Origin of the sequence: Pseudomonas syringae (assembly GCF_023278085.1) — a bacterium.
Classification (GTDB): domain Bacteria; phylum Pseudomonadota; class Gammaproteobacteria; order Pseudomonadales; family Pseudomonadaceae; genus Aquipseudomonas; species Aquipseudomonas syringae_Q.
The window spans coordinates 4,412,501-4,642,385 of record NZ_CP066265.1 but is presented as its reverse complement, the minus strand read 5'-3'; the positions used below and the strand labels follow the sequence as shown (position 1 = coordinate 4,642,385).

Annotated in this window: 203 protein-coding genes, 4 tRNA genes, 1 rRNA gene and 1 pseudogene (2 of these 209 cut by a window edge); 112 read left to right on the top strand and 97 right to left on the bottom strand. The window is 58.7% G+C overall.

The window, feature by feature from the left end; translation table 11 throughout:
- From I9H07_RS20715 to I9H07_RS20705, 3 genes are all read left to right on the top strand, one after another.
- Positions 1–220 carry the 3' portion of a sensor histidine kinase gene (locus I9H07_RS20715; protein ID WP_236423739.1) on the top strand. The gene continues 1,775 nt to the left of window position 1, outside the view, so the window shows 220 of its 1,995 coding nt (coding positions 1,776–1,995); its start codon lies beyond the left edge, outside the window; it ends in the stop codon at positions 218–220.
- Between the two features lie 228 nt (positions 221–448).
- Positions 449–1,912, top strand: coding sequence for an AMP nucleosidase (gene amn / locus I9H07_RS20710; protein WP_236423741.1), 1,464 nt, complete (start codon positions 449–451; stop codon positions 1,910–1,912).
- Positions 1,913–1,991: 79 nt separating this feature from the next.
- Positions 1,992–2,624, top strand: coding sequence for a pseudouridine synthase (locus I9H07_RS20705; RefSeq protein WP_236423743.1), 633 nt, complete (start codon positions 1,992–1,994; stop codon positions 2,622–2,624).
- 13 nt (positions 2,625–2,637) lie between these two features.
- Here the strand turns inward: I9H07_RS20705 and I9H07_RS20700 are convergent, their stop codons facing one another.
- A complete protein-coding gene (locus I9H07_RS20700) occupies positions 2,638–3,117 on the bottom strand; it encodes an Lrp/AsnC family transcriptional regulator (protein ID WP_024647196.1) in 480 nt (159 codons plus the stop codon).
- A gap of 359 nt (positions 3,118–3,476) precedes the next feature.
- Positions 3,477–4,034 (bottom strand): hypothetical protein, encoded by a 558-nt coding sequence (locus I9H07_RS24950; RefSeq protein ID WP_329606135.1) that lies wholly within the window; start codon positions 4,032–4,034, stop codon positions 3,477–3,479.
- Between the two features lie 168 nt (positions 4,035–4,202).
- Here I9H07_RS24950 and I9H07_RS24945 point away from each other — a divergent pair, with 168 nt between their 5' ends.
- Entirely contained in the window at positions 4,203–4,694 is a 492-nt protein-coding gene (locus I9H07_RS24945) for a DUF6515 family protein (RefSeq protein WP_327095352.1), read from the top strand.
- 6 nt (positions 4,695–4,700) lie between these two features.
- On the opposite strand, the gene I9H07_RS20690 is transcribed toward I9H07_RS24945, so the two are convergent.
- Entirely contained in the window at positions 4,701–5,594 is an 894-nt protein-coding gene (locus tag I9H07_RS20690) for a cation diffusion facilitator family transporter (protein ID WP_024672364.1), read from the bottom strand.
- A gap of 25 nt (positions 5,595–5,619) precedes the next feature.
- Entirely contained in the window at positions 5,620–6,039 is a 420-nt protein-coding gene (locus I9H07_RS20685; RefSeq protein ID WP_024647193.1) for a polyribonucleotide nucleotidyltransferase, read from the bottom strand.
- A gap of 827 nt (positions 6,040–6,866) precedes the next feature.
- Between I9H07_RS20685 and I9H07_RS20680 the strand changes: the two genes are divergently transcribed.
- On the top strand, positions 6,867–7,793 hold the full coding sequence (locus I9H07_RS20680; RefSeq protein ID WP_024673544.1) for a Gfo/Idh/MocA family protein: 927 nt from the start codon (positions 6,867–6,869) through the stop codon (positions 7,791–7,793).
- A gap of 74 nt (positions 7,794–7,867) precedes the next feature.
- Positions 7,868–8,836, top strand: a complete 969-nt coding sequence (locus I9H07_RS20675; protein ID WP_236423746.1) for an alpha/beta hydrolase — start codon at positions 7,868–7,870, stop codon at positions 8,834–8,836.
- Positions 8,837–8,845: 9 nt separating this feature from the next.
- Here I9H07_RS20675 and I9H07_RS20670 read toward each other — a convergent pair whose 3' ends face one another.
- Complete coding sequence (locus I9H07_RS20670; protein WP_329606136.1) at positions 8,846–9,385, bottom strand: DsbA family protein; 540 nt, start codon at positions 9,383–9,385, stop codon at positions 8,846–8,848.
- A gap of 71 nt (positions 9,386–9,456) precedes the next feature.
- On the bottom strand, positions 9,457–10,152 hold the full coding sequence (locus I9H07_RS20665; RefSeq protein ID WP_283107555.1) for a tRNA (adenine(22)-N(1))-methyltransferase: 696 nt from the start codon (positions 10,150–10,152) through the stop codon (positions 9,457–9,459).
- A 169-nt stretch (positions 10,153–10,321) separates the two neighbouring features.
- Between I9H07_RS20665 and I9H07_RS20660 the strand changes: the two genes are divergently transcribed.
- Positions 10,322–10,705 (top strand): RidA family protein, encoded by a 384-nt coding sequence (locus I9H07_RS20660; protein ID WP_024673548.1) that lies wholly within the window; start codon positions 10,322–10,324, stop codon positions 10,703–10,705.
- A gap of 513 nt (positions 10,706–11,218) precedes the next feature.
- Positions 11,219–13,753 carry an ATP-dependent helicase HrpB gene (gene hrpB / locus I9H07_RS20655; protein WP_236432172.1) on the top strand — a complete coding sequence of 845 codons (2,535 nt, stop codon included), beginning with the start codon at positions 11,219–11,221 and terminating at the stop codon, positions 13,751–13,753.
- 47 nt (positions 13,754–13,800) lie between these two features.
- On the opposite strand, the gene I9H07_RS20650 is transcribed toward hrpB, so the two are convergent.
- A complete protein-coding gene (locus I9H07_RS20650; RefSeq protein ID WP_024672072.1) occupies positions 13,801–14,049 on the bottom strand; it encodes a hypothetical protein in 249 nt (82 codons plus the stop codon).
- A 119-nt stretch (positions 14,050–14,168) separates the two neighbouring features.
- Complete coding sequence (locus I9H07_RS20645) at positions 14,169–14,726, bottom strand: helix-turn-helix domain-containing protein (protein ID WP_024672073.1); 558 nt, start codon at positions 14,724–14,726, stop codon at positions 14,169–14,171.
- Between the two features lie 297 nt (positions 14,727–15,023).
- On the opposite strand from I9H07_RS20645, the gene I9H07_RS20640 reads away from it, so the two are divergent.
- Genes I9H07_RS20640 through I9H07_RS20615 form a run of 6 tightly spaced genes read left to right on the top strand, consistent with a single transcriptional unit; the run spans position 15,024 to position 21,187 of the window.
- On the top strand, positions 15,024–15,734 hold the full coding sequence (locus I9H07_RS20640; protein ID WP_024672074.1) for an iron-containing redox enzyme family protein: 711 nt from the start codon (positions 15,024–15,026) through the stop codon (positions 15,732–15,734).
- A gap of 32 nt (positions 15,735–15,766) precedes the next feature.
- Complete coding sequence (locus I9H07_RS20635) at positions 15,767–16,894, top strand: pyridoxal phosphate-dependent aminotransferase (RefSeq protein ID WP_024672075.1); 1,128 nt, start codon at positions 15,767–15,769, stop codon at positions 16,892–16,894.
- 11 nt (positions 16,895–16,905) lie between these two features.
- Entirely contained in the window at positions 16,906–18,060 is a 1,155-nt protein-coding gene (locus tag I9H07_RS20630; protein WP_200866788.1) for an NAD(P)/FAD-dependent oxidoreductase, read from the top strand.
- A complete protein-coding gene (locus I9H07_RS20625) occupies positions 18,051–18,926 on the top strand; it encodes a TauD/TfdA dioxygenase family protein (protein WP_058825001.1) in 876 nt (291 codons plus the stop codon). The genes I9H07_RS20630 and I9H07_RS20625 overlap by 10 nt, the downstream gene beginning before the upstream one ends.
- A complete protein-coding gene (locus I9H07_RS20620) occupies positions 18,919–20,187 on the top strand; it encodes an ATP-grasp domain-containing protein (RefSeq protein ID WP_058825008.1) in 1,269 nt (422 codons plus the stop codon). Before I9H07_RS20625 ends, I9H07_RS20620 begins: the two co-directional genes overlap by 8 nt.
- Positions 20,188–20,239: 52 nt before the next feature.
- Complete coding sequence (locus I9H07_RS20615) at positions 20,240–21,187, top strand: DMT family transporter (protein ID WP_024672079.1); 948 nt, start codon at positions 20,240–20,242, stop codon at positions 21,185–21,187.
- Positions 21,188–21,206: 19 nt separating this feature from the next.
- Here the strand turns inward: I9H07_RS20615 and I9H07_RS20610 are convergent, their stop codons facing one another.
- Together I9H07_RS20610 and I9H07_RS20605 are read right to left on the bottom strand one after the other, a co-directional pair.
- The gene (locus I9H07_RS20610) at positions 21,207–22,346 is read right to left on the bottom strand and encodes an endonuclease/exonuclease/phosphatase family protein (protein WP_236424146.1); all 1,140 of its coding nucleotides are present in this window, start codon (positions 22,344–22,346) and stop codon (positions 21,207–21,209) included.
- A 21-nt stretch (positions 22,347–22,367) separates the two neighbouring features.
- Positions 22,368–23,030: a YciC family protein gene (locus I9H07_RS20605; RefSeq protein WP_024672081.1), complete on the bottom strand. Its 663-nt coding sequence runs from the start codon at positions 23,028–23,030 to the stop codon at positions 22,368–22,370.
- Positions 23,031–23,229: 199 nt separating this feature from the next.
- Between I9H07_RS20605 and I9H07_RS20600 the strand changes: the two genes are divergently transcribed.
- The 3 genes from I9H07_RS20600 (at position 23,230) to I9H07_RS20590 (ending at position 25,321) form a co-directional block, all read left to right on the top strand.
- Positions 23,230–23,928: a DUF2076 domain-containing protein gene (locus tag I9H07_RS20600; protein WP_024672082.1), complete on the top strand. Its 699-nt coding sequence runs from the start codon at positions 23,230–23,232 to the stop codon at positions 23,926–23,928.
- Positions 23,929–24,211: 283 nt separating this feature from the next.
- Entirely contained in the window at positions 24,212–24,688 is a 477-nt protein-coding gene (locus tag I9H07_RS20595) for an NYN domain-containing protein (RefSeq protein WP_024643827.1), read from the top strand.
- Positions 24,689–24,709: 21 nt separating this feature from the next.
- Positions 24,710–25,321: a 3'-5' exonuclease gene (locus I9H07_RS20590; RefSeq protein WP_024643826.1), complete on the top strand. Its 612-nt coding sequence runs from the start codon at positions 24,710–24,712 to the stop codon at positions 25,319–25,321.
- On the opposite strand, the gene I9H07_RS20585 is transcribed toward I9H07_RS20590, so the two are convergent.
- A complete protein-coding gene (locus I9H07_RS20585; protein ID WP_024673561.1) occupies positions 25,299–25,784 on the bottom strand; it encodes an Lrp/AsnC family transcriptional regulator in 486 nt (161 codons plus the stop codon). The genes I9H07_RS20590 and I9H07_RS20585 overlap by 23 nt on opposite strands.
- 167 nt (positions 25,785–25,951) lie before the next feature.
- On the opposite strand from I9H07_RS20585, the gene yedA reads away from it, so the two are divergent.
- Both yedA and I9H07_RS20575 read left to right on the top strand, forming a co-directional pair.
- Positions 25,952–26,866 carry a drug/metabolite exporter YedA gene (gene yedA, locus I9H07_RS20580; protein ID WP_024673560.1) on the top strand — a complete coding sequence of 305 codons (915 nt, stop codon included), beginning with the start codon at positions 25,952–25,954 and terminating at the stop codon, positions 26,864–26,866.
- A 61-nt stretch (positions 26,867–26,927) separates the two neighbouring features.
- On the top strand, positions 26,928–28,256 hold the full coding sequence (locus I9H07_RS20575; protein WP_236424144.1) for a DEAD/DEAH box helicase: 1,329 nt from the start codon (positions 26,928–26,930) through the stop codon (positions 28,254–28,256).
- Between the two features lie 331 nt (positions 28,257–28,587).
- On the opposite strand, the gene I9H07_RS20570 is transcribed toward I9H07_RS20575, so the two are convergent.
- Positions 28,588–29,826 carry a TIGR03862 family flavoprotein gene (locus I9H07_RS20570; protein ID WP_236424142.1) on the bottom strand — a complete coding sequence of 413 codons (1,239 nt, stop codon included), beginning with the start codon at positions 29,824–29,826 and terminating at the stop codon, positions 28,588–28,590.
- A gap of 102 nt (positions 29,827–29,928) precedes the next feature.
- A complete protein-coding gene (locus I9H07_RS20565) occupies positions 29,929–30,846 on the bottom strand; it encodes a histone deacetylase family protein (protein WP_058391269.1) in 918 nt (305 codons plus the stop codon).
- 175 nt (positions 30,847–31,021) lie between these two features.
- Here I9H07_RS20565 and I9H07_RS20560 point away from each other — a divergent pair, with 175 nt between their 5' ends.
- From I9H07_RS20560 to I9H07_RS20550, 3 genes are all read left to right on the top strand, one after another.
- Positions 31,022–31,591, top strand: coding sequence for a GNAT family N-acetyltransferase (locus I9H07_RS20560; RefSeq protein ID WP_024673469.1), 570 nt, complete (start codon positions 31,022–31,024; stop codon positions 31,589–31,591).
- Positions 31,592–31,730: 139 nt separating this feature from the next.
- Entirely contained in the window at positions 31,731–32,600 is an 870-nt protein-coding gene (tesB, locus tag I9H07_RS20555) for an acyl-CoA thioesterase II (RefSeq protein ID WP_024646835.1), read from the top strand.
- Positions 32,597–33,187 (top strand): HAD family hydrolase, encoded by a 591-nt coding sequence (locus I9H07_RS20550; RefSeq protein ID WP_024673468.1) that lies wholly within the window; start codon positions 32,597–32,599, stop codon positions 33,185–33,187. The genes tesB and I9H07_RS20550 overlap by 4 nt, the downstream gene beginning before the upstream one ends.
- Positions 33,188–33,634: 447 nt before the next feature.
- On the opposite strand, the gene I9H07_RS20545 is transcribed toward I9H07_RS20550, so the two are convergent.
- The 5 genes from I9H07_RS20545 to I9H07_RS20525 all read right to left on the bottom strand — a co-directional run bounded on the left by I9H07_RS20545 (position 33,635) and on the right by I9H07_RS20525 (position 39,639).
- The gene (locus tag I9H07_RS20545) at positions 33,635–34,624 is read right to left on the bottom strand and encodes a hypothetical protein (RefSeq protein ID WP_058392847.1); all 990 of its coding nucleotides are present in this window, start codon (positions 34,622–34,624) and stop codon (positions 33,635–33,637) included.
- Between the two features lie 4 nt (positions 34,625–34,628).
- Positions 34,629–35,519 (bottom strand): KPN_02809 family neutral zinc metallopeptidase, encoded by an 891-nt coding sequence (gene ypfJ, locus I9H07_RS20540; RefSeq protein ID WP_058824408.1) that lies wholly within the window; start codon positions 35,517–35,519, stop codon positions 34,629–34,631.
- A 165-nt stretch (positions 35,520–35,684) separates the two neighbouring features.
- Entirely contained in the window at positions 35,685–36,971 is a 1,287-nt protein-coding gene (locus I9H07_RS20535) for an MFS transporter (RefSeq protein ID WP_058392849.1), read from the bottom strand.
- A gap of 290 nt (positions 36,972–37,261) precedes the next feature.
- Entirely contained in the window at positions 37,262–38,347 is a 1,086-nt protein-coding gene (gene trmA / locus I9H07_RS20530; protein ID WP_024673036.1) for a tRNA (uridine(54)-C5)-methyltransferase TrmA, read from the bottom strand.
- On the bottom strand, positions 38,344–39,639 hold the full coding sequence (locus I9H07_RS20525) for an NCS2 family permease (RefSeq protein WP_024673037.1): 1,296 nt from the start codon (positions 39,637–39,639) through the stop codon (positions 38,344–38,346). Before I9H07_RS20525 ends, trmA begins: the two co-directional genes overlap by 4 nt.
- A gap of 264 nt (positions 39,640–39,903) precedes the next feature.
- Between I9H07_RS20525 and I9H07_RS20520 the strand changes: the two genes are divergently transcribed.
- From I9H07_RS20520 to I9H07_RS20495, 6 genes are all read left to right on the top strand, one after another.
- Positions 39,904–40,434 carry a (2Fe-2S)-binding protein gene (locus I9H07_RS20520; RefSeq protein WP_024673038.1) on the top strand — a complete coding sequence of 177 codons (531 nt, stop codon included), beginning with the start codon at positions 39,904–39,906 and terminating at the stop codon, positions 40,432–40,434.
- A complete protein-coding gene (locus I9H07_RS20515) occupies positions 40,431–41,420 on the top strand; it encodes an FAD binding domain-containing protein (protein WP_236424141.1) in 990 nt (329 codons plus the stop codon). The genes I9H07_RS20520 and I9H07_RS20515 overlap by 4 nt, the downstream gene beginning before the upstream one ends.
- Positions 41,417–43,618, top strand: a complete 2,202-nt coding sequence (locus I9H07_RS20510) for a xanthine dehydrogenase family protein molybdopterin-binding subunit (RefSeq protein WP_236424139.1) — start codon at positions 41,417–41,419, stop codon at positions 43,616–43,618. The genes I9H07_RS20515 and I9H07_RS20510 overlap by 4 nt, the downstream gene beginning before the upstream one ends.
- A 556-nt stretch (positions 43,619–44,174) precedes the next feature.
- Positions 44,175–45,614 carry a cytochrome ubiquinol oxidase subunit I gene (locus I9H07_RS20505; RefSeq protein ID WP_024674883.1) on the top strand — a complete coding sequence of 480 codons (1,440 nt, stop codon included), beginning with the start codon at positions 44,175–44,177 and terminating at the stop codon, positions 45,612–45,614.
- 3 nt (positions 45,615–45,617) lie between these two features.
- Entirely contained in the window at positions 45,618–46,625 is a 1,008-nt protein-coding gene (cydB, locus tag I9H07_RS20500) for a cytochrome d ubiquinol oxidase subunit II (protein WP_003419100.1), read from the top strand.
- A 21-nt stretch (positions 46,626–46,646) separates the two neighbouring features.
- The gene (locus I9H07_RS20495; protein ID WP_002555239.1) at positions 46,647–46,814 is read left to right on the top strand and encodes a DUF2474 domain-containing protein; all 168 of its coding nucleotides are present in this window, start codon (positions 46,647–46,649) and stop codon (positions 46,812–46,814) included.
- Positions 46,815–46,901: 87 nt separating this feature from the next.
- Here I9H07_RS20495 and I9H07_RS20490 read toward each other — a convergent pair whose 3' ends face one another.
- Positions 46,902–48,026 carry a methyltransferase gene (locus tag I9H07_RS20490; RefSeq protein ID WP_236424138.1) on the bottom strand — a complete coding sequence of 375 codons (1,125 nt, stop codon included), beginning with the start codon at positions 48,024–48,026 and terminating at the stop codon, positions 46,902–46,904.
- Positions 48,027–48,154: 128 nt separating this feature from the next.
- On the bottom strand, positions 48,155–48,388 hold the full coding sequence (locus I9H07_RS20485) for a helix-turn-helix domain-containing protein (RefSeq protein WP_024674881.1): 234 nt from the start codon (positions 48,386–48,388) through the stop codon (positions 48,155–48,157).
- Between the two features lie 352 nt (positions 48,389–48,740).
- Here I9H07_RS20485 and I9H07_RS20480 point away from each other — a divergent pair, with 352 nt between their 5' ends.
- Entirely contained in the window at positions 48,741–49,517 is a 777-nt protein-coding gene (locus tag I9H07_RS20480; protein WP_236424136.1) for a ferredoxin--NADP reductase, read from the top strand.
- A gap of 120 nt (positions 49,518–49,637) precedes the next feature.
- On the opposite strand, the gene mscL is transcribed toward I9H07_RS20480, so the two are convergent.
- A complete protein-coding gene (mscL, locus tag I9H07_RS20475) occupies positions 49,638–50,084 on the bottom strand; it encodes a large-conductance mechanosensitive channel protein MscL (protein WP_024674879.1) in 447 nt (148 codons plus the stop codon).
- A 194-nt stretch (positions 50,085–50,278) separates the two neighbouring features.
- Between mscL and radA the strand changes: the two genes are divergently transcribed.
- Positions 50,279–51,646, top strand: a complete 1,368-nt coding sequence (gene radA, locus I9H07_RS20470; protein WP_003381736.1) for a DNA repair protein RadA — start codon at positions 50,279–50,281, stop codon at positions 51,644–51,646.
- Positions 51,647–51,652: 6 nt separating this feature from the next.
- On the opposite strand, the gene I9H07_RS20465 is transcribed toward radA, so the two are convergent.
- Complete coding sequence (locus I9H07_RS20465) at positions 51,653–52,021, bottom strand: PilZ domain-containing protein (protein ID WP_024674878.1); 369 nt, start codon at positions 52,019–52,021, stop codon at positions 51,653–51,655.
- Between the two features lie 283 nt (positions 52,022–52,304).
- Here I9H07_RS20465 and I9H07_RS20460 point away from each other — a divergent pair, with 283 nt between their 5' ends.
- From I9H07_RS20460 to yjiA, 3 genes are all read left to right on the top strand, one after another.
- Positions 52,305–54,380 (top strand): carbon starvation CstA family protein, encoded by a 2,076-nt coding sequence (locus tag I9H07_RS20460; protein ID WP_024674877.1) that lies wholly within the window; start codon positions 52,305–52,307, stop codon positions 54,378–54,380.
- A gap of 27 nt (positions 54,381–54,407) precedes the next feature.
- Complete coding sequence (locus I9H07_RS20455; RefSeq protein ID WP_024674876.1) at positions 54,408–54,605, top strand: YbdD/YjiX family protein; 198 nt, start codon at positions 54,408–54,410, stop codon at positions 54,603–54,605.
- A gap of 95 nt (positions 54,606–54,700) precedes the next feature.
- A complete protein-coding gene (gene yjiA / locus I9H07_RS20450; RefSeq protein WP_236424134.1) occupies positions 54,701–55,678 on the top strand; it encodes a GTPase in 978 nt (325 codons plus the stop codon).
- A 94-nt stretch (positions 55,679–55,772) separates the two neighbouring features.
- On the opposite strand, the gene glyA is transcribed toward yjiA, so the two are convergent.
- On the bottom strand, positions 55,773–57,026 hold the full coding sequence (gene glyA / locus I9H07_RS20445) for a serine hydroxymethyltransferase (protein ID WP_024646815.1): 1,254 nt from the start codon (positions 57,024–57,026) through the stop codon (positions 55,773–55,775).
- Positions 57,027–57,202: 176 nt separating this feature from the next.
- Positions 57,203–61,039: a bifunctional diguanylate cyclase/phosphodiesterase gene (locus tag I9H07_RS20440; RefSeq protein ID WP_236424132.1), complete on the bottom strand. Its 3,837-nt coding sequence runs from the start codon at positions 61,037–61,039 to the stop codon at positions 57,203–57,205.
- 380 nt (positions 61,040–61,419) lie between these two features.
- Here I9H07_RS20440 and ettA point away from each other — a divergent pair, with 380 nt between their 5' ends.
- On the top strand, positions 61,420–63,084 hold the full coding sequence (gene ettA, locus I9H07_RS20435; RefSeq protein WP_003399986.1) for an energy-dependent translational throttle protein EttA: 1,665 nt from the start codon (positions 61,420–61,422) through the stop codon (positions 63,082–63,084).
- Positions 63,085–63,138: 54 nt separating this feature from the next.
- Here ettA and I9H07_RS20430 read toward each other — a convergent pair whose 3' ends face one another.
- From I9H07_RS20430 to I9H07_RS20415, 4 genes are all read right to left on the bottom strand, one after another.
- Positions 63,139–63,636, bottom strand: coding sequence for a GreA/GreB family elongation factor (locus I9H07_RS20430; protein ID WP_024674873.1), 498 nt, complete (start codon positions 63,634–63,636; stop codon positions 63,139–63,141).
- Between the two features lie 86 nt (positions 63,637–63,722).
- A complete protein-coding gene (locus I9H07_RS20425) occupies positions 63,723–64,076 on the bottom strand; it encodes a lipoprotein (RefSeq protein ID WP_024647408.1) in 354 nt (117 codons plus the stop codon).
- 132 nt (positions 64,077–64,208) lie between these two features.
- On the bottom strand, positions 64,209–66,062 hold the full coding sequence (locus I9H07_RS20420; RefSeq protein ID WP_058392858.1) for an Lnb N-terminal periplasmic domain-containing protein: 1,854 nt from the start codon (positions 66,060–66,062) through the stop codon (positions 64,209–64,211).
- Positions 66,063–66,133: 71 nt separating this feature from the next.
- Positions 66,134–66,622 carry a DUF3015 domain-containing protein gene (locus I9H07_RS20415; RefSeq protein ID WP_002555221.1) on the bottom strand — a complete coding sequence of 163 codons (489 nt, stop codon included), beginning with the start codon at positions 66,620–66,622 and terminating at the stop codon, positions 66,134–66,136.
- A gap of 276 nt (positions 66,623–66,898) precedes the next feature.
- Between I9H07_RS20415 and I9H07_RS20410 the strand changes: the two genes are divergently transcribed.
- The 5 genes from I9H07_RS20410 to I9H07_RS20390 all read left to right on the top strand — a co-directional run bounded on the left by I9H07_RS20410 (position 66,899) and on the right by I9H07_RS20390 (position 71,671).
- Entirely contained in the window at positions 66,899–69,334 is a 2,436-nt protein-coding gene (locus tag I9H07_RS20410) for a Lon protease family protein (protein ID WP_024674871.1), read from the top strand.
- Positions 69,335–69,506: 172 nt separating this feature from the next.
- A complete protein-coding gene (locus tag I9H07_RS20405; protein ID WP_236424131.1) occupies positions 69,507–69,836 on the top strand; it encodes a hypothetical protein in 330 nt (109 codons plus the stop codon).
- Positions 69,837–69,961: 125 nt separating this feature from the next.
- Positions 69,962–70,456: a TIGR00645 family protein gene (locus I9H07_RS20400; protein ID WP_024647412.1), complete on the top strand. Its 495-nt coding sequence runs from the start codon at positions 69,962–69,964 to the stop codon at positions 70,454–70,456.
- A gap of 135 nt (positions 70,457–70,591) precedes the next feature.
- On the top strand, positions 70,592–70,900 hold the full coding sequence (locus tag I9H07_RS20395) for a DUF6482 family protein (RefSeq protein WP_024674869.1): 309 nt from the start codon (positions 70,592–70,594) through the stop codon (positions 70,898–70,900).
- 153 nt (positions 70,901–71,053) lie between these two features.
- Positions 71,054–71,671 carry an FKBP-type peptidyl-prolyl cis-trans isomerase gene (locus tag I9H07_RS20390; RefSeq protein ID WP_024674868.1) on the top strand — a complete coding sequence of 206 codons (618 nt, stop codon included), beginning with the start codon at positions 71,054–71,056 and terminating at the stop codon, positions 71,669–71,671.
- A gap of 79 nt (positions 71,672–71,750) precedes the next feature.
- On the opposite strand, the gene I9H07_RS20385 is transcribed toward I9H07_RS20390, so the two are convergent.
- Together I9H07_RS20385 and I9H07_RS20380 are read right to left on the bottom strand one after the other, a co-directional pair.
- On the bottom strand, positions 71,751–71,993 hold the full coding sequence (locus I9H07_RS20385; protein WP_024674867.1) for a PA4570 family protein: 243 nt from the start codon (positions 71,991–71,993) through the stop codon (positions 71,751–71,753).
- A gap of 167 nt (positions 71,994–72,160) precedes the next feature.
- On the bottom strand, positions 72,161–73,129 hold the full coding sequence (locus I9H07_RS20380) for a polyprenyl synthetase family protein (protein ID WP_024674866.1): 969 nt from the start codon (positions 73,127–73,129) through the stop codon (positions 72,161–72,163).
- A 239-nt stretch (positions 73,130–73,368) separates the two neighbouring features.
- On the opposite strand from I9H07_RS20380, the gene rplU reads away from it, so the two are divergent.
- The 5 genes from rplU (at position 73,369) to I9H07_RS20355 (ending at position 77,146) form a co-directional block, all read left to right on the top strand.
- The gene (rplU, locus tag I9H07_RS20375) at positions 73,369–73,680 is read left to right on the top strand and encodes a 50S ribosomal protein L21 (RefSeq protein WP_003381306.1); all 312 of its coding nucleotides are present in this window, start codon (positions 73,369–73,371) and stop codon (positions 73,678–73,680) included.
- A gap of 32 nt (positions 73,681–73,712) precedes the next feature.
- Positions 73,713–73,988: a 50S ribosomal protein L27 gene (gene rpmA, locus I9H07_RS20370; RefSeq protein ID WP_002551972.1), complete on the top strand. Its 276-nt coding sequence runs from the start codon at positions 73,713–73,715 to the stop codon at positions 73,986–73,988.
- Between the two features lie 216 nt (positions 73,989–74,204).
- Positions 74,205–75,428 carry an Obg family GTPase CgtA gene (gene cgtA, locus I9H07_RS20365; RefSeq protein ID WP_024674865.1) on the top strand — a complete coding sequence of 408 codons (1,224 nt, stop codon included), beginning with the start codon at positions 74,205–74,207 and terminating at the stop codon, positions 75,426–75,428.
- Between the two features lie 90 nt (positions 75,429–75,518).
- Positions 75,519–76,637 (top strand): glutamate 5-kinase, encoded by a 1,119-nt coding sequence (proB, locus tag I9H07_RS20360; RefSeq protein WP_024674864.1) that lies wholly within the window; start codon positions 75,519–75,521, stop codon positions 76,635–76,637.
- 38 nt (positions 76,638–76,675) lie between these two features.
- On the top strand, positions 76,676–77,146 hold the full coding sequence (locus I9H07_RS20355; RefSeq protein WP_024674863.1) for a CreA family protein: 471 nt from the start codon (positions 76,676–76,678) through the stop codon (positions 77,144–77,146).
- 639 nt (positions 77,147–77,785) lie between these two features.
- On the opposite strand, the gene rpsT is transcribed toward I9H07_RS20355, so the two are convergent.
- Positions 77,786–78,064, bottom strand: a complete 279-nt coding sequence (rpsT, locus tag I9H07_RS20350) for a 30S ribosomal protein S20 (protein WP_003344603.1) — start codon at positions 78,062–78,064, stop codon at positions 77,786–77,788.
- A gap of 250 nt (positions 78,065–78,314) precedes the next feature.
- On the opposite strand from rpsT, the gene murJ reads away from it, so the two are divergent.
- The 6 genes from murJ (at position 78,315) to ispH (ending at position 85,820) form a co-directional block, all read left to right on the top strand.
- Positions 78,315–79,853, top strand: coding sequence for a murein biosynthesis integral membrane protein MurJ (murJ, locus tag I9H07_RS20345; protein ID WP_058392860.1), 1,539 nt, complete (start codon positions 78,315–78,317; stop codon positions 79,851–79,853).
- A 132-nt stretch (positions 79,854–79,985) separates the two neighbouring features.
- Positions 79,986–80,912, top strand: coding sequence for a bifunctional riboflavin kinase/FAD synthetase (ribF, locus tag I9H07_RS20340; protein WP_024675591.1), 927 nt, complete (start codon positions 79,986–79,988; stop codon positions 80,910–80,912).
- Between the two features lie 74 nt (positions 80,913–80,986).
- Entirely contained in the window at positions 80,987–83,818 is a 2,832-nt protein-coding gene (ileS, locus tag I9H07_RS20335; protein ID WP_058392862.1) for an isoleucine--tRNA ligase, read from the top strand.
- Complete coding sequence (gene lspA, locus I9H07_RS20330) at positions 83,811–84,332, top strand: signal peptidase II (protein ID WP_419204261.1); 522 nt, start codon at positions 83,811–83,813, stop codon at positions 84,330–84,332. Before ileS ends, lspA begins: the two co-directional genes overlap by 8 nt.
- Entirely contained in the window at positions 84,325–84,801 is a 477-nt protein-coding gene (locus tag I9H07_RS20325) for an FKBP-type peptidyl-prolyl cis-trans isomerase (RefSeq protein WP_024675588.1), read from the top strand. Before lspA ends, I9H07_RS20325 begins: the two co-directional genes overlap by 8 nt.
- Before the next feature lie 71 nt (positions 84,802–84,872).
- Positions 84,873–85,820 (top strand): 4-hydroxy-3-methylbut-2-enyl diphosphate reductase, encoded by a 948-nt coding sequence (gene ispH, locus I9H07_RS20320; protein ID WP_236424939.1) that lies wholly within the window; start codon positions 84,873–84,875, stop codon positions 85,818–85,820.
- 6 nt (positions 85,821–85,826) lie between these two features.
- Here ispH and I9H07_RS20315 read toward each other — a convergent pair whose 3' ends face one another.
- The gene (locus tag I9H07_RS20315) at positions 85,827–86,327 is read right to left on the bottom strand and encodes a GspH/FimT family pseudopilin (protein ID WP_058392864.1); all 501 of its coding nucleotides are present in this window, start codon (positions 86,325–86,327) and stop codon (positions 85,827–85,829) included.
- A 131-nt stretch (positions 86,328–86,458) separates the two neighbouring features.
- Here I9H07_RS20315 and I9H07_RS20310 point away from each other — a divergent pair, with 131 nt between their 5' ends.
- Genes I9H07_RS20310 through thiO form a run of 7 tightly spaced genes read left to right on the top strand, consistent with a single transcriptional unit; the run spans position 86,459 to position 93,448 of the window.
- The gene (locus I9H07_RS20310; RefSeq protein WP_024675585.1) at positions 86,459–86,932 is read left to right on the top strand and encodes a GspH/FimT family pseudopilin; all 474 of its coding nucleotides are present in this window, start codon (positions 86,459–86,461) and stop codon (positions 86,930–86,932) included.
- Positions 86,932–87,447 (top strand): type IV pilus modification protein PilV, encoded by a 516-nt coding sequence (gene pilV / locus I9H07_RS20305; RefSeq protein WP_024675584.1) that lies wholly within the window; start codon positions 86,932–86,934, stop codon positions 87,445–87,447. The genes I9H07_RS20310 and pilV overlap by 1 nt, the downstream gene beginning before the upstream one ends.
- Positions 87,444–88,148: a PilW family protein gene (locus tag I9H07_RS20300; protein ID WP_024675583.1), complete on the top strand. Its 705-nt coding sequence runs from the start codon at positions 87,444–87,446 to the stop codon at positions 88,146–88,148. The genes pilV and I9H07_RS20300 overlap by 4 nt, the downstream gene beginning before the upstream one ends.
- Positions 88,149–88,159: 11 nt before the next feature.
- Positions 88,160–88,687, top strand: a complete 528-nt coding sequence (locus I9H07_RS20295) for a pilus assembly PilX family protein (protein WP_024675582.1) — start codon at positions 88,160–88,162, stop codon at positions 88,685–88,687.
- On the top strand, positions 88,674–91,904 hold the full coding sequence (locus tag I9H07_RS20290) for a pilus assembly protein (protein WP_024675581.1): 3,231 nt from the start codon (positions 88,674–88,676) through the stop codon (positions 91,902–91,904). Before I9H07_RS20295 ends, I9H07_RS20290 begins: the two co-directional genes overlap by 14 nt.
- 11 nt (positions 91,905–91,915) lie before the next feature.
- Positions 91,916–92,317: a type IV pilin protein gene (locus tag I9H07_RS20285; protein WP_024675580.1), complete on the top strand. Its 402-nt coding sequence runs from the start codon at positions 91,916–91,918 to the stop codon at positions 92,315–92,317.
- 27 nt (positions 92,318–92,344) lie between these two features.
- Positions 92,345–93,448, top strand: a complete 1,104-nt coding sequence (gene thiO / locus I9H07_RS20280; protein ID WP_236424937.1) for a glycine oxidase ThiO — start codon at positions 92,345–92,347, stop codon at positions 93,446–93,448.
- A gap of 10 nt (positions 93,449–93,458) precedes the next feature.
- Here the strand turns inward: thiO and I9H07_RS20275 are convergent, their stop codons facing one another.
- From I9H07_RS20275 to I9H07_RS20245, 7 genes are all read right to left on the bottom strand, one after another.
- The gene (locus I9H07_RS20275) at positions 93,459–96,548 is read right to left on the bottom strand and encodes an efflux RND transporter permease subunit (RefSeq protein WP_058824394.1); all 3,090 of its coding nucleotides are present in this window, start codon (positions 96,546–96,548) and stop codon (positions 93,459–93,461) included.
- Positions 96,545–97,660 (bottom strand): efflux RND transporter periplasmic adaptor subunit, encoded by a 1,116-nt coding sequence (locus I9H07_RS20270; protein WP_058824393.1) that lies wholly within the window; start codon positions 97,658–97,660, stop codon positions 96,545–96,547. Before I9H07_RS20270 ends, I9H07_RS20275 begins: the two co-directional genes overlap by 4 nt.
- Before the next feature lie 81 nt (positions 97,661–97,741).
- Positions 97,742–98,359, bottom strand: coding sequence for a TetR/AcrR family transcriptional regulator (locus I9H07_RS20265; RefSeq protein WP_058824392.1), 618 nt, complete (start codon positions 98,357–98,359; stop codon positions 97,742–97,744).
- Between the two features lie 559 nt (positions 98,360–98,918).
- Complete coding sequence (locus I9H07_RS20260; protein ID WP_024672957.1) at positions 98,919–100,259, bottom strand: sigma-54-dependent transcriptional regulator; 1,341 nt, start codon at positions 100,257–100,259, stop codon at positions 98,919–98,921.
- Positions 100,260–100,261: 2 nt separating this feature from the next.
- On the bottom strand, positions 100,262–101,854 hold the full coding sequence (locus tag I9H07_RS20255) for a sensor histidine kinase (protein WP_236424935.1): 1,593 nt from the start codon (positions 101,852–101,854) through the stop codon (positions 100,262–100,264).
- Positions 101,844–102,083, bottom strand: a complete 240-nt coding sequence (locus I9H07_RS20250; RefSeq protein WP_032606207.1) for a PP0621 family protein — start codon at positions 102,081–102,083, stop codon at positions 101,844–101,846. The genes I9H07_RS20255 and I9H07_RS20250 overlap by 11 nt, the downstream gene beginning before the upstream one ends.
- A gap of 119 nt (positions 102,084–102,202) precedes the next feature.
- Positions 102,203–103,225 carry an outer membrane protein assembly factor BamD gene (locus I9H07_RS20245; RefSeq protein WP_024672959.1) on the bottom strand — a complete coding sequence of 341 codons (1,023 nt, stop codon included), beginning with the start codon at positions 103,223–103,225 and terminating at the stop codon, positions 102,203–102,205.
- A gap of 149 nt (positions 103,226–103,374) precedes the next feature.
- Here I9H07_RS20245 and rluD point away from each other — a divergent pair, with 149 nt between their 5' ends.
- From rluD to I9H07_RS20210, 7 genes are all read left to right on the top strand, one after another.
- The gene (gene rluD, locus I9H07_RS20240) at positions 103,375–104,337 is read left to right on the top strand and encodes a 23S rRNA pseudouridine(1911/1915/1917) synthase RluD (RefSeq protein WP_005895286.1); all 963 of its coding nucleotides are present in this window, start codon (positions 103,375–103,377) and stop codon (positions 104,335–104,337) included.
- Positions 104,334–105,062 (top strand): peptidoglycan editing factor PgeF, encoded by a 729-nt coding sequence (gene pgeF, locus I9H07_RS20235; RefSeq protein WP_236424933.1) that lies wholly within the window; start codon positions 104,334–104,336, stop codon positions 105,060–105,062. The genes rluD and pgeF overlap by 4 nt, the downstream gene beginning before the upstream one ends.
- A 170-nt stretch (positions 105,063–105,232) precedes the next feature.
- Positions 105,233–107,797, top strand: coding sequence for an ATP-dependent chaperone ClpB (clpB, locus tag I9H07_RS20230; RefSeq protein ID WP_236424932.1), 2,565 nt, complete (start codon positions 105,233–105,235; stop codon positions 107,795–107,797).
- A gap of 296 nt (positions 107,798–108,093) precedes the next feature.
- Positions 108,094–108,169: transfer RNA gene (locus I9H07_RS20225), tRNA-Asn, on the top strand.
- A gap of 29 nt (positions 108,170–108,198) precedes the next feature.
- Positions 108,199–108,275: transfer RNA gene (locus tag I9H07_RS20220), tRNA-Pro, on the top strand.
- 5 nt (positions 108,276–108,280) lie between these two features.
- Positions 108,281–108,356, top strand: a tRNA-Lys gene (locus I9H07_RS20215).
- Between the two features lie 97 nt (positions 108,357–108,453).
- Positions 108,454–108,530, top strand: a tRNA-Pro gene (locus I9H07_RS20210).
- 355 nt (positions 108,531–108,885) lie between these two features.
- On the opposite strand, the gene I9H07_RS20205 is transcribed toward I9H07_RS20210, so the two are convergent.
- Positions 108,886–109,326 carry an MEKHLA domain-containing protein gene (locus I9H07_RS20205; protein WP_024672963.1) on the bottom strand — a complete coding sequence of 147 codons (441 nt, stop codon included), beginning with the start codon at positions 109,324–109,326 and terminating at the stop codon, positions 108,886–108,888.
- Positions 109,327–109,796: 470 nt separating this feature from the next.
- Between I9H07_RS20205 and trpC the strand changes: the two genes are divergently transcribed.
- A complete protein-coding gene (trpC, locus tag I9H07_RS20200) occupies positions 109,797–110,597 on the top strand; it encodes an indole-3-glycerol phosphate synthase TrpC (protein ID WP_024672964.1) in 801 nt (266 codons plus the stop codon).
- Positions 110,598–110,714: 117 nt separating this feature from the next.
- Here trpC and I9H07_RS20195 read toward each other — a convergent pair whose 3' ends face one another.
- The 7 genes from I9H07_RS20195 to I9H07_RS20165 all read right to left on the bottom strand — a co-directional run bounded on the left by I9H07_RS20195 (position 110,715) and on the right by I9H07_RS20165 (position 119,569).
- Complete coding sequence (locus I9H07_RS20195) at positions 110,715–112,346, bottom strand: methyl-accepting chemotaxis protein (protein WP_024672965.1); 1,632 nt, start codon at positions 112,344–112,346, stop codon at positions 110,715–110,717.
- A gap of 381 nt (positions 112,347–112,727) precedes the next feature.
- The gene (locus I9H07_RS20190) at positions 112,728–113,720 is read right to left on the bottom strand and encodes a LacI family DNA-binding transcriptional regulator (protein ID WP_236424930.1); all 993 of its coding nucleotides are present in this window, start codon (positions 113,718–113,720) and stop codon (positions 112,728–112,730) included.
- A gap of 79 nt (positions 113,721–113,799) precedes the next feature.
- Positions 113,800–115,302, bottom strand: coding sequence for a glycoside hydrolase family 32 protein (locus I9H07_RS20185; protein ID WP_236424929.1), 1,503 nt, complete (start codon positions 115,300–115,302; stop codon positions 113,800–113,802).
- Positions 115,299–116,444 carry an ABC transporter ATP-binding protein gene (locus I9H07_RS20180; protein ID WP_283107539.1) on the bottom strand — a complete coding sequence of 382 codons (1,146 nt, stop codon included), beginning with the start codon at positions 116,442–116,444 and terminating at the stop codon, positions 115,299–115,301. Before I9H07_RS20180 ends, I9H07_RS20185 begins: the two co-directional genes overlap by 4 nt.
- Positions 116,445–116,471: 27 nt before the next feature.
- Positions 116,472–117,314: a carbohydrate ABC transporter permease gene (locus I9H07_RS20175; RefSeq protein ID WP_236424927.1), complete on the bottom strand. Its 843-nt coding sequence runs from the start codon at positions 117,312–117,314 to the stop codon at positions 116,472–116,474.
- Positions 117,311–118,273, bottom strand: coding sequence for a carbohydrate ABC transporter permease (locus tag I9H07_RS20170; protein ID WP_236425919.1), 963 nt, complete (start codon positions 118,271–118,273; stop codon positions 117,311–117,313). Before I9H07_RS20170 ends, I9H07_RS20175 begins: the two co-directional genes overlap by 4 nt.
- Positions 118,274–118,294: 21 nt before the next feature.
- Complete coding sequence (locus I9H07_RS20165) at positions 118,295–119,569, bottom strand: ABC transporter substrate-binding protein (protein ID WP_236425588.1); 1,275 nt, start codon at positions 119,567–119,569, stop codon at positions 118,295–118,297.
- Between the two features lie 167 nt (positions 119,570–119,736).
- Between I9H07_RS20165 and I9H07_RS20160 the strand changes: the two genes are divergently transcribed.
- Together I9H07_RS20160 and I9H07_RS20155 are read left to right on the top strand one after the other, a co-directional pair.
- Positions 119,737–121,314: a carbohydrate porin gene (locus tag I9H07_RS20160; protein ID WP_236425589.1), complete on the top strand. Its 1,578-nt coding sequence runs from the start codon at positions 119,737–119,739 to the stop codon at positions 121,312–121,314.
- Positions 121,315–121,495: 181 nt separating this feature from the next.
- The gene (locus I9H07_RS20155) at positions 121,496–121,654 is read left to right on the top strand and encodes a hypothetical protein (RefSeq protein WP_080266543.1); all 159 of its coding nucleotides are present in this window, start codon (positions 121,496–121,498) and stop codon (positions 121,652–121,654) included.
- A gap of 181 nt (positions 121,655–121,835) precedes the next feature.
- Here the strand turns inward: I9H07_RS20155 and I9H07_RS20150 are convergent, their stop codons facing one another.
- Positions 121,836–123,818 (bottom strand): 3'-5' exonuclease, encoded by a 1,983-nt coding sequence (locus tag I9H07_RS20150; protein WP_236425590.1) that lies wholly within the window; start codon positions 123,816–123,818, stop codon positions 121,836–121,838.
- On the bottom strand, positions 123,815–125,548 hold the full coding sequence (locus I9H07_RS20145; protein ID WP_058392884.1) for a DEAD/DEAH box helicase: 1,734 nt from the start codon (positions 125,546–125,548) through the stop codon (positions 123,815–123,817). Before I9H07_RS20145 ends, I9H07_RS20150 begins: the two co-directional genes overlap by 4 nt.
- Before the next feature lie 1,049 nt (positions 125,549–126,597).
- Between I9H07_RS20145 and I9H07_RS20140 the strand changes: the two genes are divergently transcribed.
- The 4 genes and pseudogenes from I9H07_RS20140 to I9H07_RS20125 all read left to right on the top strand — a co-directional run bounded on the left by I9H07_RS20140 (position 126,598) and on the right by I9H07_RS20125 (position 132,342).
- A complete protein-coding gene (locus tag I9H07_RS20140; RefSeq protein WP_236425592.1) occupies positions 126,598–128,523 on the top strand; it encodes an NUDIX domain-containing protein in 1,926 nt (641 codons plus the stop codon).
- A gap of 102 nt (positions 128,524–128,625) precedes the next feature.
- Complete coding sequence (locus tag I9H07_RS20135; protein WP_236425917.1) at positions 128,626–129,924, top strand: cellulase family glycosylhydrolase; 1,299 nt, start codon at positions 128,626–128,628, stop codon at positions 129,922–129,924.
- A 163-nt stretch (positions 129,925–130,087) separates the two neighbouring features.
- On the top strand, positions 130,088–131,290 hold the full coding sequence (locus I9H07_RS20130) for a hypothetical protein (protein ID WP_235591748.1): 1,203 nt from the start codon (positions 130,088–130,090) through the stop codon (positions 131,288–131,290).
- 240 nt (positions 131,291–131,530) lie between these two features.
- Positions 131,531–132,342, top strand: a pseudogene (locus I9H07_RS20125) (type III effector).
- Between the two features lie 160 nt (positions 132,343–132,502).
- Here the strand turns inward: I9H07_RS20125 and I9H07_RS20120 are convergent.
- Positions 132,503–135,448 carry an autotransporter domain-containing protein gene (locus I9H07_RS20120; protein WP_236427109.1) on the bottom strand — a complete coding sequence of 982 codons (2,946 nt, stop codon included), beginning with the start codon at positions 135,446–135,448 and terminating at the stop codon, positions 132,503–132,505.
- A 605-nt stretch (positions 135,449–136,053) separates the two neighbouring features.
- Here I9H07_RS20120 and I9H07_RS20115 point away from each other — a divergent pair.
- Both I9H07_RS20115 and I9H07_RS20110 read left to right on the top strand, forming a co-directional pair.
- A complete protein-coding gene (locus I9H07_RS20115; RefSeq protein ID WP_058824472.1) occupies positions 136,054–137,322 on the top strand; it encodes an OmpP1/FadL family transporter in 1,269 nt (422 codons plus the stop codon).
- A gap of 279 nt (positions 137,323–137,601) precedes the next feature.
- Positions 137,602–138,102, top strand: coding sequence for a hypothetical protein (locus tag I9H07_RS20110; protein ID WP_236425547.1), 501 nt, complete (start codon positions 137,602–137,604; stop codon positions 138,100–138,102).
- Between the two features lie 54 nt (positions 138,103–138,156).
- On the opposite strand, the gene I9H07_RS20105 is transcribed toward I9H07_RS20110, so the two are convergent.
- The 3 genes from I9H07_RS20105 to I9H07_RS20095 all read right to left on the bottom strand — a co-directional run bounded on the left by I9H07_RS20105 (position 138,157) and on the right by I9H07_RS20095 (position 140,961).
- Positions 138,157–138,663, bottom strand: coding sequence for a hypothetical protein (locus I9H07_RS20105; protein WP_024672981.1), 507 nt, complete (start codon positions 138,661–138,663; stop codon positions 138,157–138,159).
- 228 nt (positions 138,664–138,891) lie between these two features.
- Positions 138,892–140,514 carry an ATP-binding response regulator gene (locus tag I9H07_RS20100; RefSeq protein ID WP_236425549.1) on the bottom strand — a complete coding sequence of 541 codons (1,623 nt, stop codon included), beginning with the start codon at positions 140,512–140,514 and terminating at the stop codon, positions 138,892–138,894.
- A 222-nt stretch (positions 140,515–140,736) separates the two neighbouring features.
- Positions 140,737–140,961, bottom strand: coding sequence for a hypothetical protein (locus tag I9H07_RS20095; RefSeq protein WP_024672983.1), 225 nt, complete (start codon positions 140,959–140,961; stop codon positions 140,737–140,739).
- Between the two features lie 356 nt (positions 140,962–141,317).
- Here I9H07_RS20095 and I9H07_RS20090 point away from each other — a divergent pair, with 356 nt between their 5' ends.
- From I9H07_RS20090 to I9H07_RS20080, 3 genes are read left to right on the top strand one after another with little or no spacing between them, the layout of a single operon-like run.
- Positions 141,318–142,574, top strand: coding sequence for an HlyD family secretion protein (locus I9H07_RS20090; RefSeq protein ID WP_024672984.1), 1,257 nt, complete (start codon positions 141,318–141,320; stop codon positions 142,572–142,574).
- Positions 142,571–144,721 carry a peptidase domain-containing ABC transporter gene (locus I9H07_RS20085; RefSeq protein WP_058393080.1) on the top strand — a complete coding sequence of 717 codons (2,151 nt, stop codon included), beginning with the start codon at positions 142,571–142,573 and terminating at the stop codon, positions 144,719–144,721. The genes I9H07_RS20090 and I9H07_RS20085 overlap by 4 nt, the downstream gene beginning before the upstream one ends.
- Positions 144,721–146,082: a TolC family protein gene (locus I9H07_RS20080; RefSeq protein WP_032606213.1), complete on the top strand. Its 1,362-nt coding sequence runs from the start codon at positions 144,721–144,723 to the stop codon at positions 146,080–146,082. The genes I9H07_RS20085 and I9H07_RS20080 overlap by 1 nt, the downstream gene beginning before the upstream one ends.
- 15 nt (positions 146,083–146,097) lie before the next feature.
- Here I9H07_RS20080 and I9H07_RS20075 read toward each other — a convergent pair whose 3' ends face one another.
- Positions 146,098–146,721, bottom strand: a complete 624-nt coding sequence (locus tag I9H07_RS20075) for a response regulator (RefSeq protein WP_024672987.1) — start codon at positions 146,719–146,721, stop codon at positions 146,098–146,100.
- Between the two features lie 288 nt (positions 146,722–147,009).
- Between I9H07_RS20075 and I9H07_RS20070 the strand changes: the two genes are divergently transcribed.
- Positions 147,010–148,623: an ATP-binding response regulator gene (locus I9H07_RS20070; RefSeq protein ID WP_236425694.1), complete on the top strand. Its 1,614-nt coding sequence runs from the start codon at positions 147,010–147,012 to the stop codon at positions 148,621–148,623.
- 29 nt (positions 148,624–148,652) lie between these two features.
- Here the strand turns inward: I9H07_RS20070 and I9H07_RS20065 are convergent, their stop codons facing one another.
- The 15 genes from I9H07_RS20065 to I9H07_RS19995 form a co-directional block, all read right to left on the bottom strand.
- Positions 148,653–148,868, bottom strand: a complete 216-nt coding sequence (locus tag I9H07_RS20065) for a hypothetical protein (RefSeq protein ID WP_236425693.1) — start codon at positions 148,866–148,868, stop codon at positions 148,653–148,655.
- Between the two features lie 194 nt (positions 148,869–149,062).
- Positions 149,063–149,263 carry a hypothetical protein gene (locus tag I9H07_RS20060; protein WP_236425692.1) on the bottom strand — a complete coding sequence of 67 codons (201 nt, stop codon included), beginning with the start codon at positions 149,261–149,263 and terminating at the stop codon, positions 149,063–149,065.
- A 59-nt stretch (positions 149,264–149,322) separates the two neighbouring features.
- Entirely contained in the window at positions 149,323–149,532 is a 210-nt protein-coding gene (locus I9H07_RS20055; protein ID WP_024672991.1) for a hypothetical protein, read from the bottom strand.
- A gap of 203 nt (positions 149,533–149,735) precedes the next feature.
- Positions 149,736–150,812: a protein-glutamate methylesterase/protein-glutamine glutaminase gene (locus I9H07_RS20050; protein ID WP_024672992.1), complete on the bottom strand. Its 1,077-nt coding sequence runs from the start codon at positions 150,810–150,812 to the stop codon at positions 149,736–149,738.
- On the bottom strand, positions 150,775–151,308 hold the full coding sequence (gene cheD / locus I9H07_RS20045; protein ID WP_058393083.1) for a chemoreceptor glutamine deamidase CheD: 534 nt from the start codon (positions 151,306–151,308) through the stop codon (positions 150,775–150,777). Before cheD ends, I9H07_RS20050 begins: the two co-directional genes overlap by 38 nt.
- Positions 151,305–152,114, bottom strand: coding sequence for a CheR family methyltransferase (locus I9H07_RS20040; RefSeq protein ID WP_058393084.1), 810 nt, complete (start codon positions 152,112–152,114; stop codon positions 151,305–151,307). The genes cheD and I9H07_RS20040 overlap by 4 nt, the downstream gene beginning before the upstream one ends.
- Positions 152,115–152,123: 9 nt before the next feature.
- Positions 152,124–152,663 carry a chemotaxis protein CheW gene (locus tag I9H07_RS20035; RefSeq protein ID WP_024672995.1) on the bottom strand — a complete coding sequence of 180 codons (540 nt, stop codon included), beginning with the start codon at positions 152,661–152,663 and terminating at the stop codon, positions 152,124–152,126.
- 36 nt (positions 152,664–152,699) lie between these two features.
- Positions 152,700–154,355, bottom strand: coding sequence for a methyl-accepting chemotaxis protein (locus I9H07_RS20030; RefSeq protein ID WP_024672996.1), 1,656 nt, complete (start codon positions 154,353–154,355; stop codon positions 152,700–152,702).
- A 28-nt stretch (positions 154,356–154,383) separates the two neighbouring features.
- A complete protein-coding gene (locus I9H07_RS20025; protein WP_236423961.1) occupies positions 154,384–156,486 on the bottom strand; it encodes a chemotaxis protein CheA in 2,103 nt (700 codons plus the stop codon).
- Positions 156,487–156,533: 47 nt separating this feature from the next.
- Positions 156,534–156,824, bottom strand: coding sequence for an STAS domain-containing protein (locus tag I9H07_RS20020; protein WP_024672998.1), 291 nt, complete (start codon positions 156,822–156,824; stop codon positions 156,534–156,536).
- Between the two features lie 63 nt (positions 156,825–156,887).
- Positions 156,888–157,256 (bottom strand): response regulator, encoded by a 369-nt coding sequence (locus I9H07_RS20015; RefSeq protein ID WP_024672999.1) that lies wholly within the window; start codon positions 157,254–157,256, stop codon positions 156,888–156,890.
- Between the two features lie 9 nt (positions 157,257–157,265).
- A complete protein-coding gene (locus I9H07_RS20010; RefSeq protein ID WP_419205025.1) occupies positions 157,266–158,177 on the bottom strand; it encodes a methyl-accepting chemotaxis protein in 912 nt (303 codons plus the stop codon).
- Between the two features lie 1,039 nt (positions 158,178–159,216).
- Complete coding sequence (locus I9H07_RS20005) at positions 159,217–160,515, bottom strand: NAD(P)/FAD-dependent oxidoreductase (protein WP_024645223.1); 1,299 nt, start codon at positions 160,513–160,515, stop codon at positions 159,217–159,219.
- A gap of 214 nt (positions 160,516–160,729) precedes the next feature.
- On the bottom strand, positions 160,730–161,263 hold the full coding sequence (locus I9H07_RS20000; RefSeq protein WP_024673693.1) for an MOSC domain-containing protein: 534 nt from the start codon (positions 161,261–161,263) through the stop codon (positions 160,730–160,732).
- Positions 161,260–161,889, bottom strand: coding sequence for a DUF1780 domain-containing protein (locus I9H07_RS19995; RefSeq protein WP_024645221.1), 630 nt, complete (start codon positions 161,887–161,889; stop codon positions 161,260–161,262). The genes I9H07_RS20000 and I9H07_RS19995 overlap by 4 nt, the downstream gene beginning before the upstream one ends.
- 197 nt (positions 161,890–162,086) lie before the next feature.
- On the opposite strand from I9H07_RS19995, the gene I9H07_RS19990 reads away from it, so the two are divergent.
- Positions 162,087–162,413, top strand: coding sequence for a hypothetical protein (locus tag I9H07_RS19990; protein ID WP_236423964.1), 327 nt, complete (start codon positions 162,087–162,089; stop codon positions 162,411–162,413).
- 297 nt (positions 162,414–162,710) lie between these two features.
- Here I9H07_RS19990 and yacG read toward each other — a convergent pair whose 3' ends face one another.
- The 5 genes from yacG to pilB are packed head-to-tail and all read right to left on the bottom strand — an operon-like array spanning position 162,711 to position 167,325.
- Complete coding sequence (gene yacG / locus I9H07_RS19985) at positions 162,711–162,920, bottom strand: DNA gyrase inhibitor YacG (protein ID WP_007251656.1); 210 nt, start codon at positions 162,918–162,920, stop codon at positions 162,711–162,713.
- Complete coding sequence (coaE, locus tag I9H07_RS19980; RefSeq protein WP_236423966.1) at positions 162,917–163,540, bottom strand: dephospho-CoA kinase; 624 nt, start codon at positions 163,538–163,540, stop codon at positions 162,917–162,919. The genes yacG and coaE overlap by 4 nt, the downstream gene beginning before the upstream one ends.
- Positions 163,537–164,409, bottom strand: a complete 873-nt coding sequence (locus I9H07_RS19975) for a prepilin peptidase (RefSeq protein ID WP_236423968.1) — start codon at positions 164,407–164,409, stop codon at positions 163,537–163,539. The genes coaE and I9H07_RS19975 overlap by 4 nt, the downstream gene beginning before the upstream one ends.
- Position 164,410: 1 nt before the next feature.
- Entirely contained in the window at positions 164,411–165,628 is a 1,218-nt protein-coding gene (locus I9H07_RS19970; protein WP_024674281.1) for a type II secretion system F family protein, read from the bottom strand.
- Positions 165,629–165,630: 2 nt separating this feature from the next.
- A complete protein-coding gene (pilB, locus tag I9H07_RS19965) occupies positions 165,631–167,325 on the bottom strand; it encodes a type IV-A pilus assembly ATPase PilB (protein ID WP_024674282.1) in 1,695 nt (564 codons plus the stop codon).
- Positions 167,326–167,552: 227 nt separating this feature from the next.
- Between pilB and I9H07_RS19960 the strand changes: the two genes are divergently transcribed.
- Complete coding sequence (locus tag I9H07_RS19960; protein ID WP_236423970.1) at positions 167,553–167,987, top strand: pilin; 435 nt, start codon at positions 167,553–167,555, stop codon at positions 167,985–167,987.
- Between the two features lie 300 nt (positions 167,988–168,287).
- On the opposite strand, the gene I9H07_RS19955 is transcribed toward I9H07_RS19960, so the two are convergent.
- Positions 168,288–168,641 carry a winged helix-turn-helix transcriptional regulator gene (locus I9H07_RS19955; RefSeq protein ID WP_236423972.1) on the bottom strand — a complete coding sequence of 118 codons (354 nt, stop codon included), beginning with the start codon at positions 168,639–168,641 and terminating at the stop codon, positions 168,288–168,290.
- Between the two features lie 155 nt (positions 168,642–168,796).
- Here I9H07_RS19955 and gstA point away from each other — a divergent pair, with 155 nt between their 5' ends.
- Complete coding sequence (gstA, locus tag I9H07_RS19950) at positions 168,797–169,417, top strand: glutathione transferase GstA (RefSeq protein ID WP_236423973.1); 621 nt, start codon at positions 168,797–168,799, stop codon at positions 169,415–169,417.
- A 96-nt stretch (positions 169,418–169,513) separates the two neighbouring features.
- Here the strand turns inward: gstA and I9H07_RS19945 are convergent, their stop codons facing one another.
- Entirely contained in the window at positions 169,514–170,059 is a 546-nt protein-coding gene (locus I9H07_RS19945; protein WP_058391476.1) for a DUF1523 family protein, read from the bottom strand.
- A gap of 120 nt (positions 170,060–170,179) precedes the next feature.
- Here I9H07_RS19945 and I9H07_RS19940 point away from each other — a divergent pair, with 120 nt between their 5' ends.
- Genes I9H07_RS19940 through I9H07_RS19880 form a run of 13 tightly spaced genes read left to right on the top strand, consistent with a single transcriptional unit; the run spans position 170,180 to position 181,702 of the window.
- Positions 170,180–171,178 carry an ATP-grasp domain-containing protein gene (locus tag I9H07_RS19940; protein WP_236423975.1) on the top strand — a complete coding sequence of 333 codons (999 nt, stop codon included), beginning with the start codon at positions 170,180–170,182 and terminating at the stop codon, positions 171,176–171,178.
- Positions 171,179–171,232: 54 nt separating this feature from the next.
- Positions 171,233–172,372, top strand: a complete 1,140-nt coding sequence (locus tag I9H07_RS19935) for a trypsin-like peptidase domain-containing protein (RefSeq protein WP_058391478.1) — start codon at positions 171,233–171,235, stop codon at positions 172,370–172,372.
- A gap of 51 nt (positions 172,373–172,423) precedes the next feature.
- Positions 172,424–173,557: a phosphoribosyltransferase domain-containing protein gene (locus I9H07_RS19930; protein WP_024674289.1), complete on the top strand. Its 1,134-nt coding sequence runs from the start codon at positions 172,424–172,426 to the stop codon at positions 173,555–173,557.
- Positions 173,550–174,308, top strand: a complete 759-nt coding sequence (locus I9H07_RS19925; RefSeq protein WP_024674290.1) for a trehalose-phosphatase — start codon at positions 173,550–173,552, stop codon at positions 174,306–174,308. The genes I9H07_RS19930 and I9H07_RS19925 overlap by 8 nt, the downstream gene beginning before the upstream one ends.
- Positions 174,301–175,395 (top strand): cysteine protease StiP family protein, encoded by a 1,095-nt coding sequence (locus tag I9H07_RS19920; RefSeq protein WP_236423977.1) that lies wholly within the window; start codon positions 174,301–174,303, stop codon positions 175,393–175,395. The genes I9H07_RS19925 and I9H07_RS19920 overlap by 8 nt, the downstream gene beginning before the upstream one ends.
- Complete coding sequence (locus I9H07_RS19915) at positions 175,395–176,345, top strand: HpcH/HpaI aldolase/citrate lyase family protein (protein WP_024674292.1); 951 nt, start codon at positions 175,395–175,397, stop codon at positions 176,343–176,345. The genes I9H07_RS19920 and I9H07_RS19915 overlap by 1 nt, the downstream gene beginning before the upstream one ends.
- The gene (locus I9H07_RS19910; RefSeq protein ID WP_024674293.1) at positions 176,346–177,092 is read left to right on the top strand and encodes an HAD family hydrolase; all 747 of its coding nucleotides are present in this window, start codon (positions 176,346–176,348) and stop codon (positions 177,090–177,092) included. It begins immediately after the preceding gene.
- A gap of 47 nt (positions 177,093–177,139) precedes the next feature.
- The gene (locus tag I9H07_RS19905; RefSeq protein ID WP_024674294.1) at positions 177,140–177,733 is read left to right on the top strand and encodes a TerD family protein; all 594 of its coding nucleotides are present in this window, start codon (positions 177,140–177,142) and stop codon (positions 177,731–177,733) included.
- On the top strand, positions 177,730–178,923 hold the full coding sequence (locus I9H07_RS19900; RefSeq protein WP_236426276.1) for a TerD family protein: 1,194 nt from the start codon (positions 177,730–177,732) through the stop codon (positions 178,921–178,923). Before I9H07_RS19905 ends, I9H07_RS19900 begins: the two co-directional genes overlap by 4 nt.
- Positions 178,924–178,973: 50 nt before the next feature.
- Positions 178,974–179,423 (top strand): tellurite resistance TerB family protein, encoded by a 450-nt coding sequence (locus tag I9H07_RS19895; protein WP_007251676.1) that lies wholly within the window; start codon positions 178,974–178,976, stop codon positions 179,421–179,423.
- A gap of 25 nt (positions 179,424–179,448) precedes the next feature.
- Positions 179,449–180,483 carry a TerC/Alx family metal homeostasis membrane protein gene (locus I9H07_RS19890; RefSeq protein ID WP_024674296.1) on the top strand — a complete coding sequence of 345 codons (1,035 nt, stop codon included), beginning with the start codon at positions 179,449–179,451 and terminating at the stop codon, positions 180,481–180,483.
- 27 nt (positions 180,484–180,510) lie between these two features.
- Entirely contained in the window at positions 180,511–181,086 is a 576-nt protein-coding gene (locus tag I9H07_RS19885; RefSeq protein ID WP_024674297.1) for a TerD family protein, read from the top strand.
- A gap of 37 nt (positions 181,087–181,123) precedes the next feature.
- Positions 181,124–181,702, top strand: a complete 579-nt coding sequence (locus tag I9H07_RS19880) for a TerD family protein (protein WP_024674298.1) — start codon at positions 181,124–181,126, stop codon at positions 181,700–181,702.
- Positions 181,703–181,873: 171 nt separating this feature from the next.
- Here the strand turns inward: I9H07_RS19880 and I9H07_RS19875 are convergent, their stop codons facing one another.
- From I9H07_RS19875 to nadC, 3 genes are read right to left on the bottom strand one after another with little or no spacing between them, the layout of a single operon-like run.
- Positions 181,874–183,106: a VWA domain-containing protein gene (locus I9H07_RS19875; RefSeq protein WP_236423980.1), complete on the bottom strand. Its 1,233-nt coding sequence runs from the start codon at positions 183,104–183,106 to the stop codon at positions 181,874–181,876.
- 52 nt (positions 183,107–183,158) lie between these two features.
- Positions 183,159–184,241: a TIGR00266 family protein gene (locus I9H07_RS19870; RefSeq protein WP_058824648.1), complete on the bottom strand. Its 1,083-nt coding sequence runs from the start codon at positions 184,239–184,241 to the stop codon at positions 183,159–183,161.
- A gap of 45 nt (positions 184,242–184,286) precedes the next feature.
- Positions 184,287–185,135, bottom strand: coding sequence for a carboxylating nicotinate-nucleotide diphosphorylase (nadC, locus tag I9H07_RS19865; protein WP_236423984.1), 849 nt, complete (start codon positions 185,133–185,135; stop codon positions 184,287–184,289).
- Positions 185,136–185,502: 367 nt separating this feature from the next.
- Between nadC and I9H07_RS19860 the strand changes: the two genes are divergently transcribed.
- From I9H07_RS19860 to ampE, 3 genes are all read left to right on the top strand, one after another.
- Positions 185,503–187,758: a DUF1631 domain-containing protein gene (locus I9H07_RS19860; protein ID WP_236423986.1), complete on the top strand. Its 2,256-nt coding sequence runs from the start codon at positions 185,503–185,505 to the stop codon at positions 187,756–187,758.
- A gap of 150 nt (positions 187,759–187,908) precedes the next feature.
- Positions 187,909–188,457: a 1,6-anhydro-N-acetylmuramyl-L-alanine amidase AmpD gene (gene ampD / locus I9H07_RS19855; RefSeq protein WP_236423988.1), complete on the top strand. Its 549-nt coding sequence runs from the start codon at positions 187,909–187,911 to the stop codon at positions 188,455–188,457.
- Between the two features lie 15 nt (positions 188,458–188,472).
- On the top strand, positions 188,473–189,309 hold the full coding sequence (ampE, locus tag I9H07_RS19850; protein ID WP_058824645.1) for a regulatory signaling modulator protein AmpE: 837 nt from the start codon (positions 188,473–188,475) through the stop codon (positions 189,307–189,309).
- 4 nt (positions 189,310–189,313) lie between these two features.
- On the opposite strand, the gene I9H07_RS19845 is transcribed toward ampE, so the two are convergent.
- A complete protein-coding gene (locus I9H07_RS19845; protein WP_236424008.1) occupies positions 189,314–190,153 on the bottom strand; it encodes a TatD family hydrolase in 840 nt (279 codons plus the stop codon).
- Positions 190,110–191,105 carry a catabolite repressor/activator gene (gene cra / locus I9H07_RS19840; protein WP_024674306.1) on the bottom strand — a complete coding sequence of 332 codons (996 nt, stop codon included), beginning with the start codon at positions 191,103–191,105 and terminating at the stop codon, positions 190,110–190,112. Before cra ends, I9H07_RS19845 begins: the two co-directional genes overlap by 44 nt.
- A gap of 341 nt (positions 191,106–191,446) precedes the next feature.
- Here cra and ptsP point away from each other — a divergent pair, with 341 nt between their 5' ends.
- The 3 genes from ptsP to I9H07_RS19825 are packed head-to-tail and all read left to right on the top strand — an operon-like array spanning position 191,447 to position 197,010.
- Positions 191,447–194,314 (top strand): phosphoenolpyruvate--protein phosphotransferase, encoded by a 2,868-nt coding sequence (gene ptsP, locus I9H07_RS19835; protein WP_236423990.1) that lies wholly within the window; start codon positions 191,447–191,449, stop codon positions 194,312–194,314.
- On the top strand, positions 194,314–195,255 hold the full coding sequence (gene pfkB, locus I9H07_RS19830; protein ID WP_024674308.1) for a 1-phosphofructokinase: 942 nt from the start codon (positions 194,314–194,316) through the stop codon (positions 195,253–195,255). The genes ptsP and pfkB overlap by 1 nt, the downstream gene beginning before the upstream one ends.
- Before the next feature lie 12 nt (positions 195,256–195,267).
- Positions 195,268–197,010 carry a PTS fructose-like transporter subunit IIB gene (locus I9H07_RS19825; protein ID WP_024674309.1) on the top strand — a complete coding sequence of 581 codons (1,743 nt, stop codon included), beginning with the start codon at positions 195,268–195,270 and terminating at the stop codon, positions 197,008–197,010.
- A gap of 11 nt (positions 197,011–197,021) precedes the next feature.
- Here the strand turns inward: I9H07_RS19825 and I9H07_RS19820 are convergent, their stop codons facing one another.
- The 12 genes from I9H07_RS19820 to dksA all read right to left on the bottom strand — a co-directional run bounded on the left by I9H07_RS19820 (position 197,022) and on the right by dksA (position 212,377).
- Positions 197,022–198,200, bottom strand: coding sequence for an acetyl-CoA C-acetyltransferase (locus I9H07_RS19820; RefSeq protein ID WP_058391501.1), 1,179 nt, complete (start codon positions 198,198–198,200; stop codon positions 197,022–197,024).
- A 107-nt stretch (positions 198,201–198,307) separates the two neighbouring features.
- Positions 198,308–199,174, bottom strand: coding sequence for an oxygenase MpaB family protein (locus I9H07_RS19815; protein ID WP_236423992.1), 867 nt, complete (start codon positions 199,172–199,174; stop codon positions 198,308–198,310).
- Positions 199,175–199,436: 262 nt separating this feature from the next.
- Positions 199,437–201,101, bottom strand: coding sequence for a glucose-6-phosphate isomerase (gene pgi, locus I9H07_RS19810; RefSeq protein WP_058824641.1), 1,665 nt, complete (start codon positions 201,099–201,101; stop codon positions 199,437–199,439).
- Between the two features lie 250 nt (positions 201,102–201,351).
- On the bottom strand, positions 201,352–202,203 hold the full coding sequence (gene panC / locus I9H07_RS19805; protein WP_058824640.1) for a pantoate--beta-alanine ligase: 852 nt from the start codon (positions 202,201–202,203) through the stop codon (positions 201,352–201,354).
- A complete protein-coding gene (gene panB, locus I9H07_RS19800) occupies positions 202,200–203,000 on the bottom strand; it encodes a 3-methyl-2-oxobutanoate hydroxymethyltransferase (protein ID WP_058824639.1) in 801 nt (266 codons plus the stop codon). The genes panC and panB overlap by 4 nt, the downstream gene beginning before the upstream one ends.
- A 228-nt stretch (positions 203,001–203,228) precedes the next feature.
- Complete coding sequence (gene folK, locus I9H07_RS19795) at positions 203,229–203,735, bottom strand: 2-amino-4-hydroxy-6-hydroxymethyldihydropteridine diphosphokinase (RefSeq protein WP_236423994.1); 507 nt, start codon at positions 203,733–203,735, stop codon at positions 203,229–203,231.
- Complete coding sequence (locus I9H07_RS19790) at positions 203,728–205,131, bottom strand: polynucleotide adenylyltransferase PcnB (RefSeq protein ID WP_058391495.1); 1,404 nt, start codon at positions 205,129–205,131, stop codon at positions 203,728–203,730. Before I9H07_RS19790 ends, folK begins: the two co-directional genes overlap by 8 nt.
- 736 nt (positions 205,132–205,867) lie before the next feature.
- Complete coding sequence (locus tag I9H07_RS19785; RefSeq protein ID WP_236423995.1) at positions 205,868–207,301, bottom strand: sigma-54-dependent transcriptional regulator; 1,434 nt, start codon at positions 207,299–207,301, stop codon at positions 205,868–205,870.
- A gap of 22 nt (positions 207,302–207,323) precedes the next feature.
- Positions 207,324–210,278, bottom strand: coding sequence for a sensor histidine kinase (locus tag I9H07_RS19780; RefSeq protein WP_024646910.1), 2,955 nt, complete (start codon positions 210,276–210,278; stop codon positions 207,324–207,326).
- Positions 210,262–210,438 (bottom strand): hypothetical protein, encoded by a 177-nt coding sequence (locus tag I9H07_RS19775; RefSeq protein ID WP_002552060.1) that lies wholly within the window; start codon positions 210,436–210,438, stop codon positions 210,262–210,264. Before I9H07_RS19775 ends, I9H07_RS19780 begins: the two co-directional genes overlap by 17 nt.
- Positions 210,439–210,536: 98 nt before the next feature.
- Positions 210,537–211,424, bottom strand: a complete 888-nt coding sequence (gene gluQRS / locus I9H07_RS19770; protein WP_058824637.1) for a tRNA glutamyl-Q(34) synthetase GluQRS — start codon at positions 211,422–211,424, stop codon at positions 210,537–210,539.
- Between the two features lie 512 nt (positions 211,425–211,936).
- Positions 211,937–212,377, bottom strand: coding sequence for an RNA polymerase-binding protein DksA (dksA, locus tag I9H07_RS19765; protein WP_024646908.1), 441 nt, complete (start codon positions 212,375–212,377; stop codon positions 211,937–211,939).
- A 349-nt stretch (positions 212,378–212,726) separates the two neighbouring features.
- On the opposite strand from dksA, the gene I9H07_RS19760 reads away from it, so the two are divergent.
- Together I9H07_RS19760 and sfsA are read left to right on the top strand one after the other, a co-directional pair.
- The gene (locus I9H07_RS19760; RefSeq protein WP_236423997.1) at positions 212,727–213,899 is read left to right on the top strand and encodes a pyridoxal phosphate-dependent aminotransferase; all 1,173 of its coding nucleotides are present in this window, start codon (positions 212,727–212,729) and stop codon (positions 213,897–213,899) included.
- Positions 213,899–214,612: a DNA/RNA nuclease SfsA gene (gene sfsA / locus I9H07_RS19755; protein WP_058825116.1), complete on the top strand. Its 714-nt coding sequence runs from the start codon at positions 213,899–213,901 to the stop codon at positions 214,610–214,612. Before I9H07_RS19760 ends, sfsA begins: the two co-directional genes overlap by 1 nt.
- 281 nt (positions 214,613–214,893) lie before the next feature.
- Here sfsA and I9H07_RS19750 read toward each other — a convergent pair whose 3' ends face one another.
- Positions 214,894–215,232, bottom strand: a complete 339-nt coding sequence (locus I9H07_RS19750; protein ID WP_236423998.1) for a Rieske (2Fe-2S) protein — start codon at positions 215,230–215,232, stop codon at positions 214,894–214,896.
- 224 nt (positions 215,233–215,456) lie between these two features.
- Between I9H07_RS19750 and deoC the strand changes: the two genes are divergently transcribed.
- Positions 215,457–216,242: a deoxyribose-phosphate aldolase gene (gene deoC, locus I9H07_RS19745; protein ID WP_236424000.1), complete on the top strand. Its 786-nt coding sequence runs from the start codon at positions 215,457–215,459 to the stop codon at positions 216,240–216,242.
- A 333-nt stretch (positions 216,243–216,575) separates the two neighbouring features.
- On the opposite strand, the gene I9H07_RS19740 is transcribed toward deoC, so the two are convergent.
- Both I9H07_RS19740 and I9H07_RS19735 read right to left on the bottom strand, forming a co-directional pair.
- Positions 216,576–216,920 carry a pentapeptide repeat-containing protein gene (locus tag I9H07_RS19740; protein ID WP_024675766.1) on the bottom strand — a complete coding sequence of 115 codons (345 nt, stop codon included), beginning with the start codon at positions 216,918–216,920 and terminating at the stop codon, positions 216,576–216,578.
- Between the two features lie 105 nt (positions 216,921–217,025).
- Entirely contained in the window at positions 217,026–218,564 is a 1,539-nt protein-coding gene (locus tag I9H07_RS19735) for a bifunctional aminoglycoside phosphotransferase/ATP-binding protein (protein ID WP_236424001.1), read from the bottom strand.
- 130 nt (positions 218,565–218,694) lie between these two features.
- On the opposite strand from I9H07_RS19735, the gene mrcB reads away from it, so the two are divergent.
- From mrcB to I9H07_RS19720, 3 genes are read left to right on the top strand one after another with little or no spacing between them, the layout of a single operon-like run.
- Positions 218,695–221,016: a penicillin-binding protein 1B gene (mrcB, locus tag I9H07_RS19730; RefSeq protein WP_024675768.1), complete on the top strand. Its 2,322-nt coding sequence runs from the start codon at positions 218,695–218,697 to the stop codon at positions 221,014–221,016.
- A gap of 17 nt (positions 221,017–221,033) precedes the next feature.
- Positions 221,034–221,780 carry a tetratricopeptide repeat protein gene (locus tag I9H07_RS19725; RefSeq protein ID WP_080266720.1) on the top strand — a complete coding sequence of 249 codons (747 nt, stop codon included), beginning with the start codon at positions 221,034–221,036 and terminating at the stop codon, positions 221,778–221,780.
- A complete protein-coding gene (locus tag I9H07_RS19720; RefSeq protein WP_024675770.1) occupies positions 221,780–222,109 on the top strand; it encodes a YqcC family protein in 330 nt (109 codons plus the stop codon). Before I9H07_RS19725 ends, I9H07_RS19720 begins: the two co-directional genes overlap by 1 nt.
- Positions 222,110–222,112: 3 nt before the next feature.
- Here the strand turns inward: I9H07_RS19720 and I9H07_RS19715 are convergent, their stop codons facing one another.
- Positions 222,113–222,529: a DUF4124 domain-containing protein gene (locus I9H07_RS19715; RefSeq protein ID WP_024675771.1), complete on the bottom strand. Its 417-nt coding sequence runs from the start codon at positions 222,527–222,529 to the stop codon at positions 222,113–222,115.
- A 398-nt stretch (positions 222,530–222,927) separates the two neighbouring features.
- Here I9H07_RS19715 and I9H07_RS19710 point away from each other — a divergent pair, with 398 nt between their 5' ends.
- The 7 genes from I9H07_RS19710 to I9H07_RS19680 all read left to right on the top strand — a co-directional run.
- Positions 222,928–224,652, top strand: a complete 1,725-nt coding sequence (locus tag I9H07_RS19710; protein ID WP_024675772.1) for an acetolactate synthase 3 large subunit — start codon at positions 222,928–222,930, stop codon at positions 224,650–224,652.
- Between the two features lie 2 nt (positions 224,653–224,654).
- Positions 224,655–225,146 (top strand): acetolactate synthase small subunit, encoded by a 492-nt coding sequence (gene ilvN, locus I9H07_RS19705; RefSeq protein WP_236424003.1) that lies wholly within the window; start codon positions 224,655–224,657, stop codon positions 225,144–225,146.
- A gap of 47 nt (positions 225,147–225,193) precedes the next feature.
- The gene (gene ilvC / locus I9H07_RS19700) at positions 225,194–226,210 is read left to right on the top strand and encodes a ketol-acid reductoisomerase (protein WP_024675773.1); all 1,017 of its coding nucleotides are present in this window, start codon (positions 225,194–225,196) and stop codon (positions 226,208–226,210) included.
- 167 nt (positions 226,211–226,377) lie between these two features.
- Positions 226,378–227,223, top strand: a complete 846-nt coding sequence (gene pssA / locus I9H07_RS19695; RefSeq protein ID WP_024673714.1) for a CDP-diacylglycerol--serine O-phosphatidyltransferase — start codon at positions 226,378–226,380, stop codon at positions 227,221–227,223.
- Between the two features lie 71 nt (positions 227,224–227,294).
- Positions 227,295–228,308 (top strand): protein-methionine-sulfoxide reductase catalytic subunit MsrP, encoded by a 1,014-nt coding sequence (gene msrP, locus I9H07_RS19690; RefSeq protein WP_236424005.1) that lies wholly within the window; start codon positions 227,295–227,297, stop codon positions 228,306–228,308.
- A complete protein-coding gene (gene msrQ, locus I9H07_RS19685) occupies positions 228,308–228,940 on the top strand; it encodes a protein-methionine-sulfoxide reductase heme-binding subunit MsrQ (protein WP_058391500.1) in 633 nt (210 codons plus the stop codon). The genes msrP and msrQ overlap by 1 nt, the downstream gene beginning before the upstream one ends.
- Positions 228,941–229,439: 499 nt before the next feature.
- Positions 229,440–229,885: ribosomal RNA gene (locus I9H07_RS19680) — 16S ribosomal RNA — on the top strand; it runs 1,093 nt beyond the window's last position.

Genomic DNA, 229,885 nt, shown 5'->3' with positions numbered 1-229,885 from the left:
GCACTTCTTTCAGGTCGACGGCTCCATGACCCGCGAATATGGCGGGCTGGGCATTGGTCTGGCGATCTGCCGCAAACTGGTCGAGTTGCAGGGTGGCGAACTGAGCCATCGCTCGGAACCCGGTAAAGGCAGCTGCTTTACCCTCAGTCTTCCGGTCATGATGGCAATACCGGGTGCCGTGCGCAGAACCCCGGAACTGAAAGCCCAGTGGGGACACTGAGCGGGCGCTGAACTCGATCCGGGAAGGCTTCGGCAACATGCAGTGCCCCGCGTGCTGCGCTCGGTGACGGCTTCATTGCCGGTCGGAAAGCGTCCGGCGGGCGTGTGTATGGCGCATTGCCCAGAGGCGTCGATGTAGAAACATTGCTGCGCAGGTCTTCGCCGCAGGTGGCATGAGCACGCGAACCCGTTACGATGCACGTCTGCCAGATCAGACAGGACATGAATCGTGACCCAAGCCTTTGTTGTCGTAGACACCGCCGAGCAAGCCGTAGAGCGGCTTGCCGAGCTGCATGAGCGCGCCACCAGCGCGCTGAGTCAGGCGCTCAAGCGCTACCTGAAAGACCGCGTCGAGCCTACCGCCGAAGAGCGAGCGCAGTTCAACTACCCGGAACTGCGCCTGGTCTACAAATGCCACGGTGAAGTGCCGCTGACCACTCGCGCCTACGCCAAGGTGCAGTTGCCCGGTACCTACAGCGTTACCGTCACGCAACCGAAAGCGTTCAAGAAGTACCTGCTCGAACAACTTGTCCCGCTGATGAGCGATTTCACCGTGACGGTCGAAGTCGGCATGAGCGCGCAGAGCATTCCTTATCCCTACGTGGTCGAGCAGGGCGATGAGCTGGCGGGCACCGGCGTGACGGCTGCGGCGCTGGCGCGCGTGTTTCCGAGCACCGACCTGTCGGCCGCGACCGACGGTATTGCCGATGGCCTGTATGACTGGGCCAACGTCGACCCGCTGCCACTGGCGTTGTTCGACGCCGCACGGGTGGATTTCTCGCTGCGCCGTCTGGTGCATTACACCGGCAGTGACTGGCGCCACGTACAGCCGTGGATCCTGCTGACCAACTATCATCGTTATGTTGACCAGTTCATTCTGCACGGCCTGGAAAAACTTCGCGAAGATCCGCGTTTCGTGCGCATGGTCCTGCCGGGCAACGTTGTCGTCGACAAGGGCATGGGCGTCGACGAGGCCCAGGCGATTGTTGCCAGCGTGGTCTGGCACCGCTACCAGATGCCGGCCTATCACCTGATCGCCGAAGACGGTCATGGCGTGACCCTGGTCAACATCGGGGTCGGCCCGTCCAACGCCAAGAACATCACTGACCACCTGGCGGTGCTGCGTCCGCATTGCTGGCTGATGATCGGTCACTGCGGCGGCCTGCGTCAGTCGCAGACCATTGGCGACTACGTGCTGGCCCACGCCTACATGCGTCGCGACGGGATTCTCGACCGCGTGCTACCGCCGCACATCCCGATTCCGGCCCTGGCCGAGGTGCAACTGGCCTTGCAGGAATCCGCAGCGCAGATCACCGGCGAACGTGGCGAAGAGCTCAAGAAACGCCTGCGCACCGGCACCGTGTTGACTTACGACGACCGCAACTGGGAGCTGCGCTGGGCCCAGGAACGACCGCTGATCAACCTGTCGCGCGCTGTTGCGGTGGATATGGAAAGCGGCACTATCGCCGCTCAGGGTTATCGCTTGCGGGTGCCTTACGGCACGCTGCTCTGCGTTTCCGACAAGCCGTTGCACAGTGAAATCAAGCTGCCGGGTTCGGCCAACGCGTTCTATGAGCGTGCGGTCAGCCAGCACTTGAAAATCGGCATCGCCGCGCTGGACCTGATGCGTACCCAACTGAACTCGTTGCACTCGCGCAAACTGCGCAGCTTCGACGAGCCGCCATTCCGTTAACAGCCGCTCGTTAATAGATTGGTATTTGCCGAAAGGGCCACTAAAGTGGCCCTTTCTGTTTTCCGATTACCGAATTCTCATGCCCCGCATTCAACGCCCCACTTCCCGCCGTCCAGCCCCCGGCCCTGCCAGTGCTGCGCGCCGCGTCGCCAAAGAGCCCCCGGCCGAGCCCAGACTGATCCTGTTCAACAAGCCCTTTGACGTGCTGACGCAGTTCAGTGACGAGGGCGGTCGGGCCACGCTCAAGGACTTCATCGACATTCCCGGCATCTATCCGGCCGGGCGGCTGGACCGCGACAGCGAAGGCCTGCTGTTGCTGACCAATGATGGTCAGTTGCAGGCGCGGATTGCCGATCCGAAGCACAAGCTGGCCAAGACCTACTGGGTGCAGGTCGAGGGCGAACCGACTGAAGAGCAGTTGCAGCAATTGCGCGACGGCGTGCTGCTCAACGATGGCCCGACCTTGCCCGCCGAAGCACGACAACTGGAAGAACCACAGCTCTGGCCGCGCAATCCGCCGGTGCGCTTTCGCAAAAGCGTGCCGACCAGCTGGCTCGAGCTGGTCATCAAGGAAGGTCGCAACCGTCAGGTACGGCGCATGACCGCCGCCGTCGGGCTACCGACCTTGCGCCTGGTGCGGGTCAGGATTGGCGACTGGACGCTCGACGGACTGGATCAAGGCCAATGCCGGGAAGTCGCCGCAAAACTGTGACGTCGTGGATCAGTCAGCTGCGCAAGTGAGTCAGCGGCATTTCGGTGCTGGCCAGCACCTGGTTGAGCACAAAACTCGATTTGACGCTGGTCACGCCTTCGATGCGGGTCAGGTGTCCGAGCAGCAGTTTCTGATAGTGATCCATGTCGGGCACCACTACTTTCAGCTGATAGTCCGCGTCCATGCCGGTTACCAGGCTGCATTCCAGCACCTGCGGCAGGTTGCGGATCTGCTGCTCGAAATTCTCGAAGCGCTCTGGCGTGTGCCGGTCCATGCCGATCAATACGTAGGCGGTCAGGTTCAGACCGAGTTTCTTGCGATCCAGTAGCGCGACCTGACGCACGATGTAACCGTCGTCTTCCAGTTGCTTGACCCGACGCGAGCAGGGCGAAGGTGACAGACCAATGCGTTCGGCCAGTTCCTGGTTGGAAATCCGGGCGTCGCGTTGCAGTTCCGCCAAAATGCTCAGGTCATATCTGTCGAGCTTGCTCACGATGCATCCCTTAATGAGTTCAATTGCGCTGGATTATTCATCTGAAGTCAAAAATTGCGCAAGTGATGTTTTAATCGGCAATATTAGCAATCTTCCGCTAGCGCCTCAGGCCTATTCTTTTAAACAGAATCACTGCCCGGACACAGCGTCCAGCGCGACCGCCCCAATCAGGCCAGTCGCGGCCCCCCACCCAACCGGGTGTGCCAGGCCCCCGGGCTACATACTGTCCAGAAGACGGCATGAGGTGAGCCAACGTCAAAAGCGTTGCGCAGGACGACGAAATATCTCAAGGGGGCCTTATGGTCCCCTTTTCTTTGTCTGCTGAATAAGTAGTCTGCTGATAAAGTGCAAGAACGGCGCTACGCTTTTGCAGTCTTAATGACATCAACCCGCATTCGAGTGAGGAAAGCATGAAATCTGGCATCTGGCAGTTTGCGGGTGTAAGTCTGCTGTGTTTGAGCATCAGTGCTCAGGCATTGGCCGACGAGCGTGATGATTCCCGGCAGAACCAGCCCAATGGCGGCCCCGCTGAAAACGGGCAGCAGCGTCAGCAACAACAGCAGCGGCAGCAGCAGGAGCAGAACAACCAGCAGCGCCAGATTCAGCAGCAACAGAATCAGCAGCGCCAGGTCGAACGTCAGCAGCAACAGCAGATCAACCAGCAGCAGAACAATCAACAACGCCAGATTCAGGAACAGCAGAATCAACAGCGTCAGGTTGAACGTCAGCAACAGCAGCAGGTCCAGCAGCAACAGTTGCAGCAGCGTAACGTAGAGCGCCAGCAGCAACAGCAGATCGAGCAGCAGCAACGTGACCAGCAGCGCCAGATTCAGCAACAGCAAAACCAGCAGCGCCAGCAGTTGAGACAGAATCAGGACAACCTGCCGATTCAGGGTGGCCCGGGAGAAGCCCGGCAAACCCAGCCACCGCGTCAGGGTTACTATCAGGACATCCCGCGTGGCAATAATCGCAACTGGCAGGCCGGTAACGGTCGCCCCAATGATCGCTGGGAAGGTCGTCCGGACGGGCACGGCAATGGCTGGGGGCCAGGCCCGCAATACCGGCCAGGCCATGCGATAGACCGTGTGCCGGGTGGATACTCGCGCATCCCTTATCGCGGGCAGGACTATTTCTATTCGGAAGGTTACTGGTATCGCCCGCAAGGCCCGCGCTATGTGGTGGTAACGCCGCCCTATGGCGTACGTGTGCGCAGCTTGCCGTCTTATTCCCAGGAAGTGTGGATCGGCAGCAGCCTGCTGTTTCTGGCGGCCGGGGCTTATTACGCGTATCAGCCTGACACGCAGGATTATGTGGTGGTCAATCCGCCGCAGAACGACTCGGCTTATCAGGCCGCGCCTCAGCAGCAAAGCAACGGTTACGACCCGGTTGCCTACCCTGCGAACGGCCAGAGCCCGCAGCAGGTCGAGCTGGACCGTTATCAGTGCTATCGCTGGGCGGCAGAACAGAGTGGCTTTGATCCGGCCAACTTTGCAGGCCAGCCGCCGCCCGACATAGTGGATGTATACCGCCGCTCGATGGGTGCCTGTCTGGCAGGGCGTGGCTACAGCGTCAACTGATGCTGATCAGGCGTTAGCCTGCGTAACGACTTCCTGAGGGTCGGCGTGCACCAGCACTTCGGCCTTCGGGAATTGCGCGTGGATGGCCTCGGCAACCTTGTCGCAGAGCGCGTGTGCCACCGACAGGGTCAACGTTCCCGGCAGCTCAAGGTGCAATTGCACGAACCAGTGATTACCGGAAATCCGCGTACGCAGATCATGTGCCCCGAGTACGCCCGGCACACTGCACGCCAGCTCCAGCATGCGCGTGCTGACATCGGCAGGCAGCTCTTCATCCATCAGCACTGAGACCGTTTCGCGAGCAATCTGCAAAGCGCTCCACAGGATGTACAGCGCGATGCCCAGACCGAAATAGGCATCCAGCTGTTGCCAGCCGAAATACGCCAGGGTCAGTGCAACCAGAATGCTGGCGTTGAGCAACAAGTCAGAGCGGTAATGCAACGAGTCGGCACGAATCGCCGCCGAGCCCGTCGCCTTGATCACCCGATATTGCAGGGTAAGCAGCGCCAGCGTCAGCGCGATAGACACCACCATCACGACCATGCCCAGCAGAGGCGCACCCAATGGCTCGGGATTCTGGATGCGCTCGACGGCCTGAACGGCGATCAACACGCCACTGACGGTGATAAACAGCGCCTGCGCCATGCCCGACAGGGCTTCCGCCTTGCCGTGACCATAGCGATGATCGTCATCCGCCGGCCGCAGTGCGTAATGCACGGCCAGCAGATTGAGAAACGAGGCTGCGCCATCGAGCAGAGAGTCGGTCAGCCCGGCCAGCAGGCTCACCGAACCGCTCAGCCACCAGGCGACGCCCTTGGCCAGAATCAGCGTCACGGCAACCGCCAGCGAGGCCCGCGTCGCCAGACGCAGCAGTCGGGAATGTTCGGCAGTGGTGCTCATGACGCTTCCTTGAATCGCGTTGTTATCAGGCCGCCGGGACCAGCCCCAGCGCAGCCAGTTGCTCGACGCTGCCTTTGTGCTGGATCAGGCGTGGGTCATTCAACGGCAGGGAACGGCCCAGCTCGGTTTCAATGATGGCCTGCAGCTTGGTGTTGTCGACGCTGCCATCCGCCTTGATCGCCGGTTGCAGCTTCTGTGGATCAATCTGCGCATGCTCGCCCGGCCCGTAATAAATCGCGCCCGTGGCAAAGTCCACCGCGAAGGCGATCACGCCAGGCACGATATAGAACAGCAACGCAAAAGCATCCAGCGCCGCAATGGCCGGATCAACCTTGCCATCAATCTGACCACGACGGTCCGGATAGAAAATGCTGCCGCAGGCAGAAATCTGGGTCAGCAACGTGGCGACCAGAACGCCACCGATCAAGCGAGAAGGAATGCGCATGGAAAGCTCCTGAGATGAAGAGGGCAACTATACAAGGCAATGACTGCAAGGCTAAGACTATTGAGTGATGGGGTGGTTCTGCGTGAATTGATCACCGTGCCGGTGGTACATAAAGCCAACGGACTGTCTTGCCGATGCCAGAACTACATTCTCACGCTGGAGCGTGCGGAACGATAACCTCAACGATCGCGCGACGCTTATCGTGCGACGCTCCGCGTCGTCATGCCGTCCCGTGACGCTCTGCGTCACACATCTCCGCAGCGCTGCACATTCTAGATCGGACGCAGAGCGTCCAGAACTGCGTTCCCACGCTGGAGCGTGAGGAACGAGAACCTCAACGATCGTGCGACGCTCCGCGTCGTCATGCCGTCTCGTGACGCTCTGCGTCACACATCTACGCAGCGCTGCACATTCTAGGTCGGACGCAGAGCGTCCAGAACTGCGTTTCCACGCTGGAGCGTGAGGAACGATAACCTTAACTATCGTGCGACGCTCCGCGTCGTCATGCCGTCCCGTGACGCTCTGCGTCACACATCTCCGCAGCGCTGCATATTCTAGATCGGACGCAGAGCGTCCAGAACTGCGCTCCCACGCTGGAGCGTGAGGAACGATAACCTTAACTATCGTGCGGCGCTCCGCGTTACAGATCGGCAGCTTGGTAATCTGTTCATAGCCACCTGCAGCGCTAGTTTACCCGGCTATCGTGTTTTCAACCCTGTTCAGGCACACAGCAGGTACTTCCTCCACCCGCCATACCCCCTTACCGACCATGATTAACATCTGGTTTACTGTGCCCCAAGACAATTACAAAAAATCAGGAGTCACATATGCAACCGATTCGTCTCGGGCTGGTGGGTTACGGCAAGATTGCTCAGGATCAGCACGTCCCTGCTATCCGCGCCAATCCCGCGTTTCAGCTGGTGGCCGTTGCCACCCAAGGGCAGCCGTGTGCAGGGGTTGAGAATTTCAAGTCGTTGGGCGAGCTGCTTGAAAGCGGGCTGGATGTCGATGCGATTGCGTTCTGCACACCGCCACAAGGCCGCTTCGCTTTGGTGCAGCAGGCGCTGGCTGCCGGCAAGCATGTGCTGGTGGAAAAGCCGCCATGCGCCACGCTGGGTGAAGCGATGACGCTGGTCGACCAAGTAGCGGAGCAGGGCGTCAGCGGTTTTTTTGCCTGGCATTCGCGTTATGCGCCCGGCATCGAGGCTGCCCGCGACTGGCTCGCCACGCGCACCCTGCAAAGCGTACAGATCGACTGGAAGGAAGACGTGCGCAAGTGGCACCCAGGTCAGGCGTGGATCTGGCAGCCCGGCGGCCTCGGCGTGTTCGATCCGGGCATCAACGCCTTGTCGATTGCGACCCATCTGCTACCGCTGCCGATGTTCGTGGAATCTGCCGAGCTGCGCGTGCCGGGCAACTGCCAGTCGCCTATTGCCGCGTCGATCAAAATGTCTGACGCACGCCACCTCGACATCCGCGCAGAGTTCGATTTCGATCACGGTCATGACGAACTCTGGAGTATCGAAATTCGCTGCGTCGAAGGCACTTTACGTCTGGATAACGGCGGCGCGCTGCTGAGTATCGATGGCGCGCGCCAGACCGTTTCGGAAGAGGGCGAGTACGCGGCGGTATATCGACACTTTCAACAGTTGATCGCCACTAGAACCAGCGATCTGGATCTACAGCCGTTACGACTGGTCGCGGACAGTTTTTTTGTCGGCAGCCGTGCGTCGGTTGAACCGTTCTACGATTAGTGGCCTCTCAGGTATAAGCGGGAGCAGACGCCGTAATCGCGCCCGCACATCAACGCCTGACAAGAGAGCAGACAGTGGACACAAAAAAGCTTTGGCCTTCCAGTGAGCAGGAATTGGCGGAAGTGCGCCGGTTCAACAAGACTCTTGCGCGCCTGCCACGTTTTCGTATCCGTAATCGCGTCGCACCGCTGGTGATTCAAGCGCTGTTGCGTGTCGGTCAAGTGGGTGGCGCCTTCAAGCTGGGCAAGCAAGGGCTTCGGGCTGAAAAGAGAATTATCAGCGTAAACGGAGTGCCAGTGCCGGTACGCATCATCAGGCCCAAGGGCAAGCCTAAAGGCGTGGTGTTTGATATCCACGGTGGTGGCTGGGTAATCGGCAACGCACAGATGAACGACGACCTCAACATCGGCATGGTCAATGCGTGCGATGTGGCAATCGTGTCTGTGGATTACCGGCTTGCCGTGTCGACCCCCGTTGAAGGCCTGATGGACGATTGTTTCTCTGCGGCCTGCTGGTTGCTGGAAGACTGCGAAGAGTTTGCCGGTCTGCCGGTTATTGTCGTGGGTGAATCGGCGGGCGGGCATCTGGCTGCAGCGACTCTGCTGAACTTGAAAACCAGACCCGAACTGCTTGAGCGCGTAGTCGGGACGGTCCTGTATTACGGCGTTTACGACCTGACCGGCACGCCGAGCGTTCGGACGGCAGGCCCTGACACACTCGTGCTGGATGGCCCCGGTATGGTCAGCGCAATGCGCTTGCTGACGCCCGATATCAGTGACGAAAAGCGCCGCGAAGCGCCACTCTCGCCCCTGTATGGCGACTTGACCGACCTGCCCCCCGCACTGATGTTTGTCGGCGAGATTGATCCTCTGCGCGACGACACCCTGCAGATGGCCGAGCGCTGGGCGAACTCGGCAGACGTGGAAATGCACCTTCTGCCGGAGTCTCCGCACGGGTTCATTCACTTCCCGACGGCGTTGGCCCGCAAGGCCTTGGCACGCAGTCATGAGTGGATCAATGAGCGGCTTGCGGCGGTGGTTTGAGCCTGCGCGTCAGCTGATTTCCGACACCCACTTCGACACTGGATCGCCACTGCTCAAACCGGGCTGCACGAGGCCGTCGACCATGAAGGTCGGCGAAACGTGAATACCGTTTTGCCGCGCATATTTGGTGTGCCATTTCACCGCGTGTTCAAGGTCGGGATTGGCAAATGCTTCAGCCAGCGCCAGGCCGCTGTAGCGTTCGATGCGTGCAATGATGTCGTTGGGCGTGGAATCGAGATTCGGCCCGCCCGCGTAGTGTTCAAACTCGAACTCTTCGCGGTGCGACGCAACCGCCGTCATGACCGCCTTGGCGCTTTCCTTGCCGCCTTCCAGCGTTGCAGCGGCCAGAATGCACCGCACGATGACGCCCGAAAACATATGCCAGGGCTGAGACTGCAAACGGATTTTGACCGTGACCTTGTCTTCCCCGGCCTGAGCCAGCAGGTCATCCAGCTTGAAGAACGCCTTCACTGAAAAAGGGCAGGTGGGCTCAAGGAACACTTCAAACAAGCGAGGCCCGTGACCCCATGAAAGTGTCTCGGAATACATGGTCATGTTTCTCCCGTCGGTTGATCATGGGTTTTTGAGAGCCGGCCAGGGCGTGAGTTCGATTGGCGTGCTCAAACCAGCAAATCGGTAATCCATTGCACCTGCTGCGCGACACGCTGCATTTTCTCTTCCGGTACGGTTTTCTGCGCTCGGTTGAAGTTACTCAGGGTCTTCTGCTTCATGCCCAGCAGGCGCTGCCACTTGAGCAGAAACGCCGGGCTGCGCGTCTGTAGTTGCAGCGGACCGAAATACAGCTCCTCTGCGGTGTAAGTCACAGGCCCGGTACGTTCCGCAACAATGATTTCGTAGTCGAAGCGGTTTTCCCGCAGCACCTCCTCGTAAACGATGCGGTAGCCATTTTCCATCAGCCAGACGCGCAATGGCTGCTCGCCGCCGTTGGGTTGCAGGATCAGTCGTTCCTGACCGCTCAGCCGCGCCTTGCCGCTTTCCAGAATGTCGCGAATCGTTTCGCCACCCATGCCGCAGAGGCTCACCGCCGTGATGCCATCGCCCGGCTCAATCGCCGCCAGCCCATTCGCCAGGCGCACGGTGATCTGCTGTTCCAGATCGTTTTCCCGCACGGTGCGCTCGGCTGCATAGAACGGCGTCAGCGCCACCTCGCCAGCCACCGCCGCCGAAATCACCCCACGGTTCAACAACGCCACCGGCAGATAGCCGTGGTCCGAGCCGATATCGGCCAGTCGCGCACCCGCTGGCACCTGCGAGGCGACGCGCTCAAGGCGCTTGGACAATGTCTGCTCGTTCAACCGTCGCACCTTTTCATCTGAAGCATCCACCACCGTTGGCAGGATCGGGTCGCGATTCTGTCGGGCAACGCCGTGCATTTCAACTTTCCGCGACAAAGCCCACGGCTCGACCCGTACCTGTCGCTCGCGTAGGCTTACCGTTTTCCGTCTTTTGCAAAGCAGAGATCCCATGGCAAACGCAGACATCACCTTCACCCCCGATCCTGATGCGGACTCCATCTCCTCCGACGTCGCTGACTTCAACGGTCTGCTGGTCAGCACCCAGATCCCCACTCGCCCCGACGGCAGCCTGGAACTGGGCGATATCACCGCACAAAGCGAATGCACCTTGCGGGCATTGAAAGACGCACTGGAACGAGCAGGCAGCTCGATGGACCGCGTCCTGCACCTGACCATCTACCTGACCGACATGGCAGATCGCGCTGCATTCAACGAGGTGTATAAGCGCTTCTTCAAAAAGCCGTGGCCGGTTCGTGCGGCAGTGGGCGTTGCTGCGCTGGCGGTTGAAGGGATGCGCGTGGAAGTGACGGCGATGGCGGCCAAGGCGGGCTGATCGTCAGGGGCTGATCGTTCAATACGCTCTGGGCTCAGCGTTATACACAAGTCTTGGAGAGCCCGGAATACGTGCCTTTCAGGCTTCTGCCCGCAGGGCGGGAGCGACCGGGGCGGCGATCCGCATTGTTCGCGAAGACGGTGTTTCAGAAGATGCATTTTCGGCGATCATGCCGACCCTTTCGCAAACAAGCGAAGCCTCGCCCGGCTCGCTCCTACGGCCTGCGGCCAGAATCAAAATCGGCTTGTGTATAACGATGAGCGCCCCGCGTCACCTACCTGCATCTGATCCGCGGTTCTATAGGCAAAAGTGCCCCTCCACGGCCTCGGAAAAGTGCGTGCAGTTGATCCGTGCAAAACACTCTTGCTCAGCGCAGTGGGCTGGGCTGGCACCAACGCTATTTGCATGGCGTTGTGCATCGTGTTGTTGGCGGCGACTGCCGTTCAGCTAAAACACGCCGCCTGATTCCCCAACCTCACCCGGTATACTCCCCGCATCTCTCCGGGAGCCTTCATGATTTCGTTACCCATCGATGCCGTCCTGCCAGCCCTGCGCCAGGCCCTGTCCACACGCCATGAAGCCGTGCTCGAAGCCCCTCCCGGTGCGGGCAAGACCACGCGTGTGCCGCTCGCACTGCTTGAGGAAACCTGGCTGGCCGGGCAGACCATTCTGATGCTTGAGCCGCGTCGTCTTGCGGCGCGGGCGGCGGCGGAGCGGTTGGCCAGTGAGTTGGGTGAGAAGGTTGGCGAGACCGTGGGTTATCGGATTCGTCTGGAAAGCCGGGTCGGCCCAAAGACGCGTATTGAAGTGGTCACCGAGGGGATTCTTACGCGTCGCTTGCAGGACGACCCGGCGTTGGAAGGCGTGGGGCTTTTGATTTTCGACGAATTCCACGAGCGTAGCCTTGATGCTGATCTGGCGCTGGCTCTGAGCCTCAATGGCCGGGAGCTGTTTCGTGATGACCAGCCGCTGAAGATTCTGCTGATGTCGGCAACCCTGGAAGGCGAGCGGCTGACAGCGTTGCTGGACGATGCGCCGGTCGTGCGCAGCGACGGGCGGATGTTTCCGGTGACGATGCAGTGGGGGCGTCCTTTTCAGCCCGGTGAGTTTGTCGAGCCGCGAGTCGTGCAGGCGGTGCTGGATGCGCTGGGCAGCGAGTCCGGCAGCCTGCTGGTGTTTCTGCCGGGGCAGGCCGAGATTCGTCGGGTCAATCAGCAACTGGCAGACGCGTTGGGCGAGCGCTCCGATATTCTGCTGTGTCCCTTGCATGGCGAACTGGACCTCAATGCGCAACGTGCTGCCATCGAGCCCGCGCCCAAGGGCACGCGCAAAGTGGTGTTGGCGACCAATATCGCGGAAACCAGCCTGACCATCGACGGCGTGCGAGTGGTGATTGATGCCGGGCTGGCGCGAGTGCCGCGTTTCGACCCGGGCAGCGGCATGACGCGACTCGACACTCAGCGCATCTCCCGCGCCAGCGCTACCCAGCGGGCCGGGCGGGCAGGGCGACTGGAGCCGGGCGTGTGTTATCGGCTGTGGTCCGAGGCGCAGCACGATCAACTGGCCGCCTACGGTGCGGCAGAAATTCTGCAGGCAGACCTGGCCGGGCTCGCGTTGCAGCTGGCGCGTTGGGGCGTAACGCCTGCGCAACTGGTCTGGCTTGATGTACCGCCAGCGGCGGCCTATGCACAAGCGCAGGACCTACTGGTGCGGCTTGAAGCGCTGAGCAATCAGCCGGGTCAGCCGCCAGCCCTGACGCCACACGGTCAGGCGATGGCCGAGTTGCCTGCCCATCCGCGCATCGCTCATCTGCTGTTGCGAGGCCATGCGTTGGGGTTGGGCGAGCTGGCGTGCGACGTTGCAGCCTTGCTGGGTGAGCGCGATATTCTGCGCGGTGGCGGCGCGGATCTGCACAGTCGTCTGACCTTGCTGGCGGGCACCGAGCGTGCTGCGCGTGGCGCACAAGGCGGCGTGCAGCGGGCCAGGCAGCTGGCGCGGCAATATCGCGGATACCTGCGTGGCGCGGCGAACAGCCCGGTCAGCGATCCTGATCACTCCCGCTGGCTGGGCGCCTTGCTCGCCCTGGCTTACCCGGATCGCGTGGCCCAACAACGTCGACCGGGCGGTGCCGAATACAGGCTGGCCAACGGTCGCGCAGCCCTGTTCGCCGAGGCCGACGCGCTGATGAAACAGCCGTGGCTGGTCATCGCCGACCTGGGCAGTCGTCAGGGCCAGCGCGAAGAGCGCATCTACCTCGCTGCCGAGTTCGATCCGGCGCTGTTCGACTCCGTACTGGCCGAGCAGGTTATCAACGTCGACCAGATCGACTGGGACGAACGCGAAGGCGTGTTCCGTGCCGAGCGGCAGCGTAAAGTCGGCGAACTGATCCTCAGCCGAGAACCGCTCACCGGCCTCGACGACGCAGCGCGCAGCCACGCGTTGCTGGCGTTGGTGCGTCGCAAAGGCCTGGAACTGCTGCCATGGACCCCGGAACTGCGTCAGTGGCAAGCGCGTGTCGCACTGTTGCGCAACCTCGATATCGACAAAAACGCAACCAGCGAATGGCCCGACCTGAGCGACCCGCAACTGATGGCCACCCTCGAACACTGGCTGATGCCCTACCTCGGCAAAGTCACCCGACTCAGCCATTTCAGCCAGCTCGACCTGTCCTCCATCCTACGCAACCTCTTGCCATGGCCCATGCCACAACAACTGGAAGCACAGGCCCCGCAGACCATTCAGGTCCCGTCCGGATCGAACATCCGCATCGACTACAGCGAGCAGCCGCCGATACTGTCGGTCAGGCTGCAGGAGCTGTTTGGACTGTCCGATACCCCGCGCATTGCCAATGGGCGACAGGTTTTGAAGCTGCACCTGCTATCCCCGGCGCGCCGTCCGGTGCAGGTGACGCAGGATCTGGCCAACTTCTGGCGGTCGACCTACATTGAGGTAAAGAAGGATTTGAAAGGGCGGTATCCGAAGCATTACTGGCCGGATGATCCGTTGGTGGCCGAGGCGACGGCGCGGGTGAAGCCGAGAGGAACGTAGCTAACGTTTGGGACGCCAGGTCGCTAAGCCCTGGCAGGCAGCAGATATCACTTTTTCTTTTTAGCCGGCTTTTCAGCCTTCTCTGATTTCTTGGCCTTTTCCGGCTTGCTATCAGCTTTTTTTACAGATTTCTTTGGCTCAGCGTCTTTCTTCTTGTCTTTCTTTTCAGAAGACTTGGAAAGCGTCGAGGCCGCTGCTGATTTCTTTTCCGGGGATGCCTTCTTGTCTTTCAGGTCCTTGCTGGCTTTTGAGGCTTCGCCTTTGCTTTTCTTGTCGTCTTTAGCCACGTTGTTCACCCTTTGGTGTATGCCGGTATTGGCACGCTGCCTGTGGGAGTATCCACAGGCTAATCATTAGGCGAGCGCTTCCAAAAACGGTTCAAACTGTTTTGATCATAGATTCAAGTCACGTGCTCTCACCGGTAAACCAGCGCCACCACGTACTCACACGTCTCCTCAGTCTCATTGCTAAACGTGCATTTCTCCTCGGGTGAGCCCAGTTGCAGGCAGTCGCCTTTCTCAAGCAGATACGTGATCTGCCCTTTGGTGAACGTCAGTTGCCCCTGAGTGACCCAGACCTGTTGATGGAGAAATGCGTAGGCGGTTGCCGGGTAGCTGATGCTGACGCCAGGCGGGATTTTTACGTTGACCAGTTCGAGCGGCCATCCCTCGGGGGGGGAAACCTTCTGGCGGCTGTAGCCTGTTTCGGGGTCAACCCAGACCGGTTGTTCACTGGCCTTTGACAGCAGTCCCGAGCGACCTTCCGCGCGATGAAGCAGTGTGGAGAGAGGCAGGCCGAACGCTCCGGAAAGCTTGCCCAGAATGCTGGAGGTCGGGCTCGTCTGGGCATTTTCGATCTTGCTGATCATCGCTTTGGACACCCCTGAATGCTCACTCAGGGTGCCGATGGACCAGCCTCGTGCAGCGCGTTCCGTCCTGATGACACACGCTATATCCACAAAATTCTTGTTCACTATAAGAAATTCCAGTTAATTCAAGGGCTTTTGAGAGTTTTCCCCCCATGCCTCCTTTATTTTAAAAGGTTAGCAAGCTTACCTTTTTGTAAACTGCCTCGCGTTACCGGTTTTGCAACTTATTGATTTCAGTCAATAAAAAATAGAAGTGGATCCTATCGCAGATTTTCTATATCGGTAACTCATTGATCATTGCAACAATCAATTGGCTCTAAGGAAATCGCTGTTTACTATATGAAACAGGCGATGGACATCGTCTCAGCCATTCAGACAACCTTATCTTACTTGGAGGTACCTATGCTGGCCCAGAGAAAAGAGTTGGACAGTCTTACCGGTGAAGACATCATTCTCTCGATGAAGCACATGATTGACGAATCAGGGATCAATGAAAATGTCTTCTACAAGACTTTTCGTAAGGCACCTCTGCCAAAGCCTGTTCTGAAACGCGTATTTCAACAGTACTTTTATTACATTCGAACCTTTCCTCAGATTCTGGCGGGTACCTCGCACCGTACTGAAAATGAATTGATCAGAATGAAGTTGGCGCGCACCGTCGTTTCCGAATTGGGCGATGGCGTTGGCGAGGCACACTTCCTGATGTTTCAACGTGTTCTCAAAGGCGTAGGCATCGAACTCGATGATTGGCAAACCGTCGATTACATTCCTGAGGCTCACCAGTTGGTGGACGGTCTGAAGCGGATTTTCCTCGAAGGTTCTACTGAGCATGCCATTGGTGCTCATTACATCATCGAAGAGTTTGGCTTCCCCATGATCGCCAATCTTTACGAGGGTTTCAGGCTCTACGAGGGATGGAAGCACGAAGACTTCACCTATTTCTATCTGCACATGCTGGTCGAAACGGATCACGTGGAATGGATCAGTGATGCGGTCATGGAAGCAGCCAGACACGGCGACAAGGGGGGCGACATTCTGGAGGGCGCTCATGATGTTCTCGGGTTGCTGACGCAATTCTGGAAGGGGCTCAATCGCATCGCCACCCATTCATAAGTTCGTTATTCATGTGAAGGAGGTCAGGCGCAATGAAACTCTTGGAATTAGTCGACCGTGCTGCCCTGTTTAAAGACGCCAGCAACTATGCCCATCAGATGCAAGCGGTAAACTTGTCCCAAGGGCTTCCTGAGCCACTGTTTGACGATGAAATGAATAGTGTATTGGTGACTCAACTTGTAGAGGGTTGGCAATATGCCGACCCTCGCGGGGAACGTATTATACGTGAGCGAATTGCACAGCGTTTTTTACCCGGAGGCTGTGCTGATACAGATGTAGTGATCACTTCGGGATGCACGGAAGCATTATTTCTTGCGTTGATGGCGGGCCGATCAGAGTTTGGCAACAGGGTTATCTTTTTTGAACCGTTTTATCCTTATTATCCGGGGCTCGCCAGTCTTTGCGGAATGGATTTCGTGACCGTACCGCTTGCGTCGGCGGCCCCCGTTGGTGGTCCTGACTGGGGGCTGGTCGAAGCCAGGCTTCGCGAGGGGGCGCGAATCCTGCTGCTCAACACGCCGCACAACCCTACCGGCTGGTGCATGGGTGACGAGGACTGGAAGCAACTGCAGGCCCTCTCGGCCACTTATGATTTTCTGGTCATTCTGGACGAGGCCTACCAGTACTACAGCTATGAAACGATAGATTCCGGCAGTCTCCCGGAAAGATCATTCAGGTGGTTGAGTGCAGGGAGCGCGTCAAAAATGCTCTCCATGACGGGCGTCCGCATCGGTTGGCTGCTCGGAGATACTCAACTGGTTGAAAGTGCCTATGCGCGTCACCTTTATCTCAGTTACTGCCAGCCTCGCCCGCTACAGGCAGCTACGGCGCTGTTACTGGACACCTTGACGCCACAGCGCATTGACGGACTGCAAACGCTTTACCGCGACAAGCGTGATCGTCTGGCCCGCACCCTCACCGCTGCGGGCTTCCAGATCGGTCTTCCCCATGGCGGGCATTACATCATGGCCGATTATTCGCAGATTGCGCCGCAGATGGAGGCCCATCGATTCAGCCAGCATATGGCCGAACATGTGGGTGTGATGCCTTTGGCGGCTACTCCGTTTTATCTGGACGGCCGCCACAGCCAGGTCAGGTTTTCATTCTCGGCGTCGAGGCCCGTTCTGGACGAGGCCTGCAGGCGTATGGAGGCAATGTAATGGATCAGTGCGTGTTCGATGTCATCGTAATAGGTGGTGGTCCTGCGGGTCTGAGTGAGTCGATAAGGCTGCTTGGCAAAGACTTGAAGGTCGCCGTGGTCAGTGATTTCTTCGGTGGTTGCATGGGCATGATGGGTGATTTGCCTTTGCAGTCGTATTGCAATGAACTGGAGATAGCGGGTGCTCCACTTCCGCTCAGGAATTTCATGCAGCATCTGTCGATCAGCCCGACCGGCAGTGAATACGCAAATTACATCAAAGGCAACTTTGAAGCGCTGCCCTTCACCCTCGTTCAGGATCGGGTGCTGAGACTGAAAAAAAACGCTGATCTGTTCGAGATGGTTCTGGGCGACGCCCGAAATAAACGGATTCTCAGGGCATCGCAAGTGATTCTGGCCACCGGCATACGGCCAAAGTGTGCGCCGATCCCTTTGCAAGGGACGCAATGGAAAAGCTGTTTCGACGTTTATAGCGAAGCCAGTTGCGAACAGATAGAAAGTTACAGGGACAAAGACGTCTTCATATTTGGCAGCGGCAATAGCGCGTTCCAGATTGCCCTGTTGTTGGCGCCCCTGGCTCGCAATATCACCATTCTGGTCAAGTCTTACCTCGGACTTTATCCGCAGGAAACCGACAACCGTTTTGCCTTACGCTCGCTTAGTCAGCGCACGCTGGAAATGATTGCCAAGTCCACCGCCAATACGTGTGAAGGGCCGCTGAACAACCATGCTTCGGCCAGTCGAGCGCGTCTGTGGTTGCACGCATACAGCGAGCTGCAGGCAGTGGACGGGGCATTAAGGCTGGTACTGTCTGAAGAGCTGAACAGCCACCCGCTGCTGAAAGGCTCCTGTGAGGCATCGGCCAAAGAGGGGCTGTCGAGCCGCTTGAATGACGCGCCGGGTTACGTGTTGCGGATTGATTATCAGAGAGACGATTGCCGTCTGGTTTCCGCAACAGGCATTACCGCGCAATTGCCGGCGACAGACTGGCCGCAACTTCTGGACCAAAGCACCGGCTTTGCCGCACATCAGAACGGCCAGAGTCCCATTGATGGACTTTACGTGGCAGGTGCTGCGTCAGGGTATGCGTCGGTCAACACCATGATTCCTTCTGTCAACGCCAACGCTGAGCAACCTCTGGTGCAGGAGCGTGTGTCATGGGCATGAGGCCGTTCGCGCCTCTGCGCATGCAGCTCGGTGATGCGATACACATGTCGGACATGGAGTTGCGTCACGAAGTCGCTCGAAACAAGGTCGTGGTCATTGCGAACAAGGATATCGCGGTAGAGCCCTATGTCCGGCTGATCCGTCGCCTGGGCACTCCGGTGCTGCATGTGCTGGAACAGTTCTGCCTGAAGGATTATCGGGAAGTACTGGCCATTACTAACGTCTACAAGGAAGACCGGCCTTTGGGAGTGCACGATGGTGGGGCTTATTGGCATACGGATATGTCGTACAAGACCGCCAATACAGTGTTTACCTCGATGCTGTCCGTGCAGGTTCCTGCTTTGCGCGGCGAGACCGAGTTCATGGATTGTGTTGCGGGGTTGCAGGCTGTACAGCAATGGATGAACAGCCGTGAATGCCCGCAATTCATTCAGGCGCTGGATCTCGATGCGCTGGATGTCTACCACTCGTTCGGCAATCGCGATGTGCTGCGAAATGCCGATGCCAAATCGCAGGCCTTGAATGACAGTGAGGTCCGGCACGTGGACGGCGCTGTCCTTCATCCTCTGGTCGCTGTTCACCCGCTGTCCGGCGCTCGCTCGCTTTACGCCACTGCCGGAACGTCAATGCGCATCAAAGGTTTGCCGGATGATCTGGCCCGTCACGTTCTGGACACATTGCTGGACTTCCTGGTGCTTCATGCGCCTCGTTATGAGCACAGATACACGCCTGGCGACATCGTCATCTGGGACAACTTTTCGACAATGCACCGAGGCCCGGTGATTCCCAAAAGTGTGGGCGGCGATGACGCCCGTCTGCTTTACCGCATGAACGTCGACTTTATCGAGGATGGCCATCATGGTTAAAACGATTGTTTTCCTGACACCCCACTACCTGAATTTTGCCAGTGTCACAGCCTTGAAGACGCTGCACGACACTTGCAGAACGGTACTGATCGCCGATCGTGCGGATGTACTGCTCGACAAGATCGAGTCGCATATGTCGGTGATTATTCGAGCTGACGGCGATCCGCATCGCAATATTCGTACGCTGCTGGACCATGAACAGTGTCGTCTGGTCGTCAGTGACGAGTTGCGCAAACTGGGGGGGGATTCGTCTGCAATCAGGATCTTCTGTCAGGAAGAATGCCATGTGGAGTTGGCGGCGCTGCTCAGAGAAGAGTTCGGTATTGAAGGCGACACGCTGGAGGTTGTATCGAACTTCCGGGACAAAGTACGCATGAAAGGCGCAGTAAACAGCAAAGGCATTCGCATTCCCGCGTTTGCAAAGCTGGACCAGGCTCGTCTGGCGCGTGACCCCGAGGGCTATTACACAGAATTATGCGCTGCCTTCGGGTTGCCTCTGGTGATCAAACCGGTGAATTCCGCAGGCAGTTTCGAAGTGTCTATCGTTCACGACAAGGCCGGTTTTCTGACGACGCGCGACCAGATAACGGCTTCGCTGTTTCACTTCGAATACGAAGTTGACGAGTTCATCAATGGGCAGATGTTCCAGTGCGATTCGTTCGTTGTCGACGGCGAAGTCAGGTATTGCGGGTTGCTTGAACTGGGCTGCACCAACTTTGATTTCGTCCAGGGTAAACCGCTGAGCGTTATTCCAGTGCTCGACCCGGCGCTGAAGTCCCGGCTGGAGGCATTCAATCGGGATGTCATTGCCGCGTTGAATTTTCGTAACGGCTCAACGCATCACGAGCTGTTTGTCGATCATGCGAGCGGCGAACCTATCTTTCTCGAAATAGCTGCGCGCGTTCCGGGTGGTATTGGTGTGCCGTACCACGAGAAAAACAGTGACATCAATCTGATCGACGCCAATCTGTACCTGACGGCAGGCTCTGAAAAACTGAATGCCATCCAGCCACATTCCAAAAACAATGTCGTGTCCGCCTTGCTGCCGTTGCGCAAAGGCAAGATAAGCCAGTTGAACAATCCGCCGATTTCCAGCGAATTCGTCATCGAATGGAAGGTTTCGCCGGGCATGGTCGTAGATTCGAAGTCGCTGGCCGATAACGCAGGAATCCTGACGTTCTACAACCTCGATCCCAAGTCTCTGCGTGCGGATTTCGATGCGCTTCAGGGTTATCAGCCGACTCAGGTCGAAGCACTTTGAGGGTTTGGATGAGGCGCGTGTCGTTTACAGGAATCGTGCACCGGGAGAGATCATGAACGCAGGGTATCTTGGCGCTTTCAGCATGGCGGTCTACTGCCTGTCGACTGCCCTTTCAGCCGTATGGGTCATGTTTGCGTTCTCTCGCATCAGCGGTGCGACTCTGACGTTCATCACCTTTCTGATGGCATGGGCGACGTTCTATATCGTCCATTTACTGCGGGGGCATGATCCGCTTCGCCTGTTACGCGAGCAATGGCGGGCGGTGGTATTGATCAATGTACTGACGCTGTTCAGTTGGTGGTTCATGTTCATGGCCCTTCAACGAATAGAAGCCTCCGTCGAGTCGGCGATTTATCAAGGGTGGATGCCGCTGGTTGTCCTGATCTGCGAAGCCATCGCCTTGAAGACGCCGATCAGTCGCTTTCGCTGGATTGGTGCGCTGTTGATACTTGCCTCACTAATGGCGCTGGTGATTGTTCGCGTGCTGCTCGGGGCTACGGCGATGGTCAGTGTCGAGCGCCTGTATGAGGGGATTGCGCTGGCAACAGTGGCGGGGATTACCGGTGGTGTCTATGTGTATTGTTCGGGGCGTCTTAACCTGGGAAAACAGTACAGCGCCATGGACATCCTCTGTACGCGGTTTTTTCTGCTGATGCTTGTCACCGGATGGGTCGGCAGGGAAGGCCTTGTTCAACTGTTCACGCTTGATACGCAGATGTTGTTCCAGCTTGTCGGTCTGGCAGTCGTTTCAGTACTGATACCGGTGTTCAGCCTTCAGTATTCGATCCAGCAACTGGGCGGAGGGCGGGTCTCGATTCTGACGCCTTGCGTGCCTGTCATTGCACTCGCCGCAGAGTTCATGCTGTCCGCCTGGCATACATTCTGGGTGCCATTGCTGGTGACTGCGGTTTGCGTCGCGGTGTTCCTGTCCAACGTCTGGTTCACTCGCGTCAGCCGTGCACCCATTGTCACTGCGCCGTTGGCAGTACCTCAGAAGTAAGGCCAGGCCTGGTTGCCCCTCAAGGCAAAACCGGCAACAAAAACCGCCCGATCACTGGCAGGTGATCAGAGATCAACAGCGTGTCATCCCTGCGCACTCTGGCACTGACCCGCTTCAAACTCGGGCTGTAGAACAGATAATCCACCGTCCGGTCCGGCCCGTTGATGCGGCTGTCATTCGGGAAGTGGGTCAGCCATTTGCTGCGATCAATGCCGCTCGATTCGGCATTGGTGGGGATCATCGGGTACTTTTCCCACAGCTCGTGCAGTTCGCTGTCTGCTGCATAGCCGAGGCGCTGCTGTTCGGGGAGGCGCTGGTATTGGCCCAGCGGCAGCAGGTTGAAGTCGCCGCCGATCAGCCAGGGCGTGCCGCTGCCTTCGAGTTTGTCCAGCAGCGTTTCAGTGGCCGCGATTTGTTTTTGAGCTGTACCGCTTTGTTTGGCGGTGCTCAGGCTGGTGTTGATAACGGCCACTTTGCCGCCGTCGCGCAGGGGCAGGTAGCTGACCAGCAGGGCATCCTTGGGCTGGAACTGGCGGCTGATGAGGTTGGCGTCGGGCACCGGCAGTTGCAGGCGTTCGGCGCTGTCGATATGGAAGCGGCTGAGGGTGGCGAGTTTTCTGCCGACGCTGCCCCAGATATGCGGGTTGGGTACGAACTCCGCTTTCCAGTAGAACGCCTGGGTGCTGCATGGGTACAGGTCGATCAGGCGCTCTTCCAGCAGCTTCAACTGATCCTGGTAATCGGAATTTTTGGCGCCGTCGTCCACGCCTTGAAGCAGCACGATGTCCGGCTGTTCGTCGCGAATCACCCGGGCGACTTCATCCAGGTTGTAGGCAAGGTCTTCAGGCGTCGGGCGTTCGTCCGGGCCGCTGCCGTCGGTCATGTCGTACCAGAACACATAGCGTTTGCCCGCTAGGTACTGGATGTTCCAGGTCATGACTTTCAGGGCTTGTCCGGGCACCAGTTTCGACGCCTGCACGGCAGGGTTGCAGCTGGCGGTGATTAACTCGTGGGCGGGCGGGCGCCAGGTCATTTGGTAGACCAGCACCAGCAGCACCGCGATCAGCAGCAGGCATGACAGGGTCAGGCGTATCAGGACACGGGGCATCGGCTCGACTTGGAGCGCCTGGCGCTCGGTGAGGGATTCGGGTTCGAGCATACCGAATCAGCGCCGCTGACGTCAGTTCTTGTGTGCAGGCTCGCTGACCAGCATGAACAGGCGAAACATCACGATGGTGGTAAACAGTTGCAGAAAGCTGCTGAGGCTGTCGATGGCCACCGAAACCGGCAGGCTCTGTGGCTCGGGAAAGAGGTAAAGGCTGGCGCCTTCAAGCAGCCAGAGCGGAATGTAGACGCTCAGCACGCACACCAGAATGCGTGTGAAATGCCCGGTGGTCATCTGCATGCTTTCGCGCATGGCCATGAACGGTGTGAGTTTGCGCAGCACCAGCAGGTATTCGCTGAACGCCAGCTTGACCATCACCCAGATGCCGGGAACCACGAACAGCGACAGGCCGAACATGATCAGCAGGGTGCTCATGGCTGAAAGCACCGCGAAGGTGGGCCACAGGCGCAAGGCCATGGCCAGCAGGTCGCGGGTTTGCGCCTCTTCGCCACGGCTGCGGGCGTCGAGAAACAGGATCAGCGCGGCAGTGTAGATCGGGTAGAAAAACAGCCCGATCACCAGTGCGTAGGCCGGTGATGCCTCGGCGGACATGGCGCTGCTCAACGCTTGCTTGGCGAGGACTTCGAGGATCACCAGCGGCAGGCATAGCACCAGAATGCTGCCCAGGTGGCGGCGGAAAAAGTACAGCGAATCCTGGATGACGGTCAGCGGGTTCATGTAGATAGATCACAGGCTAAAAGCAGGCCGCCACTTTAGCCCATGACCCTTGCCGAACCAAGCACAGCGGTCGTGCGGTCCCGTGACTGGTTATCTTTTTCTTCATGTCATTGAAGCGCGTCGAGGTGGCCCCATTTTCTGATCATGGTCCTGCCATCGAGGCGGGGAAGAATTTCAGTGGCAACTCAGTGAGGTGGTCATGAACAGCGAAGAACAAACCCTGATCGATGGTCTTTTTTCGAAACTGAAAGACGCGGAAGCGGCATCTGCCCCACGCGATGCGGCGGCCGAGGCGCGTATCAGGGAGCATCTGACCCGCCAGCCCGCCGCGCCGTATTACATGACGCAAGCGATTCTGGTGCAGGAGGCGGCGGTCAATCAGTTGAATCAGCAGGTGAAACAGCGCGACGAGCAGATTCAGCAGTTGCAGGCCGAGCTTCAGCAGGCCAAGGGGCAAGCCTCGTCGGCCCCTGCAAGTGGTGGGTTTCTGTCGAGTATCTTCGGCAGCAGCGCACCGCGCGCGCCGCAGCCTCAACCGAGTCAGGCGACCGGTGGCGGCTGGCGTGATGGGGCGGGTTTCAATCCGGCACCTGCGCCCGCAGCGCCACAGGGCGGTTATGCCGCGCCTGCAGCCGGTAGCGGTTTTCTCGGGGGCGCGCTGAAGACAGCGGCCGGTGTTGCGGGCGGCGTGCTGTTGGCAGAAGGCATCAGCAGCATGTTCAGCCACCACAGCCAGCCGCAGGAGATCGTTGAAGTCATTCATGACGCGCCACCGGTTCAGGATACGGGTTCGATCAATGATCAAAGCAGTTGGGGGCAGCCGGATCAGCAGTACACCGCTGATGACAGCTTTGATGATGGCGGCGACATGTTTGCGGACGATGATTCGTTTGTGTGAGAACGCGATGAGCGTTCCTCACGCTCCAGCGTTGGAATGCCCAGGGTGACGCTTTGCGTCACCCATCTGCGCTGCGCTGCGTGCTCTGGATCGGGCGCGGAGCGTCCGGAAAGGCGTTACCACGCTGGAGCGTGGGAACGATAATCTCTGCCATGATGCGCGCGCCTCTGCACGGCCTGCACCGATCCATCCCTCAATTCCTTCCTCAAGCTGGCATACTGGTCGCCGATTCACATTCCGGATCGCTGTAACCAGTGGGCGTTGCCCGCCATGAGGAATTGCGGTGAAGAAGATTGCGGTGTTCGCCGACGTGCAGAACCTGTATTACACCGTGCGCCAGGCGCATGGCTGTCATTTCAATTACGCTGCGCTGTGGGCGGACATCAGCAAGCGCGGCGAAATCGTCCATGCGTTTGCGTATGCGATTGATCGCGGCGACAGCAAGCAGCAGCAGTTTCAGCAGATCCTGCGCAATCTGGGCTTTACGGTCAGGCTCAAGCCATATATTCAGCGCAGCGACGGCTCGGCCAAGGGCGACTGGGATGTCGGCATCACCATCGATATCATGGACTACGCGCCGCAAGTCGACGAAGTCGTGCTGGCCTCGGGCGATGGCGATTTCGACATGCTGCTCGAACGCGTGATCAGTAAACACGGTGTCGAAGCGGTGGCCTATGGTGTGCCGGGCCTCACTGCGAACTCGCTGATTCGCGCAGCCAGCCGGTATGTGCCGATCGAAGGCGCGTTGTTGCTGAAATGAATTTATAGGGCCAGGCCAGTGTTGGAACGTATTGCAGTCATCGACTTCGAAACCACCGGAATTTCTCCCAACCACAGCTGCCGGGCGACTGAGATTGCCGTGGTGATCATGGAACAGGGGCGTATCGTCGAGCGCTTTCAGAGCCTGATGAATGCCGGTGTGCGTATTCCGGCGTTCATCGAAGGGCTGACCGGGATCAGCAACAACATGATTCGCACTGCCCCCAGCGCCGAGCGGGTGATGGGCGATGTGGCGGACTTTGTCGGTTCGACGCCGCTGGTGGCGCACAACGCCTCGTTCGACCAGAAGTTTTGGGACTACGAACTGTCGCGTATCCAGCGCAAGCGCGAACAGAGCTTCGCCTGCTCGATGCTGCTGGCCCGCCGCCTGATGCCCGGCGCCCCGAATCACAAGCTCGGCACGCTGACCAGTTATGCGCGCCTGCCCAATACCGGCAAGGCTCACCGGGCCATGGCCGATGCGGAAATGGCCGCCAACCTGACGGCGTACCTGACCAACGAGCTGCGCCACACTCACGGCATTGCCGGGATTTCCCATCAGATGCTGTGCTCACTGCAAAAAGTCCCCGCCGCGAAGATCGGCGAAACCCTCAAGCGTCAGCGCGGTTTTTGATCTCCGGCTTGCTGTGCTTCACCAGGTAGCCGGACGGCAGGCTGCGCTCTACAGCGGTCGACAGCACGATTGAAGTCTTGCTGAAGCCGAACTGCGCAATCCGGTTGATCAGGTCCTCAAGGTGCGGCATCGAATCGACCGCCGCGCGCATGATCACGCACGGGTCGCCTGTCACCCGATAGCACTGGATCAGTTCGGGCACCTTCCACAATTCCTTGTAGGCCTGCTGGTTGCCGTGGCTGCCCATGCGCAGTTCGATGATGCATTGAATCGGCAGGCCGACTTTTGACAGATCGACCTTGGCCTCGTAGCCGGTAATCACCCCGCTGGCTTCCAGCTTGGCAACTCGTTCAGCCACCGCCGGGGCAGACAGGTTGACCAGCTTCGCCAATTGCGCAAAAGAGGCGCGGCCGTTTTTCAGTAGTTCATCGAGCAGAATCCGATCGTATTTATCCAGGGTCATGGCGTGCCTCCTGTTGCGCGGCGTTTGATTTTTAAAACGAAGGTCTGGATGCCGAACAAGCGTTGATTCATAAGTTATGGCGTGGATTAAACAGGTTTGTCTGCTTAATCTTCGTGGTTGGCCTTCATACAATAGGTCAACCATAACAATGCATCCAGAGTCTGACCATGCCCCAGTCCGTTCGCATTTCGCCGTTGCTCATCGGTGCCTTTCTTGCCTTGTACCTGATCTGGGGTTCGACCTATCTGGTGATCCGCATTGGCGTCGAGTCGTGGCCGCCGCTGATGATGGCAGGCGTGCGCTTCATGATTGCCGGGTGCCTGATGTACGGTTTCTTGCGTTTTCGCGGCGTGCCTGCGCCGACCTGGGTCGAGTGGAAAGCCGCGTTCGTGATCGGTTTTCTGCTGCTGGCCTGCGGTAATGGCGGGGTGACGCTGGCCGAGCATGCCGGTGTCGCGTCGGGCATCGCAGCGCTGGCGGTGGCAACCATGCCACTGTTCACCTTGTTGTTCGGCCTATTCTGGGGCAATCGCACGACCAACCTTGAGTGGGCGGGCATTGTGCTGGGCCTGATCGGCATCTGCCTGCTGAATCTCGGCTCCAACCTGCAAGCCAGTCCCTACGGGGCGGCGCTGGTGATCCTCGCTGCTGCATCGTGGGCGTTCGGCTCGGTGCTGAGCAAGCACCTGCCGTTGCCGAAAGGCCCGATGGCCAGTGCTGCGGAAATGCTGACCGCCGGGGCGACGCTGTTGATGGGCAGCGCGCTCAGCGGCGAGCGCCTTGAGCACATGCCGACGGCGGCGGGCTGGGGCGCGCTGCTGTATCTGGTGGTGTTTGGCTCCATCGTCGCGTTCAGTGCTTACATGTACCTGCTCAAGAACGTACGTCCGGCCGCCGCCACCAGTTACGCCTACGTCAACCCGGCGGTTGCGGTGATGCTTGGCGTGCTGTTCGCGGGCGAGACAATCGGCGCGGAAGAGTGCATGGCGATGGTGGTGATCATCAGCGGCGTGGTGCTGATTGGCTTGCCGCAATGGCGCAGGCCGCCACTGCGAGACGCCGGATCGACACGCACAAGCTAACCGAGGTGGGCCGGACAGGTTAAACTGCGCGCCTTGCGTGAATTTTTCCTACGGTATCCCCATGACATTCGCCTCTCTTGGCCTGATCGAACCCTTGCTGCGCGCCCTTGAAGCGCTCGGTTACCAGACTCCGACGCCTGTACAGACACAGGCCATTCCTCCGGTACTGGCGGGCCGCGATCTGATGGCTGCGGCCCAGACCGGCACCGGCAAGACCGCCGGTTTCGCCTTGCCGCTGCTGCAACGCCTGACCATGGAAGGCCCCAAAGTAGCGCCCAACTCGATCCGTGCGCTGGTCCTGGCGCCGACCCGCGAGCTGGCCGATCAGGTTCACGAGAGCATTCGTCAGTATGCCGAACACTTGCCACTGAGCACTTACGCGGCTTACGGCGGCGTGAGCATCAATCCGCAAATGATGAAGCTGCGCAAGGGCGTGGATGTGCTGGTTGCGACGCCGGGCCGCCTGCTTGATCTGTATCGCCAGAAAGCGATCAGGTTCTCTCAGTTGCAAACCCTGATTCTCGATGAAGCCGACCGCATGCTTGACCTGGGCTTTGCCGAGGAGCTGCGCGGGATCTATGCCGTGTTGCCCAAGCAGCGTCAGACGCTGCTGTTCTCAGCGACGTTCTCCGACGAGATTCGCCTGCTGGCCGCGCAAATGCTGAATGACCCGCTGACCATCGAAGTCAGCCCGCGCAATGTCGCGGCGTCTTCGGTCAAGCAATGGGTCGTGACCGTGGACAAGAAGCGCAAGGCGGATCTGTTCATTCACTTGATGAAGAAGCATCGGTGGGGGCAGGTGCTGGTGTTCGCCAAGACCCGCGTGGGCGTTGATCAACTGGTGGACCGCTTGCAGGGGCTGGGCTTGAACGCCGACGGCATTCATGGCGACAAACCGCAGGCCACCCGTCAGCGTGCGCTGGATCGTTTCAAGAGCAACGAAGTGAAGATCCTGGTTGCCACCGACGTGGCAGCTCGCGGTCTGGATATCGATGACTTACCGACCGTGGTCAACCTGGACCTGCCGATCGTGGCCGAGGATTACATCCACCGTATCGGTCGTACCGGCCGTGCGGGCCAGACCGGCGAGGCGATTTCCCTGGTGTGTGCCGATGAGGTTGAGCTGCTGTCGGCCATTGAAGTGCTGACCCGCCAGACCCTGGAGCGCCATGAAGAACAGGATTTCGAGCCGGAGCATCGGGTGCCAAGCACTGACGCCAGCGGCCAGATTCTGAAAAAGCCCAAGAAACCGAAAAAGCCCAAGGTCTCGGGCAGCAAACGCAACCTGGGTAAATGGGTCGACAGCGGCGAGTCAGAGCCTGCGCCAGTGGTCAAACCGGTGCGTAAAGTACCGGTCTTCAACACCGGGCCACGCAAGAAGAAGCCTTGAGGGAAGCCGCATACTCAAGATCGGACGCAGAGCGTCCAGAACGGCATGCCCACGCTGGAGCGTGGGCACGATAGTCAAAAAGCCTCGAGGCGCATCGCGCATTCAGGGCTGCCGCGGCGAGTGTAGGAGCGCCTATCGTTCCTCACGCTCCGCGTGGGAATGCCGTTCGTGACGCTCTGCGTCACAAATCTTCAGCCTGGTGAAACAGCCAGCGTAACCCAAGCTCAGGCCTGCATCCCTTAATGCCTGAATCAGGTGTCCGGACGCCGGTGTGTGACGCAGACGCAGAGCGTAAAGAAATGCATCCCCACGAAGAACATAGGCACAGGGATCAGCGCGAGTTCAGCCACTCAACCATCCCCAGCCCCGCAGCGCGGCCGCTGGCGAAGCAGGCGGTGAGCAGGTAGCCGCCGGTGGGGGCTTCCCAGTCGAGCATTTCGCCTGCGCAGAACACGCCCGGCAGTTGCCTGAGCATCAGGCGTTCGTCCAGCGCTTCGAAAGTCACGCCGCCTGCGGTGCTGATGGCCTCATCAATCGGGCGCGGTGTGATCAGGGTCAGTGGCAGTGCCTTGATGGCTTGGCTTAACAACAGCCCATCAGCAAACGCCTCACGAGGCGCAAGCTCGCGTAACAGCGCGGCCTTTGCACCGTCCAGCCCCAACTGGCTGTGCAGGTGTTTGGACATCGAGCGCGAGCCGCGGGGTTTGCTCAGCGCTTTTTGAATGTCTGTCAGCGTTTTATCGGGCAGCAGATCAATCTGCACAACGGCCGAGCCATCAAGGTTGATCTGCTCTCGAATCTGCGCCGAGAGTGCGTACACAAGGCTGCCTTCAACGCCCGTCTCGGTCAGTACGCATTCGCCCAGGCGCAGCGTTTGGCCATGCAGGCCCATAGCGATGTTCTTCAGGGGCGCGCCAGCAAACTTGTCACGCAACAGATCGCTCCAGGCACTCACTTCGAAACCGCAGTTGGCGGCCTGCAAAGGCGCGACGTCTACTTGCTTTGCCCGCAGCCACGGCAGCCACGCACCATCGGAACCCAGGCGAGCCCAGCTGGCACCGCCCAGTGCCAGCAAGGTGGCTGCGGGCTTTAGCGCGAGTTCGCCGTCCGGGTGAGCGATACGCAAGCTGCTGTCGGCATTCCAGCCGAGCCAGCGATGTCGGGTGTGGATAACGACACCGGCATCACGCAGGCGCTTGAGCCATGCACGCAATAGCGGGGCGGCCTTCATGTCGGTAGGGAACACCCGGCCAGAGCTGCCGACAAATGTCTCGATGCCCAGTGCATGAATCCACTGGCACAAAGCGTCCGCGCCAAACTCCCGCAACAGGGGGGCGATCATCGGCGAACGTTCGGCGTAGCGCCCCAGAAAGGCAGGGTAGGGTTCGGAATGGGTGATATTCATGCCGCCAACGCCCGCCAGCAGAAACTTGCGCCCCACCGAAGGCATGCCGTCATACAGATCGACCTTGAACCCGGCCTCGCTCAGCACTTCGGCCGCTATCAATCCCGCAGGGCCGCCTCCGATGATGGCAACGGATCGGCAGGCAGGGGAGGCGAGGTGAGTCATGGTCAGCAGACTATCGATAGCAGAAGGGTGGGGCATTCTACCCGAGGGCTGTTTTCAGGTGTGCATCTCGGGTGTGCAACGGGGGTGAAGTGCGGCGCGCGGTTACAAACCCATGTCGTTCCATACCTTCTGCGCACTGTGATGCAGAATCCCGTGGCGCCTGGCCAGTGCCTGTCGGTCCTTGCTGTAACCGCCGCCGATCACGCCCATGACCGGGATGTCGCGGCCCAGACAATGGCGTAACACCGCCTCGTCGCGACTGGCCACGCCCTGGTCGGTCAGTTGCAGGTAGCCGAGGGCGTCGTCTTTGTGGACATCCACGCCTGCGTCATACAGCACCAGATCCGGTTTGTAGAACGGCAGCAGGTAATTGAGCAGGTCATCGACAACGTTCAGGTACTCGGCGTCGCCCATCCCCATCGGCAGCGGGATGTCCCAGTCGCTCTGGGCCTTGCGGGCCGGGAAGTTCTTTTCACAGTGCAGCGAGACGGTAATTGCATCTTCTGTATCCGCCAGAATACGCGCTGTGCCATCGCCCTGATGGACGTCACAATCGAAGATCAATATTTTATCCACACGGCCGCTCTGCAGCAGGTACTGGCTGATCACGGCCAGGTCATTGAAGATGCAGAAACCGGCCGGGTAATCGTAGTGCGCATGGTGCGTGCCGCCTGCCAGATGACAGGCCAGCCCGTGCGTCAGAGCGTATTCGGCGGTCAGCAGCGAGCCGCCCACGGCACGGACAGTGCGTCGTGCGAGTGCTTCGCTCCAGGGCAGGCCGAGACGTCGCTGATCCTCGCGTGACAGGTCGCCACTGAGGTAGCGGCTTATGTAGGACGGATCATGGGCCAGCGCCAGAATGTCCGCCGGGCATAACTCAGGGCGTATTAATTGAACGTCACGGGTCAGCCCGCTGTCGACCAAGTAGTCACGCAACAGGCGAAACTTGTCCATAGGGAACCGATGGTCCGCCGGAAACGCCGGGCTGTAGTCGTCGTGATAGATGAGCGGCAGGGGCATTGGATGTTCGTTCAAAGGTCGAAGGCCGATAGTGCCAGTTATGCGCTCGGTCGCCCAGTCATCTGGCAAACGGCTGGTGGAACTATGCTCACACTGACGGCCATATAGCCTCGTAACTATTAACTGGCCTCGTAACTTAGCCTCGTAACCATGGTCTCGTAACACGGGTGAATCGATGGAACCGATACTCAAGCTTGACAGTGCCAGACTGCTGATGCGGCAGTGGCGTGACGACGACTTGCCCGTGTTCGCCGCCATGTGCACCGATCCGCAAGTCATGCGCTATTTTCCGGCGCCTCTGAGCCGTCTTGAAAGCGCCGCCATGATCGGGCGAATACGCGGTCATTTCGCCGAGCTGGGCTTCGGGTTATGGGCGCTGGAACGCAAGGATACGGGCGAATTCATCGGTTTCACCGGGCTGCATGTGGTGGGTTTCAAGGCGCCTTTCACGCCCGCCGTTGAAATTGGCTGGCGCCTGGCGCGCGAGCACTGGGGCTTGGGCTTTGCCAGCGAGGCGGCATGGACCGCGCTGCGTTGCGGGTTCGAGCGTTTGAAGCTGGAAGAGATCGTCTCGTTCACCGCGCTGAACAACCAGCCATCGCAGAAAGTCATGCAGGCGATCGGCATGCAGCACGACGAGTCCGACAACTTCGCGCACCCCAACCTGCCGGACGGCCATCCGCTCAAACAGCATGTGCTGTACCGGATCAGCCGTGAGCAGTGGCTCAACACGCTTGAGCCCTGACTGAGCTGTAAACAGGATTAAGCCCGCCATCTTAAATTCTGTATCATTCCATTCCAAGGTGCGGGCCCCAGGCTCGCCACATATCATACCGGTCACCGCTGCCTTGCGGGTTCAGAGCCGGTGTGCGCGAGGAGTGATAATGAGTCAAGTGCTGGATGATCTGGTTGAGCTGCTGACGCTGGAAGCCATCGAAGAAAACCTGTTTCGCGGCCGTAGTCAGGATCTGGGTTTCCGCCAGCTTTTTGGTGGCCAGGTGCTGGGCCAGTCATTGTCCGCCGCCAGCCAGACCGTCGAGGACACCCGGCACGTTCACTCGCTGCACGGCTACTTTCTGCGCCCCGGCGATGCGGGTCTGCCGGTGGTCTATCAGGTTGACCGGGTGCGTGACGGCGGCAGTTTCAGCACCCGTCGTGTCACGGCGATACAGAAGGGCAAGCCGATCTTTACCTGCAGCGCTTCGTTTCAGTACGACGAAGAGGGCTTCGAGCATCAGGCTACGATGCCGCAGATTGTCGGCCCGGAGAACCTGCCGTCGGAGCTTGAGCTGCTGACCAGCCGAGCACACCTGATTCCCGAAGCGGCGCACGACAAGTTTCTGCGCCCCAAGCCGATTCAGTTCCGCCCGGTGACGGCCGAGGACCCGTATGACCCCAAGCCTGGCGAGCCGGTCAAGTATGTGTGGTTCCGCGCCGATGGCAGCTTGCCGGACATACAGGCGCTGCATCGTTACATGCTGGCCTACGCGTCTGATTTCAACCTGCTGACCACCTCGTTGCGACCCCATGGCAAGACGGTCTGGCAGCGCGATATGCAGGTGGCCAGCCTTGATCATTCACTGTGGTTCCACAATGACCTGCGCACCGATGACTGGCTGCTGTATGCCATGGACAGCCCGTGGGCAGGCAACTCCCGAGGCTTTTCGCGGGGCAGTGTCTTCAACCGCGCCGGGCAACTGGTTGCATCGGTCAGCCAGGAAGGATTGATTCGTCACCGAAAGGATTGGGCATGACACTCGACGGCATACGGCATTGGGTATTCGACATGGACGGCACCCTGACCGTGCCGGTCCACGATTTTCCGGCGATCAAGCGTGAACTGGGTATCCCGCAGGACCACGACATTCTTGGCCATTTGGCAGCGTTGCCAGAGGACGAGTCAGCGGCCAAGCACGCCTGGCTGCTGGAGCATGAGCGAGAGCTGGCGCTGGGTTCGCTGCCTGCCGAGGGTGCGGTCGAGCTGGTTCGCGAGCTGGCAGGGCGTGGTTATCGGTTGGGCATACTGACCCGCAACGCTCGCGAGCTGGCGCATATCACGTTGCAGGCAATCGGTCTGGCCGATTGTTTCGCCGTCGAGGACGTACTTGGCCGTGACGAAGCGACGCCCAAACCCGACCCGGCCGGCTTGCTGAAGCTGGCGAGCGCCTGGGAGGTCGAGCCGGAAAGAATGGTCATGATCGGCGATTACCTGCACGACCTGAGCTGCGGCCGTGCGGCGGGGGCAAAAACCATCCTGGTCAACCTGCCGGAGAACCCCTGGCCGGAACTGACCGACTGGCACGCGGTGGATTGCAGGGCGTTGCGCGGGATGTTGGGCTGATCTGAACGGCCTATCGTGCCAGTGCTCCGCAGTGGCATGAATTTCGTGACGCTCCGCGTCACACAGTTCTGCGATATCAGAGAGATTCAGGCTCGACTCGAGCCCCCTTTTCGCCCCTCGGCGACCTACTTTGATGGGGCCAAAGTAGGCAAACCCCCTCGCTCCTGTTTCCGGCCCGACTTCGTCGGGTTCCTTCGCCCTGACACTGATCCGGGGGGCGCCGCAACGGGCCATCCATGGCACGGTGCGGCTAGCCTGGCGTCCTGCCAGGCTACCCCCGGATCAGCGCCAGGACTCAGCCGTCACTCACGTCGCACTCTGCGTCGCCAGTACCATCGCGATAAAAAAGCGCTTCTATGTGCAGTCGCTAAGGGCGAGGCATGGCGTAATGCACGAGAGTCGGTTGGACTGGTGTATAACGCTGAGCGCGGGGACGATATTCATACTTTAGAACGGCTTGAATAGCACCGCCTGGCCTTCAGGTGATGTGAAGATCCCGTCGCCGTTGTGGCCGACTTTCGGCACGATCACCAGACGCTGGTTCAGCCCCTCGGGGTGGCGCTTCTGCAGGTAGTTGAAGTAGTTCTGCCCGCGAATCAGGCGATACGGGCCCTGTGCTTCGGCTGCACAGGTCTTGTCCAGCGCCGGGTGATTGCGGTCGGTGTCCAGTTCGCCCAGCAGGTAAGTGATGTCACGCTTCACGTAGTTCTTTTCGATGTCGGCCGGTTTTTCCTTGCCCGAGTAGAACGGCATCTTGTTCAGGCCGTATTTCCATTCGTCAAAGTCAGGGCAGCTTTGCGCGGTCACCGGCTCCGGCCGCTCGGCGTCGAAATAGGCATACGACGACGGGTTGGCAATCACGTAACGCAGCTTCACACCCTCGCGTAGCAGCAGCGCGTCTTCCTTGCCGCCGATCATCGCGTAGCGCTGTACCACCTGCGCACCACCGGAATGCCCGGCAATGACGATTTCTTTCAGATTGGGGAACAGCTTGCTGTCGCTCAGGCGCTTGAGGATATGGTCGAGCACCAGAAACGAGCTGACCGGCTTGGGACCGCTGGAGGTTGCGCCTTCCATCCAGCCGTTCTGACGCCAGCGCAGAATCGATTCCGGCAAATGGTGGGCGACGATGTCTTTCTCATCCAGAAACTGCGGGGCAATCAGCAGGGTCTTGCCGCGCTCTCTGGACTGATTGGCAGCACGTTCGATGCTGCGCAGGTAGGTTTGCGCGTTGCGCAGACGACCGTGCAGCACGATCACCACACGCTCGATCTTCGGTTTGGGATGCACCCACTCCTGGCTCAGCCCGAGCGTCGCCTCGGCACCATTGATCGCCAGACGATCCGGGCTGATGGAATTAACCGCTTGATCCTCGGCATGCGCCGCAAGGCTCACGAAGGCAGTGCTTAACAACAGGACCAGAAGCGGTTTAATCATGTGCTCAGAGACTCTTGGCAGCGAACGTGTCGCATTGATTTATTTGGCCTTCGGCAAAACCGGCCTTGAACCAGCGCACGCGCTGTGCAGACGTGCCATGCGTGAAGGAGTCCGGAGCGACTCGACCACTGCTTTGCTGCTGCAGGCGATCATCGCCGATAGCGTTCGCCGCGTTCAATGCTTCTTCAATATCACCCGGCTCAAGCCAGTTCAAACGATTTTGTGCGTTGTAGGCCCAAACACCGGCAAAGCAGTCGGCCTGCAACTCCTGGCGCACCAGTAAACCGTTGCTGCCTTCCATTTTTTGCCCGGCCTGACGCGCTTTGTCGACCTTGGCGGAAATGCCCAGCAGTGTCTGCACATGGTGCCCGACTTCGTGCGCAATCACGTAAGCCTGAGCGAAGTCCCCGGCGGCGGAAAAGCGCTGGGCCATTTCGCGGAAGAAGTCCATATCCAGATAGACCTGCTGGTCAGCCGGGCAATAGAACGGACCGGTCGCCGAGGTGGCGCGACCGCAGGCGGAATTCACCTGGCCGCTGAACAGCACCAGCGTCGGGTCCTTGTACTCGCGGCCGCTTTGCGCGAACACCGCGCGCCAGGTGTCTTCGGTGTCGCCCAGAATGCTGCGCACAAATTCGGCCTGCTGATCGTTGGCGGGCGGCGCTTCACGCGTCTGTGCGCTGGGCGGTGCGGTTTGCTCAGTGCTCTGTCCGGTCAACTGGCCAAGGATCTGCATCGGGTCCTGACCGGTCAGCAGGCCGATCGCGACAATGATCACGATACCGCCGATACCCAGTCCCTTGCCACCGATGCGCATGCCACCGCCACCCCCACTGCTGCCGCCATCGCGAGCATCGACTACGTTGTCGCTACGTCGGCCTTTTTTCCAGAGCATGTCGGATCCCTCTATGTTTCTTGCAATGAGTATCGCTGCTGATACAGGTCTGGCCAGTGCGGCGGTCCGCGCAGCGTTGTGCAGAATGCGACAGTATAGAGGCGTGACGGACAGTTTGGTTCTGCCGGTATTGCTCTGGTCTTGATTTCGCGCTGCCTGCGGTGATCAGGGCTGTGCGGCGGGTTGTGCCTTGAATACGTCCGGTGGGGACGCATCGGCAAAACGGTCGACCTGGCGCAGCGACTTGAAGCCTGTCATCCATGCGCCGACCACACCCAGCGTGCAGACGCCGCCGAGGATCGCGGCCGGGATTGCGCCGACCAGCGAGGCGCTGGTGCCCGCCCGGAACTCGCCCAGCTCGTTGGAAGAGCCGATGAACAGCATGTTCACCGCGTTGACCCGGCCACGCATGTTGTCCGGGGTCGAAAACTGTACCAGCGCCGAGCGAATGAACACGCTGACCATGTCTGCTGCACCCGCGACCAGCAGCGCCAGGCACGACAGCCAGAACAGTGTCGACAGGGCAAAGACCAGATTCGCCACGCCGAACAGGGCAACGGCGAGAAACATGGTCATCCCGACGTTGCGCTCCAGCGGGCGAATGCTCAGGTAAATGCCGACGCCCAGCTCACCCAGGCTCATCGACGCGCGCAACATGCCCAATCCCTGCGGTCCGAGGTGCAGCACCTCATGGGCATAGATCGGCAGCAATGCAACCACGCCGCCCAGCAATACAGCGAACAGGTCCAGAGAAATGGTGCCGAGGATGATCGGGCGCGAGCGGATAAAGGCAATGCCTGCGGTGAATCGTCCCCAGGCATTCGAGCCCAGCTCTACCGGCTTGCCGGCAAACGGCGTGGCAACCGGGGCCAGCAGCACAATCCCGGCAATGAATGCCGCGACGCACACCGAATAGGTCAGCTCTGCGCCGCCCAGCCAGTACAGATAGCCGCCGATCAACGGGCCGCCGACAGTCGAGCAGCGCATGATGACGCTGTTGGTGGCGATGGCCGAAGGCAGTTGATCACGCGGAACAATCTGCGGCAGCAGGCTTTGCAGGGCCGGGCCGGTAAAGGCGCGGGCGCAGCCATAGAGCATCAGCGCGCCGTAGATCAGCCGCAGGTCTTGCAGTTTGAGCGCGGAGAAGACCAGCAAAATGACGCCACAGACCGCCTGCACGCCCCAGCTGAGCATCAGGATCACCTTGCGGTTGTAACGGTCGATCAGATCCCCGGCGGGCATCAACAGCAGCAACATGGGAATGAACTGAGCAAGCCCCACATAGGCCAGCGCCATCGGCTCGCGGGTCATGTCATAAACCTGCCAGGCCACCACCACCGCCTGAATCTGCATGGCAAACACCGCCATGAGGCGCGACAGGATGAAACTGACGAAACCAGGCTGGCTGGACAGCTTGACCGGGGCAGAAGAAGCGGAAGACTCGGAGCTCAAGACGGGATCCCATCGAAACGGCTAAATCGGGTTTCGGTTTATACCTCAGCGTATCGATAGGAAGCTAATAAATAAACTGACAGTTTCGACGGGCCGGGATTTGCGTGGGTGTTGGGGACGATGATTATCATCCCCACGCTCCGCGTGGTAATGCAGTTCTGGACGCTCTGCGTCCAACCTTGAGAACGCAGTGCGGCGTAGATCTGTGACGCGGAGCGTCACGGGATGCATGCCAACGCGGAGCGTCGGCACGATAATCAACAATGGCCCACGATTCAGGAAAGCGAGTTTCAACGCCTGACCAGCAGCACACCCGACTCCATGTGGTGGGTGTACGGAAACTGGTCGAACAGGGCGCAGCGCTCGACCCGGTGGGTGTCGTGCAACTGGGCGATGTTGGCGGCCAGGGTTTCCGGGTTGCAGGAAATGTACAGAATCCGCTCGAAACGACGGGTCAGCTCGCAGGTGTCCGGGTCCATCCCTGCGCGAGGCGGGTCGACGAAGACGCTGCCGAAATCGTAGCTCTTCAGGTCCACGCCCTGCAGGCGGCGGAACGGGCGCACTTCGTTCAGCGCTTCGGTCAGCTCTTCGGCCGACAGGCGCACCAGCGTGACGTTATCCACGCCGTTGTCATCCAGATTGCTCAGCGCGGCATTGACCGACGTCTTGCTGATTTCAGTCGCCAGCACTTTGCGCACGCGGGTCGCCAGCGGCAGGGTGAAGTTGCCGTTGCCGCAATACAGCTCCAGCAGATCGTCTTGCCGCTCGCCCAGTGCGTCGTAAGCCCAGTTGAGCATCTTGCCGTTGACCGTGCCGTTGGGCTGGGTAAAGGCGCCTTCGGGCTGGCGATAGCTGAACGTGCGGCCAGCGACGTCAAGCTTCTCGGTCACGTAATCATCGCCGATCACCCGTTTCTGGCCTTTGGAACGACCGATCAGGCTCACGCCCAGCTCTTTCGCCAGCACCTCTGCTTCAGCCTGCCATTCATCGTCCAGCGGGCGGTGATAGCACATCGTGATCATCGCATCGCCTGCCAGCGTGGTCAGGAAGTCCACTTGAAACAGCTTGTGGTTCAGCGTCGGGCTGGCTTCCCAGCGCTCGCGTAGCACCGGCATCAGTGCGTTGATACGCTCGCTGGCAATCGGCAGGCCTTCCAGCAGGATCGGTGTTCTGTTGTCGCCCGGCGCGAACATCGCGTAATAACGCTTCTGGTCTTCACGCCACAGACGAAACTCGGCGCGCAGCCGATAATGCTCGCGAGGTGAGTCGAATACGTGCGGCTCGGGCGCATCGAACGGTGCCAGCAGCTCGCGCAGGCGAACGGTTTTTTCTTCGAGCTGACGGTCGTAGCTCGCAGGGTCGAAGGGAACACTCATGCGTTGAACCAGCCCAGCTTGATCACGAACAGGATCGACAGGATCACCAGCGCCGAATTCAGCTCGCGCCAGCGTCCCGACAGCAGTTTGATCACTGTCCAGGAAATGAAGCCAAAGGCAATGCCGTTGGCGATGGAATAGGTGAACGGCATCGCCAGCGCGGTGATCACCACCGGTGCGGCCACGGTAATGTCGTCCCAGTCGATTTCAGCCATGCCGGAAGCCATCAGCACGGCCACGAACAGCAGCGCCGGTGCGGTGGCGAAAGCGGGCACGCTGCTCGCCAGCGGGGCGAAAAACAGCGCCAGCAGGAACAGCACCGCCACCACCACGGCCGTCAGACCGGTACGGCCACCGGCACTTACGCCTGCAGCTGACTCGATGTAGCTGGTGGTGGTCGAAGTGCCCAGCAGCGAGCCGGCCATCGCCGCGGTACTGTCCGCGATCAGCGCGCGGCCCATTTTCGGCATGTGTCCGTCCTTGCCCATCAGCCCGGCGCGCTTGGCTACGCCGATCAGGGTGCCGGAGTTGTCGAAGATATCGACGAACAGAAACGCGAAGATGATGCTGACCAGCCCGACGTCCAGCGCGCCCATGATGTCCAGTTGCATGAAGGTCGGTGCCAGCGAAGGTGGCATCGAGACTACGCCGCCAAACGGTGTGAAGCCCAGCCCGATGGACACCAGGGTGACCGCCAGAATGCCGATCAGCACTGCGCCGCGGACTTTGAGGTGGTCGAGCGCAACGATCAGAAAGAAACCCAGGGTGGCGAGCACCGGAGCAGGCTGCTTGAGGTCGCCCATGCCGATCATGGTGGCCGGGTTGCTGACCACGATGCCCGCGTTATGCAAGGCGATCAGCGCCAGAAACAGGCCGATACCGGCGGCAATCGCCGAGCGCAGCGGCAGGGGAATGCTGTTGATGATCCATTCGCGAATCTTGAAGATCGACAGAATGAAGAACATCACTGCTGAAATGAACACCGCACCCAGCGCTACCTGCCAACTGTGGCCCATGTGCAGCACCACGGTGTAGGTAAAGAAGGCGTTCAGGCCCATGCCCGGTGCCAGGGCAATCGGGTAGTTGGCGATCAGGCCCATCACGGTCGAACCAATGGCTGCCGCCAGACAGGTGGCGACGAACACGGCACCCTTGTCCATGCCGGTCTCGCCGAGGATGCTCGGGTTGACGAACAGGATGTAGGCCATCGCCAGGAAAGTCGTGACGCCCGCAAGAATCTCGGTCCGCACGTTGGTGTTGTGTGCCTTGAGTTGAAACAGCCTTTCCAGCATGTCTGGCTCTCCGTGACGCTGGGCGCGTCGTGAATGATCGACTCCAACAGCAAAGCACAGACTGCATGGCAGCCCGGTGGATTTTTGCGGGTCGGAAAAAGCCGCGCATCATACCAGCAGCGTGCCGGGATGGCTGCCTGTGGATCACGCCCTTTCGATGATCAGCACGCTCATCCATAAAGCCTGAACGTTGCAAACCTCGCGAAGTCCCACCCCTTAAGACGCATAAAAGTGCGCCAAGCGACCGCCTACCGTGAGGTTTCCATGAGTGCAACGACCCCGAACCCCCGGGATTTCGCGACCCACGCGATTTCCTTGACCCTGAATGGGCAGCTCCGTCAACTCGACGTGCTGCCCTGGACCACCCTGCTTGACCTGCTGCGAGATCAGCTTGATCTGGTTGGCACCAAGAAAGGCTGTGACCACGGCCAGTGCGGCGCGTGTACCGTGTTGCGTGATGGTACGCGCATCAACGCCTGCCTGACGCTGGCGATCATGTGTGACGGCGCCGAGCTGACCACCATCGAAGGCCTGGCCGACGGTGAGCAACTGCACCCGATGCAGCAAGCCTTCATCAAGCACGACGCGTTTCAGTGCGGCTATTGCACCCCCGGGCAGATCTGCTCGGCAGTAGGGCTTGCCAACGAAGGCCGCGCCAGCACGCGTGCCGAGATTCAGGAACTGATGAGCGGCAACCTGTGCCGCTGCGGCGCCTACAGCAACATCCTCGCCGCCGTCGAAGAAGCGCTGCCGCAATTTCACAATGCAGCGCCGAAGCCGGAGGTGAACGCATGAATCCGTTTACCTACAGCAAGCCTACCGAGGTCAGCGCCGCCGTCAACCTGAGCGGACCGGCCACGCGCTTTATTGCGGGCGGCACCAACCTGCTGGACCTGATGAAGGAAAACGTTGCCACGCCCGAGCACCTGATCGATATCACCGGCCTGCCGTTGCGTGAAGTCAGCGAGACCGCTACGGGCGGGCTGATGATCGGTGCGCTGGTCAGCAATGCCGACCTGGCGTATCACCCGTTGATCGAACAGAGTTACCCGTTGCTGAGTCAGGCCGTTCTGGCCGGTGCTTCGCCGCAACTGCGCAACATGGCCAGTACCGGCGGCAACCTGTTGCAGCGCACGCGTTGCTACTACTTCTACGACACCGGCGTGCCGTGCAACAAGCGCGAGCCGGGCACTGGCTGCCCGGCGCGTGAAGGCCTGAACCGTATTCACGCGATTCTCGGTGCCAGTGATGACTGTGTAGCGACGCACCCGTCGGACATGTGCGTGGCGCTGGCTGCGCTTGAGGCCGTTGTGCACGTTGAAGGGCGCGCCGGCAAGCGGACCATCGAGTTCGCAGACTTCCACCGCCTGCCCGGCGATGCGCCGCAGCGCGACAATCAGTTGGCCGATGACGAACTGATCACGGCCGTCGAACTGCCAGCCGCACGCTTCGCCAGCAACAGCGCTTATCTGAAAATTCGTGATCGTCAGTCTTATGCGTTTGCCCTGGTGTCGGTCGCTGCTGCGCTCGACCTGGACAATGGCGTGGTACGTGATGTGCGCCTGGCCCTGGGGGGCGTTGCGCACAAGCCGTGGCGTGACAAGGCGGTCGAGAGCCTGCTGATCGGCAAGCCCGTGACCCGCGAGAACTTCGCCGCCGTGGCCGACGCCATGCTGGAAGACGCGCAGCCACTTGCGCACAACGGTTTCAAAGTCAGACTGGCCCGCCGAGCGATCATTCGCGCCCTGAGCGATGCCGCAACAGGAGGGAGCGCCCAATGAACCAGCCATTTTCGCCAATGGGCAAGCCTGTAGACCGCGTTGACGGCCGACTGAAAGTGACCGGGGGCGCGCGTTACGCCGGTGAGTACCCTGAAGAGGGTCTGCTGTACGGCAGCGTGGTCTCCAGCACTATCGCCAGCGGTCGCGTTGCCAGCATCGATATCAGCGAGACCATGAAGGTGCCGGGTGTCGTCGCCGTCATCGACCACACCAATCGTCCTTCGCTGGCCAGCTACGACGAGAACTATGAAGACGCCGATTCGGCCGACGGCTCGCCGTTTCGCCCTTTTTATAACGATAAAGTGCTGTACAGCGGTCAACCGCTCGCGCTGGTGGTGGCCGACACGCTGGAGCTGGCGCGGCATGCGGGCTCGCTGGTGCGTATCGAATACGAACAGCAGGATCACCAGACGGATCTGCAGGCCATGCTCGACACGGCCTACGATGCGCCTGCCGAACTGCCGCCGCCGCGCGGCAACTTCGAGGGCGAGCTGGCCAGTTCTGCGCTGAGCGTCGATGTGACCTACAGCACGCCCAGCGAATACCACAACCCGATGGAGCCGCACGCATCGACCGTCCTGTATCAGGCCGACGGCAGCTTGCAGATTCATGACAAGACCCAGGGCACGCAGAACTGTCAGGACTACCTGCACAAGGTGTTCGGGCTGGAAAAGGACAAGATCCGCGTACTGGCCGCGTTCGTCGGCGGTGCCTTCGGTTCAGGCCTGCGTCCGCAGTATCAGCTGCCGCTGGCAGTGATGGCGGCCTTGCACCTGAAACGTTCAGTGCGCCTGACCCTGACACGGCAACAGATGTTCACCTTCGGCTATCGCCCGCGCACTATTCAGCGCTTGCGCCTTGGCGCTGCTGCCAACGGTCGTCTGTTGGCGGTAGGCCATGATGCCATCGGCCAGACCTCGCGTTTCGAAGACTTCAGCGAGCACGTCGTGGAGTGGAGCGGCATGCTCTATCAGTGCGACAACGTGCAACTCACTTACAAACTGGTGCCACTCGACGTGTTCACGCCGCTGGACATGCGTGCGCCGGGCGCAGCCTTGGGCATGATCGGCCTGGAATGCGCCATGGACGAACTGGCCTGCGCGCTGGCCATCGACCCGGTACGTCTGCGCCTGACCAACTACGCCGAGCGCAACGGCAACGAAGACAAACCGTATTCCAGCAAGGAGTTGCGCGAATGCTACAGCCAGGGCGCCGAGCGTTTTGGCTGGGAGCGCCGCAACCCCGAACCGCGCAGCATGCGTCAAGGTCGCCAACTGGTCGGCTGGGGCATGGCGGGCGGTGTCTGGGAAGCGATGCAAATGAAAGCCAGCGCCAAGGCGCGCCTTGCCGCGGATGGCACGCTGGTGGTCAGCAGCGCCACGACCGATATTGGCACCGGCACTTATACCGTGATGACGCAGATCGCTGCCGAATCTTCGGGTATCGATGTCGAGAATGTCACCTTCCTGCTGGGCGACTCTTCGTTGCCGACTGCACCGTTGCAGGGTGGATCGTTCACCGTGTCCTCAGTCGGTACAGCGGTGCAACAGGCGTGTCAGGCCTTGCAGCGTCAGGTACTGGAAGTGGCGAAAGGGCTGCATCCACAGTTTGCCTCGGCCACGCCGGATGAGGTTCGCTTTGAATCGGGCAAGCTGTACCTGGGCGATCAGGTGCTGTCGATGGCGGAACTGGCGGCCTCTCAGGCCAGCGGCGTGATTGAAGTGCAGGTCGATGCCGAACCGGACAAGAAGCGTGAAGCCTATGCTGCCGCGACGCACTCGGCGGTGTTCGTCGAAGTGCTGGTCGACGAGGACCTGGGCACCGTCAAGGTCAGCCGCGTGGTCAGTGCCGTGGCGGCAGGCCGGGTGGTCAATCCGAAGATGGCGCGCAGTCAGATTCTCGGCGGTGTGGTCTGGGGCATGGGCATGGCGTTGCACGAAGAAGCCATGCTCGATCATGACCTGGGTCGCCCGATGAACCACAGCCTGGCTGAATATCACATTCCGGTGAATGCGGATATCGGTGACATCGACGTGCTGTTTGTCGAAGAGCATGACGAAATCGTCAACGCGCTGGGTTCCAAAGGGGTGGGCGAGATCGGTATCGTGGGTGTACCGGCAGCGATCGCCAACGCGATCTACCACGCGACCGGGAAGCGCATACGCGAGTTTCCGATCACGCTGGATAAACTGTTGTAACAACGACGCGGCTCGCGTTCCGCAAGGCGTTCCCTCGCTGAGCGCAAATCTGACTGCTTATCATGCCAATGCTCGCGTTGGCATGCAGTTAATGACGCTCTGCGTCACACGTCTTCATTCTGGCGAGACAGCGTGCGTAAACCAGGTTCAGGCTTTAAGGGTGCCTGCCTCTTGTACAGCCTGAATCAGGCGTCGACGCTGCAATGTGTGACGCGGAGCGTCACGAACTGCATTCCCACGCGGAGCGTGAGGAACGAGAGGTGTCCTGAGTGCTTCGCGTTGGCGCGCAGCTCCGAACGCTCCGCATCTGCACTCGCTCGGCAGGTGAGACAACCCGCCACGCGACAATAGACCACACGGCTTAACGGGCCGAACAGGACTACTCTTTCATTGTCGGTTGATCCAGGTCATTGCTTTAATGCAATGACTGATCAGTAGACCAGCGTTTTCGCCACCGGAACGCTGCATAAAAAGAAACACCAGCACTCATTACCGTGGGGGCAATCGCTGTTGGCCTGTTGCCGGCAGCAGGTTTCATCTGAGAGAGGAACATTCTATGTTCGGTTTAGAGGCTATCGATCTCGCCCGAATTCAGTTCGCATTCACTATTTCGTTTCACATCCTGTTTCCTGCCATCACCATCGGTCTGGCAAGTTACCTGGCTGTACTCGAAGGCCTGTGGCTGAAGACCCGCGACGACGTCTACCGTGACCTGTACCACTTCTGGTCCAAGATATTTGCCGTCAACTTCGGCATGGGCGTAGTGTCCGGGCTGGTCATGGCCTATCAATTCGGCACCAACTGGAGCCGCTTCTCTGATTTTGCCGGTGCAGTAACCGGCCCGCTGCTGACCTACGAGGTCTTGACCGCGTTCTTCCTTGAAGCCGGTTTCCTCGGTGTGATGCTGTTCGGCTGGAACCGCGTCGGCCGCAAGCTGCACTTTTTCTCCACGGTCATGGTTGCCATCGGCACGCTGATTTCCACGTTCTGGATTCTGTCCTCCAACAGCTGGATGCAGACCCCGCAAGGTTTCGAAATCATCGACGGCCGGGTTATTCCGACCGACTGGTTCGCAGTGATTTTCAACCCGTCGTTCCCGTATCGCCTGACGCACATGGCTATCGCCGCGTTCGTCGCGACGGCCTTCTTCGTCGGCTCGTCGGCGGCCTGGCACTTGTTGCGTGGTCGCGACACTCCGGCCGTGCGCAAGATGCTCTCGATGGCCATGTGGATGGCCCTGCTGGTCGCGCCCGTTCAGGCCGTGGTGGGTGACTTCCATGGTCTGAACACGCTTGAGCATCAGCCAGCGAAAATCGCCGCCATCGAAGGTCACTGGGAAAATGTCGGTGACGAGCCGACCCCGCTGATTCTGTTCGGCATCCCCGACATGAAGGAAGAACGGACCAAGTACGCGGTGGAAATTCCGTACCTGGGCAGCCTGATCCTGACTCACAGCCTCGACAAGCAGGTGCCTGCGCTTAAGGAGTTCAAGCCTGAAGACCGGCCGAATTCGCTGATCGTATTCTGGTCGTTCCGGGTCATGGTCGCCCTCGGCATGCTGATGATCTTCACCGGTTTGTGGAGCCTCTGGCTGCGCAAGCGCGGCACGCTGTATAACTCGCGGCCGTTCCTGTATCTGGCGCTGTGGATGGGACCTTCGGGCCTGATCGCGATTCTCGCGGGCTGGTTCACCACTGAAATCGGCCGTCAGCCGTGGGTTGTGTACGGCCTGATGCGTACCGCGGATGCTTCGTCCGGGCACAGTGTGGCGCAGATGAGCATCACCCTGGTGTTGTTCGTGGTCGTCTACTTCGTGCTCTTCGGCACAGGCCTGGGCTACATGATGCGTCTGGTTCGCAAAGGGCCGAAAGCCTACGTCGAACATGTGCCTCACGGTGGTCCCGGCCAGCAACGCACACCGGCCCGTCCGCTCTCCGCCGCTGTTGAAGGCGAAGAAGATGGCGACAATCTTGACCGTCACGGCAAGGGGATTTAAGCCATGGGTATCGATCTTCCGCTGATCTGGGCCATCATCATCGTCTTCGGCATCATGATGTATGTGGTGATGGACGGCTTCGATCTGGGCATCGGGATTCTCTTCCCGTTCATGAAAGACAGTTCCGACCGCGACGTGATGATGAACACCGTCGCGCCGGTCTGGGACGGCAACGAAACCTGGCTGGTGCTGGGTGGCGCGGCGCTGTTCGGCGCGTTCCCGCTGGCCTATTCGGTGGTCTTGTCGGCGCTGTACCTGCCACTGATGTTCATGCTCATGGGCCTGATCTTTCGTGGCGTAGCGTTCGAGTTCCGCTTCAAGGCGACCGAGCTGAAGCGTCACTGGTGGGACAAGGCGTTCATTGGCGGCTCGCTGGCTGCGACCTTCTTTCAGGGCGTGGCACTGGGCGCCTACATTGAAGGCATACCGGTGGTCGATCGCCAGTTTGCCGGTGGCTCGCTGGACTGGCTCTCGCCATTTCCGATGTTCTGCGGGCTGGCCTTGATCGTCGCCTATGCGCTGCTGGGCTGCACCTGGCTGATCATGAAAACCGAAGGCTCGCTGCAGAAGGCGATGCATGATCTGGCACGTCCGCTGGCCCTGGCAGTACTTGCGGTCATGGGTGTGGTCAGCCTGTGGACGCCGCTGGCCCACGCGGATATCGCGCATCGCTGGTTCAGCATGCCGAACCTGTTCTGGTTCATGCCGGTACCGATTCTGGTGCTGGTGACCATGTACGGTCTGTTCAAGGCAGTTGCCCGCAATGCCCACTACACGCCGTTTCTGCTGACCCTGTTGCTGATCTTTCTGGGTTACAGCGGTCTGGGCATCAGCCTGTGGCCAAACATCATCCCGCCTTCGGTATCGATCTGGGCAGCCGCCGCGCCGCCGCAGAGCCAGGGCTTCATGCTGGTGGGCACGCTGTTCATCATTCCGTTCATCCTGGGCTACACCTTCTGGAGCTACTACGTGTTCCGCGGCAAGGTGACGGCTGCAGACGGTTATCACTAGTCCTGACCGAGGAGAATGACGATGTCTGGTAAAAATTCCATGCACGATCCTGATCCGGCGCTGAGCAAGCCGCTCTGGCAACGACTGGCCTGGCTGGTCGGAATCTGGGCGGGCAGCGTATTCGCACTGTTCATCGTGGCCAGCCTGATGCGCATGTTCATGAGCGCAGCGGGTCTGACGACTCACTGATACTGAATTCCCGTTCGTGTCCTCCGGACACGTTTTGTGACCCCCTTGCCACTCGCGTGGCAAGGGGGTCTTTTTTTGCTCAGTGGGTTACTTGCGGGCTTTCAGAATCACGAATTTCGGCGTGGCGGCGACTTGTTCAACGCCGCGGAACAGGCGCGACAGTTTGGTGTGATACCCCAGATGACGATTGCCGACGATGTACAACGCACCGCCGGTGACCAACGCGGCCCGCGCCTGGAGAAACATCCGCCAGGCAAGGAAGTCGCCGACCACCTGCTGCTGGTGGAAAGGCGGGTTGCACAGCACCACGTCCAGCGAGTCAGGCTCCTGACCCTCCAGCCCGTCTGCCGCGCGCATCACCACGTCGCGCTCACCGAAGGCTGTTCGCCAGTTCTCGGCCGCCGACTGCACGGCCATGAACGATTCGTCCACCAGTGTGTAATGAGCCTGTGGATTGTCCAGAGCACTGGCGATCGCCAGCACGCCGTTGCCGCAACCCAGGTCGGCCACTCGCGCTGTGCCGAGGTTTTTGGGCAGGAACGGCAGGAATGCCCGGGTGCCGATATCCAGCCCCTCACGGCAGAACACGTTAGCGTGATTGACCAGTTCGATGGCCGGTTCATCAAGCGTGTAGCGAGTCGGATAGGGCGAAGATCGAAGCGCTTTGGCCTGCGGCGTCACGAACAGCAAACGTGCCTTTTTCACGGCCAGCGAAGCCTGCACCGGCCCTACGTATTCTTCCAGCAAGTCACCGGCCGAGCGCGGCAGGTGCTTGACCATGGCAGCCGCCACCACGCGAGCGTGGGGTGCCAGCTGGCCTTGCAGGCGGATCAGTTGTTCTTCCAGCAGCGCCAGCGTCTTGGGTACCCGAATCAGCACCCAGTCAAAGGGGCCGTTCAATGGCTCGCTGGCCGGGATCAGCGGTACGGCGTCATAGCCCATGCCATTGCGCGCAAGATTTTTTTCCAGCCCTTGCGCCGCCAGAAACGAGTCACTGCTGCTGACCACCGAGGCGTGGCGGGCCAGACTGGCCGCCAGCGCGCCGAAGCTGTCGTTGAGCACCAGTACCCGGCTTTGCAGGCTCAGACCGACCTCTGCGATGTGGCTGAGCAGGTACTCGTCCGCGGCGTCGAATGCCTGGAGCGGCTCATCCTGTTGCTCGGGTTGGCGAATGAGATCAAGTTCAGCGAAGGGACTGATGAGCAGGGGCATTGGCGGGAGAACTCTGTGCAATCAAAGGTATGTCAACGAGCCCGATAACGGCCGGGCTCGCTAAAGCAGGTGATTTTACGTCGTTTTCGCTTCGATATCTGCATGATTGCGGTCTGACTACGGCTTTATCAGAACATCCCCCTCAATGCTGCCTGAACGGCTGCGGCAGTCTTGTTGCAGACGCCCATTTTTTGAATGGCGCTGGCAATGTGGAAGTGAATGGTGCGCTCCTTGATGCAAAGAATGATTGCGATGTCGCCAGCCGTTTTACCTTCAGCGGACCATTTGAGTACTTCTATCTCTCTCTGTGTCAGGTTTCTTGCTGGTGACGGTTGTACAAATTTGATGTCAATTGCGTTCATTTAGCATCCGTCCCCTGAACAGCGGTACCCCGCTGTATGTTTCCAAGTCTAGGAAACAAATGCCGCCCATTCAGGCCCCGCCCGATTGGCCTGACGGATGGTGATAGCACTTTTCTTACTGAAAGGCGTGCCAAGGCTGAAAGCCGCGAGGTAGAGCGATTGGTGCAATGGGGTGTATTGGCATTCGGCGGGTGGTGCACGCATCAAGAACCAAATGCTCTAACTGAGGACGGCGTTTTTTTCATGCCGGTCGCGAATCGCCTCAAGTCAACACAAACAGCCGGTGTTTATCGAGCCCGCTTTGCGGGACACTGGCGGTCTGCTTTTCATGTTCAGGAGCCCGAGGCGAATCATGACCGTCAGCGAAGACAAGTTCACACGGCAGACGCTGCAACGCGTCACGCCGTTGACCCCCAATCTGTTTACCCTGCGAGCCACGCGTGATCCCGGTTTTCGATTTCGTGCAGGGCAGTTCGCCAGGCTCGGTGTGACCAAAGCTGATGGCACCACCGTGTGGCGTGCCTATTCGATGGTGTCCTCGCCCCACGACGAGTTTCTCGAATTCTTTTCCATCGTGGTGCCAGGCGGTGAATTCACCAGCGAGTTGAGCCGCCTGCGCGAGGGCGACAGCCTGATGGTCGAGAAGCAGGCATTTGGTTACCTGACGCTGGACCGTTTTGTTGATGGCCGTGACCTCTGGCTGTTGTCCACAGGCACAGGCGTCGCGCCGTTTCTGTCGATCCTTCAGGATTTCGAGGTTTGGGAGAAATTCGAGCGGGTGATTCTGGTGTACAGCGTTCGTGAATCCTGCGAGCTGGCTTACCAGCCGCTGATCAATGAACTGATGCAGCGGGATTATCTGGCCGAGTACGCGCACAAGTTTATGTTCGTGCCGACAGTCACCCGCGAGCAGCACCCTGGTGCACTGAATGGCCGCATCACGCAGTTGATCGAAAACGGGGAGCTGGAACGGGCTGCCGGCATTGCCCTGACCCCGGAGTATTCGCGGGTCATGCTGTGCGGCAACCCGCAGATGATCGACGACACCCGCGCACTGCTCAAGCAGCGTGACATGCGCCTGAGCCTGTCCCGCAAGCCGGGGCAGGTGGCGGTGGAGACGTATTGGTAGCCGCTGTTATTCAAGCTGACTATCGTGCCAATGCGCCGAGCGTTCAAAGTCGGACGCCGAGCGTCCGGAACTGCGTTCCCACGCGGAGCGCGGGAACGATGGGCATCTGCGCATACTCGATCAAAGCGGACGGGCAGGGTCCACGGTGATGGGTTCTGCCGGCTTGTTCTGTTCCTTGAGCAGATCACGAATCTCGCTCAGCAGCACTTCCTGTTTGGAAGGCGTTGGCGGCAGGGTAGGGGCCTTGGCCTCTTCGCGTTTCAGTCGGTTGATGGCCTTGACGCCCATGAAGATGGCGAATGCGACAATGATGAAGTCGAGGACGGTCTGGATGAACTTGCCGTAAGCCAGCAGCACTGCCGGTGCCGTGCCTTGTGCCGGACGCAGCGTGACGGCCAGGTCACTGAAGTCCACGCCGCCGATCAACAAGCCCAGCGGAGGCATGATGACATCGCCGACGAACGACGAAACGATCTTGCCGAACGCTGCGCCAATGATGATACCGACGGCCATATCGACCACGTTACCTTTGACCGCGAAGGCCTTGAACTCGCTAAGTACGCTCATGCGTCATTCCTTGTTACAGATAAAATTGATTCATTGGAGTGTAGCCCGGCCGCGCCTTTGCCGCCCGGTCTACGTTCAATCGACCGGAGACGTCTGCGTAAGTTTTATCCGGTTTTCAAAAGCTGTGGCTCGCTGAGCGGGTAGCAGGTACTGCACCTGCGTTATCATGGTCGTTTTTCGAGACTGGGGTTGTCATGGCCAAGGCCAAACGCTTGTACGGCTGCACCGAGTGCGGCGCGACATTTCCCAAGTGGGCGGGCCAGTGCGCCGATTGCGGCGCCTGGAACACACTGGTCGAAACCATGATTGAAAGCGGTGCCGCCGCGCCGCCCAGCGGACGCACTGGCTGGACCGGCTCACAGGCGCAAATCAGGACCCTGGCGGAAGTCAGCGTCGAAGAAATCCCGCGGTTCTCCACCAATTCCGCCGAACTGGACCGGGTGCTCGGCGGCGGTCTGGTGGACGGCTCGGTGGTGCTGATCGGCGGTGATCCTGGCATCGGCAAGTCGACCATCCTGCTGCAGACGCTGTGCAATATCGCCCAGCGCATGCCGGCTCTGTATGTCACGGGTGAGGAGTCCCAGCAGCAAGTCGCCATGCGCGCCCGTCGTCTTGGGCTGCCGCAGGACAAACTGCGGGTCATGACCGAAACCTGCATCGAGACCATCATCGCCACGGCCAAGGTCGAGAAGCCCAAGGTAATGGTGATCGACTCGATCCAGACCATCTTCACCGAACAGTTGCAGTCGGCACCGGGCGGCGTGTCGCAGGTTCGTGAAAGCGCCGCGCTGCTAGTGCGCTACGCGAAACAGAGCGGCACGGCGATCTTCCTGGTGGGCCATGTCACCAAGGAAGGCGCACTGGCCGGTCCACGCGTGCTGGAGCACATGGTCGACACCGTGCTGTATTTCGAAGGTGAGTCGGATGGGCGCCTGCGTCTGTTGCGGGCGGTGAAGAACCGCTTCGGCGCGGTTAACGAGCTAGGCGTGTTCGGCATGACCGACAAAGGCCTCAAGGAAGTCTCCAACCCGTCGGCGATTTTCCTGACCCGTGCGCAGGAAGAAGTGCCGGGCAGTGTGGTCATGGCCACTTGGGAAGGTACGCGCCCCATGCTGGTGGAAGTTCAGGCGCTGGTGGATGACAGCCACATGTCCAACCCGCGCCGGGTGACGCTGGGCCTGGATCAGAACCGTCTGGCGATGCTCCTGGCAGTGCTGCACCGGCATGGTGGCATTCCGACCCACGATCAGGACGTGTTTCTCAACGTGGTCGGTGGGGTGAAGGTGCTGGAAACCGCCTCGGATCTGGCGTTGATGGCTGCGGTCATGTCCAGCCTGCGCAATCGTCCGTTGCCGCATGATTTGCTGGTGTTCGGCGAAGTGGGCCTGTCTGGCGAAGTCAGGCCGGTGCCGAGCGGTCAGGAGCGCCTGAAAGAGGCCGCCAAGCATGGCTTCAAGCGGGCCATCGTGCCGAAAGGCAATGCGCCGAAGGAAGCGCCTCCCGGCTTGCAGATCATTGCTGTCACGCGCCTGGAGCAGGCACTCGACGCGCTGTTTGAATAATCGCGCCTAGAGTTCTATGAGCGCCGCCAGCTCACGATCCAGCTCTGCCTGATCGCCGAGGTTCAGCTCGACCAGCCGCTTCAGGTGGCTGATCGAGTCGAGGTCGATGTGCCGACAGACGAATCCGAGTTGCCGATTGTTATCGTGGGTGATTGCAACGTCCATCTTCACGTGCGTCTCGTTGCTGAGCACGATATCGACATCGAATGGCTGGTCCGGATCGCCGGTCCACGGCTCGGGCCGTTCAATCAGCATGCCCTTCAATGACAGATCGATCAGTGTCACTTTCCAGCTGTGATCGCCTTGCTTGAGTTGGGTCTTGGCGTCGAAGGCAATGCGTTTGAAACGACGTCGATCTTCGTGTGAGTCGGTCATCGAGTAAGCTCTCTTGTTAACCGCTACCAGCGTCAGCGGACAGGTTGTTTTCTGATCATTGTTGATGTTCATGCACGATAGACCTGAAAGGTCTTACAGAACAGTTCCGCATGTGCGTTTTGTGATCCGGCAACCCTTTATGGGTGCTATTGCAGCCCTCTATGCCGGGTATCTGCCGCACTTGATCAAATTTCGACCTAGACCATGGTTGGGGGTGGTCTTTCGCCGAAGCGGCGCTAAACTCTCGCTGCTTGCCTTCTAGTCAACTCTGCTGGAATAAAAAATGAAAAATAATAATAGTCTGATGCGCCATGTTCCGTGGCTCATCGTTGCAATTGTCGGAGCATGTGCTCTCGGGGTCGTGGCCTTGCGTCGCGGAGAGGCGATCAACGCCTTGTGGATAGTGGTCGCTGCGGTGGCTATCTATCTGGTTGCTTATCGTTACTACAGTCTTTTCATCGCCACGCACGTCATGCAGCTCGATCCGCAGCGCGCGACACCGGCGGTGGTCAACAATGATGGTCTGGACTACGTGCCGACCAACAAACACATCCTGTTCGGTCACCACTTTGCGGCCATTGCAGGCGCCGGTCCGCTGGTCGGTCCGGTGCTCGCCGCGCAGATGGGCTATCTGCCCGGTACGCTGTGGCTGATCGCCGGTGTGGTGCTGGCCGGTGCGGTGCAGGATTTCATGATCCTGTTCCTGTCCACGCGCCGCGACGGTCGCTCGTTGGGCGACATGGTTCGCGAGGAAATGGGCCGCATTCCCGGCACCATCGCCTTGTTCGGCTGTTTCCTGATCATGATCATCATCCTCGCGGTGCTGGCGCTGATTGTGGTCAAGGCTCTGGCCGAAAGCCCATGGGGCATGTTCACGGTCATGGCGACGATCCCGATTGCGATGTTCATGGGCATTTACATGCGCTACATCCGCCCCGGCCGCATTGGTGAAATCTCCATCGTCGGCGTCATTCTGTTGTTGGGTTCGATCTGGGTAGGCGGCGCGGTTGCCGCCGATCCGACCTGGGGGCCGATGTTCACCTTCACTGGCATCCAGATCACCTGGATGCTGGTGGGCTACGGCTTTGTGGCGGCAATGCTGCCGGTCTGGCTGCTGCTTGCGCCGCGTGACTACCTGTCGACCTTCCTGAAAATCGGCACCATTCTGGCCCTGGCGATCGGCATTCTGGTTCTGGCCCCCGAGCTGAAAATGCCGGCCCTGACCCAGTTCACCAACGGCACTGGCCCGGTCTGGAAAGGCGCACTGTTCCCGTTCCTGTTCATCACCATCGCGTGCGGTGCGGTATCGGGGTTCCATGCGCTGATCTCTTCGGGCACCACGCCCAAGCTGCTGGATAACGAAAAGAACGCCCGTTACATCGGTTACGGCGGCATGCTGATGGAATCGTTCGTGGCCATCATGGCGATGGTTGCCGCTTCGGTGATCGAGCCGGGCGTGTACTTCGCCATGAACAGCCCGGCCGCCGTGGTCGGCAGTGACGTGGTGACGGTCGCGCAGACGGTTTCCAGCTGGGGTTTTGCCATTACGCCTGATCAACTGACAGCGGTGGCCAAGGACATCGGCGAAAACACCATTCTGGCCCGTGCCGGTGGTGCGCCGACCCTGGCGGTTGGTATTGCACAGATCCTCCACCAGGCGCTGCCCGGTGAGAACACCATGGCGTTCTGGTACCACTTCGCGATTCTGTTCGAAGCGCTGTTTATCCTGACCGCAGTCGATGCCGGTACGCGTGCCGGCCGCTTCATGCTTCAGGACTTGCTGGGCAGCTTCGTTCCAGCCCTGAAACGCACCGAGTCCTGGACCGCCAACGCCATCGGCACCGGTGGTTGCGTGGCGCTGTGGGGTTATCTGCTGTACCAGGGCGTGATCGACCCGCTGGGCGGCATCAATACCCTGTGGCCGTTGTTCGGCATCTCCAACCAGATGCTCGCCGGCATCGCCCTGATGCTGGCCAGCGTTGTGCTGATCAAGATGAAGCGTCAGCGCTACGTGTGGGTGACCATGCTGCCCGCCGTCTGGCTGTTGATCTGCACCGTGACAGCGGGCCTGATCAAGCTGTTCGACGCCAACCCTGCGGTCGGCTTCCTGGCCCTGGCCAAGAAATACAGCGCGGCGGCGGATGCCGGTCAGATTCTGGCCCCGGCCAAGACCATGGACCAGATGCAGCATGTGATCTTCAACGCCTACACCAATGCCGGGTTGACCGTGCTGTTCCTGTTCGTGGTGTTCAGCATCCTGTTCTACTCCATCAAGGTCGGCCGTGCCGCCTGGAGCACCCAGGAGCGTACCGACAAGGAAGCGCCGTTCCAGGCCATGCCGCCCGCGTCGCAGGTGTGATGATGCTGACCCACAGAGGATTTGCCCATGTTCAATGACCTGAGTCGCCTCGGCAAATACCTCGGTCAGGCCGCGCGCCTGATGGTGGGCATGCCCGACTACGATACCTACGTCGAGCACATGCAGAAGACGCACCCGGACAAGCCGATGATGACCTACGAGCAGTTCTTTCGGGAGCGGCAAGAGGCGCGTTACGGCGGCAAGGGCGGGCCGAAGTGCTGTTGATCCGCTAATCTGCGTTATTGTTTGACCCGACGCGCCACAGGCCATCACCTGCGGCGCGTTTTCATTCCAGCTGAATGCATCACGCCAGGAGCCTTATGACTGAGTTGCAACCCATCCCCGTGACCGTGCTGACCGGTTTTCTGGGCGCAGGCAAAACCACCTTGTTGCGTCACCTGCTCAAGGCCGAGCACGGCCTGAAAATCGCCGTGATCGAAAACGAATTCAGCGACGCCGGTATCGACAGCCAGTTGCTCGGCACTGATCCGGTGCAAATCATGACCCTGTCCAACGGCTGCGTGTGCTGCACCATCCACACCGACCTGACCAAGGCGCTGTATCTGCTGCTGGAGCGTCTCGACAGTGGCGAAATCGCTTTCGACCGACTGGTGATCGAATGCACCGGTCTGGCTGATCCGGCGCCTGTCGCCCAGACGTTCTTCATTGATGAAGAACTGCGCGAGCGCTATATCCTCGACGGCATCATCACCCTGGTCGATGCGGCCCACGCCGACACCCACCTGACGCAGACCATCGCCCAGGCGCAGATCGGCTTTGCCGACCGGTTACTGGTCAGCAAACGTGATCTGGTCGACGATGCAGCCTTCGACGCCCTCAGCGCACGCCTGACCCGCATCAACCGCCGCGCCCCGATCCGCATCGTCGAGCACGGCAAAATCGACCTCGCCGAACTGCTCGACGTGCGCGGTTTCAACCTCAATGCCGACCTCGGCGGTGGCATGACCCTGCGCCCGCTGGCCCCGCCCGAAAAGTCCAGCGACCGTATCACCAGCCTGGTGCTGCGCAGCGATAAACCGCTGAACCTGGACCGCCTCAGCGAGTTCATGAACGACCTGCTTGAAGAACACGGCAAACAATTGCTGCGCTATAAAGGCGTGCTCAACATCGAGGACGAACCGCGCAAGATGGTGTTTCAAGGCGTGCTCAAACTGTATGGCTTCGATTGGGATGCAGACTGGGCTGCAGGTGAACCGCGCGAGAGCGTGATTGTGTTTATTGCCGATGAGTTGCCGGAGGAGAAAATTCGGGCGGGGTTTGAGAAGGTCTGTGCCTGAGCCTCTCCATTAGGGCAACTCTTATAGACCACCCAGCAAAAAGCCCCGGCTCTCACGAACCGGGGCTTTCGGTATTGCGTTTAAACGAAGCGTATCAAGCGCCGTAAACCGGCAGCTTCGCGCAGATGGCTTTGACCTTCTCACGAACCGCGTCGATCACGGTTTCGTTGTTCAGGTCAGCCAGGATGTCGCAGATCCAGCCGGCCAGTTCCTTGCACTCTGCTTCCTTGAAGCCGCGAGTGGTCACTGCCGGGGTGCCGAAGCGCAGGCCGGAGGTGACGAACGGGGAGCGTGGGTCGTTGGGTACAGAGTTCTTGTTGACGGTAATGAAGGCACGACCCAGAGCGGCGTCGGCGTCTTTACCGGAGATGTCCTGTTTGATCAGCGACAGCAGGAACAGGTGGTTTTCAGTACCGCCGGACACCACATCGAAGCCGCGCTCGATGAACACACCGGCCATGGCCTTGGCGTTCTTGACCACTTGTTGCTGGTAGGCCTTGAATTCAGGCTGCAGCGCTTCCTTGAAGCAGATGGCCTTGGCCGCGATGACGTGCTCCAGCGGACCGCCCTGGGAGCCAGGGAATACGGCGGAATTCAGCTTCTTCTCGATTTCCGGGTTGGCGCGCGCCAGGATCAGGCCGCCACGCGGACCGCGCAGGGTCTTGTGTGTGGTGGTGGTCACGACGTCGGCGAATGGCACCGGGTTCGGGTAGACACCTGCCGCAACCAGACCGGCGACGTGGGCCATGTCGACGAACAGGTAGGCACCGACCTTGTCAGCGATGGCGCGGAAGCGCGGGAAGTCGAGGATCTGCGAGTAGGCAGAGAAACCGGCAACGATCATTTTCGGCTTGTGCTCGACGGCCAGGCGCTCGACTTCGTCGTAATCGATCATGCCGTTGCCGTCGATGCCGTACTGAACGGCGTTGTACAGCTTGCCTGAGGACGAAACGCTGGCGCCGTGGGTCAAGTGACCGCCGTGGGCCAGGCTCATGCCCAGAATGGTGTCGCCGCCTTGCAGCAGGGCCAGGTAGACCGCCGAGTTGGCCTGCGAGCCAGCGTGTGGCTGGACGTTGGCGTAATCAGCGCCGAACAGCTCCTTGGCGCGGTCGATGGCCAGTTGCTCGACAACATCGACGTACTCGCAGCCGCCGTAGTAGCGCTTGCCTGGATAGCCTTCAGCGTACTTGTTGGTCAGGACCGAGCCTTGAGCTTCCATGACGGCCGGACTGGTGTAGTTTTCCGAGGCAATCAGCTCGATGTGTTCTTCCTGACGCAGAGCTTCTTGCTCCATGGCGGCAAACAGATCGGCGTCGTACTTGGCGATAGTCAAATCACGGCTGAACATGGCAGTCCTCAAAGGGGCATGGCGGAAAAGGCGGGTATTCTACCCCATCGAGTTTTATCTGGCATATGAAAGGGAGTCATCTTGAATTGTCAGTTGCTTCAGCTTCAAGCTACGAGCTACGAGCGTGGAGCCTTTTGCTTTTCTTGCAGCTTGCAGCTTGAGGCTTGAAGCTGCCCCTAATCCAACATGAACAACGCATCGTTGCTGAATTGCGCTTCGAATTGTCTGGGTGGCATCGGGCGGCCGAAGAGGTAGCCCTGGACCTCGTCGCAGCCGTGTTCGCGGAGAAATTCCAGTTGCTCGTGGGTTTCCACGCCCTCGGCGATGACCGACAGGTTCAGGCTGTGCGCCATGGCAATGATGGCGCGAGCGATCTGGGCGTCCTGCTCGCCGGATGGCAGGCCGTCGACGAACGTACGGTCGATCTTCAGCACATCGATCGGGAATTGTTTGAGGTAGTTCAGCGACGAGTAACCCGTGCCGAAGTCATCCACTGCAATGCTCAAGCCGAGATTTTTCAGGCCGTCGAGGATCTGCATGGCTTCGTTGACCTCACGCATCAGGATGCTTTCAGTCAGTTCCAGCTCAAGACAGGCGGGCGACAGGCCGGTCTGCTCCAGAATCGTGGCAATACGCTTGCCGAGCTGGCCGTCCGAGAACTGCCTGGCGGAGATATTGACCGACACCTTAGGCACTCGCACCCTGGCCTGATGCCAGTGTTTTAGCTGACGACAGGCTTCGGTCAGCACCCAGTCACCGACTTCCACCACCAGCCCGAGTTCTTCCAGTACCGGGATGAACTCATTGGGCGGGACCAGCCCGCGCCGTGGATGACGCCAGCGCAGCAAGGCCTCGGCACCGGTCAGACGCTTGCCGTCACCACTGAACTGCGGTTGGTAATAGAGGGTGAACTCCTGCTGCTCAAGGGCGTGACGCAGGTCGCTTTCCAGCTCCAGACGCTCCAGCGCAGTGGCATTCATGTTCGCCTGATAGAACTGGAAGTTGTTCTTGCCGCATTCCTTGGCGTGATACATCGCCGTATCAGCGTTTTTCATCAACTGGCTCAGCTCTTTGCCATCCTGCGGGCTGAGGGCGATGCCGATACTGGCCGTGACGAAAAACTCGCGGCCTTCGAGCACGAACGGTGTCACCAGGCTGGTCAGAATCCGCTCGGCAACCTGAATCGCACGATTCATCGCCTCTTCACGGGTGCCGCCCTGTTGCAGCAGCAGGGTGAATTCATCACCGCCCATGCGCGCCACCGTGTCATCGGCATCGACACAGGCGAGCAGGCGCGTGGCCATCTCCTGAAGCATGCGGTCGCCCGCGGCATGTCCCAGCGAATCATTGATCGGCTTGAACCGGTCCAGATCCAGAAACATCAGCCCCACCCAGGCTTGCTGGCGCTCGGCCTGTTGCAGCGCCGAGTACAGACGGTCCTGAAACAGGGTGCGATTGGGCAGGTGCGTCAATGCGTCGTAGTAGGCGAGGCGATGAATGCGATCCTCGCTGGCCTTGCGCTCACTGATATCGCTGAAAAAGCACACGTAACTCGCCAGATCACCTTCGTCATCGACCACCGCCGTAATGCCGACCCATGCCGGGTAATGCTCGCCATTGCGTCGTTTGAGGCGGACTTCGCCCTCCCAGGTGCCGCGTCCGCTCAGTTGCCTGATGATGTAACGCAGGTGCGCTTCCTGTTCGGCTTCCACCGTGAGCATGCTCGGCAACTGGTCGACCACCTGAGCCACTTCATAGCCGCTGACCCGGGTAAAGGCCTCGTTGGCCTGCACGATATAGCCCGCCGGGTCGGTAATCAGGATCGCCGAGGTCGAATGCTCGAAGACCGTGGCGGCCATGCGCAGGTCTTTTTCCGCCCGTCGCTGCTGACTGACGTCCCGGCCGACGCCGAGGATGCCCTCGAAATTGTCGTGCTCATCCCAGACCAGTACCACCCGCAGCTCGACCGGAATCTTGCGCCCGTCGGCGCGCAGGCAGTCGAACAGAAACAGCCGGGTCGTGACTTCGCTGCGCAGGCTGGCCAGTTCCAGAGGTTTTTTCAGTACCTTGCGGATGCGGCTCATGAGCGCGTAGAAACCGCTCAGTTGCTGTTGAGTCGCCACGGCACCGGTCCAGCCGTGTTCAAGGATCCAGTCGGGGCTGTAGCCCAGAATGCTCTCCACCGAAGGGCTGACATAGTTGGAACGCAGTTGATTGTCGGTGGTAAAAATCACATCGCTGATGCTCTCGGCCAGCATGCGATAGCGTTGCTCGCTGTCACGCAGTGACTGGCTGGACGCAACCTGATCGGTGATGTCCTTGGCAATGCCGATGATTCGGGTGACCCGGTTTTCAGCGTCCCAGGCCAGGGCCTGCTCGCGAACGTCGAAGCTGCGCCAGTGGTTTTCGCGATCACGAAAGCGCAACACGTTTTGCAGCAACTCGTTGTGGCCGTAATGGCGCTGACGCAGGCGCATGTCCTGGTAGCTCTTGGCGTCTTCCGGGTGCAGCAGGACTTCCCAGAAGAACTCGCCCATGGCCTGTAGTTCGGACTTGCTGTAGCCCAGTGTGTGCCCGAAATGGTGGTTGCTGTAGATCATGCGCTGGCTCAGCACATCCTGAACGTACAGGTGATCCGGCACCGTGCGCACGACATCGGACCAGAAGCTTTCACGGTCCTGCAGCGACAGTTCGATCTGTTTGCGGCTGGTGATGTCGCCGATGCTGAGGATCACCGCGTCGGAGTCGCGGTGCTCCTCTGGCAGGCGCATCACCAGCCACAAGTGCTGATCCTGATCGCCTGCCTGGGTGAGGCAGATTTCCAGCTCCAGCCGTGGCTGTTTGTCGAGCACTGCCTGAATCAGTTGAATGCCGATGCCGGGGCGTATGCGCGACTCGCCCTCGATCAGCTTCTGCCACGCCCGCTCGGCGCATTCGATATTCAGCAGGCTCAGCGCCACCTCGTTGACTTCGGTGATCCGCAATTGCTGCAACAGTCTCTTCAGCGCTGTCGGTTGATTCCGGACTATGCGATCGAGGTCCTCAGCGGACTTGATCTGCAGGACTTCCAGTTGCTCCGGCAGGCCGGACATGTCCATGACACAGATCGCAACGCCCGCACCTTCGAAAATATCCCGATAGCGGCGGCGGCTTTGCTGCATCTGCCGTTGCCGGGTGCGCAGGCTGACCAGCGCGATCAACGGCAGAATCGACAGCAACAGGCCGATCAGGCACTTGCCAACCAACGGCCCTAATAGCGCCCTGCGGGTTTTGTAGGCATCGAACATCCCGCGCAGTTGCCAGTCACTGTTGGCCAGCGGCTGCAGCAGAATGGTGTCCGCCAGGCCGCTGTCGGAGTCGTTGGCAGGCAGGACTTCACGCACGATCACCCGTTGGGTTTTGCGCTGCTCCAGACGCCACAGGTGTTGAATATCCTGGGCGGGCTGGCTGAACAGGTCCTTGAGTGCGTCCGGAGACATGCGCAACGCCCAGTAATCACCGCTGCTGCCTGTGCCCAGGCGAACCAGCAGATAGACCTGAGCGCCGTCATCGGTGCTGATGTAGAAATAGGGGCGGCCCAGTGCCTGTTTCATGGTGCGTTGCAGAAACTCCCCGTCGCGGGAGGCTTCCGCGCTGTCGCTGACAATATTGCCCGCCGGGTTAAGCCGGGCGGCGCTACGCAATGCGGGTAATGCAGTGCGCAAGTTCGCGAGGGTATGGGGCTGCTGCAGTTGCTCTCCGGACGACTGGGCTTCGTCCAGCAGGTTCATGGCGATCTGCGCCTTGAGCGCCATGTTCAGGTTCATCCGGTCAGAGAGCTGAACACTGTACTCGATGCTGCGCTGACGCTGACGCTCCTGGGTCTGGCGGAACTGCTCGATCAGTTGCCACAGGAGCAAGGCAAGCATCAGCAATACCAGCCCCGCCAGCGCACCTTTCACTGACCCACTCAGATGCCTGCCCGTACTGTTCGCAGCGATACTCGATGACGGCAAATGCGTTGAAGTGGGCAAATCGTTGTTCCTGAATGCTGAACTGGAGCAGTAATGCTTTAAGCAACATAGCCGGTCCCCCGGAGGGCGGCTAGCATGCCTTTAGTTGTGGCAGAGTGCCAGCCCTGCGGGGCCGTATCGTTTGCCCTGTGGGCTGCATTCGGGTAGCTTTGCGCAACGCGTGGTTTCCACCGACTCCAGCATGAGTGACTCCACTTTTTGCACTAATGACCCGGCTTTATATTCGTCTGCACTGCCCCAACCTGTTTATGCCTGGTTTTATTCAAGGCGCGGAACGGTCCTGCGGCAAGTCTCAGGGACAAATAAAAGCTTTTTTTCGGCCGGAGCTTTAAGCTCGCGTTCCAGATCGGTCCTCATCACAGACGCTAGGTTTTCATTCCATGGCTCAATACGTCTACACCATGCATCGGCTGAGCAAAGTTGTGCCGCCGAAGCGGGAAATTCTGAAAAATATCTCCCTGTCCTTCTTCCCGGGCGCCAAGATCGGCGTGCTGGGCCTCAACGGTTCGGGCAAATCCACGCTGCTGAAGATCATGGCAGGTGTCGATACCGAGTTTGACGGCGAAGCGCGTCCGATGCCGGAACTCAATGTGGGTTATCTGCCGCAAGAGCCGCAACTTGATCCGAACAAGACGGTTCGCGAAGTGGTTGAAGAAGCGGTCAGCGTCATCAAGGACGCTCAGGCCCGTCTTGATCAGGTATACGCCGAATACGCCGAACCGGATGCCGATTTCGACAAGCTGGCCGCCGAACAGGCCAAGCTCGAGTCGATCCTGCAAGCCAGCGACGGTCACAATCTGGAGCGTCAACTGGAAGTGGCGGCCGATGCACTGCGCCTGCCGGCCTGGGATGCGAAGGTTTCGGTCCTTTCCGGTGGTGAGAAGCGCCGTGTCGCGCTGTGCCGCCTGCTGCTCTCCGCACCGGACATGCTGCTTCTCGACGAACCGACCAACCACCTGGACGCCGATTCCGTCGCCTGGCTGGAGCACTTCCTGCACGACTTCCCGGGCACTGTGGTCGCGATTACGCACGACCGTTACTTCCTGGATAACGTGGCGGGCTGGATTCTGGAACTCGACCGCGGCGCGGGCATTCCTTACGAGGGCAACTATTCGGGCTGGCTTGAAGCCAAGTCGGATCGTCTGGCCCAGGAATCCAAGCAGCAGACGGCCCATGAAAAGGCCATGAAAGACGAGCTGGAGTGGGTCCGCAAGGGCGCCAAGGCGCGTCAGTCCAAATCCAAGGCGCGTCTGCAACGCTTCGAAGAAATGCAATCGCAGGAATTCCAGAAGCGCAGCGAGACCAACGAGATCTACATCCCGGCCGGTCCGCGCCTGGGTGACAAGGTTATCGAGTTCAAGAACGTCACCAAGGGTTACGGCGACCGTGTGCTGATCGACAACCTGTCGTTCTCCATGCCCAAAGGCGCCATCGTGGGCGTAATCGGCGGTAACGGTGCCGGTAAATCGACCCTGTTCCGCATGCTGATGGGCAAGGAACAGCCAGACTCCGGCAGCATCGAAGTCGGCGAAACCGTGCAGCTGGCCTGTGTGGACCAGAGCCGTGATGACCTAGATGGCAGCAAGTCGGTGTTCCAGGCCGTTTCCGACGGTTCCGACGTGATCCGTATCGGCAACTATGAAATCCCGTCGCGTACCTACGTCGGCCGTTTCAACTTCAAGGGCGGCGATCAGCAGAAATTCGTCAAGGACCTGTCCGGTGGTGAGCGCGGTCGTCTGCACCTGGCGTTGACGTTGAAAGAGGGCGGCAACGTCTTGCTACTCGACGAACCGTCCAACGACCTCGACGTTGAAACCCTGCGTTCGCTGGAGGAAGCGCTGCTGGACTTCCCTGGCGCTGCCATTGTGATCTCTCACGATCGGTGGTTCCTTGACCGTGTGGCTACGCACATCCTGGCGTACGAAGATGACTCGCAAGCGATCTTCTTCGAAGGCAACTACACCGAATACGAAGCCGACCGTAAAAAACGTCTGGGCGAAGCGGCTGCCCAACCGCACCGCGTCCGTCACAAAAAGCTGGCCTGATCAGCTTTCAGGCATGCGCCGTTCCTGACCGGGAGCGGCGCTGTCGCCTACACATCACTCGTCGGTTTCGATCAGCAACACTTCAATCGACAAATCCCCCGCCGGACGTTGCCACACCACCTCGTCGCCTTTTCGGGCACCGATCAGTGCGCGGCCCAGTGGCGATCCCCAATTGATGAGCCCCTTGGCTGCATCGGCCTGATCCTCGCCGACCAGATGCACCCGCTGCTGGTTGTCGTCTTCATCGGCAAACGTGACCCGACTGCCAATCTGCACTTTCTCGGTCGACACCGCTGCAGCAACGACCTGAGCACTTTGCAGGCGCTGGTTGAAATAGCGTAAATCGCGTTCAAGGTCAGCCAGGCGCTGTTTGTCGGCGTCATCACCCAGAGCGCTTTGCGCGCTGTGCTGGGCTTGCAGATTACGCACCTGTTCTTGCAACAGCTCCAGGCCGCGGGCTGTCACGTAATTGGTCTGTTCGCTGACCAGGCGTTCTATCGGCTGCTCGGCGTCGGCAGCAGCGTTGTCTTCGTTTACGAATGCGCGACTCATGAAGTGTCCTCCCTAATAGGCGTTGGGCCACGAAAGGACATCATTGGTTTCGTCGAATTTGCGGTGTGCCTGGAGGTCCCTGCGCGTCAGTTCGGGCGATAGGCCTTCGCGGCGCTACGAGTCTTTTCCCGTTCCCAGTCGCGATCACGGTCATTGAAAATCTGCCCGGGGTCGAAGCGATCACGATTGTTCTGGGCGGCCTGACACTGGCGAAAGCCATCGGTCCAGCCTTCGGCGTAAAGCTTTTCCTTGAGGTAGCGGGGCACGTTCTTCTTGAAAAGCCCGGTGCTGGCGCCCGCGGCTTCCCGACCGCTGCCACAGCCATCCTGATAACCGTCAGCAAAGCCGGGTGGGTATCCCTCGGCCAGCATCTGGTCACGGGTGGACTGACAACCCGCCAGCACGATGGCCAGCGACAACAACAGCCAATACCGCTTCATGATGGTTTCCTCTTCTTATTGGAGGAGTCTAGAAGCAAATATGTCAGTTATTTGTAAAAGCGACGTAGGGAATGTGTGATGTCATCGTGCTTTCATCGGGTGCGGCCGATGAAAGCGTTTTTTGACGTCCGATCAATAGTGATACCACTTCACTTCAAGCATCACTTCGTTCTGCGGCGAGCTCATCTGGCTGAATTCGCGCTGGGCACTCAGGCGCAGGCCGAGGTTGCGGGACAGCTCCCACTGTTGATTGAGGCTGACGCTGCGGCGCACTTCGCCGTTGGTGAAATAGTCACCCTTGGCTTCCAGGCTCAGGTTACCCAGCGGGTTACGCCAGAGCACGCCGGTATTGAAACCGGCGGCAGGGGAGACGAATTCGGCAAAATCGTTGTTGTGCTCGATACGCACCGTACCCAGTGCAAAGCCCAGCACTTCGTCACCCAGTTGCCAGGTTCCGCCGCCGCCGCCATTCACATGGCTGACGAGGTTTTCGTCGCCATGCTTGCCGAGTACGCGTTCGAGTCCGCCGGTGACCTGCCATGACCAGGGTTTCAGCAGTTCGGTACGCGGCGTCAGCGAGCGGATGGTAGCCAGATCCAGCTGCTGCACCTGCCATTCGTTGCCTTCGTATTGACGCACCTTCAGCTGAAGAATCTCGATCTGCGCGCCCAGCGGGAAGCCGTAGGCGTTGTCGTTCAGATCGTGATAAGCCATGCGCAGGCCATACTCGGCAAAGGCCTTGTCGCCTCGTGTACCTGCACCCAGTTGCCAGGTGCGCGATTCGTGGCCTTCTTCCGGCAGGCCGGGGCGCGGGATGTCGAGTTGTGGCGGTGGATTCTGGTTGATGGCCTGCAGCAGTTCAAAGCTGCGCTGCGATCGCTGGGCATCGCGCTCAAGCCCGTTGGCGCGATAACGCTCCAGACGATAGGCCGCGTCCTGAATCAGTGCCCGGCGTTCTTTCGGCAGTGCGAGGTACTGGCGGTCCTGCAACTGCTTCTGATCGGCGCTCACCTTCAATACCCACTGCTGCTCGTCGGCATCGAGGGGCGCAGCACGGCTCAGCAACTCGCGCTCACGTGACGGGCGATAGTCGATCTTCTCCACCAGCCCGGCAGCCTTGATGGCTTTAACGGTGTCGGTCGGGATTGCGGTCAGCCCGAACTGTTCGGTGAGGCGCAGCCCCGGCCGGGCGACTTGCAGCAATTCCAGCAAGCGGTAAGAGCAGTTTTCATCGAAGAAGAAGTAGCTGAAACGGATCTGCTTCAGTTCCCACACGTGCTCGACCATACGTCCGGTTTCTTCCGGTGTCAGGTTCAGTCGGTACTCCCACAGGTCGCGGTTTTCCAGACTGCGGTATTCCGACAGTTTTTCCTGATAGGGCACCAGTGCGAACAGCCCCGGATAGCCGCCCGCCAGGCCTTTCCAGGCGTACAGAATGCTGTTGTCCATGCCTTCGATGTAGGCACCGAAGTTGATGGCATAACTCAGCAGGGTCGTGTTGTTGGTTTTTGCACTGGCCGGGTCAATGCGTAGCAGCGTATGACCGAACATCGAAGACGGGCTGTTGAGGTAGGCCGCCGGAAAGATCAGCACGGTGCTGTCCGGGGCCACGTCCTTGTACCAGGCCTTGAATTCCTTGCAGTCCGGCGTCGGCAGGTCAGTCAGGTGCAACTGATCGCGCAGCCAGCGGGTGCGCGCCGGGTACACGCACTGTGCATGGGTCTGTTCGTTGCTGACCGGTGCGTAGATGGCCGTCAGTGTTGCGCTCAGTTCCGCCTTCGGGTCGTGGGCACCGTCGGCAGCGAGAAAGAATTTGGGGTCTGTCACGTAGCTGCGCCAGCCGCCGAGCTTGCCAGCCTCGTAGTGGCCCAGGGAAATCCAGAACGGCTCGTTGGCCAATTGCTGCAAACGGTCAGCGCTCGGATGAGGAGCCGCAGACAAGGGGGCACAGACAAACAGCGCCAGCGATACAAGACGTTTGAGCATAGAGAGCAACTAGTCAGGGGGATTCAAAAAAGAGATCCCGCCCTTTGCAATGAAAGGGCGGGCGAACGACTTTAAGCCTGGGTAGCGTACTTGGCCAGAGTCGGGTCGTTTTTCAGAACGTTGACGGTGTTAGTGTGAACGTCTTCAGCCGTGGCGTCGGCCTTGCTGAAAATCTGCGAGAAGTGTTCGTGAGTGACGGCCGCGAAGTGTTCGCGATCTTCTGGAGCGACGCCCAGTACCACAGCGTAGGTCGTCAGTGCTTCGCCCTGACCCATTGCCATGTCTTTGGAGAGTTCATCCATCATGCCGTTCATGGCAAGCCAGGATTTACCGCCATAGGTCAGTGCGCCGTTGGTCGAGCAACCATTGGTGCCGGAGGTCATGCCGAAGGTAGCGTTGCCCGAAGTGCCGTTGGTGGTCGAAGCCAGGAAGTGAGCGGGTGTACCGCGCTGGCCTTCAAACAGCATGTTGCCCCAACCGCAGTCAGGACCACCTGGCGCTTGAGCCATAGCGTTGATGGATACAGCGGCGAAGAGCGTACCAAGAAGAATCCGTTTCATAGCTTTTTCTCTTTTTAGTTCAGCCAAGGGTCGAGTTTCTTGAGTATCTACATCAAGACAGCTGGTCATCTCATAACCACCTGTGCCATTTGGAGCCTGGGCGGGTTCCAAGGGTTCCGTCATTTGTCGCAGATTATTACCCGCCATTACTTTTTAGCAGGTGTTGTCAGCAGCGTCCAAGACGTTAAAAAACATTCCGGCTTTTCCTGCCTTGCAAGTCGTGTGCGGCGAGCGCCAGAATGCCGACATCTGCCCCGCCTGATGTAAGGATTACTGATGCCCGATTCTGTCGCAGCCAACCTACGCCTGGCGCCACATGCGCTGACCCGTCCGTTTTCCGCTGAACAGTTCAGCTTTTCGACCACCAATGATCTTGAACCCTTTCGCGGAGTACTTGGCCAGGAGCGTGCCGTCGAGGCCTTGCAGTTCGGCGTGGCCATGCCGCGTCCCGGTTACAACGTGTTCGTCATGGGCGAGCCCGGCACTGGCCGTTTCTCGTTCGTCAAACGTTACCTCAAGGCCGAAGCCAAGCGGATGCAGACGCCCTCCGACTGGGTCTATGTCAATAATTTCGATGAGCCGCGCGAACCCAAGGCGCTGGAATTGCCGCCGGGCAGCGCGCATGCCTTCATGGCCGATATCAATGGCCTGATCGACAACCTGCTGGTGACGTTTCCGGCGGTGTTCGAGCACCCGTCCTACCAGCAGAAGAAAAGCTCGATCGACCGGGCTTTCAATCAGCGTTACGACCGTGCGCTGGATGTCATCGAGCGCCTGTCGCTGGAGAAGGACATTGCGCTGTATCGCGACAGTTCCAACATCGCCTTCACGCCGATGGCTGATGGCAAGGCGCTGGACGAGGCCGAGTTTTCGCAACTGCCGGAGGCGGATCGCGAGCGTTTTCATGATGACATTTCCGCCCTTGAAGAACGCCTCAACGAAGAGCTGGCCAGCCTGCCGCAGTGGAAGCGCGAGTCGAGCAATCAGCTGCGGCAGTTGAACGAAGAAACCATCATCCTGACCTTGCAGCCTTTGTTGGCGCCGCTGTCGGAAAAGTACGCTGAAAACGCGGCTGTCTGCGCGTATCTGCAAGCCATGCAGGTGTATCTGCTCAAGACCGTGGTCGAGCAACTGGTCGATGACGCCAAGACTGACGCCCAGGCGCGCAAGTTGCTGGAGGAACAGTACAGCCCGAGTCTGGTCGTCGGGCATACCCACGACGGCGGCGCACCGGTGGTTTTCGAGCAGCACCCCACGTACGACAATCTGTTCGGACGTATTGAATACAGCACCGATCAGGGGGCGCTCTACACCACCTATCGCCAGTTGCGGCCCGGTGCCTTGCACCGTGCCAATGGCGGCTTCCTGATTCTGGAAGCGGAGAAGATGCTCAGCGAGCCCTTCGTGTGGGATGCGCTCAAGCGCACGCTGCAATCGCGCAAGCTGAAGATGGAGTCGCCCTTGGGCGAGCTGGGCCGTGTGGCGACCGTCTCGCTGACGCCGCAGGTCATTCCGTGGAGCGTCAAGATCGTCATCATTGGTTCGCGCTCGCTGTATTACACGCTGCAAGACCTCGATCCTGACTTCCAGGAGATGTTTCGGGTGCTGGTCGATTTCGACGAAGAAATCCCGATGGTCGACGAAACCCTGGAGCAGTTCGCCCAGTTACTGAAAACCCGCACGTCCGAAGAGGGCATGGCGCCGCTGACGGCCGACGCCGTGGCGCGGCTGGCGACCTACAGCGCGCGTCTGGCCGAGCATCAGGGGCGGTTGTCGGCGCGCATCGGTGACCTCTTCCAGTTGGTCAGCGAAGCGGACTTCATCCGGCAACTGGCCAATGACCATCAGACTGACGCCGGGCATATCGAACGCGCTCTGAAAGCCAAGGCCACGCGTACCGGGCGAGTCTCGGCGCGGATTCTCGATGACATGATGGCCGGCGTGATCCTGATCGACACCGATGGCGCGGCGGTCGGCAAGTGCAACGGTCTGACGGTGCTGGAGGTCGGTGATTCGGCCTTCGGCGTTCCGGCACGTATTTCGGCGACCGTCTATCCCGGTGGCAGCGGGATTGTCGACATCGAGCGCGAGGTCAACCTCGGGCAGCCGATCCACTCCAAGGGCGTAATGATCCTGACCGGTTATCTGGGCAGCCGCTACGCTCAGGAATTCCCGCTGGCGATTTCCGCGAGCATTGCGCTTGAGCAATCCTACGGTTACGTGGACGGCGACAGTGCGTCGCTGGGCGAGGCCTGCACGCTGATCTCCGCGTTGTCACGCACGCCGCTCAAGCAGTGTTTTGCGATCACCGGCTCCATCAACCAGTTTGGTGAAGTGCAGGCGGTGGGCGGGGTCAACGAGAAGATCGAAGGCTTCTTCCGGCTTTGTGAGGCACGCGGGCTGACGGGCGAGCAGGGCGCAATCATCCCCCACGCCAACGTCACCACGCTGATGCTCGATGAGCGTGTGGTGCAGGCGGTGCGCGACGGGCAGTTCCATATCTATGCAGTTCGCCAGGCCGATGAAGCCTTGAGCCTGCTGGTCGGCGAGCCTGCGGGTGCGCCGGACGAGAACGGCGAATTCCCTGAGGGCAGCGTCAACGCTCGGGTGGTAGAGCGTCTGCGGGACATTGCGGAAATGCTCAGCGACGAAGACCTCAAGGAAGAACTGGAAAAAGAGCCCGCGCAGTTGCAGCCGGAACTCAAGCTCTGATAGCTGTGTGAATCGGGTCGGGTGGCAAGCAGGTCGCCAGGCCCCGTTCATCAGCGATGTTTCGCATAGTGCAGTTTTCCTCTAGTCTTGGCTGTGACCGCCGTGGCCTTGAGGACTGGTGCATATCCTGCTTCGAGAGAAGCTGGATATCGGTACTGATCAGGAGCGCATTATGCAGCGTAGCCTTTGCCTTACCCGAGAATGTCTGGGGCTGATGACCCGTATCGAATGTGTCATTCGGCCGCTTCCTTGTGACGGCAGCCAGTGGATGCTGCTGTTTGCCGCTGGCATGGCTGATGAGCAGCCGTCTGCCATCAAGTCCCAAGGGCCGTTCAATGGGCAGCCTTCTGCGCAGTCAGTGCTGACCTCCATTACCGAGAGCCTGTCGCTGCACGGCTATCGATGCACAGACGACATTTCGATCTGGTCCCTGCACATGCAGGCCGAACTGCGGCGCATCAACAGCGACAGGTCGCCTTGTCAGCGATCATCGCTGTTCTGATCATTCGCCGGTCTGATTCCTGAAAGCGCCTTGATGCATTGCCTGCGATATTTTGTCGCACAGTCAGAGCCGCGCGTCCCCGCTGATATACTCGTCCGTCCTTTCAAAACACCTTGCGAGTTTCAATGGAACGTTTTTTTGAAAATGCCATGTACGCATCGCGCTGGCTGCTGGCGCCGATCTATTTCGGTCTTTCCCTTGGCCTGCTGGCGTTGTGTCTGAAATTCTTCCAGGAAGTCTTTCACGTCATTCCCAACATTTTTTCGCTTGCCGAAGCCGATCTGATTCTGGTGCTGCTGTCGTTGATCGACATGGCGCTGGTCGGTGGCCTGCTGGTGATGGTGATGATTTCCGGCTATGAGAACTTCGTCTCGCAACTGGACATCGATGAAGACAAGGAAAAGCTCAACTGGCTGGGGACCATGGATTCGTCTTCGCTGAAGATGAAAGTCGCGGCCTCCATCGTGGCAATTTCCTCGATTCACTTGCTGCGGGTGTTCATGGATGCCACCAATATCAAGCCGGAATACCTGATGTGGTACGTGATCATCCACATGACCTTCGTGATATCGGCATTTGCGATGGGCTATCTGGACAAACTGACCAAGCACGAGCATTGAGGCCTGATCCGGCCGCCCGCTGTTCAATGGCCAGTCAGGTCTCAAGGGGCAGGCGGCCCGGTTTCTGGCATGTTGTCCGGCGATGCGGTAAAAAGTCCATTCCGATGCTTAACATGCAGCGCAGGAGGTTCGATCATGAATTATCAGGAATTGGCCAGCCACGCTCAGGCCGGGCGGGTCGAGGAGTTGAACCTGATTTCCCTTGAAGGCGGCATTTATCTGCTGGATGTGCGCATGAATGGCACCTCGGTGATGCTCAAGGACCCGGCGGGCAAGCCCCTGCACCTGCGTTCGGTGGAGCACGCGAGGGATATGCTGAAGGATTTTCCGGTAGTGCCGTTTTATCTGGTGCACTGCGTCGTGCATGACGAGCTGTGCGGTATGCCGGTCAACGACCGTTCGGAGATGCGCATGCCGATCTCCTTTCATTCCTCGTGGTCCTGACGGTCAGCGTTCGATCAATGCTGCGATAGGGCTCGTCCTGCCAACTGTGCTAGGCTGCTCGGCCTTTTGGTTCGGGGCGCATCAGGGTGCATCGTGATGACCGTTCAGGTTTTACGCGATTGCCGACTGCGTGCCCCTTTGCGGAGCAGTGTCATGTCCGAAGTCAATCTGTCCACCGACGAAACCCGCGTCAGCTACGGCATTGGCCGTCAATTGGGCGACCAGTTGCGCGATAACCCGCCACCGGGCGTTGATCTGGAAGCTATCGTGGCAGGTCTGCGCGATGCCTTTGGCGGTCAGCCAAGCCGTGTCGGTCAGGAAGAAATGTCCGCCAGCTTCAAGGTCATCCGTGAAATCATGCAGGCCGAAGCGGCTGCCAAGGCTGAGCAGGCTGCTGGTGCTGGCAAGGCTTATCTGGCTGAAAATGCCAAGCGCGAAGGCGTGACCACTCTGGCGTCGGGTCTTCAGTTCGAAGTGCTGACCGCTGGCGAAGGTGCCAAGCCAACCCGTGAAGACCAGGTGCGCGTTCACTACCATGGCACGCTGATCGACGGCAATGTGTTCGACAGCTCCTACGATCGTGGCGAGCCTGCCGAATTCCCGGTCAGCGGCGTGATCGCTGGCTGGACCGAAGCACTGCAATTGATGAACGCTGGCAGCAAATGGCGTCTGCACGTGCCGAGCGAACTGGCTTACGGCGCTCAGGGCGTTGGCAGCATCGCACCGCACAGCGTGCTGGTGTTTGATGTAGAACTGCTCGACGTTCTGTAAGCGACCCGTTCGATACAGAAGATCGCTGAACGAATCGAACTGATTCGTTCAGCGGCGGGGTTGTGCTGATGCTCCATGCTCAGTGCAACTCACCCATTGGGCGCAACGCCCGCGCATAACAGAACAGAAACAGATTGCGCACCATCTCCTTGAGCAGCAGCGGCTCGCTGGAGCTCAGGCTGTAAACGTCCAGATCGCCCTGATCACGCAACTCTTCCAGAGCTTCCTCTTCAAGAACGGCACACACCTCGCCAGTCTCGCGGTGCAGAATTCTCAAGTAAGGGTGAGGGCGGTCCAGCCATGCATCGATCAAATAAGTCATGTCTCATCTCCTTCGTTTGGTCAGATGAGAATAATTCTTATCGAGATAATAGCAAGTCACTATTGAGATTAATTCTCATTTTTTGCTGAGTGGTTGATTCAGGTCAGTTAATAGCGGGCGGAAAAAAGCCCGTCACGCTGGACGGGCTGTTCGGTGCCGGCTTGCTGTCAGTGGGTGCGGGCGACCGCAAACTCGCTAAGCTCGACCAGCGCATCGCGATACTCGCTGGGCGGCAGTGCTTCAAGGCAGGCAATGGCGCGGGCGGCGTAGTCGCGGGCCAGGCGCGCGGTGTAATCCAGCGCGCCGGCACTTTGCACGGCATTGCGGATGCTTTCCAGGTCTTCCAGGCCGCCTTTCTGAATGGCCTGACGAACCAGCGCGGCTTGCTCGGGGCTACCTTCGCGCATGGTGTAGATGAGCGGCAGGGTAGGCTTGCCTTCGGCCAGATCGTCACCGACGTTCTTGCCCAGTGTTTCGGCATCACCGAGGTAGTCGAGCAGGTCGTCAACCAGCTGGAAGGCCACACCCAGGTGATCGCCGAAGGTGCGCAAGGCTTCAGTCTGCGCTTCAGAGGCATTGCACAGGGCGGCGGCGCTGTGGGTCGAGGCTTCGAACAGCATGGCTGTCTTGCCGCGAATCACTTCCATATAGGTTTCTTCGGTGGTGCTGGCGTCGCGGATCTTGGAGAGCTGCAGGACTTCACCCTCGGCAATCACGCGGGTTGCCTTGGAAAGAATTCTCATGACGTCCATCGAACCCAGCTCGACCATCATTTCGAACGAGCGGGAATAAAGGAAGTCGCCGACCAGTACGCTGGGCGCGTTGCCCCACAGCGCGTTTGCGGTGGAGCGCCCGCGACGCATGCCGGACATGTCGACCACATCGTCGTGCAGCAGCGTGGCGGTGTGCAGGAATTCGATGGTGGCGGCCAGCAGACGAACATCGTCGCCTTCACGGCCCAGAGCCTTGCCACACAACAGCACCAGCAGCGGGCGCAGGCGTTTGCCGCCGGCCGACGTGATGTAATCGCCGATCTTGGAAACCAGCGGTACGCGGGACGTCAGTTGCTTTTTGATGATAAGGTCAACGGCACTAAAGTCGTCCGCCACCGTGCGGTAGAAGGCTTGGGGTTGCATCAGCGACACGTGCTCCGGATAGGTTGCGCCGCATGCTAGGTTGCGGGGTAGAGCGTGTCAAGGTATGACGACCCGCCTCTTGCAACCCATGATTGCCTTGCGTACAATCGCGCACCCTAACTTTCCTGGGCAGCACCTGCCTTACGCAATGCAAACGGGCCGTTCCAGCCCCATGCAGCCATGCCAGCCAATACTCTTCTTATAAAGAGCTGGGTGAGCAGGATTTTCGGAGAAATACCATGTACGCAGTAATTGTTACCGGTGGCAAGCAGTACAAAGTCGCCCCAGGTGAATACCTGAAAATTGAAAAACTGGAAATCGCTACTGGCGAATCCGTCACTTTCGACCGCGTTCTGCTGGTCGGTAATGGCGACGACGTCAACATCGGTGCTCCGGTTGTTGCTGGCGCCACCGTTGTGGCTGAAGTGATCTCGCAAGGTCGTCACGACAAGGTTCGTATCATCAAGTTCCGTCGTCGTAAGCACCACATGAAGCGCATGGGCCACCGCCAGTGGTACACCGAGATCAAAATTACAGGTATTCAGGCTTAATTCAGCCTAATCCTCATTTGGAGAATTGACTCATGGCTCACAAAAAAGCTGGTGGTAGTACCCGTAACGGGCGCGACTCAGAAGCCAAACGCCTTGGCGTGAAGATGTATGGCGGCCAGGCTATCATCCCTGGCAACATCATCGTGCGTCAGCGCGGTACCCAATTCCACGCTGGCTACGGCGTTGGCATGGGCAAAGATCACACCCTGTTCGCGAAAGTGGAAGGCGTGATCAAGTTTCAAGTCAAGGGCGCCTTCGGTCGCCGCTACGTGAGCATCGTTCCGAAGACTGAAGTCTCCGCAGCGTAATCACGCAGTTGCTTAAAAGCCCTGTCTTGCGACGGGGCTTTTTTGTTTGTAGAGGTAGAGAGGCAGGTGAGTCTCTTGCAAAACTGTTTGTGCGGGCTGTTGTGATGTTGACCCTTGGGGTCGCTGGTTTCTGATCGGTATCGCAACGCTCATTTTTGCAAGAGTCTTATGTAATTTATGTGGTTCTGCTCGTCCCTGTGGCGGGAGGCGTGCGTTATGAAATTTGTAGATGAAGTATCCATTCGAGTAAAAGCCGGCGACGGCGGCAACGGTTGCATGAGCTTCCGTCGCGAAAAATTTATTGAAAACGGTGGTCCCAACGGCGGCGACGGTGGTGATGGCGGTTCGGTCTACATGATCGCCGACGTCAACCTGAACACGCTGGTCGACTATCGTTACACCCGTCACTTCGATGCCGAGCGCGGTTCCAACGGCGGCAGCGCCGATTGCACCGGTCGTAAAGGTGAAGAGCTGGTACTGCGCGTACCGGTCGGAACCACGATCATTGATGCGACCACCCAGGAAATCATCGGCGACCTGACCAAAGACGGTCAGCGCCTGATGGTTGCCCAGGGCGGCTGGCACGGTCTGGGTAACACCCGATTCAAATCCAGTACCAACCGCGCGCCGCGCCAGACCACGCCGGGCAAGCCGGGTGATCAGCGTGATCTCAAGCTGGAATTGAAAGTGCTGGCCGACGTAGGTCTGCTGGGCCTGCCGAACGCTGGTAAAAGTACCTTCATTCGTTCGGTGTCGGCGGCCAAGCCGAAAGTTGCCGACTATCCGTTCACCACGCTGGTGCCGAACCTGGGTGTGGTCAGCGTCGATCGCTGGAAGAGCTTTGTCGTTGCCGACATCCCCGGCCTGATCGAGGGTGCATCCGACGGCGCAGGCCTGGGGATTCGCTTCCTCAAGCATTTGGCGCGTACCCGTCTGTTGCTTCACCTTGTCGACATGGCGCCACTGGATGAAACCAGTGCCCCGGATGCCGCCGAAGTGATCGTCCGTGAGCTGGAAAAATTCAGTCCGTCGCTGGCGGAGCGTGATCGCTGGCTGGTGCTGAACAAGTGCGACCAGATTCTTGAAGAAGAGCAGGAAGCGCGCAAGCAGGAGATCGTTGATCGCCTGGAATGGACCGGCCCGGTCTACGTGATCTCTGCCATTGCCAAAGAAGGCACCGAGCAACTGACGCGCGACATCATGCGTTACCTCGAAGAGCGCAGTCTGCGTATCGCCGAAGAGCCTGGTTATGCCGAAGAGCTGGCCGAGCTGGATCAGCGCATCGAAGACGAGGCGCGGGCGCAGTTGCAGGCGCTGGACGATCAGCGTGCCCTGCGTCGCAGTGGCGTGAAGAGCGTGCATGACATCGGCGACGATGACTGGGATGAAGAAGACGTTGAAGATGAAGATGGTCCGGAAATCATTTACGTCCGAGACTGATAGCTTGAAGTAAACTTGAACGCCGCTACGATTGTTAGCGGCGTTTTTGTATCCCGAATTTGAAAACCCTCTGGCTAAGGTTGGAAGAAGATGCGCAGCAAAGTGACGGGTGCCCAGCGCTGGGTTGTGAAAATCGGCAGTGCCCTGCTGACCGCGGATGGCAAGGGCCTGGATCGCAACGCCATGGGTGTGTGGGTTGAGCAGATGGTGGCGCTGCATGAGGCGGGCGTCGAGCTGGTGCTGGTTTCTTCCGGGGCTGTGGCGGCCGGTATGAGTCGTCTTGGCTGGACAGTGCGACCCAGTGCGATGCACGAGCTTCAGGCTGCTGCTGCAATCGGCCAGATGGGGCTGGTGCAGGCGTGGGAGTCGAGCTTTGCCGAGCATGGCCGGCATACCGCGCAGATCCTGCTGACGCACGACGACCTGTCGGATCGCAAGCGTTACCTGAACGCGCGCAGTACGCTGCGCACGCTGGTCGAGTTGGGCGTGGTGCCGGTCATCAACGAAAACGACACCGTGGTCACTGACGAAATCCGGTTTGGCGATAACGACACGCTGGCGGCGCTGGTCGCCAATCTGGTCGAGGCCGATCTGCTGGTTATTCTGACCGACCGTGATGGCATGTTCGACGCTGACCCGCGCAATAACCCTGACGCACAACTGATCTACGAAGCGCGTGCCGATGATCCGGCACTGGATGCGGTGGCGGGCGGCACCGGCGGTGCGCTGGGTCGTGGTGGTATGCAGACCAAGCTGCGCGCTGCGCGTCTGGCGGCGCGTTCCGGTGCGCATACGGTGATCGTCGGCGGACGCATCGAGCGCGTTCTGGCGCGACTCAAGGGTGGCGAGCGGCTGGGGACCCTGCTGTCTCCCGAGCGCGAAATGCTCGCCGCGCGCAAGCAGTGGCTGGCCGGTCACCTGCAGACGCGCGGCACACTGGTGCTGGACGATGGTGCGGTGTCGGCACTGGCCAGGGATCATAAAAGCCTGCTGCCGGTTGGCGTCAAGCTGGTGCAGGGCAGTTTTCGGCGCGGTGAGATGGTGGTGTGTGTGGCGTCGGATGGTCGGGAGATTGCTCGTGGCCTGAGTAACTACAGTGCCATCGAGGCCCAGAAAATCATTGGTCACTCCTCGGAAGCCATTGTTCGTGAGCTGGGCTACATGGCCGAGCCGGAGTTGATTCACCGGGATAACCTGATCCTCGTCTGATTCGGGTTGCGGGTTCAGGTAAATAAAAGGAAGAAACGATGCGCGTCATGCAAGGTGTTCTGGCTGCTTTGTTGTTGGTGCCGGCGCTGGTCTCGGCAGAAGAGATCGGTCAGGTATCCACAGTGTTCAAAATGGTCGGGCCTAACGACCGAATCGTGGTTGAGGCTTTCGATGATCCCAAGGTCGAGGGTGTCACCTGCTACCTGTCGCGTGCCAAGACTGGCGGAGTGAAGGGTGGTCTGGGGCTGGCTGAAGACCGTGCCGAGGCATCCATTGCCTGTCGTCAGGTCGGCGCTATCCGTTTCAAGGAGAACCTCAAGGATGGTGACGAGGTCTTCAAGGAGCGCACTTCGCTGGTCTTCAAGACCATGCAGGTGGTGCGTTTCTTCGACAAGAAGCGCAACACGCTGGTGTACCTGGTCTACAGCGACCGCGTCATCGAAGGCAGTCCGCAAAACGCCGTGACGGCGATCCCGATCCTGCCGTGGGCGCCCGCTCCTGCACCTTGAGCGTGTAACAAGATCGGACGCAGAGCGTCCAGAATGGCATGTCGACGCGGAGCGTCGCACGATAGTTGAGATTATCGTTCCCTGCGCTCCAGCGTGGGAATGCTGTGGGTGGCGCTCTGCGTCACAGATCTGCACCGCACCACACACTCAAGATCGGACGCGGAGCGTCCAGAACGGCATGTCGACGCGGAGCGTCGCACGATAGTTGAGATTATCGTTCCCTGCGCTCCAGCGTGGGAATGCTGTGGGCGGCGCTCTGCGTCACAGATCTGCACCGCACCACACACTCAAGATCGGACGCTGAGCGTCCGGAACGGCATGTCGACGCGGAGCGTCGCACGATAGTTGAGATTATCGTTCCCTGCGCTCCAGCGTGGGAATGCTGTGGGTGGCGCTCTGCGTCACAAATCTGCACCGCACCACACACTCAAGATCGGACGCGGAGCGTCCAGAACGGCATGCCGACGTGGAGCGTCGCACGATGGGTGAGATTGTCGTTCATCACGCTCCTGCGTGGGAATGCCTTGGGCGACGCTCTGCGTCACAGATCTGCGGCATGATGAATATTCTTGTGCCTGTCTCTTTCCTGCAGGCAATAAAAAACCGACCCTGAGGTCGGTTTTTTAACAAGCGGATCGCTTAGGCTGCAGCAGCAAGGCTCAGAGCCTTAATGTGACCGTTCAAGCGACCTTTATGGCGAGCAGCCTTGTTCTTGTGGATGATGCCTTTGTCGGCCATACGGTCGATAACAGGCACAGCCAGAACATAAGCGGCTTGCGCTTTTTCTGCGTCTTTTGCGTCAATGGCTTTAACTACATTCTTGATGTAGGTACGAACCATGGAACGCAGGCTGGCGTTGTGGCTGCGACGCTTCTCAGCCTGTTTTGCACGTTTTTTGGCGGAAGGTGTGTTGGCCACCGTCGAGCTCCTCGAAAGACTTTGTGAAATAGCAAACAAAATAGGCCGCGAATCATGCCGATGAGTTGAAGTCTTGTCAAGGGCAGTTAAGGTGTTCCGCTGAGTGGTTGCTACATTTGACCGGAGGATTTATTTCCGGCCTGTGACCTGTAAACTCGCGGCCTTTGCTTCGGGCGTTTTTGCGGCGCGAAGTATCGCATAAATGGCTGGCTTAATCGCCCATCCTTTGCCAAGGCGCTCAACTCTTTCCATGAATCTACTCAAGTCACTTGCCGCCGTCAGCTCTATCACCATGGTTTCGCGGGTTCTGGGCTTTATTCGCGACACCATTATTGCGCGTACTTTCGGCGCCGGAATGGCAACGGATGCGTTTTTCATCGCCTTCAAACTGCCCAATCTACTGCGGCGCATTTTTGCCGAAGGGGCTTTTTCCCAGGCATTCGTGCCGATTCTGGCCGAATACAAGAGCCAGCAGGGCGAGGAGGCGACCCGCACGTTTGTCGCCTACGTGACCGGGCTGCTGACGCTGGCCCTGGCGCTGGTGACGCTGCTGGGGGTTATTTTTGCGCCATGGGTCATCTGGGCCACAGCGCCAGGCTTTGTCGACACGCCGGAAAAATTCGCGCTGACCTCGGATCTGCTGCGCGTGACCTTTCCTTATATATTGCTGATCTCCCTGTCCTCGATGGCCGGCGCGATCCTCAACACCTGGAACCGCTTCTCGGTGCCCGCATTTGTGCCGACGCTGCTCAATGTCAGCATGATCTTCTTCGCCCTGTTCCTGACGCCTTATTTCGATCCGCCGGTCATGGCGCTCGGTTGGGCCGTGCTGGTCGGCGGCCTGCTACAGCTGCTGTACCAGCTGCCGCATCTGAAAAAGATCGGCATGCTGGTGCTGCCACGTCTGAATCTGCGCGATACCGGCGTCTGGCGGGTCATGAAACAGATGCTGCCCGCCATCCTCGGCGTCTCCGTCAGTCAGATTTCTCTGATCATCAATACGATTTTTGCCTCGTTCCTCGTGGCCGGCTCGGTGTCGTGGATGTACTACGCCGACCGACTGATGGAATTGCCATCCGGTGTGCTGGGCGTCGCGCTGGGTACGATTCTGCTGCCGATTCTTTCCAAGACCTACGCACAGCGGGATCGCCAGGAGTATTCACGGATTCTCGACTGGGGCCTGCGCCTGTGTTTTGTGCTGGTGCTGCCTTGCACACTGGCGCTGGGGTTGCTCGCCGAACCGTTGACCGTTTCGCTGTTTCAATACGGCAAGTTCGATGCGCTGGACTCGGCCATGACCCAGCGTGCGCTGGTCGCCTATTCAGTGGGGCTGCTGGGGATCATCCTGATCAAGGTGCTGGCGCCCGGCTTTTATGCCCAGCAAAATATCCGCACTCCGGTGAAAATCGCGATCTTCACCCTCATTGTCACGCAGTTGCTCAACCTTGCGTTCATCGTGCCATTGCAGCATGCAGGGCTGGCGCTGGCGATCAGCGTAGGTGCGTGCATCAACGCCGGCCTGCTGTTCTGGCAGTTGCGCAAGCAACAGCTGTTTCAGCCGCAGCCGGGCTGGACGAAGTTTCTGCTCAAGCTGGTCGTCGCAGTCAGCGTAATGTCGGCCGTCCTGCTGGGGATGATGCATTTCATGCCCGCGTGGGACCACGGGCAAATGCTTGAGCGCTTTGTGCGTCTCGGGGCGCTGGTGGCAGCGGGTGTGGTGACCTATTTTGCAATGCTTCTGTTACTCGGCTTTCGCCTCCGGGATTTCGCTCGCAAGGCGGTCATGTAGGTCGCTGCACAGCGGTTGGCTGTCGGTTTTTTTCGTTGCGCGCCACGAACCGGGGTCCGGTCTTGGCGTGTTGCCTGTCGTCCACGGCCGTGTGTGGTTATAATCAGCCACTTTATGAGCAAGAAGTGCGTTATGCAGCTGGTTAGAGGCCTTCACAACCTGCGCCCCGAACATCGGGGCTGCGTCGCCACGATTGGCAATTTCGACGGTGTACACCGCGGCCACCAGGCTATCCTGGCGCGGTTGCGCGAGCGTGCCGTCGAATTGGGTGTGCCCAGCTGCGTGGTGATTTTCGAGCCACAGCCGCGTGAGTTTTTCGCGCCGCAGACAGCGCCTGCACGTTTGGCCCGCTTGCGCGACAAGCTCGAGCTGCTTGAAGCCGAGGGCGTTGACCGGGTACTTTGCCTGTCCTTCAATCAGCGTCTGTGCAAACTCAGCGCGGCGAGTTTCGTGGAAACCGTGCTGATCGACGGTCTGGGTGTTCAGCACCTCGAAGTGGGCGACGATTTTCGTTTTGGCTTTGACCGGGTCGGTGACTTCGACTTCCTGCAACAGGCCGGCACAACCTATGGTTTTACCGTGGAAGCGGCGCAGACCGTTGAGATCGATGGCATCCGCGTCAGCAGTACCAAAGTGCGTAAAGCCCTGGCTGCATCGGATTTTGCCCTTGCCGAGCGTATGCTGGGTCGCCCGTTCCAGATAACCGGACGGGTATTGCATGGCCAGAAGCTGGCGCGGCAATTGGGTACGCCCACCGCCAACGTGCAACTCAAGCGTCGTCGCGTGCCGTTGAGCGGGGTCTACCTGGTCAGCATGGACATCGACGGCAAGGCCTGGCCGGGGGTTGCCAATATTGGTGTGCGCCCGACCGTGGCCGGCGATGGCAGTGCCCACCTTGAAGTGCATCTTCTGGATTTTGCCGGCGACCTTTACGGCCGGCGTTTAACGGTGGCTTTCCACCACAAGCTACGTGATGAGCAGCGTTTTGCCTCGCTTGAGGCGCTCAAGACGGCGATCAATGCGGACGTCGCCGCCGCCCGTGCCCATTGGCATGGTTAACCTGATGGACATGTATCAAAAATAGTCGACCGAACGCAGACATTTTGCATGCATAGCCTAACCAAGAGCCTGAAATGACCGACTACAAATCCACGCTAAACCTTCCGGACACCGCCTTCCCTATGAAGGCCGGCCTGCCCCAGCGCGAGCCGCAAACTCTGCAGCGCTGGGACAGCATTGGCCTGTACCAGAAGCTGCGCGAGATTGGCAAGGATCGTCCCAAGTTCGTCCTGCACGACGGTCCTCCGTACGCCAACGGCAATATTCACATCGGTCATGCGGTCAACAAGATTCTCAAGGACATGATCCTGCGTTCCAAGACCCTGGCGGGCTTCGATGCCCCTTATGTGCCGGGCTGGGACTGTCATGGTCTGCCGATTGAACACAAGGTCGAAGTGACCCACGGCAAGAACCTGTCCGCCGATCGCACACGTGAGCTGTGCCGCGCCTATGCCGCCGAACAGATCGAAGGCCAGAAGTCCGAGTTCATCCGTCTGGGCGTGCTGGGCGACTGGAGCAATCCGTACCTGACCATGAATTTCGCCAACGAAGCCGGGGAAATTCGTGCGCTGGCCGAGATGGTCAAGGGCGGTTTCGTCTTCAAGGGCCTGAAGCCGGTCAACTGGTGTTTCGACTGCGGATCGGCGTTGGCCGAAGCCGAGGTCGAATACCAGGACAAGAAATCCTCGACCATCGACGTCGCGTTCCCGATTGCCGACGAGGCCAAGCTGGCCGCAGCTTTCGGTCTGCCGTCGCTGGGCAAGCCTGCGTCCATCGTCATCTGGACCACTACGCCCTGGACCATTCCGGCCAACCAGGCGCTGAACGTTCACCCGGAGTTCGAGTACTCGCTGGTCGATGTCGGCGACAAACTGCTGGTGCTGGCGTCCGAGCTGGTCGAAAGCTGTCTGGCCCGTTACAAGCTGGAAGGCACGGTCATCGCGACCACCACCGGTCAGGCGCTGGAATTGATCAATTTCCGCCACCCGTTCTACGACCGTCTGTCGCCGATCTACCTGGCTGAATACGTCGAACTGGGTGCCGGCACCGGTATTGTTCACTGCTCGCCTGCCTATGGCGTGGATGACTTCAATATCTGCAAACAGTACGGCCTCAGCAACGACGACATCATCAGCCCGGTGCAGAGCAACGGTGTGTATGTCGAGTCGCTGGAGTTTTTCGGTGGCCAGTTCATCTTCAAGGCCAACCAGAACATCATCGACAAGCTGGTCGAAGTCGGCAGCCTGATGGACACCGAAACCATCAGCCACAGCTACATGCACTGCTGGCGTCACAAGTCGCCACTGATCTACCGCGCCACCGCGCAGTGGTTCGTGGGCATGGACAAGCAGCCTGAAAGCGGCGAAACGCTGCGCAAGCGTGCGGTCAAGGCCATCGAAGACACCGAATTCGTACCGGCCTGGGGTCAGGCGCGTCTGCACTCGATGATCGCCAACCGTCCTGACTGGTGCATCTCGCGTCAGCGCAACTGGGGCGTGCCGATCCCGTTCTTCCTGCACAAGGAAAGCGGCGACCTGCACCCGCGTACCGTCGAGCTGATGGAAGAAGTGGCCCAGCGCGTCGAGAAAGAAGGCATCGAAGCCTGGTTCAAGCTGGACGCCAGCGAGTTGCTGGGTGACGAAGCCGGCAAGTACGACAAGATCTCCGACACCCTGGACGTCTGGTTTGACTCGGGCACTACGCACTGGCATGTACTGCGCGGTTCGCACCCGATGGGCCATGAAAGCGGTCCGCGTGCCGACCTGTACCTGGAAGGTTCCGACCAGCACCGCGGCTGGTTCCACTCGTCGCTGCTGACCGGTTGCATGCTGGACGACCACGCACCGTATCGCGAACTGCTGACCCACGGGTTTGTGGTCGACGAGAACGGTCGCAAGATGTCCAAGTCGCTGAACAACGTAGTCGCGCCGCAGAAGGTCAACGATTCGCTGGGTGCAGACATCATGCGCCTGTGGGTTTCGGCGACTGACTATTCGGGCGAAATGGCAGTTTCCGATCAGATCCTGCAGCGCAGCGCCGATGCCTATCGGCGTATCCGCAACACTGCACGTTTTCTGCTTTCGAACCTGACGGGCTTCAACCCGGCGACCGACATCCTGCCAGCCGAAGAAATGCTCGCGCTGGACCGCTGGGCCGTGGACCGCACCCTGCTGCTGCAGCGCGAGCTGCAAGAGCATTACGGCGAATACCGCTTCTGGAACGTGTACTCGAAGATCCACAACTTCTGCGTGCAGGAGCTGGGTGGCTTCTATCTGGACATCATCAAGGATCGTCAGTACACCACGGCTGCCGACAGCACTGCGCGTCGCTCCTGCCAGACCGCGCTGTTCCACATCTCCGAAGCGCTGGTACGCTGGATCGCGCCGATCCTGGCGTTCACCGCCGACGAGCTGTGGCAGTTCCTGCCGGGCGAGCGCAACGAATCGGTGATGCTAAACACCTGGTACGAAGGCCTGACCGAGATGCCTGCCGAGTTCGACATGGACCGTGCCTACTGGGAGCGGATCATGGCGGTGAAGACCTCGGTCAACAAGGAAATGGAAAACCTGCGCGCGGCCAAGGCCATTGGCGGCAACCTGCAGGCTGAAGTGACCTTGTACGCAGAAGACTCACTGGTCGCTGACCTGTCGAAACTGAGCAACGAACTGCGTTTCGTGCTGATCACCTCGACCGCCAGTGTGGCACCGTTCGTGTCGGCTCCGGCTGATGCGGTGGTCACCGACGTGGCGGGTCTGAAACTGAAAGTGGTCAAGTCCAGCCATGCCAAGTGTGCCCGTTGCTGGCATCACCGCGAGGACGTTGGTGTGAACCCCGAGCATCCGGAAATCTGCGGCCGTTGCGTAGACAACATCAGCGGTGCTGGCGAGGTGCGTCACTATGCGTGACACATCGTTGCCTAACGCCTCGTTTGGCCGTCTGGCCTGGCTGTGGTTGACCGTGCTGATTGTGGTGATAGACCAGGCCAGCAAGTATTACTTCGAGAATTCGTTGAGCCTGTATCAGCAGATCGTGGTGATCCCGGATATCTTCAGCTGGACCCTGGCCTACAACACGGGTGCTGCCTTCAGCTTTCTGGCAGATGGTGCCGGTTGGCAGCGCTGGTTGTTCGCCCTGATCGCGATTGTAGTCAGCGCGGTACTGGTGGTCTGGCTCAAGCGTCTCGGTCGCGATGACACCTGGCTGGCCATTGCGCTGGCGCTGGTGCTGGGCGGCGCGTTGGGTAATCTCTATGACCGCATCGTACTGGGTCATGTGATCGACTTCATTCTGGTTCACTGGGAAAACCGCTGGTATTTCCCGGCCTTCAACGTCGCGGACAGTGCAATCACCGTCGGTGCAATCATGCTGGCGCTGGACATGTTCAAGAGCAAGAAAACCGGAGAAACCGTCAATGACTGAACAGACGTCGACTCAAGGCTCGGCAGGCGAACTGCGTATCGGTCAGAACACGCAGGTCACCTTGCATTTCGCCCTGCGTCTGGAAAACGGCGACACCGTCGACAGCACCTTCGAAAAGGCGCCGGCCACGTTCAAGGTCGGCGACGGCAACTTGCTGCCCGGTTTCGAAATGGCTATTTTCGGTTTCAAGGCGGGCGATAAAAAGACCGTGCAGATTCCACCGGAAAACGCCTTTGGTCAGCCCAACCCACAAAACGTACAGATCATGCCACGCTCGCAGTTTGTGGGCATGGAACTGTCCGAAGGGTTGCTGGTGATCTTCAATGATGCGGCCAACACCGAGTTGCCCGGCGTGGTGAAAGCATTCGATGACGAGCAGGTCACCATTGACTTCAACCACCCGCTGGCGGGCAAGACCCTGAGCTTCGAAGTGGAAATCTTCGAAGTAAAGGCGATTCTGGCTTCCTGATCTCCGCCATCAAGCCCGGCTTCGGCCGGGCTGCTCCGCACGTAACTCCGCACGTAACCATGAGGCACAGCATGCAAATCAAACTCGCCAACCCCCGCGGCTTCTGTGCCGGAGTGGACCGCGCGATCGAAATCGTCAATCGTGCCCTGGAAGTGTTTGGTCCGCCGATCTACGTGCGCCATGAAGTCGTTCACAACAAATTTGTCGTCGAAGACCTGCGCTCTCGCGGTGCGATCTTCGTCGAAGAGCTGGACCAGGTGCCTGACGACGTCATCGTTATCTTCAGCGCCCACGGTGTTTCCCAGGCCGTGCGCACAGAAGCCGCAGGCCGTGGCCTGAAGGTGTTCGATGCCACCTGCCCGCTGGTCACCAAAGTACATATCGAGGTCGCCCGCTACAGTCGGGACGGTCGCGAGTGCATTCTGATCGGCCACGCCGGTCACCCGGAAGTCGAAGGCACCATGGGCCAGTACGACGCCAGCAATGGCGGCGCGATCTATCTGGTCGAGGACGAAAGTGACGTCGCGAAGTTACAGGTCCGCAACCCGGACTCGCTGGCCTTCGTGACCCAGACCACCTTGTCGATGGACGACACCAGTCGTGTCATCGATGCCTTGCGCATGCGTTTCCCGGCCATTGGCGGGCCGCGCAAGGACGACATCTGCTACGCCACACAAAACCGTCAGGACGCCGTCAAGCAACTGGCCGATGAGTGCGACGTGGTACTGGTAGTGGGCAGCCCGAACAGCTCCAATTCCAACCGTCTTCGCGAACTGGCCGAGCGCATGGCCACCCCGGCGTACCTGATCGATGGTGCCGAAGACATGCAGCAGAGCTGGTTCGACGGCGTGCAACAGATCGGCATCACCGCCGGTGCATCGGCGCCGGAAGTGCTGGTGCGTGGCGTGATTCAGCAGTTGCATGCCTGGGGCGCGACCGGCGCGGATGAGCTGGCGGGTCGCGAAGAGAACATCACCTTCTCGATGCCCAAAGAGCTGCGCGTCAAGTCGCTGCTCTGACAGCGCTCAGCCACACAGGGCTGTTTCCCGTTTTGTGTCTTCGATCCTGACCCGGCCGGTGGCCGCCACTATCACGCGATAGCGGCTGACCGGCTGGTCCTTGACGCAAACATGCAACGTATCGTTGGTCCTGCCCCGCAGGCCTCCCAGACCATTGAAACTCAGCTGTCTGGCTCGCCTCGGGCTGCCAGCAACTTGTGTCTTGCCGTCATTGGCGCGTTCCACCAACAACGTATCGTTTTCGTCCGGCCCTTTGCCATCTGCGTCGAGTATGATCCGCCAGCCATTGCTCCAGTCTTGCTCGATGGCGTGAATGGTCACGATCTGATTGCGCGTGATCGCGGCGACTCTTGCCGAGCGGATGCCGCTGGCCAGCTCCTGAGCCGTTGCGAGCCCCCGATTCGATTCGATCAGTTCCTTGAAAGAAGGTGTTGCGATGTTGGCGAGAATGGCGATCAGTGCCACGACGATGAGTAATTCGACCAGTGTGAACCCTGCATGCTTCATGTGCTTTCCTCCCTGGAAAACGCCGTTTCAGAACCCTGCGGGCGTTCGTCGTCGCAAAACAACCGTACGTCTCGCTATGGATTTTCCTGCGGCGTTGCTGCCTTATAGTCATAACGTCTAGGAGACACTCAATGCGTCATATAGCCAAGGGATTCAGCCTCATCGAATTGTTAGTCACTGTGTCCCTGGTGGGCATCCTGGCGGCTATCGCGATCCCGAATTTCACCAGCTCCATCCAGAGCAACAAGGCCGATACCGAAGTCAGTGATTTGCAGCGCGCGCTCAACTATGCGCGGCTTGAGGCGATAAACAGGGGAGTGACAGTGCGAATTGCACCGACCAGCGGAACCGCCTGGACCGGCGAATTGCAGGTGTATCTGGCTTCCGACACCAAGACACCGCCTACTGCGCTTCGCACAGTGGCCGCCATGAGCAGCGGGGGAGCGCTGGTAACGAACCCTAACGTAGCGGCATTTGATTTCAATAATCTGGGCGGGCTGATTGCCCCGGCTTCGGCGGTAACCATGACCTACACCCGAGGCAGCACGATCAAAACCATGAGTATTTGCCTGACCGGACGGATTGTCCTCGGTGGAAACTGCTGATGCTTTATAAAACCCGACATCGCCAGGCCGGCATGACCTTGATCGAGGTGCTGGTTTCGGTACTGATCCTGGCTATCGGGCTGTTAGGGGCTGCGGCTATTCAGCTCAACGCGCTCAAATACACAGACAGCTCGACCATGAGCAGCCAGGCCAGCTTCATTGCCTACGACATGATGGACCGTATTCGCGCCAACGTTGATGGCAATGCGAGTGCCAATGGGACGACCAATGTGTTGGCGACTTATGGTTTGGCAAGTCTGGATTTGGCCCCGGTTGCTAACCTGAACAAGGCCAGAGATCAGGATCTGTCTGATTTCAGAGCCAATATCATTAATTTTGCAAACACGAGCGGAACGGGCAGCATTGTGGTCAGTGACTCTACGTTGGTGACTATTACCGTTGGCTGGAGCGACACACGTGCCGCCGGTGCGAGCAATCAGGCAACAGGCAATACGGCCGTCACGCCGCCACCTCAAAGCTTCAAGCTGGTCTCGCGCATCGGGGTCACCCCATGAGAAAGGTTTCCAGAGGCTTCGGGCTGGTTGAAATCATGGTGGCGCTGGTACTGGGGCTGGTAGTGAGCCTGGGGATCATCCAGATATTCACCGCCTCCAGAGGCACATTTCAGAGCCAGAACGCTGCCGCGCGCATGCAGGAAGATGCCCGTTTTCTGTTGAGCAAACTGGTGCAGGAAATCAGGATGACCGGTATGTATGGCTGCCTGAGTTTCAGTGGTTACATACCTGTTTCGCCAGCGATAACCTATCCCATAGCGATGGATAACCCGATCCTGTGGGATAACGCGAACAATAAACTGACGCTGATAACTGCTGATATTGGCACTACAGGGGGCTCGCCCACCTGGACGATCATTTCGGATTGCAGATCAACGCTCCAGCTATATGCCGGTGCGCGTGCTCCAACTGCCGGACAAACCGCGTTTCCCTTGCGGCAACTGGTTTACACACTGAGCGGCACAGACCTGACTATCCAGGCCACCACGGGTGGTAAGCCAGAGCCGCTGCTACAGAACGTAGCCGGGCTGGATTTTCTTTTCGGCGTGGTGGGGAACCCGATGACTTACACCCGGACCATTACCACAGCCAATGCTGGCGATATACGCAGTGTACGCATCCTCCTGACGCTGCGGGATCCGGACGGGCGGGTCAAGGATCAGCGGTACAGTGTCGTCGCCTATTTGCGTAACCGCTTTTGAACAGGCCGAACATGAACAAGACCGTGCGCCCCAATATGCCCCATGCCTTCGCTGCCAAACAGCGCGGCATGGTGTTGCTGGTCAGTCTGGTATTCCTGCTGCTATTGACGCTGCTGGGTATTTCATCAATGCAGAACGCCACGTTACAAGAAAAGATGGCGGGCAGCGTAATGGTCCGTAACCAATCCTTTCAAATGGCTGAAGCGGCGTTGCGCCTGGGTGAGTCGGAGATCAAAAAGGCGGGTTTCTCGATGGCTGTGTGCACCCCCCCAGTCAATTGCGCGCCCCCTACCGACTTCAATACGGTGCAAGGCAAAGGTGCGGGTAGCGCCGGTGTGACGTGGGTTGAAGCGGCGGGCGGCGGGTTGTATGCCATTCAGAATCTTGGCACCTTGGGCATCGCGATGGCGCCGATCAAGCTGCCCTCCACCTGTTCGAGTTCAAGTGTCGTGACGCTTTATCGGGTCACTGCTGTTGCTCCCGTTTCCAGTCAAGCCGTTCCGCGTACGGTGTTGGAGAGCATTTATGCCAACTGTTAAAGGGCTGCGTGGTGCACTGAAGTACGTTTACGGCGCATTGTTGGCGTTGTACATGACCGCGCCGGTCTATGCGTTTACCCCCGCGCAGGTGCCATTGCTCAGTGCATCGGCAGTGGCGCCGAATCTTATGCTGCTCGTGGATAACTCCGGGAGTATGTACAACATCATCTGGGCGGCAGGGTTCGATCCGACTATTAAGCGGTCGGATATCACTTACTACTCCACTCAATGTATAAGTGGTTTCATCACAGTGGTCTGTCCCTTTGCGAGTACGATCTCGGGAGACGATACATTGTCGCTGGGGGATATCAATGGCATCAGTATTTTCAATCTGTCGCTGCTTTGCCCGTCGGGAGGGCGTCCCGTCTTTCGGGATAATATTCGATACTGCCTCGCCCTTCCTGATCCTGCCGGAGGCGGGCTAACGCGTTACACCGCCAATTACCTGTCCTATCTGATCGATCTGGTCCAGCCTAACTTCGGAGTTCGCAACTACCTTAATGGTGTTATCCCCAACGACTACCGGATGAATGTTGCGAGAACCGTAGCAACCAATCTGGTTACCAACAACACATCGCTGAGGATCGGGCTTGCCACGTTCAACGATCCCAATAATTTCGACCTCGGCCCTGGAGGCAAGATCGCAAGAGTGGTCACTGATCTATCCCCGGTAGCCGCCACCAAGTATCAACCTGCTGGTATCACACAAGCGCAAGCCACCGCTAACCTCAATGCTCTGAAACAGGCGATTACCAACCTGAATCCGACAGCCAATACCCCACTGGCTGAAACCTATTATGAGATCACGCGATACTTTCGCGGTATGGCACCGTTCTATCAGAACGGTTCGAACTACGTCAGCCCTATTCAATATCGGTGCCAGAAAAACTACGGCGTTGTGGTGACCGATGGCCTGCCGACCTATGATCGAACCTTCCCGACCAATGACCCTGACGATGTTCTCGACACAACGCGTTCGCTACCCAACTGGGATTTGAATGCGGCTAACGATGGCGATGATCTGTTTGGCGATGGAGAGGGTGACAGACTGTATCTGGATGACCTGGCGAAGTTTGCCTACGACATCGACCTGCGTAGGGACGCCGTTACGACTGGCGGTGACTTGACCGGAAAAAGCTGGGATAGCGCAGGTTTCATCAAGCAAAATCTGAGTACTTACACCGTTGGTTTCACGCTCTCCAATCAGATGTTGATCGACACGGCCAACGATAGTCATGGCCATGGTAAGTACTTTCAGGCCAACGACAGTGCCGGGTTGACTACAGCATTGAGCCTTGCGCTAAGTGACATCTATGCCAAGGCCGGGTCAGGTGGAGGCGGGGCTGCCAACTCGGCCACCTTGCAGGCCGGAACGCGTTTCTTTCAGACCCTTTACGATCCCTCTGACTGGCACGGTACGATCAGGGCTTATGATCTTGACCCGGTAACGGGTGACACGGGTAATGCGGTATGGGACACCGACACCACCGTAACTTCCGCGATCACTGCTCCGGTATTTGAAACCTGGAATACGCTTACGTCAGCGAAGATCGCGCTCGACTTCAATGCCCTTTCCCCTGCTCAGAAAACTGCCGTTAACGCGACGCTACCCATTGGGGCGACGGGCGATCAGTTGATTGCCTGGGCAAAAGGCACCGCAAACACAGCGCTCAGATCCCGTACCAGATTGATGGGGGATCTGGTCAATACCAACCTCGCACTAGCCCTCCCGACAGAAAGAACCTCGACTGACCTCACCGGTACTACGGCCTACACCGATTATCTTGCGATTAAATCGAGCAAGATGAGTTACAGCCTGCTTGTTAACGCCAATGACGGTTTTTTCAATGTGATCAATGCCGACTCCGGTCGGCGAAGCTATGCCTACATGCCTTCAACGGCATTGACTTCCCTTGGTACGGTCGCGTCCACGAACTATGGGGCTGGCGTACATAAATTTACCGTAGACGGGCAGATATCTGTCTTCGATACTCAGATCGATAAAACCGCTGTGTGGCGTACGGTAGCTGTAGGTGGGCTGGGGGCTGGAGGCAAAGCTTTCTTCGGCGTCAGGCTGTTTGAAGGGACAACCAATAGTGTGGGGGCTCTCTGGGAAGTCAGGGCTCCAGATACCTCGGACTCCAATAACAAATTCAATAATCTGGGTTTCAGTTACTCCAAGCCCGATTCGGCACGTATGGACAATGGCACCGGAATAGTCGTTGTTGGTAACGGCTATGGGAGCTTTACAGGTAGAGCATCGCTATTCGTACTGGATGCCACCTCGGGAGCGCTGATCGCCGAGATCCCGACCCCGGTGATAGGTAATGAAACAGATAATGGTTTGTCATCTGTCAGGCTTCGGGTCAATTCGCAGAATGTTGTTCAGGCAGCCTATGCCGGCGATCTTAAAGGGCGCCTGTGGAAATTCGATTTGAGTTCGGCGGCTGCGAGCGGCTGGAAGGTCGCGCTCAATGGTGCGCCTTTGTTTACTGCGCCTCGTGGGGCCGGACAGCCCATTACGGTGCAGCCGTTGATTCTGGACCATCCTCTGAATGGCAAGATCATCTATTTCGGTACTGGCAAGTTTCAGGAAATTGCCGACAAACAAACTACGGCGCTGCAAGACTTCTATGCCATATGGGACGCCGACAGCGGGGCGGGTAACTATGTCGAAGCCAATTTGCAGGCGCAGGCTATAAATGGTTCTGTCTCAGGCAAGGACGCTACCTATTTCACCTCCACCTCAAACGATGTGGACTGGGCGTCGAAAAAGGGTTGGTACCTGCCATTGTCTACGGCCGAGCCTTATGTGGGAGAGAGAATTATTTATCCTGCACAGACCAGTAGAGGACGGATTATTTTCACCACAGCTGCCGTCAACTCTACTGACCCCTGTGAGAGCACTGGTACCGGGCGTTTATTTGAGCTTTCGGCTGCGACAGGCAGCATGCTCAATTATCAGGTTCTGGATACCGATGGTGATCTGGACGTCGATAGCTCCGACGTCCGGGTGTCGGGTCGTGCGGTAGGCAGTGGTATTCCAGTGCTTTCCTCAATCCTTAGCGGGACGATCAGTACGAAAATGGATTCATCCGGTCAGCTCCAGCCTCCACTTGATATGAAGATAATAATCGACTCAACCGGCAATAAAATTCTTCTGCCTGAGGCGGGTGGCGGCTCATTTCAACGCATCATGTGGCGACAAATCCAATAGGGAAACGAATCATGCGGGTGACATCCAGAGGCTTTACGTTGATCGAACTCATGATCGTCGTGGCGATTGTCGGTATTCTGGCCGCCATCGCTTATCCCAGTTACACCGAGTATGTGAAGCGCACTCAGCGTTCGGCTATTGCCAGTCTGTTGTCCGAGCAGACACAGGCGCTGGAGCGTTTCTATTCACAGAAGGGAAATTACGCGGATTACAAAGGTGTGGTGGGTGCCAACACCTATTACAAAATTACGCCGGTCCTCAACGCCACCGATTTCACCCTGACAGCCGACCCTATCCCGGGCACGATGATGGCTGGCGACAAATGCGGCAGCTTCGTGATCACCAATACCGGAGCGCGCACCAACCCCGGCGCCACAGCCGGCGTGACCCCGAAAGACTGTTGGGGCCGCTGAAACCCGTTTCCTTGTCCCGAGACCAAGATGTCCAAGCAGAAAGTAGTCATCGTCGGCGGTGGAGTCATAGGCCTGCTGACCGCCTTCAACCTTGCCTGCGAGCAGGTCAACGTCGTATTGCTTGATCGCTCCGCCGTCGGCCAGGAGTCTTCATGGGCCGGTGGCGGGATTGTTTCGCCGCTTTATCCGTGGCGCTACAGCCCGGCAGTTACCGCATTGGCGCACTGGTCGCAGGATTTCTATCCGCACCTCGGTGAGCGTTTATCTGCGCAGACCGGCGTCGATCCCGAAGTGCATACCACCGGCCTGTACTGGCTCGACCTTGATGACGAACAGGCCGCGCTGGAATGGGCTGCGCGCGAGAACCGGCCATTGAGCAGCGTCGATATCTCGGCCGTGCATGATGCCGTGCCGGTGTTGGGGGAGGGGTATTCGCGGGCGATCTACATGGCCAACGTTGCCAATGTGCGCAACCCCCGGCTGGTCAAATCGCTCAAGGCTGCCTTGCTGGCGATGCCCAATGTCGAGATTCGCGAGCAGTGCGAAGTCAGCGGCTTTGTGCGTGAAGGCAGCAGGGTTTCAGGCGTGAGCACACCGTCAGGCGCTGTCATCGGGGATCGGGTGATTCTCACAGCAGGCGCCTGGAGCGGCGAGCTGCTCAAGACTCTCGGCGTGGACCTGCCGGTCGAACCGGTAAAAGGCCAGATGATCCTCTACAAATGCGCATCGGACTTCCTGTCGAGCATGGTTCTGGCGAAAGGGCGTTACGCAATCCCGCGTCGTGACGGGCATATCCTGATCGGCAGCACGCTGGAACACGAAGGGTTCGACAAGACCACCACGCACGCAGCGCTGGAAAGCTTGAGAGCATCTGCCATTGAGTTGTTACCAGAACTGACCAATGCCGAACCCATCGCCCAGTGGGCAGGGCTGCGTCCCGGCTCACCTGAAGGCATCCCCTTCATCGGGCCGCTGGCCGGTTTCGACGGGCTGTGGCTCAACTGCGGTCACTACCGCAACGGCCTGGTACTGGCCCCCGCGTCGTGCCAATTGCTCACCGACCTGCTGCTGGACCGCCCGCCGATCATCGACCCTGAGCTTTACGCACAGGCGGGACGTCTGCATTCCTGACTGACCGCATTCACTCAGACTGTACTGCTATCGGCCGCCTGTTCCCCTCCGGCCTGATCCTGAACCAGATCGAATACATCGCTGGCAGGAACACCAGGGTGAGTACCGTGCCCGCGAAGGTGCCGCCGATCAGTGTGTAGGCGAGCGTGCCCCAGAACACCGAATGGGTGAGCGGGATGAACGCCAGAATGGCCGCCAGCGCCGTCAGTATCACAGGGCGCGCACGTTGCACGGTTGCTTCGACCACCGCCTGAAACGGATCAAGCCCTGCCTGCTCGTTATGGTGAATCTGGCCGATCAGAATCAGCGTGTTGCGCATCAGAATGCCCGACAGGGCGATCAGCCCGACCAGCGCATTGATGCCGAACGGTTGCTGAAAAAGGATCAGTGTCGGCACCACGCCAATGAGTCCCAGCGGGCTGGTCAGGAACACCATGACCATGGCCGAGATCGAGCGTACTTGCAGAATGATGATGATCAGTGTCACCGCCAGCATGATCGGGAACAGCGGCAGCATCGCGTCCATCGCCTTGCCGGACTCTTCAATCGAGCCTGCCTGCGCGATCCGGTAACCACTGGGCAACGTGTCGATGATGGGCTGTAGCTGCCGAGTGATGGCTGTCGACACATCGGGTGGCTGCAGGCCGTCGGCGATGTCGCCGCGCACTGTGATGGTCGGCACGCGGTCACGACGTCGCATTACCGGCTCTTCCATGCGTACGTCGACGCTCCCCACCTGTGACAGCGGAATACGCTGCCCGTCGGCGCCTGCGAGGGTGAAGTCCATTATTTTCGCCGGGTCGAGGCGCGTGTCTCCAGCCGAGCGGGCGATCACCTGCACCGTGCGAATGTCCTCGCGCACCGCAGTGACGGGCAGGCCCGTCAGAAGGAATTGCAGCTGTTGCGCGACCTGGCTGGAGCTCAAGCCGATGGCCTGCATGCGGTCCTGCTGCAGGGTGAAATGCAAGGTCGGTGTGCGGGTGCCCCAGTCAGTATTGACCGTGCGCATCATCGGGCTGGCGGTCATGACCTGCTGCACCTGCGCAGCAATGTTACGCAGCATGTCCGGGTCCTGTCCGGTAACCCGGTAGGCAACAGGAAACGCTGAATACGGGCCGAATACCAACTGCGTGACCCGCACACGGGCTTCCGCTGCCAGGCCTTCAGAAATCGCCTGGCGCAACCGGTGTTTCAGCGTTTCGCGTTGTTCCTGACTGTCAGTGCGAACCACGATCTTGGCGAATGACGGGTCAGGCAATTCCGGGCCCATCGCCATGTAGAAACGTGGCGCGCCCTGGCCGATGTAGGCGGTGACGATGGTCGCTTCGGCCTGCTCGGCCAGCCATTTTTCCACTTTTGTGGCGGCGGCACTGGTTTGCGCGATTGATGTGCCGTAAGGCATCTGCACTTCGACCAGCACTTCAGGGCGATCAGACACCGGGAAAAACTGCTTCTTGACCAGCCCCATGCCCAGCACGGCCAGCACAAAAAGCCCGATGACCGAACCTGCGACCATCCATTTGCCAGCGATGACTCTGGCCAGAATCCGGCGGAAACGGTTGTAGCGTGGTGTGTCGTAAAGCGCTGCGTGCCCGCCTTCGACCTGCTTCACATCAGGCAGCAGTTTGACGCCCAAGTACGGGGTGAAATAAACGGCGACGACCCACGAGGCAATCAGTGCAATACCCACGATCCAGAACATGTTGCTGGTGTATTCGCCCGCAGTGGAACGTGCAAAGCCGTTGGGCATAAAGCCGACGGCGGTGACCAGCGTGCCGGATAACATGGGCGCGGCGGTGTGGCTCCAGGCGTAGGCAGACGCGGCGATGCGGTCATAGCCTTCTTCCATTTTCACCACCATCATTTCGATGGCAATGATCGCGTCGTCTACCAGCAGCCCAAGTGCCAGGATCAGCGAGCCCAATGTGATACGGTCAAAATTCTTGCCGGTCATGGCCATGATCACAAAGACCATCGCCAGGGTCAGCGGTACAGCGGCAGCGACTACCACGCCGACACGCCAGCCCATGCTGATGAAGCAGACCAGCATGACCACCAGCAGGGCGACGAAGAACTTGATCATGAACTCATCGACCGCCGAGCTGATGTTGACGGCCTGATCGGTGACTTTATTCAGGCTCATGCCCAGTGGCAGTTCGGCGTTGATCGCGCCGACTTCCCGATCCAGCGCCTTGCCCAGGTCCAGGCCATTCCAGCCGTCACGCATGACAATACCCAGCAGCAGCGCGGGTTCGCCGCCACTGCGAATCATGAACGTCGCCGGGTCTTCGTAACCGCGTTTGACCGTGGCGATGTCCGCCAGCTTCAGCGTGCGGCCCTGAGCCACGACCGGTGTGTCGCGGATTTTCTGCAACTCATCGAACGCGCCATCCAGCCGAATGAACACCTGCGGCCCACGGGTTTCAACCGAGCCTGCCGCAGTCAGCGCATTCTGGTTGTTCAGTGCGGTGAATACGTCCTGAGGGCTGATCCCCAACGTTGCCAGTCGCTCATGCGAGAACTCAACGTAAATCCGTTCCGGCTGCTCGCCGACGATATTGACCTTCTTCACGCCTGACACATGCAGCAAGCGTTGGCGCAGCGATTCGGCGTCCCGGACCAGCACACGCTGTGGCTCGCCTTTGGCCTTGAGCGCGAACAGTGCAAAAGTGACATCAGAGTATTCATCGTTGACCATCGGCCCGATGACCCCGGATGGAAGTGTCATGGCCTCGTCACTGATTTTCTTGCGCGCCTGATAGAACTCATCCGGTACCTGTGAGGGCGGCGTGCTGTCGAGCAAGGTCAGGGTTGTGAACGCCATACCCGGTCGGGTGTAGGTTTCGGTGCGGTCGTACCAGCGCAGTTCCTGCAGGCGCTTTTCGATCTTTTCCGCGACCTGGTCCTGCATCTCCTGCGCGGTTGCGCCGGGCCAGACCGACACTACGGTCATCACCTTGACCGTGAAGGCCGGGTCTTCCGCACGACCCAGTTTGAAAAACGCAATGATTCCGGCCAGTGAAATCAGGCAGATCAGGAACAGGGTGATCGAGCGCTCGCGCACCGCCAGTGCCGACAGGTTGAAACGACCACCGCTCATGGTTGCGCACTCCCTGCCACGGTGGCCGCCGCTGGCGCGCTCACCCTGACGGGTTGGGCGTCGTGTAGAAGGTGTGCGCCGAGGGCGACGATTTGCACGCCGGGGCTGAGCTGCGTGCTGATAAGGGCGTGCTCGTCATCAAGGTGGCGGACCGTTACTGGCGTCCAGTAGACCTGTGTCGACTCGCCTTTGATGACCCAGATGCCCGGTCCCTTGCCCGCGTCGTACAAGGCGCTGATCGGTACCTGGAAAACGTCCTGTCCGAGGGCGTCGGTACCTGGGATTTTCACGGTGATGGTGGTGCCCAGCGGCGCATTGGCCATGTCGCCTTCCAGTACGTAGCGCGCCTCGAAGGTGCGGGTCTGGCGGTCCGCAACGTCCGAGAGCTGTCGCAGCCGGGCGCTGGTGCTGAGGTCCTGATTGCCGAACAGCGTGGCTTGCGCGGTAGAACCTATACGGGGTCGCAGGTTCTCCGGGAGCTGAATGACTGCTTCACGAGGTCCTGCATGTGCAACCCGCACCACCACTTGTCCGGCGCTGACGACCTGGCCGGGTTCAACGAGGGTTTCCATGACAATACCATCGGCATCCGCCACGAGCTCTGCGTAACGGGTCGCATTGAACGCAACTTCTGCCTGCGCTTCAGCGGCGCTGAGTCGAGCCTTGGCCGAGTCGGCCGCGGCTTTGATCTGGTCGTAGTTTGAAGCTGATATTGCGCCGCTGCTGCGCAGGTTTCGGTAGCGCGCTTCATCATCCGCCGTCTGCCTGGCCTGCGCTCTGGCGGCAGTCACTGCTTCGCGTTGCGCCTGGGCAGCCAGTTTCAGGTCGGCAGGATCGATACGCATCAGCGGTTGACCGCGCTTGACGGTCTGCCCGGTGTCGACAAACCGCTCCAGCACTTTGCCGGAAACCCTGAAGCCCAGATCGCTTTGCACCCGCGCCGCCACAGTTCCGGTGAAAGCACGAGGTATGACGTCGGCCTCCTTGAGGGTTGCGACGCGCACCAAGGGCGATTCGGTGCGCGGGTCCGATTGCGTCTTTTCGCTGCAGGCGGTCAGTACGATCGGTAGAACACAGGCGAAAGTGAGCAGGGCGAGGCGGTGCCGGAGCATGGGAATCTCAATGTGCAGTGATCGAGACCTGCACTGTGATTCCAGTGACCAAATTAGTCAACAGTCACAAATCTGTTTTGCTTACGGCGACAGGCTGCGTAGCACCAGGCTGGACAGTTGGGCGGGGCCTTCGTCTGTGTAATCGAAGCTGTGCTGCAGGAGTAGCGGATTGTAGTAGGTTCGCATCACCAGACAGATCGCCGCGACTGTTTCATCAAGCGGCGTCTTGCGCTCGAAGTCGCCGGTTTGCCGACCTTCCTGCAGAATCTCCTGAAGGATTTCCTTGAGACGTTGTTGATAAATGAGCGTCGCCTGCCACTGCTCGGTGGCTGCTGAAGCGGCGATTTCGTATAGCTTACGATCCTGTGAGAACAGCCGCAGGCTGGCGTCGACAACCGACTTGAACATGCGCCGCAGCTTTTCCGGCGGGCTGTTCGCTTCGTTGACCGCTGCGCGAACCTCGGCCTCGATTTCGCTCAGGCAGTTGGCGCAGATCATCTCACCGATGGCCTGTTTGGACTCGAAGAACTTGTAGATATACGCCTTGGAAAAACCGATGGCTCTGGCGAGATCAGAGACAGTGGTCTTGCCGTAACCGTACTGGCTGAAATGCTCCGTGGCCGCAATCACGATCTGATCACGAATCTCATGGTCGACCGGGCCACGGCTTGCTGCGGGATTGCTGAGGGATTTGTTCATGGGGGGAGCTTACTGGCATTGATGTCAGTGGACAATAAGTGACTTTTTGGGAAAGGGGTCACAATGAGTACTGCTCCAGTGTTTTGCAACTCCCGATCATGATCGGACGCGGAGCGTCCAGAACAGCATGCCAACGCGGAGCATTGGCACGATAAGTGTTCTCACGGACGCTTATCGTTCCTCACGCTCCAGCTCAGACGCTGATCGTTCCTCACGCTCCAACTCAGACACTGATCGTTCCGCACGCTCCAGCGTGGGAATGCCTTGGGTGACGCTCCGCGTCACAAATCTGCCATGCGCCGCCTACGCAAGATCGGACGCAGAGCGTCCAGAACGGCATGCCAACGCGGAGCATTGGCACGATAAGTGTTCTCACGGGCGCTTATCGTTCCGCACGCTTCAGCTCAGACACTTCTCGTGCCGCACGGCTCCAGCTCAGCGTTTATCGTTCCTCACGCTCCAGCGTGGGAATGCCTTGGGTGACGCTCCGCGTCACAAATCTGCGCTGCGCCGCCTATGCAAGATCGGACGCAGGGCGTCGCCACGGTAGTCATGATCCTCAATCCAGCCCCAGCTTCTTCAGTCGGTAGCGCAGTGACCTGAACGACAAGCTGAGCCGTTCTGCGGCGGCGGTGCGGTTCCAGCGGGTTTCTTCGAGGGCTTGCAGGATCAGTTTGCGCTCGACGCTTTCCAGGTAATCCTCCAGGTTATCGATATCGGCGAGGTTCGCGCCGTGGTGTTCCTGGGTGCTGGAAGACTCGGCCAGGCGCAGGTCGCTGGCGTGGATTTCGTCGTTTTCGCAGAGGGTGTAGGCGCGCTCAAGCATGTTCTCCAGTTCGCGCACGTTGCCGGGGAAGCGATAGTTTTTCAGGGTTTCCAGCGCCTGCGCCTGCAAGCGCGCAACCGGTTGCGCATCCTTGCCTGCCAGGCGGCGCAGAACGCTGTTTGCCAGTTGGTCGATATCCTCACGGCGTTCGCGCAATGAGGGCACGCGCAGCTCGATCACGTTCAGCCGGTAATACAGGTCCTGACGAAAACGCCCGGCCGCTACTTCGGCACTGAGGTCCTTGTGGGTCGCGCACAGGACGCGCACATCGACCACCTGTTCCTGCTGACCGCCAACACTACGGATGGATTTCTCCTGAATCGCCCGCAGCAGTTTGACTTGCATGGCCAGCGGCAGGTCAGCCACTTCGTCGAGAAACAGCGTCCCGTTCTGGGCTGCTTGAAACAGGCCGGGCTTGTCTTCGTGCGCACCACTGAAGCTGCCTTTGCGATGACCGAAGAATTCGCTTTCCATCAGTTCCGAGGGGATCGCCCCGCAGTTGACCGGCACGAACGGCTTTTCGTTACGTGGCCCCTGCTCGTGGATCAGGCGCGCCACCAGTTCTTTGCCGCTGCCTGATTCGCCACTGATGTAGATCGGCGCCTGGCTGCGCGCGAGCTTGCCGATCTGATTACGCAAAGTGCGCATTGGCGGCGAATCGCCAATCAGGCGGCTGTCGATGCTGCGTACCGGTTGAACGCTGGAGGGCAGGCTCAGCGCGCTGTTCACCAGTTCACGCAGGCGGTTGAGGTCGACCGGCTTGGTCACGAAATCGAAGGCGCCGGCCTTGAGCGCATGAATCGCGGTATCCAGGTTGCCGTGAGCGGTGATCATGGCCACCGGCACCTGGGGGTAACCGTGCTGAATGTGTTGCACCAGTTCAAGGCCATTGCCATCCGGCAGGCGCATGTCAGTCAGGCACATGTCGAACGGCTCGCGCGCCAGCCATTCATGCGCCTCGGCCACGTTGCGGGCGCTGCGGGTGTCGAGCTTCATGCGCCCCAGGGTGATTTCCAGGAGTTCACGAATATCCGGCTCATCGTCGACTATCAGAATCTTTTGCCGTGGGCTCATGCTCAGCTCGTTTTGAACGGGTGGGCGAAGGTGATGCGCAAACAACTGCCGCCTTCTGGTCGGTGCGCGTATTCCAGGTGCGCCTGATTGCTTTCGCATAACTCTCGGGAAAGGTATAGCCCCAGACCGGTGCCTTTGCTTTCGGTGGTAAAGAACGGCTCGAACAGCTTGCTCAAATGCGGCTCGCTGACCCCCGGCCCATCATCCAGCACTTCCAGAATGGGCAGGTCGCTGTTCAGGTCATGATGCAGCTTCAGCCAGACCTGCGCCAACGTGTGCTGCTTGCTGCTGTAGCGCAGGCCGTTCTGCAACAGATTGGTCACCACCTGTGTCAGTTGCTCCGCGTCCATGCGGGTGGTCAGCGTGCCGGAATGGATCTCCACATGAAGCAGCTGGTTGGGCAGGGCGCAATTGCGGAAGTCGGTGACAAAGGCGTCCAGCCAGACTTTCAGGTCCAGCAGCTGCGGTTGCGCCTCGCGTCGCCGGGAAAGCTGCAAGACGTTTTCGATCACCCGGTCGATGCGCTGCGACTGATCGTGAATGATCTGCCCCAAACGACGGTCCGGCGCGCTGAGCGCTTCCGACTCGTTCAGCAACTGCGCCGCATGGCTCACCGCACCCAGCGGGTTGCGTATTTCGTGAGCAATGCCTGCAGTCAGACGCCCCAGCGCGGCGAGCTTGAGTTGTTGCGCCTGATGGGCGATTTGCGAGAGATCTTCGAGAAAAATCAGCGTCTGGCGCTGATCGCCACGATTGAGTGCGACAAAGCTGGGTTGCAGTTCAGGCCCGATTGCAGATGAGCTGATGCTGCGTGGCAACATGATCGGGTTGATCAGCCACTGACGCAGGCGCTCCACCAGCTGCGGCGAGTAAGCGTCGATAACCTGACCGACCAGCCGCTCGTGGCCAAGCAAAGCCAGTGCGCCCTGATTGGCCAGGAGCACCTGACGGCGGGCGTCCAGTACCAGAATGCCGGTGCGCATGCGTTGCAGGATCAGAGCGTTGAGTTCTTCCAGGCTGTTGACGTCCGCTGCCCGCTGTTCGGCAAGCACTTCGCTGGTCTGCATGCGCGCGGTCAGCGCCTGCACCAGCAGCGCAGCGGCGAAGCACAGTGCCCCCAGAGAACCGGCCTGCACGTAGTCGTTTGACACCGAAGGCGTGCCGAAGCTGATGTAGAACGTCAGGTAAATGATGCCGATGGCAGACACGGCGGCAATCAACAGGCCGATGCGGCCGCGCAGCAGCACATTGCTGATGGCCACCGAGGCGATCAGCAGGTTGCCAATGCCGCTGGACGGGCCGCCCGCCGCGTAGAACAGACCGGACAGCATGATGGCGTCGACCATCGCCAGGCTGAACAGATGCGCCTGGCGTGTAGGCCGTTCCAGCAACACCACGACCAGAATATTGAACACCAGGTACAGCCAGCAACCCGAGCGAAACAGGTTCGGATTGGCCAGTTGCAACAGTTCGGTTTCCAGGCTGCTGGAGATCAGCAGCACCAGTACGACGCCGATGGTCAGTCGATAAAGGTGATACAGGCGCAGAATCCGCTGCGCCTGTGGGCTGGCAAGGTGGGGCGTCTCAGCGGTCACGTGCCGCTGGGCCTTCCAGCCGGTGTGCCTCGCTGCAATACCAGTGCTGTCCCTGGCTCAATGCGCGGTCGCGAGGGGAGTGAACGCCACAATGGGCGCAACGCACCATCGGTGCAGCATCGATTTCAGGCGGCTGTTGGCGGGGCTTTGGCTTGGGAGGGTTGATCAGGCGTTTGACGAACCAGATCACCGCCGCGATCAACGCGACCCACATTAATAGGCGAATCATGACTACCCGCTTAGTGATTGACGATGGCGCAGTGTAGCCAAGCCGCGAGCGGGCGCACAGTGGCTAATGTGATGCATAAAAAAAGAGGCCCGAAGGCCTCTTTCTGTACACGCTCAGGATCAGTCGAACAGACCCAGGGTCATGTAGCTGAACCAGGAACGGCTCTTGGTGCCTTTCTCTTCAGCTTCTTTCTCGGCCTGCTCGTCCAGCTCTGCCTGATTTTCCGGCAACAGCTCTTTCGGGATCGAGTCCTTGGCGTCCTGATACTGCTTCTTGATGTCCTGATCGGCACGGGTCTGGCCCGGTGGCAGCGGCGCGCTGCCGTCGATCAGGCCCAGCGTCGCTTTCGACAGCCACGAGCGGTTGTCGGCTTCAGCCTGGCGCGGGGTGAACTTGCCGTCAGCCAGTTGCGGGTGGTTCGGGTAGTTGGTCTTCAGCACTTCCAGGCTGGTAGCAGCCAGGTCGTCGAGGTGCAGGCGCTGGTAAGACTCGACCATGACTGCCAGACCGTCGCCCACCGAAGGCGTCTCCTGGAAGTTTTCCACTACATAACGACCGCGGTTGGCGGCGGCGACATAGGCCTGACGGGTCAGGTAGTAGTCGGCTACGTGGATTTCGTAGGACGCCAACAGGTTGCGCAGGTAAATCATGCGTTGCTTGGCATCAGGCGCGTAGCGGCTGTTGGGGTAGCGGCTGGTCAGCTGGGCGAACTCGTTGAACGAGTCACGCGCAGCACCCGGGTCACGTTTGGTCTGGTCCAGCGGCAGGAAGCGAGCCAGCAGGCCGACGTCCTGGTCGAAGGAGGTCAGGCCCTTCATGTAATACGCGTAGTCGACGTTCGGGTGCTGCGGATGCAGGCGGATGAAACGCTCGGCAGCGGATTTGGCTGCTTCGGGTTCACCGTTTTTGTAGTTCGAGTAAATCAACTCGAGCTGGGCCTGGTCAGCGTAGCGACCGAACGGATAGCGTGATTCCAGCGCCTTGAGCTTCTCAGTGGCACTGTTATAGCTATTATTTCCCAGGTCGGCCTGCGCCTGCTGGTACAGCTCGACTTCGCTGAGGTTTTCGTCGATGACTTCCTTCGACGAACAGGCCGCAGTCAATGCGAGGATGGCGATCAGCAGCAGGTGTTTCACTTGCATGGCGGCTTGCGTCCCTATAACGGCCTGCTGTCTTGGGCGGGGCCGTCCTGTTATGATGAGCGCCCCGCGATACCGGCGGGACAAAAGACGCCGTATTTAACCACAAGCGCGCTGCCGAAACCAAAGGCTAGCCGCCACCTAGTCTGGTCATGTCCGAAAATATAGAACTTCGCGCAGAGGTGCCGTCCGAATTGGGCGGTCAACGCCTCGATCAAGTCGCCGCACAATTATTCGCTGAGCACTCGCGCTCGCGCCTTTCCGCCTGGATCAAGGACGGCCGCCTGACTGTGGACGGAGGCGTTCTGCGCCCTCGTGACATCGTGCATGGTGGTGCTGTTCTCGAGCTGATTGCCGAGCAGGAGGCCCAGGGTGAATGGGTCGCTCAGGACATTGAGCTCGACATTATCTACGAAGACGACCAGATCCTCGTCATCAACAAGCCCGCAGGGCTGGTGGTGCATCCGGCTGCCGGTCATGCCGACGGCACGCTGCTCAACGCCTTGCTGCACCACGTGCCGGACATCATCAATGTCCCGCGTGCCGGCATCGTGCATCGTCTGGACAAGGACACCACCGGTCTGATGGTGGTCGCCAAGACCATTCAGGCGCAGACACAACTGGTGACCCAGTTGCAGAGTCGCAGTGTCAGCCGTATCTACGAGTGCATCGTGATCGGCGTGGTGACCGCAGGCGGCAAGATCGACGCGCCTATCGGTCGTCACGGCCAGCAGCGGCAGCGCATGGCGGTCATGGAAGGCGGCAAGCAGGCGGTCAGCCATTACCGCGTGCTGGAGCGCTTCCGTTCGCACACGCACGTGCGGGTCAAGCTGGAAACCGGCCGCACGCACCAGATTCGCGTACACATGGCGCACATCAACTATCCGTTGGTCGGCGACCCGGCTTACGGCGGTCGTTTCCGCATTCCGCCAGCCGCCAGCCTGACCATGGTCGATTCACTCAAGACCTTCCCGCGTCAGGCACTGCATGCGCGCTTCCTGGAGCTGGATCACCCGATCACCGGCAAGCGCATGAGCTGGGAATCGCCACTGCCGGATGATTTCGTCTGGTTGCTGTCGCTGCTCAAGCAGGATCGCGAGGCGTTCATCGGGTGAATGACTGGCTGATACCTGACTGGCCCGCGCCAGCGCAGATCAAGTCGTGCGTTACCACTCGTTCGGGCGGAGCCAGTCTGGCCCCGTTCGACAGTTTCAATCTGGGCGATCATGTCGATGACAGCCCAGAGGCCGTGGCGAGCAATCGCCTGCGCCTGACCACTCATCTGAATGTTCAGCCTGCCTGGTTACGCCAGGTACATGGCGTGAACGTGGCTCATGCCGACCCTTCCCGTGTCGTCGAAGCCGATGCCAGCTGGACAAGCAGCCCCGGCGTGGCGTGCACCATCATGACCGCCGATTGCCTGCCGGCCCTGTTCTGCCGCCGCGACGGTACGCGTGTCGCTGCCGCGCATGCAGGCTGGCGCGGTCTGGCGGCGGGTGTGCTGGAAGCGACAGCGGACAGCCTGCAGAGTGATCCGCAAGACATCCTGGTCTGGCTCGGTCCGGCCATCGGTCAGCGTTCCTTTGAAGTCGGCCCGGAGGTGCGCGAGGCGTTTACAGACAGCCATCCTCAAACCGCCGAGGCATTTGTCGCCAGTTCGAATCCTGATCGTTTCATGGCCGACATTTATACGCTTGCCCGGTTGCGACTGGCTGCCCACGGTATCTCTGCCGTGTATGGCGGCGGGCTGGATACGTTCACTGATTCACGCTTCTTTTCCTACCGCCGCGCCGCCCGTACCGGCCGCTTCGCCTCGCTGATCTGGATCGAACACGCCTGATTGCAGGCTGTTTTGCGCAGGCCAGCTAGGCTTGCCTGATGCTCGTCTGATCTGTATCAACCCGTGCTCGCTTGAAACACGCAGAATCGTCCGCATCTAACTGGCTATCAAGCAGGTTTTCTTTATAGGTGTGTTCATTGCTCCGGCCTGCATTAAAAGGAAGGTGACTAATGCGTATCGACAGATTGACCAGTAAATTACAGTTAGCGTTATCGGATTCCCAGTCGCTGGCCGTTGGCCTCGACCACCCAGCCATTGAGCCTGCGCATTTGATGCAGGCGTTGCTGGAACAGCAGGGCGGCTCCATCAAGCCTCTGCTGCTGCAAGTCGGCTTCGACATCAACAGCCTGCGCAAGGAACTCAGCGCCGAGCTCGACCGGCTGCCAAAAATCCAGAACCCGACCGGCGACGTCAACATGTCGCAGGACCTGGCGCGCCTGCTCAATCAGGCAGACCGTCTGGCGCAGCAGAAAGGCGATCAGTTCATTTCCAGCGAGCTGGTGCTGCTGGCGGCAATGGATGAAAGCAGCAAGCTCGGCAAATTGTTGCTGGGCCAGGGCGTCAGCAAGAAAGCGCTGGAAAATGCCATCAACAACCTGCGCGGCGAAGGTGCCGTGAATGACCCGAACATTGAAGAGTCGCGTCAGGCACTGGACAAGTACACCGTCGACCTGACCAAGCGCGCCGAAGAGGGCAAGCTCGATCCGGTGATCGGCCGTGATGACGAAATTCGTCGCACCATTCAGGTCCTGCAGCGCCGCACCAAGAACAACCCGGTGTTGATCGGTGAACCCGGCGTGGGTAAAACCGCCATCGCCGAGGGGCTGGCGCAGCGCATCATCAACGGTGAAGTACCAGACGGCCTGCGGGGCAAGCGTCTGCTGTCATTGGACATGGGCTCGCTGATTGCCGGTGCCAAGTACCGTGGCGAGTTCGAAGAGCGCCTGAAGTCGCTACTCAACGAGCTGTCCAAGCAGGAAGGCCAGATCATCCTGTTCATCGACGAGCTGCACACCATGGTCGGCGCCGGCAAAGGCGAAGGCTCGATGGATGCGGGCAACATGCTCAAGCCTGCGTTGGCCCGTGGCGAGCTGCATTGTGTGGGTGCCACCACGCTCAACGAGTACCGCCAATATATAGAGAAGGACGCCGCGCTTGAGCGTCGCTTCCAGAAAGTGCTGGTGGACGAGCCGAGCGAGGAAGACACCATTGCGATCCTGCGTGGCCTGAAAGAGCGCTATGAAGTGCACCACAAGGTTGCGATCACTGATGGCGCGATCATCGCGGCGGCCAAGTTGAGCCATCGCTACATCACTGACCGTCAGTTGCCGGACAAGGCCATCGACCTGATTGACGAAGCGGCCAGCCGTATTCGTATGGAAATTGACTCCAAACCAGAAGTGCTGGACCGTCTGGAGCGCCGTCTGATTCAGCTGAAAGTCGAAGCCCAGGCGCTCAAGAAGGAAAAGGACGAAGCGGCCATCAAGCGTCTGGAAAAACTTCAGGGTGAGATCCAGCGGCTTGAGCTGGAGTATGCCGACCTTGAAGAGATCTGGACCTCGGAGAAAGCCGAAGTCACTGGCTCGGCGCAGATCCAGCAGAAAATCGAGCAGTCCCGTCAGGAGCTGGAAGCCGCGCGTCGTCGGGGTGACCTGAACCGCATGGCCGAGTTGCAGTACGGCATCATTCCGGACCTGGAGCGCAGCCTGCAAATGGTCGACCAGCACGGCAAGTCGGAGAACCAGCTGCTGCGTAGCAAGGTAACGGAAGAAGAGATTGCCGAAGTCGTCTCGAAGTGGACGGGTATTCCGGTGTCCAAGATGCTCGAAGGCGAGCGCGACAAGCTGCTGCGCATGGAAACCCTGCTGCACAACCGGGTCATTGGCCAGGAAGAGGCAGTGGTTGCCGTCTCCAATGCTGTGCGTCGTTCGCGTGCCGGGTTGTCTGACCCGAATCGTCCAAGCGGCTCGTTCATGTTCCTTGGCCCGACCGGTGTCGGTAAGACCGAGCTGTGCAAGGCACTGGCCGAATTCCTGTTCGACACCGAAGAGGCGATGGTGCGGATCGACATGTCCGAGTTCATGGAGAAACATTCCGTGGCTCGCCTGATCGGTGCACCACCGGGCTATGTCGGTTACGAAGAGGGCGGTTACCTGACCGAAGCCGTGCGTCGCAAGCCGTACTCGGTGATCTTGCTCGATGAGGTCGAGAAAGCGCATCCGGATGTCTTCAACATCCTGCTGCAGGTGCTGGAAGACGGACGCTTGACTGACAGCCACGGGCGGACAGTGGATTTCCGCAACACCGTGATCGTCATGACCTCCAACCTGGGCTCTGCGCAGATCCAGGAACTGGTCGGTGATCGTGAGGCGCAACGTGCAGCGGTGATGGATGCTGTCGGCACTCACTTCCGTCCGGAATTCGTCAACCGGATCGATGAAGTGGTGATCTTCGAGCCTCTGGCGCGTGATCAGATCGCCGGTATCACCGACATCCAGCTGGGCCGTCTGCGCAAGCGTCTGGCCGAGCGCGAGCTGACGCTGGTCCTGAGCCCTGAGGCGCTGGACAAGCTGATTGCCGTTGGTTACGACCCGGTCTATGGCGCACGGCCGCTGAAACGCGCCATCCAGCGCTGGATCGAGAACCCGCTGGCGCAACTGATCCTGTCGGGCGGCTTCGAGCCTGGCAGCAGCATCACCGGCAAGGTGGTCGACGACGAGATCGTGTTTGGCTGATTCACTCGTCTGCGTCTATATAGAAGGGCTCTCGGCATGAGAGCCCTTTGCCTATCCGGGCAGTCAGCCGTAAAATCGGGCCCGAAAGGCCATCTGAAAAAAAATCGCAAATCATTGTCTTAAAAAGCAATTTATAGGGTTGACAGGTGTTTTTAAAATTGTAGAATAGCGCGCCTCAGAGACGTGAACGCAACGATACAAACGAAGCGCAAAGGTCGATGAGATTGAAATCAACGAGTTAACAGCAAGCTGGTTTCAAGGCTACAGGTTGTAAAGTTGAATCTGAAATCGATAGTTCCGCGATAGCTCAGTTGGTAGAGCAAGTGACTGTTAATCACTGGGTCCCTGGTTCGAGTCCAGGTCGTGGAGCCAGATTTCGCAAGATTCAATGCAGTTTCAGTCGGGGTATAGCGCAGTCCGGTAGCGCGCCTGCTTTGGGAGCAGGATGTCAGGAGTTCGAATCCCCTTACCCCGACCATATTTGGGTCGTTAGCTCAGTTGGTAGAGCAGTTGGCTTTTAACCAATTGGTCGTAGGTTCGAATCCCACACGACCCACCATTTTTAGCTGGTTTGTATCTGGCTGGATCTTAGGGAGTGACGCCACAAGCGTCATCCAAATAGAAAACGCCTCCTCGGAGGTGTTTTTTAGCATCATCGGGGTATAGCGCAGTCCGGTAGCGCGCCTGCTTTGGGAGCAGGATGTCAGGAGTTCGAATCCCCTTACCCCGACCATTTTCGCCCAGCTGCATCAGGGTAGAAAATCAGGACTCAAGAACAGTCGTTTTGAGCCCAACAAAAAAGGCGTCCTTCGGGACGCCTTTTTTGTTGGACGAAGTCCTGACGTTCATTGTCGAACATTGGCAAGTCAGCGGAGGTCATGTTGTCGCCTTCAGTTCACGTCACCCAGGGTTGTCAACAGCCAATGGACCGGCCGTGAAAAGTCAGGGGCAGGGATAAATCTGCACTGGAAAGCGGGGACTTCTGCGTGACCGAATCGGCAGGATGGAGCGTGGGGCGATGCCTCTGGACAAGGTGGTTGGTGAGGTTGTCTGCTCAAGCAGGGGGGAGACAACCGTTCCGAAAACCCTTAATCCAGAACGCCGATACGCTGCTCATCCGGCCAGAACAACGCCGCCTGCCCGCACGCCTGGCCCTGCGAGTCCAATAAGGTCCACACCACACCCGCATAGATCATGAACGGTTGATTATCCGCATCCACTCGCCAGCCGCTGTAGCCCTCGGCGATGCCATTGGCGGTGACTTGCTCCAGCAATACCTGGCGCGCAGCGCGATCGAGCTCCGAGGCGCTGAAACGTGAGGGCATGCCGATGAAGCTGTCGCGCGGGTACTTGAAGCATTGCAGCGCGCATTCGTTCACGTAGGTAAAACGCGGGTCTGCGGCGCCATCGTGGGCCAACAGGCTGTAGGGCGCCTGGCTATGCAGCCAGGTGAGGCGTTGTTGCGAGTCCAGTTGTCGAGGCGACGGCAGTCCGTGGCCGGTCCAATGTCGGTAACTTTCATCGAGCACTTTTATGAGCTGTTCTTGAGACACCTGTCACCTCGCATCGTCAGTTGGAAACGTTTGCCCTTTGGCAGGCACGCCGTAGCGAGCGCAAGATCGCCAGAGTGCCGCTGCGCTCCCAGTGGTGTAATCAGCGAGCATGCAAAGATGTTTTTATTAGAGGATTTATTTTTGGGACGATACGCTATATCCCAGGCTGCAACGGTAAGTTGATATTGTTTTGCCATCTTGATCACCTGGCTTAAATGAAAGGGCGCGTGACCGAAGACCAGGTTTTCTGGGTTTGCATCAGGCATCATTATGATATATTTATTGATCATGGTATTTAAAGATTGATAAATTAAATTTAATTATTATTTGTGGGTTAGTGAATGTACGCTGGTTTAAATAGTGCTAGAGGGCAAGGATGATAATTCTTGCGTCGAAATGCCACAGGGCTTAACGCAACAGACTGCCCGCTAATATGAGTGACTGTCATGAGTGATATTTTAAATAAAATAAAACGTTATAAGCTTCAGGAAATAGAGGCAGCAAAAGCGAGTTTGCCATTAAGTCGCCTCAAGCAGCTTGCCCTCGAACAGTCCAGCCCCCGCGGTTTTTATAAAGCGCTGAAAGTTAAAGAACAGCAGGGTCTGATGGGGCTAATTGCAGAAATAAAAAAAGCAAGCCCATCAAAAGGTCTGATTCGCGAAGACTTCAACCCTCCCGAGCTGGCGAAGGCTTATGAAACCGGTGGGGCTGCCTGTTTATCCGTTCTTACCGACACGCCAAGCTTTCAGGGCTCCCCGCAGTTTCTCATTGACGCGCGAAATGCTTGCGCCCTTCCAGTGCTGCGCAAAGACTTCATGTTTGATACTTACCAAGTGTATGAGGCTCGTGCCTGGGGTGCGGACTGCATATTGTTGATCATGGCCTCATTGAGTGATGACCTGGCTGCCGAACTTGAAAGTGCGGCCATGACGCTGGGAATGGACGTTTTGGTAGAGGTGCATGACGAACATGAAATGGAGCGTGCGCTCAAACTGTCTTCCCCGCTGCTCGGCGTCAATAATCGCAACCTGCATACCTTCGAAGTAGACCTCGGCGTGAGCGAGCGACTGTCATCAATGGTGCCCGCAGGCAAACTTCTGGTCGGCGAAAGTGGAATAGGTAACCATAATGATTGCCTACGGCTCAAAAAATCCGGCATCACTACCTTTCTGGTCGGCGAAAGCCTGATGCGCAAAGAGGATGTAGTGGCGGCGACAAAAACACTGCTGACCGGCAGTGCTGACTGACACGTATTAAATTCATGGCTAAGAGGGGCGATCATGCGCTCCTCTGACGAGTCATTTGCTGTGGAGTCAGTATCCACAGCATCCCCAGCGGTCCGACCTGGAAGCAGTAGAAAACCCTTAGAGCGAGAACCTCGCCACCAGCTTGCTCATGTCTACAGCAAGCACTGAGAGCTCGGAACTTGCCGCTGCTGTTTGATTGGCCCCCGTTGCGCTCTGGATAGAAAGATCACGAATACTCATCAGGTTGCCGTCGACCGAGCGTGCGACCTGCGCCTGCTGCTCCGATGCGGTTGCAATCATCAGGTTCATTTCGTTGATTTCATTGATCGCTTTCGCGATCAGGGTCAGCGCTGCTCCGGCTTCATGAGCAATGGTGAGTGTGCCATCGGCCTGATCGCAACTTTCACTCATGGCCTTGGTGGCCTGTGCAGTGCCCGTGAGGATGTCGCCAATCATTTTCTCGATTTCCTGAGTCGAGGTCTGGGTGCGATGTGCCAACGCTCTGACTTCATCGGCCACCACCGCAAAACCGCGTCCCTGCTCACCTGCCCGTGCCGCTTCGATTGCCGCATTCAAGGCCAGGAGATTGGTTTGCTCCGCAATCGTACGAATGACTTCCAACACCTTGCTGATGTCCCTGGACTGCACGGCCAGACGCTCTACATCGACACTGGTGCTCTGCACGGTCTTGCTCAGTTTCTCGATGGCATTGACCGTGCTGGTGACCCGCGCTGCGCCGGTGCGGGTTGATTGATCAGAGGCTTTAGCTGCATCCGATGCAGCGGCAGCATTACGCGCCACCTCATCGACCGCAGCGGTCATCTGGTTGACTGCAGTGGCCGCCTGATCGATTTCGTTATTCTGGCGCAGCAAACCTCTGCTGGACTCTTCGGTGACCGCGTTCATTTCCTCGGCGGCGGACGCCAGTTGAGTGGATGAATCGCCAATCAGCTTGATCGTATCGCGCAGGTTGTTTTGCATGACTTGGGTGGAACGCATCAAGTCGGAAAATTCGTCTTTGCCCGTGACAGTAATCACGCTGCGCAGATCACCTTTGGCGATGGTGTCGTTGACCCGCAACATGTCGCGCAACGGTGTAACAATACTTTTGGTAAACAGCACGGCCAGCACAATCGTCGCCAGCGTCGCGGCTGCAATAATAAAGATTACAAACGTCAAACCACTTTGATACGAATCCTCGGATTCTTTTCCTGAGTTTGCGGCCTCGTCAATGTTAAGTTGAACAAGTCCGGTCACGGCACCGTCAAGAAGACGGGTAACAGGGGTCACATTGGAGCTTAGATAGGCCAGAGCTTCAGTCGGCGTATTTCGCCGAATAAGTGAGGTCACTTCATCAAATGCAACCAGCATTTTGTCAGTGTTATCAGAGACGACCGTGAACAGTTGCACTTCTTTTGGGTTCGCATTTTCGCCCGAAACAAAAGGAACATAGAGCTTGATTTGTTTCTTTAATTCCTCGTTAAGCGTGGCGATCGTACGGGTCGTCGTGGCAATGTCTTGCGGATCCGTCTGTGAAAGCATTCGGCGGACTTCCAGCCTCAGGCGCAACATGGAGGCATTGATCCGGTCGGCAACCACCACGCTGGCCAAGGCGTCGTCTTCAAGGTCTCTGGCCGTCTCGCGGATTTCTCCCATTTTCCATACTGAAATACCACCCAAGGCGACCAATAGGAGCGCAATAAACATAAAGCTGAGTGCTGCACGCGCTGATACTTTCAGATTTCTCATTGTCACTGACCTCCTGGTAGAATTGATTTTTCATAGTTTTAGACCTATCGGCTACTAAAAATATAACTTGAGGGCATCGGGCTTGCTCCCTTTATTAGTTCTGCCCGGTTTTGTGTTATTGAGTTTTTTAGTGCGCTTTTTTGGGGCGAAAGTTTATGTAAATCAGAGTTAATTACAGCTTTCCATCAGTAGGCAATTGAAAAGCAAGAGAAAAACCACTCTTGGAGGATGGCCGGACGCCCAGCCGTTCCCACCCCTCTAAATCGTAGCTATTCAATACGGTCAGAGTTTCAGGGGGGAAAGTCAGGCCTCAAGAGCAGTCGCTGTTGTCGGGATCGTCCCGCGTGACGACTTGATGCATGGGCTATCCCACGCAAGGCTTCATAACGATTCTCTGACCACCAGCGGGCAATCCACCGGCTGGGATCCCGAGACGTCGAGGCTTTCTATCAAGTGCCGTGCAGCATTGCGACCGATCTCGTAATACGGCAACTGCACCGTGGTCAGAGCGGGTATGAACAGCTCGGCAATGCCGATCATGTTGTCGTAACCGAGCACGGCGACATCGCCGGGGATTTTCAGGCCTCGGCCCAGCAGCAGCTGGTAGGCACAAAAGGCAATCCGGTCATTGCCGCAGATCAGAATGTCGAACTGCGGACGGCCATCAATCATGTGCCGTTCGAGGATGGCGGCGGTTTCCCAATAGGCGTCATGCTCGGACAGGTTGTACTGCAAGCGTTCGTCGGCAGCCAGGCCGAATGCCTTGCAGGCACGTAGCATACCCGCTTGCCGAATTTCCCAGGCCAGGCTCTGTTTAGGCAGGTTGATGAACAGCGGGCGTCGATAGCCCTTGCTGAACGCGTGGTGCAAGGCGCGGTACTGTCCTGTTTCGTCGTCTGGCACATAACTGACGAGGCTGCTGTCATCGGCTACGCAGTTGGCGAGTACCAGCGGTTTGCTCTTCAAGCGCTGGGGAATGCTCACTTTGCGTAACCCCATGGCGCTGAAGATCAACCCGTCGGGGCGATGCGACAGCATCAGGTCAATGTTCTGGTCGGTAGGCGGATTGCTTAGCAGGTTAAGGATAAATACGTTCCAGCCTGCCTGCTGCGCGGTCTGTTCGATTGACAGCAGCAGCTCGACCGCAAACGGCGTCGTCGCAGTGTCCAGGGCAAATACGCCGATGGTTCGGGTCTGCAGGTTGTCGCCGCGAATCCTGCGAGCCGACAGGCTTGGTACGAATTGAAGCTCATCGATCGCGTTGCGCACTCGCTGATAAGTCTCGGGGCTCAGCTTTCCCGGATCATTGAGCGCTCGAGACACCGTCATCAGCGACACACCGGCCAGTTTTGCAACGTCTTTAACTGAGGTCATGCGAGGCGGGCCTGTCGGGTTGACTGATGATTATCATGCTACAGAGACCTGGTTTTTTTCGCGACTTCAATGATATGGCCTACAGGTAGCCCGAGGAGAGCGTCCATGCGTTGGCAATGCAGACTTGGCCTCCGGTTCCGTTGGCAATAAGTTTCACCCCCAGGCTGTCGATCTGTGGATAAAGGCGGCTGCTGAAAGAGAAGCTGCCGTTGTTGTCGAACACCTCAATGGACGAGCGATCAAGGAACACTCTTAGCTCCAGTTGGCCGTGTTGTGGGTCTATTGCCACGCTGCGTTGACCGCTGACGTGGGTGCCCGACTGATCGCGGTCCAAAATCAAACGCTTTAGCGCTGCGTCGTAGTAAAGCAGAGTCTGCTGTTTGCCATCGGCGCTGCAACGCAAGGCTACGCCCAAGTGGCCTTCGATGCAGTCGAGCAGGTCAAGATGCACGTGGATTTCGAGCATGTCGCCATGTACGTCGGTTAGCCATTGGCTACCCGCTTCGCTCCACCAAGGAGTGCCTGGTAATACCGTGTCGCGCAACGCCGTCAGTTCGCGTGCGGGCTGCATGCAAAGGCGATCGGCATGCAGTTCAAGTTCGCGTGGCAGGCCGAGCATGCCGCGCCAGTGATGCGCCTCGGTGGGGGTCGGGCTTTCCCACATATCGATCCACGCCCACAGCAGACGTCTGCCATCGGCGGCCACCAGCGTCTGCGCTGCATAGAAGTCGTGGCCGCTGTCCAGCTCGATAAAGGGCCCGCCGGTGAATTGCCATTGATTGTCGACCTGGCCCACTCGATAGCCGGTGTGGAACCTGTTCAGTCGCCCGTAGCGCTGTGCCGGCATGCCCTGGGGGGAGTAAAGCAGTACGTCGCGTCCATTGAGGCGAAACAGGTCGGGGCATTCCCACATATAGCCGTCGCCTTCGTCGCCAGTGGACACATAGCTCACGAATTCCCACGTGTGCAGGTCCGCAGACCGATACAACGGCAGCAGCGGCGTGTCACCCAGGCGCGCACCGGCAATCAGGTACCAGTGGTCATCCTGCTGCCACACCTTGGGGTCACGGAAATGAATGATCGTGTCTTGCGGCGGGGTGTCGATGACGGCCCCGTGTTTGACGAAACTGATGCCGTCGGTACTGGTGGCCAGGCACTGCACCTGACGGATAAAACGCTCGTCACCCACTTCACCCAGCCAGGTATGCCCGGTGTAGATCAGTGCCAGGGTATCGCCACACACCACTGCACTGCCGGAAAAACAACCGTCCCTGTCGAAGTCATCACCAGGTGCCAACGCAATGGGCAGGTGCTGCCAATGGACCAGATCAGAGCTCTTGGCGTGGCCCCAGTACATCGGGCCCCATTTCGAGTCGAAGGGGTGGTGTTGATAGAACACGTGGTATTCGCCGTGAAAGTACACCACCCCGTTAGGGTCGTTCATCCAGCCCGCAGGCGGGGCCAGGTGATAACCGGGTCGATAATCATGGATCACCTGCGACAGGCCATCCTTCAATGCATGGTGCGCACGTTCAAGGGCGGTAGACATTGGATCGCTCATGCTATTTACAGAAAAGCTCATAGGGTGCCCGTTTGTACGAAGTGCGGCGTAGTGTCGTTTGCCACATGTTGACTGGCGTCTGTATGGCGCTTCAGGGCCAGGCCATCGGCGTCGAACAGGTGCAGGTTGCTGTCGTCGAACTGCAGCGCGACCTGGTCGCCCACTCGCCAACCAGCCTTGGCGTCGCAGCGACAAATCAACGGTTCGCTCTCGCCGGTTGCCAGGTGCACGTAGACCTCGCTGCCCAGGTATTCGACGCCGGCCACCGTGACCCCAACGCCGTTGTTCGACGTATTGAGGGTGATGTGCTCCGGGCGAACACCCAAGGTCAGTTGCGCACCCTCGGGCAGATTCGAGCTGTCGAAGGGTAGGGATTTCATGCCCAGTGCCGGGATATCGATCAGGCTGTTCCGGTCCGGCGCGTGCAGGCGCACTGGCAGAAAATTCATTCTCGGCGAGCCCAGAAAACCGGCGACGAAGCGGCTGGCGGGGCGCTCGTAGAGCTCGCGTGGTGAGCCAACCTGTTCGACCTGACCACCATTGAGCACGACAATTTTGTCAGCCAGGGTCATGGCCTCTACTTGATCGTGAGTGACGTAGATCATGGTCGAGCCCAGCCGCTTATGAAGCCGGGCGATTTCGTTGCGCATCTGCACCCGCAACGAGGCGTCGAGGTTTGAGAGCGGCTCATCGAACAACAGGATGTCGGGTTCCCGCGCCATGGCTCTGCCCATTGCCACACGCTGGCGCTGCCCACCAGACAGTTCCCTGGGCTTGCGTTGCAGCAGTTTGTCCAGTTGCAGGATTTGTGCGGTTTTCAGCACGCGTTCGCGCAGGCTGCTTTTTTCGGTCTTGGCCAGCTTGAGACCAAAACTGATGTTGTCGTAGACGCTCATGTGCGGGTACAGGGCGTAGGACTGAAAGACCATGCCGACGCCACGCTCACGCGGCTCCAGGTCATTGACCCGTCGTCCGTCGATCAGCAGGTCGCCACCACAGATTGAATCCAGGCCGGCGATCAAGCGCAGCAGCGTCGACTTTCCGCAGCCCGACGGGCCCACGAACACAACGAACTCACCTGCGGCGATCTCCAGGCTGACGTCGCGCAGAATACGCGTGCCGCCCAATTGCTTGTTGAGGTTGGCTAGCTTCAATTTCATCACGATGCTGTTCCTTGTCAGTTGTGTGCATCAACCTTTCAACGCGCCGGCAGTGAGGCCGGAAACGATGCGGCGCTGGAAGATCAGCACCAGAATCACCAGTGGGACGGTCACCAGCACCGACGCCGCCATCAACAGACCCCAAGGCAATTCGTGGGAGCTGCCACCCGAAATCAGGGCGATAGCGACCGGGACCGTTCGTTGTGCATCTGTGAGGGTGAAGGTCAGGGCAAACAGGAATTCGTTCCACGCGGCAATAAAAGCCAGCAGGCCGGTGGTGACCAGGGCGGGCCACAGCAGCGGCAGCAGCACACGGGTCAGCGTGACCCAGGGCGATGCGCCATCCATGATTGCCGCTTCTTCCAGTTCGTGCGGCAGTTGCCCCATGAACGTGGTGAGCACCCAGACGGTGAAGGGCAGGGTGAAAATCGTGTAGCTCAGGATCAACGCCCACGATGTGTTGTACAGACCCAGCGCACGGATCACTTCAAACAGCCCGGACAGCACCGCGACCTGAGGAAACATGGAGACCCCGAGCACCATCATCAGGACCGTGCCGCGCCCTCGGAACTTGACCCTGCCCAAGGCATAAGACGCTGTCAGGCCCAGGAACAGCGCCAGCATCACCACGCTCAGCGCAACCACCAGCGAGTTGGCGATGGCCTGCAGGAATGACGCCTGGCTGAGGACCGCGGCGTAATTGGAGAAGTCGGGGCTGGCGATCCAGTAGCTCGCCTCAAACAAGGCACTGGACGGCTTCAACGACGTCAGGATTGCGTAGTAGAAAGGGAAGATCGCGTACAGCAGCAAGATCCCGATAAGGCCCCAGAAACCCAAGCGCATCAGTGCTTTCTTCAGTCGGCGCAGGTTCATGAGCGCACCTCCAGTTGGCGACGCCCCAGGTACAGATAAAGCATGGCAATCACGGCCACGACCAGAAACAGCAGGGTCGAGGCTGCGCTGCCATAGCCGACGTCCTGGAACTCCACCAGGTGCTGGCGGGCATAGACCGACATACTCATGGTGCTCGAAGAGTTGGAGGTCAGGACGTAGATGACGTCGAATACCCGCAGTGAGTCGAGGATGCGAAAGATTGCTGCAACCAGTAAGGCTGGCATCAACAACGGCAACGTGACACGCCAGAACACCCGCACTGGATGAATGCCGTCGACTCTGGCGGCTTCGTAGCAATCGCTTGGCAGCATCTGCAAGGCCGCCAGCATCAGCAGGGTGACAAAGGGCACGGTCTTCCAGACGTCGACGATGATGACTGCCCACATCGACAGATCCGCATCTGCTGTCCATGCCAGGGGCGCGTCGATCAGGCCCAGGCTCAGCATCATGTGGTTGATGATGCCGAACTGGTCATTGAGCATCCACGACCAGATCTTTGCCGAGACGATGGTCGGAATCGCCCAGGGGATCAGAATCAACGCACGGACCAGCGCGCGACCGGTGAACTTGACGTTCAACAGCAACGCCACCGTCAGCCCCAGGACCATTTCCAGCCCGACCGACACCACGGTGAAATGCAACGTGTTGCGCACCGCGTTCCACCATTGCGGATCGACCAGGACGCCTGACCAGATGACGCCGTCGTAGAGCAGATAATTGCTCAGGCCCACGAATGAGCCACTGCCGGTATCCGACAGGTCGGCGTCGGTCAGGCTGAACCAGAATGTGCGCAGCAACGGCCAGGCCGCCACCAGGGTCAGGCACACCAGCATGGGTGTCAGAAACAGCCAGGCGGCGCGTAGCCTGCGACGTTGTACAGGCGTTTCCCGGGTGACGAGCTCGTCGTCTCCGGGGTAGTCGGTAGAAGAGACAGGCATGTTGATTTCCTTACGTGTGGCTTACCAGTTCCGGCGTTTGATGCGCGTCAGTTCGCTTTCCAGTTCGACCAGTGCCTGATCGACCGGTATATCGCCCGCCAGTACGCTATGCACCCGATCAAAGAACGCGTTGGAGACGCGTGGGTAACCGTTGGCCGTGATGGCGGCGGGGCGCATGACCCCATTGCTGAGGATGCTGTGCAACTGGGGGTAGTAAGGCATCGCCGCGATCAACTCGGGGTCGGCATACAGCGACTCGATGACCGGGTTGTAGGCACCTGCCAGGGCACGCCGTTTTTGCTGCTGTGCGCTGGTCAGGTAGGCAACCAGTTCTGCCGCAAGCTTGGGGTTGCGGCTGTAGCGCGAAACCGCCAGGCCCCAGCCTCCCAGCGTGGAAGCATGGGTACCGTTTGCGCCGCCACTGGGCAGTGGAGCGACGCCGACCTTGTCTTTTATCGCGCTGTCCTTGCTTTGCACCAAGGCCCAGACGTAAGGCCAGTTGCGCATGAACAGCGCATTTCCCGACTGGAATACGCCACGGCCTTCTTCCTCGGTGTAATTGAGGACGCCGGGCGGGGAGATGTCGCCGACCCAGCTTTTGGCAAGGGTCAGCGCGGTTCTTGACGCCTGGCTGTTGACCACGATGTCTCCGCGCGAGTTAACCAGTCCGCCGTCCGGCTGGCTGCTGATCCATTCCAGGGCGTTGCACGTCAGGCCTTCATAGGCGCGCCCCTGGAAGACATAGCCCCACATAGTGGCGTTTCCTGCATCGCGTTCGGCTTTTTGAACGTATTTGGCGGTGGCGGTCATGTCCTCCCAGGTCTGGGGGACCGGCTTTTGGTACTTATCGAGCAAATCCTTGCGGTAGTACAACAGCCCCGAGTCGGTGAACCAGGGCATCGACACCAGACGGCCGTCGACTGTGGCGTTGTCCACCTGCGCCTGGAAATAGCCTTGCGTGGCATTCGCCGGAAGTAGCTCGCGCAGGTCCGTCAGGTGTTTGGCGAGCATCCCCGGCCACACCATGTCGATTTGAATGATGTCGATGTCGGTGGACTGGGCACTGAGGATCTGCTGGTAGAACGACAGGCGCTCGGTCGCCGAATTAGGCGTGGACACCACCTGGACGTTGTTGCCGGTCTGTTTCGACCACGTATCGACTGCCTCTTTGCACAGTTGCAATTCCGCTCCGACGGCTCCGCACGAGATCGTCAGATTGGCCGCGTGCGACAGCGCAGGAAACCCTGCAGACAGGGCTAGCAGCGCGGCGGGAAGAAGAGATTTCAGCTGTTTCATAGAGCCCTCTTTATTTTTGTTTTTATAAAAGTTAACGTTAACATCGTCAATGTAGCAGCGTATTTCCGATGTGGCACCCTTTTTTCTTCGATTTGCACAATTTTGCGCTAAAGGAAAGAAGCACGGCCAACGTCACGAAAACAATAAAAACAAAACAGGAAGTCCCCATGCAAAACGCACCCAAATGGCTGCTCGCAGGTATGCTCGGTAGCTCGGCGGCGGTCTCTCAGGCCGCGACTCTGGAAGAGCGGATGGTGGCATTTGAAGCCCGTACCAGCGCTGCTGAAAAGCGTGCAGCCGCCGCTGAACAGCAGACCCAGGCGCTCGCCCGGGAGCTTCAGCAACTCAAGCTCGCCACCCCCGCTGCGCAGCCTGCCGCGCCCACTTCCACGCCCACTGTGGCGGCCAGTCCACAGCCTGCTCTGGATGATCGCGTGGCAAAACTCGAAGCCCGCCAGCAAAGCATGGAAAAGCCAGGCAGTGCCGGACACCTCACCGATGGGTTCAGCTTCAAGGGCTATGCCCGCTCCGGTCTGTTGATCAACGACGGCCTGGGCGGCGGTCGCGGCGGGCCTTATACAACCCCCGCAGGTTCAGTCGGTGGTGCGGTCGGGCGGCTGGGTAACGAAGACGACACCTACATGCGCTTCGATCTGTCGAAAGAAATCTATGCGCAGAACGGCACGCGTTCCAAGTTCACGGTCTCCATCGCCGATGGCGTTGAAAGCTATAACGACTGGACGGCCACCGAAAGCAATCTGAACGTGCGTCAGGTCTTCACCGAGCTCGACCATATCGCCGCGTTCAAAGGTAATTCCGTATTCGAGAACTCCACCCTATGGGCCGGCAAGCGATTCGACAGGGATAATTTCGATATCCACTGGCTGGACTCGGACGTGGTCTTTCTGGCCGGCACCGGTGGCGGTATCTACGACGTGCAGATGACCAAGGACTGGCGCTCGAACTATTCCCTGATCGGGCGCAACTACGGAGATTTCAGTGAGGGCGGCGTCGATGCCGATGTGGAAAGCTACATCCTGACCTCCAACCAATTCTTCGACAATGGTCAGTGGCAGTGGATGTTCAACGCCATTGGCGCAAAGAAAAACGACGTCGGTACGCGCACCAATCAAGCCGGTTTCGCACCCGCAGATTCAGGCTTGCACACCATGTTGGCCAATCACCAGAAGGACTTTTTCGGCCGCGAAGGTTTCTTCAAGACGGCGTTGCTCTATGGGCAGGGCCTGGGTGCACAAGTCAAGGACATTGGTTCGGATGGCGAACTGATCGACGAAGCCCGCGCGTTGCGTCTGGCCATGTATGGCGAAACGCCTATCGCGCCGGGATGGCGCATCGGCCCGAGCCTGCTGGCCGAGCAGAGCAAAGACCGCTATGTCAAAGGCGACGATTACCGCTGGCTCACGCTGAACATGCGCCTGGCCAACGAGATCAACAGCAACTTCGAGATGGCCTATGAGCTGAGTTGGCAAACCATGGACCTCGACCCCAAAGGCTACCTGCAACGCAATGCGGTCGACGGTAACTTCTGGAAGTTTACGGTTGCGCCGACCTTCAAGCCGGACATGGGTGACCTGCTCACGCGTCCCGAGCTGCGAGTCTTCGCAAGTCTCATGAACTGGTCTTCGGACCTGGACCGCTACAGCACGACCGGCAACTTCGGCAAAAGCGACTTCAACGCCGGTGGTGTTTGGCAGTTCGGCGTTCAGATGGAGACCTGGTTCTAGGTTTTGGCCGACGTGTACTTAAGCCCGCAGAGCAAAATTGCGGACTTTTGCCGCACAACAGCGCAGGGCGAAATGCACTGAACGCCTTAGCCCGGCCTGACTCCAAATCTTGCCCCGGCGCTCAATTCCAACGTATCGCGTCGATGGGCGTTTGAATAACCTGCCCAATCAAGGAATTCCCATGACCGATCCACGTAACGTCGCTCACGACAAGAAAGTTCAGCAAGAGAAAAAGAACCACGGCGAAGAAATTGCGCCGAATGCCGAGCACGCACCGCAGCCAGGTATGAAGCCAGCGCTCAAGCACGACGACGATGAGAAGGAAGACGAGCAGGCTTGAGCCAGGCACTCGCCTGACCTGAAGATTGCCGTCTGGCGGCGCTGGCTAAAGCCAGCAGCCGCTACACCACCGCGCATTTTTCGTATCACGCCGAATCTCCTTCTGGCTCAGCGCTGGGCCATGGGAACGTCGCAAAAAAACCGGGAGCAAGGCGTTGCGTCCGCGAGCGCTTCCTCTACCTCTAAGTGTGCTCAAACAACTCAGCGATTTTCTCTGGAAGCGGTGCTGACGAGATCAACACCAGGCGTTGGCCTGCACGAGTCATTGCCATGTACAGTTTGCGAGCGTTCTGCTCAAGCTCGTCTTCGCTGACGCTGTCAGTCTGAACGGTATCTCTGATCAGCTTTTCCAGCCCAAGCAGAAATACGACATTGGCTTCCAGCCCTGTCGCGCTTTCAACAGTGGCAATTCGCAGGCTTTCATCGTGGCTGGGTGCGACGCTCTGGTCGTTCATGTCCCAGATCCGGTCCGGGCCAAAGCGCTTCTTCAGGGTTTTTATCAGTAGGGCCTTGTCTACGCTTTTACCGTATAGCAGCAACATTCCCGTTAACGGCAATTCAACGTTCTTCTGATGAGCAGCAATTTCATTACAGGTCTGCGCAATTGCATCCTGAGGTGAGTGCGACAAGACGAACAGCGGTGGTGTGCCGGCCTCCATGCCGTCGAACTCTGGCTGCAGGTAATCATCCGGGTCGGTCTGGATAACTCCGGCGAGCATCTGATTGGCGGCGCTCAAAATTGCCTGAGTGGTGCGATACGACTTGCGCAGCTTTTTGGTCTTGCCTGCTACATCAAGACCGACCCGTTTCCAGCTAAGGCGACTCTTCAGAAAACCCTGATTCGGATCGGCGCACAGAAAAAGCGTGCCTTCGTTTTTCCCCAGCGTCAGTTTGATCAGCTGGAACCACGAAGGCGCGAAAAACTGGGCTTCGTCCACCAGAATGTGTTGATAAGGGTCAAGCTTGTCGGCGCGTCTGGCCAGGCACAGATCACGTGACAGGGAACTCCATAAGCGCAGCCCCGACTGTTTCAGCAGTGCAGCCGTGACGCGCTCGTAAAGTGCCCAGACGTGTTGGCGTTCCTCTCTACGCAACGCAAAGCCTTGGCCTGCACGTTCGACCTTGAGGTAATCAGCCTCGTCGGCGATCACGCTGTCATTGATGAAATTGAACTCATCAAGCAACAGCTTGTTTTCCGGCTTCAGGTCCGGATATTCAATGTCTCGAAAGTGCTGGATAAGGTCGATGACTGGCTTGTCGTAACTGGACATCTTCAATGTTTTTTTGAACAGTGTTCTCCACTGTCTGGAGATCCAGCTCAGCGCCGTCATGATGGTGAGGTTCGCTGGCATTTCCCCGTACACCCGCTGCAAGCGGTGCTTGAGGTCTTTAACCACAGGCACGTTGTGAATCAGCATGAGCACCTGCTGGTCAGGAAACTTCCTGGCCAGAATAAGAGCACGGTTCGCAGCGATAAGTGTTTTGCCACTGCCCGCCACACCATTGACCAGGCGCACGGAAAAATCCCCGGCCAGTTCGGTTTGCTCGTCCGGAAGGTCCAGATCCAGTTTGCTTGCCCACTCCTGCTGACTGTCCAGAAAATAGCGCACGGTACGGGCGTTGTTGTCACGCACAAACTGACGCTGCGTGGTAAGGCTCCCGGCTATTTCGGCTTCGGGAAAGTAACGGCCCATGATCGCTTGTCTGGCGTCCAGAGACAGAGTTTTGAGCAGCTTGGGTAACTGCTCTGCGCCGGAGTCGATGAAGGTCTTCCTGGACATCAGCCGTATTCCGCTGCCTTTGCAGTGATGTGACCACAAGGCTTCGCTCTGATCCGAGTCGCAACCCCACATCACGACCAGCTTGCGGATGGCGGGTATGTGGAGCTCGGCCTCGAACGCCGACAGTTTCTTCAGCATCTCACTGAATGCTGTCTGGTCTGCGGTGACAAACAGCTGGCCCGGATCGAGTGTGTCAAACGGCAGCTCGCATACCATGAGCGCCAGCCATTCCAGTTCGCCGCGTTGCAGGAAGAAGTCCGGTGACCATGTGTCCTGGGTGATGCATTTGCGGACAACGTAATCGCCTTCCAGCTTCTTGAGCACTCGTTTGCACTGCACTCCGGCACCCGTACTGCGTTGCCATTCAGGTATGAACAGGGTCATGGCTGGAATTCGACCTTTTGACAGTGGCTGATCAAGTCACGGTATTGCTCGGCCCAGACCTGAGCGGTTTCGCTGGCGCAGACAATCCCATGCTTCAGTTCAGGGCCAATAATGATCAGCTTGGTCATGGCGCGGGTGATGGAAACATTCAAGCGCTCAGGCTGGAAGAAGAACTCGCCGATTGCACTGATAAACGACTCGTCGGCGCTGGCCAGCGACAGGATGATCAACTCGCGCTCCTGGCCCTGCATACGCTCCACGGTATCCGCTACGATGGCATGTGCGGCATCGCGACCAAACTGTTTTGCAAGTGCCTGGCGAATCGCTCTCCCTTGTGCGCGGTAAGGTGTCACGATGCCGATTTCGTGCAGCGGCAGTCCTGAATCATGTGCTTCCTTGCACAACTGGACGACGCGCTTTACGTCGGCGGGGTTACGGTTGCGCGCCTTCATGTCCTGGGTGGCGATGAACACCGCACAGGCTTCTGGATCAAGTGCCTCACTGGCGGCACCCTGGGAACTGGCCTGCAGCCGACGGTTTTTGTTTCGCCCTTCCGAGCGTAATTGCCCGTCGTAGTACATCTGGCTGGGCCACTCGGTCAGCCAGCAATTCATTCGGTAGGTTTCTTCCAGCATTACCGAATGATCGGCATCCTGAGCCGTCAGACGGGCGAACACCGACATGGATTCCTTGGACAGAATCGAACGTGACAGCAGGACCGGAGGCAGTTGTTTCTGGTCTCCGATGAAGATGAAGCGCTTGCCCTTGCGCATCGCCATCAGGGCAAGCGGTACGGTGATCTGACTGGCTTCGTCGAAGATGATGGTGTCGAAACTGTAGTGGGCTAACGATCTGCACGTCGCAAACGGCGTGGCGCCTATCACATAACCCTGACCTGATTCAGGCATACGCTCCCAATTGGCCGGTTCGGCTTCCAGGTCCACGTGCTTGTCGAGGTCTTCGCGGCGACCGCCCACCTTGAGCGTCGGCACATTGCGCGCAGCAATCTTGCTCAAGGCGTTGTTGATCGCCATGTGCGTATGGGAAGTGACGAACACCCGTTCACCTCGGGCGACCAGCAATTGAGCAATCAAGGCCAGAGCCCGGGTTTTGCCTGTACCCGGTGGTCCTTGAATGCAGGCAATCCGTTCCGCGCCAAGTGCGAGGCCTACAGCGTCTGCCTGTTTCTCGTTACAGCCGTCATCCAGCGCAACCCTTGTGCCGTACTCGACTTCCGGGTCATTGAAACCGATGTCGGGCGCATCGCCCAGCAGTGGCAGAATTGCGTTGTTGCCCAGCGCATCGCGCTCGATATCTTGCAATGCCTGAATATATTTCGGGGTCAGATCAATGCCGTCAGGGTCCACATAACAGGCACCTTCCTGGTAACTCTCCCAGATGAGCATGGCCCGGTCCGAGCTGAGCAGCCAGCGATCGTCTTCTTCCTTCTCGAACTTCATGCCCTGACACAGCAGCGCACCGTGAGCGTCGCCCAGATGCAGTCGCAGCAGATCCCCGGCGCGAAAGCGTGATTCGTTTTCGTCCAGATAGGCCCACAGTTGCCCAGGCTTTTCGCTGCGCTCCAGGCGGGTGAAACCCTGCGTCCAGCCTTGCAGCAGTTTCTCTTGCAGAGGGCGCTCCCATACCTCGTTCAATTTTTGCAGGTTGGCAGCTTGCTCTGCGTAGACGAACTCATAGAGTTTTTGAATCAGCGAATGCTGTCCAGGCATGGCGGTGAACATCCCTTATCGACCGTGGCATGGCTGGCAGTGTTACATAATATTTATGATGGGGGCGAGTAGGGGCGGGGGCTGGGCCCTGTATAAAAACGTTGCCGAGCTAAGGTCAGGCAAGGCAAAACAGGCGAGGAGCGGTCGGATTCGCAACAGGTTGTCAATACGCTTTCCGAGAGGCTGTTACCTTCGTGCGCGTTCATAGTTGTAAAGCGTCCTGATTAAACAAACTTGTACAGTTTTGAATCAATGAGGTTTATCAGACAGGCGTAAAATGATCGTTATCAGCGGGCATGCATGCCCTGCATATTTAACGCTAAAGAGCCGATTGCCATCTCTCAGCCTCTTGATTGAATTGATGCGGATGCGGCCTTGTTAGCGCATGTTTTCAAGTTATCGTACAACATGGGCCGATGAATTGTTCAGCAGTCGCATTGCCATAAAACACGGTAGGTATTTCTTGTAGAGCGCTTTGAATACAAGCCTTGCAGTGTTTATCACTGAAAATGATAAGACGCTATTAGTGTGCTTTCTCTTTTATTTAATGGAACCCGATGACGTTAGGTGACACTCAGCTAGCTCAACTTTCTAGTGGGTAGACGGTGAGCATTTGCCATGGATTACCTCGAATCAATTATAAGCTCCGCTTATTGGCAGCACCTGGTCCGTAGTGGCAATTGGCTGCTTGTTTTAAGGTGCTTATTATCACCCAACGTTACTCAGGATTCGGCCGATCCGGAGAGTGGCTATGTGCTTCGTGCGTATCGACTGACTGCTGTCGGGCCTCATAACTATCATGATGCCTGTAATGCCAAGGACGAATATTCATCGCGTGCCCCGAGACGAACGCGCAGGAGTGCTCACGAATGAACCCTATAACACACAGCTTTAGTCATCTTGGGTTTTCAAACGCTCAAAGTACTTCAGCGCAGGCGCCCGGCGGTAATAAAGTGCCTAACTTTGTTTCGCGAGGGCGAGGCCAAGGAGTCCCGCTGGAGCATTTCAACACGGCTGATGAGTATCGTTTGGCACGCCAGCAGGGCGGCGTGCTGAAATCAATAGACGGCAAAGAGTTCATGCTACTGCTGCAGAAGTACACGGCCGCCGAAACAACCGACGAAGAATTTGCGGACCTGAGGGCCGCCATACCGCGCTATTCCATTGAATTGGCCGAGCCGGGTCAGACTAAAGTGCTTTATCGGGGGATATCGCTGCCGGAGAAGACTGCGTCGCGGTTACTGAATATCTCCTGGGGTTACGAAAGCCGCGAAATAGCCCATGGTCTTATTCATGGCTTGCGGGTAGTTAAAGGTGTTTATACCGCGACTGGGGTGGCCAGTGCTTCGACAGTGTCGGCCATTTCACAAGGTTTTGCGGTGGGGAACGCGAACAAGAAAAAAGAAACACCGGTTCTGTTTGTGCTGCACGCGAAGCCCGCCGTTCCCGCGCGCAATCTCACTGGTGCAAAGGGTGTAACACTCAGTGAAAGCCGGTTGCCGTTATCGGTGGCCAGCAAGAGTGAACATGAAGTCATTCTGGATATCACCAACCGGTACGAAATTACCCATGCTCGCCGGGAAGGTGCGTACATTGTCGTAGACATGAACGTTTTAGGGCGATCCAGGAGGGGGGGCGAACTTGAGGTCATCGAGACTGATAAATGGAACCAGCTCTCTGGCGCCAAGGGTTCTAACCCAGGAGGATTGTTTCAGGCACCCGATGGCGTTAAATGGTATGTGAAAACGAACCCGTCTACCAATAGGCTTCGAAACGAGGTACTGGCCTCCAAGCTGTACCGCGCCGCAGGAATTGATGTTCCTGACATAAAACTGGCGTCTCGCCAGGGCAAGCCAGCATTGATTTCCAAACTGATAGACGGGAATCATAAAGACATCAAAACGATAGAGGGAAGTGGCCAGTTGCGGTGCGGCTTTGCTGTGGACGCCTGGTTGGCGAACTGGGATGTCATCGGTCAGACGGGGGACAATATCATCTTCAATGACCGTAACAAACCTGTGCGCATCGACCTGGGTGGCGCGCTGGTCTTTCGTGCCCAAGGGGGGCATAAGGGTAATCAGTTCGGTAACACGCCAATGGAACTGGTCACGATGCTGTCTCTCAAAGAAAACACGTCCAGTCACGCCTTTCGGAAAATTGAGCGTAATGACATCCGCATGGGCATTGCGGCAATAGAAAAAATACCGGACGACCATATTAAGGCACTCTGCGCAGAACACGGTCCCGGCAATTACAGCGAACGCATTGAACTCGGTAAAAGACTGATCAGTCGTAAGCATTGGCTTGTCAATATGAAACAGGCGCTTCCTCATATTCATCGCCAAAAGAATGAGGCTGGCCATGTAGTCACTGTTGAACACCCTACGTCACCCAGCGCTACGCATACCTGGCGTGATCGAGACGCAACAGCCGTTTTTGTACCTCACTGCACTGTCAGTGGCGTAATAAACAACCTGGCGTTCAGTTCAATTAAGCCCCCCAGCACGCTGGATGGCTGGCGCCAGCTTAAAACCCGTGCTGTCGACTTCAAAGAGCCCGAATTCAAGTTTTCCAATCATCTTCCTCCCGCCAGCGGCGCAGTGATTTTCGAACCTGACGGCAGGATCTGGGTCACCGAACCGACCAACCACCCGTTCGGCGCAACGCACGCTTTGCCCAAGGGAAAAAAGGAAGCCGGTCTGAACTTGAGGACCAATGCAGTCAAGGAAGTCTACGAAGAGACCGGGCTTAGAGTTGAGCTTCACGGTTTCATTGGTGATTACGACAGAACAACATCACGTACCCGTTATTACCTTGCCAAGCGCATCGGTGGAACGCCATCGGATATGGGCTTTGAATCTCAAAGTGTCAAGCTGACAAGGCTTTCCGAGGCCAACAGATTGCTGTCCAGTGAACTGGACGCCGCCATCTTGCTGGATGCCGCGCAGGTGTTCCAAAAGACCTCTTTCCACTGAGCCTCAGGTGCTCGGGCGCTGATGGACGGTATAGGGATTTTGAAACCCTGCGAAAAACCGTTTCACCCCAACGTGTTACCTCCATAGCAAAGGAGTAATGAAATGACGATTAATACTCATGTCAGTAATAACGGTCCATCGTGGTCACCCCTCTCGCTGGTCAATCAGGCACCGGACCTGCAACACTCCGGGAAAACATCAGGTAATGCCGTTCACTTTCTCCCTCCAGAAAATACCAACGGTTCGAGCAACGCCGTCAATTGGGGCGGCAGCACGCTGAAAGCTGATACCGCAGGCGCCGGACGAGCAGGTGGCTCAGGTCAAAGCGAGTTGGTCGAGGTGCTGAAGACGCTTATCTTTGCGCTGCTCAAAAGTTTGATGGGCAATACCTCCGCACACCCTCCATCTGCAAGCAACTCATCCGCCAGTGACCCTGCTGCAAGCCAGCCTTCCGGATCATCCGGGCCTGGAAGTAATGCTGCTTCCCCAAGCTGTGCAAACAGTCCGGCTTCAGACGCAAGCCCATCTGAACAGTCCGGTGAAACGTTCCCGATCAACAACTCTGGCCTGGGTGCTCATGGTGGCGCAAATACCGTCCCGGACCGGATTGCCTCTCCCGAGGCGGCTCGAAAAATGGTCGAAGATGTGAAGAATGCCGGTGGGGGAACACTGCGCATCCAGATGACTCATGACCAGATCAATGACCCGGCGCAAATGGCCAAACTCAAAGCCATGGTCGATGCCGGTGACAAGCAAGGAGTCAAAGTCCAGTTCACGTTTCGCGACAACGCGAACGGCGGCGGGGGCAATGTCTTGTCCGGCGATAAGCTCAAACAAGCCGCCGACGATGTCAAAAATGTAGTTTCAGCCCTTGGAAAACATCCGAGCTTTGTACTCGACACGTTCAACGAGGGAGGCAAGAGCGCCACTCAGGGCTGGGCTGATATGCAAAGCACGTTGATCAAGTCTGCGCGTGACGCCGGTTACAAGGGCGACATTGTGGTGGAGGACAGCAATTGGGGCGGCGGTCTCACGGCAGGCGGGGAAAGCGGACTGGTCAAATACGCTGATCAGTTGAAAGCCGCCAACGGCCGTGGCAACCCTGGCCTGATTGGCAGTATCCATGAATACGCCAGTGGTGCCGACGCCTCCTCACGTCTGTCATCGGAGATCAAGGCGCTAACGGGGGCGGGCTTCAAGCCTCAAATAGGCGAGGTCGGCAACGCCAACTGGACCGGAGGCAGCAACTTCGAACAGCGCGATGGGGCCAACCAGGCTGTTAAAGACAATATGAACGCGCTGAAAGCAGCCGGCGCGGATGTCCTGCCATGGATGGACCAGTTCCAGAACGGCAAGATCAAACACGACGTCGGTTTTTCGAAAGGCGATCAATTTTCCTGACGCTGTTCGTGACGTCTGATCAGACTTATTAACTCACCGTCGCCTGGTTGCCTGCAAAGGCAGCCGGCGATCAACGCTGTGCCACCTGCACGTGCTTACAAAGTACCTGCTCGAAATAGAAACAAAGCCTTCGCACAACGAGGCGCTTTAAAGGAAAGATTTCATGCCGAATCCAGTTTCTCATCACTCTGCCAGTCAGGCTTACCTTTATAACCAGCCTTCCAGTAGTCAGGCACCCACTTCGCATGCTCCGCGACCCGTGCAAGGCGTTCCACGGGTCGCCAGGCCTGGAAATTCAACCGCAATCGTCGGAGGGCACCGTGTTCAGGTCACCGCAGTTAACCAGACGGGATTTACGTCTGCTTTTGCGACTTCCCAGACAGTGTGCATCACACAAATGGCGCAGCGCGGTATACCGCTCAACTTCGCCCGGCAGGTGTTAAGTCAACGCCAACTGCTTGCACAGGCGGCGGAGCGCGACAAGGCATATATCCTCAACAGTCAGCTGAATAACTTCCCCGCAGAGAGAAGCAGGATTGAACAGGTCAGTCTGCAACACTTTCGTCGATATTCACCCGCGCACGGCGAGCGCATCGTTGATGCATTGCATACCTATCAGCAGGACTATGGTGATAACTATCTAATGAACATCAGCTCGATGGGTTATCGATCGCTGACGCAGTACTTGCAGTCCCTTCACCCTCGATACAACAGTGAAAGTGAAGTCAATAATTTTATCCGTGATTTTGCCCGGCATTACGATGCAGGCGAACTGGACCGCGATGAGCTTGATCTGCACAAGCACCACATCGAAAGGACGCTGGCACCGCAAGCTGCTCTTTTGCAACAGTTCATTCACGCGGCACCGCGCATCTCGGGCGTCTCTCTCTTGAAAGGGGCGGTAGGAAACGATGAGCTTTTCACCACTCAACTGAATGGTCATTCGGCGCTGCAAGCCTTGTTGTCGGGTAACTCTTTACAATTCAACGGTTTTCTCAGTACTACCTCGCGTGCCGGTGCGGCGATCGAGTTCTCCAGTGTGGATGATAGAAGAGAGCTGAGCAGGGCCAGGTATACGGTAGATTTCTCGAAATCCGATGCGGCATCGGAAGTGTTGCGCAGGCAGGCGATGCGTGAGCTGCAGGAGGGTCAGATTGATCCCGCGTCGATTTTTTTCCGCTTCAAGGCAGATCGTGTCGCAGGTATCAGTGTTGACGCAATTCAGGATGCTCACAACGCGGCAATGACCCTCAGCGGAGCGGGTGAGCAGGAAATCCTCCTCAATCCAGGGCATCACTTTCACCCAGAGAAAATCGTCATGCTTGAGCAAGGTTTTGCGGTCAGCGGGACGCTTTCCTACGGCTGACGCTGATGTGTCGCAACCCTGATCGGTGTGCCCGCTTGGGACGTGACGCCCATGCCGGACCGGAGGCCGCAACTTCGAACAGCGCGATGGAACCTGTTTCGCTTATCCACCACTCACCTGGCAGCTATCTGCACGGTAGCGAGTGATCAATTCAGAACGTTGAGTTTCAAGGGGAGCGGCCTGTTTCGGCGCCTCCCTAGCCTCTATTTTCATAGCCGATAGATGACAGGTATAAACGCTATGCCTATAAAAAGACCCGCGCTCAATCTAAAGCTCGATACGTCACTGGCTCAGCCGCCTGTGAAGAAGGATACAGGTGCAGAATTGCGCCGTTTGAATCAGAGCGAGGTACGTGCCAACACTCCGACACTCCGACACGTTTCGCCTTGAATCATCGTGCCCCCACTTATGAGGTCGCGCAAAGCGCTCTGGGCGAAGACCACGGTGGCTGGACGGCCGTCAATCATCTCAAGATGACAGGCACTGAAGTCTTTATTCATATGAGTCGCAAGGACCCCAAGTGCAAAGGCGAGTTTGCCGGCGACAAGATCCACCTCAGCGTTGCGCCTGAGCATGTGCCCAGCGCATTCAATGCGATAGGCAAAATACTGCAGGCAAGCGATAGCCCGGTAGACACGTGGAAAGTGACTGACATGAACTGCCTGGATTCGGATATGCCGGCCGCCAAGCAGCGTGTGGCCCTGGGTGCTCAGTTCACCATTTACGCCAAGCCAGACCGTGCCGATAACACCTACAGCCCAGAATACATGGGGAAAATGAGGGGCATGATCAGCAGTATCGAACAGGAGTTGAAATCAGCCGGTGTAGCGCAAAGCAACAATCGCCCGGACTCGGATGTCGCACCCGGGCACTGGGCCTATGCGTCTTATCGCAATGAACACAACAGCAACAGGGCAGGGTCATCCCACCAGCACAAGAACCTTGAAGCAGAACCTTTTTTTCAATTGGTCTCTTTCTCTGATGCCGCATCCGGGGCATCCAGGTTGAGTACTGAGCAACACGCGTTGCTGCCACCGCCATGGGCCAGGTAAAACGGTTTTGCCTGATTCACCGTCGTCCATTTTGGTCATGATGATGTCGGTGAGGTGTTGAGCAATACGACGCCGAGCGGTTGTTCAATGAGGTCGGGCTGGAGACCACCCAAGGCAAACCTGCCCTGAATAGTCATCCAGCCCGACGTTGCAACTACGGTCAGAAGCGGACCGTCACCCCTGCGTTTACCGAATGGAAACGAGTGTCGGTACCGAACTGCCCTTGATAGGACAGGCCCAGGTCGGTCTGACGATTCAAGCGCAGTTTCGCGCCTACTTCGGTCAGCGCCGTGTTGCGGGTTTGAGCGACGCCTTGCACTTCGAAGTTTGGACCACCGGCAAAGCTCTGGTCGTTGCGCGGATCCAGATCACCAAAGGCACGTCGCCATCCCAGCGAGCCGTACACCTGAGTATCGAGGTTCGCGATACGGGTATTCGTCGATGCGCGCAGGCCCAGCGTCGAGAAGACGGTGTCCTGCTTGTCGCTGGACACGTCCAGAGCCGCGGGTCCGCCTTTTTCGTGCAGATCCTTGGCGTCGTAACGCACGTAGGAAAGGCCGGCGAAAGGTTCCAGAGCCACGCTGCCTAACGGTATTTGGTAGGCCGCTTCACCACTTGCCTGCAGCGATTGGGCGTTGCGTTTGCCGGTCAGGTGATCACTGAATCCTGCAAATGCCACATTCCGCTCGCTCTCCAGACGGTGCCAGGTGTAACCGACGTCGGCGCTGAGGCGCAACGCGTCGATCTGGCCACCGGTATAGAGGCCCAGATGGTAGTTATCGCTGTGGCCCTCGGCATCGCGGTCATCGGCATCGAACTTCGAGCGGCTATAGCCGGCATAGACGCCGCCGCGCCAGTCCGGGGTAAAGCTGCCGTCGGCGCCGAATAGCAGACCGCCGGTGCTCTGGCTCAGACCGCCCGCACCTTTATTGCCGTCGACCTTGGTCCAGTTGCCAAATGGCTGCACCCAGGCACCGTTTTCGGCGGCGGGCGTGCTGGGCATCAGGTTGAGTGCCATGGCTGGCATGCGCAACGTCCCGCTATCGAGCAGATTGCGCACACGGGTTCCCAGCACGCCGGACACCACCTGGCTGTTGGCGATCAGCGCGGTCGACGTGCTGCTGTGGTAATCACCGGACAGTTGATCGGCAGCGTTGCGAGCGCTTGCGGCATCCAGAATCAACAGGTTGTTGTAAAGGCGCAGGGGTTCGCCACTTTGCTGCAGTACGCTCAGCGCGCCAGCGGTATTGAACTGGTTTTGGGTCAGCATGACGGACTGGAAGATGCCTGGGGCTGGAGCTGGCTCAGGTGTCGGCGTCGGCGTCGGTGTAGGAGTCGGTTCTGGAGTTGGAGTTGGAGTAGGTTCCGGCGTAGGTGTTGGCGTAGGCGTAGGCGTAGGCTCCGGAGTTGGAGTCGGTTCTGGAGTAGGTGTAGGTGTCGGCTCTACGTTTTTTTGCTCGATGGTGAGGTTCAGATCATTGGCGGTGCGCTGCAGCCCGACATTCAGGAACGCAGAATTGGTAAGCGCCTGGGCATAGGCAGTGCCTGCGGCGGCGCCGTCAACCAAACCGCCTTGGGCGGAGAGCAGGGTGTAGGTTCTGCCACTCTGATAGCTCTGCGCCGGATCCAGCGCAGTCACGTTGACCTGCGTACCGCGCAGGATGGCGGTGCCGCTCACGTTGATCTTATCGGCTCTGCCGTCGCCCGCGATGTCCGCGGCGTAACGCGAACCGGCGGCCATGTCCAGGTCCCCTTGTATCGCCAGCGCACCTATGGCGTTTTCCCCTGGCGATAGCGTACCGCCCGAGGCGACCTGGGTGGTGCCCACCTGACCGACGCCGGCCAGAATACCTCCGTCCAGTACCTGGGCGCTGTTGGTGTAGGTTCCGAATTCGGTGCGGCCCGCAATGCCGTTGACCACCAGGGTGCCGTTGCCTACGTTAAACCGCGAAACGCTTTGGGTGGTGGCAGTGTTGCCGCGCTGATTGAGCTGGTCGACGTTGCCCGACAGCACCAGTCGACCGCCGCGCACCACAACGCTACCGGCCAACCCAGAGATGTCGCCGCTCAGCGTGGTATTGCCGTTGAACGCATACACTCGGCCTGTTCCGTTCAGCGTGTTGGCGAACTGCAGATCGGGGTCGGTATGGTTGAATGCAAGGTGCCCGTTTCCGGTGCCGAAAGTAATGGCGGTTTGCGGGTCTATCCGGCCTGCCGCCTGAGGTGTTCCGGCACTCACGAAATCGATATCAGTACGGTTAGGATCGACCACGAGCGCGCCGCCAACAATAAGCGTGCCTCGTGTCGCATTGTTGATGTCGTTCACAGTACTGATAAGGATACCGTTGGTGGCGCTCAGCTCGGCGCCGTCGGCCACTGTCAGGTAGGTGCGGGTTTCGTTAGTACCGAGCGTTATGTTTTGCGCTGCCAGGCGCGTGCCTTGCCCGGTAATATTCACCTGATTGCTTCGGCTGCTGACGGCTGAACCCAGTCGCAGAGAGTTACTCGTCAGTACTGCGCCGTTCTCGAGGGTCAGATCGTTTTTGTTAAGGAAAGAGCCGCTGTTGTCCCAGCGCGTTCCTGCACCGGAAAGCCTGACGACGGAGTCAATGTCGACCTGCTGGCTGTTGATTTTGCCGCCATCATTGGCCGTGATGCTCGAGCGATAGACAAACACTCCGCCGGCCTGGATGTTGACTGCATCGACCAAGGAGTTCTGACCACTCACCGACAGCGTCGCGTTCGAAAATGCATTGGAACGGGCGCCAAAAACGTCACCTAAATCCAGATCCCGAACCGACACTTGCCCGCCGTTACGGACCGTCAGGTCACCCTGACCGACACCACCGACAACGATGCTATTACCGAGCACGAACGAGGTGCGAGGCACGACCCAGCGCGAACCCGCCCCTTCAACCACAACGTTGGCCTGAGCCATGTTGACGCCGGTACGGCTGGCTTGACCCACGATACGGCCGCCTTCGCTGGTCACGGTTGCGCCGCTGTTGATCGTCAGGGTGGAGGTGTTGCCGTCAGTTGAATTAACGTCGATCGCGCCATCGATTACGCGGTCGCTGCTAAAGGTGTCTTGACCGTTAGTGAGCACATAGTCAACGGCCTGAGCCTCTGGGAGCAGTGCAAGCGTAATCGCAAACGCGAGAGGGGATATTCTGAATAAGGGATTCATAGCGACTCCAGATACTCCATAAAGGCCACGAGGGTGGCTGCCAGCCTTGAGGGCTTAGGCGTTTTCCGTTCGGCAGGTTGCCAACGTCGGGAGTATCAGGAGGCGAAGGTGTAATGGATATAGCACGCATGTACTAGCGGTCACTCAATTTAGCCACGATTAATCAGTTACCCAGGCATGCCGTAGTTCAATAGCTCATCTGTACTATAGAAGTCTGCGGTTGCAGTCCTTATTCTCGTGCGGGTGATCTTAAAGGCTCGCGAGAAGCGACGGCGGTTCAAACACATGGAACATGAAGTCTCCAAACTTACCGAGCAGGCTCGATGAAAAGTAAACGCGCTTACAGGGAGGGTTAGTTCAGTGTAATGCGTTGTTAGTTGGACGGTGCGCAGCCCCGCTTTTGTCGGACTGCGGGCGGGGTGTCTGGAGTGGCGCGTTTCTTTCGTGCTCTTTTAATCATGCGTTTGCCGAGGGTTTTTCTTCGGCAAATTGAAAATCACGATGGCCGTAGACTAAAAATGACCTTGTTGAAGACCACACTTGGCCTCGCCGCTGTATTTGCCTCCTCTCATCTTCTTGCTGGCGGTTTTGCCCGTACCGAGCAGAGCATCGCCGGCATGGGCAGCGGTCAGGCCGGCCGTGCGTCGATGGCCGAGGACGCCAGCACGGTGTACGGCAACCCGGCGGGTATGGCGCGGCTGGACGATAGCCAAATCACTGCCGGTGTCACGTTCATTGACGCATCCACCGATATCAGTCATGCCGCCGGTCGCTCACGGGGCAGCAACGACGGCGATATGGTGCCTTTCAGCTCGGTTCCATTCGGGTTTTATACGCAGAAAATCGATGAGCGCTGGGCGTTTGGATTGGGGCTCTATGCACCCTTTGGTTTGTCCACCGACTATGAAAACGGTTTTCAAGGCCGGATGTTTGCCAGCAAAAGCGATATCAAGGTGGTGACAGTGCAACCCACCGTCAGCTACGCCTTCAATGAAAGGCTGTCGATTGGCTTCGGTCCTACTTTCAATCGAATTGCCGGGACGCTGGAGTCAGATATCACGCTCAATCCGGCCATTGCTGACACCCGGGTGAAAGTTTCAGGTGATGACACTGCCGTGGGCTTCAATATCGGCGTGTTATTCAATGCAACCGACTCCACCCGCGTAGGCCTGACCTACCATTCCAAGGTCGATTACAAACTGGGCTGCCACACGCAAGTTTCCACCGGCGCAGGAACGCCACCGCAGTTGCTCGCGAGCAACCGCTATGACTGCACGTTGAAAGTGGCCACCCCGGAGTCCTATGATCTTTCAGTCACTCACGCGCTGAGTGACGCCTGGACCCTTTACACCAGTGCGACCTGGACCGGCTGGAGCAGCATGCAGGATTTGAGTCTGCGCAATCAGCCGGTTTCCGCTGCGCAAGGTGGCTCGCTGGCCTCGGCACTGACCGGCTCCATTCAGGAAGGCTTGAACTGGCACGATACATGGGCCTATGCAGTTGGCACTGCGTACCGATTAGATCCGCAGTGGGTGTTGCGAGCTGGCTTGATGTTCGATCAGTCGCCGACCAGTAACACCGGACGTTCGCCACGCACACCGACAGGCGATCGCCAGATATTCAGTGTAGGAGCGGGTTATGACGTCACACCGCAACTGACCCTTGATGTCGCTTACTCCTATCTTCAGGAAGAGAGTGTCGATGTCAGCCGCGCCAACGCGCTGGGCAGCTACAGCGCGACGTACAAAAGCCATGCGAGCTTGTTCGGCGTCGGGGCGACCTACAGGTTTTGATCCTGAAGACACGCTCACAACGCTGCTGTTTGCGAGTGATGTTATGGAGCCTGTCACTTGGCGGAGCCAGCCTGGCAGGCTGTTCAGGTTTTAGCGTTGATGAAATAAAAGCTCAACAGTTCGCTTCCAGGGGCAGGCGCAGTGTGCGTTATAGCGCATCTGTACTATTGAGGCGTCCTCACGTCGTAGATAGAGTCGCGTGCGAAGTTATGTGCAGTGTTTATTTAAATAATTGATGCCTGGGTAAATCATGTACCCAACCGTCGGCGGAGTGTGTGAATGAAAAGTGCAGCCTTGTTTCCGTTAGTTCTGGCATTGTCAGGATGCGCGGGGCTTGATCAGGCCATGTCGGTGACAAACGGGATCTTTGACCAGACCGGGGACTTGTTGAGTGGGGATCTCCGAGGGCTGACAGAGGCCAAACAGACGACATTGACTGAAATCTGGAATGATTGGGAAACGAATGAAGTCACTGCCAAGGAAAAATGGGACGCCCACACATTGATCATCCCTGGTGTTGTGCAGCGTATTACCAAAACCGGAACGGTCATCGGTCAGAATCAGATTGCGATCATCTTCACTGACCCCAAGAACCCCAAATGCACCGGCCAAGGGTTGACCCGCGATGATCTGCTGGTGAACAAGAAGAAGATCAGCGGTTTGAAGAAAGGCGACAAGATTGTGATGAAGGGTGTTCTCGGCACCAGCGAGTCGAAATGGACCGACAATGACTCCTGCTGGCTGTCTTTTGACAAGGCTGAGTTTACGCTTCAAAAGTAAACGTTGAGCGCCGGTAATCGCAGTATTACCGGCTTCAAACCTTTTGCTGAGCGGTCAGTATGTGTAGAACCGGTCGACCGTCTCGCCGTTGAAGTGTATGACTATCTTTTTGATCACCTTTTTCATACCCGTACTTTTCGTTCCTGTGACGGTGCTGACGTCATCCATCACATCTTCGGCATCTCCCAAGTGACCATCTGCCTGCGCCAATGCTGAGCCCGACGTTCCGCTGCCGTACTTGTAACTGTACTTGTAGGCCATTTTCTTTAGCATCGCCACGCCTGATTCGCCGCGCTCGTACCACCACTGTGCGGAGTTGTCGCCTACATCATCCTCCGCCGAAGTCGGAGCGCCAAATTTCGCCCGGATTTGAGATTTGGTCGATTTTTTGGGAATGATATTGGCTTTTATATAGTCAGGCTCAAACTTAGGCTCACCCGTCAACGCATCCAGCCCACCAAGAGGATTACTGCCTCCCGTCGAGCAGGCCGTCAAAGTGGCCATGACTGTCATCGCAACCGCTAAACCTTTTAGCCGCGCCAGTGAATAATAATTGCCCATGCCGAATGCCCCTGAAGGTAAATCAGTTGTAAGGTTTTTATAGACAGACAGAAACGTGCGAAAAAGCCTTGCGGTGACAGGCTTCGCAGCGTCTGAATATGCTGAAGTTGTTTCTTTCTCAGCTTAGGCTAACGGTGTAAGTGTTCACTATAGTACAGGTGTACTAGCGCAGTATTTAACGCCGTTTTACTCGCACTCACGTGCCTACTAATTAGTTGATTATCGCACTCAAGACCCGGTAAGCGACGCCGCTCCACGACTCGTCGTTTGCATCAAGTCCATCTTGAAGCTTATGAGCAGTGAACGCAGTTCCGCAGGCCGCACGGGTTTGGACAGCACCGGTATCTGCGGGTCATTCAGCGATTGCTGAACGTGCTGAATCTCGTGGCCGGTGATGACGATTGCAGGTATCCGGCGGCCATGCAATTCGCTCAGGTGGCTGATGTAGTCGGCACCGGTGGCGCTTCGGTCAAGATCGAAGTCGGTCACCACCAGATCGCAATCGACGCCCGCCTGAGGGATGGCGGAAGCGGTCTGGACGTCGCAGCCCCATTTACGCAGCAGCATCGCGGTGGCCTGCAGCACGTTGTAATTGTCTTCGATCAGCAGAACACGTAAACCCCCCAACAGGCGTTTGTTCCAGTCGATGTCCGGGACGGGCGCAACTTGCCGTGCCGCCACAATCGGTAGTCCGCTGATAACGACCACAGTGCCTTTATTCAGGCGTGAACCAATCCGGATGTGCAGCTTCAGCAGATCGGCGATGCGTTTGACGATACTTAGCCCGAGCCCTACGCCCTCGATATCCTGATCACGCTCTTCGCGGACACGATAAAACTCGTTGCACAGATGCGGAAGATGCTTTTCCGAAATGCCGCGGCCCCTGTCGTAGACGCCGATGTCCAACGCCCCATTGCGGCGTCGGCCGGCAATAAGCAAGGGCTTGCCGGGGGCGTATTTGAAGGCGTTTGAGATCAGGTTTTGCAGCAGGGTGCGCAGCAGCGCAGGGTCGCTGCATGTATGCTGTCGGCACGGTCGCACGCGAATTTCGACCCCGGCCCAATTGGCTGCTTCACTGTTCTGGCTGACCAGGCCATTGATTAATGCGTCGACATCAATCGTCTCGAGGCGTGGATTCACTTCTCCCTGATTGAGGGTGTAGATATCCAGCAACGAGCGGAAAAGCTGCTCTACCGCGCTGAGGGCCCGGTCAATATTTTCGACCAGGCGGCGCTCGTCTGCGCCCAGCGAAGCATCGCGCAGGCAGGCCGTGAACAGGCTGATGGAGTGAATGGGTTGCCTCAGGTCATGGCTGGCCTGGGCGAGAAACCGTGATTTCGCCTCATTGGCCGCCTGGGTTTCATTCAGCGCGATGTGCAGCCGCGAGAGCAAGAAGTAAACGAACGACGGCAGCACCAGCATCGTCAGGATCATCATCATCGCAACGGCGGGATGCTCCTGCAGGAAGGGCGTGAGCTGGATGATCAGGCATAACGACGCCAAGGCAAGGCCGGTCGCCAGCAACAGGTAATTGCGCCCGTAGCGCATGCCATAACCCACCGTCATGCTGAGCATCACCGAATAAACCGGCAGCATCGGTTCGCCACCCACGGTGATAGTGACGATTCCGGCCATGTTATCGACGATCAGCGCGAACATTCTGCGCCGGGTAGACACACCGGGTCGTACTGCAATACGCCAGATCAGACCGACACCAACGACGGCAAAGCCCAGGCAATAGCCGAGAATGACCCACATTCGGCTGCCGGGCATGTTGTCCAGTGCGTGCATGATCAACGCGTAAAGTGCAGAGGTGGCAATAACGGCCATGCGCAACAGGGCCTGGATCATTTCCAGGTCTCTGCATCGGGAGAGAATCGACATCGCGTTTTCCTGGTCAGTCCAGTACGGCTGAGAGGCACGTCAGGTGTTCAGCGCGTCGAGGGCGGTACAGTGATTTAGATAAGAGAAGAGGGGTGACAATGTCGGCGCGCTGTACAGCGGGCTTTTGATGTTCGGGAGTACGGAACCCGGAGGGAGTCCGGGTCCTGTAGTCCATGTGAGGTGGCTTTATCAGCTCTGCCAGGTGGTGTAGTAGATTGGAATGCCGCGCGAGTTGGTGATCGATGCGTAGTTATGGCCGGGGGCAAATGACTCGCCACCCGCGAAGGTATAACCAAAAGCACTGAACTCAATACCACCACCCACTTGGTCCAGCTCTGCTTCATTCAACAGTCGGACGTCCTGACCGGTACGAAGCGCGTCGTGTGTTTTCTTTGGGTTAATTGCTTGAGTCATGGCGTCGTTTCCTCTGAACGGGTCATTTAAACGTTAAGTCTTTCGTAGCAACGACCTACGGCAGACAGCGTTATTAAAATCATCCCCTGACTCGAGTCGCAATAGTACACATGAGCTATATGGGGCTGTGTCTTTTGGCTATTAGTTCATATGTGCTATTGAGAGGGGCGGTCGCTAACGCTTTAATACTCCGCGCTTTAAACACTCTAAACGTCAGCCGGCCCATGAATGTTTTGTCCGTTACTCACGTGGCGGCTGCATGACTCTGTCAGGCCTCTATTCGCCCGCTACTGAAACACTATTGAGCCTTTATGGTTTTTATGGCGCATTCCTGATGATTGACGCGACGTACATTCATGCTCTTTCGACCTGAAGCGCTCGACGCACAAAAGCGCAGTACGCTGGGTACGGTCTTGTTGGTCAGCCCGGTGTCGATGCGCCTTGCAGCCGCCGTCGCGCTGCTGTTCTGCATCTGCATGGGCCTGTTTCTGACCTTCGCTACCTACACCAAACGTACTGCTGCAAGCGGTGTGCTGCTGCCTGAAACAGGCCTGATCAGGATTTATGCGCCACAAGCCGGTGTGGTTAACCATCTGCGTATCACCGAAGGACAGCCGGTGAATGCCGAAGCCGTGTTGATGGCGTTGTCCAGTGATACGCAAAACGGCGAAGCGGGCGGTGCGCAACGGGCGATCAGCCTGTCGATCAAACGCCGCCAGGAAAGCCTGACTCAGGAGATCGACGAGACCCTGGCCTTGCATCAGCAGGAGCTGGAGGGCAAAAAACGTCAGGTCGAAGCGCTGGAAACCGAGCAGCAGAAAATACTCGCGCAAATCGACCTGGCGCGTCAGCGGCTGGCGTTGACCAAAGGGATTGCCGAACGCTACGCCAACCTGCAACGCCAGGATTACGTATCGCGTGATCAGCTTCAGGAAAAAGAAGACGCCGTGCTGGACATGCGCTTGCGCGGTGAAGAACTGAATCGCTCGCTGCTGACCGTGCGCGCCGAAAGCACCAGGCTGCGCGCTGAGCTGGTCGAGCTACCCTTCAACCAGAGCAAGCAACTGGCTGACCTGCAACGCAGGCTGGCCGAGAGTCAGGACCAACTGGTCGAAAGTGAGACCAAGCGGGAGATTCTGATCACTGCGCCAACCGACGGTGAGGCAACCGCCCTCTCGGTCGCCAACGGTTCACGGGTCGACAGTGCGCGGCCGCTGCTGAGCATCGTGCCCGCCGATGCAACACTTCATGCGGAGTTGTATCTGCCCAGTCGCTCGGTAGGCTTTGTCCGCGTGGGCGATACCGTGATGTTGAGTTACCAGGCCTATCCCTATCAGCGCTTCGGCCTGCAGCCGGGCACCGTGTCGTCAATTTCCCGTACCGCATTGCCCGCTGATGAAGTCATGACGCTGGGCAATGTCTCCGAACAGATGCGCGAGCAGGGCCCTTTCTATCGGGTCACGGTCGCGCTGGCGTCTCAAACCATCGAGGGTCAGGGCAAACGCGAGCGTTTGCGCTCCGGTATGCAGCTGGACGCCGACATCATGCAGGAAAAGCTACCGCTCTATGAGTGGCTGCTCGAGCCTTTGCGCGGAATAGGAAAGCGCCTTTGAACCTCAAAAATGCGTTCACTTTCGGGGTTGGAAGAAAACTGCCGGTGGTGCTGCAGGCCGAAGCCACTGAGTGTGGCCTGGCGTGCATGGCCATGATCGCCAGTTACCACGGACAACACAGCGACCTTTTTTCTCTGCGTGAACGTCTTTCGCCGTCGATGAAAGGCGTCAACCTCAAGCAGCTGACCCGCATGGCCGCGCAACTCGGGCTGGGCAGCCGGGCACTGCGCGTCGAATTGAGTGCGCTGGGTCAACTGCAACTGCCTTGCGTGCTGCACTGGAACTTCAACCATTTTGTGGTGCTCAAGGAGGTCACTGCGCACGGCTTAGTGGTACATGACCCAGCGCGTGGCCTGTGCAAGCTGTCGCTGGATGAGGTGTCGGCGGCTTTTACCGGCGTGGCGTTGGAGATGTGGCCGGAGAGTGACTTCCAGCCGGTCGCTGCCCGGCCGCCCATTCCGTTGCGCAAACTGCTGGGGCGAGTACGCGGATTTGGCCGGGTGCTCACCCACGTGCTGCTGTTGGCGCTGGCGCTGGAGCTGTGCACCATTCTCAGTCCGTTCTTCATGCAGACCGTGATCGATAAGGTGCTGGTCAGTGCCGATCTGGATCTGCTGGCGGTGCTGGCCATCGGTTTCGGCATTCTGTTGATCATTCAGCACAGTGTTGCGCTGGCCCGCGGGTGGGCGCTGATGTACCTGGGTACGATGCTCGGTTCACAGTGGCAGATTAACGTGTTCACTCATCTGCTGCGTTTGCCGGTGGCGTTTTTCGAGCGCCGCCATCTGGGCGATATCGTCTCGCGCTTCGGCTCTCTGAAGTCGATCCAGCAGACGGTCACCACTTCGTTCATTGAGGCGATGCTCGACGGACTGATGACCGTCATCACGCTCGGACTGATGATTGCTTACAGCCCGAAGCTGGCGCTCGTCGCCGTGGTGGCGATGGTGATTTATGCCCTGGCGCGCTGGGTCTGGTTTGGGCCGTTGCGGCGAGCCAGCGAGAATCAACTGGTCCATGCGGCTCGTCAACAATCGCACTTTCTGGAAAGCGTGCGCGGCGTGCGCACCATCAAGCTGTTCAATCGCCACGAGCAGCGCTGCAACGCCTGGAGTGCCTTGCTGGTGGAAGAAATCAACGCCGGTCTGCATCCCCAGAAACTGCAACTGGCCTATCGGACCTTCAACGGCGTTCTGTTCGGGCTGGTGACGATCATTGTCATCTGGCTGGGCGCCAGGCTGGTGCTGGAAGGGCAGTTCAGTGCCGGGATGCTGATTGCATTCAACTCGTACAAAGAGCAGTTCAACGGCCGCGTCGCCGGGCTGATCGACAAGATCGTTGACGTCATCATGCTGCGCCTGCATGGCGAACGCCTGGCCGACATTGTGCTGCAGGAGGCCGAGCCGTTTTCTGGCCTTGATGCATTCGATGACGCCAGCAGTGAGAAAGCGCCCAGCCTTGAAGTGCGTGATCTGCGCTTTCGCTATTCCGAGTATGAACCTTACGTGCTGGACGGTGTGTCGATCCATGTCAGCGCTGGCGAGTCGGTTGCTATCGTCGGTCCATCGGGCGGCGGCAAAAGCACTTTGCTCAACGTCATGCTCGGCATCCTGGCCCCCAGCGCTGGCAGTGTCCTGCTGAATGGACTGCCGGTCGGGCCTGAGCATGTCAACACGTTGCGGCGCCTGACCGGCACGGTACTTCAGGATGACGTGCTGTTCGCCGGGTCGATTGGCGACAACATCAGTTTTTTCGAGACCGGTGCCGATCAGCACTGGATCGAGCAGTGCGCACGGCTGGCCGCTGTCCACGATGATATTGCTCAGATGCCGATGGGCTACAACACGCTGGTGGGCGACATGGGCACGGTATTGTCCGGCGGCCAGAAGCAGCGGGTATTGCTGGCCCGGGCGCTGTATAAAAAACCGCAGTTGCTGTTTCTCGATGAAGCGACCAGCCATCTGGACATTGCTCGCGAAGCGGCGGTCAATCAGGCGCTTCAGGCGTTGAATATCACCCGGATCATTGTTGCCCACCGACCAGAAACCATTCGCTCGGCGGATCGGGTCGTGGCGCTTGCCAATGGTCGAATTGCCTACGACGGCCCTGTGCTCGAAGAGCCTTCAGCTCGGGGTTCCGAGCCGTGATGCGCGGTGTCGGCGGGTGGGCTTTGTTGAGTGCCGCCGGTATGTTGCTGGCGTCGCTGTGCATGGCGGATAACCGCGTGGAGGCTTGCCCTGGTTCCAGTCGGCTGCCCGATACCCTGAACCTCGCAACGGCGGTGTCTGTCGCGTTATGTGCCGATCCCAAGCTAAGTGAAGCGTGGCTGACCGAGCTGGCGCGTCAGGCGGAAATGGACGCTGAGCACTCGGCCTACTACCCGAACGTGGAAGGGCAGTTTCAAAAAGGTCGGGCCGGCAAGACCACGCGTTATCCGGGTTTCTCCGAAGCCAATTCAAGGCTGAACGCCAGTACCAGCATCTATGGCCTGAACATGAGCTGGGTGCTCTTCGACTTCGGGCTTCGCGCCGCAAAAGTCGAAAGTGCCCGCCAGTTATTAAACGCCGCCAGTAGCAGCCGCATTGAAGAAGTGCAGAAGTCGATGCTTGCCACCGCCAGGGTCTTTTACCAGGTGCAGGCCAACACCGCTTTGTTGCAGGCCAAAGTCAGTGCTGAACGTCTTGCCGACAACAGCTTGAAAGCTGCTGACGCGAAATACCGTGCTGGCGCCGGCGAGCAGACGGATCGTCTGCAGGCGCAATCCAGTTTTGCCGAAGCGCAGCTGGATCGGGTAATGGCGGAAGGTGACCTGGCCGCGGCGAGAGGCGAATTGGCCAGCCAGCTCGGGTTATCGCCTGCTGCCCCGCTCAAACTGGTTGCGCTGGATGAACCGGGCAGCGAAGACGTGGCGTTTCTGGGCGACGTCAATGCGCTGATGGAGCAGGCCAAGGCGTTACATCCGGCCATAGAAAAAGCCCGCGCAGACTGGGCGGCGAGTCAGGCAAAAGTTGAGGCAGCGAAAGCCCAGGGCCGACCTACCGTCTCGCTGTTCAGCAACTACAGTCGTCAGGACACGCCCGTCGAGCAGGTTTCCACCCGGCAGGAGATAGACACCTGGACAATCGGCGTGCAAATCACGGTGCCGATTTTCGATGGCTTTCTCAATCGGCGCAGGGCGAGGGCTGCCAGTTACGAAAGTGCTGCTCGCGAACAGGCGTTGCATGAGGTTGAAAACAGTATTGCGCTGAGCGTCTGGAAGAGTCAGCAGGCGCTGGAATCCAGAACCCGCGCACTGGCCATCAGTCGTCTGTTTGTTGAGAGTGCGAGCAAGTCTTATGAAATTGCCCAGGGTCGTTACAAAGCGGGTGTAGGCAGTATTCTGGAGCTTCTGCGCTCTCAGAATGACTTGGCTTCAGCGACGCAAAAGCGCGTGGAATCGTTGGTCAACTGGCATAACGCCAAGCTGCAACTGGCCTCTGACCTTGGCAGTCTGAACATCGGAGACTGAACGTTTTTCAAGCAGTTACTTGATCGCCAGGCTGGAGAATTGCGCTGCGGCGGCCGATCGAGTGGACACTCCCAGCACCTTGAGCAGACTGGACACGTGTATACGCACAGTGAACGGCGATATACCCAGATCCTTGGCAATCTCCTTGTTGGTTTTACCGGCGGCCACCAGGCTAAGCACTTGTTTCTGACGGGCAGTCAGGGGGCTTAGTGCGTTAACGGCCGATTCGTTGAAAATCGAGCCTTCAGACTTGTACTTGACGACGACTTCGCCCTGACGAATGGCGACGATGGAGTCGGTTATTTCCTGCGGGTCGATGTTCTTGCCGATAAAGCCATCAGCGCCATTCAACATGACCTGGGAGATTGTCTCTGGATCATCGATCATCGAAACCACGATGATCGAGGTGCGTCGGAACTCATTGCGCAGTTCGGCGATGGTGTGCATCGACTCCAGGCCAGGGAAGCGCAGGTCGAGAATCAGTGTGTCAACTTCGTCACCGGAGCGCGCCAGCGTCAGCACTTCATTGAAATTGCCGGCTTGCTCAATGATGGCTTCTGGCAATAGACGTTCGATGGTACGCAACATGCCTTCACGAAATAAGGGGTGGTCGTCAGCCACTATGATTCTGCACGCCATGCCTCTGCTTCCGAATTTTTAGTCGGCTTATCATACTTGATAGCAACAATTTGTATCGCCTGTGATACACATTTAAAGTCATTATTTGAGCGCTAGCGCGACACCCTGAAAAAGTCGGTTTGTATGATGCCAGTCAGATGATAGTGGCCAGTAAAGTTGGATTAAGTTGCCGCGCAAAATGGCACGCCACACGCCTGTACCGCGCTCGATCATAAACGGCATGTAAGCGGTAGTCTCCGGTGGCCGCTCGTCGAGCGGTACGAGTTCGCAGTAAATCGAGGTGCGGTGATGAAAGACCGGAAAAACGCTGAACTGGATCAGGCGACGCTGAGGCTGATCGTGGCAACGTGCGCGATCACCTATGTGTCGCTGGTGGGGTTTCTTCCCGGGCTCGACGTGGCGAAGTATCAGCCGATCATTCTCTACTATGCGGGCTTTCTGGTGGTTTCCCTGATCCTGCGCCAGCACATCATCAGTTACCCGGGTGTATTTCCGGTACGCCGTGTACTCGGGATGGTCCATGACTACACCGGAATTTCCGTCGGCCTGGTCGTGGGCGGTGAGGCGACGCTGCCTATTTTCAGTGTGATGGTCTGGGTGACCCTGGGTAACGGCATGCGCTTCGGCTCGCGTTACCTGGCAATTGCCGCGTCGCTGGCACTGCTGGCGATATTGATCATCTATCAATTGACGCCGTACTGGCAGGCGCAACCGTTCATGGTGCTGATGCTGGTTGCTGTCACGATTCTGGTGCCTGGCTACGCCCACATTCTGTTGGTGCGGGCTCGGCAGGCGTCAGAGCAGGCGACCGTTGCCAACCGTGAGAAAGAGCGTTTTCTGGCCCAGGCGAGCCATGATCTGCGCCAGCCCATTCACTCCATCGGCATGTTCACTGCGTGTCTGCGCGCCAGCCCGCTTGGCGAATACGAGCGACAACTGGTCGACAACATTGATCGTTCCCTGCACAACGTTTCGCAGTTGTTTCGCTCGATTCTGGATATCTACACGCTGGACAGCGGCAAAGTGTCGGCCAAGTCGGACGTGGTCAATCTGGGTGACATGCTCAATGAAATCGCGCAGCAAAATACGGCAGCTGCCCGATGGGCCGGCGTCGAATTGAGAGTCCGGCCGTGTCGGCGCTGGGTCAGAGTCGATACCTCATTACTGGCCACGATGGTGCAGAACATTCTGTCCAATGCACTCAAATATGCCCCCGAGCACCCGGTGCTGATCGGTGTGCGTCGCCACAACGGCGGCTTGTCGATCAGCGTGCACGATCAGGGACGCGGCATCGCGGCTGAGCATCTGCCCAAAGTCTGTGACGAGTTCTATCGGATTCGGCACGTGCGTGACAAGGACGTTGAAGGCGTAGGGCTGGGGTTGTCCATCGTCAAGCGGCTCAGTCAGATTCTGAATGTACAGATTGCCATCGATTCGCGGGTCGACCGCGGTACCACGGTGACCATCCATGGGCTGGAGGAGGTGAGTGCACCGGTGCAGCCTGTGCGCAGAAAGCCATTGGGCGACAGCCTGCTGAAAGGCGTCAGGATCTGTCTGGTGGAAGACGACCACAACGTGCTTATGGCGACCGCCGCGTTGCTGGAGCGATGGGGGTGCGAAGTCCAGACCGCGCGTTCCGCCGAGGGCCTGATTACCGATTGCGACATCATCGTCGCCGATTACGATCTGGGGACGACGGCCAACGGCCTTGATTGCATCGAACGTATACGGGCTGCCCGTGGCTGGGACGTACCGGCGCTTATCGTCACCGGGCGGGAGGTGGAAATTGTTCTGGAATCGATGCACGGCGCGGAAGTATCCGTGCTGTCCAAGCCGCTGCGCCCCTCGGAATTGCGCCTGAACCTGTTGTCGGTTCGCGAAAGACGGGTGAATGTGCCCTGACCTTGGCGCAGGTCAGGGCGCACAGAACATCAGCCAACGAACGGCCCGCGAATGTCTGACGGTGGAGGCACGTCAGGGAATGGATAGAGGCAGACCGGATCAGGCTTGATCACACCAATGCCGGGTACCGGCATGATGGTGAAATCGGCACCACCGCAGACCCGCTGCAACTCGGCGTCTGTGAGTTCATGAGTCTGGCGTATACCGACTGAAATGTCGGTGGTTTTCAGATTGCGAATAGTCATGTCAAACCTCTCCATGTGGGTAGGGGGCACGCTTTTTACGCAGGACGTTTATAAGCAGGATTGCCTGAACCTCGGCCACTATCAACTTAATCTCCAGACGCTAGCTTCATATGATTTCTGCAGCCGGATCGATAGATGAAGGCGGTTTGAGACTCAGGCAACCCTGACAGACTGTTTGCCAAGAACATGCCGTTTTATGAGCAGGAGGTATCATCCCTGCTATTGTCACGCTGGAACTTGGTAACAGTGGCCACGGCGGCAAACATGCCCGCGAGCCCAATGTAATGCCCAGGAAGTCCCAGACTGGCTGCAACCAAGAAGCAGAGTGCTGCAAGCCAGAACAGTCCTGACGAATTGATGGTTTTTCCAAACAGTTCTTTACGATCGGAAATCATAAGGGTCTCCACTGTCCTGCGTGGATGGCGTATGGCGCCACTCAAGCAATATGAAGCCGTTACTGCGCCATCGTCTGATAGGCATCGAACGCACTGGCTGCGGCAACGCCAACCAGAATCGCGCCAGCGCCGACAGCGGTAACCGGTGCCAGCGCCGTCGCAGCCGCCACTACGCCAATGGCTGCCACGCCTTCGCCGACGGTCATGCCGCCGCCAATCTGCGACATTTCGTTTTCGCTGAGTTCACGAACACTCACATACTTATTCATGTTTCATTACCTTTATCTAACGTCAGTTAAAACCCGTTTGGTAAGTAAGCGACTTGCAGGTCGCGTCAATAATAATTAATGAGTGTGTGAAAGAATGAAATAGTACACGTGTGCTAGCGAGTGTGCGTGATCTTGAAATGCATCCATTTAGCGTGCCTTTTAATGCGCGTGCTCAATGACCCTCTACAGCAACTTATCGTCCATCACCTGTGCAAAATCACCTGGTGAATCTCCTGCAGCGGAACAATCCGCTGCGCAGCATTCAGTTTGATCGCTTCCTTGGGCATGCCGAACACCACGCAACTGGCCTCATCCTGAGCCACGGTCGAGCTGCCGGCATCCAGCATCTCCTTGAGGCCGCGTGCGCCGTCGTCGCCCATGCCGGTCATGATGATGCCGGTAGCGTTTTTGCCGGCGAATTTGGCGACCGAGCGAAACAGCACGTCTACCGAAGGGCGGTGCCGGTTGACCAGCGGGCCGTCGATGACCTGCACGTGATAATAGGCGCCGCTGCGGGTCACCATCATGTGTTTGCCACCGGGAGCGATCAGGGCCAGGCCGGGCAGGATGCGGTCGTTGTTTCTGGCTTCGCGCACTTCGATCTGGCTCAAGCTGTTCAGGCGTTCGGCGAATGAGGCGGTGAATTTCTCCGGCATGTGCTGGACGATGACCATGCCCGGGCAGACGCGGGGCAGGGCGGTCAGTACCGCTTCCAGTGCCTGGGTGCCGCCGGTTGAGGTGCCGATGGCGACGATGCGTTCGGTGGTCTGCGCCATGGAGTGACCGCTGGCGGCGGGAAGAATGGCATCAGCGGTGAGTTTGCTGGCGGGGTTCAGTACCGGGGCGGCACTACGCTTGCCAAGGTTTCTGACATTGGAATTGGCCGCCGCTCGAATGGCGGCCACCAGTTCGTTGGCTGATTCGAGCAGGAAGTTCTTCAGGCCGGTGGTGGGTTTGGTGATGATTTCCACCGCCCCGGCAGACAGCGCCTGCAACGACGTTTCCGCGCCTTTCTGAGTCAGCGACGAGCAGATCACCACCGGTGTCGGCCGCTCGCTCATGATTTTCTTGAGGAAGGTGATGCCGTCCATACGCGGCATTTCGACGTCCAGTACGATGACATCCGGCCACTCCTGAGCCAGCTTGCTCATGGCGAAGATCGGGTCTGACGCCGCGCCCATGACATGTATATCGGGGGTGTCGTTGAGAATCGCCACGAGTACCTGACGAACTACAGCCGAATCATCGACCAGCAGTACGCTGATTTTTTTGTTTGGCATCTTTTTCCATTGCTTCCATTGGTTGGTGCCTGACCCATACGTTTCCGTCCCACAGGTCGAAGATGATGTTGCGATGCCCGGTGCTGCCCAGGTCCTGAGCGGTCAGTTGTAGATGGTGTTGCCCGGCCAGCGCAAGCGCCGCGTGAATGTTGCGGTCGGCGACGTTGTGCATGTGCGGATCGAGACGCTGGGTGGGGAACATTTCGCCGCCGCCGAACAACTTGACCTGATACTCCGCGGGCAAGGTGCCGTTGGCCAGAGCATGGCGGATCAGTATTTCCATCGCTTCGTCAGCGTATTTGCCATCCAGCGGCTGGTGCTTGCGGATACGTCCCGGCAGCATGAAATGGCACATACCGCCAATATGCCGGTACGGGTGCCAGAACGTGATTGCTACACATGAACCCAACAAAGTGCGCAGGCGCGCAGGCCGGGTCTCGAAGATCACGTCACCGGGAGCCAGCACTATTTCGGAAACGCCGACGGGCGTGTTCATGGTTTGCGGTATATCGAAGGGGAGACCATTTTCAGCATGTCGTTCACACCGTTGAGGCTTTCCGAGTGGCTGATAATGAAATAGCCACCGGGTTTGAGACGCGGTATCAACCGCGCCACCACCTTGCTTTTGGTCTCCTGATCGAAATAAATCATCACGTTGCGCAGAAAAATCACATCGAACTCGCCCAGGTCAGGGAGGGTGTCATTGAGATTGACCTGCACGAAGCTGACCCGGCTGCGCAACGATTTGTCGATCAGGAAAGTGCCCTCCTGGCGTCCTATGCCTTTCAGACAGTATTTGACCAGCAAAGGTTGCGGCAGGGTTTCGGTGCGTTCCAACGGATAGTGGCCGCTGCGAGCCTTGCTCAGTACACGGGTGCTGATGTCTGAGCCGATCACTTCCCACGGCATGCTGCCTAGCTGTTCCGCAAGCGTCATTGCCAGGCTGTAGGGCTCTTCGCCAGATGAACTGGCAGCGCTCCAGACCCTGAATACCTTGCCCGGCACCACCTTCGGCAGCACCTGCTGGCGCAGGAACTCAAAGTGCTTGGGCTCACGGAAGAAGTACGTCTCGTTGGTGGTCAGCAGGTCCAGCGCAATTTGCAGCTCGCCATTGCGCTGGTCGGTCATGATCAGCTTGAAATACTCGCCGTAGCTGTCCAGCTCGTAATGCTTGAGGCGTTTGAACAGGCGGCCTGCGACCAGTGCCTTCTTGGCCAGGGTCAGTTTGATGCCCGCCGCGCTATACAGCCAGGACTGGAACTGGCCGAATTCGCGATCAGTGAGCGACGCTGTGTCAGGCATGCTAAGGCCTCAATGTGCGTCGAGGTCGGGCGCAGGTGCCTGACCTGCTTCGGCCAGGCTGGACATCTCATCGATGGACAGCACTTTTTCGACTTCCAGCACGATCACGAATTTACCGTCGACCTTGGCCATGCCACTGATGAAGTCAGCCCGAATCCGCGCGCCGAAATTGGGCGGCGGTTCGATCTGCGAGGCGGGTATTTCCAGCACTGCAGAGACGTTGTCGACCAGTAGCCCGATATCCTGCGGCTGACCGTCCTCGGTGCTGGCCTCAATGATGATGACGCACGAGCGGCGGGTGATGTCCGAGTTCTGCCGCCCGAAGCGTGCCGATAGATCAACCACCGGCACCACTGCACCGCGCAGGTTGATCACGCCGCGCACGAAGGCGGGCATCATCGGCACGACGGTCAGGCTGCCGTATTCGATGATTTCCTTGATGCCCAGAATGCCGATGGCAAACATCTCGCCACCGAGCATGAAAGTCAGGTACTGCGCCTCTTCTTCGACCGCTGCTGCGGTCTGTCGAGTCGTGACCAATGAGCCCATGTCGTTCTCCCTGTGAATCGGTATCGAAGCCGGTGATCAGAAGCGAGTGAATTCCGATTCGTCCGGCGAGCTCGCCATGTTATGCGCGAAGGCCTTGCGCGGCGCCTGCTGCACAGGGCGTGGCGGCTGGCGAGTCGGGCTGCTGTGGCTGTCGATACTGCTGCTTTGGGCCATCGCTCTCGGCGATGAGTCGAGGGTGAAGAAACTCATCGATTGCTGCAGTTGCTCGGCCTGACTGCTCATTTCTTCCGCCGTGGCGGCCAGCTCTTCGCTGCTCGATGCGTTCTGCTGCGTGACCTGATTGAGCTGGGTCATGGCGGTATTGATCTGTGCGACGCCGGCTGCCTGTTCTTCGGAGGCGGCGCTGATTTCCTGCACCAGGTCAGAGGTCTTGTTGATCGACGGCACCATCTCGTCCAGCAGCTTGCCGGCTTTTTCGGCCATTTCCACGCTGCTGGAAGACAGCTCGCCGATTTCCTGGGCGGCAACCTGGCTGCGTTCGGCCAGCTTGCGCACTTCAGCCGCCACGACTGCGAAGCCTTTGCCATGCTCACCGGCGCGGGCTGCTTCGATAGCAGCGTTGAGCGCGAGCAGGTTGGTCTGGTAAGCGATGTCGTCAATGATGCTGATGCGCTGGGCGATTTTCTTCATCGCCACGACGGTCTGTTGTACCGATTCGCCACCATCGGTCGCTTCCTTGGCGGCCTTGCTGGCCATGCCGTCGGTGACCTTGGCGTTCTCGGTGTTCTGGTTGATGCTGGCGCTCATCTGTTCGACCGACGCGCTGGTCTCTTCGACGCTGGCAGCCTGTTCGCTGGTGGCCTGGCTCATCGACTGCGCGGTGGCGCTGACTTCTTCCGACGCGCTGGCCAGGTTGTCGGCGGCGTTACGCACTTCGCCGATGATGTGCGCCAGCTTGGCGACCATGTTGCGCATGGCGTTGAGCACCATGCCGGTTTCGTCTTTCGAGCCGTGCCCGATGTAGGCGTTCAGGTTGCCTTCTGCCAACTGCTCGGCGGCGGTCGCTGCTTCCTTGAGCGGGCGAGAAATGATCCGGGCGATGAACAGCGCCAGCCCCAGACCGACCAACAAGGCTGCAATCAGTACCACGATGATCGAGATGCGGGCGGTTTCGTACAGTTGCGAGCCTTTGTCTCCGGCGGCAGTCGCGCCGACGTCGTTAAGTTCGACCATTTTTTGCAACTGGCTGGTCACTTCATCGAAGTGCAGTTTGGACTCTCCTCGCAGCAATGCACGTGCCTCGGTCTCCTGGCCCTGACGGGAGAGTTCGAACAGATTAGTGCTGACTTTGAGGTAAGCGGACCATGACGCACTGACGGCGCTGAACATCTGACGATCCTGATCGCTGATGATCAGCTTGTCATACGTTGCCAGCCGTGTTTCAAACTGGCTGCGCGCCTCAGCAGCTTCCTGCTCCATCTGGGCCTTTTCCGGAGCGGCATCAGCGGCAATATGACGGTTTTCCTTCAGCCGGTAATTGGCTGCGTAAAAGCGCATGCCCGAAGCAGCCCGCATGGACGGCATCCAGTTTTCCTTGATGTCCTGGGCGGCCTGATTCACCTGGCCAAGCTGGATAATCGCGAAAACTCCCATGGCTGCGGTCAACAACAGAACCACCAGAAACGAGGTAATCAGCTTGGTGGAAATCTTCAGATCGTAAAACCATTTCATCGGGTTACTCCTTGGAGTTGCAAATCCGTCAGCGAGAAGCGGGCGAGAGCGAATGAGGGGGTTGAGTCGAGCGTGCGTCCATTTGTACGATCTGATTGAGCAGTGCCGGCACGTCGAGAATCAACGCCACCGCGCCGCTGCCCAGAATCGTCGAGCCGCTGATCCCGCGCAGTGCGCCGAACAGCTTGCCCAGGGGTTTGATCACGGTCTGGAACTCGCCGAGCAGTTCGTCCACCACCAGCCCTGCCTTGTGTTCGGCATAGCGCACCACCACCACGTTCTGGCGTCGTGCGGCCGGGCCTTCGTGATTGAAGTGCTCGCGCAGGTAGACCAGCGGCAACACTTCACCGCGCAGGTCCAGATAACCGTTATCCCGGCTTGCCTGACGATCCTGTTCATCCAGTTCGATGCATTCCTGAACCATGTCCAGCGGGATCACGTAGGTCGACTGATCGATACCGACCAGGAAACCGTTGATGATCGCCAGCGTCAGTGGCAGGCGAATGCGCACGATGGTGCCCTGGCCTGGCTGGCTATCGAGATCGACTGTGCCGCGTAGCAGGGTGATGTTGCGCTTGACCACATCCATGCCGACGCCGCGCCCGGACAGGTTGGTGACGGCTTCGGCGGTAGAAAAACCGGGTTCGAAGATCAGGTTGTAGATTTCCTGATCCGTCAGGCTCGCGCCTGCGGCAACCAGCCCGCGCTGCTGGGCCTTGTCGAGAATGCGTTCGCGATTCAGCCCGGCACCGTCATCGGCAATCTCGATCACGATGCTGCCCGAGTCGTGATAGGCATTAAGGCTCAAATGCCCCTTTGCCGGTTTGCCTGCTGCACGCCGCGCCTCGGCGCTTTCAATACCGTGATCCATGGAGTTGCGCAGCAGATGCATGAGCGGATCGCCGATTTTTTCGACGACCGTCTTGTCCAGCTCGGTTTCCGCGCCATTGATAATCAGGTCGATGTCTTTGCCCAGTTCCTGACTGACATCGCGCACCACACGGCGGAAGCGGTTGAACGTGTCGCCGATGGGGATCATGCGCAGGTGCAGCGCGCCGTCGAGAATCTGCTCCACCAGCCCCGACACGGTTGAACTGGCCTCCTGAAGCGGGTCGTTGTCGCACGACTTGGCCAGCAGGCTGGCGCCGGCGCTGGCGATGACCAGCTCGCCGACCAGGTTGATCAACTCGTCGAGCTTGTCGGCGTTGACGCGAACATAACGGCCGTCCTTGTTTTTCTGCTCGCCGCCTGCCGATGGACGCTCCACCGCCGTTGCCACGCCAGGCTCTCGCGGCACTGCTCGCTGGTCGCCCAGCAGCTCGCCGCTGGCAACCATGCCGCTGCGTTCGGTCTGCGAGACCAGCTCAGTACCGGTGGGCTCGCCACTGTCTGTCGAGTCATTAGCGGCAGTGATTTCAACGACACAATCTTCACGCACGAAATCGAACACTTCGTTGATCGCGGCATGCCCGGCAGAGGAGAGGAAGTCGATATCGAAGCCCAGGTGACAGGACTCCGGGTCCCACGCTTCCACAGGCGGAATACTGTCGGTCAGGGTGCTGACCTGAATCATCTTGCCCAGCGTGTTGAGGTAGCGCAGGAACGACAGCGGGTCCATGCCATTGCGGAACACGTCGACGCCAAAGCGTAACGAGATATGCCACAACACCTCTGCATTCTCGGCATCAGTCGTATCGGACGAGCGCGCTTCTTCAATAACCGGAGCGGCCCCCGGTGCCTGGTAGACCTGCAACGCCTGACGCAGCGCTGCTTCGCGCTCCAGCGCTGGCGGCTGAAGCTGTTGGCCACGGCTGGCGACCACGTCGATCAGCTCAAGCATGTGATCACCGGATTTGAGCAACACTGCGATCAGCCCGGCGTCCACCGACACACTGCCTTCGCGCAGGCGATCCAGCACGTCTTCGACAATGTGGGTGAAGCTGACGATGGGCGTCAGCCCGAACAGTCCGGCAGAGCCCTTGATGGTGTGTGCCGCTCGGAAGACTGCGCCAATCGCGTCCACATCGCCCGGTTCGCTTTCAAGTTGCAGGAGGGATTCCTCCATCGCCTGCAACAGCTCACGCGCTTCGACGATAAACGTCTGCTGAGCCTGATCGAGGTTAATGCTCACAATGACTTCCTATGTCCGACTACTTAACAGTGCTGCAAACAGACGCGCTACAGCACGACACCCGGATTACATAACGCGAAGGTTTCGCTCACCGCCTTGCTCTGGCCGGTCAGGTGCAGCGCCGTGCCCGTCTTGCTGGCCTCGCGCTGAATCACCGCCAGCAGTTGCAGGCCTGCGCCGTCCATTTCGGTGACGTTCGACAAGTCGACCTCCAGGCGCGCCGCACTACTGATCTGCGGCAGCAATCGGGCGGCCAGTTCGGTCACGGTATAAATCGTCAGTTCGCCGTCGATCTGCACGCGTGCAGTGTCATCGGTGGTCTCGGCAGATATCGTCATGCTGACCTCCAGGGACATTTAGTCAGGGCTGTCCATCAGGACGGTTTTTCAGTGCTGCACTTGTCAGGGCAGGATCAGCTTGGAAACCGCCGCCAGCATTTGCGCGGGCTGGAACGGTTTGACCACCCAGGCTTTTGCACCCGCCGCCTGACCCTCGGCCTTTTTCGATTCCTGAGACTCGGTGGTCAGCATGATGATGGGCGTGAATTTGTAACTGGCCAGCTTCTTCACCTCTTTGACGAAGGTGATGCCATCCATGTTTGGCATGTTGACGTCGCTGATGATCAGGTGCACTTTCTGCCCCGTCAGCTTGCCAAGTGCATCCCTGCCGTCGCTGGCTTCGATTACGTCGTATCCGGCACTTTTCAGAGCGATGCCGACGACCTGCCGGACACTGCTCGAATCGTCGACCACCAGTACACTCTTAGCCATGATCTACCCCTAGAAGAACGTGATTTCCTGTGAATTCTGCTGCGCTGCCGATTCGCCGTGATGCGTGCGGCGTTGCTCATCTGTCGCGTAAGTGGACTCCATGCGTGCCAGCCATTGCCGGGCGTCGATGGCGACGGCCTGGTCGGGCGACTGGCTGGCCTGCAGCACGTGTGCGTGCAGGGCATCGATGTTGTCGCGGACATGGACCAGGATCTGACTGACCCGGTCCTGAAACTGCAGGCTCACGAGAACGTCGGTCATCTCGTCGCGGATGCCGTAGCTTTCTTGCTTGAGCAAGTCAGCGGATTCGGCCAGGCGCCCGGTAATGCTCTGGAAGCGCTCCAGAACGTTCTGAATGCTCTGCTCGGAAGCGCTCACCGAGTGGCTGTCCTGATCGGCACCGCTGGACGCGGCCTGGACCAGTTGAGTGATGGCGTTATTGATGATGTCGACCTTGGCCGACATCTGCTGGCCGGTCTCGCTGGACTTGCTCGACAGGCTGCGCACGGCATCGGCGACCACGGCAAATCCCCGGCCTGCTTCGCCCGCGCGGGCAGCTTCAATGGCGGCATTGAGGGCCAGCAGATTGGTCTGTGCGGCGATGGCTGCAACGTCGGCCGCCATGGTGCGCAGTTCGCCTGTGTAGGCGGTGAGGCTGCGCACCTGGGAAAGCGTCTGGTCGCGGCTGGCCTGAGTGGCCTTGAGCGAATCGATCACCTGGCTCAGCTCGCTGTCACTCTGGGACAGCACTTTCAGCGCGCCGTCGGAGTTCTGTCCGTCCAGCTCACCTGCCGCGTGCTGCGATGCCTGCACGGTTTCCTGCAAGCGCTGGGAAATACCAGTGAAACGGTCGGTCAGCTCGACAATGGCGGTTTCGGTCTGCTGGCGCGAGCTTTCCACCTGTTTTGCCCAGATCGGCATGGCACCCAGGAATACCTCGTTGAGCTGCGCACTGGCGGCCATCGCACTGGTTTGAGCGTTATGCGTGAAGTGATGATCCAGCGCCCGAGCGCCGGCGAGATGCACCTGGCTGGCTTGCGAGCGTGCAGCCCAGATACCTGCACCGGCGCCCAAGGCGATCAGTACAGCGCTGGCAATGAGATTGTTCGCAGTTGTGCCCGACTGGGTGAGTATCCAGGCGATGGCGGGGATAACAGGAATCAACGGAAACCAGACGAAACGCGGATGATGTTGAACTGGCGTAGTGTGGAGTTGACTCGACGTCATGGGTTCGATCCTTGAACAGTGCTACTGCTGTTAACGGCTGTAAAGGTTATCTGCGCGATCGGGGCGAACTTGATAGACGAAGTCACGCCTTCCGTCCGGTTGACCTGTACAGAAAGCGGCTCCAGTTAAAAGTAGCTGGTATTACGGGCACGGCAAGTCAGCACAAGAGTCGCAGAGCTCTCGTTCCCCACGCTCCAGCATAGGAATGCATTGGGTGACGCTCCGCCTCACAACTCTGCGTCGCGCCGCATACTCAAGACAGGACGCAGAGCGTCCGGAAATGCGTGCCCACGCGGAGCGCGGGCACGATAGGGGTTCTTTCGCACGCCTATCGTTCCTCACGCTCCAGCGTAGGAATGCATTGGGTGACGCTCCGCGTCACAAATCTGCGTCGCGCCGCATACTCAAGACAGGACGCAGAGCGTCCGGAACTGCATGCCCACGCGGAGCGCGGGCACGATAGGGGTTCTTCCGCACGCCTCTCGTTCCTCACGTTCCAGCGTAGGAATGCATTGGGTGACGCTCCGCGTCACAACTCTGCGTCGCGCCGCATACTCAAGACAGGACGCAGAGCGTCCGGAAATGCGTGCCCACGCGGAGCGGGGGCACGATAGGTGTTCTTTCGCACGCCTATCGTTCCTCACGCTCCAGCGTAGGAATGCATTGGGTGACGCTCCGCGTCACAAATCTGCGTCGCGCCGCATATTCAAAACAGGACGCAGAGCGTTAAACGCTAGTGCAGCTTCATCCGCGGCTCGGTGCCTTTGCCGATTTTGCTGCCCAGCATCAGCATCAGGGTGCGGAAGGCGCCGTACAGTGCCATCTGGTGCATGCGGTACAGCGAGACATAGAACATCCGCGCCAGCCAGCCTTCGAGCATCACGCTGCCCATCAGGTTACCCATCAGATTGCCGACCGCCGAGAAGCTCGACAGCGAGATCAGCGAGCCGTAGTCCTTGTAGGTGTACTCCGGCAGCGTCTTGCCTTCGATCCGCAGGCGCAGCGATTTGGCCAGCAACGACGCCTGCTGGTGAGCGGCCTGAGCGCGAGGCGGCACATTGCGGTCGGTGCCTTTCTGCGGGCAGGCGGCACAGTCACCGAAGGCGAAGATATTCTCGTCGCGAGTGGTCTGCAGCGTCGGCAGCACTTGCAACTGATTGATGCGATTGCTTTCCAGCCCGTCCAGCTCATGCAGAAAGGCCGGAGCACGAATGCCCGCCGCCCAGACTTTCAGACTCGCCGGAATCACCTGCCCGGTAGCCGTGACCAGACCGTCTGCCGTCACTTCACTGACCGCTGCATTGGTCAGCACGGTAACGCCCAGCTTCTCCAGCGTCTTGTGTACCGGCGCACCGATACGCTCCGGCAGCGCAGGCAACACCCGTGGGCCCGCTTCAATCACCGTGATACGCAGGTTTTCCGGCTTGATCTGCCCCAGCCCATACGCGGCCAGCTCGTGCGCGGCGTTATGCAGCTCTGCCGCCAGCTCGACGCCAGTCGCCCCTGCACCAACGATCGCGACGGTGATTTCCTGTGTACTGTCAGCCTGACCCGCGTGGGCGCGCAGGTAGTGATTGAGCAGTTGCTGGTGGAAGCGCTCGGCCTGCTTGCGGCTGTCGAGAAACAGGCAATGCTCTGCAGCGCCTTTGGTGCCGAAATCATTGGTGGTACTGCCCACTGCGATCACCAGCGAGTCATACCCCAGGCTGCGCGCCGGAACCAGTTCCGCGCCTTCTTCATCCAGCGTGGCCGCCAGATGGATCTGCCGACCTGCCCGGTCCAGCCCGGTCATGCGGCCGAGCTGAAACTGGAAGTTGTTCCATTTGGCCTGGGCCACGTAGTTCAGCTCGTCCTCATAAGAGTTGAGCGAACCGGCAGCCACCTCGTGCAACAGCGGTTTCCAGATATGCGTCAGGTTGGCGTCCACCAGCGTGACACTGGCCGTACCTTTTTTGCCCAGGGTTTTACCCAGACTGGTCGCCAGCTCCAGACCGCCAGCGCCGCCGCCAACGATAACAATACGATGCGTCATAAGGATTACTCGGAAGGTTTAAGAAATTCGCGGGAAGCTCGATCTTCGCGAGCGCAAGGCAGCTCATAGCGTCAGATGGCTCGGTAACAGGTTCATTACAGCAAGGCCTGGATCAAGAGCGGGGCGCTCGACTGGAGGCCAGGTTGCCTGAAGGTATTCTTCGACACGCCTTTGCACTGCGTGGTTCAGCGGGTTGATCACTTTATGCGTGGTCTCAAGCGTGCTGTCGCACCGGGGGCCAGGGATCGTTGATGTCCAGTGGCTCGACCTGCACGGTGTCGTCCAGCCGGATAATGCCGCTTTGTAGCACTCGCGCATTAATTCCGCCATGCCCGCGCACCGCCTGGAAGGTCCCATGACCCAGGCGCTGCTCAAGCTTGGCGCACGGCTGGCACCAGCCGGTGGTCTCAAAAATGGCCTGGCCGATGCGGAAGCGACGGTTCTTGAGGCTGAACAGGTTGATGCCACTGATCACCAGATTGCGCCGCAGATCCTGCGGCAAGACAGGGTTTTCGACAGAACGGCCCAGCAACGAACCCACCACCGCCAGATGCTCCCACTGAATCAGCGTGACCTGCCGCGCATTGCGCGGGCCGGGTCGCGAGTGATCGCCGGTCAGGCCAGCCTCGCGACGCGCTTCCACCGCGTCCAGCTCGATCATCTCGGCGCGTGATTCCGGGCGCACGCCGATCCAGCGCACACGGCCTTGTTGCGGCACATCGGCCAGTAACTCCTGAAACGGGCTCATAGACTGATTCCCACATCAAAAACCACACTGCGCCCCAGATTGGTCCGCAGAAAATCCGGAGCGCCCGGATGCGCGAACAATACCCGAGCAAAGGTCGGCCCCACCAGCGACAACGAGCGCCAGCCCTGACGCAGGTACTCGGTGGGTGGGGGAAAGTGGCTGTTGAGGTCGAGCACTTCGCGCTTGAGACTGGCGAACGCAATCATGTCCAGCTGGCTCAGATCAATACCGCGTTCGCGATAGCTGGTGGATTTCTTGTGCAGGGTAGGGGCGAGTCTGTGCAGCAGTTCGGAAGCAGGAATGCGTTTGGGCTTGGCTTCCCGACGCACCAGTTGGCTCAGCGAGAAAGCGCTACGTCGTCGCTGCAACTCCTCGCGCCACTCATCATTGAGACGCCGGCCTTCGTCCAGCACGAAAAACACCTCAAAACGCCCGTCACGAAACAGCACATCGGGCGGCTCCTGACTGGCAGGCGTGAAGTCCTCATTACGATGCGCAATGTTCAGCCCCTGCAACAGCCGCTGACAAACCCAACGCTCACGCTCCCACTTCCGCGCATTGGACAGAAAGGCGTTGGCTTGTTCGGCCTGGATCGTCAACAGGCGTAGGTAGTCTGAGTCATCCATAGGGGGGCTAGCTTACCGCTCAAATGTGAAGGTGAAAAATAAAGTCTGATGTGATTTCGGGAGTTTTTTGCATCGGGCTCCAAAGTAAGCGAAAAAACCTTTCAGCAGGCTAAAGCTTTGCTTTGTTGCGCCGAACTGGAACACTCTGTGAGACGTACTCCAACCCTGCTCATTCCTGCGATAAAGAATCCCTCCCTATGAAAGTCGCCTCGCTTGCCTTTCTCTGCCTCACTGCCCTTGCCACTCAAGCTCAAGCTTCCAGCCCTGATGCTTGGGCGGCTTACGACAAAGCCGTCTTGGAAAGCTGTATCAAAGCCAGTGGTTTGAAAGATGCCAAACCTGTCGGTACTCCAGCTCAATTTGATGACCGCGTGGGCTACACAGCTCTCCTCATGCAAGGCCAGTATCCGCAGAAGCATATGAAAGGTCGTCAAGGTACCGAGCTTTGCCTCTTCAATAGCAAATCGAAGGCTGCTTTTGTCACAGAGTGGGACTCCATTCGCACTACCGGAAAGACTCAGTAAAATCGGGTAGGCCCGTGCGGTGATGCCTTTTCACCGCACTAAAAAATCGCTTTCTTCGATTTTCTTCCACCGCTGCGATGTTTTCTAAGTGTTGGAATGAGCTCAAAAAACGGGACGCTGACCTCGATCATTCTCGTTCCCGCGCTTCGCGTGGGAATGCATTTCTGGACGCTCTGCGTCCAACCTGGAATGTGCGGCGCGGTGTAGATTTGTGACGCGGAGCGTCACGAGATGCATGCCAATGCGGAGCATTGGCACGAGAGTCAGGCAGAGCGTGGGCATACCTCCTGGAACGTCTCAATGCCCTCTGTGCGGCGCCTCCAAATCTCCTGAAAACATCTCATCTTCAGCATCCGGGCTCACCGGAATCGCATGTTCCTCGGAAGCCCATGCCCCCAGATCAATCAGTTTGCAGCGCTCCGAGCAAAACGGACGGCTGGGGCTGGCGGCGCTCCATTCCACGGGTGCATCGCAGGTCGGGCATTGAACGGTCATTGGTTGGCTCATGATTGGCCTCCACGCAAAGTAAGGTAAAAGTGGTGCAGCCGCTCGACTTCGCTGGTCAGCCAGGCGTGATCGCGGTCGTTGACCAGCACATCATCAGCGTGGCGCAGGCGATCTTCACGCTGGATCTGCACCTTGAGAATGGCTTCGACCTGGTCCTGACTGGAACTGTCGCGCAGCATCGTGCGTTCTATCTGCAGTTGCGGTGGCACATCGATCACCAGCAGGCGCTGCACCATCCGGGATTGCCCGGATTCGATCAGCAGCGGCGACACCAGAATGGCATACGGCGATCTGGCGTTGGCCAAGTGGCTGACGATTTCCTGATTGATCAGCGGATGCAACAGCGCTTCCAGCCAGCGTCGCTGCTCCGGGTTTTCGAAGATCAGCTTGCGCAGCGCGCCACGGTCCAGCGCGCCGCTTGCCTGCAATACGCCGCTACCGAAATGCGCCGCTATCTGCTCCAGCGCTGGACGCCCGGGCTCGACGACCCAGCGAGCGGCATGGTCGGCATCCACGGTGTCGATGCCGAGGTTGATAAAGCACTGCGCTGCTGCGCTTTTACCGCTACCGATGCCGCCAGTCAGGCCAAGAATCCAGGGTTTTTGATCAGGATTAGTCATCTGAAACCGGCAAACTGCATGTAAGAGTCGTTTATTTGACCACCCCAGAGCAAAGCGATCCACCCCGCAATGGCCAGATAAGGACCAAAGGGGATCGGCGTGCCGCTCTCAAGCCGGCGCACACGCATCATGATCACTCCCAATACCGCGCCCACCAGCGATGACAACAGGATCGTCAGCGGCAAAATCTGCCAGCCGCCCCACGCGCCAAGCATGGCCAGCAATTTGAAGTCGCCATGGCCCATGCCTTCCTTGCCTGTGATCAGCTTGAACAGCCAATACACCGACCACAGCGTCAGATAACCTGCTACTGCGCCCCACAGCGCATCGCTCAGCGAGGTGAACAGCCCGAGAGCGTTGACGATCAGGCCCAGCCATAGCAGCGGCAGCACCAGCGAGTCAGGCAGTAGTTGGTGATCAGCATCAATCAGGCTCATCGCCAACAGGCCCCAGCTCAACACCAGCATTGCCGCCGCTTGCCAGCCGAAGCCGAAGTGCCACGCGATGTAGGCCGACAACACTGCGCAGGTCAGCTCGACCAGCGGGTAGCGTTTGCTGATGGGGGCTTTGCAGTGCGAGCATTTTCCGCGCAGCAGCACGTAGCTGATGATCGGCAGGTTTTCCCACGGGCGGATCTTGTGCGCGCAGTGCGGGCAACTGGAGTGGGGGAGGAGCAGGTTGAAGACGGGTTGGTCCGGTTCGACGGGGAGGCCGAGCATTTCACGGGATTGGGTTTTCCAGTCGCGCTCCATCATTTTTGGCAGGCGGTAGACGACTACGTTGAGGAAGCTTCCGACGATAAGGCCGAGTATGCAGCAGGTGGTGACGAAGGCCAGGGGCGAGCTGGCCAGGAGGTCGAGGAGGGGCATGTTAGACGACGCTTCCAAGTTTGAAGATGGGAAGGTACATGGCAATGACCAAGCCGCCGACGATAACGCCCAGCACCGCCATTATCATTGGCTCCATAAGGCTGGTTAGACTATCAACCATGTTGTCGACTTCATCTTCGTAGTAGCTAGCGACCTTGTCCAGCATGGTGTCCAAAGCGCCTGACTCCTCACCAATGGCTGTCATCTGGATCGCTAAGCTTGGGAATACACCTGTGGAGCGCATCGAGAAATTCAATTGCATGCCAGTGGAGACATCCTGCTTTACTTTATTAACCGCATTTCTGAACACCACATTTCCTGTCGCCCCGGCAACCGAGTCCAGCGCCTCCACCAAGGGCACGCCAGCGGCGAAGGTGGTTGCAAGGGTTCGTGCATAGCGGGCTACTGATGACTTGAAAATCAGCGGTCCTATGATTGGGACTTTCAACAAAAACCTGTCAAGGCCGTCGCGAAATTTTTGAGATTTTTTGTAGGCCCGTTTGAACAGAAAAAAGCCTCCAACGAGCAGGCCGAGAATAGCTAGCCACCATTGCTGCACAAACTCTGAAAGGGCAATCACCATAAGGGTGAATAGGGGTAAATCTGCGCCGAAACTTGAAAATACTGTCTGAAATTGCGGTACCACTTTGATTAGCAGAATTCCTGAAACTATAACCGCCACCACTAAAACCGCAGTAGGGTATGTCATGGCTTTCTTGATCTTGGCTTTGAGCTTTTCAGTTTTTTCCTTGTAGGTTGCAACCCTGTCTAAAAGGCTTTCCAACGCACCGGCCTGCTCACCTGCATCGACGAGGTTGCAGAACAGCTCATCGAAATGCTCCGGCTTTTGTCGCAAGGCTGTTGCGAAACTGTTACCCGCAGAGACTTCCTGTTTTAGCGACACCACCAACGTTCGCATGTTGGGGTTTTCGGCGCCCTCGCTGATTATGTCGAACGACTGGAGCAGAGGTACGCCAGCCTTCATCATGGTAGCCATCTGTCGAGAGAAAAAGGCTATATCTAATGGCTTGATTTTCTTGCCGTTTCCAAAGATAGAGGTTGACTTTTTGCGTACTTTGGTCGGGTTGACGCCCTGCTTGCGCAGTTGGGCTTTTATAAGTGCTGGATTGTGCCCGCTCAATTCTCCACTGAGCTTTCCACCTTTTTTGTCCAAGCCTTCCCAAGTATAGATACTGACTTTAACTGCCTTGCTGGCCATGCTTAATCCTTGGTCACTCGGTTGACTTCTTCCAGGCTGGTGATGCCCTGCATGGCCTTTGACAGGCCCGAGGTACGCAGGTCATTAAAGCCGTCCTTGCGCATCTGCCTGGATATCTCCAGCGAGTTGCCTTCCTCCATAATGATACGTTCCAGCTCCGGTGTCTTTTTGACCACTTCGTAAATACCGACCCTGCCCCTGTAGCCGCCGTTGCAATGCTCGCAGCCCACTGGACCATATATCTTGAAAGTGCCAATCTTCGCCTCTGGAAAGCCTTCCTTAATCAGTGTCTCGCGAGGAATATCGAGTTCTTTCTTGCAATGGCTGCATAACTTGCGTGCGAGTCGTTGCGCGATAATCAGATTGATCGCCGTAGCAATATTGAACGCTGCGACGCCCATGTGATGCAGGCGGGTCAGAGTTTCTGCGGCGCTGTTGGTGTGCAAGGTGGACAGCACCATATGGCCTGTCTGCGACGCCTTGATGGCGATTTCGGCGGTTTCCAAATCACGGATCTCACCGACCATGATCACGTCGGGATCCTGACGCAGAAAAGCACGCAGTGCTTGTGAAAAATCCAGACCTTGACGCGGATTGACGTTGACCTGATTGATGCCCTCCAGATTGATCTCTACGGGGTCCTCAGCGGTGGAAATATTGATATCCACAGTATTGAGAATATTCAGGCCGGTATAAAGCGAAACAGTCTTTCCCGAACCTGTAGGGCCTGTGACCAGAATCATGCCTTGCGGTTGTTTAAGGGCCTCCAGATACAATGCCTTTTGTTCTGGCTCGTAACCCAGAGCATCAATGCCCATTTGCGCACTGGTCGGATCAAGGATCCGCATCACGATCTTCTCGCCCCACAGCGTAGGCAAGGTGTTCATACGAAAATCGATAGCTTTGGTTTTGGAAACCCGCAACTTGACTCGACCATCCTGCGGTTTGCGCCGCTCAGATATATCAAGGCTGGCCATAACTTTTAAACGCGCTGCAATACGGTTTGCCAGATGGATCGGAGGCTTGGCGACTTCATGCAGAATCCCGTCGGTACGCAGGCGTACGCGAAAGGTCTTTTCGTAGGGCTCAAAATGGAGGTCCGAGGAGCCGAGTCGAATAGCGTCCATCAACATTTTATTGACGAAACGTACTACCGGAGCGTCGTCAGCATCACTTTGGTCAGCAAGCGAGGTCTCTTTACTATCGGACTGGTCAACGTCGAGACCGAGATCGACGTCTTCCATCTCTCCCAAGCCATTACCCGTCTCAAAAAACTTATCGATGGCATTACTGAGTTTGTCGTCCTCTACGAGTATCGCCTCGGTATTTAAACCGGTGCTGAACTGAATATCAGTCACTGCCTGATGATTAGTAGGGTCGGATATGCCGATAAAAAGCTTGTTCCCGCGTCGCCACAGGGGTAGTGCATGGTGTTGCCGGACGAGCTTTTCGCTTACCAGCCCTTTGGGCTGACTTTCCTTATCAAGGTTCGACAGGTCCATGAACGGAATGCCGAATTGGTCAGACGCCATCTCCGCAAGCGTCAGGCTTTTGACTAACTTGTTCTGTACCAGATAGCTGACGAGCGAAATCTTGTCGCGTCGCGCCTGCTGATAGGCCAGTTGGGCATTTTTTTCGTTGATAAGCTCGGCCAGAACCAGTTGCTTGGCCAAACCCGTGAGCACGACATCGGTCATAGAACCACCACACACAGACAGTGTGAGGTTTATAGCGCAGTCGAACGATGCTGCCAAATGGCAAGGGTAGATGTGACGAAAATTGTCAGTTTCTGCGAATTTCTGGGTGATAAAATGTTCGTTTCGGAGCCTGTCAGACAAATGAACGTAGCAATCATCACTTTGGCACGACGTATGCTTCAGCCACCTAAAGGCACTACCTAATTGACGCCTGGGAGAAGTACGTTATGAATCTACAAAAAGGTTTCACACTGATTGAGCTTATGATTGTTGTCGCAATCATTGGCATTTTGGCTGCTATCGCAATACCTCAGTACCAGGATTACGTTACACGGGCACGTTGGGCTGAAAACAACACGGTTATCGCACCTGTCAAAGCCGCAATTGCCGAATGTCTACAGGTCAGTAATAGTACTGTGGGTAGCTGTGATACAGCCGATAAACTTAAAACTGCCACGGGGTATGCTGGAGTGCCTGGAGGGATTAATAATTTGAGTTCGGTTACTATTACTGAAAAAACCGCAGCCATCGTTGTAACAGGAACCGCTGCAGTGGGAAGTTGCGTCGTTACGTGGACTCCTAGTGTGGCTGACGCGAACAGAATTAGCTGGGCAGGGGTCACCTCTGGCACCAATTGCTCCAAGTCTAAGACTGGTATATAAGTCGCCTTTGATATTCCAATAGCAGGCTTTAAATAGTTTGGTATAAGTGGCCCTCTCATAATTGATAGGGTCATTTTTTACGATGTAATTTTATTCTAGACCTTGCCCATAAAGGTATTTGCCACGCTCTCTTGCAAATTTTTTCGAGCTGCTAAGTCTGTGTTTTTTATTAAGGCGCTACGCATAATTATCTAGGGTTTATGCTAGATGCAGCCTTATAAAGATATAGATCCGCTTTTCATTACTTGGCATGGTTATTGGTCAACTGTAGGTCGATGAAATTTTTATTTCACTCAACCTCTATCCCTCTCCAAGCTCCACCTTCAACCGATACCCAATCTTCGCAATCGCCTCAATCGCAGGCAGCAACTCCAGCCCCAACTCAGAAAGACTGTACTCAGCCGAAGGCGGTGAAGTCGCCAGCACAGTCCGGACAACCACACCTTTCTCCTCCATCTCCTTGAGCCGCACCGACAGCATCTTTGCGGAAATGCCGGTAATATCAACGCGCAGTTCGCCAAATCGCCGAGGCCCGCCACTCAAACTCCACAGCAGATTTGGCGTCCACACGCCGCCCAGCAACCACATGCACGCAGCCACGGCACATTCGGGCACAGGGTTGTCGACTTTGCTCTTGCGCATTTTCAGAGACATTGCGGGGTGTTCCTTCGTGGGGTGGCGAGTTTCCAGCGCGTAACCAGGTTACAGAATGGTAACTGGAGAATGAGAGTAACCTTAAGTTACCAGCTATACAAAAGTTATCCGGGTGCTAGGATCTGGTCATTCTCAACCACTGGAACAATCACCTTATGAAGCTCTACTACTCACCTGGCTCCTGCTCGCTCGCTGCCCATATCGTGTTGCATGAAGCTGGCGTCGCTCATGAACTGGTCAAGGTCAATCTGCGGCAGCACACGCTTGAATCTGGCGAGGACTACTACGCGATCAACCCCAAGGGTGCTGTGCCTGCGATTGAGTTAAATGACGGTGCTGTTCTGACTGAAGGTGCTGCCGTCCTTCAGTATCTGGGCGACCACTTCGTGCCTGCACTGGTGCCAGCCAACGGCACGCTGGAGCGCGCAAGGTTGCAAGAGATACTTAATTATCTGGCTGCCGAATATCACAAGGCCTGGACACCACTTTTCTATCTGCCAAAGGGCGCTGACGCCACTGATGCTCAGCGCCCGGTCATCGCCAAACAAACCTATCTGAATGGCCTGCTGGCAGATGGTCGTGATTACCTGCTGGGAAATAACTTCAGCGTTGCCGACACTTACCTGTTCGCGGTTACGCGCTGGTCAGTCAACTTCGGTATCTCGTTGGACGAGCTGCCAGCGTTGAAAGCGTTCATGGCCCGAGTCGACGCACGCCCGTCCGTCAAAGCGGTGCTTGAAACCGAAGGTTTGCCTGCGTTGTTCAGCAAGGGCTGAGGTATTTAGGTCCGCTAGCAGATACAAGCTGTTCAAACGAAAACGCCCCAGCGGAGTTGCTCCGCCGGGGCGTCTTTATGTAATGACTGCTGAAAGTTACCGCGCCACCCCATCAACCCGAGGCTGTCTACGAATCCTCCTCCTGACCCCAACAACCACCATCACCACCAGCAATCCCACCACCACAAAAAAGATCGCATTAAACACCGGAAACGGCTGGTCACGGCTCGTCACCGCTTCAATCTCCGTCACGTTGGGAAACATCGACAGGATGGTTATCCGCCAGCCGTAATAGCGAATCAGCGCCAGTTGCTGGGAGTCACGCGAGTAGCCCTGGGCTTTGGCCTGGATGTCGGCGGAGTCGAATTTGAAGTACCACGGGAAGCTCCAGCCGGTGTCTTCGTTGCGGTAGACCACGACTTTCTTGGTGTCCGGGTCTTCGGTGTTGATGAAGTACACGTCGCGGGTCGGGCCGTCTGCCGGGTTTTCGGCGTTGATGACGCCGTCGGCGTCCATTCTTTTGACTTCCACACCGGTGATCATCACGACATCATGGCGCGGCAGGACGTAGTAGAGGCTTAATGCGCCGATCCCCAGTGCAACGAATACCACAAGCCAAATCGACCTTTTAAGCCACTTCATACCAGCGTCCTCTATTTTAAAATTGCGTGACTTTGCCTTAATCCGAACATTTCGAAGCAAAACAGTTATTACAAAATTCGACAAGGCTGTTTCGGGCGGCGCAGTCTTCCGGAGATTGACATGATTTGGTTCCTAGAAGGGCAGGCCAGCCAGCGCGACGTGATTATCGGTGCGCGCGATGCCTTGCCTGCGTCGGTGCGCATTATCGCTTCTCATCGTCAGCAGCGCTCCGAAATTACCGGTCTGGCTGATGTGGCGTTGCAAGAGCCGCTCGATAACCAGGAACGGATCGACTGGGTGCTGGAAAACGCTCGTTCGCTGGGCGTCAAAGTCATCATCGCCGGGCGGGTGGGCGGCCTTTATGAGGCGCAGCGTGCGCGTTTCATTGCTGAGGGGTTGGACCTTGTAACAGGCGGAACGTCTCTGCAAACCTTCATGGATGTCGACAACAAGAGCCGCTTCACGGCTGCGGCCGAGGCGGCAGGGCTGGCGTGCATACCGGCGATCACCGCGTGCAATGCCGAGGAGCTGCAAGCGGCTTACGAGACGCTGTCGGTTTCCGGCGAGGTCTGCATCAAGCCGGTGGTCGGGATTTACGGTCAGGGCTTCTGGCGTTTCAAGACAGACGTTGATGATTTTCGCTGTTTCGCCAACCCGGATGAGCGAGAAACAACGTTTAAGGCGTACTTTGATGCCTATCGCCAGTCCGAGGACCTGCCAGCAATGCTGCTGATGCCATATATGCCTGGCAGTGAGTGCTCGGTGGACATTGTGTGTGAAGGTGGCAAGGCGGTTGCTTTCGTCGGCAGACGCAAGGTGGGCTTGAACCAGACCTTCGAGCGCGACAGCGCAGCCGTGCAACTGGCGGTGCGCGCGGCCGAGCATTTTGCCTGCGACGGGCTGATCAATGTGCAGACCCGTGATGACGCTGAAGGCCAGCCACGCTTGCTGGAGATTAACCCGCGCTATTCGGGCGGCATCGGCTATACGCGCCACACGGGTGTCAATCTGCCGGGTATTTTCGCCACGCGGCGTCTTGGGCTGAAAGAACCGGAAACACATTGGCTGGAGGATATCCGGATCAAGGCCATCACCGTCGCTGTACGGGCCGAGGTTTGATCAGGATAATAGATTTTTGCTATCACTAATCGCTCTAATCACGGAGGATCGGGCATGAAGCTTCTGGCACCAGGTGCAAACACTGCTTTAGCAAACGCTCACTGCACCTGGAATCTGGAGAGCGGCAAGTCTTCGATTTTTGGTGAATACGCCGCCGTGGCCCTGCTGCCGGTCAACGAGAAACGCCTGCCCATGGGCGATCCGGCGCTGCTGCATCAGGAGCAGAGCTGGATGGAATGGAGCGGCGGCCCGCAGAACGTGGGCTGCACGCTCAAACTGGATCGGCTGCCTGCCGACAGCGACCGGGTGTTGCTGATGGTGTATGTATTCGCGGCGACCGGCCCGGTCAGCGAAATTGCCAGCCTGCATCTGCAAGTGAACAACGATATCGAGCATCGCGTCGATCTGCGCAGTAATGGCGAAGCAGCGATCATCATCGGCGAGTTCTACAAACGTAATGATCAATGGAAGTTTCGCGCGCTGAGCGAGGGCTCGGCGTATGGGCTGTCGGCGTTCGGGCGCAAGATCGGTCTGGAGGTGGATGATCGCCATCCGCGTCGTCCTTCTGGCGGTTCAGGCGGCGGGCCGCGGCATGAGTCGGCGACCGGCACAGCGTTTGTGGTCGGTCCGGCGCACGTCCTGACCTGTGCGCATGTCATCGAAGACATGACGGTGTTTCATATCAATTCGCTGGAAGGCCGCTACAAGGCCGAGCCGGTGGTGATTGACCGGCGCAATGATATTGCGTTGCTGCGCGTGCAGGGGGCTCCGCTGTTGTCTCCGGTTACATTCCGGGACGGGCAGGGCTGCGAGCCGGGTGATAACGTGGCGGTTCTGGGTTATCCACTGGCGTCGATTTCCGGTGGCGGCTTGCAGGTGACCCAAGGCGGGATTTCCGGACTATTCGGCCTGCACAACGACGCCAGCCTGTTCCAGTTCACTGCGCCCATTCAGCCGGGCTCCAGTGGCAGCCCGCTGTTCGACAACGGTGGTGCAGTGATCGGCATGGTGACGTCTACCGTACCGGACGGGCAGAACATGAATTTCGCGGTCAAGTCCGCATTATTGTTGTCCTTTCTACAGGCCTGCCGCATTGATGCGCCGCACGCCCGTCCGGAAAGGTCGTATACCACTACAGAAATCTCACGCATCGCCCAGTCATCGTTATGGCTCGTGGAAGCCTCACGTCAATGATGCCGGGCTTCCTGCCGTTTGAGCAGGTGTCAGTTAATCAGGAATTTATCGATGGACAGCAGCGCAGCTTTTTCCAACCCTACAAAGCTTCGTGCTGATCTGCTTCGCGGTCGCCTCGATGTCAGCGTCGATTCGTCCACCATTGCCCCGGATTCACTGTTTGGCTTTGCTGAACGGCGTAACCCCAAGCGCGCGTTTTTGTTTGTATCGCGAGTGCTGGGCCGCCATATTCCGGCGCGTCCGAGCGTGATGCTCAAGAGTTTTCAGGACCTGGCAAACAAGATCCCGGCAGACCTGCCTGGCCCGGTGCTGGTCATCGGCATGGCCGAAACGGCAGTCGGCCTCGGCGCAGGCGTTCACCGTGCCTACAGCGCAACGCGCTCCGATGCGCTGTATCTGGTCAGCACCCGCCACCCAACCGGCACCGAGCTGTTTGCCCGTTTTGAAGAAGAACACAGCCACGCCAGCGCCCATTTGATTCATCTGCCGGCTGACCCGGCAATGCGCGAGATGATGCTCAACGCCCGTTCGCTGGTGCTGGTCGATGATGAGGCTTCCACAGGCAAGACCTTCATCAATCTTCATCAGTCACTGGTCGAGGCCGGCCTGAGCAAGATCGAGCGGGTGGTGACCTGCGTGCTGACCGACTGGTCGGCAGGGGCTGTCAGTACCTCGATGGGCGCGTCGGCCGAGCAGGTGTCACTGTTGCAGGGCTCTTATTCCTTTGATGAAGACGTCAGCGCGCCATTGCCGGACATGCCGGAAGTGGGCACCGTCGCAATGGGCGACTGGCCGCTGGTCACCGCCAATGACTGGGGCCGTATGGGCGTACTGTCGGTCGCCGATACGCTGGCGCCGGGCCTTGTGGTCAACAAGGGTGAACGGGTTTTGGTGGTTGGCACCAGTGAGTTTGTCTGGCGTCCGTTTCTGCTCGCCGAGCGTCTGGAAAAAGCCGGCGCCGACGTGCACTTCAGTTCCACCAGCCGTTCCCCGATTGCGCTTGGTCATGCTATCGATCATGCACTGTCGTTCTCGGACAACTACGGGCTGGGCATTCCCAATTTCCTGTACAACGTGCGCCCGGGTCAGTTCGACCGGGTGCTGATCTGCACCGAGACCCCGAAGCAGGCCGTGCCTGCCGAGCTGACCGAAGCGCTGAATGCCGAGGTCATCTGTGATGAGTAACGACCGCCCGCTGATCTTCGTCGATCTGGACGACACACTGTTCCAGACCGCCCGCAAAACCCCGGCTGATATTGAAAAGCATGTTGCGACGCTCGACGTCAGCGGTAATGCCAACGGTTACATGACCAACGTGCAGAAGTCTTTCGCCCACTGGTTGCTGGCGCATTCCGATGTGGTGCCGGTGACGGCGCGCAGTGTCGAAGCTTACAGTCGGGTCAAGCTGCCGTTTACGGCGGGCGCGATCTGTTCGCACGGTGGCGTGATACTCGATGTCATGGGGCGGCTCGACCCGGCCTGGAACGAGCAGATGAAACTGACCCTGGCCGTCTACCAGTCGCGTTTGCCCGAACTGTCCGCTGCGACGCTGGCGATCGGTCAGGAAATGGGCTTTTCGTTACGCGGCTGGGTGGTGGAAGAGGCGCAGTTGTTCCATTACGTGGTGACCAAGCACAACGAGAGTGACGACAGCATCCTCACCCAGGTGCTGGCCGAAGTACAGGCCCGTGGCCTGCTTGATGACATGCATGTTCACGGTAACGGCAACAACCTGGCTTTTCTGCCCGAAGGCCTGGCCAAGCGTTACGCCGTCCAGGAATGGTTGCGCCGCGACAAGGCGATCAACGGCGAGCGTCCGGTATTGGGTTTTGGCGACAGCATTACCGACCTGGGTTTCATGGACGAGTGCCACTGGTGGGCGACGCCTGCCCGCAGTCAGTTGGCGAAAATGTTTGTCGGAGCTGCGCATGAGTGATCCCGTTCACGGGCTGGAGACGGTGGGTAGCGGTAGCTATCTCAAGGACGACGTGCACTTTCTGTTGCGCAGTGTCGAGATGCAGACCACCCGTGTTGAAGAGAAGGAACGCCTGATCCAGACACGGCAAAAACATTATTCGGAAATGATCAGTGAGGAGTCCGCGCCCAGCGACGCTCACAAGGCGCTTTACGAGCGTGCGCTCAGTCAGAACGGCGCGCGTATGGCAGCTGACGTTCACGCGTTGGCGCAGGCGCTGGACAGGCAATGCACCGGGTCTGAAATCATTCTCGTGTCGTTCGTGCGTGCCGGTTTGCCGCTCGGTGTGCTGCTGCGTCGGGCATTGATCGATCTGGGCCGTGCAGCGCATCACTACGGCATCAGCATTGTCCGTGATCGCGGCATCGACAACGTGGCACTGGAAGCAATCATTCAGGCTCACGGCGCGCAGAACATCGTGTTTGTCGACGGCTGGACCGGCAAAGGCGCGATCTCCGGGGAAATCCGGCGCAGCCTGGCGGGTGATGCGCGCTTTCCGGAAGATCCTCGGCTGGTGGTGCTGGCAGACCCGTGTGGCAGCGCCTGGCTGGCGGCCTCGGCGGAAGACTGGGTGATTCCCTCGGGCATCCTTGGCGCAACGGTCTCCGGGCTGGTGTCGCGATCTATCTGGCCGGTGGACGGCGGGCTGCATGGCTGCGTGGTTTACGAGCATTTACAGGACCACGACGTCACGCGTTCTTTTATTGAACAGATCGAGCGCCAGCGTCGTCAAAAGTGTTCGACGTTGATGTTGACCCCCTGGACGCCGGCGCAGCGAGCTGAACTCAAGAGCGCTGCGTCGCAGGTGGTCGGCAGCCTTGCGGAACGCTTCGGGGTGAATAACCTCAATCGGGTCAAGCCGGGTATCGCCGAGGCGACAAGGGCGGTGATGCGTCGCGTGCCGGATCATGTGCTGGTACGCAACCGGACTGACGGTGACGTGCAGTTGCTGCTGCATCTGACAGAAAAGGCGGGCATCCCCGTCGAGGAAGTCGGCGATGCCCTGGGCCCTTACCGGGCGGTGACCATCATACGGAGTCTCGGCTAATGGCCTTATTCTCGCCTTATGCATTGGGGGCAACCCTGTACATGCCCGCTACCCGTGACGACATTGTCGATGTGGTGTGCGGCGACAAGATTCCCGAGCTGCGTTCACTGGTGGTGTGCCTGGAAGATGCAGTCGCGTTGATCGATGTCGATACCGCGCTGCTCAACCTGCGCCAGGTACTGACGCGTATTCAGGATCGCGGCGGTCGGCCTGCCAATGGCCCGCTGCTGTTCGTGCGTCCGCGTGATGCAGCAATGGCGCGCATTCTCAACGACTGGCCACTGATGGCCCAGGTCGACGGGTTTGTGGTCCCCAAGCTCTCGCTGACCAACCTGACCAGTTGGGAGCAGGCCGTGACCAATCCGGCGCTGGCCTTGATGCCTACGCTGGAAACACCGGAAGTATTCAATCCCGGGGCGATGGTCGAGCTGGGCCAGGCCTTGAAGGCCAGTCTCGATGAACGGATCATTGCCCTGCGCATCGGTGGCAATGACCTGATGGGCTGCCTGGGGCTGCGCCGCAACCCGGCCATGACGCTGTACTCAACGCCCATGGGATACGTCATTCCCATGCTGGCCGGAGTGATGGGCGCGCAGGGTTTTGCGCTGACCGCACCGGTGTTCGAGCAACTGGCCACGCCTGACATCCTGGAGCACGAACTGGCCCTGGATATCACCAATGGATTGGTCGGCAAGACGGCAATTCACCCTTCGCAGGTCAATATCATTCAGAATGCGTTACGCGTCAGTCTGGAGGACATGAACTCCGCCCGGATGATTTTGAACTCTGTGGCTCCCGCCGTGTTCAAGTACAACGATGCTATGTGTGAACCGGCGACCCATTACAAATGGGCTACCCACATCATGGAGCGCGCCAAATGGCATGGAGTGTTACCCGCACCCGCTTCGATCATGGATGCCAGCATTCGACTCGCTGAGGCAGTTAGCTAGATGATAGAACCTGACCTTGAAATCGCAGAACCTGATCTTGAGCCTGTAGGGCCCGACCTTGAAATCGAAGTGGAACAACGCCTGCTGGCGGTGTTCGATTTCGACGGGACCATTACCCGCCACGACAGCTTCGTCCCGTTTCTGAAGTTCGCCTTCGGGCAACGTGCTTTTTCTGTGCGCATGGCGCGGCTGGTGCTGCCGAGCCTCGGCTACCTGGCCAAACGCCTCACCCGCGATGAACTCAAAGGCCGCTTGATCAAGGCTTTTCTCAGCGGTGTTGAAGTGCAATGGCTGCAGCAAAAGGCCGAAGCCTTCTGCCAGTCGCACTGGAAACGCCTGATGCGCCCCGCTGCGCTTGAATCCATTGCCGCTGAAATCGAGAAGGGCGCCATTGTCACGCTATGTTCAGCATCGCCTGCTATGGTCCTGCAACCCTTCGCTGATCGCTTGAAAGTCCAACTGATCGGCACCAATCTGGAAGTGATCGACGGCAAGCTGACCGGGTTGATCGAAGGCAGTAATTGCCGATGCGACTCCAAGGTCGCGCGCCTGGAAAGTGTTTACGGGCCACTTTCGCAGTTCCGGGTTCGAGCCTGGGGCGACACCCGCGGGGATCACGAATTGCTTGCCGCTGCTCAGGATGCGCATTGGCGGTTGTTCCATCCGACGTGGCGTCGAGGCCGTTATAAAGGCCCTGTTAACGCCAAGTTACACAATCCTGATGGTAATGACGGGCCAACACGGTAAGGCTGTAACACTTTTATCCGAATTCCGTATTCCACATGGAGCGAAAAATGGCACTCACTTTGGCAAAGAACCAGACGATCTCACTCGAGAAAACCGCTGGTACAGGCCTCAAGAAAGTCAGCATGGGCCTTGGATGGGACCCTGAAAAAGCCAGCGGTTTCTTCGGCAAATTGCTCGGCGGTGGTGGCGGCGATATCGACCTGGATGCTTCCTGCATCATGCTCGATGCCGACAAGAAGCCCCTCGATCTCGTCTGGTTCCGTCAATTGCAATCGCGCGACGGTGCCATTCAGCACTCGGGTGACAATCGTACCGGCGAGGGCGCTGGCGATGACGAAACCATCAGCGTTGATCTGGAGAAGCTGCCCGCTGCGGTGAAATACCTGGTGTTTACCGTCAACTCGTTTACCGGGCAGAACTTCGAAAAGGTCGCCAACGCCTATTGCCGCATCGTCGACCTGGGCAGCCGTAATGAATTGGGCCGTTTCGATCTGTCCGAAAAAGGTCAGCATACTGGCGTAGTGATGTCCTACCTGTCACGCACGTCAGCGGGCTGGGATTTCACCGCTGTCGGTCAGGCGACCAATGGCCGTACGGCGGATGATCTGGTCGAACTGGCCATCGGAGCTGTGCGCGCATGACCCGACTTGTCCCAGGCGCCAATGCGCCGGTTGCTACCGGACCCTTGACGGTCGAGGTCAGCTACTCCCCGCTGGCAGGTGCTGACATTGATGTGTCCGCATTTCTGCTGACTGGCTCAGGCAAGGTCCGTGGCGATCAGGACATGTGTTTCTACGGCCAGAAAAGCGTGAACAACGGTGCGCTCCAGCAGACGGAAGCGTCGGCGGGCCGTGCAGTGTTCACGCTTGACCCGAGCCGTCTGGATTCAGTCATCGAGAAGGTCGCCCTGACGGCGACCATCTATGAAAACAAGGCCAGCTTCGACAGTGTGTCGCGCCTGGCATTGAGCATTACCGGGGATATCGAAGCGGATATCCCTACCAGCGGCATGAAGGAAACCGCGCTGATTCTGGGCGAGTTCTACTTGCGCCAGGGCGCCTGGAAATTCCGCTGTGTCGCTCAGGGGTTTGCGGGCGGGCTGGAGCCTCTGGCGAAAAACTTTGGCGTTGAAGTCGCCGCGCCTCAGGATTCACCTGCACCTGCACCTGCACCTGCACCTGCACCTGCACCTGTTCCAGCGCCAGGGGCCAAGTCTACGGTCAGCCTGAGCAAGATCACGCTGGACAAGACCCGTGCCTCGATCAGCCTGGAAAAAACCAGTGCCGGTTTTGGCGAGATCAGGGTCAACCTGAACTGGAACCGCCGCAGTGACAACAAAGGTGGCGGCTTCTTCTCGATGAAGAAGAGCAATGCCATCGACCTTGATGTAGGCTGCCTTTTCGAATTGCAGGACGGCTCCAAAGGGGCCGTTCAGGCGCTGGGCAACTCGTTCGGAGCGCTCGATAGCGAACCGTTCATCAAACTGATGGGCGATGACCGGACCGGGTCGGTCAGTGATGGCGAGTGGCTGCACATCAACGGCGCGCACTGGGGCAAGATCCGTCGCATTCTGGTCTATGCGTTCATCTATGAAGGTGCGCCGAACTGGAAAGAGACCGACGGGGTTGTCACCATTCATGCACCAGGTCAGCCGCCCATTGAAGTTCGTCTCAATGAAGAGGGCGGCCGTCAGGGCATGTGTGCAATTGCCTTGCTGGAAAACGACAACGGCGCGGTCAAGGTGACGCGGCGTGTGGATTTCCATAACGGCCACAGCAACATGGATAAAGCCTACGGCTGGGGCATGCGCTGGGCTGCTGGTTCCAAGTAAATAATACTGTGGTATTTCTGGCTGGCTGTGCCGCCTCATGGGAGATAGACATGCTGGACTGGTTGAAAACAAACGCAACAGCGGCCCGCGACAAGCTGGCAACTGAAGTTTCGAAGTTCAAGAATCGTGAATTCATGGACGCTGTGGTTTCCGGTTGTGCACTGGTGTCTGCCGCTGATGGCGATATCAGCGCCAGTGAAAAGCAGAAAATGGCCGGCTTCATTCAGAACTCTCAGGAACTGAAAGTTTTCGACATGAAGGACGTCATTCAGGGTTTCCAGGAAGCCTGCTCCAAGTTTGAGTTCGATTACGAAATTGGCCGTGCCGAGGCATTGAAAACCATCGGCAAGATCAAGAAGAAAGAAGATGCCTCCCGTCTGTTGGTGCGCGTCTGCTGTGCAATCGGTGGCGCTGATGGCAGCTTCGATGAGAAAGAGCGGGAAGTCTGCCGCACGATCTGTCGAGAGCTTGGCCTGAACCCGTCCGATTTTGACCTGTAATTTTTACCCTAAGGAACGCAGTTAAATGGAAAGCACCTCTCTAGGCTTCCCTCCACTCACGATGGCGGTTTTCGTCGGTCTGGCCATTACGGCCATGGCCATCGACATGTTCTCCCACCGGGGAAACAAGCCGATCACCCTGGCGCAAGCCTCGGCGTGGTCGGTCTTCTGGGTCGCCATTTCGCTGGCTTTCGCCGGTTTCCTGTACGTACAGCACGGCTCTGAAGTCGCCACGCTGTTCGTCACCGGTTACGCGCTGGAAAAAGTGCTGAGCGTCGACAACCTGTTCGTGTTCATGGCGTTGTTCTCCTGGTTCAAGATTCCGGATGGCCTGCGCCACCGCGTTTTGTACTGGGGCATCATCGGCGCCATCGTTTTCCGCGGCATCTTCGTCGCCATCGGTACTGGCCTGCTGGCGCTGGGCCCGTGGGTCGAAGTGGTGTTCGCGGTGATCGTTGCCTGGACAGCGATCATGATGCTGCGTGCCGGCGATGACGACGATGAAGAAGTCGACTACTCGCAGCACATGGCGTATCGCTTCGCCAAGAAACTGTTCCCGGTGTGGCCAAAGCTGCACGGCAGCAACTTCTTCGTGCGTCGCTCGGTACTGGAAGAGGAAATCAAGAAGCCTGAAAACGCCGGTATCACGCTGGCTGCCAAAGGCGCGCTGTTCGCTACTCCGCTGTTCCTGTGTCTGGTAGTGGCGGAGATCTCCGACGTGCTGTTCGCGTTCGACTCCGTGCCTGCAATCATCGCAGTGAGCCGCGAGCCGTTGATCGTGTTCTCGGCCATGCTGTTCGCAATTCTCGGCCTGCGTACCTTGTATTTCGTACTTGAAGCCCTGAAGCGCTACCTGGTGCATCTGGAGAAAGCGGTTATTGCGCTGCTGTTCTTCATTGCCTTGAAACTGGGCCTGAATGCTACCAACCACCTGTTCCATCACGGTTACGAGATCAGCGCCAACGCCAGCCTGCTGGTTGTGGTCGTCGTGCTGATCATCGGTATCGTCGCCAGCCTGCTCTTCCCGGGCAAAGAAGAACCGGCTGAAGAAAAAGCGTAAACACTGGATAAAGGAGATAACCGAATCATGGCTTTGACTCTGCAAAAAGGTGGCAACCTTTCGCTGTCGAAAACCGACCCTACCCTGACCAATGTTCTCATCGGTCTGGGCTGGGACCCGCGCGCCACTGACGGCCAGGCATTTGACCTGGACGCCAGCGCATTCCTGTTGGGCGCCAATGGCAAGGTCCGCAGTGAAGCTGACTTCATTTTCTACAACCAGCTCAAAAGTGCTGATGGCTCCGTCGAGCACACCGGTGACAACCGTACGGGTGAAGGCGATGGCGACGACGAAGTGGTCAAGGTCGATCTGACGCGCGTCCCGGCTGATGTCGACAAGATCGCGTTCGTGGTGACTATTCATGACGCGGAAAACCGTGGTCAGAACTTCGGTCAGGTCAGCCGCTCGTTCATTCGTGTAGTGAATGAGAAGTCGGGCGCTGAAGTCGTTCGTTACGACCTTGCCGAAGATGCTTCGACTGAAACCGCGATGATCTTCGCCGAGCTGTACCGCAATAACGGTGAGTGGAAATTCCGCGCCGTCGGTAGCGGTTTCCAGGGTGGCCTGAAAGCGTTGGCCAACTCCTTCGGCATGAATTTCTGATTCGCGTCCAATCACTTTTATATAAAGGATTACGAACATGGCAGTAAGTCTGAGTAAAGGCGGTAACGTTTCCCTGTCGAAAGAGGCTCCTGGCCTGACAGAAATCACCGTTGGTCTGGGTTGGGATCCACGGGTTACCGATGGCACCGAGTTCGACCTGGACGCGTCCATCTTCATCGTTGGCGAAAATGGCAAGGTGCTGGATGACAACAGCTTCATTTTCTACAACAACAAGAAATCGGCTGATGGTTCGGTCGAGCACTTGGGCGACAACCGTTCAGGCGCTGGCGAAGGTGATGACGAGTCGGTAACCGTCAAGCTCACCGGCCTGGCCGCTGCGGTCAAGAAGCTGGTTTTCGCGGTTACCATCCACTCGGCTGAGGAACGCAAGCAAAGCTTCGGTCAGGTATCGAACGCTTACATTCGCGTAGTGAACAAGGCTGACGGCAAGGAAATCGCTCGTTACGACTTGTCGGAAGACGCATCGACTGAAACCGCGATGATCTTCGGCGAGTTGTATCGCAACGGCGAAGAGTTCAAGTTCAAGGCCATCGGCCAGGGCTTTGTCGGCGGTCTGAAACCGCTGGCAGAAGCTCACGGTGTTGCAATCGGCTAAACCCGATCAACGCCCGATAAAAAACCCCGCTAGCGATGGCGGGGTTTTTTATTGGGGCTTTTGAAAGCATTGGTACGACAGTTACGAGGCTATCGTTCCGCGCGCTCTGCGTGGAATGCAGTCACGACGCTCTGCATCGCACGATAGGTGAGGTTCCGACCGCTGAATGAGTTACAAAATCCCGGCACTTTTGGCTGCTTTCAGCCAGTCCGGAAATTCTTCCATCAGCAAGTCATACAGCTTCTCTTCCGGGATTTCATCCAGACGGTCCAGGGCGAAGAAGTTGCAGTTGTCGACTACGCGACCGCCCATGTCGTCCAGCTTTTCGAGAATCCCGTAACCGCGACCACCCAGCCCCACGAATTGCCAGAAAATCGGCAGTTTGGCGGCCTCGATCATCAGTTTGGTGATCTCACGATCCTGGTGTACGCCACCGTCGCTGATGAACAGAATGTAGACCGGCGTCTTGTCGCCTGACTTCTTGTAGTAGTCGATGACCATGCGCATCGCCTTGGGCTCGTCGTTGACGCGTGCGCCCAGTTCCCAGTCTTTCCAGCCGCCATGGTCGGTCTTGATGAAGTCCTGAAAGTTGCTCAGCGTGACTGAACCGAGTTGCTGCGGCTTGGCACCGAATGCCCAGCAGTCCAGCGCGCCGTCATCGTCGAAATGCACCGCCAGCGGAATCAGGCGATCAACCACTTCCTGCACATGGCCGCGCGTGTATTGCGGGTTCATCGAACCTGACGCGTCCAGCACCAGGCCGACTCGGGCCTTGGTGTCGGTCAGTCTGGCTTTCTCCAGGCTGATCTGAGCTTTTTTCGCCAGGCTGATCAGTTGCGGCGCAGCGTCGGCAATCTTCTTCTCAAGAGAAATTCGTGCGGGCGGGGGAGGCGGAGCGTCGGCAATTTCACCGCCAAAATGCACGACCAGCGCATCCAGGCCGGCGTTGTAGCCTTGCAGGTTGGAGGCTATGCGCCATTCGCCGTTCTTGCGGTAGATATCGGCCACCATAATGGCTTTCTCGGCGGAGAAGGTGGCACCGGAGAACTCGCCACGTGCCGCTTCGCGACCTTGTTGCTGAATGTTGAAGTGGCTGGACTGGATATCGCTCATCGCCCCCGCGCCATCAATCGACGCCGTGAACACCAGCCGGTCTATGGACGCGGGCAAACGGGACAGCGAGAGCTGAAAGTCGCCACCGTTCACCTGCTTGACGCCGTTGCACGGGCTGTCTGGCTGGTTGAAGAAGATCATGTAACGGTCGTCTGACAGCTTGCCGTTGGCGTCGATGCCGAAGCACACGTAGTCGATCACATGGGGCGATTTTATGCTGATCGACAGCGTGAGGTCAGTGCCCTGAATCAGGGTAGAAAGCGGAATGCGTTGGCCTTGAGCGATTTGCATGGTTCTTCCTTGGCAAGAGGGCGTCATACGGCCCTCGGTCGAATGACGACGATCAGCGTTCGCTTCTGCCCACACCGGACGGGCCTGCCGCGAGCATGCGTCCGGCCAGACGAGAGAATGGCAGGCTTTGCAGCCACACCGTGCCGGGACCGGTCAGCCTGGCGAAAAACACGCCTTCGCCGCCGAACAGCATCGACTTGATGCCGCCACCGACCATACGGATGTCATAGTCCACAGTCTGGGTCATGGCCGCCAGACAGCCGGTGTCGACATCGAGGCCTTCGCCTGCAGCCAGTTCGATCTTGCGCACCGTGCCGCCCATGTGCACAAACACCCAGCCATCGCCTTCAAGCTTTTGCAGGACGAAACCCTCACCACCGAACAGCCCGGTCAGGATCTTCTTCTGAAACTGAATACCGATGGATACGCCTTTGGCACCGGCCAGGAAGCTGTCTTTCTGGCAGATCAGCCTGCCACCGAAATCGCGCAGGTTCAGCGGCAGGATGGTGCCCGGGTAGGGCGCAGCAAAGGCGACCCGGCCCTTGCCGGAACCCTGCTGCGAAAACACCGTGGTGAACAGGCTTTCGCCGGTGAGCATGCGTTTGCCTGCGCCGAACAGCGAGCCCAGCAGCCCCGACGACTGATTACTGCCGTCGCCGAAGATGGTCTCCATTTGCACGTCGCAGGTTTTGTACATCATCGCGCCGGCTTCGGCGACCGCACTTTCGCCGGGGTCAAGTTCCAACTCGACGAACTGGGTCTCGGAGCCGTACAGCTTGAAGTCCACGCCCTCGGTGGTCTGCGACAAGCCAAAGCCACCCGAAGCATTCGGGTCCGGGGTGAATGAGGGGCGTTTGCCCGGTGCGGCAGCGGGAACCGGCGCAGGTGTCCGGGAAGCCTGCACGGGCAGGCCGGAAGGCCTTGGCTGGATCATTTCAGGTGCAGGGGCCGGGAAGGGGGTTACGCCATCCTTTTTGACGGCGCGTACTTCCTGAACCTGATAGATCGGCTGCCAGTCCGGCATGCCTTGTTTCCAGCACCAGGCTCCGGGCGCTTCACGCGCAATCAATCGCGCTGCCGCTGCATCCATCGGGCCGAGCTGCTTGCCCGCGTTCATGACAAACCATTGGTCCAAGGCGTCTGCTCCCGAAATCGTAGTCGTCGTAGGTGCGTGGAGCCGTCAGATGCTCAGGCGCATGGACAGGTCCACCGCCTTCACATCCTTGGTCATCGCACCGATGGAAATGTAATCCACGCCGGTTTCGGCAATCACCCGCAACGTGTCGTCGTTGATGCCGCCGCTGGCTTCAAGCCTGGCGCGCCCTGCGGTAAGACGAACGGCTTCGCGCATGTCCTCCAGGCTCAGTTCGTCGAGCATGATGATGTCGGCGCCCGCGTCCAGCGCCTGTTTGAGTTCGCTCAGGCTCTCGACTTCGACTTCCACCGGCTTGCCTGGCGCTATCTTGCGCGCAGCATCCACGGCCTGAGCAATGCCGCCGCAGGCTGCGATGTGGTTTTCCTTGATCAGGAACGCGTCATACAGGCCGATGCGATGATTGTGGCAACCGCCACAGGTCACTGCATATTTCTGCGCCAGACGCAGGCCCGGCAGAGTCTTGCGGGTATCGAGCAGCTTGACCCCGGTGCCCGCCACGATGTCGGCAAAATACTGCGCTCGGGTCGCGACGCCGGAGAGCATCTGCAGGAAGTTGAGCGCGCTGCGTTCGCCTGTCAGCAGCGATCGTGCGGGGCCTTCCAGATGAAACAGCGCCTGATTCGGGCTGACCCGGTCGCCATCGACCACCTGCCAGTGCACGGCCACACGGGGGTCGAGTTGACGAAACACTGCATCGACCCACGCGGTCCCGGCAATCACTGCAGCATCGCGGGAAATGATCGTGGCCTTGGCCAGCCGTTCTGCCGGAATCAGTTGGGCGGTGATGTCGCCGCTGCCGACATCCTCAAGCAATGCGCGGCGCACATTGGCTTCGATCTCGGCTGTCAGATCGGCAAGTTGTACATTCGGCATAGCGGGCTCCACTAACAAAGTCGTCCGAGTATAAGGCACTGCAACCTGCTAACCCACCTGCAGCCGTGCTCTGTGCAGGCTTTCTGAACGTGCAGTTGGTCGGTTTGGCAAATTCGTTTGCGATGGAACGCAAATGTCGCGGTCTATGGGTGCTCATGAGTGCTTTGCATTCAGTCGAATAAATGTGGACCACGTCTCGTTGGCGTTAATGAAAATTTTTGCAAGATGCTTCTGAAAGAGTATTCGACTAGTATTTGACGTCACGGGTTTGACGTTTTTTTGCAGCGCCAAGGGAGCCGCTTCACAAAGCGAGGGTGGCAAGCCACGTTTGTGATGGGGTTCGGGTATGTTCCTGACGGGGGGTGTAATGCCGAACGACGAAAAAGTAGTGCCGTTGAGCAAAGTGCTTCCTGCGCAGGGGGCCAGCGCTCCGCTGGCCAGGTTACCGGTGGTATTGCTGCAGGTTCGCGACAAGGCGGCACAGCAGCTCAAAGACGCCTTGCAGGTGCTGTTCGATAACGCCGACGACACGCTGTTCGAAATGGCTGACCGCGCCCAGAGCAACACCGAACAAAACATCTTTTTCGAAGCCATGCGTGATCTGCGTCTCAAGCGCAAAAGCATCGAACGTGGCTTTCTCGACAAGTTCTACGAATCCTTTCTGTCGCTGGGGCAGTACCAGGTTCAGGACCCCGTGCTGCCGGCCGCCGTGTCTTTCGACAAGCTGGCGCTGGTGCATAACGACGATCTCGAGAAAACCGTGGCCGTCGACGCCATGGTCACCAAGGTCATGAGCCGTGACAGCCTTGCGCTGGGCCAGCTCACTGCGCGCCTCAACGTGCTGGTGCCGCAACCCATCGCCGACGAAAGCAACCCGTTGGGGCCGGCAATGCTGTGCAGGTTCTTTCTTGAGGCGGGACGCAATCTGGGTGTGGAGATCAAGGTCAAGCTGATCATCCTCAAACTGTTCGAAAAGTATGTCCTGACCAACACCGATCATTTGTACGGCGAAGCCAACCAGCTGCTGATTGCCACCGGCATATTGCCCGACATGAAGGTCCTGCCTACCCGCAGGTCATCGGATCGGGCGGCGCCCAGGGCTCGCGCTGTCGAGTTGTCCGACACTGCGCTCGGTGAAGCGGCTGACAAGCTTGATAAAGGCGTGCAGGAAGTCTTCGCGGCATTGCAGGAGTTATTGCTTCAGGTGCGTGGCAACCTTGTGCCGCGTCACGAGCCTAATGCCGAAGAGCGTCCGATTTCCAGCAGGGATCTGCTGCGTCTGCTCTCCCATTTGCAGCAGTATGTGCCGTCTCAGGAAACCGCTGATGACTTCGATCTGCGCAACCAGCTTGAACAGCTGCTGACGCGGGTCAACGTGAAAACCGGCAAATCGCGGATTGTTGGCGTGGGCGACGAGGATGTGATCAACCTCATTGCGATGTTGTTCGAGTTCATTCTCGATGACCGCAACCTGCCGCCATCGCTGCGTGCGCTGATCGGGCGCCTACAGATTCCGATGCTCAAAGTGGCGGTGCTCGACAAGAGCTTTTTCAGCCGAGGCAGCCACCCGGCGCGCCGCCTGCTCAACGAAATTGCCACTGCAGCCCTGGGTTGGGGCGGGCGTGACGATTATCAGCGCGACTCGCTGTATCAGCGGGTCGAGCAGATCGTGCAGCGCCTGCTCAATGACTTTGACGACGATCCGTCTATCTTTCCCGAACTGCTCGCTGATTTTCTGGCCTTTACCAGTGACGAACGCCGTCGTAGCGAGTTGCTGGAACAGCGTACCCGCGATGCCGAGGAAGGCCGCGCGCGCGCCGAACTGGCTCGCCAGCAGGTCCAGCAGGAACTGAATCAGCGCCTGTTGGGGCGCACCTTGCCGGAAGTGGTGGTGCGTCTGTTGCAGGAGGCCTGGAGCAAGGTGCTGCTGCTGACCTGCCTCAAGCATGGTGAAGCGTCCGGCGAATGGCAGGCGGGCCTGACGACCATGGACGACTTGATCTGGAGCGTCGAGCTGCATGACGACCCACAGGCGTTGCAGCGTTTGCTGGAGCTGGTCCCGGGGCTGCTCAAGTCCCTGCGTGACGGCCTGACCAGCGCGGCATTCGATCCGTTCGCCACCAGCGAATTCTTCAGCCAGCTGGAGTCGCTGCATGTGCAGGCGTTTCAGCATTTCACGCGTCTGCAGGAAGCCAGTGGCGAAGATGTTGCCGGTGACGCGTCGCCATCAGGCACTGAGGTTGCAGCAGGTCCGCCGATGATGGCGGTGGTCGAGGAAATTGTCCTGATTGCCCCTGAAGAGCGGTTGCTCAACGAACCGGTTGTGCAATTGCCTGACGATGATGCCGGCCTGCAGATGGTCGACACGTTGCGGGTCGGTTGCTGGGTCGAAATTCAGGAAGACGAAGAGCACAAATTGCGCTGCAAGCTGACGGCCATTGTCGAGCCGACCGGCCGTTATGTGTTCGTCAATCGCACTGGCATGAAAGTGCTGGAAAAGACCCGCGTCGGCCTCGCCGTCGAGTTTCGCCGCGGTGCGGTACGCGTCCTCGACGACGCCTTGCTGTTTGACCGAGCGCTGGAATCAGTGATCGGCACCCTGCGCAAGCTCAAGGGCGCCTGATTTCTCGCAAGACTGCAGACGTGTGACACAGAGCGCCACGAGCAGTCTATTCGGGCTGTTTCCTGCGCAAGAGGTCTATATCAACCCCCACCTCCGCATGCATCGCGGGCATAATCGGTGTCATCCATTTCCTCCGCTCAAGGAGCATTCATGCAACTGGACTCCGCAAGCGGTTGGTGCGCTGGCGTGCAGCATTGCCCTTCGCCCAACTTCAATGCGCGACCTGACGGTGAGATCTCGCTGCTGGTGATCCACAACATCAGCCTGCCACCGGCGCAGTTCAAGACCGGCAAGGTGCAGGCCTTTTTTCAGAATCGACTGGACACCACCGAGCATCCGTACTTTGCCGGCATTGCCGATTTGCGGGTGTCGGCGCATTTTCTGATTGAACGTGATGGCGATGTCATTCAGTTCGTCTCTTGTCTTGATCGTGCATGGCACGCCGGGGTGTCGAGTTTTGATGGGCGTGAGGGGTGCAACGACTTTTCCATCGGCATCGAGCTGGAAGGTACGGACGAACAGCCTTTCAGCGAGGCGCAATACCACGCGCTGATTGACCTGACGCGCCAGTTGCGAAAGGCTTTTGTAGCGATCACGCCCGAGCGTATCTGTGGCCACAGTGACATCGCGCCGGGACGCAAGACAGATCCGGGACCCTGCTTTGACTGGGCCAAGTTTCGAGCCGCTTTGCTGGATTGATGTGAGGGACAAACGATGAGTTTTCTGGTGTTACTGCTGGCGGTCTGCATAGAGAAATTTTCGGCACTGCGCCAGCGGGTACAGCGTGATGGTCCATGGTTGAAAGAGCTGACAAAGCTTGAAACCAGCCCGCGAACCGCCGCACGCCCCTGGCTCACGCTGGCGTTGCTGGTGCTTGTGCCGGTCCTGCTGCTGCAACTGGCACTGACGATTGTCGGCTCGGTGGCTTATGGCTGGCTGGTCCTGCCGATTCATTTGCTGGTGCTGATCTACAGCCTCGGCCGCACTGACCTTATTGCCGTGCTCGGGCCTTTTCGTGATGCCTGTCGACGCGGTGATACTCAGGCTGCGGTGCATGTGGCCGAGCGCGACATGGGCGTGCAGGCCGATGACAGCGAGCACCTCTTGCAGGGCGTGCAGAGCTTCATGTTGTGGCAGGCCTTTCAGAGTTTCTTCGCAGTCATCTTCTGGTATTTCGTACTCGGCCCGGTGGCTGCACTGGCCTACCGGCTGTTGGCACTTGCCGCTGACCATGGCACGACCCCGGCGCTGGTCGAGCGGGCAGGGCAGTTGCGTCATGCGTTTGACTGGCTACCGGTCAGGTTGCTGGCTGCCAGCTTCGCGCTGGTCGGCAATTTCGTGGCGGTCAGTCGGGTCATGCTCCACGAATTGCTCAACTGGAACATCAGTTCCATGCAACTGGTCACTCGTGCCGGCTGCGCCGCCAGCGAAGTGCCTTCCCCGGTCATCGGTCCGGAAGGTGTTGCCAGCCTGGATATGCTCTGGGAATTGCTGGTCCGCGCGGCAATCGTCTGGTACGCGGGTTTTGCCGTGTGGACGCTGCTGGTTTGACGTTTCAGCCAGTAACGATTTGAGGCCAGCCGAACAGCTCGCAAGCGTTGCGCGTGCTGGCCTCGGCGAGCCGTTCCGGGCTGATGTTCATCAAGCCCGCCAGCGCCTGGCAGATCTCAGGCAAATGCTGCGGGCTGTTGCGCTGGTTGGGGTACATGGCGGGTGCCATGTCCGGCGAGTCGGTTTCCAGCACAACGCTGTCCAGCGGCAGTTCGGCAATCACCCGATGCATGCGCAGCGCCTGTGGCCAGGTCGCCGCGCCGCCCAGACCAAGTTTGAAACCCAGCTTGATATATTCCCGCGCCTCTTCACGGCTGCCCGCAAAGGCATGAATGATGCCGCAGCGCTTTAGCCTGTGACGCTTGAGGGTAGCGATCACGTCCGCATGGCTGCGCCGCACATGCAGCAAGGCGGGCAGGTCGAAGTCGGCAGCCAGTTGCAACTGCGCGTCGAAAACTTTCTGCTGCTGCACGTTGTCCAGGTGATCGAGGTAGTAATCGAGGCCGATCTCGCCCACTGCACATAACTGCGGATGGCCTTTCAGACGGGTCAGCCAGTCGCCCAGCTCCTTGAGGTGCTCGGCGCGGTGCTCGTCGATATACACCGGATGCAGCCCGAACGCCGCATGCAGAGCAGGGTTGGCAACGGTCAGGTCCCATACCCGCTGCCAGTTGCGCTGATAGACCCCCAGCACCACCATGCGCTGCACACCGAGTGCCTGACTGTGTTGCAGGACGTGCTCACGGTCGGCATCGAACTCTGGAAAATCCAGATGGGTGTGGGTGTCGATCAGTTGCACGTCAGGCCTCGTGAATGCGTTGCTTGAACGCTCGCACGATGGCATGCACGCCGGGCTGGTAGTCATCCTTCTCGATGGCGGCGAGTGCCAGTTGCAGCGCTTTGTCGGCGATCAACTGATGCTGCTGGGCCATGGCATTGACCGGCAACGGCAGGAAATCCAGCAGTTGTGTATCACCGAAGGTGCCCAGATGCAGCTGGATGGAATTCAGCGCCTGGCTTTGCAGCACGTCGAACACACCCTGCAGCAGCACGTAGGAGGTGGTGATCAGCGCGTCGGGAAAATGCCCGTCGCGTTGCAGTATTTCGGTCATCAGGCGTTGCCCGCACTGGCGGCTGAACGCTTCGCCATGCTCGATAGCCGAGGTCCCTGTGAAACCGTCCAGTGCGTGTTCGAACCCGGCGGCGCGCGCCCGGCTGATGCTCAGCTCGGGGCGAGCGCCGAGCAGCGCGATATGCCGTGGGTTGGTCTGTAACAAGCTGCGGGTAAGCTGCAGGCTGGCGTCATGGTCGTCGCTGACCACCGAACAGAAAAACCCGGGATCCATCTCCCGGTCGATGGCGATGACGGGCATGCCCTTGAGCTGCAAGTCACGGTAGCTCTCGTCGCCAGGCGGCAGGCAGCTGGCGACCAGCAGGGCATCACAGCGGCGCGCACGAAAAAGCTGCAACAGTTGCAGTTCGCTGACCGGGTCATCGTCGGAGCTGGCGATCAGCAACTGATAACCAAGGCGGCGAGCGCCTTGCTCCAGCAGCTTGGCAATGCGTGCGTAGCTGGGGTTCTCCAGGTCCGGAAGAATGAAGCCCAGTGTTTTGCTGTGCCGACTGCGCAGGCCCGCCGCTTGAGGGTTGGGTCGGAAGTTGTGCTGCTCGACGACTGCCTTGACGCGCTCGACCGTTGCCGGGCTGATGCGCTGTTGTTCGGCCTTGCCGTTGATCACATAGCTGGCCGTGGTCACGGAAACACCCGCCAGACGTGCAATATCGCTCAGTTTCACCCCGGAATTTCCTTTAATAAGGTGCGTGGATCAGGAAAGTCGAATTATTTTTGATGTGACAGTGATCTTTACACCAGACCGTAGGAAATTCCTAAGTACTTCAAGTATTTTGGGAAGTCTCCTACACCGATTTTGCGGCTGGGCTTCAATGAATCCGCAGAATCGAGTAACGTGCCGTGCAATTATAGATTAAACGATTCAGCACGCCTGTTGTCTGCTGCAATCCAGATGAAAGTGATGTCCGATAGGTGTCGCTTTATTTTCCTACGCTGTCGATCACCCATGATCGTCATTAAAACAAGAATCAGGTGGCGCCTTGGCGCCGCACAGGAGTCAAGGCAATGCTCGAACTTACTCTGGAGCAAATATCCATGGCGCAGTCGGCCGTGGATAAGACTGCCGCACTTAAGCTGCTTGCTGACCACCTGGTCGCCGATGGTCTGGTAGCGGAAGGCTACCTCACCGGGTTGATGAACCGTGAGCAGCAAGGTTCGACCTTTCTGGGGCAGGGCATCGCCATCCCGCACGGTACGCCCGAAACCCGCGATCTGGTGTTCACCACCGGCGTACGTCTGATGCAATTCCCCGAAGGGGTGGATTGGGGCAACGGCCAGATCGTCTACCTGGCGATCGGTATCGCAGCCAAATCCGATGAGCATTTACGTCTGTTGCAGCTGTTGACCCGCGCGCTGGGTGAAGAAGATCTCGGCCCGGCGCTGCGTGAGGCGAAAACCCCTGAGGACCTGCTGCAACTGTTGCAGGGCGCGCCACAGGAACTGGCGCTCGACGCACAGATGATCAGCCTCGGCGTATCGGCCGATGATTTTGAAGAGCTGGTATGGCGCGGCGCACGTCTGCTGCGCAAGGCCGATTGTGTAAGCAACGGTTTCGCCGCCGTACTTCAGCAGGTCGAAGCGCTGTCGCTGGGTGATGGCCTGTGGTGGCTGCACAGTGAGCAGACCGTGAAGCGTCCCGGTCTGGCGTTCGTCACGCCCGACAAACCGATTCGTTATCTGGGCCAGCCTTTGACTGGCCTGTTCTGTCTTGCCAGCCTGGGTGAGGCGCATCAGGCGCTGCTTGAGCGTCTGTGCCTGTTGCTGATCGAAGGTCGCGGCCACGAGCTGGGCCACGCCACCAACAGCCGTGTGGTGCTCGAAGCGCTGGGGGGTGAGTTGCCTGCGGAATGGCCGACCCGTCAGATTCAGCTGGCTAACGCCCATGGCCTGCATGCCCGCCCGGCCAAGATCCTGGCGCAACTGGCCAAGGAGTTCGACGGCGAGATCCGCATGCGTGTGCTGGAGACCGGCGAGGCTGCGGTGTCGGCCAAGAGCTTGAGCAAGCTGCTCAGCCTCGGCGCTCGTCGTGGTCAGACGCTGGAATTCATCGCTGAACCGTCGATTGCTGCCGACGCCTTGCCTGCGCTGATCGCTGCGGTAGAGCAGGGGCTTGGCGAAGAAGTCGAACCTTTGCCTGCCGTTGCCGAGCCTCAGGCAGCACCGACGCCTGCTGCCATCGCCAAACCGTTGAACGCACCGGCTGCGGGCAGTGTATTGCAGGCTGTGTCTGCGTCCCCCGGCATCGCTGTCGGCCCGGCGCACGTGCAGGTATTGCAGACCTTTGATTACCCGCAAAAGGGCGAATCGGTCGCGGCCGAGCGCGAGCGTCTGCACAGCGCAATCGGCGAAGTGCGGCGCGACATTGAAAACCTGATTCAACGCAGTAAGTCCAAGGCCATCCGCGAAATCTTCATCACCCACCAGGAGATGCTTGACGACCCGGAGCTGACCGGCGAGGTCGAGCAGCGTCTGAACGACAATGAAAGTGCAGCTGCCGCGTGGGCGGCGGTTATTGAAGCGGCTGCCGTACAGCAGGAGCAACTGAAAGATGCCCTGCTGGCCGAGCGTGCTGCCGACCTGCGTGACGTGGGACGCCGCGTGCTGGCGCAGATCTGCGGCGTTGAAACCGTCGCCGCGCCGGACGAGCCTTACATTCTGGTGATGGACGAAGTCGGGCCGTCCGACGTCGCACGCCTTGATCCGGCGCAGGTCGCCGGCATTCTGACCGCTCGCGGCGGCGCGACCGCGCACAGCGCCATTGTGGCCCGTGCGCTTGGCATTCCCGCGCTGGTTGGTGCCGGTGACGACGTGTTGTTGCTCAAGCCCGGCACGGTGCTGCTGCTCGACAGCCAGCGCGGCCGCCTGACGGTTGCGCCTGACGAGGCGACCTTGCAGCGTGCGGTTCAGGACCGCGATGCCCGCGAGGAGCGCCTCAAGGCTGCCGCGGCCGCGCGCATGGAACCCGCCGTGACCCGCGACGGCCACGCCGTGGAAGTTTTCGCCAACATTGGCGACAGCACCGGCACCCCGGCTGCGGTGGAGCAGGGCGCAGAAGGCGTCGGCCTGCTGCGCACCGAATTGCTGTTCATGGCGCATTCCCAGGCACCCGACGAAGCGACTCAGGAAGCTGAATATCGCCGCGTCCTCACCGACCTCGGCGGGCGTCCGCTGGTGGTGCGCACCCTGGACGTTGGCGGTGACAAGCCATTGCCTTACTGGCCGATCGACAAGGAAGAAAACCCGTTTCTCGGGGTTCGCGGTATCCGCCTGACCCTGCAGCGTCCGGACGTCATGGAAAGCCAGCTTCGCGCCTTGTTGCGTTCGGCTGAGAGTGGCCCGTTGCGCATCATGTTCCCGATGATCGGCACCCTTGAAGAATGGCGTCAGGCGCGCGACATGACCCAGCGTCTGCGCGAAGAGATTCCGGTCAGCGATCTGCAACTGGGGATCATGATCGAAGTGCCTTCGGCTGCCTTGATTGCGCCGGTACTGGCCAAGGAAGTGGACTTCTTCAGCATCGGCACCAATGACCTGACCCAATACACCATGGCCATCGACCGTGGTCACCCGACGTTGTCGGCGCAGGCGGACGGGCTGCACCCTTCGGTGCTGCAACTGATCGACATGACCGTGCGTGCCGCGCATGCCAACGGCAAGTGGGTGGGGGTCTGCGGCGAACTGGCGGCTGATCCGCTGGCCGTGCCGATTCTGGTCGGGCTGGGCGTGGATGAATTGAGTGTGTCGGCGCGCAGCATTGGCGAGGTCAAGGCCTGCGTTCGTGAACTGACCCTGAGCACTGCTCAGCAACTGGCGCAAAATGCGCTGACGGCGGGCAGCGCTGCCGAAGTCCGTGCGCTTGTGGAGGCTTTGTAATGGCGAAGATTCTTACCCTGACCATGAACCCGGCGCTGGACCTGACCGTGCAGTTGGGGCAGATGGAGCTGGGGCAGGTCAATCGCAGCAATGCGATGCTGACCCATGCCGCAGGCAAAGGGCTCAACGTGGCGCAGGTGCTGGCTGACCTCGGCCACGACCTGACCGTTGCCGGTTTCCTCGGCGTCGATAACCAGCAGGCGTTCGAGGCGTTGTTCGAGCGGCGCAACTTTGTCGACGAGTTCGTGCGTGTGCCGGGCGAAACCCGCAGCAACATCAAGCTGGCCGAAGGCAGTGGCCGGATCACCGACCTGAACGGCCCCGGCCCGCAGGTCAGTGAAGACGCCCAGCAGGCGCTGTTTGCGCGCGTTCAGCAGATCGCAGCGGGTTTCGATGTGGTGGTGGTGGCGGGCAGTCTGCCGCGCGGCGTCACTCCCGAGTGGTTGCAGAAGCTGCTGCTGATGCTCAAGGACCTCGGTCTGAAAGTGGCGCTGGACAGCAGTGGTCTGGCCTTGCGGGCCGGTCTGGCGGCCGGGCCGTGGCTGATCAAGCCCAATACCGAAGAACTGGCCGAAGCCCTCGACGCACCGATCATTTCCATTGACGCACAAGCCCAAGCAGCATCCCGTCTGCACGCTCAGGGCATCGAGCATGTGGTGATCTCTCAGGGATCCGAAGGCGTGCACTGGTTCAGTCCGAACCTGGCCCTGCATTCGCTGCCGCCCAAAGTCACCGTTGCCAGTACCGTGGGTGCCGGCGATTCGCTGCTGGCGGGCATGGTTCACGGCCTGATCGGCGGCCACGATCCACAGAAAACCCTGCGCACCGCCACGGCAATCGCTGCGATGGCCGTGACCCAGATCGGTTTCGGCATCACCGATGCCGCCCAACTCAAACGGCTTGAAGGCGGCGTCACTGTACGCAGCCTGACAGAACAATAAGAGAGGATCGTCATGAAGTTAGCCATAGTTACGGCCTGCCCGAACGGCAAGGTCAGCAGCGTACTCAGTGCACGATTGCTCGAAGCGGCCGCACTGCGCCAAGGCTGGGAAACCAGCGTCGAAATCATCGACCCTAACAAGGCCGATCAGCAGCTGTCGCCTGAGGATATTCAGGCCGCTGATCTGGTGCTGGTGGTCAATACCGGGCCGGTGGAGCTGGATCGTTTTATCGGCAAGCGTCTGTTTCAAGACTCGCCAGCGCACGCGTTGCAGGACGTCGATGGCTTTTTACAGCGTGCTGTAAAAGAAGCGCAGGTGCATGTGGCGTCGCAGGCGGTCGCTTCTGACGCGGCCAGCAGTGCCGGTGCGCAACCGCGCATTGTGGCGATCACGGCGTGCCCGACCGGCGTCGCTCACACGTTCATGGCTGCCGAGGCGATTCAGCAGGCTGCCAAGCGTCTGAACTATGATCTGCAGGTCGAGACCCAGGGCTCGGTCGGCGCACGCAATCCGCTCAGCGCTCAAGCCATTGCCGACGCCGACGTGGTGTTACTGGCCGCCGACATCGAGGTCAACACGGATCGCTTTGCCGGCAAGAAAATCTACCGTTGCGGCACCGGGATTGCGCTGAAGCAGTCCGAAGCCACCCTGAAAAAAGCCTTGGCGGAGGGGCAGGTCGAGTCTGATTCGGCGACTGCCAAATCGCCCGCCCGACAAGAGAAGACCGGGGTCTACAAGCATTTGCTGACCGGCGTATCGTTTATGCTGCCGATGGTGGTTGCCGGTGGCTTGCTGATCGCACTGTCGTTCGTGTTCGGCATTACCGCGTTCAAGGAGCCGGGCACACTGGCTGCGGCGTTGATGCAGATTGGCGGTGAAGCCGCCTTCAAACTGATGGTGCCGTTGCTGGCCGGTTACATCGCCTATTCCATCGCTGACCGCCCGGGCCTTGCGCCGGGAATGATTGGTGGTTTGCTGGCGAGCACGCTGGGGGCGGGGTTCATCGGCGGTATCATTGCCGGTTTTCTCGCCGGTTACAGCGCCGCAGCGATCAATCGCTACGCCCGTCTGCCTGCCAGCGTCGAAGCGCTCAAGCCGATTCTGATCATTCCGTTGCTGTCGAGCCTGTTCACCGGTCTGGTGATGATCTACGTGGTCGGCAAGCCAGTGGCCGGGATGCTCGAAGCGCTGACCCACTTCCTCGACAGCATGGGCACTACCAACGCGATCCTGTTGGGCGTGGTGCTGGGCGCAATGATGTGCGTCGACCTGGGCGGGCCGATCAACAAGGCATCCTATGCGTTCTCGGTCGGCTTGCTGGCCTCGCAGAGCTACGCGCCGATGGCCACTGCCATGGCGGCCGGCATGGTGCCGCCCATCGGTATGGGCATTGCCACGATCCTGGCCCGTCGCAAGTTCGCCCAGAGCGAGCGTGAAGCGGGCAAGGCGGCGTTTGTGCTGGGGCTGTGCTTCATTTCAGAGGGTGCCATTCCATTCGCTGCCAAGGACCCGTTGCGGGTGATCCCGGCCAGCGTCGTCGGCGGCGCACTGACCGGTGCGCTGTCGATGTATTTCGGCTGCAAGCTGATGGCGCCACACGGCGGCCTGTTCGTGATGTTGATCCCGAACGCCATCAATCATGCGCTGCTGTATCTGCTGGCGATCATTGCGGGCAGTTTGCTGACCGGCGTGGTGTATGCGCTGATCAAGCGGCCGGAGCCAGCCGAAATGGAAGTGGCGCCCGCAGGCGCCTGATCTGAATGCCCTCAGCGCGCCAGCGCGAGGGCAACCCCCTGGCCACCGCCGATGCACAGCGTGGCCAGACCTTTCTTCGCATCCCGCCTGATCATCTCGTGCAGCAGCGTTACCAGCACGCGGCAGCCTGACGCGCCAATCGGGTGGCCGATGGCGATGGCTCCGCCGTTGACGTTGAGCTTGTGCGGGTCCAGCCCCAGTTCCTTGCCCACCGACAGAGATTGCGCGGCAAATGCTTCGTTGGCTTCGATCAGGTCCAGTTCGTCCAGCGCCCAACCGGCCTTGTCCAGGCAGCGACGAGTGGCGCTGACCGGGCCGATGCCCATGATCGCCGGGTCTACGCCTGCATTGGCATAAGCAGCAACACGTGCCAGCACCGGCAGGCCCAGCTGTTCTGCTTTGGCAGCGCTCATCAGCATCACGGCGGCGGCACCGTCGTTGAGTGACGATGCATTGCCAGCGGTGACCGTGCCGTCCTTTTTGAACGCAGGTTTGAGTTTGCCCAAGGTTTCGGCCGTGGTACCAGCACGAGGTTGCTCATCGACCGCGAAGGACAAGGGATCGCCCTTGCGCTGCGGAATCAGGATCGGGGTGATCTCGTCGGTAAAGCGCCCGGCCTCGATGGCGGCAATCGCTTTCTGCTGAGACTGCGCGGCGAAGGCGTCCTGTGCCTCGCGGCTGATGTCGTACTGCTGCGCGAGGTTCTCGGCGGTGATGCCCATGTGGTAATCGTTGAATGCATCCCACAGGCCGTCGGTGATCATCGTATCGACCATGCTGGCGTGGCCCATGCGCAATCCGGTGCGCGCGCCCGGCAGCACATAGTTGGCCAAGCTCATGTTTTCCTGGCCACCGGCGATGATGATCTCGGCGTCGCCGCAGCGGATCGCCTGAGCGGCCAGATGCAGGGCTTTGAGGCCAGAGCCGCAGACCTTGTTGAGGGTCATGGCCGGGACGGAGAAGGGCAGTCCTGCCTTGATGGCCGCCTGCCGCGCAGGGTTCTGCCCGGCCCCAGCGGTGAGCACCTGGCCCATGATGACTTCATCGACATGGGCGCCCTCCACACCGGTCTGGGCCAGCAACTGTCGAATGACCGCAGCACCCAGATCGACCGCTGGAATGGCCGCCAGTGAGCCCTGGAAACTGCCCACGGCGGTGCGGGTGGCGGCAACGATAACGACGTCTTGCATGGCGCTGATCCTCATTGTTATTGAGGGCTCATGGTGGCACAGATAGGGATGCCGGTTCCAACCGCGAACCGCTCAGTCACGTTTTACGCCTGGCCTACACCTATCGCTCAAACGTCCATGCGGCGTCTGGCACGTTGCGCCGATCCGTCGCGCACGGCCCAACGCAGAATGGGCGCAGTGTTGTTGACGCCCAGGCGGATTATCCGGCGTTTGACGGGGCCTTGCGTGAGGTCGAGCATTTCGCTGGCCCAGTCCGGCAGCAGGTCGATACCGGCGCGCATCATCAACACGCCAAAAGGCTTGGCCAGCCAGTTGGGTGCAGGCGCATTGAGCAGCAGGCGCAGCACTTCGCGGCTGCGCTCGTCACAGACCAGTTGGCCGCGAATGTCTGCCAGATAGTCAGCGATGGCCTGCCGAGAGCGTGGCACGTTGCGTGCGCCGAGTCGCTCGGCAACCAGCGCTGTTTCAGCGTAGTACGCGTCCTGATCGGCGAACGGCATGCCCGGGTTCAGGTAGCGCACATGCGCTGCGAGAAAGCTGCTGACTTCGGCTACATGCACCCAAGTCAGCAAATCCGGATCGCTGGCGGAGTATGATCGGCCATCGGGCGCGGTGCCGACGATGTTCAGGTGAATATTGCGAACCTTGTCGATCAGCCAGTTGGCATCTCGCGTGGAGCCATAGGTGGTGCCGGACAGAAACTGCCCGGTACGTCGCAGACGGCCGAGCATGTCCTGGCGAAAGTTGGAGTGGTCCCAGATTCCCGCCAGTGCCAGTGGATGCAGCGCTTGCAGCATCAAGGCGCTGATGCCGCCGACCAGCATGCTGGTGAAATCGCCATGCACCTTCCAGCACACCGCCTGGGGGCCAAACAGACCGGGATCCCCTTTGGGGTTTTCCAGATCCAGCTGACCCAGAGCCAGGCCGGTAAGGCTGATGACCTGGGTTTCGATGCGGGTACGGATGAATTCCATGTCGGGCTCGTGCATCGGGGAGGTAAGTTGAGCGTCCGTAACGCGCTAACCTTGTTATGCGTATGTCCTGAAGACCCTTGGAGCGGGGTTTCTGCCGGTAGGGCGTAGGAGCGAACTTGTTCGCGAAGGGGCCGGTATATTCTCTAAGATGTATCGTCTGAAATACTGTCTTCGCGAACAAGTTCGCTCCTACGGCCTTCGGCCAGAATCAAAAGCGAACTTGCGTATAACGGTGCGCGCTGAGCGCGTGTCAGCTAAGCAATCAGCCGCGGTGACGGCCGCGGAAGTAGTTGATCAGGCCTTGGGTCGAGGCATCGTCGGCCGGTTCTTCGGTGCCGCCAGTCAGACGCTGGTACACCGCCTTGCCCATTTCCTTGCCCAGTTCAACGCCCCATTGGTCAAACGCGTTGGTGCCCCAGATCACGCTCTGCACGAACACCTTGTGTTCATACATCGCCACCAGCGCGCCCAGGCGACGCGGGCTGATGCGTTCGACCACCAGCGTGTTGCTCGGACGGTTGCCAGGGATGACCTTGTGCGGCGCGAGTTTCTGCACCTCTTCCTCGTTCATGCCCTTGTCACGCAACTCGGCTTCGGCTTCGGCGCGGGTCTTGCCCATCATCAAGGCCTGGCTCTGCGACAGGCAGTTGGCGTACAGCCACTGGTGATGGTCGGCAACCGGGTTGAAGCTGACGATCGGCACAATGAAGTCGGCCGGGATCATCTGTGTACCTTGATGCAGCAACTGGTGATAAGCGTGCTGGCCGTTGGCACCCACGCCGCCCCAGATCACCGGTCCGGTGTCGGTCAGCGCGGGCGTGCCGTCCTGGCGTACGCTCTTGCCGTTGGATTCCATGTCCAGCTGTTGCAAGTGCTTGGTGATGTTACGCAGGTAATGGTCATACGGCAGGATTGCGTGGCTCTGTGCGCCCCAGAAATTGCCGTACCAGACACCCAGCAGCGCCAGCAATACCGGCATGTTCTGCTCGAATGGTGCGCTCTGGAAATGCTGGTCCATGGTGTAGGCACCGGACAGCAATTCCTTGAAGTTGGACATGCCGATGGCCAGCGCGATAGGCAGACCGATGGCTGACCACAGCGAGTAGCGACCGCCGACCCAGTCCCACATCGGGAAGATGTTTTCTTCGCGGATGCCGAACGCCACTGCAGCGGCGTTGTTGCTGGAGACCGCGATGAAGTGGCGATGCAGCTCCTGCTCCGAGCCGCCCTGAGCCAGATACCAGGCGCGTGCAGCCTGAGCGTTCTTCAGGGTTTCCAGTGTGTTGAAAGACTTCGACGAGACGATGAACAGCGTGGTCTCGGCGCGAATCTTCATCGACAGCTCGTGAAACTCACTGCCATCGATGTTCGCCAGGTAATGGCAACGCACGCCTTTGTGCGCGTAGGCCACCAGCGCCTCGGAAACCAGTTCCGGGCCGAGGAACGAGCCACCGATGCCGATGTTCACCACGTCGGTGATCGGCTTTTCGGTGTAACCGCGCCACAGACCATCGTGGATGCGGCCGACCAGCTCGGTCATCTGGTTGAGCACACGATGGACATCAGGCATCACGTCGACGCCATTGACTTTCAGCTTGTCGCCGACCGGACGACGCAGCGCGGTGTGCAGTGCCGGGCGACCTTCGGAGGAGTTGACCAGTTCGCCATCGTACTGCGCCTTGATCGCGTCCTTGAGGCCCACTTCGCTGGCCAGACTGACCAGCAGGTCGCGGGTCTCTGCGGTGATCAGGTTTTTGGAGTAATCGAGAAACAGGCCGGCGCTGCTGAGCGTGAATTGGCTGAAGCGCTGCGGGTCGGCATTGAAGGCCTCGCGCATGCTGAAGTCCTGCATGTCTTGGCGGTGTTTGTTCAACGCCTGCCACGCGGGCAGAGTGGTCACATCGGAAGGATTGCGGTAGTACGCCATCGCTGCGGGTTTCCTTTAACGGGTTCGGTCCTGGAATTTTTAGAGCGAGGTTGCAAGCTGTCTCACTGGCTATACGTCGCAGACTACCCTGCATGTACCGGTTTGTCTGCGCCTCGTCCTACCTGACCCCGGTACTTTTTCGCACGTAAGGAGCCGGGGTTTTCACTCAAATACTGTTGATTGCGCGTCAGGCAGTCTGTACCGGTATGGCATTTCAGGTGCGGCTTAGTTCATTGGCAGGTGCATCCCTTCAGCTTCTGGTCAGGTGCAGGTTGTCGATCAGTCGCGTAGTGCCCATGAACGCCGCGGCCAGAATCACCACGTCACGATCCTGTGCTGATGCCGGACGCAGGCTGCTGGTCTCGCAGATTTCCAGGTAATCGATCCGGAAACCGGCCGCTTCCAGTTGCCGCTTTTTGCCGGTCAGCAGCGTGTCGAAGTCCTGCTCGCCTGCGCGCAGGGCGTCGGCGATCTGGCGAATGGCCTGATACAGGGCAGGAGCAGCAGCGCGTTGCTCTTCGTTCAGGTAGCCGTTGCGCGATGACAGCGCCAGGCCATCGTCAGCGCGTACGGTCGGTTCGCCAATGATCTGGATCGGCATGTTCAGATCGCGAACCATGGCGCGAATGACGGCCAGTTGCTGAAAGTCTTTTTCGCCGAAAATCGCCAGATCAGGCTGCACCATATTGAACAGCTTGCTGACCACGGTGGCGACGCCTTCGAAATGGCCGGGACGGCTGGCACCGCACAGGCCTTGCGACAAGTGTGGAACGCTGACGATGGTCTGGCTGGTCATGCCATGCGGGTACATTTCTTCGACGCTGGGGGTGAACAGCAGGTTGCAGCCAGCCGCCAGCAGTTTTTCCTGATCGGCAGCCAGTGTGCGAGGGTAGGTCGCGAGGTCTTCCTTGGGGCCGAACTGCAGCGGATTGACGAAAATGGTCGCAACCACGAAATCGGCACGCTGCGCAGCCTTGGCGACCAGCGCGGCATGCCCGCTGTGCAGGTTGCCCATGGTCGGCGTCAAGGCGATACGCTTGCCTTCGCCGCGCGCGCGCGCAATTGCGGCGCGCAGTTCCTGGACGGTTTTGACTGTGTTCATGCAGAGAATCCGTGTTCAATGGCCGGAAAGCTGACGTCTTTGACGGCGGTAACGTAGGCCTGAATGGCGGACTGGATATCTGGCTGACCGATCATGAAATTCTTCACGAACTTGGGCACACGCCCGCTGATGGACAGGCCCAGCATGTCGTGCAGCACCAGTACCTGGCCGTCGGTGGCGCTGCCTGCGCCGATACCGATCACCGGGATCTTTACGGCCTGGGTGATTTCTTCGGCCAGTTCGCTTGGCACGCACTCCAGCAGGATCATCGCCGCGCCAGCCTGTTCCAGAGCGATGGCGTCGGCGCGCATCTGCCGCGCCTGGGCTTCCAGACGACCCTGAACCTTGTAGCCGCCCAGTACGTTGACTGATTGCGGCGTCAGGCCCATATGGGCGCAGACCGGAATTCCGCGTTCGGCCAGCAGGCGAATGGATTCGCCGAGCCAGGCAGCGCCTTCGACCTTGATCATGTGCGCACCGGCCTGCATCAGCGTGGTGCTGTTGATGAACGTCTGTTCCAGCGTGGCGTTGGCCATGAACGGCAGGTCGGCGAGTATCAACGCGCCCGCATTGCCGCGTTTGACGCAGGCAACGTGGTAGGCCGTCTCGGCGGTGGTAACGGGCAGCGTACTGTCATGACCTTGCAGGACCATGCCCAGCGAGTCGCCTATCAGCAGCACTTCGACACCGGCCTGGCAGGCTGTGTGAGCGAAGGTTGCGTCGTAGCAGGTCAGCATGGTGATCTTTTCACCCTTTTGCTTCATGGCCAGCAGCGACGTAACGGTTATGTTCGGCATGTAAAGTCCTCCATCAGGCGCTGTAAAGAAGCGTATTCAGCGCGTGAGAGTCATTCTGGAAAAGCAGGCACACCGTCGTGTCGCGGTGTTTTGCAAAGGCCTGTTTCGCACCCGTTCGCCAGTGGCCAGGCGGCGGGAGGCCTATCTTCGTGAGGAGGGGGCGTGAAGTCAATTGCAGGTGTTACCTGTGTGCCGGATCGGTTACACGGGTGAGGTAACAGACTGGGGCTAAGCTGCGCCGGACAAGCGTTCCAGCCCGGTAAACGGACAGTCGCCGAGCAACTGTTTCAGTTCGCGGCCATCTGCCAGAATCAGGCCGGGGGCCAGCTCTGCCAGCGGGTACAGCACGAACGCCCGGGCGTGCAGGTGGTAATGCGGCACTTTGAGGCGCGGCTCGTCGATAACGCGTTCGCCAAACAGGAGGATATCGAGGTCCAGCGTGCGTGGCCCCCAGTGTTCGTGGCGCTCACGGCCTTGATCCCGTTCGACGGTTTGCAGCGCGTCGAGCAGCGCCAGTGGCGACAGAGAGGTGTCGAGCGCCGCGACCGCATTGGTGAAGCGCGGCTGGCCCGGCAGTAACGAGTCGCTGACATAGAAGGACGATACGCCAGCCAGCTCGCAATCGGGCAATTGCGCCAGCGCCTTGAGCGCGTTGCGCAATTGCTCGGCCGGGTCAGCAAGGTTGCTGCCCAGGCCGATGTACACGCGTTCACCGGTCAACAGCGGTTCATTCACCGCTTTGCGTCTCGCCACTGGTGCGCTTGCGCTTGGCACCGCTGGTGCGACGACGCTTGCGCGGCGCAGTACCTGCGGCTTCGGGCTTGTTGCTCAGGTCACGAATCATGTCGCGGCGTTCGCTGTCGTTGCAGTCCTGATAGTCGGTCCACCATTGACCGAGCCCGTCAGTCTGCTCGCCCGCGCTTTCACGCAACAACAAGAAGTCGTAACCGGCACGGAAGCGCGAATTGTCCAGCAGCAGGTCGGCGCGTTTGCCGGAGCGACGTGGCAGACGCTCCTGCATGTCCCAGATTTCGCGGATCGGCAGCGTGAAGCGCTTCGGGATCGCGATGCGCTGGCATTGTTCGATGATCAGTTCGTGAGCAGCATCCTGCATGGCCGCAATCGGCGGCATGCCACGCTCTTGCGCACGCAGCACCTTGGCCGGCAGCGCAGGCCAGAGCAGGGCGGCAAACAGGAACGCCGGGGTGACCGGTTTGTTCTGCTTGATGCGCAGGTCGGTATTGAGCAAGGCATTGCTGATCAGGGTGTGGGTATACGTCGGGTTGTATTCCAGTGCCTTGGAGCTGGCCGGGAACAACGGATCGAACAGTTCCAGGTCGACCAGCATTTCAAAGGTCGGCGCAGCGTAGCCCGAGAGGAACAGTTTGAGCACTTCTTCGAACAGGCGTGCCGAAGGAATATCCCGCAGCATCGGCGCCAGTGCGCGGATCGGCTGGGCGCTATGCTTCTCGATGCCAAAATCAAGCTTGGCGGCGAAGCGTACCGCGCGCAGCATGCGCACCGGGTCTTCCTTATAGCGTTGTTCCGGATCGCCAATCAGGCGGATCAGGCGGTTACGGATGTCATGTACGCCATTGGCGTAATCCAGAACCCGCTCGCTGACCGGATCGTAATACAGCGCATTGATCGTAAAGTCGCGACGCTGGGCGTCCTCTTCGAGCGTGCCGTAGACGTTGTCCCGCAGAATGCGTCCGCTTTCATTGCGCGAAGACTGATTGCTGTCTTCTTCTTCGTCATCCTGGGGATGATTGGCGCGGAACGTCGCGACTTCGATGATTTCGCGACCGAAGTGGATATGCACCAGCTTGAACCGGCGGCCGATGATCCGCGCATTGCGGAATTCGGCCCTTACCTGTTCTGGCGTGGCGCTGGTGGCGACGTCGAAATCCTTGGGCGTGATGTTGAGCATCATGTCGCGTACGCAACCACCGACCAGATAAGCCTGGTAGCCAGCGTTTTGCAGGCGCTCGACGATATTGACGGCATAGCGGCTGAACTGGCCGCGCTGCAGCGAGTGCTGGCCGCTGTTGAGCACCTCAGGCGTGGTACGCGTATGTTGCTGCGGTTTGCGCAGCGGGGAACGAAATGACTGGAACAACTTCTTCAGCATGGGATGCACTGTTTGAAGGAATATTCGGCCAAAAACGGGGAATGACCGCATGATGGGTCGGGATTCTAGCATTTAGTCGAGGGATGGTGTAGGAAGCTGTCGCGGAAGGAACCAATTATGGCCGGGAGCCATGTCCCGAGAGCGGGTTTCACATTTAGCCTGGAAGCTACTGGGGGAGCCGAAGCTCCCCCAAAGTGTGTGCTCTTTATTGTTGTTTTCTGTTAGGGCTTCTTGTTTTTGTTGAGTGCCCATTCACGAGACTTTTGTCTGTGAAACCTCTCAATCGAGAGTCAAGAGCAAACGGATTGCTTTGGTCGCTGCGTTGCAATGATCATTCGATCCAACCAGTTCAGGCGCTACCTAAGGGTAGTTTTTGTTGTTCTCAGCCTGGTCGTGGGGCAAGCCCCAAATACAACTCCTCTCCAAAAGAATCAGTTAGCTGCGCCTCCGCCGTGTTGTTCTTGTTATGCGTGAGTCGATTCGTATTGTTTTTATTATGGGTGTCGTACTGCTTGTTGTTCTTCTTGTACCAGACATATTGCAGATGCTGTGCCAACTTTTGCGAAGCCCCGTTAATAGGGGCTTTGCGAGCAATGAGCGGTATCTGTCAGCGCAAACGGGCATAAAAAAGCCGGGCCTGCGTTACCGTAAGACCCGGCTTTTGTTACGTGAAGTGCTGGCGGTAACAGTTTGTGTGTCGCCCTGTGCGCCGCATGCCAGAGCCTCGCGCAGGGTTTCAGGTTTCGCTGGCCACTCCTTTGCGGCGCGGTATGCCCAGACGCTGGCGACGCTCCCACAGACACTTGCGACTGACGCCCAGCTTGCGCGCCAGTTCGGTTTCGGTCATGTGGTCCTGGTGCTCCAGAACGAAGTGCTGGAAGTAGTCTTCCAGCGAGAGGTCTTCGCTCGGCTCGCTGCCGGTGGTGTTCGAGGAGCCGGGCAGGGGGGCCATGCCCATGTACTCATCGTCATCGAGACCGTCCAGTTCGATGTCGATGCCCAGCAGGTCGGCGGTAATATCCGGGTTTTCGCAAAGGATCACCGAACGCTCCACGGCATTTTCCAGCTCGCGCACGTTGCCCGGCCAGCTGTAATGACGGATGGCCTGTTCGGCGTCGGGGGCGAACTTCAGGTCGTCACGGCCAACCTTCGCGCTTTGCCGCAGCAGAAACGCCTGGGCAATTTCCAGTACGTCGCTGCCGCGCTCTCGCAACGCCGGGAGCTTGAGGGCGATCACGTGCAGACGGTAGAACAGGTCTTCACGGAATTCGCCATTCTTGGCCAGGGTCTTGAGGTCGCGGTGAGTCGCAGCAATCAGGCGCACATCGACCTTTTGCGATTGCACCGAACCGACACGCCGGATTTCGCCTTCCTGCAAGACGCGCAGCAGACGCGCCTGGGCCTCTAGTGGCAGTTCGCCGATCTCGTCGAGAAACAGTGTCCCGCCGTCCGCCGCTTCGACCAGCCCGGCACGACCGGCACTGGCGCCGGTGAATGCGCCTTTCTCGTGGCCGAACAGTTCGGATTCGATCAGCGATTCAGGAATTGCCGCGCAGTTGACCGAAATCATCGGAGCCTTGGCGCGACGTGAAAGGTTGTGCAGTGCACGGGCGACCAGTTCCTTGCCGGTACCGGATTCACCCTGCACCAGAACGTTGGAGTCGGTTGGAGCCACTTTGCGGATCTTGCTGTAAAGATCGAGCATCGGCGGGCAGGAACCGATGATGCCGATCTCGCCACTGGCGTTCTGCGAAGTCCCTTTTTCAGCGCCGCTTGCCTTGCCCATCGAGCTGCGTTCGGCTTGCAGGCTCTTCACGGTCTGGCGATCCCGCAGGATGCGCGAGACGGCCTGGAGCATTTCGTCGTGATCGAAAGGTTTGGCGATGTAATCCACCGCGCCCATCTTCATCGAGTCGACGGCCGAGCGCAGGCTGGCGTAACTGGTCATGATCAGCACCGGTTTGCCCTCGCCCAGCTTGATCAGTTCGGTGCCGGGTGCGCCTGGCAGACGCAGGTCGCTGACAATCAAATCAAATGACGGAATGCTGAAACGTTCCTGAGCCTCCTGAACGGAGCCCGCTTCACTGACCTCATACTGATTGCGTTCCAGCAGACGACGCAGGGCTGAGCGGATAATCGTTTCGTCTTCGACGATCAAAATATGCGGCATTGATTCAGTTCTCTCGACGGTCTCAGTTCGCGGTGGACGTCGCGTCGACATGGCGTGGCAAGGTCACCCGAATTCGAGTACCACGCTGTTGCTCGGGGTCGGCCGGGCTGTCGATAGTGATCTGTCCATAATGCTCTTCAACGATGGAATAGACCAGCGCAAGGCCAAGTCCGGTTCCTTCGCCAGGCTCTTTGGTGGTAAAGAATGGCTCGAACAAACGGTCCATGATTGCCTTTGAAATCCCACTGCCTTCGTCTTCGACGATGAGGTCGACAGTGTGCTCGGATACTTCGCTCTTGACCCTGACTGCGCTGCCCGCAGGGGACGCGTCGCGGGCGTTGGAGAGCAGGTTGATCAGGACCTGCGCCAGGCGCTGCGGATCACCGACGGCCCAGTGTTCGGGGTTGCACAGGTTGTAGAAGTGTACTTCGAAATTGCGCCGGTTCAGCGCCAGCAGACCAATAGCATCCTGGGCCACTTCGGCCAGACAGACGGCCTCGTCGCTGTGCTGATGAGCGCCCGCGTGGGCGAAGCTCATCAGCGACTGGACAATCCGCGATACGCGCTTGGTCTGTTCGAGGATCTGGCTGCTGATTTCCTTCAGTTCGCCGTCTTCTTCGCGTTCTTCACGCAGGTTCTGCGCCAGGCAGGCGATGCCGGTGATCGGGTTGCCAATCTCATGCGCCACGCCGGCCGCCAGTCGTCCGATACTGGCCAGTCGTTCCGAATGCACCAGTTTGTCTTCAAGCATCTGGGTATCGGTCAGGTCTTCGACCAGCACCACCAGCCCGCTGTTACCGGGTGCGAGCGGTTCGTTGATGGCCGCCTTGTGCAGGTTGAGCCAGCGGGTCTGCCCGTCCAGGCCGAGTTTCTGTTTGTGCAAATGCTCGTCCGGCACGCTGGTGAAGCCGGTCAGCAACCCTTTCCATGGCTCGGCGATGGTGTCCAGTCGCGAGCCGACGACACGTTGCGCAACAATTCCGGTGAGCTCTTCCATCGCCCGGTTCCACATCAGGATTTCCTGATCTTCGGCCAGTGAACAGACGCCCATGGGCAGTTCCTGCAGCGTCTGGCGATGGTAGCGGCGCAGGGCATCGAGTTCGGCGGCAAGCCCGGTCAGGCGCGAGTGGTAGTCCTCAAGCCGGCTTTCGATGAAGTGAATGTCTTCGGTGACGTATTTTTCGCTGCCTGACTTATAGGGCAGGAAGGTTTCCACCATGTCCTGCGCAACACTGGGGCCCATCAAGCCCGACAGGTTGGCTTCGATCCGGTCGCGCAGGCGGCGCAGCGCGTAAGGACGGCGCTCGTCGAAGGGCAGGTAAAGGTCACGCAACGCCTGTTCGACTTCTTTCTGCGCGGCTTTCGCGCCCAGAGGCTTGGCCAGTTGCGTGGCGAACTCCTGCGGTGACACCGCATGCAGTTCGCGGCGTTGCGGGCGGCTCACGTTATCAACGGCGCAGGCTTCGGCGGCACTGACTTCTTCCGGACTGGCGTTGGTGAACAGCGAAATCAGGGTGAACAGCAACACGTTGGCGGCCAGCGAAGCAATCGCTGCCATGTGCCAGCTGGTGTCGTCCAGCACGTAGATCATGTTCAGCCAGGGAATATAAAAGCCCTGCAGGTTGCCGATCAGCGGCAGCAGCATGCTGACCACCCAGACGGAAATCCCGGCCAGCAAGCCAGCGATGAAACCGCGCCGGTTGGCGGTCGGCCAGTACAGCACCGACAGTACGCCGGGTAGAAATTGCAGGGTCGCGACGAAAGCGACAATGCCCAGGTTGGCCAGGTCCTGTTGGGCACCCAGCATCAGATAGAAGGCGTAGCCCAAGGCGATGATCGCCACGATCAGCCCGCGCCGGGTCCATTTCAGCCAGCGATAGATATTGCCTTCGGCCGGTGGCTGGTAAAGCGGCAGCACCAGATGGTTGAGCGCCATGCCGGACAGCGCCAGGGTGGTGACGATAATCAGCCCGCTGGCTGCCGAGAGGCCTCCGATGTAGGCAAGCAGGGCCAGCGATTTGCTGTTGGCGGCGATGCCGATTCCGAGGGTGAAATATTCCGGGCTGGTGGTGGCGCCGAGCTTGAGCCCGGCCCACAAAATCAGCGGCACGGCCAGGCTGATCAACAGTAAAAACAGCGGCAGCCCCCAACTGGCGCTGACCAGCGAGCGCGGATTGAGGTTTTCCGTGAAGGTCATGTGATACATGTGCGGCATGACGATGGCCGAGGCGAAGAACACCAGCAGCAGGGTGCGCCAGGGCCCTTCCTGCAAGGGCGTGTGCAGCGAGGCGAGGGCGGTTTGATTCTGCAGCAGCCACAATTCGAGCTGTTGCGGGCCGTCGAACACGCCATACAAGGCATAGAGGCCAACACCACCCAGCGCGATCAGCTTGATCAGCGACTCGAATGCAATGGCGAACACCAGCCCTTCATGCTTCTCGCGGGTCGCGATGTGCCGCGAGCCGAAGAAAATCGTGAACAGGGTGATCAATGCGCAGAAGGCAATGGCGACCCGGTCCTGCACCGGTTCACGGGTCAGGATGCTGATGGAGTCGGCCACGGCCTGAATCTGCAAGGCCAGTAACGGCAACACGCCGATCAGCATGAAGATGGTGGTCAGCGCGCCGGCCCAGGTGCTACGGAAACGGAAGGCGAACAGGTCAGCCAGCGATGACAGTTGGTAAGTGCGGGTGATCTTGAGGATCGGGTAAAGCAGCACCGGCGCCAGCAGGAAGGCCCCGGAAACGCCGAGGTAGCTGGACAGAAAGCCATAGCCGTATTTGTAGGCCAGCCCGACCGTGCCGTAAAACGCCCAGGCACTGGCGTACACGCCGAGTGAAAGGGTGTAGGTCAGAGGATGGCGAATGATCCAGCGCGGAATCAGGCCGCGCTCGCTGACCCAGGCCACCCCGAACAGCAGCAGCAGGTAGGCGGCGCTGACCAGCAGCATCTGCGTCAGGCTAAAGCTCATCGGCATCTCGCTGGCTCTGCAGAATGAACGTCACCACGATCAGAATCAGCCACAGCATGTACGGCCGATACCAGGCGCCGGTTGCGTCGATCCACCAGTCCATGATGGCCGGGGAGAACAGGTAGATGCCTACCACCAGAAGCAAAACCAACCGGTATATGTACATCTGGTCTCCCTGCGCTGGTAGATGAGGAGCGGCATGTTAACGGATGCCCGATAACCTGCAAGCATCCATAAGTCGCAGTTTTCGGCGACCGCTCTGGATCAGTCTATCCGGGCTTCTTCAATCGTGCGCAGCCTGGGGATCAGGTCGGCGTTCCAGTGCTCGATACCCCAGGCCAGCACTTCCTGCGCTGTGCCCTCGGCCATGTGCGCCTCGACGGGCTGGCCCAGCGCGCGCAGGGCCCGCAGCAACAGCGGTGTCGCCTGATCAGCCGGCAGCGGCGGGGAACGATAGGATTTGCCGAGTTTGTGGCCGTCGGGCTGGGTGATCAACGGTACATGCAGGTAGCGCGGCTGAGGCAGGCCCAACAGTTCCTGCAAATACAGATGCCGAGGTGTCGAGTCCAGCAGATCGGCGCCGCGCACGATGTCGGTGATGCCTTGCCAGGCGTCATCAATGACTACCGCGAGCTGATAGGCGTAAAGCCCGTCACGCCTGCGAATCACAAAATCGCCACTCTCACGACCCAGATGCATGCGAAACGTACCCTGCACCCGGTCTTCGAAACGGTATTCCAGCTCGGGTACGCGAATGCGGATGGCTGCATTGTCCGGTGCGTGTCCGGCATCGCGACAGAACCCCGGGTAGATACCCTGAAACGACTCAAGCTGCTTGCGCGAGCAGGTGCACGCGTACGCCAGGCCATGGTTGAACCAGCGCTGGATGATTTCAGCATAGGCATCATGACGCTCGCTCTGGCGAACCATCTCGCCGTCCCATTCGAAACCATAACGCTCCAGGGTGTCGAGAATCGCGGTTTGTGCACCCGGCACTTCGCGAGGCGGGTCGAGATCTTCCATGCGCAACAACCACTGCCCACCCACCGCCCGCGCATCCAGATACGACGCGAGCGCTGCGACCAGCGAGCCGAAATGCAGATAACCACTGGGAGTCGGCGCAAAGCGCCCGATATAGGCCGGTTTTTTCATGGCCGGGATGTTAAGGGGGGCGAGCGTGAGCGAGCAAGCGAAACGCAGTATTACGCGCAGGGCTCAGCGTCATACACAAATCCGCTTTTGATTCTGGCCGCAGGCCGTGGGAGCGAGCTTGCTCGCGAAGAGGCCGGTACAGCCTCCGGAAATAACGCGTTAATTCTTCTCGTTCCCACGCTCGCGCCCAGACACCTCTCGTTCCCACGCTCCGCGTGGTAATGCATTTCGTGACGCTCTGCGTCACATTGCAGCCATGGCGCATCACTCAACCCGGCCCGAGGTAAAGGCAGCACTAAAGCCTGAGACTCCGCTGCGCTTGATACCGCGCCAGACTGCTGATGTGTGTGACGCGGAGCGTCACGAAAGGCGTGCCAACGCGGAGCATTGGCACGATCAATAAGAGGCCGGTACAGCCTCCGGAAATAGGGTACTTGGACTATCGTCGTGATTCGGGCAGGCACAAAAAAAGACGCCGAAGCGTCTTTTTTCAGTTCAAGGCCAGCCTCAGGTCATTTGCCGACCTGTTTTTCCTTGATTTCTGCAAGCGTCTTGCAGTCGACGCACTGGTCAGCCGTCGGGCGTGCCTCAAGGCGGCGGATACCGATCTCTACGCCGCACGATTCACACCAGCCATATTCCTCGTCCTTGATCAGTTGCAGCGTCTTGTCGATCTTCTTGATCAATTTGCGCTCACGATCACGGGCACGAAGCTCAAGGCTGAACTCCTCTTCCTGGCTGGCACGGTCGGCCGGATCAGGGAAATTTGCAGCTTCGTCCTTCATGTGGTCAACCGTGCGGTCGACCTCTTTCATCAAGTCCTGCTTCCATTTGTTCAGGATCTTGGTGAAATGCAAGCGCATGGACTCGCCCATGTACTCTTCGCCCTTCGTTTGCACGTAGGGTTCAAAGCCGCTGATTGGCTTGCTTTGTTGGTTCTCTTGGGTGGGCATGTCTGGACCGCCTCTCACTCTTCTAATCCGTTGTGCAGGATTGTTCCATCACCGACACCGGTCGGCCCTGCAACTGCAAGCGGGCGAACTTACCAGATCAAATCGGAGTGCGCTACTCCCGGTTGTCGAGCATGATGGCGCAATGGGCCTACACAGCTGGCCCTTGCTAAACAACCCCGTCTATAAATGAACTCTGGCTGCTTGGCATCGTCGTACTTTTCTTTTGTCCGGCATCCGCATACCGCCACAGGCGAGCCTTTAAAGGCGTGGCAGTCGGGTGGTCAGGTAGAATCATGCCTCGCTGTCATGACAATCATATTTTGCCCCCGCTTCACTATAAGGAAGACCCATGGCTCAGCCTTACAGCGCACGCAGTCGCGCCATCGAACCTTTCCATGTCATGGCGCTGCTGGCGCGGGCGAATGAATTGCAGGCGGCGGGCCATGATGTCATCCACCTGGAAATCGGCGAACCCGACTTCACGACCGCAGAACCGATCATCAAGGCGGGGCAGGCGGCGCTGGCTGACGGCAAGACCCGCTACACCGCAGCCCGTGGCCTGCCGCAACTGCGTGAAGCCATCGCCGGTTTTTACGCCCAGCGCTACGGGCTCGACATCGATCCGCAGCGAATTCTGGTCACCCCGGGAGGTTCAGGGGCGTTGTTGCTCGCCAGCAGTCTGCTGGTCGATCCTGGCAAGCACTGGTTGCTGGCCGATCCTGGCTATCCGTGCAATCGACATTTTCTGCGTCTGGTTGAAGGCGAAGCGCAACTGGTCCCGGTCGGGCCGCAGGAGCGTTATCAACTGACGCCCGAATTAGTGGCTGCCCACTGGAGCCATAATAGCGTCGGGGCATTGGTCGCATCGCCGGCCAACCCTACAGGTACGCTGTTGCAGCGTGATGAGCTGGCAGCGTTGTCCCAGGCGCTGAAGGCGCGCAACGGGCATTTTGTGGTGGACGAGATCTACCACGGCCTGACCTATGGCGTTGAGGCCGGCAGCGTGCTGGAGGTGGATAACGACGCCTTCGTGCTGAATAGTTTTTCAAAGTATTTCGGCATGACAGGTTGGCGGCTGGGCTGGCTGGTTGCGCCGCTCGATGCGGTGGCTGAGCTGGAAAAGCTGGCGCAGAACCTCTACATCAGCGCACCGAGCATGGCGCAATATGCCGCGCTGGCCTGTTTCGAGCCACAAACGCTGGCCATCCTCGAGCAGCGTCGTGCCGAGTTTGGCCGCCGTCGTGACTTTCTGCTGCCTGCTTTGCGGACGTTGGGTTTTGGCATCGCTGTCGAGCCGGAAGGTGCTTTTTATCTGTACGCCGACATTTCTGCCTTTGGCGGTGACGCCTTCGCGTTTTGTCGGCATTTTCTGGAAACCGAGCATGTGGCCTTCACCCCTGGGCTGGACTTCGGCCGCCATCTGGCGGGGCATCATGTGCGTTTCGCTTACACGCAGAGCCTGCCGCGCCTGGAGCAGGCCGTTGAGCGCATCGCTCGCGGTCTGCGCAGCTGGAACGCCTGATGCGCTTTACTCCGGAACTTGAGCAAGGCCGCCTGCTGATTCGTTACAAGCGCTTTCTGGCTGATATCGAAACCGACAGCGGCGAACGGCTGACCATTCATTGCCCCAACACCGGTTCGATGCTCAATTGCATGATGCCTGGCGGGCGCGTGTGGTTCAGTCGTTCGAATGACCCCAAACGCAAGCTGCCGGGCACTTGGGAAATCAGCGAAACGCCACAGGGTCGTCTGGCCTGCATCAATACCGGGCGCGCCAATACGCTCGTTGAGGAGGCGCTGCGCGGTGGCGTCATCAGCGAGCTCAATGGCTTTACAGCGCTCAAGCGCGAGGTGGCCTACGGGCAGGAAAAAAGCCGGGTGGACTTTCGCCTGGAATACCCGGAGGGCCACCTGTACCTGGAAGTGAAGAGTGTCACCTTGGGGTTCGATGATTCTGCGGTGGCGGCGTTCCCCGATGCGGTCACCCAGCGGGGTGCCCGGCACCTGCGGGAGCTGGCGACGCTGGCGCGTGCAGGTGTGCGTGCCGTGTTGTTGTATTGCGTCAACCTGACCGGCGTCGAGGCTGTGCGTCCGGCGAAGGAAATCGATCCCGCCTACGCGTCTGCATTGCGGGAAGCGGTTGACGCAGGTGTGCAGATTCTGGCTTATGGCGTGCAACTGACGCCGGAGCAGGTCTACATTGACCGACCGTTGCAGGTGCAGTGGCTGGACTAGGGTCTGTTCCCGTTTCAGTGCGAGCCGCGTTGCTGGGCCAAATCTCGCCAGGCTAGGCGCAGGACGTAGAGAATGGTTGTTCCCTTTTCAAGTCCTGCAACGACGCATGGCGAGATTTGGCACGCAACCCGAAGGGTCGGGCCTGTTTTGCCGCGAGGCTGCGTTACTCGACACTCATTTGGAACAACCAAACCACGTGTCTCCTGCCTTGCCTCGCGGCAAAACAGACTCCGACGCGGCCGCGATGAAACGGGAATAGACCCTAGGCGCGTGAAGGGTATTCAATGGCTGTCATCATCTTGCGGCAGCTCGACCCAGATACCCTGGTCATCCTCGCGGCAGCCAATAGCTGTCAAAGACTGACCTTCGCACGGCCCGGCAACACATTCGCCGTTCTCGATCAGAAACAACGCACCATGTGTGGCGCACTGGATCAGGCTGGCGCTGCTGTCGAGGAATTGGTCCGCCTGCCATTCCAGGCCAATGCCGCGATGCGGGCAGCGATTGCGGTAGATGAACACCTGCCCCTGACGACGTATCGCCAGCAGCTTGTGCTCTCCGACTTCAAACCCGCGACTGTGTGCTTCGGGCAACTGACTGGAGGTGCAAAGAACTCTCAAAGGGCCTCCTGAGGGCGACTTTCAACCATTACTGAACTACGCTCCGCTCAGTTTGACAGCTTCCACAAGCCGCCGCTTTGAAGAGCGTCACGGCGTTATCCCAGCACAAGTGGCGTAGTACTTCTCCGATATCTATGTAGTTCATGTCCCGGATCGAGTTGCCCGTACCTGTTGGTCTATCAGGCCGTATATCGTCCTGCCATGTCTTTCAAACCGGGAACACCATGGAACACATGACTGCGGATGACGAGTGGCAGGCCCGCCAGGGCATCAGGTTGATGGAGCTTTTCGCCCTCAACATCGACGACACCGAGCAGCGCGTTGTCGGTATCTGCCAGCGGGCCTGGACGCCCGTCGGGCCTGTCGCGGCAGTTTGTGTTCAGCCGCGCTTCGTATGTCTGGCGCGCACCACGCTTGACCGGATGCAGGCGCGCGATATCAAGGTAGTGGCTGTTGTCAACTTCCCGCACGGCAGCAGCAATATCGAGTCGGTGGCTTCCGAAGTGCGCGCTGCGCTGATCGCTGGCGCTGACGAGATCGACGTTGCCTATCCGTTCCGGGCGTTGCTGGGCGGGGATCGGCAAACCGGTATCGATATGATATCAGCGTGCAGTTCGTTGTGCGGCGGGCAGGTAGCGCTCACGGTGACCCTTGAAACCGGTGATCTGCGAGACTCGCAAACCATCCACGCCGCCTGCTGCGATGCAATCGCCTCTGGGGCCAACTTCATCAAGAGCAGCACGGGCAAGGCCGCCACCCACGTCACGCCGCAAGCTGCACGCATCATGCTGGCGTCCATCGCTGATGTCGGCGGGCAGGTCGGTTTCAAAGTCGCCGGAGGCATTCGCACGTACGACGAGGCACGCTTTTACCTCGCGCTGGCTCGCGGACGGTTTGGTGTGCAGTGGGTCAATGCCGGGCGCGTGCGTCTGGGCGGCTCCAGCCTGCTGGATGACCTGCTGGGGCGACTGGGGCTGCAGGAAGTGGCGGGTGACAGCGGCGGTTTCTGACGTGTTTGCTGCTTTCAGGCGGGCAAAAAAAGACCCGGCAAAAAGCCGGGTCAAAAACCGTGATTAGCCTGATGAGGAGATAATCTGAAAGTCCGAACCAAGGTCTTTCAGGCTACCGTCCAGTCTCGCGACCGGATGTGATAATCATAACTATTCTCATTTGTAAGTCAACAGGTCTTTTTTGCCGGGCCTCAGTCGAGCCGGTGCAGGGGTTTCGATACAGAGAATCGACAGAGCCGCGCAGGCGGCAGCGTCATGAGGGATGAAGCGGTAACTGGCAATATCTCACCGGTCCCACATGCAGGGCGCATGCAGGCTAGAGCGATCGGAGATTCAACGAATGCGATAGCGCAGTCGCGTACCGAAATTGACGGACATCAAGATCTCGTCGGCGGACAGTTCGGGCGGGAAAAAGACGCCTGATATCTGTGCGTGCGCGATGCTTGCACCTTCCATTGGCGTATTGCGCAGATCCAGTCCGCGCAGGTCGGCAGAGCGGAAGTAGGCGTCAGTGAAGTCGATACCTGTGGTGTCCAGCGAGCGCAGGTCCAGCCCACGGAAATCGCCGCCGACCATGTCGATAGTGCCGGTTCGCGGTTTTTCCTGATTGAAGCCTTCGATATCTTCCTTGCGCAGCAGCATGTAAAGCGGTGAGTCGATCTGTTTGGGCTGGCTCATGACGGCCTCTTGGTTTGATTGCGTTGCGTTGGAATTATGACGCCACTATATCGCCATCAGCTTGAGGCCGTGAAGCATTAACTGCTCAACGGCCATGCGTCGGTATTACAGCCCTGGCAGGCGCTGGCGCAGGTTATCGATAAGACTGTCCAGGTCGCTGCTGACATGGGTCGCAATCTTCTTGCTGCGCAAGATTTCGTCTGCACCGAGGGGTTCGCGACTGGCTTGTTGGGCTTTGATAACTTCCAGAGTTGCGTCGGACGGATCGTTGTTCTGTGCCTGACGTTGCGCAAGCCAGCCGGCGATGACTGCCTGTGGCGCTTCGCAGTCGATGATCAGGAACGGCACACCGGTTATTTCGGCGACTTTTGCTGCGGCGTCACGCTGCTCATGCTTGAGATAAGTGGCGTCGATCACCACCGAGAAGCCTGCACGCAGGGTTTTTTCAGCCAGCTCATGCAAGCGCGCATAGGTGGTGATGCTGGACTGCTCGCCATACAGCTCTGTGCCTTGGCTGGCGAACAGACGTTTGCGTTCGATATCGGAGCGCAGACGCACAGCGCCGAGAGACTCGACCAGACGCATGGCCACGTGGCTCTTGCCTACCGCAGAGACACCATGGGTGATGGCCAGGAACGGCGAAGGAATGGCGCTGTAGCTTTCGGCCAGATTGGCGTAATTGCGATACTGGCGCAGCGTTGCCGCACGCTGCAATCCATCGGCGTCCGGTGCCTGGCTGAACAGCGCAACCTTGGCACGAACCATGGCGCGATAGGCCTTGTAGAAGTTCAGCAACTCGAGGCCTTCATAATCGCCGGTCACTTCCAGGTATTGGCTGACCAGACGCCGTGAAAGTGATTTCAGGCCCCGGTCTTCAAGGTCCATTGCCAGAAAGCCGATGTCTGCGTAGACATCCGTCTTGCGGAAGGGCTCGTTGAATTCGATGCAGTCAAACAGCACGACCTTGCCGTCGATCACGGTTGCGTTGCCCAGATGGATATCGCCATGGCACTCGCGGATGAAGCCGTCAGCCTTGCGCTGGGTCAACAGGGGCTTGAGTCGTGCGAAGCTCGACTCAGCCCACGCCTGTAGGGCATCAAGCTGATCAAGATCGGACTTTTCGCTGATTAGTGGACGAATCTGCTCAAAATTCTGTATCACCGGAGCCATGACGCTGTCAGGCGACCCCAACTCGCTTTCGCTGGTAACGCGTGGCGAGTCGAGGTGGAAGTCAGCGATCTGAAGCGCCAGCTCGTCAACATGGGCGGTGGTCAGTTCGCCGTTGGCCTGAAGCGTACTCAGCAAACCGTCCTGGGAAAACTGGCGCATCTTGAGCGCGTACTCGATAACGTCGCCGTCGTCGCCCAGTTGGGGCGCGTCGGGCGAGCCGGTAATCGGCAGCACTTCCAGGTACAGATCGTCGGTGGTGCGCTGATTCAGGCGCAGCTCTTCACGGCAGAAATGCTCGCGCAGGGCCAGTGTGGTGAAGTCCAGAAAGCCGAAGTTCATCGGTTTTTTGATTTTGTAGGCGTAATGACCGGTCAGCAGAACCCACGAAATGTGCGTTTCGATGACCTGGAAATGCTCTACCGGATGAGGGAAGAGGGCAGGGTTCTGCAGGGCTGCAATCAAAGACTGGCTCACGGACGATCCTTCAGGAATGTATTCAAAATGTAAGTGCTGGATGCAGCCATTATGGCCGCTTGGCACGAGGCTGCAAACCGCTGACTCAGGCGTCTGTCGATCCTTGGCAAAGTGCGTATAATCCGCGCCCATGACTCGATCCCGCACCTCTCGTTCCCCCAAAAAGCAACCTCCCCGCAGCCTGCACAAGTGGCTGGGCTGGGCGTTGAAGCTTGGTATCGTCGGCCTGGTTCTGCTGGGCGGCCTGGCGATTTATCTCGATGCCATTGTTCAGGAAAAATTTTCCGGCAAGCGCTGGACCATTCCGGCCAAGGTCTATGCACGGCCGCTGGAGCTGTTCGTCGGGCAAAAACTCAGCCGCGATGACTTTCTCATCGAACTGGACGCTTTGGGCTATCGCCGCGAAAGCGTGGCGAACGGGCCCGGCGCCGCAGCGGTGAACGGCAATACCGTCGATCTCAACACGCGTGGCTTTCAGTTCTACGAAGGCACTGACGCAGCGCAGCAGGTTCGCGTGCGCTTTTCTGGTGACTACGTAGCCGACCTGTCCTCGGGCAATGGCGCCAAGCTTGCAGTGGCGCGGCTTGAACCCTTGCTGATCGGCGGCTTGTATCCGAAAAATCTTGAAGACCGCATCCTGATCAAGCTCGATCAGGCACCGCCGTATCTGCTCGACGGGCTGGTGGCGGTCGAGGACCGGGACTTCTATCACCACTTTGGTGTGTCGCCCAAATCCATCGCTAGGGCTATCTGGGTCAACACCTCTCAAGGGCAGATGCGCCAGGGCGGCAGTACGCTGACTCAACAGTTGGTCAAGAACTTCTACCTGACCAACGAGCGCAGCCTGACCCGCAAACTGACCGAAGCCATGATGGCTGTCTTGCTGGAGATTCATTACAGCAAGCAGGAAATCCTCGAAGCGTATCTCAACGAGGTATTTGTCGGTCAGGACGGCCAGCGTGCTGTCCACGGTTTCGGCCTGGCCAGTCAGTATTTCTTCAGTCAGCCGCTGTCCGAGCTGAAAATTCATCAGGTGGCGATGCTGGTCGGTCTGGTCAAAGGGCCGTCCTTCTATAACCCGCGTCGTAATCCCGAGCGCGCGCTTGAACGTCGTAATCTGGTGCTCGACTTATTTGAGCAGCAAGGGGTTGCCACGCCGGAAGTGGTCGCCGCTGCGAAAAAACTGCCACTGGGTGTGACCAAAACCGGCACGTTGGCCGACAGCTCGTTCCCGGCGTTTCTTGATCTGGTCAAGCGTCAGTTACGTGAAGACTATCGTGATGAAGACTTGACCGAAGAGGGTCTGCGGATCTTCACCAGTTTCGATCCGATCCTGCAGATGAAATCCCAGGCCGCCATAGACGACACGTTCAAAAAGCTCGCCGGGCGCAAGGGTGTTGATGAAGTAGAGGCGGGCATGGTCGTCACCAATCCGGAGACCGGCGAAGTGCAGGCGCTGATCGGTGGGCGTGAAGCCGGGTTCTCGGGCTTCAACCGGGCGATCGACGCGGTGCGGCCGATTGGCTCGCTGGTCAAACCGGCTATCTATCTGACGGCGCTGGAGCGCCCGAGCCAGTACACACTGACCACTTGGATCGCCGATGAGCTGTTTCAGGTCAAGGGTGCCGACGGTCAGATCTGGAAGCCGCAAAATTACGATCGCAAGTCCCACGGCAATATCTTCCTGTATCAGGGGCTGGCGCACTCCTACAACCTGTCGACCGCCAAGCTGGGCCTTGATCTGGGCATTCCAAACGTTTTCAAAACGCTGGCCAAGCTGGGTGTGACCCGCGAGTGGCCTGCCTATCCGTCGATGTTACTGGGCGCGGGCGGCTTGAGTCCGATGGAAGTCGCCACCATGTATCAGACCATCGCCAGTGGCGGGTTCAATACGCCGATGCGTGGCATTCGCAGCGTGCTGACCGCTGAAGGTGAACCGCTCAAGCGCTATCCGTTCAAGATCGAGCAGCGCTTTGATCCAGGTGCGATTTATCTGGTACAGAATGCGATGCAGCGTGTCATGCGCGAGGGGACAGGCAAATCTGTTTACAACGTGTTGCCGAGCTCGTTGAACCTGGCGGGCAAGACCGGCACCAGTAACGATTCTCGCGACAGCTGGTTTGCCGGCTTCAGTCAGGATCTGCTGGCGGTAGTCTGGATGGGCCGCGACGATAACGGCAAGACACCGTTCACCGGTGCTACCGGGGCCTTGCAGGTCTGGACGAGCTTCATGCGCAAGGCCGATCCGCTGCCACTGGACATGGCGATGCCGGACAACGTCGTTCAGGCGTGGGTGGATTCGCAGACAGGCCAGGGCTCGGACGCCAGCTGCCCGAACGCAGTGCAGATGCCGTATATTCGCGGCAGTGAGCCCCAGCCCGGCGCGACATGCGGCGGCGCTCCAGCACCTGCGACTGAGGTGATGGACTGGGTCAAGGGTTGGTTGAACTAGGCAATCGAGGTTTTGACGTGAATAAATGGTGGATTCCAGCTTTAACGGCTCTGGCTTTGCTGAATGGCTGTGCCAGCGTGGAGCGCGGCTCTATTCCGGTCGAGGATTCGAGCTCCAGAGTGTCCAACGGCGAGCGTGTGGCAGCTACAAACAAAGGCGCTTATCGGGCCAACACCGCGCCTGTTCAGCAACAGCCGCAAGCAGTACCGCAGGATTCGGGCGTCGTGGTGATGGTACCGGGCGGGGGCGGCGCTGATGCGGGTCAGAGTTTCTCTGCTCCGGCCAGCCAGGCTCCGTTCAGCGTCAACACGCCGCCGGTCGATGCGGCTCCGGTCACGCAAGCACCGATCAGCCAGGCTCCTGCCGCGAATAACAGCTACAGCATGCCGGCAGCATCGGCCCCGAGCGGCATTCCTTCAAGCGGCGGTGGTTTGTCCGAAGACGAGCAACTGGACGGTCCGGTATTGGCCTTGCTGACCACTGCACAGCAACAGCAGAGCAGCGGTGATCTCAATGGCGCATCTTCCAGTCTTGAGCGCGCACAGCGTGTTGCACCGCGCGAGCCGCAGGTGCTTTATCGTCTGGCGCAGGTGCGTCTGGCCCAGGGCGATGCTGCCCAGGCCGAGCAACTGGCTCGTCGCGGTCTGACTTACGCCAATGGTCGTGCCAGCCTTCAGGCCAGCCTTTGGGGGCTGATCGCGCAGTCCCGTGAGAAGCAGGGTGATGCAGCCGGTGCTGCGCTGGCTCGTCAGAAGGCTCGCTGATGGATCAGCGTCTGCCTGAGGTTGCCGAGCAGTTACTGCTGATAGAGCGCGAGTTGCGTGCGCTGGGCTGGTGGGATGTTACGCCGCCTGGCGAAGCAGCGCTTTCCAGTCAGGAGCCTTTCAGCGTCGATACGCTGGAATTCGCTCAGTGGCTGCAATGGATCTTTCTGCCGCGCATGAAAGTCATCCTTGAGCGCGACCTGCCGCTGCCCAATGCATCCGGCATCGTAGACATGGCCGAGATGGTCTATGCCGGTCGCCTGAGTGAAACCCGTCTGCTGCTACAGCATCTGGCGCGGTTCGATCAGTTGATTGTCGAGGCGCGTTGATCGCTAACGGCAGAAGTCACTGATCGCCCGTTCGGTTTCTTCGATACGCGTCTTGCGGTTCTCCTCCGTAAGACGCCTCGACTCTCCGCCCACCTGCTCGCGTACCCGTGGATTGTTCTGCAGTTGCGCGAGATTGGTGCGCAAGGTGTCGCAATTCTCGGCACGTTTGGCTTCCTGCATTTTCACCTGGCTTTTGACTTTCTGGTCGATGGCGCGTTGCCGTGCGTCCCCATCGTCCGCAGGCATGGCGGGTGCTGCAGCGGGTGGCGGTTGTTGCACGTTGATTTGCTGCGCCTGCTGGCCAGTCGGCGGTTGAGCGTCAAAGTGTGTCACGCCCTGGGCGTCGACCCATTTGTAAACGGAAGCGGCCTGGCCGGTTGTAGCAATGGTCAGTGCTGCGGCGAGAATCATCCAGCGCATGTCGAGTCCTTGAGGTGTCTGTGCCTCTTGAAAACTACCATAACAGTGCGTTTCCGTCCGAAATGGTGCGATTTCATGGGCTTGCTGCCAAGAAAGCGCACGGATGACTTGACTTGAGGGGGGGGAATCACAACAATCCAAAGTTCGCTGTAGAAGGACTGCCAGAAGCAGACCCTCTCGGTAGATCATGAGGCGCACACCCGCGCCGACCTGTAACACCCGCAACGCGTTACCTCGCGCTGGGTGGGAATGTTCCGCAACACTCAGGGACATCCCAATACTTGCTCAGTCAGTGCTGACGTAGTCGGCGACCACCGTCGCTCATGCTCTGCTGGCAGTAAACCTATAAAGACCCGTCCGTTAGTGGGCGGTATTCTGGCGTTTTAGAGGTGAACAACGTGGAGCTTTTATCTGGCGCTGAAATGATCGTCCGCTTTTTGCGTGACGAAGGCGTTGAGCACATCTACGGGTACCCCGGTGGTGCCCTCCTGCATGTCTACGATGCCCTGTTCAAAGAACCGGCAGTGAGCCATATCCTTGTTCGTCACGAGCAAGCTGCCACGCACATGGCTGACGGTTACGCGCGCGCGACCGGCAAGGCAGGCGTGGTGCTGGTGACGTCGGGTCCTGGTGCAACCAACGCTATTACCGGTATCGCCACGGCGTACATGGACTCCATTCCGATGGTGGTTCTGTCCGGTCAGGTAGCGAGCACACTGGTGGGCACCGATGCGTTCCAGGAGACCGACATGATCGGTATCTCCCGGCCGATCGTGAAGCACAGCTTCATGATCAAGCACCCGTCGGAAATCCCGGAAATCCTGAAAAAGGCGTTCTACCTGGCGCAGTCCGGTCGTCCTGGTCCTGTGGTTGTCGATATTCCGAAAGACATGACCAACCCGGCCGAGAAGTTCGAATACGTCTTCCCGAAAAAAGCCAAGCTGCGCTCTTACAGCCCTGCGGTCCGCGGCCATTCCGGCCAGATCCGCAAGGCTGTGGAAATGCTCCTGGCGGCCAAGCGTCCGATTATCTATGCCGGTGGCGGCGTGATCATGGGCAATGCTTCGGCGCAACTGACCGAACTGGCGCAACTGCTGAATGCTCCGGTCACAAATACCCTGATGGGTCTGGGTTGCTATCCGGGCACTGATCGTCAGTTCGTCGGCATGCTCGGGATGCATGGCAGCTACACCGCCAACCTCGCAATGCACCATACCGATGTGATTCTGGCCGTCGGCGCGCGTTTCGATGACCGGGTCATCAATGGCGCCAGCAAATTCTGCCCGAATGCCAAGATCATCCACATCGATATCGACCCGGCTTCGATCTCCAAGACCATCAAGGCCGACGTGCCTATCGTTGGTCCGGTCGAAAGCGTGCTGACCGAAATGGTTGCCACCCTGAAAGAGATCGGCGAAACGCCTGACAAAGCATCGGTCGATGCCTGGTGGAAGCAGATTGACGAGTGGCGCGGCACGGGCGATCTGTTCCCGTACAACCGTGGAGATGGCTCTGTCATCAAGCCGCAGACCGTGATCGAAACACTGTGCGAAGTCACCAAGGGCGACGCTTATGTCACCTCGGACGTAGGCCAGCATCAGATGTTCGCGGCGCAGTACTACCGCTTCAACAAACCGAACCGCTGGATCAACTCGGGCGGTCTGGGCACCATGGGCTTTGGCTTCCCGGCTGCGATGGGCGTCAAGCTGAGCTTCCCGGACGAGCACGTGGCCTGTGTAACCGGTGAAGGCAGTATCCAGATGAACATTCAGGAGCTGTCGACCTGTCTGCAGTATGGTCTGCCGGTGAAGATCATTCTGCTCAATAACGGCGTTTTGGGCATGGTTCGTCAGTGGCAGGACATGAGCTACGGCGCACGTCACTCGCACTCCTATATGGAATCGTTGCCTGACTTCGTCAAACTGGTCGAAGCCTACGGCCACGTCGGCATGCGCATCACTGATTTGAAAGATCTGAAGCCCAAGATGGAAGAAGCCTTTGCCATGACTGACCGGCTGGTGTTCCTCGACATTCAGGTCGATGTGGCAGAGCACGTCTATCCGATGCAGATCAAGGACGGCTCCATGCGCGATATGTGGTTGAGCAAGACGGAGCGGACATAATCATGCGCCATATCATTTCCCTACTGCTGGAAAACGAACCGGGCGCGCTGTCTCGTGTGGTCGGTCTGTTCTCGCAGCGTAACTACAACATCGAAAGCCTGACGGTTGCGCCAACCGAAGAACCGACCCTGTCGCGTCTGACGCTGACCACCGTGGGTCACGATGAGGTGATCGAGCAGATCACCAAGAACCTCAACAAACTCATTGAAGTGGTCAAGCTGGTCGACCTGTCGGAGAGCGCTCACATCGAGCGTGAACTGATGCTGGTCAAGGTCAAGGCCACCGGCGCGCAGCGCGCAGAGATCAAGCGCACCACGGATATTTTTCGCGGGCAGATCGTCGACGTGACGGCCAGCGTCTATACCGTGCAGCTGAGCGGCACGAGCGACAAACTGGACAGCTTCATTCAGGCCATCGGCACAGCCGCCATCCTGGAAACAGTACGCAGTGGCGTAACGGGTATTGCCCGTGGCGACAAAGTACTGAGCATTTAAATCAATTAAGCAAATGGCCTGAACGGCCAGGACAACAGGGGATTTCCATGAAAGTTTTCTACGACAAAGACTGTGACCTTTCGATCATCCAGGGCAAGAAAGTCGCCATCATCGGTTACGGTTCGCAAGGCCACGCACAAGCGTGCAACCTGAAAGACTCCGGCGTTGATGTCACTGTCGGCCTGCGCAAAGGTTCGGCCACTGTCGCCAAGGCTGAGGCTCATGGCCTGAAAGTAACTGACGTTGCTTCTGCCGTTGCTGCTGCCGATCTGGTCATGATCCTGACCCCTGACGAGTTCCAGTCCCAGCTGTACAAGAACGAAGTCGAGCCGAACCTGAAAAAGGGCGCAACGCTGGCGTTCTCCCACGGTTTCGCGATTCACTACAATCAGGTTGTGCCACGCGCTGACCTCGACGTGATCATGATCGCGCCGAAGGCTCCAGGCCACACTGTGCGTACCGAGTTCGTCAAAGGCGGCGGTATTCCTGACCTGATTGCGGTTTATCAGGATGCTTCGGGCAACGCCAAGAACGTTGCTCTGTCCTACGCGTCGGGCGTTGGCGGCGGCCGTACCGGTATCATCGAAACCACCTTCAAGGACGAGACCGAAACCGACCTGTTCGGCGAGCAGGCTGTTCTGTGCGGCGGTACTGTCGAACTGGTCAAAGCCGGTTTTGAAACACTGGTTGAAGCAGGCTACGCGCCAGAAATGGCGTACTTCGAATGCTTGCACGAGTTGAAGCTGATCGTTGACCTCATGTACGAAGGCGGTATCGCCAACATGAACTACTCGATCTCCAACAACGCCGAGTACGGCGAGTACGTGACCGGCCCTGAAGTCATCAACGCCGAATCCCGTCAGGCCATGCGCAACGCTCTGAAGCGCATCCAGGACGGCGAATACGCGAAGATGTTCATCACTGAAGGCGCTACCGGCTATCCTTCGATGACCGCCAAGCGTCGTAACAACGCTGCGCACGGCATTGAAATCATCGGCGAGAAACTGCGCTCGATGATGCCTTGGATCGCGGCAAACAAGATCGTCGACAAAGACAAGAACTAAGCTTTTCCGGTTTATAGCCGGTTTACAGCTGGTTTAAAAAAGCGCGACCCATGGGTCGCGCTTTTTCGTTATGGGTCAGGCTCTGGTATAAAGCTGCAACGTTCTGCTGGCGAACCCTCGCCGCAGACCTGTGTCGAACCTTTTCATACCGCTGCAAGGTAATCTCCATGAGCGAACGTCCTGAAGAGCCCGTCAAGGCCTCTGACGCTGAAAGTCTGCTACCGATCGATGAACACGTGGAAGAAGGGCATGACGCCGAAGGCCGTCAGGTCCGGCATCGCGGTATCTACCTGCTGCCCAACCTGTTTACCACGGCGAATCTGTTTGCCGGTTTCTACTCGATCATCAGTTCCATGAGCGCACAAAGTGCCATGAGCGCGGGTGATTACGCGGGAGCGAGCAAGTATTTCGCATTCGCTGCAATCGCCATCTTTGTCGCCATGGTCCTTGACGGGCTGGATGGCCGCGTTGCGCGCATGACCAACACACAAAGCGCATTCGGCGCCGAATACGATTCGCTGTCCGACATGGTCGCTTTCGGCGTGGCTCCGGCGTTGCTGGCATTTGGCTGGGCTTTGGGCGACATGGGCAAGGTCGGCTGGATGGTCGCCTTTATCTACGTAGCGGGCGCTGCATTGCGGCTGGCGCGCTTCAATACCCAGGTCGGTAAAGCGGACAAGCGCTACTTCATTGGTCTGGCCAGTCCGGCGGCGGCAGGAGTCGTGGCCGGAACGGTCTGGGCATTCAGCGATTTCGGGATTCAGGGCTCCAAGCTGTCGTTTCTCGTGGCGCTGCTGGTTGCGGCAGCCGGCATGCTGATGGTCAGCAACATCAAGTACAACAGCTTCAAGGAGCTGGACCTGAAAGGCCGTGTACCTTTTGTTGCGATTCTGGCGGTGGTGCTGGTGTTTGCCGTGGTGTTCAGTGATCCGCCGCGTATTCTGCTGCTGATATTCCTCGCTTACGCCCTGTCCGGACCGATTCAGTATCTATTGCGTCGCCGCAAGGCCTAGCCAATGATCTGATTTCCACCATACTCCGTAGTCTAATTGGTGCATCAGTTCCCATAGTCTGCGGAGTCATCATGCTAATCAAACTGCCTTCCGCGTCCGACTCAAAAGAGTCGGACGTCACCCCTGAATCCATCTACCTCTCTCGCCGTACGTTGCTCGCCAGTTCTCTTGCCGGTCTTGCCGTCACAGCTCTGCCGCGCTGGGCCAGTGCGGCAGACGCGTCCCGCTATGCGGATGTCGAGGCCGGCAAGGCGCCGGGCTGGTTCAACGACAAGCTTTCATCCACGAAATGGCAGGCGGTCAATGTCAAGGACGAGGCAATCACGCCGTTCAAGGACGCGACCCACTACAACAACTTCTATGAGTTCGGCACGGACAAGGGTGATCCGGCAAAGAACGCCGGTTCGTTGCAGACCGAACCGTGGAGCGTGGTCATTGATGGTGAAGTCGGCAAGCCGGGGCGCTATGCACTGGAAGATTTCATGAAACCCTACCAACTGGAGGAACGGATCTACCGGTTGCGCTGTGTGGAGGCCTGGTCGATGGTCATCCCATGGATGGGGTTCCCGATTTCGGAGCTGCTCAAGCAGGTAGAGCCGACATCCAAAGCCAAATACATTCGCTTTGAGACGCTGCAGGACGCCAAATCCATGCCGGGGCAGCGGTCCAACTTCGCCTTGATCGACTGGCCTTATGTAGAAGGGCTGCGGCTTGATGAGGCGATGAACCCGCTGGCGATTCTTGCAGTGGGCATGTACGGGCGCGAGCTGCCGAATCAGAACGGCGCTCCGTTGCGTCTCGTGGTGCCGTGGAAGTATGGCTTCAAGAGTGTGAAGTCCATCGTGCGTATCAGTCTGGTCAGTGAGCAGCCGAAGACGACCTGGCAGAGTATCGCGGCCAATGAGTATGGCTTCTATGCCAACGTCAATCCGACTGTCGACCATCCGCGCTGGACACAGGCCCGCGAGCGTCGTCTGCCGAGCGGTCTGTTCAGTCCTAACGTGCGGGATACGAAGATGTTCAATGGCTACGAGGAGGAGGTTGCCTCCTTGTATGCAGGCATGGATTTGCGGAAGGACTATTGATGCGCTATCCGTTTTTTCGTTTTGCGGTGTTCGCTGCGGCTTGTGTTGCGCCTGTGTGGTGGCTCTATCAGGCGTGGATTTTCGCCTTGGGGCCTGATCCGGGCAAAGCGCTTGTCGAGAACTTCGGGCTGGCAACGTTGATCATGTTGCTGATCACAATGTCGATGACGCCGTTGCAGCGTCTGAGCGGCTGGCCGGGCTGGATTGTTGTTCGTCGTCAGTTGGGGCTTTGGTGCTTTGCTTATGTAGTGCTGCACATGACGATGTATGCGTTGTTTGTCCTCGGGCTGGATTGGGGGCAATTGGGCGTCGAGCTGGTCAAGCGTCCTTACATCATCGTAGGTGCGTTGGCGTTTTTGGGTTTGCTGGTGTTGGCGGTGACGTCCAATCGCTACAGTCAGCGTCGCCTGGGTAGTCGATGGAAGAAACTGCACCGGCTTGTCTATGTGATTCTGGGGCTGGGCCTGCTGCATATGTTCTGGATTGTCAGGGCTGACCTTAAAGAGTGGGCCTTGTACGCAGGTCTAGGTGGGCTGTTGCTATTGCTGCGGGTTCCAGTGATTGCTCGGCGAATCCCGCGTCTTGGTGGTGCTTCCAAGGCCAGATCGGCAAAAGTTCAAAATAACGGTTGACGCCCTCTGTGATGTGTCTATAATTCGCCCCACTTCCGGCGCAGACGGAAACGAAAAACTCTTGTAAATCAATGGTTTACGAAGGTTTCGAGTGGAGAGTCAGCGAGGAAAGAGGTCGAGTCTGGGGTGATCGACAGCGGTGAGAAAAAAGAGTTTGACACGCGGTTGTAACGCTGTAGAATTCGCCTCCCGCTGATGAGCAACTCACGAGTTGATCGAAGCGCAAGTGGTTGAAGTTGCAAAGGAAACTTTGAAAACTTCTTAAAATAACCGCTTGACAGATACAAGAGACGCTGTAGAATGCGCGCCTCGGTTGAGACGAAAGCTCTTAACCACCCGCTCTTTAACAACTGAATCAAGCAATTCGTGTGGGTGCTTGTGGTGTCAGACTGAAGTCAACAGATTATCAGCAACCCAAGTTACTCCGCGAGAAATCAAAGATGTAACCAACGATTGCTGAGCCAAGTTTAGGGTTTTCTCAAAACCCAGTTAGATGTTTGAACTGAAGAGTTTGATCATGGCTCAGATTGAACGCTGGCGGCAGGCCTAACACATGCAAGTCGAGCGGCAGCACGGGTACTTGTACCTGGTGGCGAGCGGCGGACGGGTGAGTAATGCCTAGGAATCTGCCTGGTAGTGGGGGATAACGCTCGGAAACGGACGCTAATACCGCATACGTCCTACGGGAGAAAGCAGGGGACCTTCGGGCCTTGCGCTATCAGATGAGCCTAGGTCGGATTAGCTAGTTGGTGAGGTAATGGCTCACCAAGGCGACGATCCGTAACTGGTCTGAGAGGATGATCAGTCACACTGGAACTGAGACACGGTCCAGACTCCTACGGGAGGCAGCAGTGGGGAATATTGGACAATGGGCGAAAGCCTGATCCAGCCATGCCGCGTGTGTGAAGAAGGTCTTCGGATTGTAAAGCACTTTAAGTTGGGAGG

Bases quoted from the DNA above. Each gene is read 5' to 3' on its own strand.
- I9H07_RS19885 (WP_024674297.1), top strand. From the start codon at position 180,511: ATGGCTTTGACTCTGCAAAAAGGTGGCAACCTTTCGCTGTCGAAAACC.
- I9H07_RS20080 (WP_032606213.1), top strand. From the start codon at position 144,721: ATGCGCGGTGTCGGCGGGTGGGCTTTGTTGAGTGCCGCCGGTATGTTG.
- I9H07_RS20380 (WP_024674866.1), bottom strand. From the start codon at position 73,129: ATGCAACCCCAAGCCTTCTACCGCACGGTGGCGGACGACTTTAGTGCC.
- I9H07_RS20055 (WP_024672991.1), bottom strand. From the start codon at position 149,532: ATGAATAAGTATGTGAGTGTTCGTGAACTCAGCGAAAACGAAATGTCG.
- I9H07_RS20640 (WP_024672074.1), top strand. From the start codon at position 15,024: ATGCTGGCCCAGAGAAAAGAGTTGGACAGTCTTACCGGTGAAGACATC.
- ampE (WP_058824645.1), top strand. From the start codon at position 188,473: ATGAGTTTTCTGGTGTTACTGCTGGCGGTCTGCATAGAGAAATTTTCG.
- pilB (WP_024674282.1), bottom strand. From the start codon at position 167,325: ATGACCGATGTCGTGCTCACGGGTTTGGCCAAGCAACTGGTTCTGGCC.
- I9H07_RS20040 (WP_058393084.1), bottom strand. From the start codon at position 152,114: ATGCCTGACACAGCGTCGCTCACTGATCGCGAATTCGGCCAGTTCCAG.
- I9H07_RS20195 (WP_024672965.1), bottom strand. From the start codon at position 112,346: ATGAGAAATCTGAAAGTATCAGCGCGTGCAGCACTCAGCTTTATGTTT.
- I9H07_RS20165 (WP_236425588.1), bottom strand. From the start codon at position 119,569: ATGAAACAGCTGAAATCTCTTCTTCCCGCCGCGCTGCTAGCCCTGTCT.
- I9H07_RS20020 (WP_024672998.1), bottom strand. From the start codon at position 156,824: ATGACGATATCTGCCGAGACCACCGATGACACTGCACGCGTGCAGATC.
- I9H07_RS20610 (WP_236424146.1), bottom strand. From the start codon at position 22,346: ATGCTCGAACCCGAATCCCTCACCGAGCGCCAGGCGCTCCAAGTCGAG.
- I9H07_RS20425 (WP_024647408.1), bottom strand. From the start codon at position 64,076: ATGAAGCGGTATTGGCTGTTGTTGTCGCTGGCCATCGTGCTGGCGGGT.
- I9H07_RS19955 (WP_236423972.1), bottom strand. From the start codon at position 168,641: ATGTCTCTGAAAATGCGCAAGAGCAAAGTCGACAACCCTGTGCCCGAA.
- I9H07_RS19895 (WP_007251676.1), top strand. From the start codon at position 178,974: ATGCTGGACTGGTTGAAAACAAACGCAACAGCGGCCCGCGACAAGCTG.
- ptsP (WP_236423990.1), top strand. From the start codon at position 191,447: ATGCTCGAACTTACTCTGGAGCAAATATCCATGGCGCAGTCGGCCGTG.
- I9H07_RS20060 (WP_236425692.1), bottom strand. From the start codon at position 149,263: ATGATTTCCGATCGTAAAGAACTGTTTGGAAAAACCATCAATTCGTCA.
- ileS (WP_058392862.1), top strand. From the start codon at position 80,987: ATGACCGACTACAAATCCACGCTAAACCTTCCGGACACCGCCTTCCCT.
- I9H07_RS19790 (WP_058391495.1), bottom strand. From the start codon at position 205,131: ATGCTGAAGAAGTTGTTCCAGTCATTTCGTTCCCCGCTGCGCAAACCG.
- I9H07_RS19825 (WP_024674309.1), top strand. From the start codon at position 195,268: ATGAAGTTAGCCATAGTTACGGCCTGCCCGAACGGCAAGGTCAGCAGC.
- glyA (WP_024646815.1), bottom strand. From the start codon at position 57,026: ATGTTCAGCCGTGATTTGACTATCGCCAAGTACGACGCCGATCTGTTT.
- I9H07_RS20680 (WP_024673544.1), top strand. From the start codon at position 6,867: ATGCAACCGATTCGTCTCGGGCTGGTGGGTTACGGCAAGATTGCTCAG.
- I9H07_RS20560 (WP_024673469.1), top strand. From the start codon at position 31,022: ATGGAACCGATACTCAAGCTTGACAGTGCCAGACTGCTGATGCGGCAG.
- I9H07_RS20310 (WP_024675585.1), top strand. From the start codon at position 86,459: ATGCGTCATATAGCCAAGGGATTCAGCCTCATCGAATTGTTAGTCACT.
- I9H07_RS20075 (WP_024672987.1), bottom strand. From the start codon at position 146,721: ATGGCGTGCAGAATCATAGTGGCTGACGACCACCCCTTATTTCGTGAA.
- panC (WP_058824640.1), bottom strand. From the start codon at position 202,203: ATGAACACAGTCAAAACCGTCCAGGAACTGCGCGCCGCAATTGCGCGC.
- I9H07_RS20000 (WP_024673693.1), bottom strand. From the start codon at position 161,263: ATGAGCCCGTTTCAGGAGTTACTGGCCGATGTGCCGCAACAAGGCCGT.
- I9H07_RS20410 (WP_024674871.1), top strand. From the start codon at position 66,899: ATGCCCGATTCTGTCGCAGCCAACCTACGCCTGGCGCCACATGCGCTG.
- I9H07_RS19920 (WP_236423977.1), top strand. From the start codon at position 174,301: ATGAGTGATCCCGTTCACGGGCTGGAGACGGTGGGTAGCGGTAGCTAT.
- I9H07_RS20430 (WP_024674873.1), bottom strand. From the start codon at position 63,636: ATGAGTCGCGCATTCGTAAACGAAGACAACGCTGCTGCCGACGCCGAG.
- I9H07_RS20265 (WP_058824392.1), bottom strand. From the start codon at position 98,359: ATGAACAAATCCCTCAGCAATCCCGCAGCAAGCCGTGGCCCGGTCGAC.
- clpB (WP_236424932.1), top strand. From the start codon at position 105,233: ATGCGTATCGACAGATTGACCAGTAAATTACAGTTAGCGTTATCGGAT.
- I9H07_RS20110 (WP_236425547.1), top strand. From the start codon at position 137,602: ATGAAAAGTGCAGCCTTGTTTCCGTTAGTTCTGGCATTGTCAGGATGC.
- I9H07_RS20185 (WP_236424929.1), bottom strand. From the start codon at position 115,302: ATGAGCTTTTCTGTAAATAGCATGAGCGATCCAATGTCTACCGCCCTT.
- gluQRS (WP_058824637.1), bottom strand. From the start codon at position 211,424: ATGAAAAAACCGGCCTATATCGGGCGCTTTGCGCCGACTCCCAGTGGT.
- I9H07_RS20460 (WP_024674877.1), top strand. From the start codon at position 52,305: ATGAAAAATAATAATAGTCTGATGCGCCATGTTCCGTGGCTCATCGTT.
- I9H07_RS19775 (WP_002552060.1), bottom strand. From the start codon at position 210,438: ATGTACATATACCGGTTGGTTTTGCTTCTGGTGGTAGGCATCTACCTG.
- I9H07_RS19930 (WP_024674289.1), top strand. From the start codon at position 172,424: ATGGACAGCAGCGCAGCTTTTTCCAACCCTACAAAGCTTCGTGCTGAT.
- rplU (WP_003381306.1), top strand. From the start codon at position 73,369: ATGTACGCAGTAATTGTTACCGGTGGCAAGCAGTACAAAGTCGCCCCA.
- panB (WP_058824639.1), bottom strand. From the start codon at position 203,000: ATGCCGAACATAACCGTTACGTCGCTGCTGGCCATGAAGCAAAAGGGT.
- I9H07_RS20625 (WP_058825001.1), top strand. From the start codon at position 18,051: ATGGGCATGAGGCCGTTCGCGCCTCTGCGCATGCAGCTCGGTGATGCG.
- proB (WP_024674864.1), top strand. From the start codon at position 75,519: ATGCGCAGCAAAGTGACGGGTGCCCAGCGCTGGGTTGTGAAAATCGGC.
- I9H07_RS20160 (WP_236425589.1), top strand. From the start codon at position 119,737: ATGCAAAACGCACCCAAATGGCTGCTCGCAGGTATGCTCGGTAGCTCG.
- I9H07_RS20400 (WP_024647412.1), top strand. From the start codon at position 69,962: ATGGAACGTTTTTTTGAAAATGCCATGTACGCATCGCGCTGGCTGCTG.
- lspA (WP_419204261.1), top strand. From the start codon at position 83,811: ATGCGTGACACATCGTTGCCTAACGCCTCGTTTGGCCGTCTGGCCTGG.
- mrcB (WP_024675768.1), top strand. From the start codon at position 218,695: ATGACTCGATCCCGCACCTCTCGTTCCCCCAAAAAGCAACCTCCCCGC.
- I9H07_RS20570 (WP_236424142.1), bottom strand. From the start codon at position 29,826: ATGACTCACCTCGCCTCCCCTGCCTGCCGATCCGTTGCCATCATCGGA.
- I9H07_RS20290 (WP_024675581.1), top strand. From the start codon at position 88,674: ATGCCAACTGTTAAAGGGCTGCGTGGTGCACTGAAGTACGTTTACGGC.
- I9H07_RS19940 (WP_236423975.1), top strand. From the start codon at position 170,180: ATGATTTGGTTCCTAGAAGGGCAGGCCAGCCAGCGCGACGTGATTATC.
- I9H07_RS20250 (WP_032606207.1), bottom strand. From the start codon at position 102,083: ATGATTCGCCTATTAATGTGGGTCGCGTTGATCGCGGCGGTGATCTGG.
- yacG (WP_007251656.1), bottom strand. From the start codon at position 162,920: ATGAGCCAACCAATGACCGTTCAATGCCCGACCTGCGATGCACCCGTG.
- I9H07_RS19740 (WP_024675766.1), bottom strand. From the start codon at position 216,920: ATGAGCCAGCCCAAACAGATCGACTCACCGCTTTACATGCTGCTGCGC.
- I9H07_RS20275 (WP_058824394.1), bottom strand. From the start codon at position 96,548: ATGAGCGGTGGTCGTTTCAACCTGTCGGCACTGGCGGTGCGCGAGCGC.
- radA (WP_003381736.1), top strand. From the start codon at position 50,279: ATGGCCAAGGCCAAACGCTTGTACGGCTGCACCGAGTGCGGCGCGACA.
- I9H07_RS19970 (WP_024674281.1), bottom strand. From the start codon at position 165,628: ATGGCCAGCAAGGCAGTTAAAGTCAGTATCTATACTTGGGAAGGCTTG.
- I9H07_RS19910 (WP_024674293.1), top strand. From the start codon at position 176,346: ATGATAGAACCTGACCTTGAAATCGCAGAACCTGATCTTGAGCCTGTA.
- I9H07_RS20245 (WP_024672959.1), bottom strand. From the start codon at position 103,225: ATGCAAGTGAAACACCTGCTGCTGATCGCCATCCTCGCATTGACTGCG.
- I9H07_RS20005 (WP_024645223.1), bottom strand. From the start codon at position 160,515: ATGACGCATCGTATTGTTATCGTTGGCGGCGGCGCTGGCGGTCTGGAG.
- I9H07_RS20585 (WP_024673561.1), bottom strand. From the start codon at position 25,784: ATGACCCTGGATAAATACGATCGGATTCTGCTCGATGAACTACTGAAA.
- I9H07_RS20485 (WP_024674881.1), bottom strand. From the start codon at position 48,388: ATGAACGCAATTGACATCAAATTTGTACAACCGTCACCAGCAAGAAAC.
- I9H07_RS20155 (WP_080266543.1), top strand. From the start codon at position 121,496: ATGACCGATCCACGTAACGTCGCTCACGACAAGAAAGTTCAGCAAGAG.
- I9H07_RS19890 (WP_024674296.1), top strand. From the start codon at position 179,449: ATGGAAAGCACCTCTCTAGGCTTCCCTCCACTCACGATGGCGGTTTTC.
- I9H07_RS20315 (WP_058392864.1), bottom strand. From the start codon at position 86,327: ATGAAGCATGCAGGGTTCACACTGGTCGAATTACTCATCGTCGTGGCA.
- deoC (WP_236424000.1), top strand. From the start codon at position 215,457: ATGGAACACATGACTGCGGATGACGAGTGGCAGGCCCGCCAGGGCATC.
- ampD (WP_236423988.1), top strand. From the start codon at position 187,909: ATGCAACTGGACTCCGCAAGCGGTTGGTGCGCTGGCGTGCAGCATTGC.
- pilV (WP_024675584.1), top strand. From the start codon at position 86,932: ATGCTTTATAAAACCCGACATCGCCAGGCCGGCATGACCTTGATCGAG.
- cydB (WP_003419100.1), top strand. From the start codon at position 45,618: ATGGGTATCGATCTTCCGCTGATCTGGGCCATCATCATCGTCTTCGGC.
- I9H07_RS20135 (WP_236425917.1), top strand. From the start codon at position 128,626: ATGACGATTAATACTCATGTCAGTAATAACGGTCCATCGTGGTCACCC.
- I9H07_RS20550 (WP_024673468.1), top strand. From the start codon at position 32,597: ATGACACTCGACGGCATACGGCATTGGGTATTCGACATGGACGGCACC.
- I9H07_RS19905 (WP_024674294.1), top strand. From the start codon at position 177,140: ATGGCACTCACTTTGGCAAAGAACCAGACGATCTCACTCGAGAAAACC.
- I9H07_RS20505 (WP_024674883.1), top strand. From the start codon at position 44,175: ATGTTCGGTTTAGAGGCTATCGATCTCGCCCGAATTCAGTTCGCATTC.
- I9H07_RS19815 (WP_236423992.1), bottom strand. From the start codon at position 199,174: ATGGAATTCATCCGTACCCGCATCGAAACCCAGGTCATCAGCCTTACC.
- rluD (WP_005895286.1), top strand. From the start codon at position 103,375: ATGTCCGAAAATATAGAACTTCGCGCAGAGGTGCCGTCCGAATTGGGC.
- I9H07_RS19925 (WP_024674290.1), top strand. From the start codon at position 173,550: ATGAGTAACGACCGCCCGCTGATCTTCGTCGATCTGGACGACACACTG.
- I9H07_RS20545 (WP_058392847.1), bottom strand. From the start codon at position 34,624: ATGATTAAACCGCTTCTGGTCCTGTTGTTAAGCACTGCCTTCGTGAGC.
- I9H07_RS20285 (WP_024675580.1), top strand. From the start codon at position 91,916: ATGCGGGTGACATCCAGAGGCTTTACGTTGATCGAACTCATGATCGTC.
- I9H07_RS20030 (WP_024672996.1), bottom strand. From the start codon at position 154,355: ATGAAATGGTTTTACGATCTGAAGATTTCCACCAAGCTGATTACCTCG.
- I9H07_RS20270 (WP_058824393.1), bottom strand. From the start codon at position 97,660: ATGCTCCGGCACCGCCTCGCCCTGCTCACTTTCGCCTGTGTTCTACCG.
- I9H07_RS20600 (WP_024672082.1), top strand. From the start codon at position 23,230: ATGAACAGCGAAGAACAAACCCTGATCGATGGTCTTTTTTCGAAACTG.
- I9H07_RS20690 (WP_024672364.1), bottom strand. From the start codon at position 5,594: ATGAGCACCACTGCCGAACATTCCCGACTGCTGCGTCTGGCGACGCGG.
- cgtA (WP_024674865.1), top strand. From the start codon at position 74,205: ATGAAATTTGTAGATGAAGTATCCATTCGAGTAAAAGCCGGCGACGGC.
- cheD (WP_058393083.1), bottom strand. From the start codon at position 151,308: ATGAACACGCCCGTCGGCGTTTCCGAAATAGTGCTGGCTCCCGGTGAC.
- I9H07_RS20150 (WP_236425590.1), bottom strand. From the start codon at position 123,818: ATGACCCTGTTCATACCTGAATGGCAACGCAGTACGGGTGCCGGAGTG.
- I9H07_RS20395 (WP_024674869.1), top strand. From the start codon at position 70,592: ATGAATTATCAGGAATTGGCCAGCCACGCTCAGGCCGGGCGGGTCGAG.
- I9H07_RS20100 (WP_236425549.1), bottom strand. From the start codon at position 140,514: ATGATCCAGGCCCTGTTGCGCATGGCCGTTATTGCCACCTCTGCACTT.
- I9H07_RS20660 (WP_024673548.1), top strand. From the start codon at position 10,322: ATGGCAAACGCAGACATCACCTTCACCCCCGATCCTGATGCGGACTCC.
- I9H07_RS19785 (WP_236423995.1), bottom strand. From the start codon at position 207,301: ATGCCGCATATTTTGATCGTCGAAGACGAAACGATTATCCGCTCAGCC.
- thiO (WP_236424937.1), top strand. From the start codon at position 92,345: ATGTCCAAGCAGAAAGTAGTCATCGTCGGCGGTGGAGTCATAGGCCTG.
- I9H07_RS20455 (WP_024674876.1), top strand. From the start codon at position 54,408: ATGTTCAATGACCTGAGTCGCCTCGGCAAATACCTCGGTCAGGCCGCG.
- I9H07_RS20510 (WP_236424139.1), top strand. From the start codon at position 41,417: ATGAACCAGCCATTTTCGCCAATGGGCAAGCCTGTAGACCGCGTTGAC.
- pssA (WP_024673714.1), top strand. From the start codon at position 226,378: ATGAGCGAACGTCCTGAAGAGCCCGTCAAGGCCTCTGACGCTGAAAGT.
- I9H07_RS20515 (WP_236424141.1), top strand. From the start codon at position 40,431: ATGAATCCGTTTACCTACAGCAAGCCTACCGAGGTCAGCGCCGCCGTC.
- I9H07_RS20480 (WP_236424136.1), top strand. From the start codon at position 48,741: ATGACCGTCAGCGAAGACAAGTTCACACGGCAGACGCTGCAACGCGTC.
- hrpB (WP_236432172.1), top strand. From the start codon at position 11,219: ATGATTTCGTTACCCATCGATGCCGTCCTGCCAGCCCTGCGCCAGGCC.
- I9H07_RS19995 (WP_024645221.1), bottom strand. From the start codon at position 161,889: ATGGATGACTCAGACTACCTACGCCTGTTGACGATCCAGGCCGAACAA.
- dksA (WP_024646908.1), bottom strand. From the start codon at position 212,377: ATGCCCACCCAAGAGAACCAACAAAGCAAGCCAATCAGCGGCTTTGAA.
- I9H07_RS20635 (WP_024672075.1), top strand. From the start codon at position 15,767: ATGAAACTCTTGGAATTAGTCGACCGTGCTGCCCTGTTTAAAGACGCC.
- I9H07_RS20405 (WP_236424131.1), top strand. From the start codon at position 69,507: ATGCAGCGTAGCCTTTGCCTTACCCGAGAATGTCTGGGGCTGATGACC.
- I9H07_RS20190 (WP_236424930.1), bottom strand. From the start codon at position 113,720: ATGACCTCAGTTAAAGACGTTGCAAAACTGGCCGGTGTGTCGCTGATG.
- ispH (WP_236424939.1), top strand. From the start codon at position 84,873: ATGCAAATCAAACTCGCCAACCCCCGCGGCTTCTGTGCCGGAGTGGAC.
- coaE (WP_236423966.1), bottom strand. From the start codon at position 163,540: ATGACTAATCCTGATCAAAAACCCTGGATTCTTGGCCTGACTGGCGGC.
- I9H07_RS20050 (WP_024672992.1), bottom strand. From the start codon at position 150,812: ATGCCAAACAAAAAAATCAGCGTACTGCTGGTCGATGATTCGGCTGTA.
- I9H07_RS20490 (WP_236424138.1), bottom strand. From the start codon at position 48,026: ATGCCCCTGCTCATCAGTCCCTTCGCTGAACTTGATCTCATTCGCCAA.
- nadC (WP_236423984.1), bottom strand. From the start codon at position 185,135: ATGCCGAATGTACAACTTGCCGATCTGACAGCCGAGATCGAAGCCAAT.
- I9H07_RS19820 (WP_058391501.1), bottom strand. From the start codon at position 198,200: ATGCAAGACGTCGTTATCGTTGCCGCCACCCGCACCGCCGTGGGCAGT.
- I9H07_RS20620 (WP_058825008.1), top strand. From the start codon at position 18,919: ATGGTTAAAACGATTGTTTTCCTGACACCCCACTACCTGAATTTTGCC.
- I9H07_RS20520 (WP_024673038.1), top strand. From the start codon at position 39,904: ATGAGTGCAACGACCCCGAACCCCCGGGATTTCGCGACCCACGCGATT.
- trmA (WP_024673036.1), bottom strand. From the start codon at position 38,347: ATGAGTGTTCCCTTCGACCCTGCGAGCTACGACCGTCAGCTCGAAGAA.
- I9H07_RS20670 (WP_329606136.1), bottom strand. From the start codon at position 9,385: ATGTATTCCGAGACACTTTCATGGGGTCACGGGCCTCGCTTGTTTGAA.
- I9H07_RS20495 (WP_002555239.1), top strand. From the start codon at position 46,647: ATGTCTGGTAAAAATTCCATGCACGATCCTGATCCGGCGCTGAGCAAG.
- I9H07_RS19875 (WP_236423980.1), bottom strand. From the start codon at position 183,106: ATGCAAATCGCTCAAGGCCAACGCATTCCGCTTTCTACCCTGATTCAG.
- ettA (WP_003399986.1), top strand. From the start codon at position 61,420: ATGGCTCAATACGTCTACACCATGCATCGGCTGAGCAAAGTTGTGCCG.
- ypfJ (WP_058824408.1), bottom strand. From the start codon at position 35,519: ATGCTCTGGAAAAAAGGCCGACGTAGCGACAACGTAGTCGATGCTCGC.
- I9H07_RS20175 (WP_236424927.1), bottom strand. From the start codon at position 117,314: ATGAACCTGCGCCGACTGAAGAAAGCACTGATGCGCTTGGGTTTCTGG.
- I9H07_RS19880 (WP_024674298.1), top strand. From the start codon at position 181,124: ATGGCAGTAAGTCTGAGTAAAGGCGGTAACGTTTCCCTGTCGAAAGAG.
- ilvC (WP_024675773.1), top strand. From the start codon at position 225,194: ATGAAAGTTTTCTACGACAAAGACTGTGACCTTTCGATCATCCAGGGC.
- I9H07_RS20390 (WP_024674868.1), top strand. From the start codon at position 71,054: ATGTCCGAAGTCAATCTGTCCACCGACGAAACCCGCGTCAGCTACGGC.
- I9H07_RS19960 (WP_236423970.1), top strand. From the start codon at position 167,553: ATGAATCTACAAAAAGGTTTCACACTGATTGAGCTTATGATTGTTGTC.
- I9H07_RS19900 (WP_236426276.1), top strand. From the start codon at position 177,730: ATGACCCGACTTGTCCCAGGCGCCAATGCGCCGGTTGCTACCGGACCC.
- ribF (WP_024675591.1), top strand. From the start codon at position 79,986: ATGCAGCTGGTTAGAGGCCTTCACAACCTGCGCCCCGAACATCGGGGC.
- I9H07_RS19720 (WP_024675770.1), top strand. From the start codon at position 221,780: ATGGATCAGCGTCTGCCTGAGGTTGCCGAGCAGTTACTGCTGATAGAG.
- I9H07_RS19760 (WP_236423997.1), top strand. From the start codon at position 212,727: ATGGCTCAGCCTTACAGCGCACGCAGTCGCGCCATCGAACCTTTCCAT.
- yedA (WP_024673560.1), top strand. From the start codon at position 25,952: ATGCCCCAGTCCGTTCGCATTTCGCCGTTGCTCATCGGTGCCTTTCTT.
- I9H07_RS20035 (WP_024672995.1), bottom strand. From the start codon at position 152,663: ATGGGCTCATTGGTCACGACTCGACAGACCGCAGCAGCGGTCGAAGAA.
- pgi (WP_058824641.1), bottom strand. From the start codon at position 201,101: ATGGCGTACTACCGCAATCCTTCCGATGTGACCACTCTGCCCGCGTGG.
- I9H07_RS20010 (WP_419205025.1), bottom strand. From the start codon at position 158,177: ATGCCGATCTGGGCAAAACAGGTGGAAAGCTCGCGCCAGCAGACCGAA.
- trpC (WP_024672964.1), top strand. From the start codon at position 109,797: ATGAGTGATATTTTAAATAAAATAAAACGTTATAAGCTTCAGGAAATA.
- gstA (WP_236423973.1), top strand. From the start codon at position 168,797: ATGAAGCTCTACTACTCACCTGGCTCCTGCTCGCTCGCTGCCCATATC.
- I9H07_RS20105 (WP_024672981.1), bottom strand. From the start codon at position 138,663: ATGGGCAATTATTATTCACTGGCGCGGCTAAAAGGTTTAGCGGTTGCG.
- I9H07_RS19845 (WP_236424008.1), bottom strand. From the start codon at position 190,153: ATGCCATCGTGCGAGCGTTCAAGCAACGCATTCACGAGGCCTGACGTG.
- I9H07_RS20685 (WP_024647193.1), bottom strand. From the start codon at position 6,039: ATGCGCATTCCTTCTCGCTTGATCGGTGGCGTTCTGGTCGCCACGTTG.
- I9H07_RS20170 (WP_236425919.1), bottom strand. From the start codon at position 118,273: ATGCCTGTCTCTTCTACCGACTACCCCGGAGACGACGAGCTCGTCACC.
- I9H07_RS20415 (WP_002555221.1), bottom strand. From the start codon at position 66,622: ATGAAACGGATTCTTCTTGGTACGCTCTTCGCCGCTGTATCCATCAAC.
- I9H07_RS19715 (WP_024675771.1), bottom strand. From the start codon at position 222,529: ATGCGCTGGATGATTCTCGCCGCAGCACTGACCATTGCTACAACCGGC.
- I9H07_RS19945 (WP_058391476.1), bottom strand. From the start codon at position 170,059: ATGAAGTGGCTTAAAAGGTCGATTTGGCTTGTGGTATTCGTTGCACTG.
- msrP (WP_236424005.1), top strand. From the start codon at position 227,295: ATGCTAATCAAACTGCCTTCCGCGTCCGACTCAAAAGAGTCGGACGTC.
- I9H07_RS19935 (WP_058391478.1), top strand. From the start codon at position 171,233: ATGAAGCTTCTGGCACCAGGTGCAAACACTGCTTTAGCAAACGCTCAC.
- yjiA (WP_236424134.1), top strand. From the start codon at position 54,701: ATGACTGAGTTGCAACCCATCCCCGTGACCGTGCTGACCGGTTTTCTG.
- I9H07_RS20355 (WP_024674863.1), top strand. From the start codon at position 76,676: ATGCGCGTCATGCAAGGTGTTCTGGCTGCTTTGTTGTTGGTGCCGGCG.
- I9H07_RS20070 (WP_236425694.1), top strand. From the start codon at position 147,010: ATGAAAGACCGGAAAAACGCTGAACTGGATCAGGCGACGCTGAGGCTG.
- I9H07_RS20385 (WP_024674867.1), bottom strand. From the start codon at position 71,993: ATGACTTATTTGATCGATGCATGGCTGGACCGCCCTCACCCTTACTTG.
- I9H07_RS19990 (WP_236423964.1), top strand. From the start codon at position 162,087: ATGAAAGTCGCCTCGCTTGCCTTTCTCTGCCTCACTGCCCTTGCCACT.
- I9H07_RS20090 (WP_024672984.1), top strand. From the start codon at position 141,318: ATGCTCTTTCGACCTGAAGCGCTCGACGCACAAAAGCGCAGTACGCTG.
- I9H07_RS20615 (WP_024672079.1), top strand. From the start codon at position 20,240: ATGAACGCAGGGTATCTTGGCGCTTTCAGCATGGCGGTCTACTGCCTG.
- I9H07_RS20705 (WP_236423743.1), top strand. From the start codon at position 1,992: ATGCCCCGCATTCAACGCCCCACTTCCCGCCGTCCAGCCCCCGGCCCT.
- I9H07_RS20575 (WP_236424144.1), top strand. From the start codon at position 26,928: ATGACATTCGCCTCTCTTGGCCTGATCGAACCCTTGCTGCGCGCCCTT.
- I9H07_RS20420 (WP_058392858.1), bottom strand. From the start codon at position 66,062: ATGCTCAAACGTCTTGTATCGCTGGCGCTGTTTGTCTGTGCCCCCTTG.
- I9H07_RS20465 (WP_024674878.1), bottom strand. From the start codon at position 52,021: ATGACCGACTCACACGAAGATCGACGTCGTTTCAAACGCATTGCCTTC.
- I9H07_RS20295 (WP_024675582.1), top strand. From the start codon at position 88,160: ATGAACAAGACCGTGCGCCCCAATATGCCCCATGCCTTCGCTGCCAAA.
- I9H07_RS20565 (WP_058391269.1), bottom strand. From the start codon at position 30,846: ATGCCCCTGCCGCTCATCTATCACGACGACTACAGCCCGGCGTTTCCG.
- pfkB (WP_024674308.1), top strand. From the start codon at position 194,314: ATGGCGAAGATTCTTACCCTGACCATGAACCCGGCGCTGGACCTGACC.
- sfsA (WP_058825116.1), top strand. From the start codon at position 213,899: ATGCGCTTTACTCCGGAACTTGAGCAAGGCCGCCTGCTGATTCGTTAC.
- mscL (WP_024674879.1), bottom strand. From the start codon at position 50,084: ATGAGCGTACTTAGCGAGTTCAAGGCCTTCGCGGTCAAAGGTAACGTG.
- I9H07_RS20145 (WP_058392884.1), bottom strand. From the start codon at position 125,548: ATGCCTGGACAGCATTCGCTGATTCAAAAACTCTATGAGTTCGTCTAC.
- I9H07_RS20300 (WP_024675583.1), top strand. From the start codon at position 87,444: ATGAGAAAGGTTTCCAGAGGCTTCGGGCTGGTTGAAATCATGGTGGCG.
- I9H07_RS19860 (WP_236423986.1), top strand. From the start codon at position 185,503: ATGCCGAACGACGAAAAAGTAGTGCCGTTGAGCAAAGTGCTTCCTGCG.
- rpmA (WP_002551972.1), top strand. From the start codon at position 73,713: ATGGCTCACAAAAAAGCTGGTGGTAGTACCCGTAACGGGCGCGACTCA.
- I9H07_RS19975 (WP_236423968.1), bottom strand. From the start codon at position 164,409: ATGCCCCTCCTCGACCTCCTGGCCAGCTCGCCCCTGGCCTTCGTCACC.
- I9H07_RS20325 (WP_024675588.1), top strand. From the start codon at position 84,325: ATGACTGAACAGACGTCGACTCAAGGCTCGGCAGGCGAACTGCGTATC.
- tesB (WP_024646835.1), top strand. From the start codon at position 31,731: ATGAGTCAAGTGCTGGATGATCTGGTTGAGCTGCTGACGCTGGAAGCC.
- I9H07_RS20260 (WP_024672957.1), bottom strand. From the start codon at position 100,259: ATGAGCCCACGGCAAAAGATTCTGATAGTCGACGATGAGCCGGATATT.
- I9H07_RS20605 (WP_024672081.1), bottom strand. From the start codon at position 23,030: ATGAACCCGCTGACCGTCATCCAGGATTCGCTGTACTTTTTCCGCCGC.
- ilvN (WP_236424003.1), top strand. From the start codon at position 224,655: ATGCGCCATATCATTTCCCTACTGCTGGAAAACGAACCGGGCGCGCTG.
- I9H07_RS19915 (WP_024674292.1), top strand. From the start codon at position 175,395: ATGGCCTTATTCTCGCCTTATGCATTGGGGGCAACCCTGTACATGCCC.
- I9H07_RS20525 (WP_024673037.1), bottom strand. From the start codon at position 39,639: ATGCTGGAAAGGCTGTTTCAACTCAAGGCACACAACACCAACGTGCGG.
- I9H07_RS20015 (WP_024672999.1), bottom strand. From the start codon at position 157,256: ATGGCTAAGAGTGTACTGGTGGTCGACGATTCGAGCAGTGTCCGGCAG.
- I9H07_RS20130 (WP_235591748.1), top strand. From the start codon at position 130,088: ATGCCGAATCCAGTTTCTCATCACTCTGCCAGTCAGGCTTACCTTTAT.
- murJ (WP_058392860.1), top strand. From the start codon at position 78,315: ATGAATCTACTCAAGTCACTTGCCGCCGTCAGCTCTATCACCATGGTT.
- I9H07_RS19780 (WP_024646910.1), bottom strand. From the start codon at position 210,278: ATGCCGATGAGCTTTAGCCTGACGCAGATGCTGCTGGTCAGCGCCGCC.
- msrQ (WP_058391500.1), top strand. From the start codon at position 228,308: ATGCGCTATCCGTTTTTTCGTTTTGCGGTGTTCGCTGCGGCTTGTGTT.
- I9H07_RS20065 (WP_236425693.1), bottom strand. From the start codon at position 148,868: ATGACTATTCGCAATCTGAAAACCACCGACATTTCAGTCGGTATACGC.
- I9H07_RS20095 (WP_024672983.1), bottom strand. From the start codon at position 140,961: ATGACTCAAGCAATTAACCCAAAGAAAACACACGACGCGCTTCGTACC.